Here is a 230,686-nt window from a genome sequence, read left to right as displayed (position 1 = left end):
GGCGGCACCGCCGAGAAGGCGATGTTGATGGCCAAGGAAGTGCTGATGGACGACATCGACATGTTCGAACTGAAGCAGCGCGGCCCGCAAAACAAGACCGAAGAACTGCGCATCGAGCTGTGCGACAAAATCAACGCGCTGGGCATCGGCGCGCAGGGCCTGGGCGGCCTGACCACCGTGCTCGACGTGAAGATCATGATGTACCCGACCCACGCCGCCTCCAAGCCGGTCGCGATGATCCCGAACTGCGCCGCCACGCGCCACGCGCACTTCGTGCTGGACGGCTCCGGCGCCGCCTACATCGAGCCGCCTGCGCTGTCGACCTGGCCTGACGTGCACTGGACGCCGGACACCGAAAAATCGAAGCGCGTGGATCTCGACACCTTGACGAAGGAAGAAGTGGCATCGTGGAAGCCGGGCCAGACCCTGCTGCTGAACGGCAAAATGCTGACCGGCCGCGACGCCGCGCACAAGCGCATCCAGGACATGCTGGCCAAGGGCGAGCCGCTGCCGGTGGACTTCACCAACCGCGTGATCTACTACGTCGGCCCGGTCGATCCGGTGCGCGACGAAGCCGTCGGTCCGGCCGGCCCGACCACCGCCACGCGCATGGACAAGTTCACCGACATGATGCTGGAGAAGACCGGCCTGATCGCGATGATCGGCAAGGCCGAGCGCGGCCCGGCGGCGATCGAGTCGATCCAGAAGCACAAGTCGGCCTACCTGATGGCCGTCGGCGGGGCCGCTTACCTGGTGTCGAAGGCGATCAAGTCGGCCAAGGTGCTGGGCTTCCACGACATGGGCATGGAAGCGATCTACGAGTTCGAGGTGACCGACATGCCGGTCACCGTCGCCGTCGATTCGAACGGCACCTCGGTGCACACGACCGGTCCGAAGGAATGGGCCGCGAAGATCGAATCGCTGTCCTCCGTCGGCAAGATTCCCGTCACCGTCGCCTGAAGCATGACGGTCTCGGCAGACGCCCCGATCGGGGTGTTCGACTCGGGTGTGGGCGGCCTGTCCGTGCTGCGCCACATCCGCGCCCTGCTGCCGCATGAACACCTGCTGTACTTCGCCGACTCGGCCTTCGCGCCCTACGGCGACAAGACCGAACAGGCGGTCGCCGAGCGTTCGCTGGCAATCGCCGGCTTCCTCGTCGCGCGAGGCGCCAAGGCGCTGGTGGTGGCATGCAACACCGCCACCGTCGCCGCCATCAGGCTGCTGCGCGAACACTTCCCTGATATGCCGATCGTCGGCGTCGAACCCGGCCTGAAACCGGGCGCGGCGGCCAGCCGCAATGGCAAGGTGGGCGTTCTCGCCACCGACCGCACCCTGGCCGGCGAAAAATTCCTGCTGCTGCGCGAGCAGATCAGCGCGGCAAGCGGCGCGCAGTTCCTGCTGCAGGGCTGCACGGGACTGGCCGACCAGATCGAACTCGGTGAGCTCGATTCGGACGCCACCGCGGCCATGCTCCGGCGCTACATCGTCCCGCTGCTCGACCAGGGCGCCGACACGCTGGTGCTGGGCTGCACGCACTACCCGCTGGTGCAGGCGGCGATCGAGCGCATCGTCGCGCAGGCGACGCCGAACGAAGTGGTGCTGGTGGACACCGGCGAGGCGGTCGCGCGTCAGCTCGCGCGCCTGCTGGAAGCGGCGCAATGCGCGCGGCGTGGCGCGGCCGGGCGCTTGCAGGGCTACACCAGCGCCAGCGGCACCGCGCTGGAGGTAGCCTTCGCCAACCTGCTGGGCCTGGCGGTGCCGGTGCAGGAAGTGGAAATCGGATCAAAATTAACTGATCCCGCATGAGCCAAATTTAGATTTGCCAGTTTCCTGAAAGGTTTGTATAATCTCGCTCTGTTCCGGGAGCATCGGAACAAATGTCAGTCAGTGGTGGCTGTAGCTCAGTTGGTAGAGTCCAGGATTGTGATTCCTGTTGTCGTGGGTTCGAGCCCCATCAGCCACCCCATTTTCTGGCATGTCAGTTAGTGAGAAAGTCTGCATTTCGTTTCGACGGAATCCAGCGAAATAACCACCTTCGAGGTGGTTTTTTTACGTCCAGCGATTTTCACGCCCCTGCGCCCAGCAGGATGGCGTCTACCAATTGGATTGGTCCATGCTTGGACGGTCCGCATGCTGATCGAGATACGCACGCAAGTGCTCGACAAAGTAGGCGACCTTCGCGGACAGATTGAGGCGCTCCAGATAAACGGCATACACGTCGGCCGGCGGCGTGTCGAAATCGGCCAGCACCTGTATCAGCCGGCCGCTGCGCAAATACTTCGCGACATCCCACTCGGCGCGCATCAGGATGCCGTGCCCTTCCAGCGCCCAGTTCAGCGCCACCTCGCCATCGTTGGTGCTCAGTTTGCCGCGTACCTTGACCGTCTCGGTCTGCTTGCCCCGGCTCAGCCGCCAGTTGCCATAAGCCGCTTCGTTCTGGCGCAGCAGGATGCATTGGTGCTGCGTCAGGTCGTGGGGATGGACAGGTTGTCCCGCCGCGCGCAGGTAAGCCGGCGATGCGCACAACAGGCGCCGATTGGCGGCGATCTTCTTCGCGATCAGGCGCGAATCCTGCATGTCGCCAAAACGGATGGACACGTCGATCGCTTCGTCAGGAAGCGCTACCGGGCGGTCGGTCAAATGCAACTGCACGTCGACGTCCGGGTATTTCTTCGAAAACACTGAAATGGCCGGCGCGATGTAGGACCTGCCGAATCCCAATGGCGCGTTCACCCGCAGCAGCCCTTTCGGCGCCGCCCGGCTGCTGGAAACCCGGCGCTCCATCTCGTTGATGTCACTGAGGATGCGCTGCGCACTTTCGAAATACACCTCGCCTTCGCTGGTCAGGCTGATCCGCCGCGTGGTCCGGTTGAGCAGCCGGACGCCCAGCCGTTCTTCCAGCTGCGACAAACGCCGGGATACCGCCGGCGGGGTCAGGTTCAGCTCCCTCGCCGTCGAGGACAGGCTGCCATGCTTGATCAGCAGGCAGAAGAAAGCCAGTTCAGAATCGACGCTCATTAGTAAGTTTTCCGCAACAATGAATTCAGTTTATATCGATTCATGTATTCCGCCAAACCTTTAATCTTTGCCCTAACTTGCAAGCCGCGGAAGACGGTGACTCACGACAGACCCCGACGGGGCCTGATTTGATCGACAAATAACTAGGGAGACGACATGGAACTGGAGATCGAAAAACGGACCTTGCGCAGAATTACCTGGCGCATCGTGCCGTTCATCATGCTGCTGTACTTCATCGCCTACATCGACAGGGTCAATATCGGTTTCGCCGCCTTGTCCATGAAAAGCGAGCTGGGATTTACCGCATCGGTACTGGGTTTTGGCGCGGGTATCTTCTTCTGGGGATACTTCATCTTCGAAGTCCCCTCGAATATTATTTTGCACAAGGTCGGCGCGCGCATCTGGATCACGCGGGTGATGATCACCTGGGGCATCATTTCCGCCGGCATGGCCTTCGTCACCGGCCCGACCAGCTTCTACATCATGCGCTTCCTGCTGGGCGTTGCGGAAGCCGGCTTCTTCCCCGGAATCATTCTGTACCTCAGCTACTGGTTTCCGTCCCGCAGCCGGGCTGGCGTGACCGCGTTCTTCATGGCCGCGGCGCCCATTTCCACCGCGCTCGGTTCGCCGCTGTCGGCAGCCCTGCTCGAGATGAACGGTGTGATGGGCCTGGCCGGCTGGCAGTGGATGTTCGTCCTTGAAGCCTTTCCTGCGGTGATTCTGGGTGTTGTCGTGTTCTTCTATATGACGGATCGCCCGGAACAGGCCAAGTGGCTGAAGGAAGATGAGAAGGCCTGGCTGGTCAAGACCATGAAAGCGGAAGCCTCCGCCAAAGATGGCAAAGCGAGCCACAGCATCCTGAAGGCATTGGCGAATCCCCAGGTGCTGGCGCTCTCGCTGATTTACTTTGGAACGTCCGCGGGACTGTACACCCTGGGTATCTGGGCGCCGCAAATCATCAAACAGCTTGGCGTCTCGTCGATGACGGTCGGTTACCTGAACGCGATTCCGCCGGTGGTCTCGGTGATCGCCATGGTCTTGTGGTCGCGCCATTCGGACCGCACCGGCGAGCGCACCTGGCACGTCATCCTGGCATGCCTGACCGCCGCGGCCGGACTCGCTTTCGCCACCGGGGCTCACAGCATCGCCGGACTGATCGTCGCGCTGACGATCGTCAACGTGGGGATCAGCTGCGCCAAGCCGCCGCTGTGGAGCATGCCGACGACTTTCCTGAGCGGCGCAGCAGCAGCAACGGGCATTGCCGCCATCAATTCGCTCGGCAACCTCGGCGGCTTTGTCGGTCCGGCGATGATCGGCTGGATCAAGGATCGGACCGGCAGCTTTGACGGCGGCCTCTATTTTGTCGCGGGCTTGCTGGTGGTCTCCGCCTTCACCACGCTGCTGTTGGCCCGCTCGCAAAAAGCAAAGGTTTCCAGGGCCGCACTGGCGGCGTAGCGATCCAACTGTTGAAACAGAATTCTTAATATTTACCGGAGAATACACATGAACGACCTCGCAACACCAACAATGGACAAGGACGCCGCAGTCCAGTCCCTGACGGACACCATGGCGAAATTTACGTCCTACATCGGCAAGCGATTGCCCAAAGACGTGACAATCAAGCTGGCGGAATTGCGCACCATGGAGACCAACCCTCTGGCCAAGTCGATTTACGACTCGATGCATGGCAACCAGGAAGCGGCGGACCGGCTGAATCGTCCGAGCTGCCAGGACACAGGGGTCATTCAGTATTTCATCGAAGCGGGCGCCAACTTTCCGCTGCTGGCCGAATTGGAAGAAATCCTGACCGGCGCCACCATCGGCGCGACCGAAATGGGCCCATTGCGCCACAACGCGGTGGAAACCTTCGACGAGAAGAACACGGGCACCAATACCGGCACCCAGATTCCCTGGCTGGACTGGCGCATCACGTCCGCGTCGGACAGCTGCGTGATCGACGTCTACATGGCGGGCGGCGGTTGCACCCTCCCCGGCGCGGCCAAGGTGCTGATGCCGGGGCAGGGATACGAAGGTGTCGCCGAGTTCGTGATGGATGTCATCACCGAGCGGGGCGTGAACGCCTGCCCGCCGTTGCTGGTCGGGGTCGGCGTGTCGACCTCGGTCGAGACCGCGGCGCGGCTGTCGAAGCTGGCGATCCTGCGTCCGGTCGATTCCAGGAGCCCCAACGCCAAGGCGGCGCTGATGGAAGACCTGCTCGAGCAAGGCCTCAACGAAATCGGCATCGGCCCGCAAGGCCTGACCGGAAACAACAGCGTGATGGGCGTGAACATCGAATCGTCCGCACGTCATCCATCGACCATCGGCGTTGCCGTCAATACCGGTTGCTGGGCGCATCGTCGCGGCAAAATCCGGATCAACGCTGATCTGTCCTACGAAATCTTGTCGCACGAAGGAGTGGTGCTGTGAAAAAAATTCTGACTACGCCCATCAGGGACGAAGACCTCAAAGGCCTCAACGTCGGCGACGTCGTTTATCTCACCGGCCGGCTGGTGACCTGTCGCGATGTGGCGCATCGCCGCCTGATCGAACAGGGCCGCGAACTGCCGGTCAATCTTGAAGGCGGCGCCATCTTCCACGCCGGCCCGATCGTGCGAAAGAAGGACGACGGCAACTTCGAGATGGTGTCGATCGGTCCGACCACCAGCATGCGGATGGAAAAATTCGAGCGCGAATTCATCAAGCAGACCGGTGTCAAGCTGATCGTCGGCAAGGGCGGCATGGGGCCTGAAACGGTCGCTGGCTGCGAGGAAAACGTCGCGGTGCACGCGATCTTCCCGGGCGGCTGCGCGGTGCTGGCGGCGACCCAGGTCGAAGAGATTGAAGACGCGCACTGGCAGGATCTGGGCATGCCCGAAACACTGTGGGTGAACCGCGTCAGGGAATTCGGCCCCCTGATCATCTCGATCGACACCAAGGGCAACAACCTGATTGCGCAGAACAAGGTTGGCTTCAACGAAAAGAAAAAGCCGGTCCTCGAGCGGATCAGCAAGCAGCTCAGCTTCATCAAGTAGCCGAGTCGCCCGGGAGCCGGACACCTTGCGCCGGCTCCTCGTCCCGAATGGTCCGACACATGCAGCTTCTTAAAGCCACCTGCCCGCCCTGTCTTGCGCCACCTGTCCGCGCCGCCGCGAAAGCGCTCGACGCACGGCCAGTGATCGACTTGCTCTACACGAAGGCGCTGGATCACCGCTTTCAGCTTTTGCTCCACATGCTGGGTTTCCGCGTGCGCCCGGTGTCCAGGCTGCGCAAGCTATTGGAATTTCCTGCTGATGGAAGCCCCGGGATCGTTATCGTCGACGTGGCGGCCGAACTGGAAAAAGGCGCCGGCATCGTCGAGGAACTGATATTGCAGCTAAGCCAAGCGATGGTGATTCCCGTCTGCGCCAACGGCTCGATCGAGTTCTTCAGAAGGTGCTTCAGAGCGGGCGCTTTCGACGTGCTCGATAAATCCTTCGGCGATCAGCGACTCGTCGGGGCACTGCAGGGCATTCAGGCGTCCCGGCACTCGCAGGCGTCATCCCTTGCGGGGGCCCGTCAACGACAAATTCGGTTCAAGTCTTTGACAGGCAGGGAGCGGGAAGTCTTTCGCTACCTGATGGATGGATTCGCGAATCGGGAAATAGCCCAGCTGCTGGCACTGTCGCCCCGCACCATCGAAGTACATCGCGCGCACTTGCAGGAAAAGCTTAGCGTAAGAAATGTGGCCCAGATGGCGGCGGATTACAGCGGTCTCCAATAAAAAACTGCGTTGTCCAGAAATGGATCGCGTTTTCCCTGACGCTTACATGCCGAATTTCTTCAACAATGCGGGTAACAGTTGCGCCAGCAAAATGGCGCTGACCACCCACATGATCACGCTGTTCTTGGCCTCGGCTACGTCGGCCTTGGTTGCGTAGTTCGACTTGATGATCGCGACGTCGCGTTCAAGTACTCCCATCCGATCGGCAAGGCCATCGACCTTGGCCTCCACTGCCGCGATTCGAGTTTCCATTGGGTCACCTCCCGGTGGCTCGCCGCCACCAGTCCAGTGTACTCTGTTGTCTCGTGATTGCATCGGCGACCTTCCCGAACTGGAGCGAGCATCCCTCATCGTAGGCCGCCCTGGCACATCGTCCGCTGGCCATGGTCAATACCGCAACCGGCACTTTCTTCGGCGCCGACGGTCTACCCGTGCATCCTCCGATGCATATGCCGCAAGCCCAGCCACACGCCGGCCGCCACCACCGGCACCAGCACGCCAACCATCACATCGGGATTCACGTTCATGCCGAGCCCCTTGGCGCCCTTGCCCAGATAGCCGAGCAGGCCGATCACGTAATACGAAATCGCCGCGACCGACAAGCCTTCGACCGCCTGCTGCAGCCGCAGCTGCTGCGCCGCGCGCGCGTTCATCGACTGCAGGATCTGGCGGTTCTGCATTTCCTGGACGATGCCCACCCGCGTGCGCAGCAGGTCGTTGGTGTTGGCGATGCGCCGGCCCAGCGCATCCTGGCGCGCGGCGGTCGCCTCGCAGGTATTCATCGCCGGCGTCAGGCGCCGGTCCATGAACTCCTCCACTGTCGGCACGCCCTCGATGCGCACCTCGCGCAGCTCTTCGATGCGCGCCTTCACCAGCCCGAAGTACGCTTTCGACGCCGAGAAGCGGTAGCTGTTGTCGAGCGATAGCTTCTCCAGCCGCGCCGCCAGCCGGGTGATCTGGTCGAGCAGCGCCTGGTCCGATCCGGCGCCCTGCTGGTCCGCGTCGGTGGCCACCATCGCGCCGGCCAGCGCCGCCAGTTCGGCCTCGATGGCGTTGAGCACCATGCCCGCTTCGCGCGCCGATGGCAGGCCGAGCAGCGCCATCATCCGGTAGGTGTCGATCTCCAGCACGCGCTGCACCAGCCGCCCCGCCTGCTGCGCGCGCATGCCGACATCGCGGATCACGACGCGCGAGAATCCGTCGGACTGGATCGCGAAGTCGGTCCACAGCTGCGCGCCCTGCATCACCGACGCGCCCACCACCACGTTGCCTTCGAACGCGCGCTGCAGGTCGCCGTTGCTGCCCTCCCCGCGCTCGAGCACCACGTGCGCGGCCACCATCAGCCGGCCCGCCAGGCTTTCCAGCCATTGCTCCGGCAAATGCACCACGGGCATGTTGGCGAACCGTTCGGCCAGCGTGGCGCGCTCGCGTGACGGTTCGGCGAACGTGTAGGTGGCAAACTCGGTGTGGCACTCCCACTTCAGGCGAAAGCGCCCGAAGTCGTGATAGAAGTAGGACGCCCCGGACACCGGCGCGGCGACGCCGAAGTGGCCGCACAGCGCCGCCAGCGTGGCATGCTGGGACAACGCATTGCCGTTGGGCGGACCGGCTTCGGCGCGGTACACGGCCAGGTGGGTGATCGTCTCGGGCGCTTCGAGCTTTAGGAATGGACGCGAATGGATTTCGGCGGCGAGCGGCACGCGCAGCGCGTGGTTCAGGCGGGAATGGACGAGAGGCATGGTAGGGGCCGGAAGTATCTTTCCAACAATAGTATCACCGCCCCCGACTTCGTGAACGCGGCCGCCTAATTCGCCATGGGAGCCGGCGCGGCGACCGACACCCGCCACGCCAGCAGGCGCCAGCCCGCCCAGGCCGACAGCATGGCGCCGAGCAGCAGCACCAGCCGCGTATCGACCAGCGTCAGCACCGAGCCGGCCAGCGCCATCATGATGTTGGCGAGGCAGAAGATCGTCGACAGCAGGCCCATCACCGCGCCCTGGCCGTAGGCGCCGAAACGCTCCGAGCACCAGCCCGGCATGATGGCGTTGTAGAACGCGTTCGGAATGCCGAACAGGACGATCGCAGCCAGCCCGATCGCGGTGTTGCCGGCCGCCACCAGCGCCACCGCGGCGGCCACGCCAAACGCATTCCACGCCGCGCGCCGCAGCGGCGCCAGCGCGCTGCGGCGGCCGGCGAACACCAGCGAGGTGAAGGTCATCAGGCCGCACAGGACGGCGGTGATCCAGGCGATGCCCTGCGCGCCGTAGTGCGCGGTTTCCACCAGCCACAGCGGATAGTATTCGTAGAACGCCGTCACGCCGCAGGTGTAGGCCAGTTGCACCACGAAAAGTATGCGCAATTCCGCATAACGCAGCAGGTTCAGCGAGTGATTCTTGCGCGCCACGTGCCACCAGGAGGTCGTCGCGCCCGACGCCGCCTCGCGCGGCAGCACCGCCGCCACCAGCGCGGCCATCAGCACCAGCGCGCCGACCGCCACCCAGAACGGCGTCGTGATGCCCCAGCGCAGCGTGAGGCCGGCCAGCAACGGTCCGGCCAGCCAGCCCATGTAGAAGGCGCCGTTGAACCACGAGAAGGCGCGCAGGCGCAGGTGGCCATCGAGGCGGTCGGCCAGCATCGCCCGCGCGACCGAGCCGTTGCCCTCCAGCAGGCCGGTGAAAAAGCGCGCGAAGATGAACAGCGGATACGATTCGACGATCAGCGCCAGCGCCGTCAGCGCGTGCCCGGCCGCGGCGCCCAGCGCGGTCGCCAGCAGCACGGGGCGGCGGCCGAAGCGGTCCGACAGCGGGCCGAGCAAGGCCGAGCCGATCATCAGGCCGAGCGGATTGATGGTCAGCGCGATGCCGAACAGCAGCTTGGGCGGCAGGCCGAGGAAATGGTTGAGGTTGTTCGATACGCCGGACGCGAACAGCGGCGGCAGGATCGGATACGGCAGCGAGGCACCGATCGTCGAAAACAGCGCGAGCAGGCAGGCGGCGGCGATCAGCAATGCGTTTTTCATGCCCGGAATATACGGACAGACGCATTCGGTGTAAATGGAATATTGCTTATCCCCTGCTGACCGCAAGGGTAAAAAGAAGATGGGGGTGCAGCAGGGGTTTAGTGAAGCGAAGCTTCGCTCCTGCGGAACGGTCGAGCCTTGCAAGGCTCGACTCCTTCCAGGTCCCCAAGACCGGACCCCGATACTGCCAAATGCAACGATCGGCGGCAGTCTACTGCTTAGTCGAGCTTCCAGGCGTAATCGACCTTGGTCCAGGTCTGGGCCGGCGCGCCGTCCTTGGTGCCCGGCTTGAACTTGCAGGCCGACAGCGACTTGATCGCCGCCTTGTCGAGGTTCTTGAAGCCGCTGGTCTTTTCCAGCTTGGAATCGACCACCGAACCGTCCGGCGCGACCAGGAACGACATCGACGTCGTGCCCTGCTCTTCGTTCATCAGGGACGCCTTCGGATAATCCGCCTTGCAGGTCTTTGGATCGAAGCTTGCCGCAACTTCAGCGGCCGACACGGCGACGGTCACGGTGGACAGCAACAAGGCTGCGAACACACTCAGATAACGCGAATTTGTAGACATACCATTTTCCCAATCATTGAAATCGCTAAACGATTACCGCCCGATTACAGCTTCCAGACGTAGTCCACCTTGGCCCAGGTCTGCGCCGGGGCGCCGTCCTTGGTGCCCGGCTTGAACTTGCATGCCGAAATGCCCTTCAGCGCGGCTTTGTCGAGGTTCTTGAAGCCGCTGCTCTTTTCGATTTTCGAATCGAGCACGTGGCCGTCCGGGGACACCAGGAACGCCAGGCCAACTTCGCCCTGCTCTTCATTCATCAACGAGGCCTTCGGATACTCGGCCTTGCAGTTCTTGGCGTCGAACGATGCCGGCACTTCGGCTGCAAGGGTGGTGCTGGCAAAACCGCTCAACAGCAGGGCGGCGATGATACTGATGCGCTTATTCATGATTCCATTTCCACTTCGTGTTTAACAAAACTTGTAAAGCCACTTCGACTGCTGACTCAGAATTCTTCCCACTCGTCGCCGCTGACCGGCGCCGCGACTTTTTTCGGCTTCGGCTGCTCGGCCGGCGCGGCCGGCGCTGCAGTTGCCGGCTTCTTCAGCGCCGGGCGGGCGGCGCGCAACTGCGGCGCCGGCTTGGCGGCAGCCTTGGCGGCGGGCGCTGCCACTGCAATCGGGGCCGGCGCCACATACGCCACTTCGCCATCGACCAGCTTGAAGATGCTGACCACGTGCGCCAGTTCGCTGGCCTGGTCCTGCAGACTCTGCGCCGCGGCGGCCGCTTCTTCGACCAGCGCCGCGTTCTGCTGGGTCATGCTGTCCATCTCGATGATCGACAGGTTCACCTGCTCGATGCCGGCGCTCTGCTCCTGGCTGGCGTTGGCGATCTCGCTCATGATGTCGGTAACGCGCTTGACGCTGGCGACGACTTCATCCATCGTCACGCCGGCCTGGCCGACCAGCTTGCTGCCGCGCTCGACCTTCTCGACCGAATCGCCGATCAGGGTCTTGATTTCTTTCGCTGCCGCAGCCGAACGCTGGGCCAGGTTGCGCACTTCCGACGCCACCACCGCGAAGCCGCGGCCCTGCTCGCCTGCACGAGCCGCCTCGACGGCCGCGTTCAGCGCCAGGATGTTGGTCTGGAAGGCGATGCCATCGATCACGCCGATGATGTCGACAATCTTGTTGGCCGAGGCGTTGATCGAACCCATCGTGTCAACCACTTGCGAAACCACGTCGCCGCCCTTGCGCGCCACGTCGGACGCGGTCGCGGCCAGGTGGTTCGCTTCACGGGCGTTGTCGGCGTTCTGCTTGACCGTCGAGGTCAGCAGTTCCATGGCCGACGCGGTCTTCTCCAGCGAGCTGGCCTGCATTTCGGTGCGCGACGACAGGTCGATGTTGCCGGCCGCGATTTCACGCGAGGCCGTGCCGATGGTCTCGGTGCCGACGCGCACCTGGCCGACGATGCCCACCAGGCTGTTGCGCATTTCCTTCATCTCGACCAGCAGGCTGCCCTTGTCGGACTCGGCCGTGTCGATTGCGATCGACAGGTCGCCGTGGGCGATCGAGCCGGCGATTTTTGCCGTGTAGCCAGGCTCGCCGCCGAGCTGCTTGAGCAGGCCGCGGGTGATCACCCAGGCGGCCAGCACGCCCATGCCTGCGGCGAGCACGCCCATCAGCAGCATGAAGTTGCGGGCATTGTCGAAGGCGGCGCCGGCGTCCACCGAGCTTTGCGTGTTGAGCTTGTCTTCCAGCGCGGCCAGCTGGTCGAGCGCGTCCATCCACTTCTTCTGGGCCGGCTTGATTTCCTTGATCATCACGCGGGTGGCGTCCTCGGCCTTGTTGGCCAGCCACAGTTCCTGCGCCTTGGCGATGGCCGGCATGGCCACCGCTTCATGTTCCTTGACCTGGGCCAGCAGCGCCTTTTCCGCCGGCGACGCTTCGGTGGCGAACTTGTCCGACAGCTTCTTCTCGATTTCGTCGTACTTGGCGGTCTGCGCCTTGATGCGGTTCAGGTCCGATTCCATTTCGTCCGGGCTCGACATCATGGTCAGGATGCGCAGCGAATTGATGCGGTCGCTGACGTTGCCGCGCATATCGATCACGTAGCGGGTGACGACGTTGTTCACGCTGACGACGCGGTCGAGGCGGTCCTGGATCTGCGCCATGCGCAAGATGCCGACGATGGTGACCGCAACGAGGAAGAACAGGACCAGCGCGAAGCCCAGGCCCAGTCGCACTCCCACTTTCATGTTTGATAAATTCATTTCGTGTCTTATGTATATGAATCGATTAATCGAATTCGCCCGCGGCGCCGGCATTCCCTTGCACCCGCGACCGCATCACGCTTCCGCTGACGCCGTCTGGATATTGCTCCAAGGATAGATCAAAAAAATGACTGCGGATGCAAAAATGCGCGATTCTGTAAGCAGTTGTTTCAGCGGAACAACAACCTATGCTCGGGAACACGAGGAAAACGAGGAAGCAGCGCCCAAATTATAGGCGCGACATTTGCCCACGGGCAAGCTTTTTGCCGATGGCGCAACGGTATGTGTTGTTTCTATGAGGAAATGCACGATGGCTTGCGGGATGCAAGCCTGAGTCAGTACCGGGCCTCGCGCGGTGGCCGTACTGTTTGCGGAGGAGCGCCGCAATCGGGTCGCGCCGGCGTGAAATAAAAAAAGGGGTCAGGTCCGCCGGAGCGACGGGGACGCCTAGTCCCCCGAATTTGTCGACGCCGCATGCAAAGCCGGGGACTGGTCCCGCGGACCTGTCCCCATGTTCTACGCCGCGCGCCGCATCCCCTCGGCCGCTTCCAGCAGCAGCCGCGGATCGCCGGACGCCAGCCTCTTCGAGTCCGACATCACCTGGCGGAACGCGCGCGCGCCCGGCAGCCCGGCCATCAGTCCCAGCATGTGGCGCGTGATGCTGTTCAACTTGAGCCCGCGCTCGCCATGCGCATCGAGCTGCGCCTGAATGTAAGGAATCATCGCCTCCAGCACTTCCAGGCGCGACTTGACCGGCGAGTCGTCGCCGTAGAAGCGGGCATCGTAATCGGCCATCGCATAGGGGTTGTGGTACGCCTCGCGCCCCATCATCACGCCATCGACATGCTCGAGGTGCAGCGCGATCTCGTCGCTGGTCTTGATGCCGCCGTTGATGATGATCTCCAACTCCGGAAACTCGCGTTTCAATTGATACGCCACGTGGTACTTCAGCGGCGGGATCTCGCGATTTTCCTTCGGCGACAGGCCCTTGAGGATCGCATTGCGCGCGTGGACGATGAAGGTCTTGCAGCCGGCGTCCGCAATCGTCCCGACGAAATCGCGCACGAAGCTGTACTCCTCGACCTGGTCGATGCCAATGCGGTGCTTGACCGTGACGTCGATCGTCACCGCGTCGCGCATCGCCTTGACGCAATCGGCCACCAGCTTCGGCTCGGCCATCAGGCAGGCGCCGAACGCACCCTTCTGCACGCGCTCCGACGGGCAGCCGCAATTGAGGTTGATCTCGTCGTAGCCGTACTGCTGCCCCAGCTTGGCGCTGGTGGCCAAGTCGGCCGGATCGCTGCCGCCCAGCTGCAGGGCGACCGGATGCTCTTCTTCGTTGAAGCGCAGGTGGCGTTCGACGTCGCCATACACCAGCGCCCCGGTCGTCACCATCTCGGTGTACAGCCAGGTGTGGCGCGTGATCTGCCGATGGAAGACGCGGCAGTGGCGGTCGGTCCAGTCCATCATCGGCGCCACGCTGACGCGTCTTTTGGTTTTGTTCGGATTAGTTACAGTCATATTGATAGGCGAAGAATGCACGCGAGGTGCACAGAAGGCGGAGCGTGGCGCGCTGGGAAAAATGGGTGGCATGGATGGCGCAGGCAGTCGTGCGCTCAACCAAGAGTTTAACATGCGCCGCCGCGTCCTATCGGCGCCCGTCCTTCGGCCGGCTGTACCTACCTTATCGGCTAGTTGCCGAAGCGAGAGGAACGGCAGATACTGCTGTCAATACGGTAATGGGGGGACAATTCGCATGGCCGGCTTATCAGACGAGCAGAAAACTGCACTGGCTTCCTTGTCCGCCCTTGACTACATCAAGCCGCGCAAGAATTTCGTCGCGATCGACGCGGAGGTGAAGCGGGCGATCACGCGATTCCAGCGCCATGCCGCGCGAGCCTACCGTTTGCCACAAGACACTGCCGACGTGTTTCATGGGATGGTGAGTGGGCTACTGGATGCGGACACCCTGGCAGAGATCAAGAAATGGGAGTTGAACGGATGGAAATTGCCTTTGGGGCGGTTTCCATTGGTCCGGCTGAGCGAAGACTCGAACGCGCGGCTGCGCTCGGATGCCGCAGCGGCCTGGTCTGCGCTCGTGACCAAGGTGGCTGCGGCCGGCGGCACGCTGCAAGGGCCGTACGGCGACACCACGCGCGCATACGACTTCAAAGCCGGTAGCGGAGCGAGCCGCCACAGCTTCCACTACGCCGGACGTGCAGTGGATATTTCGCAGCCGTTGGCCGGCGGGCGCGGTCAGCGCTACTATGTGGCGAAGGATCCGAAAGGGGCCGATATGTACTGGCGAATATGGTGCAAGGTAGACGCAACCAAAGGCATTGCAGTCAAAGCGAAAGAAAAGAACTATTACGATTTCTTCTCGCGCAAAGAACTGCCAATGCCGGCAGGTAATTACATCGACCTCACCAATTTGATCGAAGACGGTGGCAACTTCGAGCGCATCAAAGCGCAGCACGGGTGGGAAGAAAACAGCAAGAAGCAGGAATGGTGGCATTTCCAGTACTGCATCGATAAACAAGCCACGATTCAGGATGAACTGGAGCTGATCGGCATTTCGGAAGCCCAGCTGTTACGAGCAGGATGGCAAATTAAGGACCTCGATCATGCGCCGGGTTAAGCGGGTAATGCTTGTACTGGCGATTTGCGCCTGCTGCCAACTCGCAACGCCTGCCATATCGTCAGAAGCGACGCTATCGAATGCGCAAACCGCGGCGGTTGCTCCGCCCGGCGCAAGTAGCCCGCAGCGCATCGTGCAAATCACGCGCTTTGACTGCGTAAAGGCGGGCATCGACAGCGCAAAGAGTTTTCCTTGGGCAGAAGGACTCAGTCACTGGCCGGACGGCGGTCCCGGCGGCGCCGCTTGGAACGCGAGCAAACTTTACTGCGCCGTGGAGTTTCAGCCCAAGTGCACCAAAGGCGCTGCCGACATGGAGTTGCGCGTCGGCGGTGCGCTGATCGGAACGCGCCATGCAAGCATTTCACACGATGGCGTACAGTTGCTCGGTCTGGCTCTGGACGCCAAGCAATGGACGAAGCATCTGGACCAAAGCAGCCCGGTGACGAAACGGTTTCCATACCGGACCGCCACTTTCAGCGCTTCAATTATTGCCTCCTGCGAGCTGCCCGAAAAGTTTGGACCGAGTCTGGGTCCGCGGCTTGAATTTGCCGACGATCGTCATCTAACGATTGGATTTGCCAACGGCGAGTGAGGCGCGGGCTTGAGCATCACGCCACGGCACCCCGGCACGACGGTCAAATCTTTTTTGGAGTCACATTGAAAAAGGGCGCCGCAGCGCCCCTTATTGATTACGCGGCTTCGCGGCTCGCTTTTTTACGCTCATGCTCTTTCAGGAAGCGCTTGCGCAGGCGGATCGACTTCGGCGTGATCTCGACCAGTTCGTCGTCGGCGATGAATTCGACCGCGTACTCGAGCGACATCTGGATAGGCGGCACCAGGCGCACCGCTTCGTCGGTACCCGACGAACGCACGTTGGTCAGCTGCTTGCCCTTGATCGGGTTGACGACCAGGTCGTTGTCGCGCGAGTGGATGCCGATGATCATGCCTTCGTAGACAGGGTCGTTGTGCACCACGAACATGCGGCCGCGATCCTGCAGCTTCCAGATCGCGTAGGCCACGGCGGCGCCGTCGTCCTGCGAGATCAGCACGCCGTTACGGCGGCCGGCCATTTCGCCCTTCGAGCTGTCGACCGGTGCGTACTCGTCGAACACGTGGCTCATCAAGCCGGTGCCGCGGGTCAGGGTCATGAATTCGCCCTGGAAACCGATCAGGCCACGCGCAGGAATGCGGTACTCGAGGCGCACGCGGCCCTTGCCGTCCGATTCCATGTTGGTCAGGTCGCCACGGCGACGGCCCAGTTCTTCCATCACGCCGCCCTGGTTGGCTTCTTCAACGTCAACCGACAGGTTCTCGAACGGCTCGTGGCGCACGCCATCGACCATCTTGTAGACCACGCGCGGACGCGACACGGCCAGCTCGAAGCCTTCGCGGCGCATGTTTTCGATCAGGATGGTCAGGTGCAGCTCACCGCGGCCCGAAACTTCGAACGTGGTGTCGTCGTCGGTCGGCGCCACGCGCAGCGCGACGTTGGCTTTCAGTTCGCGGTCCAGGCGGTCGCGCAGCTGGCGGCTGGTGACGAACTTGCCTTCGCGGCCGGCCAGCGGCGAGTTGTTGACCATGAAGTTCATCGTCAGGGTCGGCTCGTCGACGGTCAGCATCGGCAGCGCTTCCGGGGTGTCCGGTGCGCACACGGTCGAACCGATGCCGATTTCGTCGATACCGTTGATCAGGCAGATGTCGCCGGCGACGGCTTCGTCGACCAGCACGCGCTCGAGGCCCTTGAAGTTCAGCACCTGGTTGATGCGGCCCTTGATCGGGGTGCCGTCAGGACCGTTCATGACAACGACGTCCTGGCCGGTCTTGACGCGGCCACGGTTGACGCGGCCAATGCCGATCTTGCCGACGTACGAGGAGTAGTCCAGCGAGGTGATTTGCATCTGCAGCGGGCCGTCCGGGTTGTCGTCACGGACTGGAACGTGTTCCAGGATCGCGTCGAACAGCGGCTTCATGTCACCCGAGCGGACGTCTTCGGTCAGGCCGGCGTAGCCGTTCAGGCCCGAGGCGTAGACGATCGGGAAGTCCAGCTGCTCGTCGGTGGCGCCGAGCTTGTCGAACAGTTCGAAAGTCTGGTTGATGGCCCAGTCGGCGCGCGCGCCCGGACGGTCCACCTTGTTGACGACGACGATAGGCTTCAGGCCCAGGGCCAGCGCCTTGCGGGTCACGAAGCGGGTCTGCGGCATCGGGCCTTCCTGCGCATCGACCAGCAGCAGCACCGAGTCGACCATTGACAGCACGCGCTCGACTTCGCCGCCGAAGTCGGCGTGGCCTGGGGTGTCGACGATGTTGATGTGGGTGCCTTCGTACTCAACCGCGCAGTTCTTCGACAGAATCGTGATGCCGCGTTCTTTTTCGAGGTCGTTCGAGTCCATGACGCGGGTGTCGACCGCCTGGTTCTCGCGGAAGGTGCCGGACTGGCGCAGCAGCTGGTCCACGAGGGTGGTTTTGCCGTGGTCGACGTGAGCGATGATGGCGATGTTACGAATTGCGCGTTTTTGAGTAGACATGGTCGTAATGAACTGAGAAGGTACGTACTGAGGTACGAGGTGTACGAAGGTGTACGGTGTTTCTGATTCCGGGAACCGACTAGTATAGCACGCGCAGCGCGTATTGCATCGCAACAGCGGAAAAACAGACGCAATTTCAATGGCTTGCTTAATTTCCCGGCAGCAGATGGAGAGCGAACTGTCCGAGCTGGGACTGAGGTGATCGGACTAAATGCGATGGACCGGTCCGGGATATTGCGCCAGTAATGAATCCCCCGTGACCAACGTGACGCCCTCAACAATGGATTGCGCCACCAGAATGCGGTCAAACGGATCTTTGTGAATGCCCGGTAAGCCATCGATCGCCACAGCGTGCTCACTGGTGACGGGCACCTCGGTGTAGCCATTGTCGATCAGGCTTCGCCGCAGAACGCGAGCATCTGTCCGGAAATCGCTTCGTGCAAGCCCGCGCTTGATGGCGATCTCCCACAAACTCGCCGCGCTAAACATCAGTTCATTCTGAGGATCGGAGAGCAACGCCCTGGCGCTGTCTGATAATTTCTCGGGGGCCACCGCGGACCACAGAAGCACATGGGTATCCAACAGCAGCTTCACTCTCCACTCTCGAACAACTGTTCGATTTCCTGAGCTCCCATGGTGTCGAAGTCGTCGGGGATCGAAAATTCTCCGGCAAGGAAGCCCAGGCGCCGTGGCTTGGCCGCGATTGGGGCATCCAATGCAATAACTTTCACTAAAGGTTTGCCGGCCTTTGCAATAATGAACGGCTCACCTTGGACGGCGCGGTCCACCAAGCGAGAAAGGTGCGTTTTTGCCTCAAGCATGTTCACGGTGCGCATAGCGTACTCCAGCTAGACTAGACTAAGCTAGTCTAGTCTGTTCTGAGGCTCAGTCAAGAGCGCCTATATACCGGTTGATATCGACTGCTCCGTCAGCGCGGATCGGCCTTGTAGCGCGCGATCAGCTCGCGCAAGCCTTCCCGGTACGCGACGCCGGCTGCATCGCCCTGCGCCGAGCGCTGGAACATCGCGCCCTGCACCGCCTGCTGCGCCTTGGCCACACCGGCCAGCACGCGCTTGCCCTCCGCGGAGCCGTAGAACGCGATCGCCGCGTCGATCTCGGCTGTCGACATTTCCTTGCTCACCGTCTCGGCGAAGGTGTCGACCGGGCTCTTGGTGTTCGGGCACTGCGCGCTGCGGAACTGGTAGAACAACTCTTCGACTTCCGGCCAGTAGTACGACTGCGGCGAAATGCCGCCGTAGCTCATCGACATGTTCAAGTAGTCGCGCTTCATCTTCTCGCTAAACGCGGTGCGATCGGGAGGACAGGCGTTTTCCTTGGCCGCCGCTTCGCCTTCCTGGGTGCGCAGCACCAGCTGGGCCAGCTGTTTGGCCGGGTCTGGTTTCGGGACAGGATCCGCCGCTTGCGCGGCAGTGGCGGAACACAAGGCGACGCAGACGAGCAGGTAACGCATGGCAAGCAGCCTCAGGTGGAGTGATACGGAAATGTAACACGGACAAGTCGGGCGGGTTCGCCAGCTCAGCGCGGATTTGCCTCGTACTGTTCCTTGAGACGCCCCATGGCGCGGCGATAAACAAGCGACGCTTTGCTCTGAGGCCGTTCAGCCAGCTCGCCAAGCCCGTCCGGGAAGTCGTTGGCAAGCTTCACGTTAGCGGCGCGCATGGAACGGCCGCTGGGCGAGCTGAAAAAGGCGACCGCATCGCGCAACTCCTGCACCGACATGCGCGCCGCATAGTTCTTGATGACGAGGCGGGTCCCGAAATCGATTGGCGCCTCCGCGCACTGCGCCGCGTAGAACTCGCGCCAGATGCGCTCGACTTCCGGCCAGTACGCCGACTGCGGCGATATGCCGGAGAAATCGCCCGGACGCGTGCGGTAGGTGTCAGCCAGCCGCCTGGCCAGCGCTTCGGGCGTCACGTTGCATTCAGCGGCGGGGCCACGCATCAGCTCGACGACCTTGGCCGCCAGCGCAGCACGCTCATCGAATTCGCTGGCGCCGACGGACGAGCAAGCCGCCATCAGCAGAACGGCAAGTAATCGGCACATCGCATTTCTCCGGTCCAGGTTGCAGGATTGGCAAGCAATGGATGCTACACCAGCTGCACTCCCAATACAATCGGGACTATGCGGGTTTGAAAGCGATCAGGCGCTCCGGCGCGAGGATGGAGAACTCCTGCAGGATTGCGGTGCCCAGCAGCTTGTCGGCCAGGTAGACGCGCACCCTGCCCTGCTCGGCCGGCACGGCGACGTCTTCCTTGCCCAGCGCCAGGCGCTGGCCGTTCAGGAAGCGCTTGGCCAGATCCTCGGTCAGCTGCACCGCGGGGAAGCTCGCCAGCAGCGCATCGACCGGCGCCAGCATCGTCAGCGGCGCCGGATTGGCCTGCATCTGCTCCAGCGTGACCATGCCGTCGGCCGTCAGCGCGCCGACCTGCGTGCGGCGCAGCGCGTTCAAATGGGCGCCGCAGCCGAGCGCGTTGCCGATGTCTTCGCCCAGCACGCGGATGTAGGTGCCCTTGGAACAGGTGACAGATAATTTCAAAAACGGCGCGGAATATTCCAAAAATTTCAGATCGAGAATCGTCACCGGACGCGCTTCGCGCTCCAGCACAATGCCCTCGCGCGCATATTCGTAATAGGCCTTGCCATCGCGCTTCAGGGCCGAGTACATCGGCGGCACCTGCATGATCGGGCCGCGGAACTGCGCCAGCACCGCTTCGATCTGCTCGGGCGTGACGTTGACCTCGCGCGTTTCGATGGTCTCGCCTTCGGTGTCGCCCGTATTGGTGGTGACGCCGAGATGGACCGTGGTCTCGTAGGTCTTGTCCGCTTCCAGGAGGTCTTGCGAGAACTTGGTCGCTTCGCCGAAGCACAGCGGCAGCAGGCCGGTGGCGAACGGGTCGAGCGTGCCGGTGTGGCCGGCCTTCTTGGCGTTGAGGATGCGCTTGGCCTTGATCAGCGCGTCGTTCGACGACAGGCCGACCGGCTTGTCGAGCAGCAGCACGCCATCGACAAGGTCGCGGACTTTCTTGGGGTGTTGTGGTTTCATCGTTGCCAAATTTGCTTAGCTACACGCAAAACCGTCATTCCTGCGAAGGCAGGAATCCATACGCCGCGTGAACAGCAACTCAGCATGGGTTCCTGCCTTCGCAGGAACGACGGCGATCAGGATCAGGATTCCGAAGGCGCGTCGGGCGTCTCTGGCACTGCATCCGGCTCGGCGTCGGCCGCGCGGCTGGCGTTGGCCTGGTCGATCAGCAGCGACATTTCCATGCCGCGCGAAGTCGAAGTGTCGTGCACGAAATGCAGTTGCGGCAGCGTGTGGATGTGCAACTGCTTGCCCAGCTGGTTGCGAATGAAGCCGGCCGCGGCGTTCAGCCCGTCCTGGGTGTTCTTGATCGCTTCCTTCTTGTCGCTCAGCAGGGTGTAGAACACCTTGGCGTGCGCGTAGTCGGGCGTGAGCTGCACTTCAGTCAGGGTGACCATGCCGATGCGCGGATCCTTGAGGCCGCCGGCGATGATCAGCGACAGGTCCTTCTGGATCTGGTCGGCCACGCGCAAGCCGCGCGCCGGGATGTTTTTGCTATGTTTAGCCATGTTCGTATCTTACTTCTTATAAAAAACGCAGGGCGCCAATCAGCGCGATGCCGATTGGCGCCCTGCGGGTAGCGCTAGACGCAATTACAGCGTACGGGCGATTTCCTGAACTTCGAACACTTCCAGGGTGTCGCCAACCTGGATGTCGTTGTAGTTCTTCAGCGACAGGCCGCACTCGAGGCCGGCGCGCACTTCTTTCGCATCGTCCTTGAAACGCTTGAGCGAGTCGATCTCGCCAGTCCACACGACGATGTTGTTGCGCAGCAGGCGGACCGACGAGGTGCGCTTGACGACGCCATCGGTGACCAGGCAACCGGCAACCGCGCCGACCTTCGACACCAGGATGACCTGGCGAATCTCGACCTGGCCGGTGACGTGCTCGCGCTTCTCCGGCGCCAGCATGCCCGACAGCGCAGCCTTGATCTCTTCGATCGCGTCGTAAATGATGTTGTAGTAACGAATATCCACACCATTCGACTCGGCCAGCTTGCGCGCCTGGGCGTCGGCACGGGCGTTGAAGCCGATGATGACTGCCTTCGACGCGACCGCCAGGTTGACGTCCGACTCGGTAATGCCGCCGACCGCCGAGTGCACGACCTGCACGCGCACTTCTGACGTGGACAGCTTCTGCAGCGAGCCGACCAGCGCTTCCATCGAACCCTGCACGTCGGTCTTGACGATGATCGGAAGGTTCTTGACTTCGCCTTCGCCCATGTTTTCGAACATGTTTTCCAGCTTCGCCGCCTGCTGCTTGGCCAGTTTGACGTCGCGGAACTTACCTTGACGGAACAGACCGATTTCACGCGCCTTGCGCTCGTCGGCCATGACCATGACTTCTTCACCGGCGACCGGCACTTCGGTCAGGCCCTGGATCTCGACCGGAATCGATGGACCGGCTTCGGTGATCGGCTTGCCGTTTTCGTCGAGCATCGCGCGGACGCGGCCGAACGAGGAGCCCGCCAGGATCACGTCGCCGCGCTTGAGCGTGCCGGACTGGACGAGGATGGTCGCGACCGGGCCCTTGCCCTTGTCGAGACGGCCTTCGACCACCAGGCCGCGCGCCGGCGCATCGATCGGGGCTTTGAGTTCCAGCACTTCGGCCTGCAGCAGCACTTGCTCGAGCAGGTCGTCGATGCCCTGGCCGGTCTTGGCCGACACCGGCACGAATGGCGATTCGCCACCGTATTCTTCCGGCACCACCTGTTCGGCGACCAGTTCCTGCGTCACGCGATCGACGTTGCCACCCGGCTTGTCGATCTTGTTGATCGCAACAACCAGCGGCACGCCGGCAGCTTTCGCGTGGGCGATCGCTTCCTTCGTCTGCGGCATCACGCCGTCGTCCGCAGCCACCACCAGGATGACGATGTCGGTGGCCTTGGCGCCGCGTGCACGCATCGCGGTAAACGCTTCGTGGCCCGGGGTGTCGAGGAAGGTGATCATGCCGCGCGGCGTTTCGACGTGGTAAGCGCCGATGTGCTGCGTAATGCCGCCCGCTTCGCCCGACGCCACTTTGGCGCGGCGGATGTAGTCCAGCAGCGAAGTCTTGCCGTGGTCGACGTGACCCATGACGGTGACCACCGGTGCGCGCGCGCTCGACTCGAAGTGGGTGTGCTCACCCTGGTCGGCCAGCAGCGCTTCCGGATCGTCCTCGGCCGCGGCAAATGCCTTGTGGCCCATTTCTTCGACGAGAATCATCGCCGTTTCCTGGTCCAGCACCTGGTTGATGGTGCACATCTGGCCCAGCTTCATCAGCTGCTTGATCACTTCGGATGCCTTGACGGACATCTTGTGCGCCAGTTCGGCGACCGTGATGGTCTCAGGGACGTGGACGTCCTTGATGACCGCTTCGGTCGGCGCCTGGAAATTGCTTTCGCGGTCTTCGTGGTGCGAAGGACGGCGGCCCTTGGCGCCACCGCGCCAGCCGTCGCGTCCGCCGGAGCCGACGTTGCCGCGCGGCTTGATCGAGCCAGGCGCGCCGCGTTTCTTGGCGTCGTCCGACCAGGTCGAGGACACGTTGGCCGACTTGATCGACTTCTTGTCCGGGCCGAGTACCTTCTTGTCGCCCGGCTTGTCGCCCGGCTTCTTGGTGTCGGCCGGCTTGTGCAGCGTGCCTTCCGGCGCCTTCGGCTTCAAGGCGGCAACCGGCGGCGCGACCGGCTCGGGAGCCTTGATCGCACGGCGCGGCGCATTCATCATGGCCTTGATCTGGGCCACTTCGTCGGCCACGGCCTTGCGCGCCTTTTCGTTCGCTTCGGCGCGGGCGGCAGCTTCCTTGGCGGCGGCGGCAGCCTTGGCCTTGGCTTCGTCGTCGGCAGCCTTCTTGGCGGCGGCGTCGTCAGCGGCGCCGGCGGTCGCGGTCGCGGCCTGGGCCGCTACACGCTTGGCTTCCTCGGCGGCCTGCTTCTTCGCTTCGGCTTCGGCCTGCTTGGCCTGGGCTTCTTTTTCGGCGTCGAGCTTGGCGAGGCGTTCCTGCTTCTCGCGCAGGTCTGCTTCCTGACGGGCGATCAGCTCGGCCTGGCGGCGCGCTTCCTCTTCACGGCGCGCCACTTCGGCGGCGTCGATCACGGGAGCGGCCGGCGCGGCCGGCGCGGCGACGGGCGCAACCGGCTCGTCGCGCTGCACGAAGGTGCGCACTTTCTTGACCGCGACCTGAATCGTGCGCGACTTGCCCGAGGCGTCAGCCTGCTTGATCTCGGTGGTTTCCTTGCGCGTCAGCGTGATCTTCTTCTTTTCGGTGTCGCCAGCGGCGCCGTGGGTGCGGCGCAGGTGATTCAACAGCTTATCCTTATCATCTTTCGACAATGGATCTGACGTCGAACTTTTTTCGACGCCGGCAGAACGCAGCTGCGTCAGCAGCAAGTCTGCAGGCATCTTCAGTTCGGTGGCAAATTGGGCTACGTTGTTACTCGCCATTCAGTCCTCTTTTCTATGTGTCGCTGAGATGATAAAGATATGCAAATTACGCCTTGGCCACTTCTGCCAGGCTCCAGGCTTTCGCCTGCAGCGCCTTGGCACGGTCATCGTACTTTGCGTCGACCAGCTTCATCTCGTCGTCGGTCACATCATTAAATTCATTCTTGATCAGTTCGCGGGCGCGCTCCGACGGCAGGGCCAGGATGGCGCCGAATTCGTCGTAGGCCAGCGCGGTGAACGCTTCCACGGTCTTGATCCCTGCCAGCCCCAGCTTGCCGGCGGTGGTGCGGTCCATCCCTTCCAGGTTGACCAGCGCCTCTTCCATGCCTTCCAGGCCTTCTTCGGACGCGATCGCCTCGGTCACCAGCGCATCGCGGGCGCGGGTACGCAGTTCGTTGACGGTGTCTTCGTCGAACGATTCGATGTCGAGCATTTCCGAGATCGGCACGTAGGCGATTTCTTCCAGCGAGGCGAAGCCCTCTTCCACCAGGATGTCGGCCACTTCCTGATCGACGTCCAGCTTCTCCATGAACAGCGCGCGCACCGCGGCGGTTTCGGCCGCCGACTTGTTCTCGGATTCTTCGGCCGTCATGATGTTGATCTTCCAGCCGGTCAGTTCGGCGGCCAGGCGCACGTTCTGTCCCGAGCGGCCGATCGCGATCGCCAGGTTTTCTTCGTCGACGACGACGTCCATCGCATGCTTCTCTTCGTCGACCATGATCGACGACACGTTGGCCGGGGCCAGCGCGCCGATCACGAACTGCGCCGGATCGTCCGACCACAGCACGATGTCGACGCGTTCGCCACCCAGCTCGCCGGTGACGGCCTGGACGCGCGAACCGCGCATGCCGACGCAGGTGCCGATCGGGTCGATGCGCTTGTCGGCCGTGTACACGGCGATCTTGGCGCGCACGCCGGCGTCGCGGGCAGCCGATTTGATCTCCAGCAGGCCCTGCTCGATCTCAGGCACTTCGAGTTCGAACAGCTTCATGATGAATTCCGGCGCGGTGCGCGACAGGATCACCTGCGGGCCGCGCATGTTGCGGTCGATGCGCAGGATGTAGGCACGCACACGGTCGCCGATACGCAGGTTCTCTTTCGGGATCATCTGGTCGCGCGGGAGGCGCGCTTCGATCTTGCCCGATTCGACGATCGCGTCGCCGCGTTCCATGCGCTTGATGGTGCCGGTGACGAGCGAGTCGCCGCGCTCGAGGAAGTCGACCAGGATCTGCTCGCGCTCGGCGTCACGCACGCGCTGCAGGACCACTTGCTTGGTGTCCTGGGCGAAGCGGCGGCCGAATTCGACCGACTCGATCGGCTCTTCGATGTATTCGTCGACTTCGATATCGGGGATCTGCTCCACCGCCTCGAAGTGCAGGATTTCCTGGTCGGGCAGCTGCAGGCCGGCGTCGTCAGGCACCACGTGCCAGCGGCGGAAGGACTCGAACTCGCCCGATTCGCGGTCGATGGAAACGCGAATGTCGACCTCGCCCTCATAGCGCTTCTTGGTGGCCTGCGCCAGGGCGAATTCGAGCGCCCCGAAGACGACATCCTTATCGACGTTTTTTTCGCGCGCCAGCGCATCTACCAGTAACAACACTTCGCGACTCATGCTTTGCCCTTCTTAAAATCCACCTGCGGCACCAAACGTGCCTTATCCAGATCGGCGAGCGTAAACTCCAGCTGCGCCGGTCCATCCTTACTTTCAAATTCCAAACCGATCTTGTCACCCTGCGGCGCCTGCAGCACGCCGGTGTAGGTCTTGCGGTTCGCGCTGCCCGGGAATGCGGCGCGCAGCTTGACGGTGCATTCGCAACCGGCAAAACGCTCGAAGTCGGCCATCGTGCGCACCGGGCGGTCCAGCCCCGGCGACGAAATCTCGAGGCGCTCGTAGTTCACGTTCTCGACTGTCAGCACGTGCGACAGCTGGTGGCTGACGGTGGCGCAATCTTCGACCGTGATCGGGCCTTTTTCGGCGGCGTCGGCTGCAGTGAAGTCGATGTACACGCGCAAAATCCCGCGCTCGCCCCGCTCCACATCGACGAGGTCGTAGCCCAGGCCAGTTACCGTTTTGGCGATCAAATCAAACTGCTGCAATCGAACTTCTCCAACCCTAAAAACGATTTACCAAAAAAAAAATGGGCATCTGCCCATCTTCCAAAATCCCTACCAGATGAAAGCACTTGCACGCAGAACACGCAGCAAAGAAACTTTTATTAGGCTACGGATTATAGCGCCTTTCGACATACACCGCAATCGCACAAAAGGCAAATGGACATTCAAACAACACCTGCATGCCGTTCCTGCGGAGGCAGGAACCCATGCTGAATACGATTCATTCATATTGCATCACCACGCCGCTTCAGCATGGGCTCCCGCCTCCGCGGGAGCGACGGTCTTTCCTTAACCGCGGCGGCCGCGGCGCGGCAGACCGTGGTCGTTGCCGCGCGGGCCTTGCGGCCCCTGCGGACGGCGCGACCCGCCGGCATTGGCGAAGCCGAAGGTGGTCTGCAACGGATCGGGCTGGCGCGGCTTGCCGCCGGCGCCACCGCCGCCCGGCCGGCCGCTCTGCCCGCCCGGACGACCCTGCCCTTGCGGACGGCCGCCCTGGCCGGCCGGCTTGCCCTGCCGCGGACCTTGCCCCTGCCCCGGCTCCTGCGGACGGCCGCCGGCGGTCGGATGCCCGCCCGCCATGCCGCCGTAGCCGGCGCCGACCAGCGGCGTGCCGCGACCCTGAGGACGTCCGCCCCGGCCGCCGCGCCCGCCCATGCCGGCGAAAGGATCGACGTTGCGGTTCGTGTCGCGGTCGATGCGGTTGCCGTCCGGCTCACCGCGCTCGCCGCCACGCTGCTGCTGCGGGCCGCGGCCTTTCGGGCCACGCTCGACGGCGACTTTTTCGCCTTTCTTCTCGACGCCGAACGCGGCCAGCAGCGCGCGCACGTCGTTTTCTTCCAGCTCTTCCCAGCGGCCGCGCTTCAGGCCGGACGGCAGGGTCATCGCGCCGTAACGGGTGCGGATCAGGCGCGACACGGTCAGGCCGACCGCCTCGAACATGCGGCGCACTTCGCGGTTGCGGCCTTCGCCGATCACCACGCGGTACCACTTGTTGATGCCTTCGCCGCCGCCGTCGGCGATCTTGGTGAAGTTCGCCATGCCGTCGTCCAGCTCGACGCCGGCCAGCAGCTTCTGGCGCATGCCTTCTTCCAGCTCGCCCAGCGTGCGCACGGCGTATTCGCGGTCGATGTTGTAACGCGGGTGCATCAGCCGGTTGGCCAGGTCGCCCGAGGTGGTAAACAGCAGCAGGCCTTCGGTGTTGAAGTCGAGGCGGCCGACGGCCAGCCATTTACCGGCCTTCATGGTCGGCAGGCGGTCGAACACGGTCGGACGGCCTTCCGGATCGTCCTGGCTGACGATCTCGCCGGCCGGCTTGTGGTACACGAGCACGCGCGGCGGCTTGGTGCTGACCTTACGCTGAATCAGCTTGCCGTTGATGCGCACGGCGTCGGACGGCAGGATGCGCTGGCCGATGTGGGCCGGCTCGCCGTTGACCGACACGCGGCCGGCGACGATCAGGTCTTCCATGTCGCGGCGAGAACCGAGGCCAGCTTCGGCCAGCACCTTGTGCAGCTTCGGCGCGTCGTCGTCGGAGGTCAGGTCGCGGCGCGCCGGCTTCTGCGGCTGCGAACGGCCGCCGTCGTTGGCGTCGTAGGCGTCGGAGGTGACGTACGAGAAGGCCTCGTCGGCATCGGTGGCGCCGCCACGCTTCTTGTGGTGCTGCAGGCCGGGATTGCCCTTCTTGTTCTTCTTCTGGCGCGGCTTGCCGTCGGCCTGGCGCTCGGGACGCGGACCGCGCTCGCGGCGCGGTGCTTCGGCGCCTTCCGCGGCGATGGCGACTGCTTCGGCGCCTTCGGCCGGCTGCGGCGCGCTCGCTTCACGCACCTGGCGCTGCTCGCGCATCTGGCGCGGACCGCGCGGCGGACGCTGGCCACGCTCCTGGCGCGGCGCCGCTTCCGCCGGCGCGGCGGCGGCCGGCGCAGGCGCGACAGGCGCAGCCTCCACTGCCGGCGCGGCTTCCGCTTTCGGCGCAACAGCCTTCTTCGCGCGCGGCTTGCTGATGCCGGCCGCTTCGTCGGCGTCGATCTGCGCGCGGGTGCGGCGCTTGGCCTTGGCCGGCACTGCTTCGTCCTTGCCGGCCATATCGGCGGCGTTCGTCTCGGTAGGTTTAGTTGAATTCATCGTTCGTTTCTTGGTTGTGCCGACCCGGCGCGGGGTCGTGAATGGGGACTTCAACGGGTGAAGTGCCGGCGCCTGCCGCGACATCCATGTCGCCCGCGCCATCGTCGGCGGCCACCGGGGCCGCCGCCTTGTCAAAATTTTCCTGCAATGCCGCTTCCAGCGCTTCCATCCCGGCGTCGCTGCCCCGCGTGTCCGCCAGGTCCTGCAAGGGCGGCAGCTGCGACAGCGAGGCCAGCCCGAGGTCGTCGAGGAAGGCTTTCGTGGTGCCCAGCAGCGCCGGGCGGCCGATTACTTCGCGGTGGCCGATCACGTCGATCCAGCCGCGGTCTTCCAGCATCTTGATCGTTTGCGAGTTGACCGCGACGCCGCGGATTTCCTCGATGTCGCCGCGCGTGACCGGCTGGCGGTAGGCGATGATCGCCAGCGTCTCCAGCGTGGCGCGCGAATACTTCGGCGGCTTCTCCGGGCTGATTCGGTCGAGGTACTGCTTCATTTCGGGCCGGCTCTGGAAGCGCCAGCCGGATGCCAGGCTGACCACCTCGATGCCGCGGTCGCGCCAGTCGTATTTCAATTCTTCGAGCATCAGCCGGATGGCGTCGGAGCCGAGTCCGGCGCCCAGTTCGCGGCCCTTGTCGTCGAGTTCGACGAACAGCTTTTTCATCGAATGGATCGACATCGGCTCGCGCGCACACAGCAAGGCGGTTTCGAGGACTTTTTTAGCCTCATCAGTATTCATAGCGATGTCGTCAGCGGATCTTGCACATGCAATGCAAAGAAAATATCAAACAAAAACCAATCAACGAAACGCGGCGACCGTCATCGCGTGAGGCCGGCTGCCTTGGAACTGTCGTCGAAACTGGAATCCGTTGTCCGGGCCGGGGAGCGGCGGACAGGATGGTACTGGTGGCGAGATCCGTACTCTGCCACACGGCGGCCCGTACACCTGGCGGGCTTGTGCGCCGTTGATTTTCAAGCGAAACGCTTCATTCCGGGACGCGGTCAGGAGACTGGGCTCCGGGCGCGCTCTGCGGGAACGATCGAGATCGTCTCTTCAACACTGCCGCCATTGTACCTGATAAAACGGCACATGGCATCCCGCGCGCCCTCAGCGGGCGGTCGCGCCCGCGGCTAGCCGCTCCGCGAGGATCGCCGAAACGCCGACGAAGGCCGGGTAGTCGGCGGTGATGACCCAGGTCGGCACCTGCGCCAGGTAGCCGACGAAACGGCCCTTGTGCTCGAAGCGCGCGCGAAACGGCGATGCGGCAAAGCGCGCGCCCAGCCGCGGCACGATGCCGCCGCCGATGTACACGCCGCCCTGCGCGCCCAGGGTGATGGCCAGGTTGCCGGCTACCGTGCCCAGCATGGCGCAGAAGGTATCGACCACCCGGTCGCACAGCGCGCACTCGCCGGCCAGGGCGCGGCCCACGATGTCGGCGGCGACGAGCGGCTCGGCCGGCTGCCCGGCATGGTCGGCCAGCGCGCGGTACAGCAGCTCGATGCCCACTCCCGACAGGAAGCGCTCGGCGGAGACGTGCTCGAACTCTTTCCAGGCGAACTGGAGGATGGCGATCTCGGTGGCGTCGGCCGGCGAAAACGTCACGTGGCCGCCTTCGCTTTTCAATGCCGTCCAGCTGTCGCCGCACGGGATCAGGCCGGACACGCCCAGCCCGGTGCCGGCGCCGACCAGGCCCAGCGGCGTGCCCGGCTGGGCGGCGCCGCCGCCGACCTGCAGCTTCTGGTCGTCGCGCAGGTGCGGCAGCGCGTAGGCCAGCGCGCTGAAATCGTTGACCACCAGCAGCGTGTCGAAGCCGCACTCCTGCTGCAGCGCGGAAATCGAAAACTCCCAGTGGTGATTGGTCATCTTCACGTAGTCGGCCACGACCGGGTTGGCGATCGCGATCGCCGCGTGGCGGATCTGCGTCACGCCGGCAGCCGCCAGCGCCGGCGAGGAGCGATAGGCGCGCAAGGCGTCGGCCAGGCTCGGGTAACTGGCGCAGGCCAGCACCTCGATCAGTTCGATCCGGCCCGGGGCGGTCTCAATCGCAAAGCGCGCATTGGTGCCGCCGACATCGGCCAGCAGGCGCGGGCCGTCGGCGAAGGCTGGCGCAAGAGTCGGGGATGGCACGGATGAAAGCGGATCGGTCATGGCAAAAAAAGAAAGATGAACCGTCCTATCGTAAGGACTTCTCGCGTGCGACGCAAGCCCTCTTTGTAGTTTAGGTACATCCTCGCGCAACGTCGCCAAATTGCCGTGGCGCAGGCAAGTTTCGAATACTCCGTAGTCAAGCTACGTGCTGGGCATCCTGCTTGCGCGCGTTCCAGGCGTCGAGCCCGCCATGCAGCGCGCGGGCGCGATGGAAGCCGTTGGCGAGGAATTGGCGCGCAACTTGCGCCGCGGTGACGTCGTTGGGGCAGCTGCAATAGACGACGATGTGGCGGTCCTTGTCGAGCGAGGCCATCAACTGGCCGGGCTCGCAGTCCGCGAAACTGAGCGCGCCCGGGATCGCCTGCTCCAGCTCCTGCGCCGTCAGGCTGCGCGCGTCGACGATCAGCGGCGCCTGGCCGCTGTCGATCAGCGCGGCCAGCTCGCCGGGCTGGATACGATCCACCGCCAGGCCGCGCAGAAAGCGGCGCCGCTCCACATATTTATACAGTACGAACAGCGCCAGCAGGCCAAGCAGGCCGACCAGCGCGGCGCCGCCCATGGTGTCGAGCGTGTCGAGCACGTTGTCGATGCTGTCGTGGAACCAGGCGCCGGCGCCGATGCCCACCCCGCTCCACAGCAGGCCGCCGATGACCGACAGGCCGAGGAAGCGCGGCGTGGTCGTGCCCATGGCGCCGGCCAGCGGCGGCGCGATCGTGTTGAAGCCGGGGATGAACTTGGCTACGACCAGCGACTTGGCGCCGTAGCGGCGGAACTTGTCCTCGGTCTGGCTGACGCAGTAGTCGGGCGACAGCGAAATCTTGCACAGCAGGCGCAGCACGCGCTTGCCGTAGAAGCGGCCGGCCTTGAACCAGAAATAGTCGCTGAGCAGGCAGGCGGCCAGACTGGCGGCGAGCACCGCGGGCCAGCTGATGTCGCCGGAGGCGGCCAGCGCGCCGGCCACGATCAGGATCGGCATGGCGGGGATCGGCAAGCCGATCTGCTCGAGCAGCACGATGCCGAACACGATCAGCACGCCGTAGGTTTCAATCAGCTGGATTAATTGGGACATCCGGCCATGGTAGCGGATTTCGCATGTCGGGGTCTGGTCCTGCGGACCTGACCCCATCTTCGGCTCAGCTGCGACATCAAAATGGGGTCAGGTCCGCAGGACCAGACCCCTCACTGCGTTACACGCCTTTGGGGATCGCGCTCAGCAGCGTCCTGGTATAGGGATGCTGCGGATTGCGGTACAGCTCGTCGGAGTCCGCCAACTCGACCACGCTGCCCTGGTGCATCACCATCACCTGGTCGGCGATGTACTTGACCACCGACAGGTCGTGCGAGATAAAGATGTAGGAAAGGCCGAATTCGTCCTGCAGGTCCTGCAGCAGATTGAGCACCTGCGCCTGCACCGATACGTCGAGCGCCGACACCGATTCGTCGCACACCAATATCTCCGGCTTCATCGTCAGGCAGCGCGCGATCGCGATGCGCTGGCGCTGCCCGCCCGAAAATTCGTGCGGATAGCGGTGGAAGGCCTGCGCCGGCAACCCTACCTTGTCGAGCAGCGCCATCGCCATCGCAATGCGCTCGCCATCGTTGGCGCCGATCCGGTGGATGCGCATCGGCTCGAGCAGGATTTGGCCGACCGTGAAGCGCGGGTTGAGCGAGGCGTACGGGTTCTGGAAGATGATCTGGATGCGCCGCTTGTACGGCATGTACTCGCGCGCCGGCATCGCGATCAGGTCGCGCCCTTCGAACAGCGCCGTGCCGGACGTGGCCTGGTGCAGCCGCAGCAGGGTCAGGCCCACTGTGGTCTTGCCCGAGCCGGACTCGCCCACCACGCCCAGCGTCTTGCCGCGCGCGAGCGTGAACGAGACGTCCTTGACGGCCTTGAACTCGCGCTTGCCGAACAGCCCTTCGCGGAAGAAGAAGCTCTTCGACAGCTTGTCGACCACCAGCACCGGCTCGTCGCCAGGCGCCGTTCCTCGCGCGCGTTCCGGCTGCGGCGCCAGCACGCCGCCGCCCTTGATATAGTCGTCGATCACCGGCAGGCGCATCGGCCGCGTATCGAGGCTCGGCCGGCAGTTGAGCAAGGCGCGCGTGTACAAGTCGGCCGGCCGCTCGAAAATCTGCCGCACCTCGCCCTCCTCGCGCACTTCGCCGTGGCGCATCACGATGACGCGGTCGGCGATCTCGCCCACCAGCCCGAGGTCGTGGGTGATGAACAGCACCGACATCTGGCGCTTCTTCTGCAGGTCGGCGATCAGCGCCATGATCTGCTTCTGGATCGTCACATCGAGCGCGGTGGTCGGCTCGTCGGCGATCAGGAGCTTGGGCTCGCAGGCGATCGCCATCGCGATCATCACGCGCTGCTGCTGGCCGCCCGACATCTGGCTGGGGTAGGCGTCGATCTTGCGCGCCGGGTCGGGGATGCCGACTTCTTCCAGCAGCTCCAGGGTGCGGACGCGGGCCTGCTTCTTGTTCATGCCCATGTGAAGGCGAAGCACCTCGCCGATCTGGAAGCCCACCGTGAACACCGGGTTCAGCGAGGACATCGGCTCCTGGAAGATCATCGCGATGTCGCGGCCAGCAATCCTGCGGCGTTCGGCCAGCGGCAGCGCCAGCAGCTCGCGGCCGTCGAACAGGATGCGGCTGGCCGGGTCGATGCGGCTGGTGTCGGGCGCGAGCAGGCCCATGACGGCCAGCGAGCTGACCGACTTGCCGCTGCCCGATTCGCCCACCAGCGCCACCGTCGCATTGCGCGGCACGTCGAAGGAGATGCCCTTGACCGCTTCGAAGCTGGTCTTCTTGTCGAGCCGGAAGGTCACGCGCAGGTCGCGCACTTGCAGCAGCATGCTGGAGTCGTTCGTCATGGCCGCCTTATTTCAGTTTCGGGTCGAGCGCGTCGCGCAGCGCGTCGGTAAACAGCGAGAACGCCGTCACCAGCAGCGCCATCGCCATCGCCGCGGCGGTCAGCTGCCACCACTTGCCGAGGATTAGTTCGTTCTGCGCTTCATTGAGCATGCTGCCCCACGACACGGTGCCGACCGGCACGCCGAAGCCCAGAAAAGAAAGGATCACTTCGGCCTTGATGAAGCCGACCACCAGGATCGACAGCTGCACCAGCGCGACGTGGCTCACGTTCGGGAAGATGTGCGAGAACATCTTGCGCCAGGTGGAGGCGCCGATGGCGTCGGCCGCCATCACGTATTCGCGCGCCTTGTGCTTCATGTACTCGGCGCGGATCAGGCGGTACGGCCCGGTCCAACCGGTCAGGCCGAGGATCAGCACGATGGTGGTGATGCCCTTCTGCTGCAGCACCGCGGCCACCGTCAGGATCATCAGGATCGAGGGGATTGAGGTGAAGATGCTGTAGAACCAGTTGAACACGTCGTCCACCACCCCGCCGTAAAAGCCGGACACCGCGCCGAACAGGGTGCCCAGCGCCACCGCCAGCGTGGCGGCGACCAGGCCGACCACGATCGACGTTTCGCCGCCCTTGATGGTTTTCTTGACGATGTCGTGGCCCCACTTGTCGGCGCCGAACGGCAAGGTCGGACGACGCACCGCATCGACGCTGGCGGCGCGGTAGCGCTTGTCGGCCTTGATGGCGCGGATGTCATCGAGCAGCGGGTCGAAGGCGTTGTCGGCCAGCGGCGCTTCGGCGACGGCGGCGGCGCGGCTCATGCCGGCGGCGCCCGCGAAGGCCGGCGGCGCGTAGTTGACGCCGACTTCCTTTTCCCAGTCGGCGGCCACCAGGCCGGACGCCGACAGCACCAGCAGCGCGAGGAAGGCGGCGACGATGGCCAGCGACACCATCGCGACTTTGTCGGCGCGCAGGCGGCGCCAGGCCAGGGTCCACAGGCCGGGCGAGGTTGGCAGGTCGGTCATTGCAGTCATCGGATCAGGAGAGTTGAACGCGCGGGTCGACGGCCTGGTACATCAGGTCGGCCAGCAGGTTGAAGATCATGGTGGCGGCGGCCACGTAGACGGTGATCGCCTTGATCACCGGGAAGTCGCTGCGCTCGACGGCGAGGATCACTTCGCGCCCGATGCCGGGAATGCCGAAGAAGCGCTCGAGCAGGAAAGCGCCGATCAAGAGCGCCGGCAGGTTGGCCATCACGTGGGTGATGATCGGGATCGCCGCGTTGCGCAGCACGTGCACCCACATGATGCGGCGCTCGCCCAGCCCCTTGGCGCGGGCGGTGCGCACGTAGTCCTGGCCCACTTCGTCGAGCACGAAGCTGCGGTACAGGCGCAAGGTCGGCGCGATCGACACGGCCAGGCCGATCAGGATCGGCAAGGTGGCGTAGCGCAGCAGGTTTTCGGTGAAGTGCTCGCCCCAGCCCTGCACCGGGAACAGCCCGAGCTTGTAGGCGAAGCCGTACTGGAACACGATGATGTAGACCAGGATCGAGATCGACATGCCGACCGTGCAGGCGATCATCACGGCGCGGTCGGTCAGCGAGCCGCGCACGAAGGCGACCGCCAGCGCCAGCGCGATGCCGAACACGGTTTCAAGGATGGTCAGCGGCACCAGCACCGTCAGCGAGGGGCCAAGCCGGGTGGTAATGATGTGCGACACCGCTTCGCCGGTGCTCCAGGCGTTGCCGAAATCGAAGGTAAGGATCTGCTTGACGAAGATGCCGAGCTGGACATAGTACGGCTGGTCGACGCCCAGCTGCTTGCGGATGTTGGCGATCTGCTCGGCGCTCGACATTTTGCCCGCCAGCAGGTAGGCCGGGTCGCCGCCCACCCAGTTAAACAGGAAGAACACCAGCACGACCACGCCGGCCATGGTCGGCAGCATCTGCCAGAGGCGGCGCAGGATATAGGCAAGCATGTTTTGAACTCCGTTGTCGCCGGCTTTCGCGGCGAGCCGCCCGGCGGGGCGAAAAAAGCCGTAACGATAGCGCATTTCCTTGCCCAATGGCGAGAAAACTCGCCGGCCGGCGCTCGCTTGCGACCGGTACCGGCGAAAAAAAACCGGCCGATTCGCATCGGCCGGTTTTTCATTTTTTACAACTGCCCGAGGGCGGTCAGGTTGTTGCCGCGGTCAATTAAAGGAACTTGTAGTTGACGCGGAAGTAGTACATGCGGCCCACCGGGTTGGTGAACTGCGCGTCGTAGCCAACCTGGAAGTTAGCACCGGTACGCGACGACGGAGGATCCTGGTTGAGCAGGTTCTTCACGCCCAGGACGATCGACAGGTTCTTCATGTACGACGTGGTGAACGGCGCTTTCCAGCCGATCGTTGCATCGATCGTCTTGTAGGCAGCGACGTTGCGCACCAGCGGATAGTCCGGACCCACTGCCAGCGGATCGGTGAAGTCCAGGTAGCCGTCGGTGTAGTTGTGCGTCAGCGACGCATTCCATGGACCGTTGGCATACGTGAACGTCAGCGACTGGCGATAGCGCGGCACCGGACCGAAGTCCTTGTAGTCGCCCAGGTCGCTCACTTCCGGCGAACCTTCATACTGGTAGCCGTGACGTGCATACAGGGTCGAATCGAGGGTGGCGCCAAACGTACCGAAACCGGCCGTCTTCTGGCGGAAGTTCAGGTTGAAGTCCCAGCCGGCTGCGTAGAACTTGCCGGTGTTGACCTTTGGCAGCGCCACGAAGGCCAGCGGGAAGTCAGGATTGGTGCTGCCCTTGATCGGGTGCAGCGCGTCCGGATCGGCCACTGGATCATAACGGTAGAACTGGTTGACGTTGGCAACCGGGTCGCCGAACACGGTGTTCTCCGACATCGCCGTGATGGCCTTGTCGATGCGCACGTTCCAGTAGTCAACCGAGCCACTGAAAGAGGCCGACGGCTGGAATACGATGCCCAGCGAGAACTGCTTCGACTTCTCAGGCTGCAGATTCGGATTGCCGCTGTTCTGCGTGTTCAGCTGGACGTCGCACTCGTCCTGCAAAGCACCCACCGGGTTCTTGCTGGCGACTGGCACGCCATTCGGGCAACGCACCGGATCGCTGAAGTTCGACGAGGTGTTGTTCAACGCCTTCGGCGCCAGGTTGTCGTACAGCGTAGGCGCGCGGAAACCGCGTGCTGCCGAAGCGCGCAGCATGACCGCCGTCGATGGACGATAGGTCAGGCCCAGTTTCGGGCTGAGGTTGCTGAACGAGGTGCCGAAGCCGTTCTTGTAGTTGTCGTAACGGGCAGCCGCGGTCGCTTCCAGATCCTTGTAGAGAGGAATGACTGCTTCGGCAAACACGCCCAGCACCTTGCGGTCGCCGACCACGCCCGGCACTTCGCCGGCGCCGCCGACTTCGTCGCCGCTCGCCAGGGTCGGGGACGACACCTGGTTCAGTTCTTCCTTGCGGTAGCTTGCGCCCATCGCGAAACCGACCGAGCCGTAAGGCATGGCAAACAGGTCGCCACGGGAAATCTTGAAGTCAGCTTCTTTCGAAATCGACGTACCGCCATTTTCGAAGCCGGTGATCTGGGCGCCGAGCAGCTTGGCCAGCGAGGTCGAATCCTGCGAGCCGAACACGTTGATTTCGCCCGACGTGACCAGCGGGGTCAGCTTGGCGTAGCTGAACTTGCCTGGGCCGAAGCTGATTTCAACTTCGTTCTTGCCGTAGGTCAGAGCCGTATCGTAGTCCCAATCGGCGATGGTGCCTTTGGCGCCGACGACGAAACGCTTGTTCTTCGTGTCGGTGATGTCGGTACGCGGACCGCCGGCGACGGTACGCCAGGTGCCGCTCAGCGTGCCGGTCGGGGTCACAGGCGTGTCGGCGGCCAGCGTCGTGGCAGTCGGTGCGACGGTGCCGTTCGGGTACACATAGCCCGCCGGAATCGGCAAGCCTTTCGGCAGCGTGATCGAGGTCGGGTAGAAGCGGCCGGTGGTCGGGTAGACCATCGACTTTGTGTACGGTGCAGGCGAGTACGCTGCCAGGCCGTGGTCGCGGGTATAGGCCGCTTCAGCGTACAGCTGGTTGTCCTGGTTGAGCTGGAACACGGCGCGGCTGACGATGTTGTCGTGCTTCGCTTCCGGGATCAGGTCGATGAACTTGACGTAGTCGGTGCCGCAACCCTTGGCGCTGATGGTGACCAGTGCGAACTCGGCGTTGTCGCAGTTCTTGTAGCGGAACGGATTGACGCCGGTGTACTTGTTGCCCTTGGTGTCGGTGAAGTTCAGGTTGGGCACGCCGTCGCGCGGCGAGGCCTTGTTGACGCCCAGGTCAGGACGATTGGCGGTATTGGCGAACGAGCGGTCACGGGCGTGCAGGGCTTCGTCCTGCTCGTGGTTTGCGCTGATCAGCACGTTGTAACGGTCGGTGTTGAGGTCGCCGAAACCGCCGGTCAGGTTAAAGCTCTTGACGTTGCCGCCACGCTGCTGGACATGGGTGTCGTAGGCCGACACTTCCAGGCCCTTGTAGTCCTTGCGCAGGATGAAGTTGATGACGCCGGCGACGGCGTCGGCGCCGTAGATTGCCGAGGCGCCGTCACGCAGCACTTCGATGCGCTCGATCGCCGACAGCGGGATCGAGTTCAGGTCGACCGGGCTGTTGCCGACGGCGTAGTTGGCGACGCGGCGGCCGTTCAGCAGCACCAGCGTGTATTTCGAGCCGAGCGCACGCAGGTTGGCGGTCGATGGCACGCCGGTCGCGCCGACGTTGCCGGCAGCGACGGAGCCGCCGAAGTTGCCAGGAATCAGGTTCACCAGGTCTTGCGCGGAGGTGGCGCCAGTGCGCTCGATGTCAGCGCGGTTCATGATGGTGATTGGCAACACCGTCTCGGTAGCCAGACGCTTGATCGAAGAACCGGTGATCTCCACGCGCTGGATCGGTGCATCCTGGGCGAACGCAGGTGCGGCAAAGCCCATGCCGGCTGCGATACCGCCGGCGCAGATCGCGCGCACCGAGCGCGCGAGCAATTTCTCTTTCATCATTCCACTATCTCCTCTTTGTTTTCGTAAAACATCTTCTTCGCACGGGGTCCCGGTCGTCGATCGATATTTCCGCTAAGCAATATATTTTTAACCATATATGCACAGCCGGTGCGGCATGGAAACATTTGCTGTAAAGACTGTCAAATACGGATTGACCCGAGTGCAAAAAAACAACGTATTCGCCCTCCTGCGAGCCCATGTTTAATGTTGTCGCAAGGTTCGGGCGGACCGATGAATTCCCCACCGGCGCCGCCGCCTGCGCGGGAAGACGCGCCCTGGCTGCTGCCGGCGCAATTTTTGCCGCGTCGCACCAAAAAACCGGTCGCAACCACCCCTCGCGCGCCGCAGCGGGCATCGTTGACGGCGCGGCGCGCGCAGAGCCGCATTGCTGCATTGCGCCAATTTCTTCCGCCGCGGGAATGTGACGCCGGAGCGATCTGTTGTATGCGATCCGCATAGTGAATTTGCGTATTGACACTTCGCCAGCCGGATGGTCAGATACGTGCGGCGCAGAAATGTACAACTTACATTTCACCGCTATTTGGATGAGATTGCTCTGTCTTTCCGTTAGATGCAGTTGGTTTCATACATATTTGGCAAAAAAAGAAAATATGCATGCGCAAGCGCGTGCATTGACTTCCCACTTGGAGATTTCATGTTCAGAAAAACCGTCTTAGTCCAGGCATTGTCGCTGGCCTTCGCTTCCGCCACCCTGTCGCTGGCCGTCGTCGCGCCGGTGATGGCCCAGTCCAACGCCACCGGCACGATCTTCGGCCGCGTGGACGCCGCCCAGGGCACGGCCATCGTGATCCGCAACCTCGACACCAACCTGCAGCGCCGGGTCACCCCGGAAGCGGGCCGCTACCAGGCCACCGCGCTGCCGGTGGGCCGCTACAAGGTCGACCTGGTCCAGGGCGACAAGGTGGTCCAGTCGAATGAAGTCGAAGTGACCATCGGCCAGGGCGCCGACGTGTCGTTCGCCGCCGCCAGCGCCATCCAGACCGTGCAGGTGAGTGGCCAGCGCCGCCGCATCGACGTGTCGAACACCAACAACGGCGCGACCTTCACCGCCAAGGAACTGGCCAAGCTGCCGATCGCCCCGAGCGTCGATTCGATCATCCAGCTGGCGCCGAACACCACGCGCGCCGACTACCGTTACGCCGGCGCCTCGTTCGGCGGCAGCGGCGCGTCCGAGAACGCCTACTACGTCAACGGCTTCCCGGTCACCAACCCGCTGACCGGCCTCGGTTCGTCCGAGCTGCCATTCGGCGCGATTGCCCAGGCACAGATCCTGACCGGCGGCTTCGGCGCCGAATTCGGCCGTTCGATCGGCGGCGTGGTCAACATCACCACCAAGAGCGGCACCAACAACTGGGAAGCCGGCGCCACCGCCAGCATCACGCCGCGCAACCTGCGCTCGAAGTACAAGGACTTCTACTACGCCAACACCGGCGCACCGACCAACACCGCGACCGACGGCAAGCTGCGCCTGCGCCGCGAAGACAACAAGGTCCAGGAAACCCGTGTCGGCGCCTACGTCGGCGGCCCGATCATCCAGGACAAGCTGTTCATGTTCATCGCGGCCGACCAGTCCTCGACCGACACCAGCCGCGTCGGCGCGCTGCGCAGCACCGCCAGCGACGCCAACTCGCTGTCGAAGTGGGGCTGGGGCGAGATCAACGACAAGGTCACCCGCTTCACCGGCAAGATCGACTGGAACATCAGCGACAGCCACCGCCTGGAATTCACCGGCATCGGCGACGACGACAAGCGCGACGCCTACTACTCGAGCTACGACTACGCCACCCGCGCGCACGGTTCGACCATCAATTCGGGCGAACACTACCATAACGACCCAGCCAACACCCTGGGCGTGGGCGCCAACGCAGCCATCCTCAAGTACACCGGCAACCTGACCGACGACCTGACCCTGACCGCCCTGTTCGGCCGCAGCACCTCGAAGCACGACAACACCTTCGACGGCTACGACGTGTTCGACCTGTCCAAGTCGATCGCCCAGGTGACGTCGAGCCCGTCGACCCGTCCGTTCGAAATCAACAACAACCAGCCGCTGTCGGGCAACATCATGCCGAAGGACGGCAAGGACGTCGTCAAGTCCGGCCGCCTGGACCTGGAATACAAGATCGGCAGCCACACCGTGCGCGCCGGCTTCGACCAGAACAAGCTCGACAGCGTGAACGCCGGCTTCATCACCGCCGGCGGCAGCATCTGGGCCTACCAGAAGCAGTCGAACCCGACCGTCGCAGCGCCGCTGGCACTGGCCGGCCCGACCCCGATCGCCGTGGCGACCGCCGGTTCCGGTCCGCTGGCCGCCCAGGGTTACTGGGTCCGCCAGCAGATCTTCAACAGCGCCACCCCGGTGCGTTCGGAGCAGTCGGCCCAGTACATCGAAGACAAGTGGCAGGTCAACAAGGACGTGCTGGTTACGGTCGGCCTGCGCGATGAGCAGTTCAAGAACATCAACGGCTCGGGCGTCACCTACCTCGACATGAAGAACCAGATCTCGCCGCGCCTGGGCGCTGCCTGGGACGTCAACGGCGACGCATCGCTGAAGGTATTCGGTACCGCAGGCCGCTACTACCTGCAAGTGCCGACCGCCATCGGCGTGCGCGGCGCCAGCCGTTCGCTGTTCACCCGCCAGGCCTTCAGCTACACCGGCGTGGACGCCAACGGCCTGCCGACCGGCCTGAAAGCACTCGCCGCGCCGTTCTCGGCCAACAACGAGTACAACCAGGAAAAGGATCCGAAGACCGTCAGCGCAGTGGGCCTGAAGCCTAACTTCCAGGACGAGATGACGCTGGGCTTCGAGCAGCAGCTGTCGCCGTCGCTCAACATCGGCGCCAAGGCAACCTACCGCAAGCTGCAGTCGACGCTGGACGACATGTGCGACCAGCGCGGCTTCGACAAGTGGCTCGCCGCCAACCCGACCGTGAGCGCCGCCAAATGGCGCGGCTTCGGCTGCGCCACGTTCAACCCGGGCGTGGACAACGACTTCCTGGTGGACTTCAACGACGCCGATCCTGCACTGGCCGGCAAGACCTACACCAAGGTCCACCTGACCAAGGAAATGCTGGGCTTCCCGGAAGCGAAGCGCACCTACGCCGCGGTTGACCTGTTCGCCGAGCACCCTCTGCGCAACGGCTGGTACGGCAAGCTGAACTACACCTGGTCGCGCAGCGTCGGCAACACCGAAGGCCAGACCCGTTCCGAGAACGCCCAGATCAATCCGGGCGCGACGACGACCTGGGACCGCATCGAGCTGATGGATGGCGCCTACGGCAAGCTGCCGAACGACCGCACCCACCAGATCAAGGCCTACGGTTTCTACAATGTGGCGCCTGAGTGGACTGTCGGCGGCAACGCCCTGATCGCAGCCGGCCGTCCGCTGAACTGCATCGGCAACCACCCGACCGACACCTCGTACGGCTCGAACTACTTCTGGTGCAACGGCGTGCGCGTCGACCGCGGTTCCAAGGGCAACCTGCCTTGGGATACCCGCCTCGACATGAACGTGGTGTACGCACCGGCGATGGTCAAGGGCCTGGCGCTGAAGGCGGACGTGTTCAACGTCTTCAACAAGCAGACCGTGCAGGCAATCGACGAGACCTACAACTCGGGCACCAACGTGGTGTCGCCGACCTACGGCCGCGTCACCAGCTACACCGACCCGCGTGCAATCAAGTTCTCCGTGGAATACAACCACAAGTTCTGATCGCGTTGATCGCATAAAAAAACCCGCGGCTTGCCGCGGGTTTTTTTTCGTCCGGCGCCGGCGCCTATTCCTGGCGCAGGCGGCGCTGGCGCACCGCGGCGGCCAGCGTGTCGAGCACCTGCACGCTGTGCTCCCAGTCGATGCAGCCGTCGGTGACCGACTGGCCGTACACCAGTTCCTTGCCCGGCACCAGGTCCTGGCGCCCCGCCACCAGGTTCGACTCGACCATCACGCCGACGATGCGGTCGTTGCCGCCTGCCACCTGGGCGGCGATGTCGGCGCACACCGGCACCTGGTTCTCCGGCTTCTTCGAGCTGTTCGCGTGCGAGGCGTCGATCATCAGGCGCGCGGCCAGGCCCTGCGCGGCCATCTGGCGGCAGGCTTCCTCGACGCTGGCCGCGTCGTAGTTCGGCGTCTTGCCGCCGCGCAGGATGATGTGGCAGTCCTCGTTGCCGTTGGTCGACACGATGGCAGAGTGGCCGCCCTTGGTCACCGACAGGAAATGGTGCGGCTGCGAGGCCGCCTTGATCGCCTCCACCGCGATCTTGATGTTGCCATCGGTGCCGTTCTTGAAGCCGACCGGACACGACAGCCCGGACGCCAGCTCGCGGTGCACCTGCGACTCGGTGGTGCGCGCGCCGATCGCGCCCCAGCTGATCAGGTCGGCGATGTACTGCGGACTGATCACGTCGAGAAATTCGGTGCCGGCCGGCAGGCCTAGCTCGTTAATGTCGCGCAGCAGTTCGCGCGCCATGCGCAGCCCGTCGTTGATGCGGAAGCTGTTGTCCATGTACGGGTCGTTGATCATGCCCTTCCAGCCGACCGTGGTGCGCGGCTTCTCGAAATACACGCGCATGACGATTTCCAGATCGGCCGCCAGGCGGCGGCGCTCGGTCACCAGGCGGCGCGCGTATTCCATCGCCGCGCGCGGATCGTGGATCGAGCACGGGCCGATGACCACCATCAGGCGGTCGTCCTGGCCATGCAGGATGCGGTGCAGGGCCACCCGCGCGCCCGCCGCCGTGTCGCCGGCCGCCTCGCTGCACGCGAACTCGCGGATCAGGTGCGAGGGCGGCGTCAGTTCCTTCATTTCGCGGATGCGTAAGTCGTCGGTGCGTTGCATGCGTTTCTCCGTAATCGGTTGCGGGTGTGCCGGGATAAAAAAAAGACCGCCATCGCTGGCGGTCTTTCGAAGTTCTGCTGGATCCGGTCCTTGCTGCGTGAACCTGCCGCCTACTCCGCCGCCTCGGGCTGGACATGGCCAAAATAAAAAAAGCAGGTAAACAGTTTCGCGCTGTGCATGGCAATTCCTGGATCGATGAGACGACTATAGCAATATTGTGCGGCGCTTGGCAAGCGCTTTGTCCGTCACATTTCCAGGCGGCAGGTTGCGCCGATCCCACAACGGCGGGCGAAGCCGGAGACGTTTGATCTAGCGCAGTCGTGCGCCAGCGCCGAATGTAACACTCTGATCCCTGCACCGCAGCCATGGCGCTGCGGCCCCGCCGTCCACTTTGGAGTTGACCATGAAAGAAACTGTTTTGTCCCAATCGCTGCGCCGCCTGTTCGCCGGCGGCGCGTGCGCCGGTTTGGCAATGCTCGCCCTGCCCGCGCAGGCCCAGCAAGAGCAAGCCGCCGCGCCGATCCAGCGGGTGGAAATTACCGGCTCGTCGATCAAACGCATTGCCGCCGAAGGCGCGCTGCCGGTCACCGTGATGACGGCCGCGGCAATTCGCGAATCGGGCGTTACCTCGGCGGCCGACCTGGTGAAGAAACTCTCGACCGTGCAAGGCTCGACCGGCGAGTCGGCCTCTGTCGGCGGAAGCAGTTTCGGCTTCTCGGGAATATCCATCCACAACGTCGGCGAGACGCGCACCCTCGTGCTGCTCAACGGCAAGCGCCTGGCGCAATTCGGCGGCCAGACGCTGACCGGATTTGCCGCCGGCTTCGACCTCAATTCCATCCCGCTGTCGGCCATCGATCGCGTCGAGTTGCTGACCGACGGCGCCTCGGCCCTGTACGGCGCCGACGCGATTGCCGGCGTGGTCAACTTCATTACCAAGCACGACCGGACCGATGGCGACGTCACGATCGGGTATTCCCATCCGCAAAATGGCGCGTACGAAAAACGCCTCAGCGCCACCAAGGGATTCGGTTCGCTCGACACCGACGGCTACAACGTCATGCTCACCTTTGGCCACGACGAGCGGACCAAGCTTGGGTCGGTCGACCGCTCCTTCGCCAATACCGGGAAAGTGGATTTCTCCGCCAACGGCAAGCGCTACCGCAAGCAGCAGTTTTCCGCCAGCCCGATTCCCGCCAATGCGCTCGACGATCAAGGCCAGCTGATCAGCCCCTACCAAAAGACCACCGGCGCCTGTCCGGCCAAGACCTTCCGCGTCATCGAACCGTACAACGACGGGTCGGGCCTGGCCGATGACTATTGCGGCTACGACTTCGTCAGGGACCTGGAGATTTTCCCGGAGCGCAAGCGCGACAACTTCATGGCATCGGCCACCGCCAAGTACGCCGGGCAGGAACTGTTCGCCGACATCATGCTGTCGAAAAGCACGCAGGTGTCGCGCATCGCGCCGGTGCCAGGCTCGATCTCCATCGCCGCCGGCTCGCCCCTGGCGGTCAAGTATTTGCAGCCGATCGGGATCACCGGCGACAGCCTGGCGTTTTATCGCCTGTTCGACATGGGCCCGCGGACCTCGAACGACGAGGCGCAGTTCGCCAGCCTGGTGCTTGGTTCGCGCGGCGTGATCGCCGGATGGGACTACAGCGCGTCGTACAACTTCTCGGAGAGCAAGGTCAAGGGCAATATTTCCGGTTACCCCGGCGCGCTGGCCGTCAAGGCCCTGACAAGCGGCGGACTGCTCGATCCCTTCGTGGGGCCGGGCCAGCAAAGCGCCGCGGCGCAAGCGGCGATCAAGGCGGCGACCTATTCCGGCTACTGGGACGGCGGCATCTCCAAGCTGCATTCCCTGACGGCCAACGGCTCGCATGAACTGATGCGCATGGAGGGCGGCGGCCTGATGCTCGGCGTGGGCGCGAACATCAACCGCGAATCCTTCGCGTCACGCCCAAGCTTGTTCGCCCAGGGCAAACTCGCCGATCCGGCCGCCGGCGTGCTGTGCGGCGGCGCGCTCGAGTGCGACCAGCGCTTCGGCGACCCCGCCAGTTCCTTGCCGTACGACGCATCGCGCACATCGCAAGGCCTGTTCGCCGAACTGGTCATCCCGGTGTACAAGACGCTCGAATTGGGCACTGCCCTGCGTTACGACCACTACTCCGACTTCGGCAGCGCGACGACCGCCAAGGCCAGCTTCAAGTGGACCCCGAAACCAACCCTGATGATTCGCGGCTCGATTGGCAACGGCTTCCACGCGCCGACCGTGCCGCAGGTGAACGCGATCCAGCAGGGCTATGGCGTCACGAGCGAAAAATATACCTGCACGCCCGCGCTGCAGGCGGTCGCAGACGCCCACAATGCGCTGTGCCAGCCAGGAAACCGGCAGTACGATGAACTTGCCGGCGGCAACGCCGAACTGAAGCCGGAAAAATCCAGGCAAGCGACCCTGGGCTTTCGTTTCGAGCCGGTCAGCTACATCACCTTGGGCGCCGACCTGTGGCATGTGCAGATCCGCGACACGTTTGGCCAGTTGACCGAACAGGTGGTATTTGCCGATCCGGCGCGGTACGCCAAATCCTGGGGCTCCCTGGTGGACATCGGTACCGGCAAGAACTACCTCGCCTTCCTCGCCGACAACCAGAACCTGGGCAAGTCGTACGCCACCGGGATCGACTATGAAATCACCGGCCGCTACCGCAGCCCGATTGGCCTGCTGACCTCGCAACTGAACATGACACGGATGCTGCGGGAAGTGAGCCAGCTGCAAAGGGATGGCGCCTACTACTCGGCGATCGGCAACTTCGCCGAACTGGGCGCGGTGACCTTCCGCAACCAGGGCCATTGGAGCAATACCCTGAAAACGGGCAAATGGACCAATACGCTGGCGATCAATTTCAAATCCGGCTACCGCGACCAGGAAACCACGGTGGACGTGCTGGACGCCGCCGGCAACGTGACGGGACAGGAAGACATCCGCAAGGAAGTGGGCTTCTACTCGACGATCGACTGGCAAGCGGTGTGGGCCCCGAACAAGACCTGGTCGGCCACCATCGGCGTGTTGAACCTGACGAACAAGGCGCCGCCGTTCGTGCCATCGACGTCGGGCGCCAACCGTGGCCAGCAATTTGGGTATGACGACCGCTACTACGATGCGCGCGGCCGCACGGCGTACTTCAACGCTTCGTACAAGTTCTGAGCGGTTAATCGGCGCAGCGTGCAAAGGCGGGGTCAGGTCCGGCGGACCTGACCCCATCTTGGTCGGCGCCAGCGAATAACCTACGCACCAAAGAACACAGCCCGGAAGTCCGGGCTGTTTTCATATGCTGCGCGACGCGGATATCTTACGCGGTGCCGCCCACCGTCACGTCTTCGATGCGCAGGGTCGGCTGGCCCACGCCCACCGGCACGCTCTGGCCTTCCTTGCCGCACACGCCCACGCCCGAGTCGAGGCGCATGTCGTTGCCGATCATCGAGACGCGATTGAGTACGTCCGGGCCGTTGCCGATCAGCGTGGCGCCCTTGACCGGATAGGTCACCTTGCCGTTTTCGATCATGTACGCTTCGCTGGCCGAGAACACGAATTTGCCGTTGGTGATATCGACCTGGCCGCCGCCAAAATTGACCGCATACAGGCCGTTCTTGACCGACGCGAGAATTTCTTCCGGGTCCTTGTCGCCGCCCAGCATGTAAGTGTTGGTCATGCGCGGCATCGGCAGGTGCGCGAACGATTCACGCCGCGCGTTGCCGGTCACGGGCATCTTCATCAGGCGCGCGTTCATCGTGTCCTGGATGTAGCCCTTCAGGATGCCGTCCTCGATCAGCGTGGTGCACTGGGTGGCGTTGCCCTCGTCGTCCATGTTGAGCGAGCCGCGGCGGTTCTGCAGCGTGCCGTCGTCGACCACCGTGACGCCCTTGGCCGCCACGCGCTCGCCGATGCGGCCGGAAAACGCCGACGATCCCTTGCGGTTGAAGTCGCCCTCGAGGCCGTGCCCGATCGCCTCGTGCAGCAGCACGCCGGGCCAGCCTGGTCCGAGCACGATGGTCATCGGCCCCGCCGGCGCCGGGCGCGCGTCGAGGTTGACCACGGCGGCCTTGACCGCTTCGTCCGCATACTGCTGCAGGATCTCGTCGCTGAAGTAGCCGTAGTTGTAGCGCCCGCCGCCGCCCGACGAACCCATCTCGCGGCGGCCGTCCTGTTCGACGATGACGGTGACCGACACCCGCACCAGCGGCCGGATGTCGGCCGCCAGCACGCCGTCGCTGCGCACCACCAGCACCACGTCGTATTCGCCGGCCAGGCCCGCCATCACCTGCACCACGCGATTGTCCTTGGCGCGCGCCATTTTTTCGACGCGCTCGAGCAGCTTGACCTTGGCCGTCGCGTCGAGCGAGTCGAGCGGGTCGTTCGGCAGGTACAGCGAGCGCCCGCCGGTCGGCTGCGCGGAAGTGGCGACCTTGATCTTGCCGTTGCCCACGCGCGCGATGGTGCGCGTGGCCGCCGCCGCTTCGAGCAGCGCGCTTTCGGAGATTTCGTCGGAGTAGGAGAACGCGGTCTTGTCGCCCGAGATGGCGCGCACGCCGACGCCCTGGTCGATCGAGAAGCTGCCGGTCTTGACGATGCCTTCTTCCAGGCTCCAGCCTTCGCTCTTGGTGAATTGGAAATACAGGTCGGCGTAGTCGACCTTGTGCGTGAACATCGTGCCGAGCGCCTTGAGCAGTTTCGCTTCGTCCAGCCCGAACGGGGTCAGCAGCACATCGCGCGCCACGGCCAGGGTCGACAGGTTCGGTTCAAATGGTTTCATTGTGCGGCTCTTTCATGGTGATGCTGGCATTGTGCCATAGAGCGCCGCGGCGCACCGGCTCACATCCGGCGATGCTTGAGCGCCGGCAAGCTTTCGCGCACGTTGGCCTGCACGGCCAGGTCGATCTCGCCCTTGATCACGCCCTCGCCCTCGGCCAGCACCGTTTTCACCGCACCCCAGGGGTCGATCAGCATGCTGTGGCCGAAGGTGCGCCGGCCGTTCTGATGGGTGCCGCCCTGTGCCGCCGCCAGCACGTAGCACTGGTTTTCGATGGCGCGCGCGCGCAGCAGCACTTCCCAGTGCGCGCTGCCGGTGGTGTAGGTGAACGCGGCCGGCACGACGATCAGCGCGCACTCGCCCATCGCCCGGTACAGCTCGGGAAAGCGCAGGTCGTAACAGACCGACAGGCCGACCCGGCCGAACGGCGCCTCGAAGGTGCCGACGTGGGCGCCCGGCACGATGGTGCGCGCCTCGTCGTAGGACTCGTCGCCCTTGTTGAAGCCGAACAAGTGGATCTTGTCGTAGCGCCCGGCGGGCTCGCCGTCGGGGTTGTAGACCAGGGTGGTGTTGAGCACCTTGCCGGCGTCGCTTGATACCAGCGGCAGGGTGCCGCCGATCAGCCAGATGCCGTGGCCGCGCGCGCAGTCGGCCATGAAGTCCTGGATCGGGCCGGCGCCGGGATGCTCGGCGTGGGCCACTTTGTCGGTGTCGCTCATGCCCATGATCGGCCAGTATTCCGGCAGGCTGACCAGGGTCGCGCCGGCGGCGGCGGCCTGCGCCACCAGGCGGCGCGCGGTGGCGATGTTTTCGGCCACGTCGGGCGTGGAGACCATCTGGATTGCGGCTACTGTCGTCATCGTCTGCTCCTGCTGGAAGATGGGGGTCTGGTCCTGCGGACCTGACCCCATGTTGAGCACATCGTGAAGTCCAAATGGGGTCAGGTCCGCAGGACCAGACCCCGGCGTTGGCTTATTTTTTTACCGCCGCTGCCGGCAGCGGCGTGCGATGGTCGAGCTTGGTGATCACCGGCGCCTTCCACGGCCCTTCGACCTTCATCTGGTAGGTCAGCGCCTTCATCACTGGCGCGCGCAGGAACAGCTGCGCCAAGAAGCTGCCCAGCCCGATCACCGGATTGACCGCCAGCGCGTACACCAGCGGCCCGGTGCCGAGGTTGAATTCGGGGATCACCACCACATGCAGGTTGGTGGTCTCGTGCGCGATGTCGGCGGTGCCGTCCATCAGCACCGTGGCGGCCACGCCGTGCATCTTGAGGTTGTCGGTTTTCAGCACGCCCTTGGCGATGATGGCGTTGGCGCTGATGCCGTCGAACGCCAGCCCTTCCGAGAACACGTCGTGGAAGTCGAGCTTGAGCAAACGCGGCAGCGCCTGCAGGCTGAGCACGCCGAGCAGCTTGGCCGCGCCCGGGTCCTGCTTGAGGAACTGGCCGGACTCGACGTTCATCTGGATCTGGCCCGACAGGCTCGGGATGTCGAGCGAGTACGGTAGCCCCATCCAGGCGATGTCGCCGGACAGCTTGCCCTTGCCGCGCTTTAAGGTGCCGGGGAAGCCGAAGCGGTCCAGCAGGCGGCCGGCGTCGGCGATGTCCATGGTGAAGTTGACGCTGGTGTTGCTCTTGCCGTCCTTGGTCAGCCACTTGCCGGTGGCCTTCAGGTCGCCGTCCGGGTTGACCAGCGACAGCCGGTTGATGCGCCATTCGCGCCCCGCCAGCGCCTTCTCGTTGCTGGCCACCAGTTCGAGCCGGCCCAGCTGCTTGTTGAACAGTTCGAAGCGCTCGGCCACGATGTCGAGCGCGGGGATGCTGGCCGTGGCGCTCTTGCCGCCTTCGAGCAGGTCCTTCACTTCGGCTTCGGCCGACTCGGGAATGATCAGGGTGGCCAGGCGCGCGGTGACCTTGCCCAGACCCTGCCCGCTCGGGCCCTCGTTCCACGTCACGTAGCCGGAGGCCTGCTTCGAATCGATGCTGGCCTGCCAGGTATCCTTCTGGTGCGAGGCGCCGACCACCACGTTGTCGAGCTTGCGTTCGCCGACGATCAGTTCGTTGGCGCGCGCCGCCAGCACGTCCGGCACCACGTACTGCGCCAGGCCCTGCGGCCCGGGCGCGGCGTCGGCCGCCGGCGCCGGCGCGGGGCCGGCCGGCCCGGCGATATTGCCGCCGAGCGCGATCCACTGGTCGACGTTGAGCGACTTCATGTTGGCGTTGACCATCACGCCGCTGTCGGGCTCGGGCGCCGGCACGTTGACGCCGATGCCGCCGCGCACCACGTTCCACGGCGCCTTGCCTACCTTCTGGCGCAGGTAGCGCGCCGAGATGGCCGAGCCGAGCGTGATGCGGATGTCGTCGCGCGCGATGTTGGCGTCGCCGGTCGGCATCCCAGTCAGCACGAAATGCAGCGGCAGCGCTTCGGAGGCGGCCGGCTTGTTCAGCGGCGCCGGGAACGCCAGGCCCAGGCCTCCCAGGGTCGAATCGACCGTCACTTCGACCTTGTGGTCTTTCACCGCGACCGCGCCGGTGAAGCGCGCGGCGCCGCTGAAGTGGCTGGCCAGGCGCTGCATCGCCGGCGCCGGCCAGGTCTTGCGCATGCCGTCGGCGCTGGCCGAGCCCGCCAGCCGGATCACGATGGCGCCATCCTTCTGGGTCCCGCCGGTCAGCGCCAGCGGCCCGCCCAGGAAGCTGGCGCCGACGCCGTTGAGGGCGACGCCGCGCTCGGTGAAGTCGATCTTGCCGATCGCCGCCTGCAGGGGCGGCAGGTCCTCGAACAGCACCACGTCGTTGCTCATCAGCTGCAGGCTGCCGTTCACTTTGGTGTCGAGCAAGTGCGCCAGCGGCATGCGCAGCTTCAGTCCAAGCTTCGCGCCATTGCTCGCCTTGGCGTCGTCGGTGAAGTGGCCGATCCAGTCAGTCACCGGGCTGGCCGCGACGTACTTGAGGAACTCCTGCAGCGGCCCGGCGGCGTTGCCGTCGATCTCGAGCTGCAGGTCATGCGACAGCAGGTCCGGCACCACCGCCTTGACCGCCGACAGCGCCACGCCGCCGGTCTGCGCGGTGTCGGCCTTGATCTCCATGCGGGTGCGGTCGAACACGATGCTGCCGTTGATTTTCTCGGCCTGCGGCCACAGCGGCGCCTTGCCGTCCTTGCCGAAGCGCCCCGGCGTGTAATTGAGCTTGCCGTCGGCAATGCGGCCGGCAACGCGGAACTCGCCGCGCGCGCGTTCGCCCGCGGTCTCGGCGCGATAGGGGAACTGCGCCAGTTCGCCGCGCAGGCGCACGGTGGCGTCTTCCAGCATGCCGTCCTCGAGCGCGCCGGCCAGCCAGGCGCGCAGGTGCGGCGGGGTCTGCAGCGGCAGGAAGCGGTCGATCCGGTTGATCTGGAAGCCGGTCAGGGTGCCGTGCAGGTCGGCCACGCCGAGCTTGCCGGCACCGGGCGTGAGCGGCATCAGGTGGGTGCCCGCCAGCGACGCCTGCAGCTTGCCCTGCACGAAGGACAGGCCATCGAGCTGCAGCGCCAGCTGGTCCGCCCTGGGGTAGGACCAGCGCGCCTGCATCTTGAACTGGTCGAACGGCATCGCCGGCTCGGCGAAGAAGTGCGGCATCTGCAGGATCAGGTTGCTCGAGTCGAGCGCCAGCGCGCCGCCCTTGTCGCTGGCGTCGATGGTGCCGGTCAGGTGGTCGAAGCCGGGAATGGCCGGCACCGCCGCCACCGCGGGCGTGGTCGCCGTTTTCGGCTGGGCCGGCCGCGGCGGCTGGGCGTTCAGGCCGAGCTGCTCGACCCGACCGCGCACGCGGTAGGACGAGATCGCCGGATACGCGCCTTCCCATTCGGCCGAGAAATCGTGCAGCTTGCCGCGCGGCTTGAAGTCGTCGAGCATCGCGCGCTTGCTCGCCTGCATCGGCAACTGCCCCGCCAGTTCGGCCAGCGTCGCCAGGTCGATCAGGCGCGCGCTGACGACAACCTTTTCCGGCTTGCTCTTGGTGGCGGGGGTGAAGGTTTCGGACAGGGTCGTCGGCGGCAGGCTCAGGCCGTCCACCGTGACGACCGAAAAATTGTCCAGGGTAACGCTGTGGCCGTGGGCGCCGAAGGAAGGCACGCCGTCTTCGACGCCGTCGGGGAATTGTTCGCGCGCCGACAGGCGCCCGGTGGCGCTGGCCAGTTCCAGCGGCGGCAAGTCCTTGCCCAGCTTCGCGCTGACGCCGGCCAGCGCGACGTCGGCGGTGAAGCCGGCCAGCTTGGCATGGTCGAGCGAGAGCCAGGCGCGCACCGAGCCGCGGCCCTGGGTCAGCTGGAACGGGTAATCGAAGTAAGCCTTCCAGCCGGCCAGGTCGGTATCGCGCAGGTTGGCGTACAGCTCGCCCTTCCACAGCGAGACATCGGCGCGGCTGGCGGCGAAGCGGGGACTGGTGAAATCGGCGCGCACGTCGAGCGGCTGGGCCAGGCTGGCCGGCGGCGTCGCGTGCAGCGCGAAGCGGTGGCGGTTCCAGGTGTTGAGCAGCACCAGGTTGACGTTTTCCAGCGCCAGCTCGGGCGCGCCGCGCAGCTGGTCGGTCCAGTTGATCTTGCCCTCGCGGATCAGGATGTGGCTCTGGCGCAGCACCCAGTCGTTGGGCGCCCCGCCCTTCTGGCTCTTGAGCACGATGCCGGCCACCGACAGCCGGCCGGCCGCATCGCGCCGCACGTCGAGCGTGGGACGGATGATTTCGAGCGACTCGAAGCGGGCGTCGCCGGCCAGCAGGCTCGACCATCCCAGCGTGGCCGACACGCTCGGCAGCGTCAGCGCGGCGCGGCCCTGCGGATCGCGCAGCATCACGTCGCCCAGGAACAGGTTGGGCCGCAGGCCGTCCCACGAGGCGTAGATGCGGGCGATCGAAACCTGGTTGCCGACCGCGCGGCTGGCCAGGCGCTCGATGTCGCCCTTGTAGTAGTCGATGTTGGGCAGGATCGCGTAGCGCAGCGCCAGGAACAGCAGCGTGAACGCGAAGTACAGCAGCAGCGCCAGCTTGACCGTGAAGCCCAGGATGTGGTGCGAAGCCAGGTTGCAGACGCGATAGGCCGCACGCAGCCTGCGCCAGCGCTCCGCCAGCGGCAGGTGCGCGGTGACGCCCTCGGATTCAGGCTGCTGCATCAAAAGACTAATAGGTCGCTCGCGGGTTCAAAAAATCGTCAAAAAACAGCGCGCTTGCGCCAACGCGTCCGCCTGCCGTACCATCTTGCTGACCCGACATGGGCGGGGCGGCCCAATTCTACCCCATGGCGGACGATTCCCAAGCGCACTTTCACTCTGTTTCACTCTGCCGGACCGTTTCCATGCATCCAATTTCGCAGGCCCCGACATCGCGCTTCTACCAACGCTGGCTGGCCGCCGATCCCGGCCGCGCCGCGCGCGTCGAAGCGCTCAGCCAATTATCCCTTGACCGGCTCGATTTTGGCGCGGAACTGGAGACCGAGGCCGCGCCCGCGGCGGACCGGCCCGCCCTGCCCCTGCCGCGCGCGCTGCGCCGCCTGCGCAACCTGCTGGTGGCGGCCATCATCCGGCGCGACCTGGACGGCCAGGCCGACCTGGCCGAGGTGGTCGGCGCGATGACCGGCCTGGCCGACTTCGCCATCCAGGCCGCGCTGGCGCCGCTGATGGAGGAACTGGTGGCCCAGCACGGCATGCCGATGGGCGGCGAGTCCGGCCTGCCCCAGCAGATGATGGTGCTGGCGATGGGCAAACAGGGTGGCGGCGAACTGAACGTGTCGTCCGACATCGACCTGATCTTCGTCTATCCCGAGGACGGCGACACCGCCGCCGGCCCCGGCCAGCGCGGCCTGTCGAACCACGAATTTTTCGGCCGCCTGGGCAAGAAGCTGATCGCGGCGCTGTCGGAAGTGATCGAGGACGGCTTCGTGTTCCGGGTCGACATGGCGCTGCGCCCGAACGGCAAGTCCGGCCCGCTGGTGGCCAGCCTGTCGATGGTCGAGAACTACCTGATCGTCCAGGGCCGCGAATGGGAACGCTACGCCTGGGTCAAGGCGCGCGCTGTTACCGGCGATCCGGCCGACATCGCCGCGCTCGACGCCATCGTGCGCCCGTTCGTGTTCCGCCGCTACCTCGACTTCGGCGTGATCGACGCGATCCGCACCATGCACGGCCAGATCCGCGCCGAGGTGGACCGCCAGGAGCGCCTGCATCCGGACCGCAGCAACAACGTCAAGCTGGGGCGCGGCGGCATCCGCGAGATCGAATTTTTGGCGCAGGTGTTCCAGCTGATCCGCGGCGGGCGCGACGCCGCCTTGCGCGAGCGCTCGACCCGCGCCACCTTGCGCGTGCTGGCCGACAAGGACCTGCTGCCGCGCGAGACGGTCGACCGCCTGCTTGACTCCTACACCTTCCTGCGCAATCTCGAGCACCGCCTGCAGTACCTGGACGACGCCCAGACCCACACGCTGCCGGCCGGCGAGCCCGAACGCGCCATCATCGCGCGCATGATGAACCTGCCCGGCACCGACGCGCTGCTGGCCGCGCTGGCGGCGCACCGCGCCTTCGTCGCCGCGCAGTTCGACGCCATCTTCAGCGACAAGAGCGACAGCGTCGACGCGGTCAACCCGCATTCGAGCGACGCCGCGGCGGACCTGGACAACCGCGCCGCGATCGAAGCGCGCCTGACGGAACTGGGCTTCGACAACGCCGCCGGCGCCGCCGGCCGGCTGATGGCGACCTGGCAGGCGCCGCGCCTGCAGGCGCTGCCCGAGGCCAGCCGCACGCGCCTGCTGGCCTTGCTGAACGCCGCGCTGCCCCTGCTCGCGCGCGTGATCGGCGAGGCGGGCGTGGGCAGCCACAGCGCGACGCTGGCGCGTCTGCTCGATTTTTTCGAAGCGATCGCGCGGCGCTCGGCCTACCTGTCGCTGCTGACCGAATACCCGCACACGCTCGAACGCGTGATCCGGATGATGAACGCGAGCGGCTGGGCCGCGACCTTCCTGACCCAGCATCCGATCCTGCTCGACGAACTGCTCGACGCCCGCCAGCACGGCGCGGCGCCCGACTGCGCGGCGCTGGCGCTCGAACTGCAGCAGCAGCTCGACGGCGCGCCCGGGGACACCGAGCGCCAGATGGACATCCTGCGCGAGTTCCACCACGCGCAGCTGTTCCGCCTGCTGGCGCAGGACTTGGCCGGCAGCCTGACGGTGGAGCGGCTGGCCGACTACCTGTCGGCGCTGGCCGACCTGATCGTCGACGCCACCATCAAGGCGGCCTGGCAGGCGATCGCCACGCGCCACCGCGAGGTGCCGCGCTTCGCCGTGATCGCCTATGGCAAATTGGGCGGCAAGGAGCTGGGCTACATCTCCGACCTCGACGTGATCTTCCTGTTCGACGACGACGACCAGGACGCGCCGCACAACTACGCCAAGCTGGCGCAGCGCTTCATCACCTGGATGACGGCGCACACCTCGGCTGGCATCCTGTTCGATGTCGACACCGCGCTGCGGCCGGACGGCGCCTCGGGCATGCTGGTGTCGTCGGTGGCCGCGTTCGAGCGCTACCAGAACGGCGCGGCCTGGGCGTGGGAACACCAGGCGCTGACGCGCGCGCGCTTTTGCGCCGGCGACGCCGCCATCGGCGCGCGCTTCGAGCAAATCCGCGAGCAGGTGCTGCGCAAGGACCGGAGCGGTGCGGACGATCCGCTGAAGGACGAGGTGCTGAAGATGCGCGCGCGGATGCACGATGCGCGCTCCCCCGGCGGCTTCGGCTTCGATTTGAAGCAGGATGCCGGCGGCATGATCGACATCGAGTTCATGGTGCAGTACCTGGTGCTGCGCCATGCGCACCAGTACCCGCAGCTGACCGCCAACACCGGCAACATCGCGCTGCTCAAGGTGTGCGGCGAACTGGGGCTGATCGACGCGGCGCTGGCCGGCGCGGTGGCCGACGCCTACCGCGCGATGCGCAAGCTGCAGCATCAGGTGCGCCTGCAGGGGCAGGACAATGCGCGCGTCGAGCCGGCGCTGGTGGCCACGCACGCGGCGAACGTCGTCGCGCTTTGGCAGGCCATCTTCGGTTAGCAGGAACATGTCGTACCAGCGAAGGCTGGTGCCCATGCTGAATCGGCCTTCACCTCTATCGCGCCTCAGCATGGGTACCTGCCTGCGCAGGTACGACAAGTTAGCTATTTGCTCGCTGCGAGCAGGCCATCTTCGGTTAACAGGAACCTGTCGTACCAGCGAAGGCTGGTACCCATGCTGAACCGGCTTTCACCTCTATCGCGCGCTCAGCATGGGTACCTGCCTGCGCAGGTACGACAAGTTAGCTATTTGCTCGCTGCGAGCAGGCCATCTTCGGTTAGCAGGAACATGTCGTACCAGCGAAGGCTGGTACCCATGCTGAATCGGCTTTCACCTCTATCGCGCGCTCAGCATTGGGTACCTGCCTGCGCAGGTACGACAAGTTAGCTATTTGCTCGCTGCGAGCAGGCCATCTTCGGTTAGCAGGAACATGTCGTACCAGCGAAGGCTGGTACCCATGCTGAATCGGCTTTCACCTCTATCGCGCGCTCAGCATGGGTACCTGGCGTGCGCAGGTACGCCAAGTTAGCTATTTGCTCGCTGCGAGCAGGCCATCTTCGGTTAGCAGGAACCTGTCGTACCAGCGAAGGCTGGTAGCCATGCTGAATCGGCTTTCACCTCTATCGCGCGCTCAGCATGGGTACCTGCCTGCGCAGGTACGACAAGTTAGCTATTTGCTCGCTGCGAGCAGGCCATCTTCGGTTAGCAGGAACCTGTCGTACCAGCGAAGGCTGGTACCCATGCTGAATCGGCTTTCACCTCTATCGCGCGCTCAGCATGGGTACCTGCCTGCGCAGGTACGGCAAGTTAGCTATTTGTTCGCGGCGATCCAGCGATCCACGCGCGCTTCCAGGATCGGCAGCGGCAAGGTGCCCTCCCCCAGAACCACTTCATGGAATTTCGGCAGGCTGAATTTTTCGCCGAGCGCCGCCTGCGCGCGGGCGCGCAGCTCCTGGATTTTCATCGCGCCCATCTTGTAGCTCAGCGCCTGCGCCGGCCACGCCATGTAGCGCTGCACCTGGTTGGTCGCCCCCGCCTCACTCAAGCCCAGGCGCTGCTGCATGTAGGCGATCCCCTGCTCGCGGCTCCAGCCCTTGGCGTGGATGCCGGTATCGACCACCAGCCGCACCGCGCGCGTCAGTTCCGCGTTCAGGTGGCCGAAGTACGCCGCAGGATCGTCGAACAGGCCGAACTCCTTGCCCAGGGTTTCCGCATACAGCCCCCAGCCTTCGGCGAAGGCGGCGCTGGCCATGTATTCGGTATTGAATTTCCTGAAGTCGGGCAGGCCGAGCTCCTTGAGCAGGCCGGCGTGCAAATGATGGCCGGGCTGCGCCTCGTGCAGGAACAGCGTGGTCATGCCGGTCGTGTTGATGGCCTTCGGATCGTTGACCACCACCCAGAACACGCCGGGATGCGAGCCGTCGGCGGCGGCCGGCGTGTAGTGGTTCGAGGCCGTGGCGCGCGACAGTTCAGGCTCGAGCTGGATCTCCATCGCCGACTGCGGCAGCTTGCTGAAGTAGGACGGCAGCTTGGCCTTGACCACGGTATCGAGCTGGCGGTAGGCGTCGAGCACCTGCTGCTCAGTGGTGAAGGGCTTGAATTTCGCCTGCGCGGCGCCCCACTGCGCCAGGCCATTCGCCGGCCCGGTGTAGCCCAGCTTCGGCCCCAGCGCCGCCATCTGCTGCTCGATGCGGGCCACTTCGCTTAAGCCGATGGCGTGGATCGCGTCGGGCGTGAGCGAGAGCGTGGTGCGGTTCTTGATCAGGGCCTGGTACCAGGCCGCGCCATTCGGCAGCTCGCTCCAGCCGGTGCTGGCGCGGCTGGCAGGCAGGTAGCCCGCTTCCAGGTAGGCCACCAGGCGGTCGAGCGCCGGCGCGATCCGGCCGATCGCCTGGCCATAGGCGGCCGTCAGCTCCTGCTTGTCCGCCGCCGAAAAACTGGCCGGCAGCTTGCGGATCGGCGTGTAGTAGATGCTGTCCTGCGCGCTTGCGCTGCGCAACTGGCGGAACTGCGGCAGCATGGCGAGCGTGATCGCCTTCGGCTGCACGACGCCGCGCCGGACGCCTTCGCGCATGTTGGCGATGGCCTGGTCGATCCAGCCCGGCAGCTGGCGCAGGCGGCCCAGGTAGGCGTGGTACTGCTTCACCGTCGCCAGCGGCTGCGAGCCGGTGCCGCTCGCATAGTTGGCCAGCGTGCTGGGCACGTTGTCGAACTGGTCGAGCGGCAGCAGGTAATCGGGGAACGGCTCCATCGCCAGCGCGCTGTCGAGCTCATAGGCCAGCAGCTCGTGGTTGAGCCGGTCGCGGTCGTCCAGGCGGTCGCGAGGAATCGCCGACAGCTGGCGCCGCAACTGGCGGTAGCTGGCGTAGTGCGCCGCGCGCACTTTCGGCGCGATGCCCAGACCCAGTTGGTCGTCGTAGCGGCTGTCGCCGTTGGCGGTCATCATCAGCGGCTCGAACGCGGCGCGCTCGGCATAAAAGGCGTCGGCAAGCCGGTTCAGTTTGCTCGCTTGCGCCACGGCGGGCGCGGGAGCCGCAGCGGCGGCAGAGCACAGCGGCGCGCCCGCGGCGCCAAACAACACGGCCGCTGCCAGCACGCGGCCGGTCAGGGAAAAACAGAAACGGCTGATACGCATTGCACATCCTTGGTGGTTGACCGGCTCGCACGCCGGATTTGTTGGTCAAACGGCTGCCCGCAGTTTACTTGAACTGCGCCGCCGGCGCGGACGAAAAAAAGCCGCCCGGCTTGCGCGGGGCGGCTTTCAGGTCCAGCGACTACAAAACAGCTAGCTTAGAACGTGTATTCCAGGACCACGCGTGCGACACGGCCGCGCAGCGGTGGATTGCCGGCGCGTTCGTTGACCACAGGGGCGCGGTTGAACACGTTGTCCAGGTTGAAGCGGATCGTCGTCTTCTTGATGCCGGTGTAGCTGAAGTTGAAGTTGACCAGCAGGTCTTCGTCCAGCTTGCAGTAGTCCGAAGGGATGCCCTGCGCGGCGCAACCTTCGGCCGTGTAGTTGCTATCGTAACGATCGGTCACCAGGCGCGTTTCAGGCACATAGGTCACCGCACCGCCCACGTTCCAGTCACCCTTGCTCCAGTTGGTGGCAGCGCGGATGTTGTAGCGATAGTTGCCGTAGTCGCCCGTCAGGTTTTCCGTGTAAGTATCGGTGACGGTGTCCCAGCTGCGGTAGTCCAACTGGTAGTTGGCCTTGATGCTGCTCTTGAGCTTGCCAGCCGAACCCAGGGTCAGGCTGTTCGCCAGTTCCATGTCAATACCCGAAACGCGGGTCTTGTTCAGGTTCTCGTAGCGCTTGTTCAGCGACGCCACAGGACCGACCGGGAACACGATGGTCTTGCCGGACAGTTCGAATGCACGCTGCGACAGGCGCTGGTCTTCTGGCGTCACAGCAATACGCTGGACGCTGCCAGGCAGCTTGTCTTCGTTGGCCAGGACCTGGTCGACGCTCTTGGTGCCGATTTCATTGCGCCGTTCGATGCGGTAGTAATCCATCGTCAGGGTGGTGTTCTTCTTCGGCTCCAGCACGAAACCAAAGTTCAGGCTCTTCGATTTCTCCGGCTTCAGCTCAGGGTTGCCCTGAACCGCGGTGGCGAAGCTGGTGGAGCAGCCGCTGTCGCGCGCGCGGGCACTGTCGGCCAGGTCGAGCGCGTTGCCAGTCTTGAGAATGTCGTACAAGGCGTTGGCGGTTGCGCAGCGCTTCGGATCGACGATGCCGTTGTTGAACGCGGCCAGCGCGATCTTGCCGGTTTCCGCAACGTTTGGCGCGCGGAAGCCGTTGGCGACCGTGCCGCGCAGCATGAACGTAGGCATGACCTGGTAGCGCAGGCCCAGTTTCGGCACGAACGAGATGTCGGCCTGGCCAACCTTGTCGGCACGCACCGCGCCGTTCAGTTCCAGCTTCTTGGTGATCGGCGCATTGAGCTCGGCAAACGCGGCGCTGATGTTGCGCGCGCCGCTGACATTGATCGAACCGTAGCCGACGATTTCGGCGTTGGCGATGTTATCGCTGACATAGGCGTTGAAGCTGTCGCGGCGATAATCGCCACCGATCGCCAGGCTCAGCGGACCGCCCGACAGTTGCATCAGCTCACGGGTTGCCTTTGCGTCGATCCAGGTCTGCTTCGATTCGCCGCCGAAGGTGATGGTCGGGAACATGCGATTGAGCAGTTCGGCGCTGTTCTGGCCGAAGAATTTGTACTCGCCGCTGTTGATCGCCGCCAGGTAGTTGGCAGCGTGCTTGCCGCCGCGCATATCGTTGACCACGCGCGAACCCATCGCGCCAATGGCGGTGTTCCACTCCCAACCGAAGTCGGTGCCTTCGAGGCCCGCCAGGACGCGGTACTGCTTCGCTTCGGCGACGCCCTTGAACAGGCTCGGATCGTCGGCGTAACGGTAACGCAGGGCGACCGGGAACGGGTACGGGTTGTTCGGATGGCCGACCGGCAGCTTCGGTTCGGTGAAGAACTTCAGCGTGCCTTCCTTCGAGCTGTACCAGCGCGACGCCGTGCCGGTGTATTGCATGATCGGCGGCGGGTTGTAGTAGGTCGTCGTGGTCTGCGAGTACGTCACTTCCGAGAAAGCGCTGCGGCCCGAAGACAGGTTCAGGCGGCCGCCGCCGAAGAAGTTGTAGCGCTTCGCTTCGGCATGGATGCCCAGGCGGTCATACTGGTCGAACCGGCACAGGCCGCTGACCAGGGTGGTGCAACCGGCCATCGGGGTGCTGAAGCTCTTGCCGGCCAGCGCAGGATCGGCGTAGTTGCTTGGGTATTTGTCGACGTAGTTGCCTGGGTAGGCGTAGGTCGAGGTGACGCCGAAGGAAGGATTGCGGTCCTTGTACCAGGTCGGCACCGCATTTTCGACTTCGCGGTCCGAATACGGTGTGCGGTGGTAGGCTTCGAAGTTACCGAAGACGTTGTAGCCGTCCACGCTCAGGTCGCCGATACCGCCGGTGATCGATGCGGTCTGGTCCTTGTCGAGCGCGTTGTTCAGCAGCGACTGGCGCGCGCCGGCGCGGACCGTCAGGCCCTTGTACGACTTCTTGGTGATCACGTTGATCACGCCTGCAACGGCGTCCGAGCCATAGATCGCGGAGGCGCCGTCGAGCAGGATTTCGACGCGGTCGATGATTTCCGACGGCAGCGAATCGATGTTGACGAAGGTTTCCTGGCCGCCGTCGGCCAGGCCATAGTTGGACACGCGGCGACCGTTCAGCAGGGTCAGCGTGGAGCTCTTGCCGAGGTTGCGCAGCGAGACGCCCGTAGCGCCGCTGGCGAACGAATTGCCGCCGCCCAGGTCGGACAGCGCGCCGGTGTTCGAGGTCAGGGTGTCGAGCACTTCCTTGACGGTACTTGCGCCGATGGCGACGATTTCCTCATGGGTCACGACCTGGACCGGGGAAGCGGTTTCGCCGTCGATACGTTTGATGTTCGAACCGGTCACGACGACCCGTTGCATGGCCGGCGCGTCCGCAGGCGCCGTCTGCGCAACCGCGAATTGCGACGAGCCGAGCGCCAACGCGACTGCGAGAACGCACGGCTTAAGGATGAACTGCTGTTTCAAGATGTTTCCCCTGTGTTTATATGAATTCCCGATCTTATGGTTCGGGTTCTCGTTTGATGTAGTGGTTCCTACACGCAACCCATGAGATTGGCATACAACATAGTTTCAAGTAAAGAAGGGTTGTGGACAAAAGGTAATTTTTCACCGAAGGGTGTTGGTTTTTCACCAAACTTTCCCGGTTTTCGAAAAAAAATGGACGAAAAAAAACCCGGGCAGGCGCCCGGGCTTGTGGGTGATGACTTGCGAAAATTACTTGGCGTTCATCAGCGCGACGGTGGTGTCGAGCATTCGGTTCGAGAAACCCCACTCGTTGTCGTACCACGACGATACTTTCACCAGGCGGCCCGACACCTTGGTCAGGGTCGAATCGAAATTCGACGACGCCGGGTTGTGGTTGAAGTCGATCGACACCAGCGGCTCGGTCTGGTAGGTCAGGATGTCCTTCAGCGGGCCTTCCGCCGCCGCTTTCTGCATCAGCTGGTTGATTTCTTCCACCGTGGTGTCGCGCTTGGCGATGAAGGTCAGGTCCACCAGCGACACATTGATGGTCGGCACGCGGATCGCGAAGCCGTCCAGCTTGCCGTTCAGCTCAGGCAGCACCAGGCCGACCGCGGCGGCCGCGCCGGTCTTGGTCGGGATCATGCTCATGGTGGCCGAACGGGCGCGGCGCAGGTCTTCGTGCATCACGTCCGACAGCACCTGGTCGTTGGTGTAGGCATGCACGGTGGTCATCAGGCCGCTTTCGACGCCGATCGCGTCGTTCAGGGGCTTGACCAGCGGGGCCAGGCAGTTGGTGGTGCAGGAGGCGTTCGAGATCACCGTGTCGCTGGCCTTGAGCACGTTCTGGTTGACGCCGTAGACGATGGTGGCGTCCACGTCCTTGCCGCCCGGCGCCGAGATGATGACCTTCTTGGCGCCGCCCTTCAGGTGGGCCGAGGCCTTTTCCTTGGTGGTGAAGAAGCCGGTGCACTCGAGCACCACGTCCACGCCCAGCTCGCCCCATGGAATCTCGGCAGGGTTGCGCTGCGCGAACACGCGGATCGGATCGCCGTTGACGATCATGTTGTCGCCCTCGACGGTCACGGTGCCCGGGAACTTGCCGTGCGCGGTGTCGTAGCGGGTCAGGTGGGCGTTCGACTTGGCGTCGCCGAGGTCGTTGATGGCGACGATCTGGATGTCTTGTTTCTTGCCGCCTTCATAGAACGCGCGCAGCACATTGCGGCCGATGCGGCCATAACCGTTGATTGCAACTTTGATCGTCATTACTTCTCTCCTGGTTAAAAAAATCCGTTCGCATGCGACACGGGCAGGATATCCCTGCCCGTGCCGTCCTCCAAATTAAGCCAGTACTGCCTTGACCTTGCTCACCACGTTTTCGACGGTGAAGCCGAAGTGCTTGAACAGGTCCGGCGCCGGGGCCGATTCGCCGAAGCTGTCGATGCCCACCACCGCGCCTTCCAGGCCCACATACTTGTACCAGAAATCGGTCACGCCAGCCTCAATGGCAACACGCGGCACGCCTTTCGTCAAGACGCTGGCTTTGTAGGCGGCGTCCTGGCGGTCGAACACGTCGGTCGACGGCATCGATACCACGCGCGCGGCCATGCCCTGCTCTTTCAAGGCGGCGGCCGCCTTGACGGCCAGCTCGACTTCCGAACCGGTGGCGATCAGGATGACTTTCGCGTCAGGCGCGTCCTGCAGCACGTAGCCGCCGCGCGCGATGTCGGCGATCTGGGCCGCGCTGCGATCCATGAACGGCAGGTTCTGGCGCGAGAAGATCAGAGTCGACGGACCATCCTTGCGCTTGACCGCGGCGCCCCAGGACACGGCCGATTCGACCGTGTCGCACGGGCGCCAGTTGTCCAGGTTCGGGATCAGGCGCAGCGACGAGACGTGCTCGACCGACTGGTGGGTCGGGCCGTCTTCGCCCAGGCCGATCGAGTCGTGGGTGAACACGAAGATCGAGCGCAGCTTCATCAGGGCGGCCATGCGCAGCGCATTGCGGCTGTAGTCCGAGAAGGTCAGGAAGGTGGCGCCAAACGGGATGTAGCCGCCATGCAGGGCGACGCCGTTCATGATCGCGCTCATGCCGAATTCGCGCACGCCGTAGTTGATGTGGTTGCCCGGCTTGCCGGAACGCACCGCGATCGACTCTTTCCAGTTGGTCAGGTTCGAGCCGGTCAGGTCGGCCGAGCCACCCAGGAACTCGGGCAGCGACGGCGCCAGCGCCTGGATGGCGTTCTGGCTGGCCTTGCGGGTGGCGGTGTTTTCCTTCTTGTCGACGCAGGAGGCGATGGCTGCGGCCAGGGTCTCGTCGAAGTTGGCCGGCAGGTCGCCATTCATGCGGCGCTCCAGTTCAGCGGCTTCCTTCGGGAACTGCTTGCGGTAGGCGTCGAAGGTGGTGTTCCATTCGGCTTCCACGGCAGCGCCCTTTTCCTTGGCGTCCCACGAGGTATAGACGTTGGCCGGGATCTCGAACGGGGCGTGGCTCCATTCCAGGTGCTCGCGCACCGCCGCCACTTCCTTGTCGCCCAGCGCGGCGCCGTGCACCTTGTCGCCGCCCTGCAGGTTCGGCGAGCCCTTGCCGATCACGGTCTTGCAGCAGATCAGGGTCGGCTTGTCCGACTTGCGCGCCTGCGCCAGCGCGGCGTCCACCGCCGCCACGTCATGGCCGTCGACGTTGCGGATCACGTTCCAGCCGTAGGACTCGAAACGCTGCGGGGTGTCGTCGGTGAACCAGCCTTCGACCTTGCCGTCGATCGAGATGCCGTTGTCGTCGTACAGGGCGATCAGCTTTTTCAGGCCCAGGGTGCCGGCCAGCGAGCACACTTCGTGCGAGATTCCTTCCATCAGGCAGCCGTCGCCGATGAAGGCGTAGGTGTAGTGGTCCACCACTTCAAAGCCCGGCTTGTTGAATTCGGACGCCAGCAGGTACTCCGACAGGGCCATGCCAACCGCGTTGGCGATGCCCTGGCCGAGCGGGCCGGTGGTGGTCTCGACGCCTGGCGTGATGTCCACTTCCGGGTGGCCCGGGGTCTTCGAGTGCAGCTGGCGGAACGACTTCAGGTCGTCCATCGTGACCGCATAGCCCGACAGGTGCAGCAGCGAGTAGTGCAGCATCGAGCCGTGGCCGTTCGAGAGCAGGAAACGGTCGCGGTTGGCCCACTTCGGATTGGCCGGGTTGTGGCGGTAGTGGCCGTCCCACAGCGCGACGGCGATTTCGGCCATGCCCATCGGCATGCCAGGGTGGCCGGAATTGGCTTTCTGGACTGCGTCCATTGCCAGCGCGCGGATTGCGTTGGCCATCAGAGTAGTGGTTTGCATAGGTTTCATCGCTCGAATTGTTGAAGTCGTAAGAATGGGGAGTGCGGGGCGGGACTGGCGTCACTGAACCAACTATTTTACCAGAGGCCGGCCCCGGGCCTTAAAATGCCCCTGATTACTAGGCTCAACCACAGGATTCTTGCATGCCGCGTTTCTACTGCCCCCAGCCCTTCGCGGTGGGCGACACCATCGACCTGCCCGACCCGGTGGCCCACCACGCCTGGGTGGTGCGCCTGCAGCCGGGCGCCGAACTGACCCTGTTCAACGGCGACGGCGGCGAATACCTGGCGCAACTGGCCGTGCTGGAGAAAAAGCGCGCCACCGCGCGCGTGCTCGCCTTCGTCGAGCGCGACCGCGAGCTGCCCTACGAGATCACGCTGGCCCAGGCCCTGCCGGAAGCGGCAAAGATGGACTGGATCATCGAGAAGGCGGTCGAGCTGGGGGTGGCGGCGATCCAGCCGCTGGCGGCCCAGCGCAGCGTGGTCAAGCTGGCGGCCGACCGGCTTGAAAAGCGCCAGGCCCACTGGCAGGGAGTGATCGTGGCGGCGTCCGAGCAGAGCGGGCGCAACCGGCTGGCGCGGCTGGCGCCGCTGGGCAATTTCCACGGGTGGATAGGCCAGAACGGCCTGCACAAGCGCATCCTGCTGTCGCCCCGCGCGACCGAATCGCTGGCGCACTGGGCGCGCCACCAGCCGCCGCAGGCGATTTCGCTGCTGGTGGGACCGGAAGGGGGATACACCGAGCAGGAAGAAGACGCGGCCATCGCCCAGGGCGCGATCGCGCTGTCGATCGGCCCGCGCATCCTGCGCACGGAGACGGCCGGCATCGCCGCCGTTGCCGCGCTGAACGCTTTCTGGGGCGGCTTCTAGGCCATCCACCGGCCAGCGGCGTCCTGCCGCCCGCCCTTTCCACTGACGAAAAAAACCGCCGGACGAATCCGGCGGTTTTTGTTTTTGCGCTCCGAAGCAGGCCTTGCGGCCTGCCGGGCGATCGAGTCGCTTAGAACTTCTTGTTGTACTCGACGGTGAAGCGCGCGGAGCGTGCTGCCGTGTAGCTCAGCACAGCGCCGGCACGGGCGGCGATAAAGCCCGACGAAGTTTCACGGGTGTCATCGAGGACCTGGACGGTCTGACGGTTGGTGACGTTAAACACGTCCAGCTTCAGCGACAGGCCGTTGACAACTGCAGGCGAGTACACCAGGTTCATGTCCAGGCGAACATCCCATGGGTACTGGCCCAGGGTGCCGCGTGGAGCTGGAAGCGATGGACCGGAAGCATCCAGGGATTGCTTGCAGTAGTGGAACGCAGCACCGTAGCCGAAGTCGTTGACCGCTTGCAGCGGGTGAATACCCAGGCAACCCTTCGGACGACCCGAGGCAGCCAGGAAGTTACCGCCGACGGTCCACTCAGGGGTAGCCTGGTAGAAGCCGAATGCCTTGATCTGGTGCTTGCGGCTGTTCGGCAGTTCGCCATCCGCGTATTCCATGATCTGGGCGAAGTCCCACACCGCGGTGATCGACACGTTGGCCTGGGCGGTATCCGAATTGGTCTGACCTTCGGTGTTACCGTGGTTCTTGGCCAGCGTGTAGTTGACCTTACCGTACCAGCCATCACGCAGTGGGTGTTCTGCGAAGAAGTCCAGTGCCGAGTAGATGCGCTTGGTCTTCGGCAGGCCGATTTCCGCAGCGGTCAGCTTGACCGTGGTCAGGGTTGGCTTGATCGCTGGATCGCCGTTGTTGAAGTCAACCAGGAAAGTCTGGTCTTCGCCCGGGTTCATGATGACGCAGCCGAGGCCGAATTTCCAGTTGGCGGTGCTGACGCCGTTACGCGCTGCCCAGTTGTCGAACGGGGTCTGGTCGCAGTAGTCGTCCGCGGTCGAACGCAGCTTGCGGTACGTGCCCTTGACACCGAAGTTCAGCGAAGGCGAGAAGGCCTTCTCGAAACCGAGGGTCACTTCGTCCTGGTAGGTCGGCTTCAGGTTGGTCGCGGTGATGGTGCGCGGATCCTTGGCCTGGCCGAATTCGTTGTTGGACGAACGCGGTGCGGTCAGCTGGACCAGGCCCAGCGGCTGGCCGTTCGCATCGATACCCGAGTAGGTGTAGAACTGCTGGGTGTTGGTGGCGCGGCTGGCGCCACGTACCGTCACGTTGGTCGGGATCTGCACGAAGTAGCGGCCGGCGCTACCGTACACCTTGAAGCTGGCGTCGCCGTTGACGTCCCAGGCTGCCGACAGGCGTGGCGAGTAGTTGCCATCCTGCTTCAGGAAGGTTTCGTTGTCGCCGTTGCGGTTCGTGAAGCCTTCGCGACGGATACCGCCGGTCACGAGCAGGTTCTTGGTGACCTGCCATTTATCTTCCAGGTACTCCGCCGACTGATCCGACGCTGCCGAGGTCGAGGTGCTGAACTGCACCTTGCGGACGTAGAAGCCGTTCAGGCCCGACTGGCCGCCGGTTGCAGGCGCCACTTTCGATCCGGAACCCATGCTGATCGGGGTGGTCGGCAGGGCTTCGGCCGATTTGAAGTAGGTCCAGGTTGCGCCGCCAGGCGTTTCCTGGCCGGCGTTGATCGACGACATCTTGACGCGGTCGAGACCAGCACGCAGGGTGTGGGTAGCGATCTTGTACTCGAGGTCGAGGCGCTTGGCCTTGACCTTGTCGGCTGCGCCGTCCGGCGTGATGTTGAAGGTCACCGGGTTCGGGTTAGGAATCGGGACAGCCGGGTTAGGGTTGCCGTTCGAGCCGATGGCGGTACCTGGCAGCAGCGTGCTGATGCCGGCGAAACGGTTGGTGTGGCGGACATTGCTGTCGCCGGCCAGGGCGCTGATGGTCAGGTCGTCGGTGATGTTACCGGTGTACTTGAGCATCTGCACATCGCCGCCCGACGAAGGCGTAAAGCCGTTGGCGCTGGTGTCGTTCGACCAGTTGCCGCGCAACGACAGCACGCGGTTGGTCTGGTGGGTGGCGAAGTTGTAGTCGTACGACGAACGGTCGGCCTTGGCATCGTCGCCGATCTTGGTGAATTCCAGACGATGGTTGTCGGTGATGTTCCAGTCGAACTTGGCGGTGTAGCGATCCTGGATCGCGCGGCTCTCGACCCAGCCGGCCGGCGTCGTCGGGTTCGCGGTGAACGCCGTGTTCACAAAGTTGGTGTCGGTGTTGGTGGTTTCGCCGGCCAGGAACATGAACAGCTTGTCCTTGATCAGCGGGCCGCCGACATACGCGCCTACGCGCTTGACGTCTTTGGTGTTGCTCTCGCGCCACACGCGTACCTGGCCGTCAGTGGTGGCGTTGAGCAGATTGCCCTTCGCGTCCAGCGCCTTGGTGTTCTCGTACATGTAGTTCTTCGACTTGCTGCGCCATGCGTTTGGCTCGACCGAATACTGTGCGCCGACTTCCCAGTTGTTGGTGCCGGACTTGGTGGTGATGTTGACCACGCCGCCGACCGAACGGCCGAACTCGGCGCCGTAGCCGCCGGTCAGCACCTGGGCCTGGGCAATCGCGCCGAATGGCAGTTCCGATGCGCCCAGCTGGGTCAGTGGGTTGGTGACAGGGAAACCGTTGATGTAGTACGCATTTTCCGATGGACCGCCGCCGCCGAAGCTGTCGCCGGCTGCGTAGCGCGGGTCGCCGCGGGTGGTGTTCGGGGCCAGCTGGACGATCGACGCCACGCTTGGAGCGATCGGCAGGCGAGCCAGTTCACGGGCGGTAAACACGGCGCCGTTGTTGGTGTTCGACACGTCGATACGGGTGCGACGGCCCTGGACCTGCACCGACTGCACGCCGCTGACCGGGAAGATGGCTTCCGCGCCCTGGCCGGCGATGACGTCCACTTCGGACGTGGCGCCCGCGGTGTTGCCCTTCATCAGGGTCGCGCGGTAGTGGCCGATTGCCAGGCCGGACGCCTGGAATTTGCCGTTTGCGTCAACCTGGACCGTACGGGTCTGGTTCGTATCCGTATTACGCAGCACCACCGAATTGGCGGAACCAGCAGGCACGGTACCGAAAATGATACCGACCGTGTTCGACTGCGCCATTGCTGGCTGCGTAACGGCGGCGGTCAACGCTGCGGTGGCGAACGCGACCGACAAGGCGCGTACTAGTACAGTTTTTCTCAACATGTGATTTCCTAATGTTTTTTAAAGCTTTTCGAAAACGATCGGCTTTTGGTAAGGGTGTTGTTTCGTTCTAAATCACGGGTGTTTCTCTCTTGCCCCACTACTTCGTACTTCTTTTCGTTCAATGAACGAAATAATAAACATCGTTTGATTACAAACAACAATTTAAGTGCTACATAGAACCATATCGAAACAAGCGATGTCAATCTTGCAGGAGGGTTACCGTGCATATAAACAACAGTTAAAAAATTTGCACAATTCTCGGGCGAATTTTGCACGCCGATGGTGCGCCGCAACGTAAAGAACTCCCGGTATGGACGCACGGTGCAACCGGTACGCGGCGTTTGGCGGACGATGGATGACAATCGGCGCAAATCAACGGGACCGGTTCTGAGCGGCAATTGCTGCGCTGCGACATCAAAATGCGGCGCCGAAGCAGCCGATTCCGGTCCAATGACGGCCTCGGGTAAAATAGCGGATTCACCGCGATCCATTCCCGCCGTCAACTATGCTGCGAATTAACGAACTCAAACTTCCCCTCGACCACCCGGAAGCGGCCCTGCGCGCCGCCGTGCTGGCGCGCCTGGATATCGACAGCGCCGACCTGCTCGGCTTTACGGTATTCAAGCGCAGCTACGATGCGCGCAAGAAGAGCGCGATCGTGCTGATCTATGCGATCGACGCCGAGGTGCGCGATGAAGCGGCCGTGCTGGCGCGCAAAAAGCACGACCAGCACGTGATGCCCGCGCCCGACACCAGCTACAAGTTCGTCGCCGGCGGCGAGCAGCTGCAGGGCCACGACAAGAACGAGCGCCCGGTGGTCATCGGCACCGGGCCGTGCGGCCTGTTCGCCGCGCTGATCCTGGCCCAGATGGGCCTGCGCCCGCTGATCCTCGAGCGCGGCAAGGTGGTGCGCGAGCGCACCGTCGACACCTTCGGCTTCTGGCGCAAGCGCGAGCTCAACCCGGAGTCGAACGTGCAGTTCGGCGAGGGCGGCGCCGGCACCTTCTCGGACGGCAAGTTGTATAGCCAGATCAAGGATCCCAAGCACTACGGCCGCAAGGTGCTGACCGAGTTCGTCAAGGCCGGCGCGCCCGAGGAAATCCTGTACGTGAGCAAGCCGCACATCGGCACCTTCCGCCTGGTCAAGATGGTCGAGCAGATGCGCGAGAACATCATCGCGCTGGGCGGCGAGTACCGCTTCTCGAGCAAGGTGGTCGACGTCGACATCGAGCGCGATGGTGACAGCGGCCAGGTGCGCGGCGTGGTGCTGGCCAGCGGCGAGCGCATCGCCACGCGCCACCTGGTGCTGGCGATCGGCCACAGCGCGCGCGACACCTTCGAGATGCTGTACGAGCGCGGCGTGTACATCGAAGCGAAGCCGTTCTCGATCGGCTTCCGGGTCGAGCATCCGCAGTCGCTGATCGACGTGTGCCGCTTCGGCCCGAACGCCGGCAACAAGATCCTCGGCGCGGCCGACTACAAGCTGGTGCACCACGCTTCGAACGGGCGCTCGGTGTACAGCTTCTGCATGTGCCCCGGCGGCACCGTGGTGGCCGCCGCGTCCGAGCCGGGCCGGGTCGTCACCAACGGCATGAGCCAGTATTCGCGCAACGAGCGCAACGCCAACAGCGCCATCGTGGTCGGCATCACGCCGGAGGTGGACTATCCGGGCCACCCGCTGGCCGGCATCGCGCTGCAGCGCCGCCTTGAGGAAGGCGCCTTCGCCCTGGGCGGCGGCACCTACGACGCGCCGGGCCAGCTGATGGGCGACTTCGTGGCTGGCCGCGCCTCGACCGCGCTGGGCTCGGTGATCCCCTCGTTCAAGCCGGCGGTGCGCCTGACCGACCTGGCGAGCGCCCTGCCCGAGTATGCGATCACGGCGATGCGCGAGGCGTTTCCCGCGTTCGACAAGCAGATCAAGGGCTACTTCCATCCGGACGCGCTGCTGACCGGGGTCGAGACGCGCACCTCGTCGCCGATCCGCATCAAGCGCCGCGACGACGACCTGCAAAGCCTGAACACGCGCGGGCTGTTCCCGGCCGGCGAAGGCGCCGGATACGCCGGCGGCATCCTGTCGGCGGCGGTGGACGGCATCAAGGTGGCCGAGGCGGTGGCGCTGTCGATGGCGCGCTAGTTCGTCAACGCAACGCGCACCGCCCCGGGAAAATGCGGGGCGCAAAAAAACGCCCGGCAAGCTGCTTGCCGGGCGTTTTTGCTTGCGCGAACGAGGCGGGCCCGGCCGGACCCGCCCCTCCCTGCTTAGAACTTCATCCCGTACACGGCCGAGAACTTGGCCGATCGCGGCGCCGTGTAGTTGGTGATGAGCTGATAGCGGTTGCTCGGATCGCTGATGTCACGCTGGCGGCTGGCCGTCTGCGTGTTGAAGACGTTGAACACGTCCATCTTGAACTCGAGGCCGCTCAGCCAGGTCGGCTTGTACGACACGTTCATGTCGAGCGTCTTGGTCCACGGCATGCGGCCGGTGCTGCCGCGCGGCGACGGCACGTTGGTCGTCGAGCCGGCAACCGGGCAGTAGTGGAACAGGCTGCCGTACACGCCGGCGGCGTCAGCCGCGTCCGGATAGGCGCCCAGGCACTGGCGCGGCCGGCCCGACGACACCAGCAGGTTGCCGCCGACAGTCACTTCCGGCAGCACGCTGTAGTAGCCGAATGCCTTGATCACGTGCGTCCGGTCGTTCGGCAGCAGTCCGGTGGCGTACTCTTCCAGTTCCTTGAAGTCGAACGAGACCGTGGTGGCCGGGTCGGCTTGCTGCAGGTCGGAATTGAGCTGGCCTTCCGTGTTGCCGCGCGAACGCGACCAGGTGTAGTTCAGCTTGCCGTACCACTTGCCGTCGAACGGATGCTCGGCGAACAGGTCGAGCGCGACATAGGTGCGCGTCGCTTTCGGCAGCGCCGCGCCGTCGCGCGTGCTCTCGCCGCCGCCCATGTCGGTCGGCGTCAGCACCACGTGCTCGGTCTTGCCGTCGCCGTCCAAGTCCAGGTCCCAGGTGTTGGTGCGACCAGGGTTGATGATGGTGCAGCTGAACGCCGGGCCACTGGCGGCGTAGGCGCCCTGGCCGTCGAGCTTGTCGGTGCCGACGCCGTGGTCGGCGGCCCACTTGTGGAACGGCCGCGGATCGCACCAGTCTTCCAGCGTGCTCTTCAGGTCACGGTAGGTGAATTTCGCGCCCACGTTGAGCTGCTTCGACAGCGCCTTCTCGAAGCCGAACGAGATCTCATCCTGGTAGTGCGACTTCAGGCCCTTGGCCGCCACGTAGTTCAGGTCTTTCGGGTTGCCGGTTTCGCCGTCGGGCGAGAACACCGGGGTCAGCGCGACGGTGCCGGTCGGCGCGCCCGTCGCCGGATCGACGCCGGTGTACGAGAAGAACTGCTGCAGGTAGGTCGAGGCGCCGCCGGAGCGGATCGAGACGTTGGCCGGCATCTGCAGGTGGTAGCGGCCGGCATTGCCGAACACCTTGGTCGAGGAGTCGCCGTTGACGTCCCAGCTGATGGCCAGGCGCGGTTCGATCTGGCGGGTCTGGCTGATGAAGGCCTTGCCCTCCTCGTTGTAGTTCTTGAACGATTCGTTACGCAAGCCGATCACGGCCAGCACGTCCTTGGTGACCTGCCAGCGGTCTTCGATGTACTGCGCGCCCTGGTCCACGCGCGCCGGATTGACCGCCTTGAACTTGAACGAGGACACCGAGTAGCAGGTCGAGCCGTCGGCCGACTTGAGGTTGGTCGGGGCCATGACCACGCCGGGCACGCCGGAGATCGCGGCGCCGCACGGGTCGGAGCTGTAGTCCCACTCGATGCCGCCCGAGGTCAGCGTGCCGGAATACGAATCGAGCTTCATGTTGTCCAGGCCCGCGCGCACGGTGTGGGAGGCGTTGAGCTTGTACTCGAGGTCGAGGCGGTAGCCGGAGGACTTGTTGCGCGAGCCGGGAGCGAAGGCATCGTCGGTGAACGGCTGTTTCGACACGTAGTCGATGCCCGGCGCGCCGTCGGCCACGTTGATCAGCGGGAAGCTCGGATCGTAGCCAACCTGGTTCTGCTGGCGGTTGACCTTGGTGCGGCCGACCAGCGCGGTGACGGTCAGGTCGTCGCGCAGGTTGCCCGTGTACTTCAGGATATCGAGGTCGCCGCCGGTGGTTGCCGCGATCGGCACCGGGCCGTAGCTCTTGTAGATCGTTTCGGCGCCCAGCACGTTGTTGTGGGTGTGGGTCGCGTAGTCGTAGCCGTAATAGCGGCGATGGTCTTCCGGCCGGTCGCGCACCATCGTGTATTCGAGGCGATGGTCGTCGGTGATGTTCCAGTCCAGTTTCAGCAAGGCGCGCGGCTGCTTCAGGGTGCGGTTTTCCCATCCGGCGGTGGCGGCGGCCGGGTCGGTGCTGACCGAGGTCACGCCTTCGGACGTGGTGCGGGTCTGCTCGAGCGTCAGGAAGGCGAACAGCTTGTCCTTGATCAGCGGGCCGGCCAGGTAGGCGCTGCCCATGGTGCGGTCCTGGCGGTCGTCATGCAGGTACTGGCGCACGGTGCCGTCGCGCGGGGAGCCGGTGACCGGATAGACGATGTTGCGCGAGCGCGCCGCCAGCGAACCTGGCTCGTATTCGGCGGCCACGCCCGCTTCCCAGCGGTTGGTGCCGCGCTTGGAGGTGATGTTGACCACGCCGCCGGTCGAGCGGCCGAATTCGGCGCCGTAGCCGCCGGTGAGGATCTGGGCCTGCGCGATGGCAAAGAAAGGCAGCGTCGAGAAGCCCGTCTGGGTCAGCGGATTGGTGACAGGGAAACCGTTGATGTAGTAGGCATTCTCGGAACCGGAGGCGCCGCCGAAACTCGGCGCGCCGGAGCCGCCGTAGCCCGGGTCGCCCTTGACGGTGCCCGGCGCCAGCTGGATCACGGCGCCGACGGTCGGCGGGATCGGCAGCTTGGCCAGTTCGCGCGCGGTGAAGGTCGCGCCCTGGTTGGTGTTCGTCACGTCGATGCGGTTGCGGGTGCCGCGCACCTGGACCACCGACAGCGCCGCGAAGCTGACATCGACGCCGGCGCCGATGCCGACCGAGGCGTCTTCCGAGCGCTCGACCGCGCCATTGCGCATCAGCGACACCTTGTAGTCGCCGACCGGCAGCGACAAGGCGTTGTAGCGCCCGCCCGCGTCAGGGGTGAGGACGCGGCGAAAGCCCGTCGCGGTGTTTTCGATGACCACGGTGGCGCCGGGCGGCGCATCGACCTTGCCGAAGATGGTGCCGGTGGTGTTCGACTGCGCCATGGCCGCGGGCATGGAAATGGATGTCAACGCCGCGGCGCCGAAGGCGATCGCCAGCGCGCGGACGAGGACGGTTTTCTTGAAAAACATGGATGCTCCCTTGAAGTTGACCGCGAAAACGACACCTCAAGGTTCTGCAGCCCCTGACGGTGCGCGTGATCCGACTGCATGGACCAAGTGGCCTATACAAGTCGAACCACTTCATCACACCATGAGGAAATTTACCTGTCAACAAGATTGCGTGATCGTCAATACAAAAAAGCACGAAAATCGGGGGTGGCTGTGGTTTTAATGCCGCGCCGCACAGTCTGATTTTGCACACGTACATACATTCGTCCCAATGTAACGTAGTGTAAATCTTGTAAAACGGTTTACCCAATTTTCTTTCGGAACAATCTTTCCGCAAGCTTTCCACGGCCTCTGCGCCCAGCAGCCGCAGCGGCTCCCCCGCCTGTCAAGCCCTGTCCTGTATCGAAACATTTTGTTGCAGCGCGGCGTACATACCGCCGTGTAAGGATTGACGCTCGGACATCGCAACTCAATCATGCCCCATCCGGATTTTTCATAGGCACGATCCGGCCGCGGCGCCCTACCCTCGCGCCGTCGCCAAGCACACTCACAAGGAGTAGTAATGATGATGGAAACCGTGTTGTCCCGCTCGTTGCGCCTGATGTTTTCGGGCGGCGTGGCCGTCGGCCTGGGCCTTGCCGCCCAAGGCGCACTGGCGCAGGACGCGACCGCCCCGATCCAGCGGGTTGAAATTACCGGCTCGGCCATCAAGCGCATCGACGCCGAGACCGCGGTCCCGGTGACCGTGCTGAAGATGGACGACCTGAAGAAGCAGGGCATCACCACGATCGAACAGGTGATGGCCAACCTGTCCGCGTCGCAGGCGTCCACCGGCACCAGCCAGGTGGTCGGCTCGAGCACCGGCGGCGCCTCGTTCGCCGACCTGCGCGGCATCGGCGCCAACAAGACCCTGGTCCTGCTGAACGGCCGCCGCCTGGCCAACAACGCGCTCGACAGCTCGGCGCCCGACCTGAACATGATTCCATTCGCCGCGCTCGAGCGCGTCGAAGTGCTGCGCGACGGCGCCTCCTCGCTGTACGGCTCGGACGCGGTCGGCGGCGTGATCAACTTCATCACCCGCAAGGACTTCAAGGGCGGCACCATCACCCTCGGCGCCGAGTCGCCGAAGCATCCGGGCGGCTTCTCCGACAACATCAACGCCGGCTTCGGCTTCGGCGACCTGGCGTCGGACGGCTACAACGTGTTCGCCATGGTGGACCACCAGCAGCAGCACCGCATCGGCGGCACCCAGCGTCCGTACAACACGCGCTACGCCGGCGGCCTGTCGGCCTCCACCAGCCCGGCAAACTACTACCAGGACGGCGCCAGCTACAACCCGGCCGCGCCAAGCTGCGTCGATGGCACCGACCTGATCCCGGGCGGCGACGGTACCAGCTGCAAGATGACCACGTCGAGCTTCGTGGACTACATCCCGAAAAGCGAGCGCACCACCGGCCTGATCAAGGCCACCATCAAGCTCAATCCCGAGCATCAGCTGGGCATCGAATACCTGAACAGCCAGAGCAAGGTGCAAAGCGCGATCGCACCGGTGCCTTACGGCGGCCTGTTCCAGAACCGCACCCGCCTCGACGGTTCGCCGAACCCGTTCTACCCGACCAACCCGGCGCTGAACCCGGCGTTCTCGGACGGCTCCGAAGCCTTCACGGACGGCCTCAAGCCAGGCTACATCCACCTGAAATGGCGCGACCTGCCGAACGGGCCACGCTCGGACGACAACACCAACAAGCAGCAGCGCCTGGTGGTGTCGCTGTCCGGCGCGATGGCCGGCTGGGACTATGAAGGCGCCCTCAGCTACAACGAGAACAAGGTGCAGGAAAACCTCAAGGGCTACAGCAACGGCGAGATCATCACCGCCGGCGTGCTCAACGGCGTCATCAACCCGTTCGGACCGCAGGACAGCGCCGGCGACGCCCTGATCGCCAGCGCCGCGCTGAACGGCACCTTGCAGACCGCCAAAGGCACGACCAAGACCGCGGACTTCCGCGCCAGCCGCGAGCTGGCCGACTGGTTCGGCGCCGGCCGCGGCGCCGCCCTGGCCGTCGGCGCGCAAGCCGAACGCGAAAGCTTCCTGAACACCGCCAATACCGAGTACGCGGAAAAAGTGGTGGCCAGCACCGGCGTCGATCCGCTGACGCACAACGAGGGCTCGCGCAACGTCTACGCCGCCTATGCCGAGTTGAACGTCCCGATCATCAAGGAGCTGGACGTGACGGCATCGGTCCGCTACGACAAGTACAGCGACTTCGGCAGCAGCACCAATCCGAAGTTCAGCTTCCGCTACCAGCCGTCGAAGACCGTGCTGGTGCGCGGCTCCTACTCGACCGGTTTCCGCGCCCCGTCGCTGTATGAAATCAACTCGGCCCAGGCGTACACCAACTCGGCCGATACCATCAGCGATCCGGTGAACTGCCCTGACGGCAAGAACGCGATCACGGGCAAGTCGAGCGCGGCGAACTGCAAGCAGCAGTTCCAGGTCCTGACCGGCGGAAACAAGAACCTGAACCCGGAAAAGGCGCAGAACGCGACCCTGGGCGTGGTGTTCGAGCCGGTCAACAACCTGACGCTGGGCGTGGACCTGTGGGCGATTCGCATGAAGCACGCCATCAGCTCGCTGTCGGACAACGACATCATCAGCGATCCGGTCACCTTCGCGTCGTACTACCACCGCAACGCGGCCGGCGACCTGGCCACCGACGGTTCGCAGTGCCCTAACCCGGCCACCTGCGGCTACCTCGACCTGCGTACGCAAAACCTGGGCAACACCAACACCAACGGTGTCGACCTGAGCGCCACGTACCGCCTGCGCACCGCCGACTACGGCACGTTCAACTTCACGATGAACGACACCTTCGTCAACAAGTACGAGTACCAGAACTTCGTCGGCGATGTGTTCCATCAGAACGTGGGCGTGTACTCGGGTTCGAGCCCGGTGTTCCGCTGGCAGGACAACCTCAACCTGAACTGGAGCCGCGGCAGCTTCGGTGGCGGCCTGGCCGCTCACTACAAGTCGGGCTACATCGACCAGACCCCGACCAACACGGTGCCTTCCTACACCACGTTTGACGGCTACCTGTCGTACCAGGTCATGAAGGGCCTGACCCTGACGGGCGGCATGAAGAACATGTTCGACCGCAATCCGCCGCTGAGCTATCAGACGTCGACCTTCCAGGCCGGCTACGATCCTCGCTACACGGATCCGACGGGCCGCACGTTCTACCTGCGCGCCGCCTATAGCTTCTAAGCTGTAGCGCCACGCAAAAACGCCCGGGAGCGCGAGTTCCCGGGCGTTTTTTTATTCGGGGCGGCGTGCGGCTAGAGCCAGCCGGAGCGCCTGAAGCGCCAGTACAGGTAGCCGCACACGCCGAACATCATGGCCAGCGCGACCGCATAGCCGTAGTGCCATTCGAGCTCCGGCATGAACTTGAAATTCATGCCCCAGATGCCGGCGAAGGCGGTGAACACGGCGAAGATTGCGGCCCATGCGGCCAGCCGCTTGTTGACTTCACTTTCGTCAATCGCCACCATCGACAGGTTGACCTGGATCGCGGTGCTGATGGTGTCGCGGATGGTGTCGAGCGTGGCGGCGATGCGGTACAGGTGATCGTGCACGTCGCGGAAGTATTCCTGGGTGTCGATGCAGATGGCCGGCACGCGCCCTCCATACAGCTTGCCCACGCCTTCCATCAGCGGCATCACGGCGTGGCGCAGGGTCAGCACCTTGGCCTTGAGTTCATACAGGCGCTCGATGTTGGCGCGCTGCGAGCCGCGGATGAAGATGCGGTCCTCGATGGTCTCCAATTCCGATTCGAGCATGTCCACCACCGGGAAGTAGCGGTCCACCACCGCGTCCATCAGCGCATACAGCACGAAGGCCGAGCCTTGCGCCAGCAGGTGCGGCTCACGTTCGGCGCGCGCGCGCACGCCCAGGAAGCCCTGCGTCGCGTTGCGGCGCGAGGACAGCACGTAGTTGGGGCCGACGAACACGTCCACTTCGCCCACCACCATCTTGCCTTCGGAAAGTTCGACCGTCTGCATCACGGCAAACAGCGAGTCGCCGTACTCCTCGACCTTGGGGCGCTGGTTGCCCCGCTGGGCGTCTTCGACCGCCAGCTCGTGCAGGCTGAACTCCTCCTGCATGATCGCCAGTTCGGCGGGATCGGGATCGCGCAGCGCGACCCAGACGAAGGTGCCGGGCTTGGCGAGGTAATCGCTGATTTCCTCGACCGGGATGTCGGAGAGTTTTTTGCCTTCCTGGTAGGCGACGCAGTTGATCAGCATTTGACGAGGTAAGAGACGTGATGGCGCCAGCTTACTATATCGGCGGGCCAAATGAGGTTACGTCTTGCTCACGCGGCGCCGGCAAACCCGGGGACTCGGCGTCCCCGTCGCTCCGGCGGACCTGACCCCAGACCTTGGGCCGCGGCGGCTATTCGTCCTTGGCGCCGTCGATCCCCAGCTCGGCGATCTTGCGCGTGATCGTGTTGCGGCCTATCCCCAGGCGCACCGCGGCGTCGTTCTTGCGCCCGTGCGTGTGCTTCAAAGCCGTCTTGATCAGCGCCGACTCGAACTGCTTGCCCAGCACGTCCATGACTTCTCCCTCGCCGGCGCTGAGCATGCTGGCCGCCTGCAGTTCCAGCAGGCCGATCCAGCCGCCCGCCGCGCCCATTTCGGCCAGGGTCGGCCCGCCATGCTGCGGCGCGCGCGCCCAGGCGCCGTTCTCGGGCAGCGCCGCCGGCGCCATCGGCTCGGCGATCGCATCCTGGGTCTTGGTCAGCTCCAGCGGCAGGTCCTTGACCTCGACCGTCTGCCCCGGCGCCATCACGGTGATCCAGTTGCACAGGTTTTCCAGCTGGCGCACGTTGCCCGGCAGGTCGAGGCCGGACAGGAACTGCAGCGCGGCCTCGCTCATGCGTTTGGCCTCGACGCCGAGCTGGCGCGCGCTCTGCACCAGGAAGTGGCGCACCAGGAGGGGTATGTCCTCGCGCCGCTCCCGCAAACTGGGCAGGCGCAGGCGGATCACGTTGAGGCGGTGGTACAGGTCTTCCCTAAACAGGCCGTCGCGCACGCGCTGCTCGAGGTTCTGGTGCGTCGCCGTGATGACGCGCACATTGGCCTTCATCGGCTGGTGTCCGCCGACCCGGTAGAAGTGGCCGTCGGAGAGCACCCGCAGCAAGCGGGTCTGCAAGTCGAACGGCATGTCGCCGATCTCGTCGAGGAACAGGGTGCCGCCCTCGGCCTGCTCGAAGCGGCCGCGCCGCGTGGCCTGGGCGCCGGTGAAGGCGCCGCGCTCGTGGCCGAACAGTTCCGATTCGAGCAAGTCCTTCGGGATCGCCGCGGTATTGAGCGCAATGAAGGGCTGCTGCGCGCGCGGGCTGTGCTTGTGCAGCGCGCGCGCGACCAGCTCCTTGCCGGTGCCCGACTCGCCCGTGATGAGCACCGTCACGTTCGACTGCGACAATCGCCCGATCGCGCGGAACACTTCCTGCATGGCCGGCGCCTGGCCGAGAATTTCGGGGGTGCCGGCCGGCGCCGCCTCGACGCTCGCTTCGCGCAGGCTTTCGTCGAGCGCGCGCCGGATCAACTCCACCGCCTTGTCGATGTCGAAGGGCTTGGCCAGGTATTCGAAGGCGCCGCCCTGAAACGCGGCGACCGCCGAATCAAGGTCCGAGAACGCCGTGATGATGATCACCGGAAGGCCGGGATGGCGCTCCTTGACTTCGGCCAGCAGGTCGAGGCCGGACTCGCCCGGCATGCGGATGTCCGACACCAGCACTTGCGGCGTCTCGTTTTCGAGCGCGGCCATCGCATCGCGCGCGTTGGAAAAGCTGCGCGTGGCCAGGTTCTCGCGCGCCAGGGCTTTTTCCAGCACCCAGCGGATCGAGGCGTCGTCGTCGACAATCCAGATTGGTTTCATGTAGTTCCGCTTCCCCGCAATATGGATCTTCAATTGGTCGGGATCCGGTCCTTCCCGTCCGCGCCGCGGCTTATGGCAGCGGCAGCAGGATGCGGAAGTCCGTCAATCCAGGCCGGCTCTCGCATTCGATCACGCCCAGGTGCTGCTGCACGAAGGTCTGCGCCAATGTCAGCCCCAGCCCGCTGCCGCCTTCCCTGCCCGACACCAGCGGGTAGAAAATGCGGTCGCGGATCTGCGGCGAGATGCCCGGTCCATTGTCGATGATATGCAAGTCTAATGCCAGCCCGTAGCGAACCTTGGCCAGGGTGACCTGGCGCGCCACGCGGGTGCGGAAAATCAGCTCGGCGTCGCCGGCCGCGATGCGCTCGACCAGCGCCTGCGCGGCGTTGCGGGCGATGTTCAGCACCGTCTGGATCAACTGTTCCTTGTCGCCCCTGAACTCGGGGATCGAGGCGTCGTAGTCGCGCCGGATCGTCAGGCCGCTGGGGAATTCGGCCAGCATCAGGCTGCGCACCCGCTCGCATACCTCGTGGATGTTGACGTCGCCGACGATGTGCGGACGCCGGTGCGGCGCCAGCAGGCGGTCCACCAGCGTCTGCAGGCGGTCCGCTTCCTTGATGATGACCTGGGTGTATTCGCGCAGCGCGCTCAGGTGCACGGCCGGCAGCTCGAGTTCGAGCAGCTGGGCCGCGCCGCGAATGCCGCCCAGCGGGTTCTTGATCTCGTGCGCCAGGTTGCGGATCAGTTCCTTGTTGACCTGGCTCTGGTCGAGGATGCGCTCCTCGCGGTCGAGCTTCAACTGCTGGACGTTCTCGCGCAGCTCGACCACCACGTCGCCTTCGCCGGTCGCGCTGACGATGCTGTGCACGTGCAGCGGCTCGCGCCCGGCGCGCTCGAGCATCAGGTCCTGCCGCATGTCCGCGTACTTGTGGGCCAGCGCCTGGGCGCAAAGCTTGGCCAGCTCGTCGGCGTTGGCGAACAGCGCGGTCAGCTGCATGCGCGCCAGCGATTTGGCGGACGTCTCGAGCAGGTGCTCGGCGGCGGCGTTGGCATACACGATGCCGCCGTCGGGGCCGACCAGCAATACCGCCGACGCCAGCAGGTCGAGGCCGGCCAGGCGCGCGGCGGCCGCTGCGTTGCGGCTCATCGGATGTTCGCGATCTCGCGCTTCAATGCGTCGATGTTCTTCTCGGCGCGGCCGATGTTGTCCTTCATCTGGGCCACGCGTTCCTGGTACTTGGCGTAATTGCGTTCGCCGCCCTGGCGCTCCGGCTCACCGTTGTTGAAGTCGCGGCGCAGCTCGGCCAGCTTCTTCTCCTCGTCGCGCAATTCGTCGGTGAGGATGCCGCGGCGGTCGTCGTCGCGCGCCTTCTGCTGCGAGGTGTTCACTTTCGGGAAGTCGGCCGGCACCACCGCCGGCGCGGCCGCGCGCGCGGGCGCGGCGCTGCGATGCTGGGGCGGCGCGGGAATCTGGCCCAGTCCTTCAAGCACCTTGCAGTTGCGCTTGTTGATGTCGGTGAATTCGATGCGGCCGTCGGCGTCGACGCACTTGTAAATGGTGGTGTCGGCGTGCGCGGCGGCGCCGCACAGCAGCAGCGCGAGGGTTGCAAAGGCAGGTCCGGCAAGACGGCTTGTCATTGGCATCAGGGCAGCACGCGGCGGGCGTGCGGTAATTTGGCTCAACGTCGAATATACAACATCCGAAAAAAAACGCGACGAAAGCTGTGGCTTTCATCGCGCTTTTTACACGGCATTTACACATTCGATGTCAGCATGTTCACGCAAGCTGACATCGCGATAACGCCTTTTGTCGAATTGCTTACAGCGAGTAGTACATGTCGAATTCGGCCGGATGCGTGGTCATGCGCATGCGCTGCACGTCCTGCATCTTCAGCTCGATGTAGGCGTCGATCATGCTGTCGCTGAACACGCCGCCGCGGGTCAGGAACTCGCGGTCCTTGTCCAGCGCCTCGAGCGCTTCTTCCAGCGACGAGCAGACGGTCGGGATCAGCGCGTCTTCTTCCGGCGGCAGGTGGTACAGGTCTTTCGACGCTGCCTCGCCCGGATGAATCTTGTTGGCGATGCCGTCCAGGCCGGCCATCAGCAGCGCGGCGAAGCACAGGTAGACGTTGGCCAGCGGGTCCGGGAAGCGGGTCTCGATGCGGCGGCCCTTCGGGTTCGCCACGTGCGGGATGCGGATCGAGGCCGAGCGGTTGCGGGCCGAGTAGGCCAGCTTGACCGGCGCTTCGAAGCCAGGCACCAGGCGCTTGTACGAGTTGGTGCCTGGGTTGGTGATCGCGTTCAGGGCCTTGGCGTGCTTGATGATGCCGCCGATGTAGAACAGCGCGGTCTCCGACAGGCCGGCGTAGCCGTCGCCGGCGAACAGGTTCTTGCCATCCTTCCAGATCGACTGGTGCACGTGCATGCCCGAGCCGTTGTCGCCGACGATAGGCTTCGGCATGAAGGTGGCGGTCTTGCCGTAGCTGTGCGCCACGTTCCACACCACGTACTTCAGGTTCTGGGTCCAGTCGGCGCGCTCGACCAGGGTCGAGAACTTGGTGCCGATTTCGTTCTGGCCGGCGCCGGCCACTTCATGGTGGTGCACTTCGACCGGGATGCCCATCGCTTCGAGGATCAGACACATCTCCGAGCGCATGTCCTGGAACGAGTCGACCGGCGGGACCGGGAAGTAGCCGCCTTTGACGGTCGGACGGTGGCCGTGGTTGCCACCTTCGGTTTTCGCGTCGGTGGCCCACGAGGACTCGTCCGAATCGATCTTCACGAAGCAGCCCGACATGTCGATCTTCCAGCGCACGGAGTCGAAGATGAAGAATTCAGGCTCGGGACCGAAGTAGGCGGTGTCGCCCTGGCCGGACGACTTGAGGTAGGCTTCGGCGCGCTTGGCGATCGAGCGCGGGTCGCGGTCGTAGCCCTTGCCGTCGGATGGCTCGATCACGTCGCACTGCATGAACAGCGTGGTCTCTTCCATGAACGGGTCGATGTTGGCGGTGTTCGGGTCCGGCATCAGGATCATGTCGGACGCTTCGATGCCCTTCCAGCCGGCGATCGAGGAGCCGTCGAAGGCGTGGCCGGACTCGAATTTGTCGAGATCGAAATGGGACACCGGCACGGTCACGTGCTGCTCTTTGCCGCGCGTATCCGCAAAACGGAAATCAACGAATTTGACTTCGTTGTCCTTGGCCATCTTCAACACTTCTGCGGCGGTCTTTGCCATTCAAATCTCCTAAATTAAAAAGGGGGTGCGCATCGCCAACGGGTTGCGCAAACTCACAGCGCATTCGTAGCAGTTTCCATGCCAGCCACAATTGGGCGGCGGCAAGCAGAACATCGACGGGGAACACTGGTTGAGAACGCCATTCTGCACCATTTTGGTGCATTTCTGACGGATCGCACCAATTTGGTGCTGCATGCCCCAAAAGTGCGAATTTGCTACTGACTCTATAATAGGCCATCCACTGCCCTACGGGAACCCAGCCATGAACGTCGTCGACCAACTTCTCGCCACTGCCCGCCAGCGCGGGGCCGACCAGCCGTACGCCGGCGCCGTGACGCCGCAGGAAGCGTTCGAGCTGCTGCAGGCCGAGCCGAACGCCAAGCTGGTCGACGTGCGCACCAATGCCGAGCGCCACTGGGTCGGCCAGGTGCTGCTGCCGCCCGGCCAGCACGCGGCGGTCGAATGGAGCAGCTGGCCGAGCGGCACCGCCAATCCGCAGTTCGTCGAGCAGCTGTGCGAGGTGGCCGGCAAGAACGACGTGCTGCTGTTCCTGTGCCGCTCCGGCGTGCGCTCGCGCCATGCGGCCAAGCTGGCCACCGAGCACGGCTTCCACAACGCCTTCGACATCCTCGAAGGCTTCGAAGGCGACAAGGACGCCGAGGGCCACCGCAAGCAGGTCGCCGGCTGGTGCAAGGCCGGCCTGCCCTGGATCGGCGGCTAGCGCGCCAAGGCGGCCGCGGTCTTCATCGTCAGCACGCGCTGGCGCACGAAATTGATGTGGCTGCGCAGGCCGTACAGGCTGTCGGCAAACGCCAGCGGGATCGACATGCGGTTGACGCGCTCCTCGATTTCTTCGAGCCGCTTGAGCAGCTCGGCGCAGATCTGGTCGCGGCGCGGGCCGTCGGCCTCGTCGAGCGCCTGCTCCACCGCGCGCAGCTGGCCGTACCAGCGGTACACGCGCGACTTGATGCGCCACACGTACAGCGGCGGCACCACTTTCGAAAACGGGATGATCAGGGCGGCCAGCGCGACCACCACCACCCACAGGCGGTCGAACAGGTTGGCGACCCAGAACGGCATGTAGCGCTGCAGCAGCGGCGGGCCGTCCTTGTAGAACTTTGCCGCCTCGCGCGCGACCGGGATCTCGGTGTATTGCGGTGACGGGAACTGGCCCTGCTTCTGGAACCAGCCGGCGCCGCCATGGATCTCGCTGGCGGCCTGCACGAACAGTTCGACCAGCGCCGGGTGCAGGTTGGCGCGCGCGACCAGGGTGGCGGTCGGCGCGATCAGGTGATAGTCCTGCGGCGGCAGGTCGCGCCCGAGATCGACGATCCCGCGCGGCAGCACCACGTGCGACAGGAACGGCAGGCGCCGCGCATAGGCCTCGGCCTGGTCGAAGTTGAACAGCTTGATGCCGGGCGTTTGCAGCAGCATCTGCACCAGCAGCGCGTCAGGGCCGGACGAGAACACCAGGCCGTCGATGCGCCCATCGAGCAGCTCCACCACCGCCGGCGTGTTTTCCAGCGCGCCGATGGTCAGGTCGGCCGGCTCGACGCCGTTCAGCGCCAGCACCTGGCGGAACAGTTTCGGCGTGCCGGTGCCTTCGGGACCGAGGTTGATCTTCAGGCCCTTGAGCTGATTGAGCTGGGTGACCTTGACCGGCTCGCGCAGGAACAGCCACACCGGCTCGGTAAACAGGCTGCCCAGCGACATCAGGCCCTTGCGATGCGCCTCGGCTTCGCTGGTCGAGCCGCTCTGGACAAAAGCGACATCGACCTTGCCTTCGTTGAGGCGCTGCAGGTTGTCCTGCGAGCCGAGCGAGCGCACCTGCGTGACCTTGATGTGGTCCTTCGCCAGCAGCGCCGCGTACTTCTTGCCGAATTCCTCGTAGGCGGTGTTTTCCTGGCCGGTCGCCAGCGTCACCTGGCGCGGCGGCGCCGGGTCGACGATCACGTAGGCGATCGCGCAGACTGCGGCGATCAGCACGATCGTCGGGCCGGCGGTGGCCACCAGGTCGCGGAACGAGAACTGGGTAAACTTGCGGATGCGGGACATGAGGCGGCGTGGAGGTTTCATGGAGGGCTACGATGCCAACAATCGCCTCACTATGCAAGCGCCGCATGAAAAATGGGGTCAGGTCGCGCAGGACCTGACCCCGGTTATTTCGGCGCCGCGTGAATAATCGGGGTCTGGTCCCGCGGACCTGACCCCATTTGCTTAAAACAGCTCTTGCGGCCGCTGCGGCGATTCTTCTTTCGGCGGCTTCGGTGGCGCCGCCTTCCTGACCGCCTTCGGCTTGTCGGCAACCGTATCCGACTTCGCCGCAACCGGCTTCTCGGCAACCGGCTCCTTCGGCTTCACGGCAGCCGCCTTCGGCTTTTCAGCCGCTTCCGGCGCCTTCTCGGCCTCGGCCACGACCGGAGCCGGCGCCGCCTTCGCCGCTTCGGCCGCCGCCTTCTGCTTGGCCGCCGCTTCCGGATCGATCATCGGCATCAGCGTCGGCGCCAGCGTCACCAGCAGCTGCACCGGCAGCGCGCTGGTGAAGTCGTAGTGCTGCGCGTCCGGCCCGTGCACATACGCCGTCATGCTGCCGAAGAAGCGCTCGCCGATGTTGAATACAAAGGTCGCCGAGCGGTTCACGAAGCGCGACTCGATCAGCCGTCCGCCCGCTCCGTACACGTCGAAGCGCTGGTCGCCGGTGCCGGTCTTGCCGCCCACCGCGATGATGTTGCCGTCGGCCGCGACGAACGCCGACTTGACGCGCTTGGCGGTACCGTCCGAGACCACGCCGCGGATTTCCTGGGCGACCGCGTGAGCCACTTCCGGCGAAATCGGCTGTTCGAACTTGTCGTTCTTGACGTGCTTGACTACCGTCTCGTACGGCGTGCCCTTGGCGAAGTGCAGCGTGTCGATCTTCTGGATCGGCTTGCGCTGGCCGTCGTTGACGATGATGCCCATCATCTCGGCCAGCGCGGCCGGACGGTCGGCCGAGGCGCCCAGCACGGTCGCATACGACGGCACCAGCGAGTCGAACGGATAGCCCATCTTCTTCCACTGCGCGTGGATCTTCTGGAACGCTTCGATTTCGATCAGGCCGGCGATGCGCTTGTCCTGCGCGTGCTTGCGGTGGGTGTTGATCAGCCACGAATACACTTGCTGGCGTTCCTTGACGCTGGCGTCGGCCACTTCCTTCCAGCCGGCGCCCTGGTGGGTGCGCAGGTAGCCGACCGCCCACAGTTCGAGTGGATGCAGCGACGACAGGTAGCCGCGGTCCTGCAGCGACATGACGGTCGGCGAGTAGGTCTCGTACATCTTGGCGATCTTCTCGGCGGGCACCTCGTTGGTGGACGGCAGGTTGGCGCTCATGAAGGCGGCAAATTCGGCCAGCGTCGCCTGCGGATACACGGTGCGGTGCACGGCGGCCAGGCGAGGCGGCGTCGGACGGAAGGAGGCGAGCAGGATCTTCTCCATCTCGGCCGGCGTCTTGCCCTTGTACTTGTTGAAGAACTTGCCGAGGAATTCGCGCCCCTCGCGGTCGGCGAAGCGCGCCAGGTATTCGGCGCGGCGCGGATCGTCCGAGTCGGCCAGCAGCGCCGCCGACGAACCGGGCAGCTGGAACATGTAGTAGCGCACCACGTCGCGCATCATGCGCACGAACACCAGGTTGGTCGAATTGCGCAGCGCCTGGCGCAAGGTCAGAATGCGCGAGTCGTCCAGCTTGCTGAAGTTGCCGAAGTGGTGCAGGCCGCCACCGGTGAAGAAGCCTTCGCCCGGACCGCCCGAGTACTTGCGTTCCATCGCTGCTTCCAGCATCGGCTTGAGGCCACGGTCGGCGCCGGCTTTCAGGCCCTGGAAGTATTCGACTCCCCACAGCGACATGCGGTCCTTCGGATCGATCACAGTCTTTTTCAGTTCGGCAGGGGACATCGGCTCGAAGCGCTTGTGCAGCTGCTCGACGATGTCCATGTAGGTCACCAGCGTGCGCAGCTTGGCGGTCGAGCCCAGGTCGAGCTTGGCGCCGTCGTTGATGTCGAGCGGCTGATCGTAGTTGTCGGTCTGGACGCGCAGGAAATTGGCGTTGGCGCCGCGCTCGATCAGCGTGAAGCTGTAGACCACGTTGGCCGGATTGCCGTTGCCGAGCATGCCCTTGCCGGTCAGGCCGGCCGCTGCCGCCGCTTCGTTGTTGGTCAGGCTGCGCAGCTTCTCGGTGACGGCTTTCTGCACTTCCGCATTGAGCGTGCTCGATACCGACAGGTCGAGGCGGTCGAGGTTATACAGGCGCGAGTCGCCCAGGAGGCCAGCCAGGTGGGTGCGCACCGCGTTCGACGCCTTGCGCGTGGTGAAGCTGTTGGCCGCAGGCGGCGCGACGCCGGTGCCCGACGACGGATGGAGCTTCTGCGCTGCCGCGAGGTCGCGCAGCTGCGGCGTGATGACGCCGGCCTGCGTGAGCACGCGCAGGTGGGTGTTGGTCAGGTCCTCGAGGTCCTGGGCGCCGGCGCCAAGGTAGTGCGCGGGACGGCGCTGGGCGATGAACAGCGACAGCGCCTGCTTGTACACGAGCGCCGCTTCCGGCGTGTCGATCGGGCGCGACAGGGCGCGATTGACTTCATTGAACTCGCGCCCGTACCACACCCACATGCCGTCGCCGATGCCGTTCACTTCGCCGTAGCCGGTCTTGGCCGACAGCGGCACCGTGTTGATGTAGTCGACCACGATCTGGCGCCGCACCTGCGTGGTGTCCTCGCCGCCCTGGTAGGCGCGCAAGGTCGCCGACACCATCTGGCGGAATTTGTCCTTCAGCGAATTGGTGCGGCCGTCCGGCGAGTGGCGATATTTTTCGATCTGGGTGGCCAGCGTGCTGCCGCCGGCCGAGCGCTTGTCGCCGCCCGAGAACACGTGGATGGTCTTGTCGAACACCGCCTTGCTGAAGCGGTCCCATTCGACCGCCGGATTGCGCTTCGGGTAGGTGGTGTCGAGCAGCTCGCGGTTCTCGATGAACAGCAGGCTTTTCACCAGCAGCGCCGGCGTCGTGTCGAAGCCGTTGTAGACCCGCTCGGGGAAGCGCGCGGTGAAGATCGGCTGGTTCTTGTAGTCGAAAATGTCGAGGCCGACGCGGGTCTTTTCGCGGTAGGTGGCGAACAGCCCCATGTCGGCCAGCTCGACCATCTTGGGCGACAGGCGCGCCTGCGCCGTCACTTCGTAATCGTGCGACTTGAGCTTGGCCAGGTAGTCCGGCATGTTGGCGTAGCCGAGCCGTTCGTCGTAGGGACTGTCGGACGGGAAGCGGATCGTGCTGCTCGGACCCGGTTCGACCTTGTAGCTGATTTTCTGGGCGATGCCGGAGAACACCTGCGCTTGCAGCGACGAGGTGCGGGTCTCCTGCACCAGCCACCAGGCGAACAGCGACAGCAACATCAACAGCAGCAGCACCAGCGCCGGCTTGATCCGGCTGCGGCGTTTCGGCGGCACGCCTTCGGGCGCGGCGCCGTCGGGCCCTTCCGGTGGGGGCTCGGGCACCAGCTGCAGGTGCGGCTGTGGATAGTGCGGACGCGAGGAATCGGCGCCCTCGCCTTCCAGTGCCGGCTCGGCGCGCGTGCGGCCCAGATTGATCGACGCCGCGCGCTCGCGCAGCCTGCGCACCGCGTTGGCGACGCTGTTCGGACGACCTGCTTCGATATTACTTTCCATGATGGCTCAACCGGTTTGAATCTTTGCGTTCCGCGTCTTCCGTTCCGACCATCGCCATCCTTGCATGGGTCGATTTCGGACAACGCAGCCGTTTCGAATTTAGCGCGAATTTCAACCAAAAACCGCCGTCGGAAATTGGCACTCGCATACGTACATTCCACCACATCAACGCACTTGGCACGTCAGACTGATCGACAAATAGTCGTGCGCCCGATTATTTTCGCAAAAAAACAACGCCCGAATCCGCACAGGCGGCCACGGGCGTTATGTAGTTCACATAAGGATGGGATCGGCGCGACAACGAGGTCGCGCGTTTGCGAATCGATACGCTTAGTTTGCCACGATTCCGGCGCCGTTTCGCGCCGATTTTTCGTCCGCGCGCAGCTCGGCCAGCGCCTGCAGGCAGTAGTACTGGAACCACAGGCCGGTGAAGATGAAGATCACCAGGTAGAGCCAGATCGAGATCATTGCCAGGAACGGGAACAGCACCACCGAGATCAGCGCGCCGCCGATCCAGACGATGCCCGGCAGCGCGCCGGCCGCGCCCGAGAGCATGCCGATCGCCAGCAACGGCCAGCGGCGCGCGTGCATGAGCGCGCGGCGCTCGTCCGCGCTCGCGTAGTCGGCCAGCGCGTCGTAGCTCATCACGCGCATGGTCAGCCAGCCCCACAGCACCACCTGCGCGACCAGCGCGGCGGGCGGGAACAGGTACAGCGGCAGCGAGCAAATCCACAGCACCAGGAACAGCAGCACCGATCCGAGCGACAGAAGGACACTGCCGGCCAGGCTGCCGCCGTGCTTTTTCTCGAGCGTGGAAAACTGGCGCGCGCCGACGTGCCGCGCAATCGCCGGCATCGCCGCCACGCCCATGAACAGCAGCGACGTCATGATCATCAGCGGCAGGAGCAGCAGCATCGACACCAGCGGCACCGCGACCGTTTTGAGCATGCCCATGCCGAACATCGACAGCAGGCTGCCACTGGCCTTGAAGCCGCCGTAATCGGCAAACAGCGACTGCACGTAGTCCACCAGCGGCTGGAAACCGAAGTACAGCAGCACCGCCCACAGCGACACCGACAGCAGGAACGGCGCGATCGACAGCAGCAGCATCCTGCCGCTGAATTGCGACGCCAGCGCGCGCCCGTAGGCGTTGAGGACGGCGCGCATCAGGCGGCGCCCTTGCGCGCGAATTCGACCATCCGCTTCAGGCCGAACCACTGCTGCTGCCAGAAGCCGCGCCCGTAGTTGCGGCCGGCGATCGTCGCGCCATCGTCACCCTTGCGTTCGAGCTGGTCGCGCACGCCGGTATGCGCGAATTCCTTGTCGAAGCGCGCGGTGCGAAAAAGCAGGTCCCACACCGGCAGCAGCACGCCGAAATTGCAGCCGCCCAGCGTGCCCTTGCCGGCCGACTCGTGCCCGACGCCGATCGCGTGGTGGGTGCGGTGGTAGCGCGGCGACACCAGCAGGCGCTCGCCGATGCGGCCGAAATGGATGCGCACGTTGGCGTGCTGCAGGCTTTGCAGCACGCGCGAGACCGACACCAGCAGCACGAACTGGCCCGGCGGCACGCCGATCGCCAGAGCGACGATGGCCATCACGATATCGCGCAGCAGGTCGTCGAGCAGGTGGTTGCGGTTGTCGCTCCACAGGTTCATGTCGCGCTGGCTGTGGTGCAGGCTGTGCAGGCCCCACCACCAGTTGAAATGATGCTGGGCGCGGTGGAACCAGTAATCGCAGAAGTCGAGCACCACCAGGTACAGCAGGAAGCTGGCCAGCGGCGGCATGGCCGGCAGCAGCGATTCGAGGTTGAACGGGTGCACGCCTTCGAGGCGCAGCAGGCCGGCGATATGGTCCATCAGCGGATCGAGCGTGAAGAAGATCGCGATCGAAAACAGGCCAAGGCGGTGCACCAGCGTGTAGATGAAGTCGTTCCAGCGCGCGCGCTTGTCGGACAGTGCGTGGACCGGGATCAGCGCTTCGAGCGGGCGCAGCACCAGGTACAGCGCGGCCAGTTCGACCAGGCCGATGAGGAACCATTCGGTGCCTTCGAACGCTTCCTCGGTAAATTCGCCGAGGCCGCTGACGAACATGAAGGGCTCGACGGCGTGTTCGAACAGCCAGCCCTGGGCGGCGCCAAACAGATCGATGAAAAACTGGATCATGGCTTTTTCGGAAAATCGGGATGCTCTCGCAGTGTAGCGAAACACATGCCTTTTTGCTGGAGGCCCGCAATCAGCGGTTCGAGGTCGGCCGGCGCCCACGGGTCCTTGCGCGACCAGATGCCCAGGTGCGCCAGGAAGATGTCGCCGTCCTTCAGGTTGGCCAGCGCACGCTTGAGCAGCACGGCGTTGGGAAACGCCTCGCTCGAGGTTTCGTCGCCCGAGAAGCCGGCCGGCGCCCAGCCGAAGTGGGTGTAGCCGCAGGCCTTGCCGGCGGCCAGCGTGCGCGGCGACACCTTGCCGCCCGGCGCGCGCCAGATCGGATCGAGGCGCCGGCCGGTCAGTTCAAGGAAGCGCTGGTCGACGCGTTTGAGTTCGGCGCAGTACTCAGCCGGGGTCCACGACAGCTTCTTGCCGGCGTTCGCGCCGAACTGCGGCCTGACTTCGATCCTGCCTTCAGGCCCGTCGCCTTTGTAATAGACATGGTCGAAGGTGTGGGTGCCGAACGCGTGGCCTTCGGCGGCGCGCGCCTTCCAGTACGGCGCCCACGACGGGTCGAGCGACCAGTCGCCGCGCGTGGTCTTCTCGTTGGCCATGAAGAAGGTGGCCTTGATGTGGTGGCGGTTCAGGGTCGCGGCGATGAACTCTGCCTGCGACTGGCTGCCGGTGTCGAAGGTCAGGTAGATCGTGCCGCGGCATGCGCCGGCGGCATCGGCTTGGGAGGCGGCCGCCAGCAGCAAGGCGGCCAGCGCGCGGCGGCGGCTCATCACATCCGTGGCGCTGAGTCGGCGAAGAACACGCCGTGCGGCGAGCGACCGACCGGGATCAGCTTGACCACCTTGCGGCTGGCGACGTCGATCACGGCGACCTTCTTAATCCAGCGCAGCGTCACCCACAAGGTCTTGCCGTCGCGGGTCAGCTCCATGCAGTCCGGGCCGCCGGGCACGTTGATGGTGCCGACGTTTTCCAGCGTGACCTGGTCGATGATGTTGATGGTGTTCGACACGCGGTTCGATACGAAGGTGTGGCGCTTGTCGCCCAGCGAGCGGAAATTGTGGGTGCCGTCGCCGGCCTTGATGCGCTTGACGGTCTTCTGGGTGCGCCAGTCGATCACCTCGACGTAATCGGCGCCCATGATCCCGACCAGCAGGTGCTTGTCGTCCGGCGTCATCGCAATCCCCGCCGGCAGCTTGCCGACCGGGATGGTCCATTTGACCACGCCGCTGGCCAGGTCGATGGCGCTGACCTGGTCGCTGCCCTGGCGCGTGATGAACACGGTGTCGCTGGCCTTGTTGAAGGCCATGTGGCTCGGCAGCTTGCCCAGCGGGATGCGGCGCGTCAGGGTCAGGTTGGCGCCGTCGTACTTATAAATGTCGACGCGGTCCAGGCGCAGCGAGGCGCTGACGAACCATTTCTGGTCGGGCGAAAAGCCGATCTGGTAGGGGTCGAACACATCCTTGATCTTGCGCTGGATCTGGCCGGTAATAGGGTCGAGGAAGATCAGTTCATTGCCGACCGAACTGGCGACGATCACCGACTTGTTGTCGGGCGTGGCCATCAGGTGGTGCGGCTCCTTGCCGACGGCAAAAGTGGACACTTCTGCAAAGGTTTCCTGGTTCAGCAGCTTGACGGTGGCGTCGCGCGAATTAAGTACGACCACCACATTGGCGTGGGCCGCGCCGGCAAGCAGGGCAAGACAAAGGAAGGACAACAACAACCTGTGAAAACTGCGGGGCATGGGAGGATATTCGCTCGTAGGGGCCAAAGTACATATTCTACGTGGAAATCCCTGGGGCGTTCTGTCTAAACGCGACAATTGAATCGAGGCGGCAACATCGGCCACGCGCAAGATGGGGTCAGGTCCGCCGAACCTGATCTCGCCGATGACGGTGAGGCCGATCAGTTCGGGCCTGGCGCCTCGGAAGGCTTATGTTTGCCGTCCGCGACGGGACGTGCATCGCGCAGTTTGCGATAGAGTTTTGCAACCAGCTTTGGCAAGAATGCCAGCACCTCAGCGGCTATCAGAAAGCTGCCAAAAAAGCCTCGCTTCGCTGCGTCCAGGTATTCGTTCCTCATTTGGTCGCCTCCAATCCCCTCATGACGATACGATACGCGCCGACCGAGATCACAGTCGCGCATAAGAGTGAGTCTCCGTAAACTAAATAAAGTTCAACCAAGGCGAAAAATTCCTTTAGTTGCGTCGAAAACGGATGCACGGCTTGCAAGGAAGCCACCCACCAAGACATACCCCACGCCAAGACAACCAACGTCAGGAAAAGGACAGTCGTTCCTACCAAATGGCAGATCAGCTCGATCAGAGACTTCACGTATTGCCGAAATTCCCTGGTGCGCGCGGCGAACAAGAGGTATTCCCAGAGCATTGAGAGTCTCCCGGAGCAGGATCATCGGATTAGCCCAAAGAGGCCATCCATAAGACGCTTAATTTTTTTCGAAGTTCGGCAGGTCTCCCATCAATTGGCGCTTTGATACGCCATGCACTACAATTCCCCAACACTCTCATTCTGGAAAGACAACCATGACCACTACCACCACTGATTCCGGCCTGCAGTACGAAGACACCACCGTCGGCAGCGGCGCCGAAGCGAAGGCCGGCCAGCACGTGACCGTGCACTACACCGGCTGGCTGCGCAATGACGACGGCACGACCGGCGCCAAGTTCGATTCGAGCAAGGACCGCAACGATCCGTTCCAGTTTTCGCTGGGCGCCGGCCAGGTCATCCGCGGCTGGGACGAAGGCGTGCAGGGCATGAAGGTCGGCGGTTCGCGCCGCCTGACGATCCCCGCCAGCCTGGGCTACGGCGCACGCGGCGCCGGCGGCGTGATTCCGCCAAACGCCACGCTGATTTTCGACGTCGACCTGCTCGCCGTCTGAGCTGTCCCCTACCCGTCCCGCCCACAGGAGTTTTTATGAGCTTGCAAGAACAGTTTGCCCAGGCCCAGGCCGATTCGAAGAACCTGCCCGAGCGTCCCGACAACATGACCTTGCTGAAGATTTATGGCTTGTTCAAGCAGGCCTCCGTGGGCGACGCGACCGGCGAACGGCCCGGCTTCACCGACATGGTCGGGCGCGCCAAGTTCGATGCCTGGGACGGCTTCAAGGGAACCTCGAAGGAAGACGCGATGCAACAGTACATCGACCTGATCGATGAACTGAAAGACGAGTAATGTGAGACGCTGGGGTCTGGTCCAAGGCCCTGGAAGGAGTCGAGCCCTGCAGGGCTCGACCGTTCCGCAGGAGCAAAGCTTCGCTTCGCTAAACCCCTGCTCCACCCCCATCTTTAAATCAAACTGCCGCAAACACCTTCTTCATGCTTTCGGCGACCTTCGCCTCGATGGTCGACGCAAACGCGCCCATCAGGAATCCCAGCTTGATCACCATCCGCGCCTGCTGCTCCTGCAAGGTCAGCGCGCCCTGCACGCCGCTGCGCTCGAAATGCAGCACGTTGCCCTGCCAGCGGCACGCGAGGTCGTAGTCGCGCGCCAATTTGTCCGCCACTTTTTGCGCCGCTTCGCGCGCCGCCACCGCGCTCAGGCCATGCGCCTGAACGATGCTGATATCCGCCATTCCGTACTGCCTTCCAATTTCGAGTAATCCGCCATGATGCCAGCAGCTTACCCAGGATGCCAGCCCAGCAGCGCCAGCATCACGAAAAATCCCGCGACATAGCCGGCGATCACATGCCAGCCGTGGCATACCCACAACTTCACCGAACGCGCCTCCGGGTACAGGTTAGACAGCGCCACCCCGGCGGAAGATCCGAACCAGATCATCGAACCGCCGAAGCCGACCGCATAGGCCAGGAAGCCCCAGTCGAAGCCGCCCTGGCCCAGCGCCAGCGCGGTCAGCGGGATATTGTCGAATACCGCCGAAACGAAGCCCAACGCGAGCGCCGACTGCCAGCTCGGCGCCGGCAGCGCCTCGACGGGCATCGACGAGGCCGCCCACACCAGCGCCAGCAGGAAGGCGGCGCCCTTGGCCGCTCCCGGCAGCACGCTCCAGTCCGGACGGCGCAGCCCGGCGGTGACGCCAATCGCGGCCCACAGCGCCAGTCCCAGGAAAGGCGCGGCCTCGCTCCAGTGGCGAAAGCGCAGGTTGAGCAAGAGGTTGGCGCCGATCGCCGCCAGCAGGATCAGCCCGACGATCGCCACCCGCGGCCAGTCGATGCGGGCGCCGGCCGGCGCATCCTTGACGATCGGACAATGCGCGTGCTGCGCCAGCGAGGCCGGCACCGCGCACACGGCCAGCGCCACCACGCCGGCAGTGTAGGCATGGAATACCTGCCCCGGGCTGACGCCGGCCAGCCACATCATCGTCGTGGTGGTGTCGCCCACCACGCTGCCGCAGCCGCCCGCGTTGGACGCCGCGACGATCGCCGCCAGGTAGCCGATGTGCACCCGGCCCCGAAAAACGGCGTGCGCGACGGTGCCGCCGATCATCGCCGCGGCAATGTTGTCGAGAAAGCTGGAGATGACGAACACCGCTGCCAGCAGCACCAGCGGGCCGGTCCAGCCGTCGGGCAGGTAATCGGGCAGCTTCGCGGGGATGCCGCTGTCCTCGAAGTGCCGCGCCAGCAGCGCGAAGCCGAGCAACAGCGCCAGCAGGTTGGCAAGGCCCACCCATTCCGCGCCGGCATGGCCCATCAAGCCGGCCAGGCCGGCCCCTTCGCGGTACGGTGCGAACACCACTTTGTAGAGCGTGATCGCGGCGGCGCCGGCGAGCGCCGTGGCAAGGGTGCTGACGCGGGCGAACGCGATCATGCCCAGCACGATGGCAAACAGGAAAAACTCGAGAGGGATGCCGGCCACGCGCATGAAAAGTTCCGGAATGTTGTCCTTATTAGCGGGGCATTCTATCCCACCGTATTGGCAATTGATGAGTATCAACGGGCGCTCTTGCACATGGCGCGACTATTTCTCCGGGAAAACTGCTTTCAGAGGAGAACGACCATGGATTCACGCGACATCCCCGGACCGAGCCTGGCCGACCCCGGTCCGGCGGCACCAGTGAGCTACGTGCCCACCCCGAGCGCCGCCTACCGCGCCCACCGCAAGGCGGCCCAGCTGCTCGACGAGCCGGGGCCGCCGCGCGGCGCCGAGCAGCCTTCCACGCCGGTGCCGTTGCCGTTCGCCTTCGGCGCGCGCGTGCTGATGTGGAAACAGGATCCCTCGGTGGCCGAAATCGGCACCCGCAAGGCCTTCCTGCCCGGGATCGTGCTCGACGGCCCGCGCGACGCCCGCATCGTTTCCGGCGACCCCGGCATCGCCCCGGTCAGCCCGAACGCGTTCGGCGACTTCATCACCGCGCCCGACACCCCGCAGTTCGATGCGGTGCACACCTTCGCCGTGGTGCGCCAGACCCTGACGATGTACCAGCGCGCCCTGTCCAAGGTGGGCGACGACATGCCGCTGCCGTGGCAATGGAACAGCAGCGTGGACACCGCGCCGCTGCAGGTCTATCCCTACGGCCTGCCCAACACCATGAACGCCTTCTACAGCCGCTCGCAGTGCTGCCTGAAGTTCGGCGACTTCGTGCCCAGCGGCCAGGCCGAGCGCGTGTTTACCTGCCGCTCGTTCGACATCGTTTCGCACGAAACCGGCCACGCGGTGCTCGACGGCCTCAAGCCGGCCTGGCTCAACGCCGACAATCCGCCCCAGACCGGCGGCCTGCACGAAGCGTTCGGCGACCTGACGGCGATCTTCCTGGCGCTGTCGCAGCTGGACCAGTGCGAGGCCATCATCGCCCAGACCAAGGCGCGCCTGCACGACAAGACCTTCCTGGCCGACATCGCCGAGCAGTTCGGCCTCGCGCTGGGCGCCTCCACCGGGCTGCGCAACGCCGACAACGACCTGACGCTGACCGACGCCGGCAGCGAGGTGCATGCGCTGTCCCAGGTATTTACCGGCGCCGTGTACGACATCCTGGCCGACCTGTTTGCGCTCGAGCGCGATCCGGCGCTGCTGGACGACGCGATGGTGCTGCACGACGTCGGCGCCTACCTGCGCGCGCTGGTGCTGCGTGCGCTGGTGGCCGCCCCCGACAGCGCGCCGACCTACGCCGACGTGGTCAACCAGATGCTGCGCCTCACCGCCGAGGACGGCAAGCCGGTCACCTACCGCAATGCGATCCGCAACCGCTTTGCCGTGCGCGAGGTGGTCGAGTCGCCCGTGCCGCCCACCGAGGATCACGACGCCCGCCTGGTGCTGGAGCCCGGCGTGCGCGACCGGCCAGGCGCGGTGCAGGACCGGCGCGCCTGCTGCGGCACGATGAACCTGGCCGAGTATTACGATGTCGCCCATGTGCTCGACGGCGAGGCGCAGGCGCTGGCGCGCTGGTGCGCCGAGCATGGGCGCACCGGGCCGGCGGCGGCGCCCGAACCGGTGGCCGACGGCTGGCCGCAAGGTGAATCGCTGCGGCGGCGCTAGCTGCGGCGCGCAAGATGGGGTCAGGTCCGCGGGACCAGACCCCTGATTTGCTGCCGCAGCTTGGTTTTTGGGGTCTGGTCCTGCGGACCTGCCCCCATTTTCGCTTCCACCCCGCCCCATTCCGGCGCACCGCCCACATATGCTTATTTATATTGTGTATGAACCCGATTTGTGGCTAAAACCGAATTGCCGTAAAATACAGTGCTCTGCCATGGTTGGCGAACCCGGTTCGCGTATCGCCACGCCGCAACACCCCATTCTCTGATAGGACTGTTATGACCCACGTTGTCACCGAATCATGCATCGCCTGCCGCTATACGGACTGCGTCGATGTGTGCCCGGTAGATTGTTTCCGGGAAGGCCCGAATTTTCTGACGATCGACCCGGACGAGTGCATCGATTGCGCCGTCTGCGTGGCCGAATGCCCGGTCAATGCGATCTACGCCGAGGAAGACGTGCCGGCCGACCAGGTCCAATTCATCAAGATCAACGTCGAGCTGGCGCGCAACTGGCCGTCGATCACCAAGACCAAGCCGGCCCTGCCCGACGCCGACCAGTGGAAAGACGTCAAGGACAAGCTCGACCAGCTGGTTCGCTGATCACGCGCGCCACCGCACCACGCCCAAACAATTACAGGAAGTAAAAGCATGACGATCCCTCACGACGCGGCCAGTGTCGCCCCTAACAGTTCCTTCGCCGGCGCCATCGACACCGATGCCGTCATCATCGGCGCAGGTCCGGTCGGCCTGTTCCAGGTGTTCGAGCTGGGCCTGCTGGAGATCAAGGCCCATGTGATCGATTCGCTGCCGGCCGTCGGCGGCCAATGCGTCGAACTGTATCCGGACAAGCCGATCTACGACATCCCGGCCGTGCCTGTCTGCACCGGCCAGGAACTGACCGACAACCTGCTCAAGCAGATCGAGCCGTTCGAGCCGACCTTCCACCTGGGCCAGGAAGTGACCGTGGTGCAGCGCCGTGAAGACGGCCGCTTCAACGTCGAAACGTCGACCGGCACCCAGTTCATCACCAAGACCATCTTCATCGCCGCCGGCGTCGGTTCGTTCCAGGCGCGCACGATCAAGGTCGACGGCATCGAAAAATTCGAAGGCACCCAGCTGCACTACCGCGTCAAGGAACCTGCCCTGTTCGAAGGCAAGAACCTGGTCATCTGCGGCGGCGGCGATTCGGCCCTCGACTGGGCCCTGAACTTCGTCGGCAAGGCCGAGTCGGTCGTGCTGCTGCACCGCCGCGAGGACTTCCGCGCCGCGCCGGCCTCGGTGGCCAAGATGAAGGCCCTGTGCGACGCCTACGAAATGCAGCTGATCATCGGCCAGGTCACCGGCTTCGACGAGAAGGCCGGCCAGCTGACCGAAGTGAAGGTCACCGGCGCCGACGGCGTCACCCGCCGCGTGCCGCTCGACATGCTGCTGGTGTTCTTCGGCCTGTCGCCGAAGCTCGGCCCGATCGCCGAGTGGGGCCTGGACATCGAGCGCCGCCAGCTCAAGGTCATGAACACCGAAAAGTTCGAGACCAACGTGCCGGGCATCTTCGCCGTCGGCGACATCAACACCTACCCGGGCAAGAAAAAGCTGATCCTGTCGGGCTTCCACGAAGCGGCGCTGGCCGCCTTCGGCGCGGCGCCGTACATCTTCCCGGACAAGAAGATCCACATGCAGTACACCACCACCTCGCCGAAGCTGCACAAGATCCTCGGCGTCGAAACCCCGGTCTTCGACTGACCATTGTTGAGTTTCATCGGAGATACGGAAATGCCCCGCTTGCGGGGCATTTTCTTTTTATGTTGGGCGCATCACAAAGCGATGTGACGATCCGTGCTCCAATCGTGACTAAAGGAATCGACGCGTCTGAACCTTGCGCTAGCTTAAGCATTTGCCATGAGGCACATCAAGTTGCAGTAAGGCGCGCCGTATAGCCTATAATTAATTGGTAGCCGGCGCAGCATCCTGCGCCCTGGCAGCAAATACGAAGGAAACTTTTATGCTTTACCAATTGCACGAGATGCAGCGTTCGCTCCTCACTCCCATGATGCAGTGGGCCGAGGCATCCTCGAAACTGTTCTCGAATCCGGTCTCGCCGTTTGCCCACACGCCGTTCTCGCAACGCATCGCGGCTGGCTACGAGCTCATGTACCGGCTCGGCAAGGATTACGAAAAGCCGGCCTTCGACATCACCGACACCACGATCGCCGGCGAAACCGTCGGCATCATGGAGCGTACCGTCGTCAACCGTCCGTTCTGCAAGCTCCTTCATTTCAAGAAAGATCTGAGCGACGCGCAAGCCGCCAGGCTCGATCAGCCAAAAGTGCTGCTGGTCGCCCCGCTGTCCGGGCACCATTCGACCTTGCTGCGCGACACCGTGCGCGGCCTGCTGCCGCAGCACGACGTCTACATCACCGACTGGACCGACGCGCGCATGGTGCCACACTCGGAAGGCCCGTTCCACCTGGACGACTACATCTTCTACGTGCAGGACTTCATCCGCCTGCTCGCGCCCGACCTGCACGTGATTTCCGTGTGCCAGCCGACCGTTCCCGTGCTGGCGGCCATTTCGCTGATGGCCACCAACAAGGATCCGAAGTTGCCCAAGACCATGACCATGATGGGTGGGCCGATCGACCCGCGCAAATCGCCCACGGCGGTCAATGACCTGGCGATCGAAAAGCCGTTTTCGTGGTTCGAAAACACCGTCATCTACGGCGTACCGGCCAATTATCCCGGTTTCGGGCGCAAGGTCTATCCGGGCTTCCTGCAGCACGCCGGCTTCATCGCGATGAATCCGGGGCGCCACGCCCAGAGCCACCGCGAGTTCTACCAGCACCTGGTGCTGGGAGACGACGAGCCGGCCGAAAGCCATCGCCAGTTCTACAACGAATACAACGCCGTGCTCGACATGCCGGCCGAGTACTACCTCGACACCATCAAGACCGTGTTCCAGGATTTCGCGCTGCCGCTCGGCACCTGGGAAGTGGGCGGCCAGCTGGTGCGCCCGCAGGACATCACCACGGTCGCGCTGTTTACGGTCGAGGGCGAGCTGGACGACATTTCCGGCGCAGGCCAGACCCAGGCGGCGCACGAGCTGTGCAGCGGCATCCCGGCCCACATGCAGCAGGACTTCGTCGCGCCGGGCGCCGGCCACTACGGCATCTTCTCCGGCCGCCGCTGGCGCGAGGTGATCTGCCCGAAGATTGGCGAGTTCATCAAGAAACACGGCTGATCCATTGCCGCAGCAGGCCCATGGGGTCAGGTCCGCCGGACCTGACCCCGGGGTTGACGCCGCAGCTTATTTCACCGTTACCCATCGCATGACATAATGGCGTTTTAAGCATCTCCGAACGCCGTGACCAAGACCCTCGCCGACCAGATCGAAGACGTGCTGCCGCAAACGCAGTGCACCAAGTGCGGCTATCCCGCATGCCGGCCTTACGCCGAAGCGATCGCCAATGGCGAAGCCGAGATCAACCAGTGCCCGCCCGGCGGCCTCGAAGGCGTGCGCCGCATCGCCGCCATCACCGGCCGCGCGGTCATCCCGATCAATCCCGTCAACGGCTTCGAGCGCCCGCGCCCGGTCGCCTTCATCGACGAGAACCTGTGCATCGGCTGCACCCTGTGCATCCAGGCCTGCCCGGTCGACGCCATCGTCGGCGCCTCCAAGCAGATGCACACTATCATCCCGAGCCTGTGCACCGGCTGCGACCTGTGCGTGGCGCCCTGCCCGGTCGACTGCATCGTGATGTACCCGGTCACCGACGACCTCACCGGCTGGGACGCCTGGACGCAGGAGCAGGCCGACGCCGCGCGCGAGCGCCACGACTTGCGCACCGCGCGCCTGCAGCGCGAACGCGAGGAAAACGATGCGCGCCTGGCCGCCAAGGCGGTGGCCAAGATGCGCGAAGTGACGGCCGAAGCGACCAACACCCCTGAGCAGCTGGCCGAGAAGGAACGCAAGCGCGCCATCATCGCCGCCGCGATCGAACGCGCCCGCCAGAAGGCCGCCAAAGAATGAACCCCGCCAAACGACTCGAAATCTTCACGCGCTTTCGCCAGGCCAATCCGCACCCGACCACCGAACTCGAATACACCACGCCATTCGAACTGCTGATCGCCGTGCTGCTGTCGGCCCAGTCCACCGACGTCGGCGTCAACAAGGCAACCCGCAAGCTCTACCCGGTGGCCAACACGCCGGCCAAAATGCTGGCGCTGGGCCTGGACGAACTGAAGACCTACATCTCTACCATCGGCCTGTACAACACCAAGGCGAAGAACGTGCTGGCCACCTGCCAGATCCTGGTCGATCAGTACGGCGGCGAAGTGCCGCATTCGCGCGAAGCGCTCGAGTCGCTGCCGGGCGTCGGCCGCAAGACCGCCAATGTGGTGCTCAACACTGCCTTCGGCGAGCCGACCATGGCGGTCGACACCCACATCTTCCGCGTATCGAACCGCACCAAAATTGCGCCAGGCAAGAACGTCGATATCGTCGAACAGAAGCTGCTCAAGTTCGTGCCGAAGGAATTCCTGCACGACGCCCATCACTGGCTGATCCTGCACGGCCGCTACACTTGCCTCGCGCGCAAGCCGCTGTGCTGGAACTGCCTGATCGCCGATTTGTGCGAATACAATCAGAAGACCCCGGCCCCTGACGGGGTCTAGCCGGCGAACTCCCCCGCCCGCCGCGTGTCTTACTTCAGTGGGCGCTACAGGACGCGGCAACATGAAGCCAGTCGAACCGGACGACACGATTTCGGCAGAGTTGGAACGGGCCTGCGCGCAGGAGCCGATTCACCTGCTTGGGACAGTGCAGCCGCACGGTTTCCTCATCTCGGTCGATCTCGCCAGCGGCCTCATCCATCAGGTCTCCTCCGGCATCGCGCGCCACTGGCCCGGCCTGGCGCGCGCCGAAGCGCTGGCCGGCGAACCGGTGTTCGACTGGGTCGAACGCCGCGCGCCGCGCGCATCGATGGCGCTGGCCGACCTTCCCGATGGGCAGCCGATGGCGCTGCCGTGGCGCGCGCGCTTCGAACGCACCTCGCCCGACCAGTCGCCGGGCGATCCGGCCGACTGGGAATGCCTGGGCCACCGCTCTGGCGAGCTGGCGATCCTCGAATGGCTCCCGCAAGCCACCTGCGCCGACCAGCTGCAAAAACAGAATCACCATTATTCCGACATCGCCGCCGTCATCGCGCGCTTGCGCCAGGCCGACCACATCGACGGTTTCCTCGACGAATGCGCCAGCGTGGTGCAGCACTTCGCCGACTTCGACCGCGTGATGGTGTACCGCTTCCTCGCCGACGGCTGCGGCGAAGTGGTCGCCGAACGCACGGCGCCGCAGCTGGCGCAAAAGTTCATCGGCATGCGTTTTCCCGCTTCCGACATCCCGGCGCAGGCGCGCGCGCTGTACCTCAGCAACCGCCTGCGCGTGCTGGCCGACGTCGAAGCCGTGCCGGACACCCTGGTGCCGCTGGCGCCACCGTCGGACGCGCCGCTCGACCAGAGCCACTGCATGCTGCGCGGCCTGTCGCCGGTGCACCTGTCCTACCTGCGCAACATGGGCGTGCGCGCGACGCTGACGATGTCGATCGTCATGGACGGCAAGCTGTGGGGCCTGATCGCCTGCCACCACAACACGCCGAAGGTGCCGCCCTACCAGATCCGCGAGGGCCTGCGCCAGGTGTGCGAGCTGACGGCCGAAGTGACCAACATGCGCATCGAAACGCTGTCGCGGCTGGAAGCGGTCGCCGGGCGCCTCGCGCTGAACAACATGCTCGGCCAGCTGCACCAGGCGCTGCTGCTGGGCGACGACATCGAGGCCGTGCTGCGCGAGTGGCTGCCCGAACTGCTCAAGGCGTTCAAGGCCGACACCCTGGGCGTGCAGATCGGCAGCCTCGCCTACGTCGGCGGCCCGGGCCGGCGCCCCTGCCCTGCCCAGCGCGCCGCGACCGAGGTGCTCACGCTGATCGACCCGGCCCTGCGCGCGCCGGGCGCGCTGATGTGGGACGACCTGCTCGCGTCGCCCAGCCGCGCGCTCGCCTGCCTGCCTGGCGCGGCCGGCATGCTGCTGGCGCATCGATTCGAAGAGAACATGATCTTCTGCTTCGTGACGCGGCCCGAGGTGGTGCAGCAGGTGCGCTGGGCGGGCGAGCCGCTCAAGAACCTGGCCGCGCTCCCGGACGGCCAGGTGCGCCTGGAGCCACGCCGCTCGTTCGCCGAATGGCAGCAATCGGTCAAAGGCCGCAGCGCGCCGTGGGAAGCGGTGGAAGCCGAAGCGCTGCAAAAGCTGCTGCAGATTCTCAGCGAAGTCAACACGCTGCGTATCAACCGCACGCTGCACGAAAAGCTGCACTGGCGCGCGCACCACGACCAGCTGACCGGCCTGTTCAACCGCCGCACGATGGAAGAAGAAGTCGCGCGGCGGCTCGAGGAAGGCCAGTTCGACTGCGCGCTGATGCTGCTCGACCTCGACCACTTCAAGGAAATCAACGACGCCTACGGCCATGCGACCGGCGACCAGCTGCTGCTGCAGTTCGGGCGCCGCCTGGGCGCGGTGATCCGCGACCGCGACCTGCTGGCGCGCCTGGGCGGCGACGAATTCATGCTGCTGCTGCAGATGGACCATCCGGAGCCGGCCGGCGCGCTGAACTTCGCCGAGCGCCTGCACCAGACCGTGTCCACGGCGTTCGACATCAACGGCAAGCAGCTGCGGATGACGGCCTCGGTGGGCATCGCGATTCCGCCGATGCACGGACGCACCGTCACCGACCTGCTGCGCCGCGCCGACCTGGCGCTGTACCACGCAAAGGCCCAGGGACGCTCGCTCTCGACGGTCTTCGAGGCGTCGATGGAGACCGACCAGCTCAACACCTTTCTGCTCGAGCGCGACCTGAACGAAGCGGTGGAGCAGAACGAACTGTCGCTGGCGTTCCAGCCGAAAGTGGACCTGGCAAGCCGGCGCGTGGTCGGCATCGAGGCGCTGGTGCGCTGGGACCATCCCACGCGCGGGCGCACGCCGCCGGCCACCTTCATTCCGCTGGCCGAGCGCAGCGACCGCATCATCCAGATCGACCGCTGGGTGATGCGCAATGCGGTCCAGGCACTCGCGCGCTGGCGCGACCAGGGGCTGGCGCCGCTGCCGGTGGCGGTCAACCTGTCGATGGCCGATATCATGTCGCCTAACCTGGTCGAGTACCTGAGCGGGCTGCTCGATGAATTCGGCGTGCCCGCCCAGTCGCTCGAAGTGGAGGTGACGGAATCGTCGGTGATGCGGGAACTGGGCAAGACCAGGAGCGTGCTGGAGGAACTGAACCTGCGCGGGATCTCGACGACGATGGACGATTTCGGCACGGGGTTTTCTTCGCTGAGCTACCTGCGCACGCTGCCGCTGCAGACGATCAAGATCGACCAGTCGTTCACCTTCACCATGCTGGACGATCCGAACGCGGAAAAGCTGACGCAGGCGATCGTGGCGATGGGGCTGGCGCTGAAGATGCTGGTGGTGGCCGAGGGCGTCGAAACCGAGCAGCAGATGGAATGGCTGCTGGCGCATGGCTGCCATCTTGGGCAGGGATTCTTCTTCAGCCATCCGGTGGGGTTGGACGACATCCACGATACGATCAGGAATATCGAATCGCGGCTGGCTGCCGCCCCGCCGGCAGTGCATTGATCGCCTGTCGTTCCTGCGGAGGCAGGAACCTATACTGAGTGGGCGACTCGCTGTCAGCATAGGCTCCTGCCTGCGCAGGAGCGACAACTAGAGGAGCACCAGGTTATCGCGGTGAATCAGCTCCGGCCCTTCCATGAACCCGAGCACCTTCTCGATCTCCGACGACGGCTTGCGCATGATGCGCCGCGCCTCGCTGCTGGTGTAGTTGGACAGCCCGCGCGCCACCGCCACGCCGTCCTCGCGCACGCAGGTGATCACCGCGCCGCGGCCGAATTCGCCGGTCACCTTGATCACCCCGATCGGCAGCAGCGACTTGCCCTCGCCGGTCAGCTTCTGCACCGCGCCCGCGTCGAGCACCACCTTGCCGGCGGTGTGCAGGTGATCGGTCATCCACTGCTTGCGGGCGGTCATGCGTCCGGTGTCGGCGCTCAGTTGGGTGCCGATCGCTTCACCGGCGGCCAGCCGCGTCAGCACGTCGCTGTCGCGCCCCCAGGCGATGATGGTGTGCGCGCCGGAACGCGCGGCGCGCTTGGCCGCCAGGATCTTGGTCAGCATGCCGCCGCGCCCCAGGCTGCTGCCGGCGCCGCCGGCCATCGCTTCGAGCGCGGGATCGCCCGCCCTGCCCTCGGCGACCAGCGTGGCCGACGGATCCTTGCGCGGATCGGCAGAAAACAGGCCGTGCTGGTCGGTGAGGATCACCAGCGCATCGGCCTCGATCAGGTTGGCCACCAGCGCGCCCAGCGTGTCGTTGTCGCCGAACTTGATCTCGTCGGTGACCACCGTGTCGTTCTCGTTGATGATCGGGACCACGCCAAGGCGCAGCAAGGTGGTCAGTGTGGAACGGGCATTGAGATAGCGCTCGCGGTCGGCCAGGTCGGCATGCGTGAGCAGCACCTGCGCCGTGCCCAGCCCGTGCGCGCGAAAGCTCGATTCGTAGATTTGCGCGAGGCCCATCTGCCCGACCGCGGCGCAGGCCTGCAGTTCGTGGATGTCGGTGGGGCGCGCCTCGAAGCCCAGGCGCAGCATGCCTTCGGCGATGGCGCCGGAGCTGACCAGCACGACCTCCTTGCCGAGCGCGCGCAAGGCGGCAATCTGCGCGGCCCAGCGCGCGATGGCGGCGTGATCCAGCCCGCGGCCGTCGTTGGTGACCAGCGAGGAGCCGACCTTGATGATGATGCGGGATGCTTGTTGTATGACGGATTTCATCGGCAGCGGTTCTTATCTGATCGCGGGCCGCAGCGCCAGCAGCGCAAGGCCGCAGGCCAGTTCGATCCCGCATACGACTAATAAAAATCCCTGGGGCAGTCCGATAGCGAACGCCGCGATGAAGCGGCCGGCCGGCTGCGCCAGGACGAACAATGCAGTGACATCGCCGAGGACAGGCGGTTCGCCCTGCCTTGCCGCTAACAACGCCAGGGCCGCGGTAGCGAGCCTGGTGCCGACATAGATGGCGTAGAACTGGCTGTAGCCGTTCACGCCAACGAGAAACTCGCCCATGACGGTGGCGACGCGGTCCGGGTCCAGCATCGCGACCAGCGCCGCCAGCGAACTGGCATACGCGATCAGCTGAAGCAGCTGGCGCCGCAGCGCCGCACGCGTCATGGGTACTGCCAACTTACTCTTCTTCGAGGATCTTGAAACGCGGATCGTCCGGGTCGATCGACGCGATGCCGCGCGCTTCCTCGGTCATCTGCGTTTCCTCGGCGCGGTGTTCGCCGGCTTTCTTCTCTTCGAGGTGCTTGTAGATCGCGTTGACCAGCTCCGGGCAGCCCGAGTGGTTCAGCGCCGAAATCTCGAACACAGGACCCTTCCAGGCCATGCGCTTGACGAAATCCTTGACGATCTTCTTGCGGTCTTCTTCCGGCACCACGTCGAGCTTGTTGAGCACCAGCCAGCGCGGTTTTTCGACCAGCGACTCGTCGTACTTTTCCAGCTCCTTGACCAGCGCCTTGGCTTCCTTGACAGGATCGACGTTGGTCTCGAACGGCGCCAGGTCGACGATGTGCAGCAACAGGCCGGTGCGCTGCAGGTGACGCAGGAACTGGTGGCCGAGGCCCGCGCCTTCGGAGGCGCCTTCGATCAGGCCGGGAATGTCGGCGATGACGAAGCTCTTCTCGTGCGACACGCGCACCACGCCCAGGTTCGGGTGCAAGGTGGTGAACGGATAGTCGGCGATCTTCGGCTTGGCGTTGGACACCGCGGTGATGAAAGTCGACTTGCCGGCGTTCGGCATGCCCAGCAGGCCCACGTCGGCCAGCACCTTCAGTTCCAGGCGCAGTTCGCGGCGCTCGCCTTCCTTGCCCTCGCCCTTCTGGCGCGGGGCGCGGTTGGTGGACGACTTGAAGTGGATGTTGCCCCAGCCGCCTTCGCCGCCCTTGGCCAGCAATTCGACCTGGCCGTGCTCGGTCAGGTCGGCGATGATCTCGCCGCTGTTGTTATCGACGATCAAAGTGCCGACCGGCATGCGCAGCTCGATGTCGTCCGCGCCCTTGCCGTAGCAGTCGGCGCCGCGGCCCGGTTCGCCGTCCTTCGCCTTGTGCATCTTGGAGTAGCGGAAGTCGACCAGCGTGTTGATGTTGCGGTCGGCCACGGCCCAGATCGAGCCGCCCTTGCCGCCATCGCCGCCGTCCGGTCCGCCGAACGGGCGAAACTTTTCGCGGCAGAATGAGGCGCAGCCGTTGCCGCCGTTGCCGGCGATCACTTCGATTCTTGCTTCGTCGATAAACTTCATATTTTGTACCGCCATAAAACTAAAAAGGCTCTACCGTGGGAGAGCCTTTTTGATGGAAGGCTTGCGCCTTACAAGTGTACGCTGGAAACCAGCGTGAATGCTTAAGCTGCTACTGCTTCGTCAGCGACGACGGTAACGAATTGCTTCGAGCCGACGCCTTTGGTGACGAACTTGACCTTGCCGTCGACCAGCGCGAACAGGGTGTGGTCCTTGCCGGTGCCGACGTTTTCGCCTGCGCGCACTGGGGTGCCGCGCTGACGGATGATGATGCCGCCGGCATTGATGGTCTGGCCGCCGTAAACCTTAACGCCAAGGCGTTTTGATTCTGAATCACGGCCGTTGCGCGTTGTGCCGCCGCCTTTTTTGTGTGCCATTTAGAGCTCCTTGATGACTGGATGTACCGGGCAACGGGGATTAGCCGTTGATCGAGACGATTTGAATTTCGGTGAAGTTCTGGCGATGGCCCTGATGCTTCTGGTAGTGCTTACGACGACGCATCTTGAAAATCTTCACTTTATCGTGACGACCGTGTGCCACAACAGAAACGGTAACCGTTGCACCTTCGACCAATGGCGCACCAAACTTGATGGTGTCGCCCGCGCCTACTGCGAGAACTTGATCGATGGTGAGTTCGGAACCAATGTCTGCCGGTATCTGTTCTACTTTAAGTTTTTCGCCAGCGACAACTTTATACTGCTTGCCACCGGTTTTTATGACCGCGTACATGATTTGAAACCTCATCAAATGTTGAAAGAATGTCCCACGACGACGTCACGTCGAGCATGTGCAGAGCCGGGGGAACCTGTGATTATACATGGATCGGTTTTTCTCGTCAAAACCATTCACAAGCTGAACAGTTCGTGGTATGTGGACAACGTTACCGGACGCAAAGTGCTTTTCGTCCGCCTTCTCTAAGGATCCCCGCTGAAACGGCGGGCTTGTCGTATAATCCACGCAATCCATGTCACTAGCAGGTCAGCCTTGTCAGTCGCCCTCTCAAACGCCAAAACGAACAACATCGCCCAATCGATTGCCGCCGACGTCGAGGCTGTCAACCAGGTCATCCGCCAGCGGCTGCACTCGGAAGTAAGCCTGGTCAACCAGATTGCCGAATACATCATCAGTGCCGGCGGCAAGCGCATCCGACCGACGCTGGTGCTGCTGGTGGCGAACGCCTACGGCTACAAGGGCACCGCGCACCACGAGCTGGCGGCGGTGGTCGAGTTCATCCATACCGCCACCCTGCTGCACGATGACGTGGTCGATGAATCGTCGATGCGGCGTGGGCGCCAGACCGCCAACGCGCTGTTCGGCAATGCCGCCTCGGTGCTGGTGGGCGACTTCCTGTACTCGCGCTCGTTCCAGATGATGGTTGGCCTGAACAACATGCGCGTGATGCAGATCCTGTCGGACGCGACCAACGTGATCGCCGAAGGCGAAGTGCTGCAGCTGCTGAATATGCACGACCCGGACGTCAGCCAGGAATCGTACCTGAAAGTGATCCGCTCGAAGACGGCCAAGCTGTTCGAGGCGGCGGCGCAGCTGGGCGCGCTGATTTCCGGCGCCACCGACGCCGAGATCGACGCGGCCGGCGAATACGGCCGCTCGCTGGGCACGGCGTTCCAGCTGATCGACGACGTGCTCGACTACGCCGGCGACGCCGAGACCATCGGCAAGAACGTCGGCGACGACCTGCGCGAAGGCAAGCCTACCCTGCCGCTGATCTACCTGATGGAAAACGGCACGCCCGAGCAGCGCGAGCTGGTGCGCAACTGCATCGAGCAAGGCGACGAGCAACATTTCGAAGCGATCCTGGCGGCGATCACCACCAGCGGCGCGCTCGACTTCACGAGGCGCGAAGCCGAAGTGGCGGCGCAGCGCGCATCGAGCGCGATTGCCGGCCTGCCGGAAAGCGAGTTCAAGCAGAGCCTTTTGCAACTGTGCGTCTTCGCTGTTGACAGAAACCATTAAGCTTTTTACACTAAAAGCTCACGTCATTCTTCTACCGTCGGGGTGTGGCTCAGCCTGGTAGAGCGCTGCGTTCGGGACGCAGAGGCCGGAGGTTCGAATCCTCTCACCCCGACCATTCAATCCTACTTTCCAGCTAGTTTGGTGATCGCGTCTAGCATCGGATGGGGGATATTCTCGTCTTTGACCATTCCGTCCGACGTAGGGCGGAATAGCGCCCCCAAAATCAGACTACGATCCGTTTCTTCCTTCAGTTTGTCGTCTTCAAGAAGTGCTAGGTAGGTTTGCGTCATCACCACCCTTTCGGCCGCATCAGTACCTAAATGCGAATGGCTCAGGAACAGCCTAATCACCAACCGGATAGCCCACGCTACGAACACAACAACAATGCCTAAGGATGCAATTTGCCAAGCGGCTGGCGCCTTACCTTCAGGGACCTTAGCGAATACATCGGCCGCCCACCATGCTGAAGCGCCGCCGCCGACGGCAATCAGAAAAAACGACGCTAGTCCAAAAATTCCGCTGAACATTTCATGATATTCTTTTCGTCGAGACCAATACTCTACTGGGCCGCGAAGCGTCATCTTTTCTTTGAATACAGACTCTATTCCCGCCATACGGCTTTTGTGGCCCTCAATCAAGTCGTCGTGTTTCTGCTGATTTTGTTGGACACTTTCCGTAAACATGTGGCTGAGCGCGGTGTCCTTGGTGGCAATGGACTTCGTCAGCTCCTCGTAGCTTCTGTGCAGACCATTCAATTCCTCACGCTTTTCTGTAATCGTCTCCTCTAGTTTGGCCTTCAATTCCTCGACGCTGGCCGTCGCGGATCGAATTACGGATTTCGGAATATCGGTGATTTTTAGGCTTTCGGCGAGACCTTCGATGAACCCCCTCCAAGCCGGCAAGTCCCGCGACTCGAAGGGGTAGGATGCATTCGATGGCAACTGTGTGTAGAGATAGGCCACTGCTCTCGATGGTCCTAACTTGCGCATTTCATCGACCCGTTTACCTAGTCGCGACGAACTGTGCGGAAGTTTCCAATTCAGAAAAGCTGCGGTTAAATTCGATCGCACCTCATTTATTTTCTGCGTGAAAAATTGAGGATTGGACAATTGATGCGGTCTAGCCTCATCCAGCGAAGCCCGAGCCTGAGCGAGTTGTCGGTAACCTATCATCACAACTTCCCGGTGAGCCCCTGAGGTACTATCGAGCCAGCTCCAAAATCCGACTTCCCTGGTCACCCAAGTCGCGATCTCATCGACCGTTTTCGGCGCGAACACTCCCCCATTGGCTTCAAGATCCAACTTAAAAAGCGGCTCAACCGCGGCGACCGCAGCAGGAGAAACAATGTCAGGCATGAAAATCCTTCACGTTAAATAGTTACCGCATTGCAATAACGTTTTCGTCGACCGATACATGCTCCAGTGCATTTTTTACGTGCTTTTAATATAAGTTAAAATGAGAAAGCGGCATCGAAAAGCTCCCAACTTCAATTCACGACCATAAGGTTTGAAATTCGCGGGCGTGATGTGGACGATGTACAAGCGATCGGAATGTTATGCTAGGGCGAAAACGACTGACCTTCTGGGGCGCGGACGAGAACGACGACTCCTTGCCGCTGAGCGTGATTGAAGGCCGCAAAACCGTTACCGCCGATACGGTGGAGGCGTATTACCAACCGTACGGCGAATACGGCGACGGTAGCTATGCGCCCGGCGACATCATCGAGGTGTACGACCTGCAACAAAAGCTACGCTGCATTATTGAAGCGACCAAGGTCTACAACATCAGGTTTGGAGATATTCCGGAAGAGGTGTGGCGCGGTGAGGCGTTCTCGAGCGCGGAGGAATTTCGCGCCGTTCACATCCGCGCACTGTCGCATCTTCAATTGCATGACGATTTTGAGCTCGTGACTTTGCATTTCAGATTGGTTGAAACCGTTGAATAATTCACGCGCCCTCGCTCCATTATTGCTACTGCCGGTCTTGCTGGCGCATGCTCGCTGCGTCGCGGTCACCAGTCAATGCTACGGCCGCGTCGCCAACGGGCGAATCGAGAACAGCGTCAAGCTTCCGGCCAGCGGGCCGAATTTCACCGCCTACAGCGCCTGGGGTAGCGCCGCCGGCCGCACGCACGTCCACTCCACCACAGCCGAGATCATGCTCGCCGCGTACCGGGCGCTTGAGGCCGGATCGCCACAGGTTCGATATGTGTATGGTGAAACTGGATGGCCGGCGGGCGGGCGGTTTCGGCCGCACCAAACGCATCAGAACGGCCTGTCGGTCGACTTTTTCGTCCCGGTGCGCGACCAAACTGGGAAATCGGTCGCTCTTCCAACCGGGCTGACCACCAAGATGGGATACGCCATCGAGTTCGATGCGGATGGAAGGTACGGGGCTTATCGCATCGATTTCCCCGCTATCGCGGAACACTTGTACCAGCTGGATGTGGCAGCGAAGGCCCATCACGCGGGAATTGCGATGGTGATCTTCGATACGGCCTACCTGCCACGGCTATTCGTCACTCCGAGGGGTCAATATTTGCAGCAGCATCTAAGCTTCATGAAGGGGAAACCGTGGGTGCGCCATGACGAGCATTATCACGTGGACTTTGCCGTCCCTTGCAAGCCGTGAATCCTGCCCGTCCGGTGGCGTTCACCAAGATGGGGTCAGGTCCGTGTTTTGTAGGGAGACATGGGTAACACTTTGTCGGGGGACATAGGTAACACTTTTATCATCATCGTACTTTCCAATAAATGTGGAGCGTACGATGCCTTGGATGGAGTGTTCTCAGATGTCCTCACGGCTTGAATTTGTGCGGTTGGCCCAAGCTCACGACGCCAATATCTCAGCGCTTTGTACGGCGTTCGGCATAAGCAGGAAGACTGGCTACAAATGGCTGCAGCGCCATGAATTAGGCGGCGTCGATGGTTTGGCAAACCGTTCACGCCGTCCTTCCAACTCGCCAGGGCGAAGCAGCAGAGATGTTGAAGCGACGATCGTCGACCTGCATCGTGCGTATCCTTGCTGGGGGGCGCGTAAACTGAAGGCGCTTCTGCCAGACGGGTTTCCCGACCTTCACCACTCCACGATTGATTCCATCCTTCGGCGCAATGGCTGCGAGTTGGTCCCTTTGACCAACCCTGGCAAGCTTGCGTTGAGCAGGTTTGAACACGAAGCGCCGAACCTGCTTTGGCAAATGGACTTCAAAGGTCATTTCCCGCTCACTGACGCTGCTGCCAGACGCTGTCACCCGTTGACCGTTCTCGACGACCATTCGCGCTTTAATATCTGCCTGATCGCCTGTTCCGCAGAGTCTGGCGAGCAGGTACAGACTGCCTTGATCCAGGCATTCAGGAAGTATGGCTTACCTCAGCGGATCACCTGCGATAACGGTCCGCCGTGGGGAACTGCCGGACGCGGGACTGTGTCGGCCCTGGAGGCGTGGATGATACGACTCGGTGTTCGCGTCGGCCACAGCACGCCATACCATCCGCAAACGCAAGGCAAGGACGAGCGGTTTCACCGCACCTTAAAGCGCGAATTGTTGGAGCGCTACGGGTTCAACTCGATTGAGCTTTGCCAAGCCAGTTTTGATCGCTGGCGCGACGAGTACAACCTTATTCGGCCCCACCAAGCCTTAGGGCAATGTCCCCCCGTTTCCCGGTATTCGGTCAGCGGCCGCGCCTATCCGGAGTCATTGCCCACGATTGAGTACGAACCCGAAGACGAGGTGCGCATGGTGCGGCGCACCGGCCGGATCAAATACAACAGCGACGAACACTTTATCGGCGAGGGATTGAAAGGACAGCCCGTGGCGGTGCGTCAGTCCGCTATTGATGGAGTCATGGACGTCTTCTACTGCAGCCAGAAAATTCGCACGCTCGACCTTCGAAAAACCGCCTAAAATCGGACTTCGTGTGTAACCCATGTCCCCCGACAAAGTGTTACCCATGTCCCCCGGCCATACAGTCCGCAGGACCAGACCCCGAACGTCAAGTCTGTTCATCCTTGTCGCCGGTGATCATCGCGGCGACCAGGTTTTCGCGATGCTGCCAACTGGTGAACACCACGCCACCCACGTGCAGCGCGATCAACCCGACCAGCGTCCACGCAAGCGCCTTGTGCACTCGCACCGGCCACGCATAGCCCCATAACAGATCGGTAGTCGCGGCCGAGCCGCTAAGTGCGACCAGTCCGACGCAGGCAAGCAGCGCGACAACCATCCAGCCGCCCAGCGGATTGTGGCCAAGGTAGCGCGGCGCGGCGCCTCTCAGCACGCCCCGCAGATAGCCGATCGTCGGAGCGGCAGGCCGCACGAACTGGCTGAAGCGCGCATACGCGTTTCCGACGAATCCCCACGCCAGCCGCGCGGCGACAATCGCAGCCGCGGCGTACCCGACATATTCGTGAAGAGCGCCGATCTCGCCGCTGGTGAACCAGGCGCCGGCAATCGACAGCACCAGCATCCAGTGCAGCACGCGCACCGGCGCGTCCCACACGCGCAGCTTATTTTTCTTCAACGCGTTCCAGGGTGACGGGATTGAAGAACGCTTCGATGCGCTTGCCCTGCGGGTCTTTGGCGTACACCTCGTAGCACGACTTGGTCATCTCCATGCGGCGGATCTGCCAGCCTTCCTTGATCAGTTTCTGCTCCAGCTCCGTATGCGGTTTCCATTCCTCTTTCGGACGGTCGGTGCATTTCACGTCGCCATGGGCGGAAGCGGCGCCGCCGGCAAGCGTCAGCAGCAGCGGAAGAATCAATTTTGCAATGGTCGGTTTCATCAATAATCCTTGATTGGTCAAGTAACTGCCCAGCGGCGCAGCAGGTTATGGTAAACGTTGGTCATCTTGAGCAGGCGCGCGTCGTCAGCCGGCAGCACCGGCGTCAGTTGCTGGACCGCCTGGTCCAGATCGAACAGCAGCGCGCGCTCGCCATCGTCGCCGACCAGGCTTTCGATCCAGAAGAACGACGCCACCCGGGCGCCGCGCGTGACCGGCGTGACCCGGTGCAGGCTGGACGACGGATACAGAACCATGTCGCCGGCCCGCAGCCTGATCGCCTGGACGCCAAACTCGGTTTCGATCTGCAGTTCGCCGCCGTCGTATTCCTCCGGCTCCGACAGGAACAGCGTCGCCGACAGGTCCGTGCGCAGGCTGAGATGACTGCCGGGCATCTGCATCACGGCGCTGTCGACATGGGTGCCGTAGGTCTCGCCGCCTTCGTAGCGGTTGAATTTCGGCGGGTAGATCTTGCGCGGCAGCGCGGCGGAGATGAACAGAGGATTGCGGCCCAGCGCGCGCAGGATGTGGTTGCCCAAGCTGACCGCGACTTCCGATGCGTCGTCGAGCTGCCGGTTGCGCTTGACCTGGCGCGCCAGCGTGCCGCCGGTGCCGGCGCCGTCCTGCCACTCGGCCCGGTCCAGGTAGCCGCGGAACTGGCGCACTTCGTCCTTGTCCAGCACTTGTTCGATGGTGGTCAGCATGGTCGCCTCATTAAATTTTCCGGGCCAATCTGGTCGAGCGTCGCGCAGCCGGCCAGCGCCATGCACACTTCGAGTTCTTCGCGCAGCAGGCGTATCATGTGAGCCACGCCGAGCGCGCCCGCCACGGCCAGCGCATAAATCTGCAGCCGGCCGATCATCACCGCATCGGCGCCCAGCGCCAGCGCCTTGAAAATGTCCGTGCCGGAGCGGATGCCGCTGTCGAACAGCACCGGATAGCCGGCGCCCAATGCGGCCCGGATGGCCGGCAGCGCGTCGAGGCTCGCCGGCGCGCCGTCGAGACTGCGCCCGCCGTGATTCGACACTACGATGCCGGCCACGCCCGCGTCGCGCAGCGCTACCGCGTCGTCCGGATGCAGCACGCCTTTCACCCACACCGGCAGCGCGGTCTGCGCCATCAGCCACGAAAGATCAGCCCAGGTCGGCGCATTGCGCATGGCGCCCTGGAAGATGCGGCTGTCTTCCGGGTCGAGTTCGATCGCGGCCGGGCCTTGCTGGCCGAGCAGGTTGACCGGCGCGCAATCGGGCGGCATGCGGAAGCCTGCCTTCAGCGCGCGCGCGCCGGCGGTCTGGATGGCGGCGTCGAGCGTCACGACGATGGCCTGGTAACCGGCTGCCGCGGCGCGCTCGAGCAAGGCCCGCGTGTCCTCGCGGCGCGGCTGAAAATACAGCTGGAACCAGCGCTGCGGTCCGGCGGCCGCGGCGACCTGCTCGAGCGTGCATGACGACAGCGTGCTGCCGACCATGCACGCCTGCATGGCGTTGGCCGCGCGCGCCGTCTCGATTTCGCCGTGGGGATGGGCCAGCTTCTGGAAGGCGACTGGCGCCAGCAGCACCGGATGGTCGAAGGGAACGCCGGCGATGGACAGGCGCGTGTGGCCCGCCGACACGTCGCGCAACAGGCGCGGATACACCGTCCACTGCGCAAACGCCGCGAGGTTGGCGGCCACCGTCACGTCGCGCCCGCAACCGCCGGCGACGTATTCGTGGCTGGGCAGCGCCATGAAGCGCGGCGCCAGCAATTCGTAATCCGCGGCACAGCGAAGGTCCGGGGGAATCGAGCCGAGTGGCGCGTGCGCGGGAGCGGACGTTGTCATATCAGTTCACGGTAGCGGGGTAGCCGGCATTGTACCGGCCCCCGCCCTCTCCGATCAGATTTCGTAGTTAAGGGTCAGGCGCACCGCGCGCGCATCGCCCTTGTACAGGAAGGCGCCGGAACGGTACACCGCGGTGTAGTAGTCCTTGTTGCCGGCGTTGAGCACGTTCACGCGCAGGTCGAGCTTCTTGTTGAAGCGGTAGGCGGCGAACACGTCGGCCACGGTGAACGACGGCACTGGCTGCATGCACACACCGTTGGCGAACTGCGCGCCGGTGTCGGGCTGGCCGCCGCAACGGTCGCTCTCGTGGCGCACCGTGGCGCCGAACGAGAAGGCGTTGGTCAGCTGGTACTTCAGCTGCGCCGAAGCGGTGCGCTCGGCGAAGTTGCTGAGCGGGTTGCCGATGTTGGCGGCGACGGCCGAGCCAAGCACCTTCGACTTCATGAACGACGCGCCGATCTGCGCCGTCAGCTTCTCGGTGATGTCGCCGGTCAGGCTGAACTCTGCGCCGCGCACGCGGTTCTTGCCGGTGTTGAAGGTGCCGACGGTGTCGTAGTTGGCGCCTTCCATCACGTCCTTCTTGGTGGTCTGGAACAGCGCCCCGGTGGCCAGCAGCTTGTCGCCGAACAGGTTCCACTTGGTGCCCAGCTCGAGGTTGATCGAGGTCTCCGGCTTGGCGCCGGCGATCTGGTTCTGGTACAGCACCGCGCCGCCGTAGCCGCTGGCGGTGCCCGCGTCGGCCTCGCCGCCGTTGATGTCCTGGGCGCTCGCCACGCTGCCGTAGACGATGCCCTTCGGCGTCACCTTGTAGCTCAGGCCCAGGTGGCCGTTGACCAGCGTGTCCTTGTAGCCGTAGTCGCCGGTGGTGACATTGGTCAGGTTGTTGGAGCGGACCAGGTCCAGGTCGAAGTGGTCGACGCGCAGGCCGCCGAACGCGGTGAACTTGTCCGTCAGGTCCACCGTGTCCATCGCGGTCAGCGCGATGGTCTTGACGCGCCAGTCCTGGTTCTGGCCCAGCCGGGTCGCGCTGCGGCCGGCGAAGGTGGTCAGGTCGCTGGTAGCCGGATTGCCCTTGCTGTCGGTCCAGCAGAAGCCGTTGTTGGCGCCGACGCCCGCGGTGGTCTTGCAGTTGAATGGCGTGGTGTTGGTGAACGCGTAGTTGCCGGAGACGACCTTGTGGTCGGTATATTCGGCGCCGACGATGAACTCGTGCTTCAGGCCGCCCGCCAGCACGTCCCAGCGCAGGTTGCTCTGGTGAGCGAAGTAGTCGATGTCCTGCCAGCCGCTATGGCCGTTGTCCAGCGCCACGGTGGTGTACTGATCGCCGGTCGCGCCGTTGAAACGGGTCGCGCTGTTGGCGCCGGTGGTGTTGTAGCTGTTTTCCGATTTGCCGTAGCGGGTCAGGCTGGTCAGGCGCAGGCTCGGCGCCAGCTTCCAGTTGATACGCGCGGTGACGGTATCGACATTCGATTTCAGGAAGTCGTTGGTCTGGGCGTACACCGGCACGTTGGTGGCCGGCACGCGGTTCGGCACGGCGCCGACCAGGTAGGCACCGAGGTCGGGCATGTGGTCCTTGGTGCGCAGGCCGTAGTAGTCGAGCGTGACCGACAGGTCGCGGTCGCGTTCCCACAGGCCCGACACGGCCACGCCCTCGCGGCCGCGGTCCGACGGCGCGCGGTCCGGCACGCCTTCGTCGCCGTACAGCGCATTGGCGCGCAGCGCGAAGTGGTCGCCGAAGCCCTTGTTGATGTCGGTGCTGACGCGCTTGTGGCTGTCGCTGCCCACCGCCGCCGACACGCGCGTGAAATCCTTGTCCAGCGTGGCCTGCTTGGTGATCGCGTTGATCGCGCCGCCGGCCGTGCCGCGGCCGGCGAAGCTCGAGTTCGGACCCTTGGATATTTCCAGCTGTTCGATCGCGAAGCTCTCGCGGGTGCTCATGCCCGGGTCGCGCAGGCCGTCCACGAACACGTCGCTGCGCGCTTCCTGGCCGCGGATGATGTAGCGGTCGCCGAAGGCATTTCCGTTCTCGCCGGTGCCCAGGGTGATGCCCGGCTGGGCGCCCAGCACCTGCTTCAGGTCGGTCATGCCGGAATCGTCGATCGCCGCCTTGGTGACGACCGCGATCGTTTGCGGGGTTTCGGCCAGCGGACGCGTGTGGCGCGAATCGCCCGAGGTTCTCGCCTTGTACGCCACGCCGTTTTCTGCGTTCGGGTTCGACTCGATCTTCTTGCCGTACACGATCACTTCGCCCATGTCCTTCACTTGTGCGCCGGCCGGGGTGGCCACGGCCTGCGCGCCCGCGGCGAACGGCATCATCAGCACCGCGCCGGAAATGCTCATGGCCAAGGTGGTTTTCTGCATGGCGCGCAAAGCGTCGTCGGTGTGGCGGATGGATGCTGGCGAGTGGTTCAAAACGGGTTCCTCAATATGGTGGTGGCGCGCAGCCGGAGCGGCGCGTGGCAAATCTGCCGAGTCTGGAAAGCATCATAACGAAGATCCGATAATCTGTAAATGGGAATCACTCTCATTTGCATCTCCATTTGCAAAACGCCATGCTCTCGTGGCTATTCTTCCTGACAACATTCACACCGGTTATGGAGGCCATCAGAAATCTAAAGTTCATTTATGGCTCCACGGCATTTATACTGCACCGCAACATCGCAATAAAGCCTAAGGAATCAACATGACCACCGCCACTTTTTCTGATGCGCCAGTGAGCCCGCTGCGCCAATACTTTCTCGACGTGACCTACGCCGCGCGCGCGTTCGCCGAAGCCCTGTTCGCCGCCCAGGACCGCCAGTTCGTGGCGCAGGAAGTACGCGTAACCGAAGCTTCGGACGCCCGCGCCAAGGCCAAGGGCCGCCGACAGCTGTTTTCGCTGGCCCGCCAGTACGACAGCCTCTCGCCAAACCTGTCGGCCGAACTGCGCGCCATCGCCGCGAGGGACTGATCATGGAAATCCTCGAATACGTCCCGGTCGCACTGGCCGCAGTTGCCGTCATTACCCGCCTGATCATGTTCCGTCCGCGCTCGCGTTCGGCCAAGAACAAGGCCGCCTGATCCCCCCTGGCGCCCTTCCCTGCGGCGCCGCGTTGTCAGTCGCCGTCCCGTCGCGGTGCGTGAAAATGGGGCGGGTTCCGCCGAACCTGCCCCATCTGCGGGTACCTGCGCTAGAATGCCTCGTTGCAATTTCTGGCCCACCGGCTCCGATCCCTCCACTACCCGCCCTGACGATGCGATTTTCCGTACTCTCGCTGCTGGCCGCCGCCAGCATCGCGCTGCCCGTTTCCGCCGCCACTCCCGTAACCCTCGACCAGGCCATGGCCAACCCCGACTGGATCGGCACGCCGGTCGAAGCCGCCTGGTGGAGCTGGGACGGCAAGCACGTGTTCTATAAACAGAAGCGCGCCGGCTCGCCGCTGCGCGACACCTTCGAAGCGGCCGCCGGCAAGGCGCGCCTGGTCGGCGACGCCGAACTGGCGAACCTCGACAGCGCCGCCGTCGTCTATAACCGCGAACACACCCGCAGTGTCCTGCTGCGCAACGGCGACCTGTTCGAGCGCGACCTGAAAACCGGCGTGCTGACCCAGATCACCCGCGGCAGCAACGGCCTGGCGGCGCCGCAGTATTCCGCCGACGGCCGCAGCGTGCAGTTCCGCGTCGGCCACGAGTGGCTCAGCTGGAGCCGCGCGGACCGAATCGTCTCGCCGGTGGCGCTGGTGCGCGCGTCGAAGGATCCCGCCGCCGCGCCGGACGACGACGCGATGCGCGACATGCAGCTGCGCCTGATCGCCACGCTCAAGCGCCAGAAGGACGAGCGCGACGCCGGGCGCGAACGCGCCGAGCAGGAACGCCGCGCCGACCCGACCCGCGCGCCGGCCCCGATCTACCTGGGCGACAAGGTCGTCATCGACGGCAGCGCCCTGTCGCCGGACGGTCGCTGGCTACTGGTGGTAACGGCGCCGAAAGCGACCGAGAAAGGCCGCATCGGCAAGATGCCGCGCTACGTGACCGAATCGGGCTACGAGGAATTCGACGACCAGCGCACCCGCGTGGGCCGCAACATGCCGGCGCCGCACACGCTCAAGCTGATCGACCTGGCCACGCGCCAGGTGCGCGACCTGGCGTTCGACCCGCTGCCCGGCATCGCCACCGATCCGCTGGCGGCGATGCGCGCGGCGCGCAAGCTCGATCCGCTCAAGGGCAACCGCGGCGTGCGCATCGACGACGATGGCGCGGCCATGGCCTGGAGCGCCAACGGCGCGCAGGCCGCGGTGATCGTGCGCTCGATCGACAACAAGGACCGCTGGATCGCGACCGTGGACCTGGCCGGGGCGACGCTCAAGCCGGCGCACCGCACCAGCGACGTCGCGTGGATCAACAACGGCAACAACGACTTCGGCTGGCTGCCCGATAACAGCACGCTGTGGTACCAGTCCGAAGAAAGCGGCTACGCCCACCTGTACACGCGGGCCGCCGACGGCAAGGTGCGCGCGCTCACCCAGGGCAAATGGGAAGCGACGGCGATCAACTGGTCGTCCGACGGCACCACCGCCTACCTGCTGTGCAACCGCAAGACACCGGGCGACTACGAGGTGTGCGCGGTGTCGGCGAAGGATGGCGAAATTCATGAAGTCACCGCGCTGGGCGGCGGCGTCGAGCGATTCGCATTGTCGCCCGACCAGCGCAAGCTGCTGGTCCACTATTCGTCGAGCTACATGCCGGCGCAGCTGGCCAGCGTGCCGCTGCATGGCGGCGCGGCGGTGGCGCTGACCGACACCCGCAGCGCCGACTTCAAAGCGCGCGAATGGATCGCGCCGCAATTCGTCGCGGTGCCGTCGACGCACGGCGCGGCGCCGGTATGGGCCAAGGTGTACCGGCCGGCGCAGCTCGAGCCGGGCAAGAAGTATCCGATCGTGATGTTCGTGCACGGCGCCGGCTACCTGCAGAACGTCAGCAAGCGCTATCCGAACTACTTCCGCGAGCAGATGTTCCACAACCTCCTGGTCGAACGCGGCTACATCGTGATGGACATGGACTACCGCGCGTCCAGCGGCTACGGGCGCGACTGGCGCACCGCGATCTATCGCCAGATGGGCTATCCGGAGCTGGAAGACTACGTCGACGGCGTGAACTGGATGGCCGCCAACCTGCAGGGCGACCTGAAGAACGTCGGCATCTACGGCGGCAGCTACGGCGGCTTCATGACCTTCATGGCACTGATGCGCGCGCCGGACGTTTTCAAGTCGGGCGCCGCGCTGCGGCCGGTGTCGGACTGGACGACCTATAACCACGACTACACGGCCAACATTCTCAACACGCCGGACCTCGATCCGGAAGCATATCGCAAGTCCTCGCCGATCGAATACGCCGACCAACTGCGCGGCAGCCTGCTGATCGCGCACGGCATGGTCGACGACAACGTGTTCTACCAGGACTCGGTGCGCATCGCGCAGCGCCTGATCGAACTGAAGAAGGATCACTGGGAGCTGGCCAGCTATCCGCTCGAGCGGCACGGCTTCGTGCAGCCGGAGAGCTGGTATGACGAATACCGCCGCATTTACCAGCTGTTCGAGAAAACGCTGAAGCAGTAACTACCTTCAAGACGTCGTACCTGCGAAGGCAGGTACCCATGCTGAGCGTGCTAATGAGGTAAAGCCGATTCAGTATGGGTACCTGCCTGCGCAGGTACGACAAGCCTTGGGTTACGCCGCCAAAAAATCCAGCAGCGTCAACGCCACCACCTTGGTCGCCTTGCGCAAGTCCTCCAGCGCCAGCCGCTCGTCGGCCTTCTTCGCATTCGACTCCGGCACCGTGCGCGGGCCGGCGCCATACAGCACCGCCGGAATCCCGTGCTCGCCATACAGGCGCGCGTCCGCATACAGCGGCGTGCCCTGCGCGGTAATCTCCTCGCCGATCACCTCGCGGCCATTCTTCTGCAAACTCGCCACCAGCTTGTCCGATCCCGGCAGCGGGCGCAGCGCGTGCGACAGCAGCAGGCGCTTGATCTCGACGCGAATGCCAGGCTGGCCGGCCACCGCGTTCTCGATCAGCGCGCGCACATGCGCCTCGACTTCGACCGGGTCCTCGTCCGGAATCATGCGGCGGTCCAGCTTCAGCACCACTTTTCCCGGCACCACGTTGGTGTTGGTTCCGCCGTCGATGCGGCCCACCAGCATGGTCGGCGAATCGATGCCCGCCACCTTCGACTTGATCTTCTTCAGTTCCGGCAGCTCGTTGTAGATCGCGTTCAGGATGCGCGTGGCGGCCTGCAAGGCGTCATGCCCCGTCTCCGGCATCGCGCCATGGCCCGACTTGCCGTGCACCGTCACCTCCAGCTGCAGGCAGGCGTTGTGCGCGGTGACGATGTTGTAGCTGAAGCCGGCCGCGATGACCAGGTCCGGCTTGGTCAGCTTCTGTTCCAGCAGCCAGCCCGGGCCGAGCAGGCCGCCGAATTCTTCGTCGTAAGTGAAGTGCAGCTCCACCCCGCCCTTCAGCGGCACGCCGGCCGCTTCCAGCGCGCGCACGGCGAAGATGAAGGTCGCAAAATCGCACTTCGACACCGCGGCCGCGCGGCCGTAAATGAAGCCGTCTTCGACCACGCCACCATACGGCGGCTTGGTCCAGCCCTCGCCCGGCGGCACCACGTCGCCATGCGCGTTGAGCGCAATGGTCGGGCCGCCCGCGGCGTACGGCCGGCGCACGATCAGGTTGCTGATGCTCTCCATGCCGTAGTCGTGCACGGCCTGCGCCGGCACCGCGTGCTTCTCGGCGCTCCAGCCGAAGCCGGCCACCATGTCGGCAACCGCGTCGGCATGCGGCGCGTTGTTCCCCGGCGGCGTGTCGGTCGGAATCTGGATGACCTTCTGCAGGAACGCGACTTCCTCGTCGAAATGGGCGTCGATCCAGCTGGTGAGTTTTTCTTGTGCTTGCATGTCAGTCCTTATTTGGCGCCGGCTTCGAACCAGGCGCCGATTTGCGCGCGTTCGGCGTCGGTCATGTTGGTCAGGTTCGCAAGCGGCATCGCCTTCAGCTGCACCGCCTGCTGGTAGATTCTCGCTGCATTGTGGTGGATTCCTTCCGCCGTGTTCAGCGCAATCCCTGCTGGCGCCGCGGCGAAGCCGGGCTGGGTCGGATGATCCGAGTGGCACGAGGCGCAGCGCTGCGCGACGATCGCCTGCACCTGGCTGAACTGCACCTGCGGCGCGGCGGCCGGCGCCTTCGGTGCGATGGCCACGGCCAGCGCCAGCAGCAGCGCCACGCCGGCAGCCGGATAGATGTACTCGGTGCGGCCCTTGTGGCGCAGGTTGAAGAAGTGGCGGATCAACACGCCCGCCGCCATGATCGTCGCCAGCACCGCCCATGCGTGCTCGTGGCGGTAGGTCATCGCGTAGTGGTTGCTGATCATGATGAACAGCACCGGCAGCGTGAAGTAGTTATTGTGGACGCTGCGCTGCTTGGCGCGCAGGCCGTGGATCGGATCGGGCTTGCCGCCGGCCGCCATGGCGTCAACCATCTTGCGCTGCCCCGGGATGATCAGCATCAGCACGTTCGCCACCATGATGGTGCCGATCATCGCGCCGACGTGGATGTAGGCCGCGCGCCCGCTCAGGTACTTGTTCAGCACCCACGCGCTGGCAACCAGGAAGGCGAACATCACCACGCCGAACGCGCCGTCGTGCTGGCCCAGCTTCGAGCGGCACAGCAGGTCGTACACGGTCCAGCCGACCAGCAGGCTGCCGAGGCCGATGCCCACCGCCTGCAGCGAGGACAGGTCGGCCACCGACTTATCGACCATCATCGCCTGCGCGTTGAAGTAATAGACGATGGTGAGCAGCGCGAAGCCGGACAGCCAGGTGGAATACGCCTCCCATTTGAACCAGTGCAGCTCCTTCGGCAGTTCCGCCGGGGCCACCAGGTACTTCTGCGGGTTGTAGAAGCCGCCGCCGTGCACCGCCCACAGTTCGCCCGACACGCCCTTCTTCGCCAGGTCGGAGCCGGGCGCCGGCGGACGGATCGTGTTATCGAGCCAGACGAAGTAGAACGAGGCGCCGATCCAGGCGATGCCGGTGATGACGTGCAGCCAGCGCAAGACGAGATTGAGCCAGTCGAGGATATAGGGGGTCAGATAGCCGAAAACTTCCATGGGGTTCCTGGTTGCGGGTGCGACGAAAACAGTGGCGGGAGTGTGAGGAAGATAGCCTGATTCGCTCCCCACGTCATGAAAAATCGCGTATATTGGACATATTCGTTTTCATATACTCAACATGGCCAGCCTTCCCCAGCACCTCGACCTGCACCTGATCCGCATCCTGTACCTGCTGCTCGTCGAGAAAAACGTCTCGCGCGTGGCGCTCAAGCTCAATCAGCCGCAGCCCTCGATTTCGGCGTCGCTGCGCAAGCTGCGCGAGCTGACGGGCGATCCGCTGCTGGTGCGCGGCGCGCGCGGCATGGTGCCGACCCAGCACGGCGAGAGCCTGCTCAAGCCGGCCAAGCGCATCCTCGACGAGACCGAGAGCCTGTTCGTCAAGAAGTCGCCATTCGTGCCGCAGGACGAAGCGCGCACCTTCCACATCGCCGCGCCCGACTACCTCGACAGCCAGTTCCTGCCGAACGTGGTGGCCTCGCTGCGGCGCGGCTCGCCCAACAGCCGCGTTGTCATTCACAGCCTCGGTCCCGGCGTAGACTACCTGCGCATGCTGTCGGACGGTGACATGGACCTGGTTATCGCCAACTGGGACGAGCCGCCGCCGCACCTGCACATCTCCAAGCTGTTCGAAGACCCGATCGTGTGTACCATGCGCGCCGACTGCCCCTACGCCAAGCGCACCGCATCGGATGCGATGACGGCCGAGGAATACCTCGCCCTGCCGCACGTGGCGCCGGCGCAGATGGTGCCCGGCTACCTGGGCGTGATCGACGCCTTCCTCGACCGCCAGGGCATGCAGCGCAACGTAGCGGTGGAGTCGCCCTACTTCGGCCTGATCCCGTACATGCTGACCCAGACCGACCTGGTGCTGACCACCGGCCGCCAGTTCCTGCGCCACTACGAAAAAACGCTGCCGCTCAAGACCTACGCGGTGCCGATCAAGTTTCCGCCGATGCGGTTCTACCAGCTGTGGCACGAGCGCGTGCACCAGTCGCCCGAACACAAATGGCTGCGCGACCAGGTCAGCGCCGCGGCCAAGGCGCTGCAGAAATGATCCAGCGAGGTCTGGTCCTGCGGACCTGACCCCATTTTCCGCCAAATGATTGCTCATATATGGCGCCGCGTATGAATCAGGGACTGGCGAAGCGATATCATCACATCATCATGACGACACTTTCCGAACTCAATACCTGCGACGAAGCCGCCTTCGTCGCCACCCTGCACGGCATTTACGAACACTCGCCATGGATTCCGCAGCGCGCAGCGGCGCAGCGCCCCTTCGCCACCATCGCCGCGCTCAAGCTGGCGCTGCAGGCAGCAGTCGCCAGCGCCACCGTGGACGAGCAGCTCGGCCTGATCCGTGCGCATCCTGAACTGGCGGGCAAGGCCGCGATTGCCGGCGAGCTGACGCAGGAGTCCACCAGCGAGCAGGCCAAATCCGGCCTGAACCAGTGCAGCGCGGAGGAATACGCGACCCTGCACAAGCTCAATGCAGACTACAACGCCAAGTTCAGCTTCCCCTTCATCCTCGCGGTGAAAGGCCCGACCGGTGAAGGATTGACGCGCGACGCGATCATCGCCACCTTCACGCGCCGGCTGAAAAACCAGCGCGCCGACGAGATGGCCGAATGCCTGCGCCAGATTCATCGCATCGCCGAGATCCGCCTCAACGTACTGCTCGACGTGCAGCTCGAATTCGGCCCGGCGATCATGCAGTGGGCCGAAGTCATCGGTGCGTGGAGCGACGCGGACGATGGCCTGACCTGCTCGTACATGACGCCGGCGCACCAGCGCACCGCAGCCCAGCTGATGGAGTGGATGCGCGAAGCCGGCATGGAAGCGCACATCGACGCGGTCGGCAACGTGGTCGGGCGCTACCTGTCGGACCGGCCGGACGCGAAGACGCTGCTCACCGGTTCGCACTACGACACCGTGCGCGACGGTGGCAAGTACGACGGCCGCTTGGGCATCTTGCTGCCGCTGGCGATCGTGCGTCACCTGCACGCGCGCGGCGAGCGCCTGCCGTTTCACCTCGAAGTGATCGGATTCGCCGAAGAAGAAGGCGTGCGCTTCAAGAGCACTTTCCTGGGCAGTAATGCCATCACCGGCCAGTTCGACATGGCGCTGCTCGACGCGGTTGATGCGGATGGCGTGACCATGCGCGATGCGCTGGCCGGCGCCGGGCATGACGTCAATGCCATCACCGCCATCGCGCGCAATCCGGCCGACTTGCTGGGATTCGTGGAGGTGCATATCGAACAGGGGCCGGTGCTGCTGGAACATGGCCTGGCGCTCGGCGTAGTCACGGCGATCGCCGGCAGCTCGCGCTACCTGGTCGAACTGACCGGGCTGGCCAGCCACGCCGGCACCACGCCGATGAACATGCGCAAGGACGCCGGCGCGGCCGCGGCGGAGATCGTGCTGATGGTCGAACAGCGCTGCAGCCAGGGCGCGTCGCTGGTCGGCACGGTCGGCCAGCTGAAAGTGCCGAACGGCTCGGTCAACGTCATACCTGGCCACTGCAAGCTGTCGCTCGATATTCGCGCGGCCGACGATGCCGTGCGGCTGGCTGCGGTGAAGGATGTGCTGGATTCGATCGCAGCGATCTGCGCCCGGCGCCAGGTCGAGGCCAGCGTGAGGCAGGTGGTTTCCGCGTCGGCGGCGCCGTGCGCGCCGTGGATGATGGATCAGCTGGGCGCGGCGGTCGAGCGTGCCGGGGTGCCGCGCTTCGACCTGCCGTCGGGCGCGGGCCACGATGCGATGGCGATGGCGAAGGTGACGGATGTGGCGATGCTGTTCACCCGCTGCGGCAACGGCGGTATCAGCCATAACCGGCTGGAGACGATGACGGCGGACGATGCCGACATCGCCGCGCGCGTGCTGCTCGATTTCTTCCGGTCGTTCCACCGGCCCATGTGAAATCGGGGTCTGGTCCTGCGAACCTGACCCCATCTTGCTTACGGCGTCAGCACCACTTTTCGGCAATCGTCTTCCTTCTTGTCGAACATCTTGTAGCCTTCCGCCGCCTGCTCCAGCTTGAGCCGGTGCGAAATGATCGCGTTCGGATGCAGCTTGCCTTCCTCGATCGCCTTGAGCAGGTCCGGCATGTGCTTCTGCACGTGCGTCTGGCCCGCCTTGATCCCGATGCCCTTCTCGAAGATATCGCCGAACAGGAAGCCGTGAATGAAGCCGGCGTACACGCCCGGTACGCTGATGGTCCCGCCGCGCCGCACCGCAGCGATACACTGGCGCAGTGCCTTGCCGCTGCTGCCCTCCAGCTTCAGGTCGGTGAGCACCGTCTCGATCTTGCTGCCCTTGGCCTCGAAGCCGACCGCGTCAACCACGCCATCGACGCCGCGTCCATCGGTCGCCTGCAGGATGAAGTCCGCCGCGTCGCAGTCCTCGAAATTGATCGGCACCACGCCGTAGGTCTCGCATGCGAAATCGAGGCGGAACTTGTGATGGTCCACCATGAAGATCCTCTCGATGCCCAGCATGCGCGCGCTGGCCGCGGCCATCTGCCCGACTGGCCCGGCGCCGAAGATCGCCAGGCTGCCACCTTTGCCAACGCCGGTATTGAGCACCGCCTGGTAACCGGTCGGCAGGATGTCGCTCAAAAACAGCACCTGTTCGTCGGCCAGGTTGGTGGGGATCTTGATCGGGCCGACATTCGCCTTCGGCACGCGCACGTATTCGGCCTGCCCGCCCGGCACGCCGCCGTACAGGTGGCTGAAGCCGAACAGCGCGGCGCCGGGACGCAGGCTTTTCTTATTCATGATGGCGCCGCGATCGGGATTGGTCGTCTCGCACGCGGAGAACAGCTGCATGTCGCAGAAAAAGCAGCTGCCGCAGGCGATCACGAAAGGCACCACCACGCGGTCGCCGTTTTGCAGCTTGCTGACCTGGGAGCCGGTTTCGACGACCTCGCCCATGAATTCGTGACCAAGGATGTCGCCGCTCTTCATCGCCGGGATCTTCCCGCGGTACATGTGCAGGTCGGAGCCGCAAATGGCCGTCGCGGTGACCTTCAGGATCACGTCGTCCTGCTCCTGGATTTTCGGGTCTGGAACGGTATCGACTTTGACATCAAGGCTGCCGTGGTAAGTGATCGCTCGCATTATGTCCCTCGTGAGGTTGGGTCAAATAGCAAGCCTAGCAATATTCCCACCGGGTCTCGTCAGCAGACGGCGCGTGCTTTTGTAGGTGTCCGCGCAGGCGAATTGAAACAAAAAATGCACCAGTTTGGTGCATTTTTTTGGCCGCAAGGGGTCGCCCTGCTTTTACCCCGCCACCACCTTCGCCCGTTCCAGCATCGCGTGCAGCAGCACGTTGCAGCCGGCTTCGAGGTGATCCGACTTCGCATCCTCGATTTCGTTGTGGCTGATGCCGTCCTTGCACGGCACGAAGATCATCCCGGCCGGCGCCAGGCGCGCGGCGTAGATCGCATCGTGTCCCGCGCCCGACACCACATCCATCGTCGAGTAGCCCAGCTTCTCCGTCGCCGCGCGCACCGCGCCGACGCAATCGGGATGGAACGGGCACGGCGGATAGTACGACACCCGCTCGATGCCGATTTTCAGGCCGCTCTCGCTGCGCGTCTTTTCGATAAACGCCAGCATTTCCTCGTGCATCGTGTTGAGCAGTTCGTCGTTCACGTTGCGCAGGTCGATGCTGAACTTGACCTCGCCCGGAATCACGTTGCGGCTGTTCGGGAACACCTGCACCATGCCCACCGTGCCGCGGCCGTATGGCGGATAGCGGTTCGCGATTTCCACCACTTCCTGCATGATGCGGGTCGATACCTGCAGCGCATCCTTGCGCAGTCCCATCGGCGTCGGCCCGGCGTGCGCCTCCATGCCGGTCACCACGCAGTCGTACCACGACAGGCCCATCACCGCCGGCACTACGCCGATCACCTTGTCGGCGTCTTCCAGCACCGGGCCCTGTTCGATGTGCGTCTCGAAGTAGGCGCCAATCGGATGGTCGCCCGGCACCTGCTCTCCCATGTAGCCGATTCGAGCCAGTTCGTCCTTCACCGTCAGGCCTTCGGTGTCCTTCGCCGCGTACGCGGTCTCCAGCGAGAACGCGCCGCAGAATACGCCGGAACCCATCATCACCGGCACGAAGCGCGAACCTTCCTCGTTGGTCCAGAACGCGACCTCGATCGGCGCCTCGGTCTTGATCTTCAGGTCGTTCAGCGTGCGCACGACTTCGAGGCCGGCCAGCACGCCGTAGTTACCGTCGAATTTTCCGCCGGTCGGCTGCGTGTCGATATGGCTGCCGGTGACGACCGCCGGCAGCGACGGGTTGGTCCCTTCGCGGCGCATGAACACATTGCCGATCTGGTCGACGGTGATCGACAGGCCCGCCTCGCGCGCCCAGCCGACGACCAGGTCGCGGCCCTGGCGGTCGAGGTCAGTCAACGCCAGGCGCTTGACGCCGCCCTTGGCCGTGGCGCCGATTTGCGCCAGCTCCATCAGCGACGACCACAGGCGGCTTCCATTGATTCGCAGTTCGTTCATGTTTTCTCTCTTCGTTCAGGCTGCGCTGGTTGCGGTGAATGCGGGACGATCGACGTGGCGGCCGGCGCCTTCGACAGCGCGCAACTCGCCGCGCTCGAAGACGACTTTGCCGGCGGCCAGCGTATGCGTCGGGATGCCGCGCACGGTGCGGCCCTCGAACACGTTGAAGCCGCCCTTGGCGAACTGGGTCTTGGCCGAAATCGTGCGGGTGCCTTCCGGATCCCACACGACGAGGTCGGCGTCAGCCCCCGGCGCGACCACGCCCTTGCGCGGGTACATGTTGAAGATCTGCGCCGCGTTGGTCGAGGTCACACGCACGAATTCCGATGGCGTCAGCAGGCCGTTGTTGACGCCCTCGTCCCACACCACCGACATGCGGTCCTCGACGCCGCCGCAGCCGTTCGGAATCTTCGTGAAGTCGTCCGCGCCCGCCGCCTTCTGCTCGGCGCAGAAGGTGCAGTGGTCTGTCGCCGTGGTGTGCAGGTTCCCGCCGCGCAGGCCCTGCCACAGCGCGGCCTGATGGTGCTTGCTGCGAAACGGTGGGCTCATCACGTGGGCGCGTGCATATTCCTTGTCTTCGTGCTGATACACGCTGTCGTCGATGACCAGGTGGCCGGCCAGCGCTTCGCCGTACACGCGCTGGCCCTTGGCGCGGGCGCGCGAAATCGCGTCCAGCGATTCGGCGCACGACACGTGCACGATGTACACCGGCGTGCCGAGCACATTGGCGATGGCGATGGCGCGGTTGGCCGCCTCGGCTTCCACTTCCGGAGGGCGCGACAGCGGATGCGCCTCCGGCCCGGTGATGCCTTTCTTCAGCAGGTCCTGCTGCAGCTGGAATACCAGCTCGCCGTTCTCGGCATGCACGGTCGGGATGGCGCCCAGTTCCAGCGCGCGCGTGAAGCTGTGCACCAGCGTCTCGTCGTCGGCCATGATGGCGTTCTTGTACGCCATGAAGTGCTTGAAGCTGTTCACGCCGTGATCGCGCACCAGTGTGCCCATGTCGGCGTGCACCGACTCGTCCCACCATGTCACAGCGACGTGGAAGGTGTAGTCGCACGCCGATTTCTCCGCCCAGCCGCGCCAGGTGTGATAGGCCTCGAGCAGCGACTGCTGCGGCGCGGGGATCACGAAGTCCATGATGGTGGTGGTGCCGCCGGCCACGGCGGCCGCGGTGCCGGTGTAGAAATCGTCGGCGGTGACGGTGCCCATGAACGGCAGCTGCATGTGCGTGTGCGTGTCGATCCCGCCCGGCATGACGTACTGGCCGCGCGCGTCGATCACGGTGGCGTTGGCAGGCGCCTCAAGATTTTCGCCGACGGCGACGATCTTGTCGCCGTCGCAGATGACGTCGGCCCTGAATGCGCGGTCGGCGTTGACCACGGTTCCACCGCGGATGAAGATGCTCATGTGATTCTCCAGTCGAATACTGAAAACTAGCCCTGTGCGACGGCCATGGCGGGGCGCGCGCGCCCCTTCATCATGACGCCGTACACCAGCGCGGAAATGGCGATGCCGACGAACCAGGCATACGTGTAGACCAGCTTGAAGCCCTCGCCCACCGACGGGAACGAGGCCGGAAACGCGGCGTTCAGGAAGCCGGGAATATTCGGCAGCACGCCGGCCACAAAAGCGACGACGGCGGCGATGTTCCAGCCGTTGCCGTACGAGTAGATGCCGTCATGGCGATACAGCTGGCGCACATCGAGTTCGGTCTTGCGGATCAGGTAGTAGTCGATGATCAGGATGCCGGCGATCGGCCCAAGCAGCGCCGAATAGCCGATCAGCCAGGTGAAGATATAGCCCTGGGTCGTCTCGAGGATCTTCCACGGCATCATGACCAGCGCAATCGCCGCGGTCATGTAGCCGCCGGTGCGATACGAAATGTGCTTCGGCGCCAGCGCGGAGAAGTCGTACGCAGGTCCGACCAGGTTGGCCGCCAGGTTGACGCTGACGGTATCGACCAGCAGCACGATCAGCGCCACCAGCACCGCGCCGCCGGTCATGCGGCTGGCCAGGTCGACCGGATCCCAGATCGCCTTGCCGTACAAGACCACGGTGGCCGAGGTGACGATGACGGCCAGCGCCGCCAGCAGGCCCATAGGCACCGGCAGGCCGACCGACTGGCCCACCAGTTGGTCGCGCTGCGATTTGGCGAAGCGGGTGAAGTCGGGGATGTTCAGCGCCAGCGTGGCCCAGAAGCCGACCATCGCGGTCAGCGACGGCCAGAAGGTGGACCAGAACTGGCCGGCCTTTTTGCCGCCCGCGACGAACTGCGACGGCGCCTCGAGCAGCGGGCCGAAGCCGCCTGCGCGGTTATAGACCCAACCGAGCAGCACGAAGCAGATCAGGATTTTCAGCGGCGCGGTGTAGGTTTCGAGCTTGCGGATCGAATCCATGCCGTGCACGATGTAGTAGAACTGGATCGCCCAGAAGGCCAGGAAGCACGCCAGCTGCGCCGCATTGATGCCGAGGCCCGCGAGCTTGGCGCCGCCGATTTCGTGGCCCATCATCACGCCGAGCAGCGTGTAGATCATGCTGCCGCCGAACCAGGTCTGGATGCCGTACCAGCCGCAGGCGACGATCGCGCGCATCAGCGCCGGGATCCGCGCGCCGGTGGTGCCGAACGAGGAGCGCGCGAGCACCGCGTAGGGAATGCCGTACTTGGTGCCGGCGTGGCCGATGGCCAGCATCGGCAGCAGCACGATGGCGTTGGCCAGGAACACCGTCAGCACCGCCTGATAGCCGGACATGCCGGCTTCGATCAGGCTGGCGGAGAGGGTGTAGGCGGGAATGCACATGACCATGCCGACCCACAGCGCCGCGAAGTGGTACCAGCGCCAGGTGCGCTGCGCCGCGGAGGTTGGGGCAAGGTCTTCGTTCCAGAGATGGGTGCTGCCGGACGTTTCAATGCTCACAGGGTGGTGCTCCATCGTGTTGGTTGCAGGTAAATGGGGTCAGGTCCGCAGGACCAGACCCCGGCAACGCGGCCGCCAGTACGGGGGGTCTGGTCCGGCGGACTCGACCCCATTTTTCACGCCACCCGACGCGGATTGCGTTCGTCCTGGGTCCAGTTCATGTAAGGCTTACCGGTGTCTTGCGGCACCATGGTAATACATGCTTCGACCGGACAGGTAATTTCGCACAGGTTGCAGCCCACGCACTCCGACTTGATCACTTCGTACGTGCGCACGCCGGCTTCATCGATCAGCTGCGCGATCGACTGGTGCGAGGTGTCTTCGCAGGCCACATAGCACTTGCCGCACTTGATGCACTTGTCCTGGTCGATCTGCGCAATCACCTGGTAGTTCATGTCCAGGTATTTCCAGTCGGTGGTGTTGGGCACCGCCTTGCGCGTGAAGTCCTCGATGGTCTTGTAGCCCTTCTCGTCCATCCAGCGCGACAGGCCGTCCTTCATCTCTTCGACGATGCGGAAACCATGCAGCATCGCCGCGGTGCAAACCTGCACCGAGCCGGCGCCCAGCGCGATGAACTCGGCCGCGTCGCGCCAGTTGCCGATTCCGCCGATGCCGGAAATCGGCAGGCCCGCGGTTTGCGGATCGCGCGCGATTTCGGCCACCATGTTCAGGGCGATCGGCTTGACCGCCGAACCGCAGTAGCCGCCGTGCGTGCTGGCGTTGCCGACCACCGGGAACGCCACCATGCGGTCGAGGTCCAGGTGGGTGATCGAGTTGATGGTGTTGATCAGGGAGACCGCATCGGCGCCGCCGGCCTTGGCGGCCCGCGCCGGAGCGCGCACGTCGGTGATGTTCGGCGTGAGCTTGACGATGACGGGCAGCTTCGAGTGCTTCTTGCACCAGCGCGTGACCATCTCGACGTATTCCGGCACCTGGCCCACCGCCGCGCCCATGCCGCGCTCCGGCATGCCGTGCGGGCAGCCGAAATTGAGCTCGATGCCGTCGGCGCCGGTCGCCTCGACCTTCGGCAGGATGTCGGCCCACAGCTGCTCCTCGCAAGGCAGCATCAGCGAGACGATCATCGCGCGGTCCGGCCAGTCCTTCTTGACCTGGGTGATCTCGCGCAGGTTGATTTCCAGGCTGCGGTCGGTGATCAGCTCGATGTTGTTGAAGCCGAGGACTTCGCGGTTCTTGCCGTAGTGCGCCGAGTAGCGCGACGACACGTTGACCGCGGCCGGGTCTTCGCCCAGCGTCTTCCACACCACACCGCCCCACCCTGCTTCGAAGGCGCGCACGACGTTGTAGGCTTTGTCGGTCGGCGGCGCGGACGCCAGCCAGAATGGATTGGGCGACTTGATGCCGCAGAAATCGATGCTCAGGTCGGCCATGCTGCCCCCGCTTTGGTCTGGATGTCGTTGTGGATCGCGTGCGCCGCGAGTTTGCCGTGCTGTACCGCCTGCACCGTCAGGTCCTGTCCCGGCGCGACGCAATCGCCGCCGGCGTACACGCCCGCGATCGCGGTGCGGAACTGGCCGTCGACGTGAATCTTGTCGCTCTTGCGCTCCAACTGCTGCGCCATCGGGTCGGACAGGCCGGCCGGGTCTATGCTCTGGCCGATCGCCTTGAACACGGCATCGGCGGCGATCTCGATGAAGGCGCCGGTGCCGACCAGGCGGCCGTTGTCGAGACGCGTCTCTTCGAAGCGCATGCCGCGCACATTGCCCAACTCGTCGAGCAGCACTTCCAGCGGCGCGGCCCAGGTGCGCATGCGCACGAAGTTGGCCTTGGCGATGTCCTGCTCGTGGTGGGTCGCGGTCATCGACTCAAAGCCGCGGCGGTACACCAGCGTCACGTCTTCGGCGCCGAGGCGCTTGATCTGCACGGCCATGTCGATCGCGGTATTGCCAGCGCCGATCACGATGGCGCGCTTGGGCACCGGCAGCGCGGACAGGTCTGCCGCCTGGCGCAGCGCGGCGATGTAGTCCACCGCCGCCATCAGGCCGGGCGCATGTTCGCCGGTCAGGCCGAGGTCGCGGCTGGCGTTCAGGCCCAGGCCGAGGAACACCGCATCGTACTGGCCGTGCAGTTCGGCCAGCGTCAGGTTGTCGCCCAGCTTGTAGCCGTGGCGTACCTCGATGCCGCCGATCGAGAGCAGGAAGTCGACTTCCTGCTGCGCGAAGTCGCCGGTCAGCTTGTATTTGGCGATGCCGTATTCATTGAGGCCGCCCGATTTTTCGCGCGCCTCGAAGATGACGACGTCGTTGCCCAGCATCGCCAGGCGGTGCGCGCACGACAGGCCGGCAGGGCCGGCGCCGACCACGGCGACAACCTTGCCGGTCGATGCGGCGCGCTGGAACGGATGCTCGGCGAAGTGTGCATGATCGAGCGCGTGGCGCTGCAGCAGGCCGATCTTGACCGGCTGGCCTTCTTCATCGTGATTGCGCACGCAGGCGTCCTCGCACAGGATCTCGGTCGGGCAAACCCTCGCGCAGCTGCCGCCCAGGATGTTCTGCTTCAGGATGCCGGCCGCGGCGCCGTTGATGTTCTGGTCGTGGATGTTGCGGATGAAGCTGGCCACGTCGATCTGCGACGGGCAGATGCGCGTGCATGGCGCGTCGTAGCAGTACAGGCAGCGCGCCGCTTCGATGGCGGCCTGGCGAGCCGTGAGCGGCGGCGCGAGGTCGGTGAACTGCTCCGCCAACGAGCCGTCGGCCACGCTGGTGCGCGGCAGGTGTTTCAATGATTCGATCATGTTGCGTCCCTGGCTATTTTAATTTTAATGTGCTGCACGGCGGTGCACCGCACCGCCGTTCACTGCTACTTCATCTGTGGAAAAGCAAATTCCGCGCCCGCGCTGGCGGTGTTCGGCCAGCGCTGCATCACGGCCTTGTGGCGCGTGTAGAAGCGCACGCCTTCCGGTCCGTAGGCGTGGTGGTCGCCGAACATGCTGCGCTTCCAGCCGCCGAAGCTGTTGAAGGCCATCGGCACCGGCAGCGGCACGTTGACGCCAACCATGCCAACCTGGATCTGGCGCACGAATTCGCGCGCCACGCCGCCGTCGCGGGTGTAGATCGCCACGCCGTTGCCGTACTCGTTGGCGTTGATCAGCTCCACCGCGCTGCCCACGTCCGGCAGGCGCATCATGCACAGCACCGGTCCGAAGATTTCTTCTTTATAGATGGTCATGTCGGGCGTGACGTGGTCGAACAGCGTGCCGCCCACAAAGAAGCCGTTCTCGCGGCCGGGCACCTTGAAGTTGCGGCCGTCGACCAACAGCGTCGCGCCCTGCTCGACGCCTTCGCCGATCAGTTTTTCGATGCGCTGCTTGGCCGCGCTGGTGACCACAGGCCCCATTTCGGCGCCGGACTCCATGCCGTCGCTGATTTTCAGTGCGGCGGCGCGCTTTGCCAGTGCGCCGGCCAGCTTGTCGCCGGCGTCGCCGACCGCGACGACCACCGAGATCGCCATGCAGCGCTCGCCCGCCGAACCGTAGGCCGCGCCCATCAGCGCATCGACCGTCATGTCCATGTCGGCGTCGGGCATGACGACCATGTGGTTCTTGGCGCCGCCCAGCGCCTGGACGCGCTTGCCCGAGGCGCTGCCGCGCGCGTAGATGTATTCGGCGATCGGGGTCGAGCCAACGAAGCTGATTGCCTGCACGTCGCGGTGGTCGAGCAGCGCGTCGACGGTGACCTTGTCGCCCTGGACGACGTTGAACACGCCGTCCGGCAGGCCGGCTTCCTTGAGCAGTTTCGCGTGCAGCAGCGACGGCGACGGATCGCGCTCGGACGGCTTGAGGATGAAGGTGTTGCCGCAGGCGATAGCGACCGGGAACATCCACATCGGCACCATCACCGGGAAGTTGAAGGGGGTGATGCCGGCGACCACGCCGAGCGGCATGCGCATCGCCCAGGCGTCGATGCCGCGCGCGATCTGGTCGGTGAATTCGCCCTTGAGCAGCTGCGGAATGCCGACCGCGAATTCGACGATCTCGATGCCGCGCGCGACTTCGCCCTGCGCGTCCGAGAAGGTCTTGCCGTGCTCGCGGGTGAGCATGGCGGCGAATTCGTCGGTGTGCTGCTGGCACAGCTGCAGGTACTTGAACAGCACGCGGGCGCGCGCCAGCGGCGGCGTGTTGGACCAGGCCGGGAACGCGGCCGACGCGGCGGCGACGGCGGCGTTCACTTCATCGGCGGTGCCCAGCGCGACGCGCGCGCATGGCTCGCCGACGGCCGGATTGAACACGTCGGCGTAGCGGCCGCTGGTGGTATCGACCTTGTGGCCGCCGATGAAGTGGGTGATGGTGTCGAGGTTACTCATTGTGTGCTTTCGGTCAGTCGAGGTTTTTCAGTACGGTGGCAAGCTTGCCGAACAATTCGTCGATGTGCTGCTTGTCGATGATCAGCGGCGGCGACAGGGCGATGATGTCGCCGGTGGTGCGAATCAGGATGCCGTCGGCGAAGGCTTTCTTGAAGGCGTTGAAGGCGCGCACGCCCGGCTTGCCGGGAATTGGCGCCAGCTCGATGCCGGCGATCAGGCCGATCGAGCGCAGGTCGATCACGTGCGGCAGGCCCTTGAGCGAATGCACCGCATCGGCCCAGTACTGCTGCACTTCCTGCGCGTGGCCGAGGATGTTCTGGTCCTCGAACACATCGAGCGTGGCCAGCGCGGCGGCGCAGGCGACCGGGTGACCCGAGTAGGTGTAGCCGTGGAACAGTTCGATGCCGGGCGGCGCGTCCATGAAGGCGTCGTGGATATGCTTCTTGCTAAATACCGCGCCCATCGGGATCACGCCGTTGGTCAGGCCCTTCGCCGTGGTCATCATGTCCGGCTCGACCTCGAAGTAGTCGGCGGCGAACGGGGTGGTGAGGCGGCCGAAGCCGGTGATGACTTCATCGAAGATCAGCAGGATGCCGTGCTTCGTGCACAGTTCGCGCAGGCGCTTCAGGTAGCCCTTCGGCGGCACCAGCACGCCGGTGGAGCCGGCCACCGGCTCGACGATGACGGCGGCGATGTTCGACGCGTCGTGCAGCGCGACGAGGCGTTCGAGTTCGTCGGCCAGGTTGGCGCCGTGTTCAGGCTCGCCGCGGGTGTACGCGTTCTGTTCGAGGTTGTGGGTGTGCGGCAGATGGTCGACGCCGGGCAGCAGCGGGCCGAAGCTCTTGCGGTTGCCGCCGATTCCGCCGACCGACAGGCCGCCGAAGCCGACGCCGTGGTAGCCGCGCTCGCGACCGATCAGGCGGGTGCGCGTGCCCTCGCCGCGCGCGCGGTGGTAGGCCAGCGCCATCTTCAATGCGGTGTCGACCGCTTCGGAGCCGGAGTTGGTGTAGAACACGTGGCCAAATTTGTGGCCGCTGTAGTCCATCAGCCGCTCGGCCAAGTCGAAGGCGGCCGGGTGGCCCATCTGGAAGGTCGGGGCAAAGTCGAGCTGGCCGATCATTTCGCGCACGGCGGCGACGATCTTCGGCTGGGCGTGGCCGCAAGGCACGCACCACAGGCCGGCGGTGCCGTCGAGCACGCTGTTGCCGTCGACGTCCTTGTAATACATGCCCTCGGCCGAGACCAGCAGGCGCGGGTTGGCCTTGAAGTCGCGATTGTTGGTGAAAGGCATCCAAAATGAGGACATCGATGCTGGGCGGGATTCGTTCATTCGGCTCTCCACTTGTTTTGACGGCGAAAAAAATTATTTACCAGTTGGCAAAATGATGGTGCAATAATAGTCAGCAGATTAACACTGGCACATATACACAATCGGCAAAAGACACCAACCGTATCGGTGATGCGAGCAGTACAGTTTTGCGCGATGCAGCAATAGGGACGATCGATGACGGATGCTGAAAATATTCCTGTTGGAAATGAGCCGGCGGCCTGGCCGGTGCTGGCGATCGACCGCAGCAAACGAGGCAGCCTGGTCGATCAGATTGTGGCAGCGATCGCGCAGATGGTAAACCGTCGGGAATTACGGGTTGGGACCAAGATGCCGTCGGTGCGACAATTCGCAAAATCGAATGGCGTGAGCACGTTCACGGTGGTCGAATCGTACGACCGGCTGCTCAATGTTGGACTGCTTTCGTCGCGCCGTGGTTCCGGCTTTTTTGTCGCGCGCAGCGAAACGGCGGCCGCGCCGGCACTGGCTTTGGCGGCCACGCCGACCGCGATCGACGCGCTCACGCCCGACCTGTATTCGGGCGTGTCGGACGCGCTTCCGGTGGGCGCCGGCTGGCTGCCGCCCGAGTGGTACGGCGAGACCACCATCCTCGACGCGGTGCGCCACGCGATGAAGATCCCCGCCAACCGCCTGCGCGGCTACGGCCATCCGCTCGGCTTCCCTACCCTGCGCCAGCATCTCGCCTCGACACTGACCGAAGACCTGTTCGCCGTCGAGCCGGACCAGGTGCTGCTGACGCATGGCGCCACCCACGCGTTCGACCTGATCCTGCGCACATTGACGAAACCGGGCGACACGGTGTTCGTCGAGGATCCCGGCTACAGCAACCTGACCTCGCTGATCCGCCACCACGGCTGCGTCCCGGTGGGCATTCCGCGCGGCGCCGACGGCCTCGATTTCGCGGTGCTCGCCGAGCGGGCCGCGGCGCTGCAGCCCAAGCTCATGTTCGTCAACACGGTGCTGCAAAACCCGCTCGGCACCTCGCTGCCGCAGGCGCAGGCGCACCGCCTGCTTGGCGTGGCCGAGCAGTTCGATTTCTGGCTGGTCGAGGACGACATCTACCGCGAGCTTGCGGCGCCGGGCGAAGCCTCGCTGGCGGCGATGGACGGCCTGCGCCGCGTGATCCGCGTGGGCAGCTTCTCCAAGACGCTGTCGCCGGTGCTGCGGGTCGGCTCGATCTGCGCGTCCAATTCGCTGGTGCCGGAACTGCTGCGCGTGAAGATGCTGGCCGGCCTGACCACATCCGAGATCAACGAGCGCGCGGTGTACCACGCGGTGTCGGCACGGCCGTACAAGCGCATGGTCGAACGGCTGACCGACCAGCTGAAAACGGCGCGCGAGCGCACGACCGAACGGCTGCTTGAGGCGGGAATGGCGCCGATCGCCAGGCCGCGCGGCGGCATGTTCGTCAGCGCCGGCTGGCAGCGCGCGCCAACGCCGGAATGGAACGGCAAGGTGATCGCCGGCCTGGCGCTGAAGGCCGGCATCCTGCTGTCGCCCAACGAGTTTTTCATGCTGCGGCCCTCGGAGTCGATCTGGTTCCGCTTCAACGTTGCGTATGCGGGCGACTCGCCCGCGCTGATCGACTTCCTCACATCGGTTAAGGGACCATGACCATTACCAGGATCAAGCGGCAGGCGCTCAACCGCGACAAGCTGGAGGCCGATATCGTGGCCGAGGCGGTGCGCGTGTTCGCCGAGCGCGGCTACGAAGGCGCCTCGATCGCCACCGTGGCCGACAACGCCGGGCTGTCGAAGCAGAACCTGATGTACTACTTCCCGACCAAACAGGCCCTGTACCAGCGCGTGCTCGACGACGTGCTCGACGAATGGCTCACGCGCATGGACCTGCTGGCCGATCCCACGCAGGAGCCGGGCGACATGCTGCGCGCCTACGTCCAGGCCAAGCTGCGCTTCTCGCGCGAGCATCCGCTCGGCTCGCGCGTGTACGCGATGGAGGTCATCAGCGGCGCGCCGCTATACGGGGAGCAGATCCGCAACCGCGTGGTGCCGCTGGTGCGCAAGGACATCGAAGTGTTCGAACGCTGGATCGCCGAAGGCCGCATCGCGCCGGTCAACGCCACCCACCTGCTGTTCGCGATCTGGGCGATGACGCAGTCGTATGCCGACTTTTCGGCGCAGATGGCGCTGGTGCTGAACCGCAAGCAGCTTGTGCGCAAGGACTTCGACGACGCCGAGCAGATGATCGTCGACATGGTATTGTGCGCGGTCGCCATCAAACCAACGCCTCCAGGAGACCGCAATGCCAGTGATTGACATCGGGACCATCGCCACCGAACGGCTGGTCCTGCGCCTGCTCACCCCAGAGGACGCGCCCGCAATGTTCACGATATTTTCCGATCCCGAGGTGATGCGCTACGGCGCCGGCTCGCCGTGGACCACGATGGAACAGGCCGACGAGTATCTGGTCAAAGGCGAGGAGAACCTGGCCAGCGGCACGGCGCTTCGCGTCGGCATCGAAGTGCAGGCGACCGGCATGCTGATCGGCCAGGCCGCGCTGTGGGCGTTCAGCGAGCAAAACCGGCGCTGCGACATCGGCTATTCGCTCGCGCGCGAACACTGGGGCAAAGGCTACGCCGGCGAAGCGGTGCGCGCCCTGCTCGGCTATGGCTTCGAGCAGCTCGGCCTGAACCGGGTGGAGGCGGACATCGACCCGCGCAATGCGGCGTCGGCGCGCGTGCTGGAACGGCTGGGATTTGTGCGCGAGGGATTCATGCCCGAGCGGTGGATCGTCGGCGGCGAGGTGTGCGACACAGTGTTCTACGGCCTGCTCAGGCGCCACTGGAAAGCGTAGCGCAGAGGGGTCTGGTCCCGCGGACCTGACCCAATCTTTCGGGCGCGACGCAAGAACAAAATGGGGTCAGGTCCGCAGGACCAGACCCCTGCTAGACGTGCTGCGCCCTGACCTGGTTGCGGCCGCCGTTTTTCGCTTCGTACAGCAAGTGGTCGGCCGATGAAATCATTTCGCGCAGCGACCTGGGCGCATCGACGGCGAAATTCGCCGAGGCCACGCCGATGCTGGCGGTAACGCGGGCGTCGGGCAGGACGGCCGATTCGGACAGCGCGCGGCGCAGCCGTTCGGCCAGCATCACGCCGCCTTCGAGCGCGGTCTCGGGCAGCACCAGCAGGAACTCCTCGCCGCCGTAGCGCACCACGCTGTCGACGCGCGTGCGCGTCATGCTGGTGAGCAGCCGGCCGAAGTGGGCCAGCACCAGGTCGCCGCCGATGTGGCCGTGCTTCTCGTTGACCTGCTTGAAGTGATCGAGGTCGCACATGATGACGGTCAGGTGCAGCTTGAAGCGCTGCGCGCGCGCCAGTTCGGCCTCGAGCAGGCCATGCTGAAGGTAGTTGCGGTTGAAGCAGCCGGTGAGCGCATCGTGCATCGACATCTGGTGCAGCACGGTCTGAACCCGGAACTCCTCGCGCCACAAGACCTGGTAACGGCGCGCGGCCACGCAGCCGAACGCGTTGGCCAGCACCAGCAGCATCGACATCGTCAGCAGCTCCGAGGCGTTCAGGCGTCCCAGCGCGAGCACCATCGCAATGAAGCCGCCGGTCGCGGCCAGCGCGATCGCCACCGAGTACGCAAGGCGGTTGGGAATATACAGATAGACCACGATGAGCATCAGCGCCATCGACATGGCATGCCACGCGATTTCGTTCGGCCGGTACGCCACCACCACCTGGAACGCCACCAGGGCGACGATTTCGGCGGCGCTCGCGGCCAGGCGCGTCAACGCCACCGACTCCGGATTGCGCGAACTGAGAACGCATCCGGCGGCCGCGGTCAGCGCAACGGCCAGGCGCGTCAGCAACAGGATGAAGGCGTCGCGGCCGTAGCCGAGCACACTGAAATCGGTCAGGCTGAAGGCGACGAAGAAGCAGGAGCAGAACAGCAGCGTGGCGCGCAGTTGCGGACGGGTTTTCTCCAGCTGGCGATCGTTGAAGGCCGCCTCGTACTGCGCGCTTTGAAATTCGCCGCTGCGGGCCGAGATAGCGGCGGTGGCAGGATCGGATAAACAACTGGAATGGGCAAGATCTCGTACCGCAGAAAGCATAAGTAACCAAGTCTAGTATTTGCGTCTGATACAAATTATAGAGCATTTAGTTACAAAAAATAAATTATCATTTGGAGAATCCGAGGCGACTATCACGATGCGGCGCCAGGCCCATTAATCGCGCCGAATCACCGTTTATCCCATGGTTTGCGCGCTTCATCGGACAGGCGTGTCATTCACCCTGCGCGCTTGCTAAAGTCAAGCCATCGACAAACGTCTCCCGGGAGCATCCGCATGAAAAACGCGACATTCGCATCATTGAACGAACTGCTCGACGAGATCGGCCGGGCGCTGATGCAGGCGGTGCGCCACGGCGCGCGCGCGCTCGGCGCAATGTCCTGGCCGCAGCTGCTCGCCGCCTGCATCATGCTGGCTCTGGTGATCACCATCGTGCCGCTGGCGATCTGCCTGTTCGTCTTCTTCATGATCGTCAAAGTGGCCGTCGCGGCGATCGTGATCAACACGCGGCGCCACAAGGACCGACCATGAGCACTTCGCACCTGAACCGCGGCATGGACCTGCTGCGCGAGGCCACCGAGCTGGCCAAGGAGAGCTGGTGGCGCTTCTTCGACTGGGTCGCGGTGGTCGAGTGGCGCCAGCTGGTGATCATCTGGGTGTTCGCGCTGGTCGGCTTCGGCATGCTGCAGACGCCCGAACCCGCCGTCTGGTTCATCTTCGTCTCGTTCGCCGTCAAGGTACTCGCCGGCGGCAAGCGCAAGGCCGAGCTGGACGCGGCTGCGGCCGACCGCAAGGCCGACGCGGCGACGGTCGACCGCAAGCTGACCGAGGCGCAGATGGCGACCTTGCAGGCGCAGGTCGAGCCGCACTTCCTGTTCAATACGCTGGCCCTGATCGGCCAGCTGATCGAGACCGACCCGTCCGAGGCCGCGCGCATCCATGCGCACCTGATCGACTACCTGCGCGCGACCTTGCCGCAGATGCGCGCCAACGGCGGTGGCACCCTGGGCAAGCAGGTGGAGCTGTCGCGCGCCTACCTGGCCATCATGCAGGCGCGCATGAAGGAAAGGCTGGCGGTGCAGTTCAACGTGCCCGACTTCCTCGGCAGCGCGCCCTTCCCGCCAATGATGCTGCTGATCCTGATCGAGAACGCCATCAAGCACGGGCTGGAGCCGAAGATCGAAGGCGGCCGCATCGAGGTCAGCGCCCACGTGGTGCATGCGACCCTGCACGTGGACGTGCGCGACAATGGCGCCGGCTTCAATCCGCTGTCCGACGACGGCGTCGGCCTGGCCAACATCCGCGAACGCCTGCGCCTGCTGTACGGCGCCAGCGCCGAACTGGTGATCGAGGCGCCGCCCGAAGGCGGAACGCTGGCGTCGATCCGGGTGCCGTATTCGATGATGGAGGGAGCATGATGGTGCGCGCGCTGATCGCCGACGACGAGGCGCCGATGCGCGACCAGCTGCGCGCGCGGCTACGCGAGGCGTGGCCGGCGCTGGAAGTCGTCGGCGAAGCGGCCAACGGCGTGGAAGCGGTGGCGCTGGCCGCCGCACACGGGCCCGACATCGTGTTCCTCGACATCCGCATGCCGGGCCTGTCCGGGATCGAGGCGGCGCGCCGGCTGTACAACCGCTGCCACATCGTGTTCGTCACCGCCTACGACCAGTATGCGATCGACGCATTCGAACAGGGCGCGATGGACTACCTGCTCAAGCCGGTGACGGCGGCGCGGCTGGAGACCACCTGCGCGCGCCTGCGCCAGCGCCTGGCCTCGGCGCCGCAGGACATCGGCGCGAAGCTGGCTGAACTCACCGCCGCGCTGCAGACCGGCGGCGCCGCCAGGCCGGCGTACCTGCGCTGGATCCAGGCCCAGGTGGGCGGCAGCCTGCGCATGGTCAGCACGCGCGAAATCCTGTTCTTCCAGTCCGACGAAAAATACACGCGGGTGCAGACCGCGCAGGCCGAACTGCTGATCCGTAAAACGCTCAAGGAACTGGCCGACGAACTCGATCCCGACGAGTTCTGGCGCGTCCACCGCTCGACCCTGGTGCGGGTGGACGCGATCGTCTCGGTCACGCGCGACCTGCGCGGCAGGCAGATGCTCAAGGTGCGCGACTTCCAGCACGAGCTGGAAGTGAGCCGCAACCATGCGCACCTGTTCCAGCAGATGTAGCGCGATCCTGAAAATGGCTTACCATTAGATGTCGGATTTGCCATTTCCACGGAGCGCGCCATGCCAGCAGACCCCAGCAGCACCGGCTCTACCCTGATTCCCTGCCTGCGCTACCGCGACGCCGCGCGCGCGATCGACTGGCTGTGCGCGGTGTTCGGCTTCACCCAGCACCTGGTGGTGCCGGGCCCTGACGACACCATCGCGCACGCGCAGCTCATTTTTGGCGGCGGCATGATCATGCTCGGCTCGGCCAGCAACGAAGGCGCCTACGGCCCGCTGGTGGTGCAGCCGGAAGACATCGGCGGCTCGGAGACCCAGACCACCTATCTCGTCGTCCCGGATGCGGACGCGGTGTACCAGCGCGTGCTCGACGCGGGCGGCAAGATCGTCATCGACATCGTGGACGAAGAATACGGCGGGCGCGGCTTCACCTGCCGCGACCTCGAGCAGCATATCTGGAGCATCGGCACTTACGACCCTTGGCAGCAATAACCACATCGAGGAGAGACCCATGTCACGTCCCATGCATTTCGAAATCCAGGCGTCCAATCCGCAGGCGCTGATGGATTTTTATTCCGCGCTGTTCGGCTGGTCTTTCCACAAGTGGGAGGGCGGCGACTACTGGATGATCCACACCGGGCCGGACGACCAGCCCGGCATCAACGGCGGGCTGCTGCCGCGGCGCGGACCGCCGGCCGCGGACATGGCGCCGGTGAACGCGTTCGTGTGCACCATCGGCGTGGGCGACGTCGATGCGGCGGTGGCCAAGGCGACGGGCGCGGGCGCGCAGGTGGCGGTGCCGAAGATGGCCGTGCCGGGCATCGGCTGGCTGGCCTACATCAAGGACCCCGACGGGAACATCGTCGGGATGATGCAGGCCGATCCGAAGGCGGCGTAAGGAGGCATCATGAACACGGATGAACAGGCGATTCGCGACCTGATCGACACGTGGCTGCGCGCCACGCGCCAGGGCGATGTGGACACGGTGCTCGATTTGATGACGCCCGACGTGGTGTTCCTGGTGGCCGGGCAGCCGGCCATTCATGGACGCGCCGCGTTCGAGCAGGGCTTGCGCGGGATGCTGTCGACGCACGCGATCGAATCGCACAGCGAGATCGAGGAGATCGAAGTGGCCGGCGACATCGCGTGGTGCCGCACGCGCCTGTCGGTGACGGTGACATCGAAGCACGGCAATACGCCGATGCAGCGCAGCGGGCATACGCTGTCGATCTTGCGCAAGCAGGAGGACGGCAAGTGGCGGCTGGCGCGCGATGCGAATTTGCTGGGGGCGCCGGCTTGAAGATGGGGTCAGGTCCGCGGGACCAGACCCCGGCTTCGTGACGCGGCGCCGGCTACATCGGGGGTCTGGTCCTGCGGACCTGACCCCAGGTTTTCATACGCCGAGGGCTGCGACGAGTTGAATGTCTTCGACCTGCGTCGGTCGTATCCGGATGGTCTCGCTGTACAACGGCGGCATCGCAGCACACAGCGCGTGCAGTTCTTCCTCCGCGATCCGTGGCAGCACATACTGGAACTGCGCCGGATTGTTCGCCGGCAGCGGCCCTTCCATGGTCGAACCATACGCGCCGAGATCCATGAAGCTTTGCGCGTCCGCGCCCGGCCCGCGCGCCAGCACGAAGGTGCCCTCCTTCGGATGCGCCAAGTGGCGCCTGACCGTCTCGCGCATCTCCGCGCTGGCGCCCTGCATCAGCTTGTAGCGCAGCTGCGCATACTGCCGCGTGCATTCCATGAACGCCGTGCAGATGGCCGACTGCGTACGCCGGCCCGGCACGCAAAGCAGCAGGTTGCCGAAGCCGTCGAGGAGCGCTGCGCAGTCGCCCTCCCCGCCGTTGCGCACATCCTGCTCCATCGCCTCGCGCATGAACGGCGCCAGGCCGGCGTCGGGCTTGTGCGGCGCGCAGCGGTAGGCCAGCGCGTTCGGGTACAGCGACTTGAGCTTGCGCACCAGCGAATGCGTTGGCGGCAAAGCGGCAGGATCCATCAGCATCTCCGGCGCCACGTCCGCCGAGACAAAAGCCTGCACCCTGTCCGAAGTCGCCTCGATCGCCAGCGCGCACAGGGCCTGGGTCGCCTCGGCGATGGTTTTGCCGATGAAAAAAGACTTGGGCGTGGCGCCCGATCCTTCGCGCGCGTACTCGGAAAATCCCAGCACGGCAGGATACGAGAACGTGGCCGCGGCGGCCTCGCGCAGGGCCGGGGGCAGCGACGCAAACGTGGCGCAGCGGTCGTGGTTGACGCCGGCGTCCGGATCATTCGCCGCCACGACGACGTTGAAACCGGCGGCGAGGATCGCCCCGCTGCACATCGCGCAGGGATCGAGCGAGGTGACCAGCGTGACTTCATGGGGCTGCGGCAGCTTGCGGCCCCTGGCGCGCTCGGCGAAATACCAGTCGATCAGCTGGCGTTCGCCGTGCGCGGTGGGATCGAACACCAGGCCGTCGCGCACCACGTTGTTCGGCACCGACTTGAGCACGTTGCCGTACTGGTCCAGCAGCACGCCGCCGACGCCGAAGGTGCCCTGCGACTTGGCGGCGATGGCTTCGCTGGCCGCGATGGCCACCGCGGCCTGTACGTCGATCGTCTTCTTCAACTTACTTCTTCAGGTCCCAGCCGCCGAACGCGTTCGGCAGCTGGCCCGCCGCGGTCGTCTCGAGCAGGTCGCCATTCAGATTGGTGAGGATGACCGGCAGGTCGTTGCCGCCCAATTCGAGCACGACCTGGCGGCAGGCGCCGCAAGGAGCGATCGGACCGTCGGTCGCGCCGATCACTGCCAGCGCGGTGAAGTCGCCCGGCTTGTAGCCGCTCGCGATGGCGCTGAACAAGGCGGTGCGCTCGGCACAGTTGCACAGGCCGTAGGAGGCGTTTTCGACGTTACAGCCGCGGAACACGCGGCCGTCCTTGCACTCGAGGGCGGCGCCCACCTGGAAGTTCGAGTAAGGCGCGTAGGCCAGCTCGCGCGCGGCGCGGGCTTCCTCGATCAGTTTTGCGTATTTCATGGCGCTTCCCTTCTTATGGACGGATGGTGCGGTACGTGATCGGGTTCGCCGCCGCCTTGACGGCGCCGATCTGGTACGCGGCCTGCACTTCGCGCACGGCCTGCTCGGCGGCGGCTTGCGTGCGGGCGTGGACCATCGCCAGCGGTTCGCCGACGGCGACCTGCTGGCCCAGTTCCGCGAGGCCCGTCAGGCCGACGGCAAAGTCGATCGGGTCTTCGGGACGACGGCGGCCGCCGCCCAGGCTGACCACGGCCAGGCCCAGCGAGCGGCAGTCGGTCGCGGTGGCGAAGCCGGCCTGCAGCGCTGGCACAGGCACGATGACCGGCGCCTGCTCAAGGTAGGCGTCGGGACGATCGACCAGGTCGGCCGGGCCGCCCAATGCCGCGACCATGCGCGAGAAGCGCTCGGCGGCTTCACCCGAATCGAGGCCGGCCTGCAGTTTGGCGCGCGCTTCGGTGTCGTTGGCGGCCAGCTTGCCCAGCACGAGCATCTCGGCGCACAGCGCCATCGTCACTTCGTGCAGGCGCGCGGGACGCGATTTGCCGGTCAGGTAGTCCATCGCCAGGCGCACTTCCAGCGCGTTGCCGGCGACCGGGCCGAGCGACTCGTTCATGTCGGTCAGGATGGCCGATGTGCGGGTGCCGGCGCCGTTGCCGACGTTGACGATGCTCTCGGCCAGCTCGACCGATTTGTCGAAGGTCGGCATGAAGGCGCCGGTGCCAACCTTGACGTCCATGACCAGCGCATCGAGGCCGGCGGACAGCTTCTTCGACAGGATCGAGCCGGTGATCATCGCGACCGATTCGACGGTGGCGGTGGTGTCGCGGATGCTGTAGAAGCGCTTGTCGGCCGGCGCGAGTTCGGCGGTCTGGCCGATGATGGCCACGCCCACTTCGCGCACCACTTTGCGGAACAGCGCCGGATCGGGCACGGTGCTGTAGCCGGGGATCGAGTCGAACTTGTCGAGCGTGCCGCCGGTGTGGCCCAGGCCGCGGCCCGAGATCATCGGCACGAAGCCGCCGCATGCGGCGATCATCGGCCCGAGCATCAGGGACACCACGTCGCCGACGCCGCCGGTCGAGTGCTTGTCGACCACCGGGCCTGGCAGGTCGAGCGAGCGCCATTCCAGCACCTGGCCCGAATCGCGCATCGCCAAGGTGAAGGCGACGCGCTCGTCCATGTTCATGTCCTTGAAGTAGACGGCCATCGCGAGCGCCGCGATCTGGCCTTCGGTGGTCGCGCCGGTGGTGATGCCGGCGACGAAGGACTGGATCTCCTGCGCGGTCAATGCTTCGCCGTTGCGCTTCTTACGGATGATCTCCTGGTTCAAAAACATGGTGTACCTCTTGAATTCGTTGGCTCTACAAACGTCATTCCCGCGAAGGCGGGAATCCATACTGAGCTTGCTGTTCGCAGGTGCTATGGATTCCCGCCTGCGCGGGAATGACGGTCTTGAATGTAACTAATTAAACGCCGTAAGGGATCCAGACGTTCTTGACCTGGCTGGCGTGCGCCAGCACGGCGCGGCCGCCGGCCTGCTTGGTGCTGTACCAGTCACGGCCCTTGCCGCCGCCCACCCAGGTGCGCTTGAGCGACTCGGCCGACAGGCGCTCGACTTCGGCGCAGCCTTCGGCCGAGCCGTCGTGACGCCAGATCGCATCGACGTCCGAGTGCGACGCCAACGTGCGCGCCAGTTCGTCGGCGCTGCCGGTGACGATGTTCAGCACACCGCCCGGCAGGTCGGACGTGTCGAGCACCTGGTACAGGTCGGTCGCGGCCAGCGGATGCGCTTCCGACGGCACCGCGATCACGCGGTTACCCAGCGCGATCGCAGGCGCCACCAGCGAGATGAAGCCCAGCAGCGGCGCTTCGTTCGGGCAGATGATGCCGATCACGCCAACCGGCTCGTTCAGCGCGACGGTGATGCCGTGCATCGGCGGCTGGTGCGCCAGGCCGTCGTACTTGTCGGCCCAGGCTGCGTAGTAGAACAGGCGCTCGATCGATGCCTGCACTTCTTTCTCAGGATTCTTCGAGCCGGTCATCGCGGCCAGGCGCGCGGCGAATTCGTCAGCGCGGATCGCGAGGTTTTCGGCGATGTAGTACAGGACCTGTGCGCGGTTGTGCGCGGTGGCCTTGGTCCAGCCGGTCGCCTTGTGCGCCGCTTCGACAGCGTTGCGGATGTCCTTGCGGTTGCCTTCGCCGACATCGGCCAGGAAGGCGCCGTCGGCGCCGGCGATGGCGCGGCTGTAGGCGCCGTCAGGGCGGGCCTGCTTGCCGCCGATGTACAGCTTGGCGGTGCGGTCAACCGCGAACGGGCTGCCCGAATCGGACGACTTGACCTTGCCCTTGGCTTCCACCATTGGCAGCGCGGGACGCGCGTCTTCGGCCAGCGCGGTCATGTACTCGTACATGCCTTCCTTGCCGCCTTCGCGGCCGAAGCCCGATTCGCGGTAGCCGCCGAAGCCGCATGCGGCGTCGAACTGGTTGGCGGTGTTGATCCACACGACGCCGGCCTTGATCTGCGGCGCGACGTCGAGCGCGAGACTGATCGACTCGGACCACACGCATGCGGCCAGGCCGTACACGGTGTTGTTGGCCAGCTGGACTGCTTCAGCCGGGGTGCGGAAGCTCATGGCAACCAGCACCGGTCCAAAGATCTCGGCTTGCGCGACGGCGGCCGAGGTCGAGGCGCCGGTGATCAGGGTAGGCAGGTACCACGAGCCGGCTTCCGGCATGCCGCACGACGGCTGGTACACGGTGCAGCCTTCGGCGCGCGCCGATTCGACCAGCGCGTGGATGCGCTGCTGCTGGATCGGATCGACCAGCGCGCCGACGTCCATCGACTTGTCGAGCGGCGAGCCGACGCGCAGGTTGTCCATGCGCGCGCGGACCTTGGCGAGGAAACGCTCTTCGACCGATTCCTGGATCAGCAGGCGCGAACCGGCGCAGCAGACCTGGCCCTGGTTGAACCAGATCGAGTCGACCAGGCCTTCGACGGCGGCGTCGAGATCGGCGTCTTCGAACACGATGAACGGCGACTTGCCGCCCAGTTCCAGCGACAGCTTCTTGCCGGAGCCCGCAGTGGCCTTGCGGATGATGCGGCCCACTTCGGTCGAACCGGTGAAGGCCAGCTTGTCGATGCCCGCATGGTTGACGATCGCCTCGCCCACGCGGCCGTCGCCGGTGACGATGTTGACGACGCCTGCCGGCACGCCGGCCTGCTGGCAGATCTCGGCGAACAGCAGCGCGGTCAGCGAGGTGAATTCGGCCGGCTTGAAGACGATGGTGTTACCGGCGGCCAGCGCCGGTGCGATTTTCCACGCCAGCATCAGCAGCGGGAAGTTCCAGGGGACGATCTGGCCAACCACGCCGACGGCGCGGTAGTCGGCGAATTCTTCCGACTGCAGCTGGGCCCAGCCGGCGTGATGGTAGAAGTGGCGCGCGGCCAGCGGCAGGTCGGCGTCGCGGGTTTCGCGGATCGTCTTGCCGTTGTCGAGCGTTTCGATGACCGCGAACAGGCGCGAATGCTTTTGCAGCAGGCGTGCCAGCGCGTACAGCACGCGCGCACGGCCATGGCCGCCCAGCGCGACCCAGCCCGGCTGGGCGCGGCGCGCAGCTTCAACGGCGCGGTCGACGTCGGCCGCGGTGCCTTGCGTGATCTGCGCCAGTTCCTTGCCGTCGGCAGGGTTGGTCGAAGCGAAGGTGTCGGACGCTTCGGTCCATGCGTTGTCGATGAACAGGCCGAAGGTGCGGCCATGCTGTTCCAGCCACGCTTGCGCTTCTTTGGTGCTTTCCGGGGCTGGGCCGTAATCCATGGTAGTGAGAATCTCGTTGATAGTTGGCATGACGAATCCGTTGGTATTTATGGTTGCGCGTGGCGGTGGTTCGCCGAGTAATTGCCGGTGACGTAGTGTTCGAGCTGGCGTTCGATGTCGGTCAGCAGGCTCGATGCACCGATGCGGAACAGGTGCGGCTCGAGCCAGTCGCGGCCCAGTTCTTCTTTCATCAGCGCGAGGTACTGCAGCGCGGACTTGGCCGAGCTGACGCCGCCGGCCGGCTTGAAGCCCACCTGGAAGCCGGTCTGCTCGTGGTATTCGCGGATCGCGCGCACCATGGTCAGCGCGACCGGGATGGTGGCGTTCACGCCTTCCTTGCCGGTCGAGGTCTTGATGAAGTCCGAGCCGGCCATCATGCAGACCCACGACGCCTTGGCGACGTTTTCCAGCGTGACCAGGTCGCCGGTGGCGAGAATCGCCTTGACGTGGGCGTCGCCGCAAGCCTGGCGGTAGGCGAGCATCTCGTCGTACAGGGCTTGCCAGTTACCGTTCAGGACGTGCTGGCGGGTGATGACGATGTCGATTTCGGTGGCGCCGGCGGCGACCGACAGCTCGATCTCGCGCAGCTTGGTTTCCATGCTGGCCAGGCCGGCTGGGAAAGCGGTGGACACCGCGGCGATCGGCAGGCGGCCCTGCAGGATCTTGACGGCGGGCTGAATCATCTCGTGGTACACGCAGACGGCGCCGGTGGTCAGGCCCTGCACGCCCAGCGCTTCAACCAGGTCGGTGCGCAGCGGGCGCATCGCCTTCATGCACAGGCGCTCGACGCGGCCCGGGGTGTCGTCGCCGCCGAGGGTGGTCAGGTCGATGCACTTGATCGCCTGGACCAGCCACGCGGCCTGGTATTCCTTCTTCACCGTGCGGCGGTTCGCCAGGCTGGCGGCGCGGCGGTCGGCGGCGTTGCGGTTGACCTTGATCTGGTTGACCCAGCCGAGATCGAGGCCGATGGCCTCATTGCGTTTGAAATCGTGTGGTTGGGTCATAGCAGAGGTGTTCCGTTGGAGAGAGGTTTGACGCCCAGGTGTTTGGCCAGCGTTGCGCCGATGTCGGAGAACGTTTGCGAAACCGGCAGCGCGCGCGGCGTTACGCCCGGGCCGAAGAAAATCATTGGAATGTGCTCGCGCGTGTGGTCGGAGCCCGGCCAGCTCGGATCGCAGCCATGGTCGGCGGTGATCACCACCAGGTCGCCTTCCTTCAGCTTGGCGATGAACTCCGGCAGGCGCGCGTCCAGCTCGTGCAGCGCGTTCGAGTAGCCGGCGATGTCGCGGCGGTGGCCGAAGGCCTGGTCGAAGTCGACGAAGTTCACAAAAGTGAGCGACTTGTCGCCCGCCTCGTCGGCCACTTTCAGCAGCGCGTCGAACAGCGCCATGTTGTCGGCGCCCTTGACCACGCGCGAGATGCCCTGCGCGGCGAAAATGTCGCTGATCTTGCCCAGGCCGATTACCTCGCCGCCTTCGTTCTTCACGTGGTCGAGCAGGGTCGGCGCCGGCGGCGGCACGGCGTAGTCGTGGCGGTTGCTGGTGCGGCGGTAGTTGCCGTTCTCGCCCAGGAAAGGACGCGCGATCACGCGGCCGATGTTGTACGGCTTGACCAGTTCGTAGGCCGCTTCGCACACCGCGTACAGGCGCTCCAGGCCGAACGACTCTTCGTGCGCTGCGATCTGCATCACCGAGTCGCCCGAGGTGTAGATGATCGGCTTGCCGGTGGCGACATGCTCGTCGCCGTGCTTGTTGATGATGTCGGTGCCCGATGCGTGGCAGTCGCCCAGGAAGCCCGGCACCTCGGTGATTTCCTTGAGCTTGTCGGTCAGCTCGGCCGGGAACGACGGCACGGTGCGCGGGAAGTAGCCCCAGTCGAAATTGACCGGCACGCCGGCGATTTCCCAGTGACCGCTCTGGGTGTCCTTGCCGGTGGACTGCTCGTGCGCGGCGCCGTACGCGCCGGTGAAGCCGTCGCGCTGGTCGAAGCCGGCAGCCCATTCGCCGCAGGCGGAATGCGCCGCGGCGGCGAGGCCGAGGCGCTCGAGGTTCGGCAGCTGCATCGGCTTGCCGGCGTCCGCCGCCCAGCTGGCGATGTGGCCGAAGGTGTTCGCGCCGGCGTCGCCGAATTTGGCGGCGTCGGGCGCGGCGCCCAAGCCGAAGGAGTCAAGCAAAAGTATGAATGCGCGGGACATGGTATGCCTCGTTAATGTAAGTCGATCAGGCGTCGGCGCGCGGCGAGGCGTCGCCCGGCGTCTTCGCCACGTTTTCCAGGAAGGCCAGGATCAGGGTGACCAGGTCCTTGGCGCCGATGGCGGCGTACTTCAGGGTCTGCTCGTGGGACAGCGGGAACGGCGACATGCCTTCGGCCAGGTTGGTGATGACGGACACGCCGGTGACCTTCAGGCCGCAGTGGCGCGCCGAGACGACTTCCGGCACCACAGACATGCCGACCACGTCGGCGCCCAGGCGGGCCATCGCGCGGATCTCGGCGGCGGTTTCGAAGTTCGGGCCCGGGTAGGCGATGAACACGCCTTCGTGCAGGGTGATGCCCTTGTCGGCGGCGGTCTGCTTGACCAGGTTGCGGATGTCGGCGTCGTAGGCGTTGGCCATGCTGAAGAAGCGCGGGCCGAAGCGGTCGTCGTTCGGGCCGATCATCGGCGTGCCTGGCAGCCAGTTGATATGGTCGGTCAGCGCGACCAGGCTGCCGGCGTCGACTTCGGTGCGCAGCGAACCGGCCGCGTTGGTCACAAACAGCATCTCGCAGCCGAGCAGCTTCATGGTGCGCACGGCCGACGTCATCACGCCCATGCCGTAGCCTTCGTAGAAGTGGCCCCGGCCTTTCATGCAGACGACGTCGACGCCGGCCAGCGTGCCGAGCACCAGTTCGCCGGCGTGGCCGTGCACGGTGCTGATCGGGAAGCCAGGCAGTTCGTCGAAGCCGATCGAGACGGCGTCGGTCATCTGCTCGGCCAGCACGCCCAGTCCGGAACCGAGGATCATCGCCACGCGGGGCGCGAAACCAGGCTTGCGCGCGCGGATTACATCGGCGGCTTCGAATGGGGTGTTGTTGGACATGCGGTTTCCTTGTTCGGTGAGAGGGGCTTCAATCAGGGGACAGGTGCGGGCGCGAACGGCCAGCCTAGTATTATAACTATGCATGAAGTTCGATATGTATGGCAAATACCCTTTTTCTTCCTTATTTATATATACTGCATATAAATCCTGGGCAATCCTGTGGGCCCGTGCAGACATCGCCTATTTAAAGCCTGGCTTAAAACGATCCGTCGTTGACTCGCGGCGAACAAGTGTTTACCATCAAAGACAAATGTTTGTGAAAAGTACCCCGTGACCGACTCGTCGAAAAAAGACCAGCTCTACGAACTGATCCGTTCCAACCCGTTCATCTCCCAGCAGGACCTGGCGGTGCAATTGGGCCTGTCGCGCTCGGCGGTGGCGGGCCACATCGCCAGCCTGATCCGCGAGCGGCGCCTGCTCGGGCGCGCCTACGTGCTGCCCGGGAGCCGGCCGATCGCCTGCTTCGGCGCGGCCAACCTGGATCGCAAACTGCGTTCGCTGGCGACGCTGACGATGGGCACTTCGAATCCCGCGCGCCAGGACGAATCGTTCGGCGGCGTGGCGCGCAACATCGCCGAGAACCTGGCCCGGCTCGGCGCCCCGGTGTCGCTGACGACGGCGATCGGCAACGACTCGTCGGGAAGCGCGCTGCTGGCGCACGCCGAGGCGGCCGGCATCGACACGCGCGGCACGCTCAAACTCGATAACACCTGCAGCGGCACCTACACCGCGGTGCTGGACGACCACGGCGAAATGCTGGTGGCGCTGGCCGACATGGCCCTGTACGACGCCATCACGCCGGACTTCCTGGCCGGGCGGGCGCCGGGCGCCCTGCCCGCCCTGAGTGTGGCCGACCTGAACCTGCCGCTCGACACGGTGGCCGCGCTGATCGCGGAAGCGGCGCGCGACGCGGTTCCGCTGATCGTGGTGGCGGTGTCGCAGCCGAAGATGGCGCGCCTGCCGCTGGACCTGCGCGGCGTGCGCCTGCTGATCCTCAATCACGGCGAGCTGGAGACCCGGGTCGGCAAGAAGATCGTCACCGACGCCGACTTCGCCGCGGCCTGCGCGCTGGTGCGCGCGCAAGGCGTCCAGGACGTCATCGTCACGCGCGGCGGCAAAGGCGTGGTCTTCACCCGCGCCGGCGGCGTCGGCCAGCTGGACGCGCCGGACGCGCATATCGTCGACGTCACCGGCGCCGGCGACGCCTTCGCGGCAGCCGTGTGCTGGTCGCTGTTCCAGGGCAGCGAAGACCTCGAGCTGGCGTGCCGGCGCGGCCTGAAGCTCTCGGCCATGACGCTCGCCTGCGAGGAGACGGTCTGCCCCCACCTCGACATCGACAGCCTCGACGACGTTCCCGCCCTCGACGCCGGCGCCGCCGCGCCGCAGCCTTTCAACGCCCTTTACCAGGAATGACCATGCAGCAGTTCCTCTTGTTCTCGCCCGAAGTGGCCGCGGCACGCGCAGCGGGCAAGCCCGTCGTCGCGCTCGAATCGACCATCATCTCGCACGGCATGCCGTATCCGCAGAACGTGGAGATGGCGCGCGAAGTCGAGCAACTGATCCGCGACGCCGGCGCCGTGCCGGCGACCATCGCCATCATCGGCGGGAAGATCTGCATCGGCCTGTCGAACGAGCAGCTCGAGCTGCTCGGCACCTCGCCGGACGCGATGAAGGTGAGCCGGCGCGACCTGGCCTTCGTGGTCGCCGAGCGCAGGCTGGGCGCCACGACGGTGGCTGCGACCATGATCTGCGCGGCGCTGGCCGGCATCAAGGTGTTCGTCACCGGCGGCATCGGCGGCGTGCACCGCGGCGCCGAAACCAGCTTCGACATCTCGGCCGACCTGCAGGAGCTGGCGCGCACCAGCGTGGCGGTGGTGTGCGCCGGGGTCAAATCGATCCTCGACATTGGCCTGACGCTCGAATACCTGGAAACCCACGGGGTGCCCGTGATCGGCGTCGGCCAGCCGGGCTTTCCCGCCTTCTTCACGCGCGACAGCGGCTTCAAGGCCGACTTCCAGATGGACGGCGCGCTGGAGCAGGCCGCCTTCATCCAGACCAAGTGGGCACTGGGCCTGGCCGGCGGCGTGGTCGTCGCCAACCCGGTGCCGGAAGCGTCGGCGATGCCGAAGGAAGAAATCGACCGCATCACCGAACAGGCGCTGGGCGAGGCCGCGCAGCGCGGCGTGACGGGCAAGGCGGTGACGCCGTTCCTGCTGTCGCGCATCAAGGAGCTGACCGCGGGGCGCAGCCTGGCCACCAACATCGCGCTGGTCAAGCACAACGCGGTGGTCGGCGCGAAGCTGGCGCTCGCCCTGCACGATTTGCCCGGCCTGCAACCGATCTGAGACCGCTCCCATGTCCATCGACCTGAAACAGCTGAAATACTTCCTCGCGGTCGCAGAGGAAAAGAGCTTCAGCCGCGCGGCCGAACGGCTGCACATTTCGCAGCCGCCGCTGTCGCAGCAGATCATGAAGCTCGAGAGCGAGCTTGGCGTGAAGCTGTTTGCGCGCACCACCCGCACGTTCGAGCTGACCGTGGCCGGCAAGGCCTTGATGACCGAGGCGTCCGAGCTGCTGGGACGGATGCGCATGACGATCGACACGATCCGCCAGATCGACCGCGGCGAAGTCGGGCGCCTGCGCGTGGGTATCGTCGGCTCGGCGATGTGGGGGCCGATTCCCAGCCTGCTCGAAGAATTCCAGACCAAGTTCCCGCGCGTGACCTGGACGCTGCACGAGTCGGGCCCGAACGCGCAGTACGAGGCGCTGCGCGCCAAGCAGATCGACGTCGGCTTCTGGCGCGAGCCGCCGCTCGATCCGGACGAACTCAAACACGACAACCTGCGCCAGGAGCTATGCTTCCGCGAGAACGTGTGCGTGGCGGTCAACGAGCACCATCCGCTGGCCGTCAAGGGCCACGTGGAACTGATCGACATCGCCGACCAGCCGATGCTGACGCTCGCGCTCGACAAGTCGGCGTTCCCGCGCTACCTGATCCAGTGCTGCATCGACGCCGGCTTCCAGCCGACCATATTCCAGGAGGCGACCGAGCCGCAGACCCTGCTGGCGATGGTCGGCGCGGGACTGGGCGTGGCGCTGATGCCCGAGACCACCAGCCGGATCGGCTGGCCGGGCGTGATCTTTTTGCCGATCAAGACCGATCCGCCGTCGGCCAACCTGTATATCGCCTACACCACGCAGGACGACGCGCCGGTGGTGCGGGCGTTCCTGAACATCCTCAATCCCGTCGCGCACGAGTAGATGGGTGTCGCACCTGCGCAGGCAGGTACCCATACTGGGTTCGCTTCACCTCTGCGCCGATTCAGCATGGGTACCTGCCTCCACAGGTACGACAACCTCCTCCATATATTTCACAAAAATATAAATCGGCAAGAAAAATCGTATTTGCCATACATATTGCCATTGATGCATAGTTCGCACTGGAATCACACTCGATACAATCGGTAACCACTTGTTGCGCACAGGCCTGACACAATCCGTCTCGCCGACGTGGAATCGCTGGCTTTGCCTGTTTAGTTACTATTAAGCTACACAGACCCTCCCAACGCAGCCGTTGCGCCGGGTACAATATCGATATTCCAGGAGCCTTCATGAAATTAAAGCAACTTAGTATCACGATCGCGGCGCTGTGCGTCGCTGCCAGCGCCTCGGCGGCCGACCCGAAACTGGGCATCGTCTACGACGCCGGCGGCAAGTTCGACAAGTCGTTCAACCAGTCCGCATTCGAAGGCGCCAGCCGCTTCAAGGCCGAGACCAAGATCAACTACATCGAAGCGCAGGCCAGCAGCGACACCCAGGCCGAGCAAGTGCTGCGCGGCCTGGCGCGCAAGAAGCTCGACCTGATCGCGGCGATCGGCTTCTCGCAGACCCAGGCGGTGCAGAAGGTCGCGGCCGAATTCCCGAACGTGCGATTCGTGCTGATCGACAGCGTCGCCAAAGGCCCGAACATCAATTCCGTGCTGTTCAAGGAAGAAGAAGGCTCCTACCTGGTGGGCGTGGCCGCGGCGATGGCGTCGAAGACCAAGAAGCTCGGTTTCGTGGGCGGCATGGACATCCCGCTGATCCGCGCCTTCGCCTGCGGTTACACCCAGGGCGCCAAGGCCAATAACCCGAAAGTGGAAGTCCTGCAGAACATGGTCGGCACCACCAGCGCAGCCTGGAACGATCCGGCCAAGGGCGGCGAACTGGCGCGCGCGCAGTTCGACCGCGGCGTCGACGTGGTGTTCGCCGTTGCCGGCGGCAGCGGCATGGGCACGCTGCAGACCGCGAAGGAAAAAGGCAAGCTGGCGATCGGCGTCGATTCGAACCAGAACTACCTCCACCCGGGCACGATGTTGACCTCGATGGTCAAGCGCGTCGACGGCGCCATCTACGACTCCTTCATGGCGGTCAAGAACGGCACCTGGAAACCGGGAGTGACCTACCGCGGCCTGAAGGAAGGCGGCGTGGACTGGGCGCTCGACAAGGATAACCGCGCGGTGGTATCGCCGGAAATCGAGAAGAAGGTCAACGAAGCCAAGACGGCCATCATCAATGGCAAGATCAAGGTCATCGACTACCGCGCCAATAGCAGCTGCCCGGTCTGATCTTTTCGTATTAACTGAAAGCGCGCCGCACCGGCCAGCCCGGTCCGGCGCGCTTTTGATGCATTTACCCTTACCTACTGATTCGCTATGCAGCCAGCCGTAGAATTTCGCAACATATGCAAGGCCTTCGGCCCGGTGCAGGCGAACGCCGACGTCAGCTTTACCATCGCCAAAGGTTCGATCCACGGCGTGATCGGCGAGAACGGGGCCGGCAAGTCGACCCTGATGAGCATCCTGTACGGCTACTATAACGCCGACAGCGGCCAGCTGCTGATCGACGGCGAGCCGCGCAACATCCGCACCAGCCATGAGGCGATCGCGCTGGGCATCGGCATGGTGCACCAGCACTTCATGCTGGTCGAGAACATGACCGTGCTGGACAACGTCATGCTCGGCACCGAAGGCGGCTTCCGCCTGGCCGCGCACCGCGCCGCCACCGAGGCGAAGCTGCGCGAGATCTGCACGCGCTACCGCCTCGACGTCGATCCGCTGGCGACCATTTCGGACCTGTCGGTCGGCGCCCAGCAGCGCGTCGAGATCCTCAAGCAGATCTACCGCAGCGCCAACATCCTGATCCTCGACGAGCCGACCGCGGTGCTGACCGCGCAGGAGACCGCGTCGCTGTTCGAGATCCTGCGCCTGTTCAAGGAGCAGGGCAAAACCATCATCCTGATCACCCACAAGCTGGGCGAGATCATGGAGATCACCGACCAGGTGACGGTGATGCGCGCCGGCCGCGTGGTCGGCGCCGTCGCCACCGCGGCCACGTCGAAGGAAGAACTGGCCAACATGATGGTCGGGCGCCCGATCCAGAGCGAGCTGCCGCGCGCGCCGTTCAAGCCGGGCGCGCCGGTGCTCGCCGTCTCCGACCTGCAGCTGCAGGACAAGGCCGGCGTGCGCCTGCTGGCCGACATCGGCTTCACGCTGCGCGCCGGCGAGATCGTCGCGATCGCCGGCGTGTCGGGCAACGGCCAGAGCGAATTGATGGAGATCCTGTCGGGCATGCGCCTGCCGACCTCCGGCAAGGTCGAGATGCTGGGCAAGGCGCTGCCGTTCGCCGGCCGCCACGACGCCGACGGCCTGCCGGCCACCTTCCGCAACCTGGGCATCGGCCACGTGCCGGAAGACCGGCTGCGCGACGGCGTGATCAAGGATTTCTCGGTCGAGCAGAACACCGTGTTCGGCTACCAGGACCGGGTGAAGAACCGCTGGGGCCTGTTCGATTTCGGCGCCATCGCCAAACGCTGCGCGGGCCTGCTCAAGGCCTTCGACGTGCGCCCGGCCAATCCGGACCTGCGCATCGGCCTGCTCTCGGGCGGCAACCAGCAAAAGGTGGTGATCGCGCGCGAAGTGTCGGCGGCGCCGAAGCTGATGCTGGTCGGGCAGCCTACCCGCGGCGTCGACATCGGCACCATCGAGTCGATCCACACGCAGCTGCTGAAAATGCGCGACGAAGGCGTCGCGATCCTGCTGGTGTCGGTCGAACTGGAAGAAGTGCGTGCGCTGGCCGACCGCATCATCGTCATGTCGGGCGGCCGCATCACCGGCGAACTGAATATCGAAGAATTTGACACCACCCGCATTGGCCTCCTGATGGGCGGGATGCATACCTCATGAAAACGACTGAACTTCCACGCTGGGCCACCGCGGTCGCCCTGCCCCTCCTGAACCTGCTGTCGGCGCTGCTGGTGGCCGCGCTGGTGATCCACCTGCTCGGCGAGAGCCCCACCGAATCGATGGGCATCCTGATCAACAGCGCCATCATCAATCCGGAAGGCCTGAGCTACACGCTGTTCTACGCCTCGACCTTCATCTTCACCGGCCTTGCCGTGTCGATCGCGATGAAGGCCGGCCTCTTTAACATCGGCAGCGAAGGCCAGATGTACTTCGGCGGCTTGGGATTGACGCTGGCGATGCTGGCCCTCGACCGCATCCTGCCTGGCTGGCTGCTGATCCCGGCCGGCATGGTGGGCGCCGCGCTGTTCGGCGCCGCCTGGGCCTTCATCCCGGGCTACCTGCAGGCCAAACGCGGAAGCCACGTGGTGGTCACGACGATCATGTTCAACTTCATCTGCGCGAGTCTGATGAACTTCATCATCGTCAAGTACCTGATCCCGGAAGGCCAGCAGAATCCGGCCAGCCGCGTGTTCTCGGCCGCCGCCGAAATGCCGCGCTTGAACCAGCTCTTCCCGATCCTGGGCGACACGCCGCTGAACATCAGCTTCCTGTTCGCGATCTTCGCGCTGGTGGTGTACGGCGTCATGGTGTGGCGTTCGTCGTGGGGCTACCAGCTGCGCGCCACCGGCCTCAATCAGCACGCGGCGCACTACGCCGGCGTGAAAATCAGCCGCATGATCATCGTCGCGATGCTGGTGTCGGGCGCGCTGGCGGGCCTGGCGGCTGTCAACTCGGTCATGGGCTCGACCCACTACCTGTCGCTGAACTTCCCCGCCGGCGCCGGCTTTGTCGGCATCGCGATCGCGCTGATGGGGCGCCAGCATCCGGTCGGCATCTTCCTGTCGTCGGTCCTGTTCGGCGCCCTGATCCAGGGCGGCTTCGACCTGTCGCTGGAAAAGCCGAACATCCCGCAGGAGACCTTCATTTTCATCCAGGGCCTGATCATCCTGTTCTGCGGCGCGATGGAGAACTTCTATGCGCCGGCAATCCTGAAACTGATCAACGTTGGGAAGAAAGGGTAAGCCATGTTGGAAGATCTCCATTTAGCCAGCATCGTGGTATCGACCATCCGCAATGCCCCGGTATTGATGTTCGCCGCGATGGCGGGCCTGTTCGCCGAGCGCAGCGGCGTGATCGACCTCGCCCTGGAAGGCAAGATCCTGGCCAGCGCGTTCGCCTCGGCCGCCGTCGCCTACACCACGCAGAATCCGTGGTACGGCGTGGCGGCCGGCGTGGCCGTGTCGGCCGCGCTGGCAATGGTGCAGGCGTTCGTCAGCATCACGCAAAAGGGCAACCAGCTGGTGGCCGGCATCGCGATCAACATCGCGATGAGCGGGCTGACCTTCGTACTGGCGCAGTTCTTCTATCAGCAGGGCGGCCGCACGCCGGACCTCGGCCAGGCGCGCCTGTACGACGTGGTCCTCCCGGGTACCGCCGCGCTGGAGCAAGTGCCCTTCATCGGCTGGCTTTACGGCCATGTGATCGGCGGCCATTCGGTGCTGGTGTACCTGGCGTTCGCGCTGGTGCCGCTGGTGCACTGGGTGGTCTACCACAGCAGCTTCGGCCTGCGCCTGCGCGCCTGCGGCGAAAATCCGCACGCGGCCGATGCGGCCGGCGTGAACGTCGAGGCGACGCGCTATGCGGCGATGATGATCGCCGGCGTGCTGTGCTCGTTCTCGGGCGCCTACCTGGCGATCGTGCAGAGCGGCTTCTTCCTGCGCGACATGTCGGCCGGCGCGGGTTACCTGGCCCTGACCGCCCTCGTGTTCGGCAACTGGCGTCCGATGTTCACGGCGCTCGGCTGCGTCATGTTCGGCTTCTTCAGCGCGGTGCAGATCCAGATGGAAGGCGTGGACCTGCCGGGCGTGGGCCGCATCCCGGGCTCGCTGATCCAGATGATTCCGTACGTCGTCACGGTGATTGTGCTGGCTGGCCTGATGGCCAAGTCGGTGGCGCCGAAAGCGATCGGCAAACCGTTCGTCAAGTCGCGCTAGCCGACGCTGGCAGGGACAAAAAAATGGCGCCGACGGCGCCATTTTTTTCGTCATCGCTTATTGCGCGCTGACTGCATTCCGTGCCGAGCGGCCCAGCGTCCAGCGCACACCGACACCGAACGACGCGCCGTTGCGGCCCTTCACCAGCGGGCTGTCGAGATTCGCAGTACCGGCATAGCTTTCCTCGCGCGCATAAACATAGACGCGCACGTCCGGGCGGAATCGGTAACTTGCCGACGCGCCCGCACGTACCAGCATCAACCCGGCGGACGCGCTGTAGGAAGGCCGCGTGGCAGTGGCGTATTGCGGCGCCACGTCATACAGGTAGCGATTGATCCCACGGTCCCCAAACACCGCGCCTACGCTCAGGTCATAGCCGAACGGGCTGCCGTTCTCGCGCGTATCCCAAACCAGGCGCGGCTCGAACGTGGTTCCCTGGCGGCGCACGCCCGCATGCACTTCGAACACCGCACGCAGCGGAAGTTCGATGCGCAGCCGGCTGCTCGGCGTGGGGTTGGCGATCAGGTATTTCAGGCGGGGCCCAAATTCGAGCAGAAGGCCGAGGTCCGGCATCCCTTCGCGGGCGGCTACATCGTGCGATGGCAGCGACCCTGCGAAGCCGACATCGAAATCGACCCGGTCGGTATGCACCACACGCGCGCCGATGCCGCCCTGGTCGGTGCGGATCACCTCTCCCCTGTAGACGAAGAACGGCAGCGCCAGCGCGCGGCTGGTCTTTTCCGCCGCCCCCGGATAGGCGGGCGAGGTGACGGCGCCCACCACCACGCCGGCTTCCCATAACGGCAACGTCTGCGCCGTCGCTGAAACGCTGGCAAAAAGCGCCAACGCACCGGTCAGCGTGCGTTTCATTGATTCGGCCAGATGGCCTGCAGCAAAGCGGCCAGGTGGTAGCCGCCCTTGATCAGCTGGGTCTTGGCGATCGCCGAACTCGGCACCGGGTAGTTGGACGGCACTTCGATGTTCCAGTTGTAGTACACGTCGCCCTTCTTGCCGACCTGGCGGTTGCCCGGGCCGAGGGTCACGTCGGCGTAGGCAAGCTTCGACACCACCAGCGCGTCGTCGGCCCATTGGTACGGCCAGGTCACCGGATCGCCGCTGTTCTTGACCACGCCCGGGTTGCTGTCGATGACCGCCTGCGCGAATTTCTCGGGCGTGCGGGTGCCGATACGGCGCATCGCGTAATCGACCGAGGTCGAATCCCAGTACGAGTGGAAGGGCTTGGTCAGCGCGCGCGGCACTCCTTCGCGCGGCTTCGGGTTCTCGCCTTCGATCTGCTTGCCCATGGCCGCGACCTTCTCGTCGTCCATCAGGAAGTTGTTGCCGCCGCGCGAATCGAAGATCGCCACGGTGTCGATGTCGGTGTGCTTGTTCGGCACCACGAACTTACCGTCCGCGCCCACGTAGGCCGCGCCCACGTGCAGCGGCTGGTGGATGTCGCCGGTCATGTGGGTGATCAGCAGCAGCGCCTCGCGCTTCGAGAAGCCGTGCGGATTCAGCGCCGGATCGGTCTTGCCCTGCAGGACGGCGATCGCCTCCTTCAGCGTCTGCACGATGTCGTCCGGCCCGGTGCCGACGTCGCCGTCATGGTAGTGGTCCTTCTGGAACGGCACGTCGGTGTAGTGGTACTCGCTGGCCTTCGGATTGGCGTTCACATACGCGACCATCTCGGGTGTCTGCGGACCGCAGTAATTGCCCTTGACGCAGTCGGCCCAGTTGGCGACCGATTCCAGGCTCTCGCCCGGCTGCAGCAGCGCGGCGACCTGCTTCCCGGCGTTGCTGCCCTTGATCAGTTTGTCGGCGATGGCGCCGACCGCGCGGTGGCCGTCGTTGCCCCAGGCGAGAGCCTCGGTGGAGACGAAGGCGCCTGCCAGCGCGAGTACACAAGCTAGTTTTTTCATGCTTCGGTTTTCCTTATTTGATGCGTTCGATACGCGGGGCCGGCGCGGCAAACGATGCGCCGGCGCCTTCGGTTTCTTTTTTGACCAGCAGGCCGATGAAGGCGTCGAGGTCGACGATGCTGGTGTCTTTCTTGTTGGTGGCGCTGGCGAACATCGGGAAGCCGTCGCCGCCTTCGGCCAGGAAGTTGTTGGCCACCACCCGGTAGGTCTTCGCTTCGTCCAGCGGCGCGCCGTCGATGCGGATGCTGCCCGGGACCACCTTGCCGCCCTTCGGCCGCGAGTCGTCCCACTGGTAACGCAGTCCGCTCGAGACCTGCAGGATCGCATGGCCCTCGTGGTCGTCGGGCCGCTGGAACTGCTGCTCGAGCAGGCCGCGGATCTGCGCGCCCGTCATGTCCATCACCACCAGCGTGTTCGAAAACGGCAGCACAACCTGGGCCTGGCCGAAGGTCGCCACCAGGTTGTCGCCGGCGTCAAAGTCGGCGCGCATGCCGCCGACGTTCATGAAGCCGATCTGCACGCCCTGCGCGCGGGTGGCTTCGACGACGGCGTCGGCGATCAGGTCGCCCAGCGGCGTTTCGCCGGCGGCATTGGCCTTGCGCCCGACGCTTTTCGACGCCACGCGCGCTACGGGACGCGCCAACGCCGCCGTGCTGCGCGCCTTGACCGAGGCCAGGAAGGCCGTCGCGGCCGGGTCGGCGGGATACTGGCCTGCCAGTACCGGCACGTTGCGCACGCTGACGTCGCGCACGGCGCCGGTGGCCGGATCGACCGCCAGCTTGATGCGCGAGAGGACGTGCCCGCCCATCTGCGCCTGGGTGATCGTGCGGCCGTCCACCTTGCACTGGAAGCCCTTGTGGGTGTGGCCACTGACGATCAGGCGAATCGCCGGATCGAGCTTGCGCGAGATGCCGACGATGGGGCCTTTGAGCTGGCTGCAATCAGGCTGGTCGAACGGCTCGGGCGTGCTGCCGCCTTCGTGGATCAGCACGACGAACGCGGTGGCGCCCTGCACGCGCGCTTCCGCGGCGGCCTGGTTGATCGCGGTCGCTTCGTCGATGAAAGACAGGCCGGCGATGCTCGACGCCACCACCACCGAGGCGGTGTCTTTCAGCACGGCGCCGATGAAGGCGATCTTCACGCCCTTCACCGTCTGGATCGAGTAGGCCGGGAACAGCGAGCGCCCGGTCGCGGCGTCGATCACGTTCGATGCGAGATAGGTGTACTGGGCGCCGCGGAAATCGGGCGCGAACTTGCAGGCCTTGGCCGGCTGGGCGGCCGTGGCGCAGCCGCCGGTCTGCTTGCGCACCAGTTCGACGCGGCCCTGGTCGAATTCGTGGTTGCCCACCGAGGACACGCGCAGCCCGAGCATGCCAAGCGCATCGACGCTCGGCTCGTCGGCCCACATCGACGACATGGCGGGGCTGGCGCCAACCAGGTCGCCGGCGCCGACCAGCAGCAGGTCCTTGTCTTCCTTGCGGAACGCCTGCAGCGCCGCGGCGAGGTTGTCGATGCCGCCGGCCGTGGTGGTGACTTCCTTGCCGTCGCGCGCGCTCGTGTAGACGAATTTGCTCGCATCGAGATGACCGTGGAAGTCGTTCAGGGCGACCAGGTTGATGTCGATTGGGGCCGCTGCGGGCCGGTTCGCATCGGTGGAGGCACAACCGGAAAGAAGCGCGGCGGCCAGCGCCGCCAGCGTGAGGGTATTGGGGAATGATTTCATAGGACTGAAGGATAACCTAAGAGCCAGGGGCGGTGGGAGGATTGCCCCGCATGGAATGTATTCGAATGTATCGGCCGGGTGGCGTCATTGCGCGTTCCATAAAAAAAGGCTGGTGTCGCCACCAGCCTTTTTCAACAACGCTCAGACGGTTCTATCAGAACTCGTACTTGACCGTTGCCTGGATTGCCCACTGCGATTCGCCCTTGGCCTGGCGAATGTCGAGGCTCTCGACTTGCGGACGCACGGCGTACACATACTTGCCGCTTGCCTTGTCGATACCAACATAGTCGACGAAGCTGCGTGCCTGGCCGCCGGCGGACTGGAACGTCACTTCGTTGATGTGACCCCAACGCTTGTTCAGCAGGTTGCCGAAGTTCAGGAAGTCGATTGCCAGGCTGGCCTTGTTACGGGCAAACAGGCCTGGAATCTCCTGGCTGATGCGCATGTCGAAGCTGTTGGTCCAAGGCGCGAAGCTGCCGTTACGTTTCACGACGCTGCCTGCCGCATTGCGCAGGTCCTTGTCGCCGTTGACGATGCCCCAGAACTTGTCTTCGGCAGGGTGGTTGGCGGCCGTGTCGCCGTAGAACAGCACGTCGCCCGAACCTGGGGCCTTCGGAATGTACATCAGGTCGTTACCGGCCAGGCCGTCACCGTTCAGGTCATTGTTGACCGTCCAGCTAAATGGCTTGCCCGAACGGCCTTCGTAGAACAGGCCGAAGCGGGTGTTGTACGTGCCGAAGAATTTCTTCTGCCAGTTCACCAGCATGTTGACGCGGTCCTTGACCAGGTAGCTCGAGTTCGAGGCAACGTTTTCGTTCGGGTTGAATACCGAGCGGCCGTTGAAGTTCGAGGTCGAGACCGACGAGGTCAGCGGCGACACTTCGGTTGCATCGGTGCGCGAGTAGGCGACCGACCAACCCAGCCCGCGGGTCAGCGGACGCGAGAACGACAGGGTCAGCACTTTGGCGTCGCCCAGGTCGGTCTTCTTGGCCAGCATGACGTTGCCGTAGCTCAGGTTGCTCAGCGCTTTCGACGACACGCCGCTGACGGTCACGGAACCGTTCGCTGCGGTGAACTTGGTGCTGTCCAGGCCGTTTGCGTTGTAGTACAGGTTGCGGCCGTCGGTACCGGTGGCGGTTGGTGCACCCAGGTTCAGCGATTCGTAGTAGATCGAATCCTTGTTCTTGGTGTACAGCATCTCAGCACCGAACACGACGCCATACCATGGCAGTTCGGTCTCGAACGCCAGGTTCGATTTCCAGATCGAAGGCTGGCGCAGGCTCGGGTCGAGGAAGTCGACGTTCGCCGCCGGGGTCGAGCCGGCGATGCTGGTCGGCTGGGTGTCCGGGTTGGCGCTGAACGTGCCGCCGGTCGATGGGCACTGCGGCGTGGTCGAGGTGCTGCAGGTGATCACGCGGGTGGCGATACCAGGGTTGGAGAACGGGTTGGACATCCACACCGTTGCTGCCGCGCCCTGGAACAGGCCGGCGCCGCCGCGCAGTTGCATATTGCGGTCAGGCATCAGCTTGTAGTTGAAGCCGAAGCGCGGCTGGATCAGCTTCTGGCCATCGATGGTGCGGGTGTTGTCGTAGCCGAAGCCACCGGACTGGCGCGTGAAGACGCCGCCGACAACCTTGCCCGGAACCATAGGCGCTGCGGCAGCGGCGTTGGCCAGCGGACGGTTGTCCACCTTGGCCGAGTCGATGCGCACGCCGTAGGTCAGGGTCAGGGCCGGCGAGACGTTCCAGGTATCCTGCGCGAACAGGCCGGTGTTTTTCAGCGTGAAGTTGGCGACAGCGTTATCCAGCGAACCGCCCGGTGCTGCTACCTGGACCGTGTAGGCCGATGGACGGCCGATGCGGAAGTTTTCCAGCACGGCCTGCTCGATCGTTGCCTGGCTGCTGGTCGAGCAGTTCACGGCGCCGAACGAGTAGGTGTAGGTGGCGCTGCTGTTGACGCAACCGAAGGTGTAGTTGCCGAAGATGTTCTGCAGGAACGCATTGTAGATGCGGTTGCGGGCATAGTCGGTACCGAACTTGATCTCGTGGTCGTCGATCGACCAGTTGGCGCCGGCATACAGATCCTGGGTATCGGTGCCGAGGATGTTGCGCTGACGGCTGTTTTCGGTACCGAAGTTCAGGAAGCGGCTGCCGGTCGGCACGCCGGCGGGGCTGCCGGCTGGCAGCGGGCCGGTGAACTGCAGGCCAACCAGCGGCATGCGCGAGTTGTTGGTCGGCACGGCGTCGTACTTGCGGCGCGACGCCTTCAGCTCGGTCGAGAAGTTCGGCGTCCAGTCCGAAAACACCTGGGCGACCGTGGTCTCGATGGTCTTGCCTTGCGAGTAGAAGGTCGAATCGAGCGTCAGGCCGGTCGAGGAAATGAACGGGAAGATCGGCTCGGCCTGGTTGGTCGTGGCGTAGCGCAGGTTGGCGCGATGCTTGTCGCTGATGTTCCAGTCCACCTTGATCATCTGCTCGCGCACCGACAGGGCCGAGCCTTCCGGCACGTTCAGGCCGCCGATGTCGACGTTGTAGGTGTTCTTGGCAATCGCTTGTGCCGATGCAATCGCGGCCGGCGTGATGCCGACGTTGGTCATCGGGCTGCCCAGCGGGCCGAAGGCCGGCGCGGTACGGGTGCTCTTGTGCTCTTCGAGCAGCGCGAACAGGAACAGCTTGTCCTGGACCAGCGGGCCGCTGACCCAGCCGCCCTTGGTCGTCTCTTCGAACGCAGGCGCGTCGAAGTAGGTGTCGTTGGTGTAGTTGTAGCGCTTGCCGACCAGGCGGTCGTCGCGGAACACGTAGTACATCCCGCCCTTCCAGTCGTTGGTGCCCGACTTGGTGACCGCGTTGATGTTGGCGCCAGTGTAGCCCTTCTGGGTCACGTCGTAGTTGGCGACGTTCACCTGCACCGACTGGATCGCTTCGATCGAGATCGGCTGGCGCGCCGTCGGGCTGCCGTTCGCTTCCAGGCCGAAGGTGTCGTTCACGGCCACGCCGTCGATGGTCATCGAGTTGTAGCGCGAGTTCTGGCCGGCCACGGACAGTTCGCCGCGCTCCTTGTCGGTCTGCGACACGCGCGGGTCAGCACGGGCGTAATCCTGCAGGTTGCGCTGGATCGAAGCCTGGGTGGCCAGTTCGGTGGCGCCGATGTTGGTGGTGGCGCCCATGTTGCTGCGCGAGAATTTTTCCGAACGTGCGGCCGAGCCGGTCACGGTCACGGACTGGATCGCGCCGATGGTGGCGTCGACCGATGCGGTCTCGGCCAGCTGGGTAAACACGCCTTCACGCTTTTCCGTCACGCCGTTACGGCTGATGGTGATCGTGTATGGACCGCCGGTACGCAAGCCGCGCGCAATGTAGCGGCCTTCGGCGTCCGTCGTCACGGTGCTGACCGAACCCGATTCGGTGTGCACGATGGTGACGGTGGCGCCGCTGGCGGGTTTTCCGTCCGGGCCGGAAATACGACCTGCGATCGCAGAGGTCGTGTTCTGTGCAAAGGATGGCGCGGCGGCCAACGCGATGGACAATGCCAGCGCCAGCTTGGTCAGCTGGATCCGTTTGTGAGTGATCATTGTATAACCCCAAAAAAGACAACAAAGTTATGTCAAGCGACTGTCCGACTGGTGTCGGAAGGAACTTCTCTTTTTTACTGCAAACCTGCGCGCCACGGCTGCCGCGGCAACCGTCGCTTATTCATTGCCACCCCCGGCAAGCGGATTTCTCCGAGCGGCGTCCAGCCAGACATCATGCCAAATGACCATTTCACTTTGATGACAGATCACCAGGAAAAATATTGTCGTTTTGCATTGCTATCGTTCACTATGCATGAGGCTTGCGATGCACGGCAAATACGATTTGCTTTGCATATTTATATCAAAACGCTATAAATAAGCAAAACACGGGCCTCGAAACATTGTTTGCCCAGCATTTATTCCTGCCAGAGGGAACGACGGAATTATAAATGAGGCATTCCTATAAGAAATCTCTTAACGCGGATATTCGCCAAAGGGAGCGCTCTGGACGAAATTGTGTAGCGAGTTGACCACAAAGTTAAACTTATGATCACATTTTCGCCACGCCGCGCCCTGCCGGGAAGCGGCGCCGCTCCGGGCCGGCGGCGCCGGCCGGAACCTTGATCAGCGGGCGGGTGCGGTGCGCTGGCGGTCGAGCGCGGCGATGTCGGCCTCGAATTTGCCGAAACGCACGTCGAGCTGGCGCTTCAGGCGCTGCTTCTGCGCTTCGGGCAGGAAGGCGTAGCGCACGCTGTCGTAGGACAGCCTCTTCACCTCGGCGTAGTCTGGCTTGTAGCGGCTGGCAAACAGCATGTACTCGTTGGACAAGTCGTGGCGCGTCACCCCGGCGTCGTCGGTCGAGATGACGAAGGGCACGCCATGCTTGCGGTACAGGGTCACCGGATGGGCCTCGCCGCGCACGCCGTTGATGAAGTCGTTGCTGGTGAGGTTGATCTCGACGGGAATGTCAGCCTCGCGCATCTTCTTCATGATGCCCAGCACGTTGCTCTCGTGCGCCAGGTCGATGCCGTGGCCGATGCGGTCGGCGTGGCCCAGCGCCAGCGCCTGGTCGATGTGGAACTTGAGCCCTTCCGGCGCGACGTCGCCCAGCGCCAGCTCGCCCGCGTGCAGCGCGACCTTGACGTTCGGATACTGCGCCTTGAGGAACTGGAACATCTTCATGTGCAAGGTGTAGTCGCGCATCGACACCATCTGGCTTTCCTGGCCGACGATGTTGACGCCGACGATCAGCTCGCTCTGGCCGGCCGCCTTGAAGCCGGCCACCATCGACGAGAACACCTGCGACGGCGCCAGCAGGCGCAGCACGTAGGACTGGTAGCGCATGGTGAATTTGTCGTCGTCGATGCCGGCCGCGGCCGAGGCGATCTTGGCGACGTAATCGTCGATGGTGCGCTGGAAGCCGGCGTCCTGGTTCAGCTGGGCGAGCTGGCTGCGCATCAGCGCGGTCAGCTCCGCGTCGTCGCGCGCCTGCCAGGCCCGGGCGTCGAAACCGGCGTCGGTCGAGAACGGCGCCATCTTGAACATCGTTTCGATGTAGCTGACGTTCTCCGCGATGGCGCGCTGCTTGAGGGTCTGCAGGCCCTCATTGAAATTGGCGTTCGACACCGGGCCGAAGAAGCCGAAGGTCTGGAAGAACTGGCGGTCCGGCGGCGGCTGCACCGCGCCGTGGTTGCGGAAGTCCTTGCTCGACCAGCGCTGCAGCAGCTCGCGGTAGGCGGCGTCGTCCGCATACACTTCGCCCGAGGACAGGCAGTTGCGCTGCGCCGCGGGCAGCGCGCGCTCGGCGTCGATCACGGCCTTGTTCGTTTCGATGCGGTAGGTGGTCTTGTTGACGCACAGGCCCTGCTTGTCGAGGAAATCGACGTACTGCTCGGCGTACAGCGCGCCCGAATAATGGTGATGCAGGTCGCCGCCCTTGGGCATTTGCGAAAAGAACATGGTCAGTTCGGCCAGCTTCGGATCCGCGCCGCTAACCAGGCCGGCGAAATAATGCGCAGTGGCCGCTTCGTTGCCCTTGGTGGCAGGACCCTTGGCGCCGGCGTCGACGGCGATGCCCGCCAGGGCCAGGGCGAGCATGGCGCCGCTTAATGTCTTGTGCATTCGATGTTCTCTCGGTAAATGTTTGTGCGTGGTGCGCGGCTACTGTATAGCCTTCATGCCTTGTTTGCAACACGCAGCATGATGTTGCTTTCCAGCACCATTTCACCGGGTTGCGGGTATAATATCGCTGAGTCCGGCCACTGCGCGCCGACGAAAAATTGCGCCTTCCTTGACCTTGACCGGTTGACGACGGGCAACACATCATATCTACTGGTGAGTGCGCAGCCCAGACGCGCACTTTCCATATTTTCGTCATTCGATCGGGGCTTTAATTCATGTCGAACGCCAGGTTCCTCAGTCCGGAGCTGTTCAAAGCCGTGAAGCGCGATGTGGCCAAACACATCAAGAGAAAGCTGCGCGGCATGGAAATCGACGTGACCGACATGGAGCTGCACAACTCGTCGCAGACCAAGACGCTGCGCGTGTATGTGACGCTGAGCCGCACCACCAACCTGAAGGCGCTGTACCTGGCCGAATCGATGATCTGCAAGGAGCTGCAGGACGAGTTTTCGATGCAGCCGCACGCGTTCTACTGGCGCTACCTGCCGGAAGAAAAGGTGGCCGAACAGCAGGCGCCCTCCCCGACATCCGCAACCTGAACCACACTGCCATGGCCAATCAAAAAATACTTGTAGTGGACGATTCCCTGTCGCAGCGGCTGGTCCTGAACGCCCTCCTGACCAAGGAGGGGCACCGCGTCATCATGGCCAACGACGGCGAGGAAGCCGTCGCCAAGGCGAAGAGCGAGCTGCCGGACCTGATCATCATGGATATCGTCATGCCGGGCCTGAACGGTTTCCAGGCCACGCGCGCCATCACCAACGACGAGACCACCTGGCACATCCCGGTGATCCTGTTGACCAGCAAGGACATGGATTCGGACCGCGTGTGGGCGCTGCGCCAGGGCGCCACCGCCTTCCTCAACAAGCCGCTCGATCATGTCAAGCTGCTCGAGCTGATCGAAACGCTGGCGTAAAAATGGGGTCAGGTCCGCAGGACCAGACCCCGGCGTCGGCAGCATCGGGGTCTGGTCCCGCGGACCTGACCCCATCTTCGCATTTACCGCTGATGAACCAGGCGCCCGCCTGAATAGGTCGCCGCAATCGCCCGATCGTCTCCCAGCAGCGCCAGCGCAAACAACAGCTCTTCCAGGTTATTCAGTTCGGCACTGCGCCGCGCCAGCAGCGGCGTGGCCTGCGGATCGAGCACGATAAAGTCCGCCTCGGTCCCCGGCGCGAAATTGCCGATCGTCCCTTCGAGCTGCATCGCCCGCGCGGCGCCCAGCGTCGCCAGGTAGAACATGCGCAGCGCCGGCAGGTAGCTGCCCTTCATGCGCGCCACCTTGTACGCCTCGTTCATCGTCTGCAGCATGCAGAACGCCGTGCCGGCGCCCACGTCCGACGCCAGCGACAGCGGCACCCGCGCCACGTCGGCGCGCTCGAAGTCGAACAGCCCGCTGCCCAGGAACAGGTTGGAGGTCGGGCACACCGCCGCCGCCGACTGCGTTTCGGCCATGCGCGCGAAGTCGCGGTCGTCGAGCCAGATGCAGTGGCCGAAAAAGGCGCGCGGACGCAGCAGGCCGTAGTGGTCGTACACGTCGAGGTAGCTGCGCGACGCCGGGAACAGCGACTTGACCCACTCGCATTCGTCGCGGTTTTCCGACACGTGGGTCTGGATGAAGGTGTCCGGGTAGGCCCGCGCCAGTTCGCCCGTCAGCGTGAGCTGGGCTTCGGTCGACGTCGGCGCAAAGCGCGGCGTCAGCGCGTACAGCGAGCGCCCGCGCTTGTGCCATTTGCGGATCAGCTCTTCGCTGTCGCGCGCCCCACTCTCCGCCGTGTCGGCGAGGAATTCGGGGCAGTTGCGGTCCATGAGCACTTTGCCGGCGACCATGCGCAGGCCGCGCGCTTCGCTGGCTTCGAAAAACGCGTCCACCGATTCCTTGTGCACGGTGCAGTAGACCATCGCGGTCGTCGTCCCGCTGCGCAGCAGCTGGTCGAGGAAGAACTCGGCCACTTCGCGCCCGTGCGCCGGGTCGGAAAACTGGCGCTCGGTCGGGAAGGTGTAGGTCTCCAGCCACGGCAGGAGGCCAGGCGCCGGCGAAGCGATCATGTCGGTCTGCGGAAAATGCAGATGGGTGTCGATGAAGCCGGGGACGATCAGCTTGCCGCGGTAGTCATGCACCTCGACGCCCTCGGGCAGCGTAGGCGCCAGCTGGGCGTAATCGCCGGCGGCATGGATCTTGTCGCCGTCGACCAGCAGCAGTCCGTCCTCATGCCAGGAGTAGGCATGTTCGGCGAACGCCGGATCGGCGTGGAAGTGCAGCAGGCTGGCGCGATAGGCCCGCAGGCTTGGCATTACAGTGGACATCAGGGTCTTTCTTGTTACGGCTCAGCAGGAGCCTACCAGTCTAATGGGCGGCGCGCCAGCATCGGCGCGCGCGGCCGCTTCCCACAGCATCAACAGTTGCGCCGATACCGACGCGGCGATCACGGCCGGCTCCTTGCCGGTGATGCCGGGCAGGCCGATCGGGCAGGCCATCGCGTCGATGCGGGCCGGGTCGAGGCCGCGCGCGCGCAGCCGGTGTTCGAACTGCTTGCGCTTGGTGTGCGAGCCGATCAGGCCGAACCAGCCGACCTGCGGCCGCGCGAGGATCGCTTCGGCCAGGCGCTGGTCGAGCGCATGGGAGTGGGTCATGACGAGGTAGCTGGCGCCGGCCGGCGCGCTGGCGACCACGTCTTCGGGCGCATCGGTCGCTTCGATGCGCACGTTGTCAGGTACGTGTTCCGGGAACAGGTCGTCGCGTTCGTCCACCCAGGTGATGGTGCACGGCAGGTGGGCCAGCGCGCGCACGACGGCGGCGCCGACGTGGCCGGCGCCGAACAGCACCAGATGGGCGCGCGGCGCTTCGACCTGCGCGACCAGCCAGCGGCGGCCGTCCTGCTCCTGCATCACGTGCGTGCCGCGGGTGCGGGCGAACACGGGCGCGGGCGAACCGGCGAGCTGCACGCCGGCGGCGTCGAACAGCGCGGTTTCAATCGCGCCGTCGAGCGCGGTCAGGCGCCAGCTGTCGCTGTCGCGCCGTTCGGCCAGCAGCGATGCCTGCGCGGGGTCGGCCAGTTCGAACGCCAGGTGCACCACGCCGCCGCAGCATTGGCCGAGGCTGGGGCCGAGCGCAAACCGCTCGAAATGGCGCGCGCGGCCGTCCAGCAGCATGGCGCGGGCGATCTCGATGGCGCGCAGTTCCAGGTGGCCGCCGCCGATCGTGCCGGCCAGGCCGGCCTGCGTGACCGTCATGCGCGTGCCCGGTCCGCGCGGGACCGAGCCTTCGCCAATGGCCACCGTCACCAGAACTGCCGGCGCGGTGCTGGCCAGGCGCCACTCGTCCATCACGCGCCCACTGCCGCTTCGACGGCGGCGATCGACTTGAGGATTTCCTCGCTGGTGGCCGGGGAGTTCAACGGCGGATTGACCTTGTGGCCGCCGACCGCCGACACCGCGTCGCGGATCGCGAAGAAGACCGAGAACGGCAGCAGCAGCGGCGGCTCGCCAACGGCCTTGGAGCGGTGGATGCTGTCGGCCACGTTACGGTTCTTGAAAAGCTTCACGCGGAAGTCGTCGGGGCAGTCGGACACGCCAGGGATCTTGTAGGTGGACGGCGCGTGCGTCATCAGCTTGCCTCCGTCGTTCCACCACAGTTCCTCGGTGGTGAGCCAGCCCATGCCCTGGATGAAGGCGCCTTCGACCTGGCCGATGTCGATGGCCGGGTTGAGCGAGTTGCCGGCGTCGTACAGCGCGTCGGCGCGCAGCAGCTTCCACTCGCCGGTCAGGGTATCGACCACCACTTCGGCCACGGCGGCGCCGTATGCGAAGTAGGAGAACGGATTGCCGCTCATGGTTTTCGGATCCCAGTGCAGTCCCGGCGTTGCGTAGAAGCCGTCGGACCACAACTGCACGCGCGCCAGGTAGGCTTTCTGCACCAGTTCCGGGAAGCGCACTTCGTGGCCGTTGACGTGGACGATATCGGCGGCGAAGCGCACTTGCGCGACCTCGCCTCCATACAGTTTGACCGCATAGGCGGCCAGACGTTCCCGGATCTGGCGCGCGGCGTCCTGCGCCGCCTTGCCGTTCAGGTCCGCGCCGGTCGATGCGGCGGTGGCGGAGGTGTTGGCGACCTTACTGGTGTCGGTGGCGGTGGCGCGCACGTGCGCCATATCGACGCCCAGCTCGTGCGCGACGACCTGCATCACCTTGGTGTTGATGCCCTGCCCCATTTCGGTCCCGCCGTGGTTGACCAGGATCGAGCCGTCCACGTACACGTGCACCAGCGCGCCGGCCTGGTTCAGGTGGGTGACGTTGAAGGCGATACCGAACTTGACCGGCGTGAGCGCGAGACCTTTCTTCAGCACCGGGCTGCTCGCGTTGAAGGCGTCGATCGCTGCGCGGCGTGTGCGGTATTCGCTGGACGCTTCCAGTTCGGCCGTCAGCGCGCCGATGACGTTGTCCACCACGACCTGGCCGTAGGGCGTGACGTTGCGCGTGTCGTCGCCGTAGAAGTTGATGCGGCGGATGTCGAGCGCATCGCGGCCCAGGTTGCGGGCGATTTCGTCGATCACGTATTCGATCGCGATGGCGCCTTGCGGGCCGCCGAAGCCGCGGAAGGCGGTGTTGGACTGAGTGTTGGTCTTGCCGCAGGCGGCGCGGATATCAACGTCGGACAGGTAGTAGGTATTGTCGAAATGGCAGACGGCGCGCGTGGCGACGGGGCCTGACAGGTCGGCCGAATAGCCGGCGCGGGTGACCATGTCGACCTTGGCGGCGACAATGCGGCCGTCCTCGCCGTAGCCGACTTCGTATTCGTAGTGGAAGCAGTGGCGCTTGCCGGTGACGAGCATGTCGTCGTCGCGGTCGGCGCGCAGCTTGACGGGGCGCCTGAGCTTTGCCGCGGCGATGGCGGAGGCCGCGCACCACAGCGCCGACTGCGATTCCTTGCCGCCGAAGCCGCCGCCCATGCGCCGGCATTCGACCGTGATGTTGTGCGAGTGGACGCCCAGCGCGTGCGCGACGACGTGCTGCATCTCGCTCGGGTGCTGGGTCGAGCACAGCACCAGCATGCCCTTGTCTTCCTTCGGCACGGCGTAGGCGATCTGGCCTTCCAGATAAAACTGTTCCTGGCCGCCGACGTAGAGCTCGCCCTTGACCGAGTGCGGCGCGCGTTCGAACGCGGCCTGGTAGTCGCCGCGCGCCAGGCGCATCGGCGGCAGCACGTAGGACTGAGCGGCCTTGGCAGCCTGCGGCGTCAGGATCGCCGGGAGTTCTTCGTAGACGACGTCCGCCAGGCGCGCGGCGCGGCGGGCCTGGTCGTGGGTCTCGGCGACGACGATGAAGATCGGCTGGCCGACGTACATCACAACGCCGTCGGCGAAGATCGGGTCGTCATGGATGATCGGGCCGCAGTCGTTCACGCCAGGGATGTCGCCGACAGCAAATACGCCGACCACGCCGGCGGCCGCGCGCACTTTGGCCAGATCGATCGACACGATGCGCGCGTGTGGCTTGGACGACAGGCCGAGGGCGCCGTGCAGGGTGCCCTGCACTTCCGGGATGTCGTCGGTGTAGGTGGCCTGGCCGAGCACGTGCAGCGCGGCCGATTCGTGGGCGCGCGGGACGCCGACGGCGCTCCACGGTTTGACGACAGGGGTATCCGCTTCGCTCATGCTGCTTCTCCTTCAGCGCGCATGGCGAACGCGTTGACCGCGCCGGCCGAAAGCGGCTGTTCGCTGCGCGTCTCGAACCAGAAACGGCGCAGCAGGTTTTGTGCGGCTTTCATCCGGTAGGCGCTCGATGCGCGCATGTCGGACAGCGGCGCGTAGTCCTGCGCCAGCATTGCCATCGCTTGTTTCAATGTGTCTTCGCTCCAGGCGCGGCCGGCCAGCAGGGCTTCGGTTTGCGCGGCGCGCTTCGGGGTGGCGGCCATGCCGCCGAACGCGATGCGGGCATCGCTAATGATGTCGCCGTCCATGCGGAACGCGAAGGCGGCGCACACGGCGGAGATGTCCTGGTCGAAGCGCTTGGCGAGCTTGTAGGTGCGGAACTGCACGCCGGCCTTTGGCGTCGGAACGCGCACGGCCTGCACGAACTCGCCGGCTTTGAGGTCCTTCTGCTGGTAGCCGAGGTAGAAGTCTTCCAGCGGCATGGCGCGCACGCCGTCCGGGCCGCGCAGCATCAGTTCGGCGCCGAGTACGATCAGCCACGGCATCGAGTCGCCGATCGGCGAACCGTTGGCGACGTTGCCGCCCAGGGTGCCGGCGTTACGGATCGGCAGCGAGGCGAAGCGCTGCGCCATCTCGGTCAGCTGCTCGGGGTAGTGCTTGCAGATGGCGGCGTAGGCGTCTTCCAGCGTGGCGCCGGCGCCCACTTCGATCATGCCGGCCGATTCTGTGATGGCTTTGAGCGCGTCGACGTGGCCGAGGTAGATGATGTCGCCGACGTCGCGCAGCTGCTTGGTGACCCACAGGCCGATGTCGGTGGAGCCGGCCAGCAGCAGCGCCTTCGGCTGCGCGGCGCGGACCTGCGCCAGTTCGTCGAGGGTGCGCGGCGCGTAGAAGGTGGCGCCGGCGGCGCTGTAGACGGCCATCGTGTCGCGCTTCAGGGCGGTGAGTTGTTCGGTCAGCGCGGCGCGGTCGAATTCGACGCGCGGCAGTTCGCCCATGCGGTAGGCGGCGTCGATGATCGGGCGGTAGCCGGTGCAGCGGCACAGGTTGCCGGACAGGGCGTCGTCGACCTGGCAGCGGGTCGGCTGCTTGCCTTCCTGCTTGAGGTACATCCCCCACAGGGACATCACGAAGCCGGGCGTGCAGAAGCCGCACTGGGAGCCGTGGCATTCGACCAGCGCCTGCTGGACCGGGTGCAGCGTGCCGTCGGGCTGCTGCATGTCTTCGACCGAGAACAGGGCTTTGCCGTCGAGCGTGGCGGCGAACTGGATGCAGGAGTTGACCGCCTTCAGCGACACCTCGCCGTTTTCCAGCGAGCCGATGACCACCGTGCAGGCGCCGCAGTCGCCTTCGGCGCAGCCTTCCTTGGTGCCGGTGCAGTGCAAATCCTCGCGCAGATGCTGCAGAACCGTGCGGGTAGGCGCCACGTTGTTGAGCTCGCGGACCTTGCCCTGATAATAGAAACGAATTGGATCTGACATGCTTGCCTCGGTTTTCTCCCAGCTTACTAGGTTAACACCGGCGACCCGACCACATATATCAATTTTGCGATGTCGGTTATACCAAATCTCGCATAATTCAACAGCGCCGGGGTCTGGTCCTGCGGACCTGACCCCATTTTCAAATGCCCACGCCGGCGACCAAGATGGGGTCAGGTCCGCAGGACCAGACCCCTAGCCTTCGAACGGGTGCGTGGCTTTCCAGTGGTTGGCGATGTCGATGCGGCGCGCGACCCACACCTTGTCGTGCGACTGCACGTAGTCGAGGAAGCGCGCCAGCGCCGCGGCCCGCCCCGGCCGGCCGACGATGCGGCAGTGCAGGCCGATCGACAGCATCTTCGGCTGGTTCAGGCCATTCGGGTCGCCTTCGGCGTACAGCGTGTCGAAGGAATCCTTCAGGTAATCGAAGAACTGGGTGCCGCTATTGAAGCCTTGCATCGCGGCGAAGCGCATGTCGTTGGAATCCAAAGTGTAGGGCACCACCAGCTGCGGCTTCACCGCGCCGTCGCTGGTTTTGACCTGTTCCCAGAACGGCAGGTCGTCGCCGTAATTATCGGCGTCATAGGCGAAGCCGCCGTGTTCGACCACCAGCCGTCGGGTATTCGGGGAATCGCGCCCGGTGTACCAGCCCAGCGGCGCTTCGCCGGTCAGTTCGCGCATGATCCGCACCGCCTCGGCCATGTGGGCGCGCTCGGTGGTTTCGTCGACGTTCTGGTAGGAGATCCATTTCAGGCCGTGGCAGGCGATTTCGTGGCCCAGCTCGCGAAACACGGCGACCGCTTCCGGATTGCGCTTGAGCGCCATCGCGACGCCGAAGATGGTCAGCGGCATCTTGCGCTGCTCGAACATGCGCAGCAGGCGCCACAGGCCAGCGCGTGAGCCGTATTCGTACAGCGACTCCATGCTCATGTGGCGCATCGGGAATGCCTGGGCGCCGATGATTTCGGACAGGAAGGTCTCGGACGCAGGATCGCCGTGCAGCACGCTGTTCTCGCCGCCCTCTTCGTAGTTCAGCACGAACTGCAGCGCGATGCGCGCCTGCCCGGGCCATGCCGGATGGGGTGGATTGCGGCCGTAGCCGGCCAGGTCGCGTGGGTAATTGTCGTAGGTGCTCATATTCGCCATCATATAATGTTCGCAATACCTTGGTATATGATCGCGGCGATACACGACATATAGGAAAAAACCATGGGCAAACTCAGCACCCACGTGCTCGACACCACGCAGGGCAAGCCGGGCGCGGGCGTGCGCGTCGAACTGTACCGGCTCGACGGCGGCGCGCGCGCGCTGGTCAAGGCCGACACCACCAATGCCGACGGACGCTGCAGCACGCCGCTGCTCGAAGGCGACGCGATGGCGGCCGGCAAGTACGAGCTGGTGTTCGCGGCCGGCGACTATTTCGCCGCCCAGGGCGTGGCGCTGCCCGAGCCGCGTTTCGTGGACCAGGTGACGATCGCCTTCGGCATCGCCCACGCCGACCAGAACTACCACGTGCCGCTGGTGGTGACGCCGTGGTCCTACTCCACCTATCGAGGCAGCTAGGGTCAGCAAGACGCCGGATCGGGCCGCTATTTGCTATTGTGGGAATGATTGCAATCCGGGAGTTTCCATGGCGTTACATATCGTTCACTTCATCGGCCCCATCAACCATTCGTCGGCCTGCACCGTGCGCAACCTGTGCCTGCAGGCGCTGCAGGCGGGCGCCAGCGAGATCGAGCTGCACCTGTCTTCCGAGGGCGGCAACATGACGGCCGGATTCGCGCTGTATTACTTCCTCAAGTCGCTGCCGGTTCCGCTGACCACCCACAACATGGGCAATATCGAGTCGATCGCGGTCGTGATCTTCCTGGCCGGCACGAAGCGGCGCGCCTGCCCCGGCTCGCGTTTCCTCGTGCATCCGCTCAACTGGGGCTTCGGCAACCTGGTGGCGGCCGACCATTCGCGCGTGTCGGAATGGCGCGAATGCCTGGACTTCGACGCCGAACGCTACGCCAACATCTATGAAGAAGCCACGCGCGGCGGCGCCGGGCCGGACGACATCCGCACCCACCTGTTCGGCAACGCGCGCCTGTTCACCGCCGAGCAGGCCCTGGCCGCCGGCCTGATCGACAGCGTGACGCAGGCCAGGTTGCCGGCGCACGGCGAGACCTCGCACTGGTGGAATGGGTAAAGCCCCACACTGGACAAACTTGCAAGGAAAGCGCGGGGGCCGTAGAATTCGAAGCTCTGCGGCAGCACTACGCCGCGCCATCTGGGCCCGGCCCGCTGTCGATGCACCCAGCATTATTTAGTCTTTCTCCTGGCGGTAAGCCTTGAATACCGTGCCGCTCTGGGCACTGGTGCTTGCCCTCGCCGTCCTGATACTGTGCTCGGCCTTTTTCGCCATGGCGGAAACGGCGCTGATGGCGGCCAACAAATATCGCCTGCGCCACCTGGCCAAACGCGGCAACAAGGGCGCCATCACCACTTTGTGGCTGCTGGAGCGCACCGACAAGCTGCTGTCGCTGGTCCTCATCGCCAACACCCTGATCAATGCGATGGCCACCGCGCTGGTGACGACCATCGCGATCCTGTTCTTCGGCCATGACGAGAGCGTGCTGACGATCGCCACCGCCGTCGTGGCTTTTCTCCTGATCGTGTTCGCCGAAATTTCGCCGAAAGTGATCGGCGCGACCTATCCGGAAAAAATCTCGCTGGCGACCAGCCTGTTCCTGAAACCGCTGATGGCCGCGGCCAAGCCCGTGATCTGGTTCGTCAACCTGTTCGTCAAGGTGGTGCTCAAGTTGCTGCGCATCAAGTCCGGCCACGATATCCATCAGCACCGACTCTCGCCCGAAGAACTGCGCTCGATCGTGCTCGAAGGCGGCAATTTCATTCCGCAAAAGCACAAGAGCATCCTGCTCAACCTGTTCGACCTGGAAACCATCTCGGTCGAGGACATCATGACCCCGCGCGCGCAGGTCGAGGCGCTGAACCTGGCGGTGCCGGTGGAAGAGATCAAGCACCAGCTGACGACCTGCTATCACAACAAGCTGCCGGTGTACGAAGGCGAGATCAACCAGATCGTCGGCATTTTGCATGTGCGCAAGGCGGTGGCGCTGCTGAACCAGGCCGAGGAACTGACCATTGAGCATTTCCGCGAACTGCTCGTCGAGCCCTATTTCATTCCGCAGGACACCGGGGTGTTCACGCAGCTGCAATATTTTCAGGAAAACAAGGAACGCCTGGGGATCATCGTCGACGAGTACGGCGAGGTGCAAGGCCTGGTCACGCTCGACGACATCATCGAGGAAATGATCGGCGAATTCACCACCTCGGTGCCGGGCGCCTCGCGCAGCGAGACCTTCGGCTGGGACGCGCATGGCGAATGCCTGCTGGAAGGGTCGACACCGCTGCGCGACATCAATAAGCAACTTGGGCTAAATTTCCCGCTGGATGGCCCGAAGACGCTCAATGGCCTGATGCTCGAACTGCTGCAGGAAATCCCCGAGGCGGCGATCAGCCTGAAGACGGCGAACTGCGTGATCGAGGTGGTGCAGGTGCAGAACCAGGCGATCAAAGTGGTCAAACTGAAACGGCCGGCCGGGCATAAACGCCATCATTGAGCGCACCATGATGACGCATGCCATTTTGTCTACGTGGTATGCATGCCGCTTCGCTGCGACAAACGCTTTACAAAAGTAGTGCCCGGAGGCATCATCCAATGCAGTTTCGCCCCATTTCCCTCTGGTGATGGCGAATTTTCAACGTCCTCCCCTCACCCCGCGCGCATATGGCAGCTGTGATTTCGAACCCCGCTTCAGGCACTCCGATGTCGGGATTGGCGCGCGCGCTGACCCAGGCGGGGCGCCTGACCGCGGCGCAGGCCGACACGCTGCAAAAGAAGGCGGCCACGGATAAAGTCCAGTTCATCGACAGCCTGGTCACGAGCGGCCTGATCGACGCGCGTTCGCTGGCGGTGTTCTGCGCCGAGACCTTCGGTTATCCGATGATGGACTTGCAGGCCTTCAATGTGGCGCTGCTGCCGCCGAAGGCCATCGACGACAAGCTGATGCAGGCGCAGCGGGTGATCGCGCTGGCCAAGCGCGGCAACAAGATGTCGGTGGCGATTTCGGACCCGACCAACAACCAGGCGCTGGACCAGATCAAGTTCCAGAGCGAAGCGTCGGTCGAGCCGGTGATCGTGCCGCACGACGCCCTGTTGACCTTGCTGGCGGCGCTGGGCAAGAGCGCCGAGCAGAGCCTGCAGGAACTGGCCGGCGACGAGCAGGATATCGAATTTGCCGAGGACGCGCCGACGACGGTAGCGCCGGACGCCGCCAACGAGATCGAAGACGCGCCGATCGTCAAGTTCCTCAACAAGATCCTGATGGACGCGATCAACCTGGGCGCGTCGGACATCCACTTCGAGCCGTTCGAAAAGTTCTACCGCATCCGCCTGCGCGTGGACGGCGTGCTGCGCGAGCACGCCCAGCCGCCGATCACAATCCGCGACAAGCTGGTCTCGCGCATCAAAGTGCTGGCCAAGCTCGACATTTCCGAAAAGCGCGTGCCGCAGGACGGCCGCATGCGCCTGGTGCTGTCGCCGGTCAAAACCATCGACTTCCGCGTCTCGACCCTGCCGACGCTGTTCGGCGAGAAGACCGTGATGCGTATTCTCGACGCGACCCAGGCCCAGATGGGCATCGACGCGCTCGGCTACGACCCGGACCAGAAGGAACTGCTGCTCGAAGCCATCCAGCGTCCGTACGGCATGGTACTGGTGACGGGCCCCACCGGCTCGGGCAAGACGGTGTCGCTGTACACCTGCCTGAACGTGATCAACAAGCCGGGCATCAATATCTCGACCGCGGAAGACCCGGCCGAGATCAACCTGCCCGGCGTGAACCAGGTCAACGTCAACGACCGCGCCGGCCTGACCTTCCCGGTCGCGCTCAAATCGTTCCTGCGCCAGGATCCGGACATCATCATGGTCGGCGAGATCCGCGACCTGGAGACGGCCGACATCGCGATCAAGGCCGCGCAGACCGGCCACATGGTGTTTTCGACGCTGCACACCAACGACGCGCCATCGACATTGACGCGCCTGATGAACATGGGCGTGGCGCCGTTTAACATCGCCTCGTCGGTCATCATGATCACCGCGCAGCGCCTGGCGCGCCGCCTGTGCACCTGCAAAAAGCCGATCGACACGCCGCGCGAGATCTTGCTCGGCGCCGGCTTCCGCCCGGAAGAACTGGAAGGCGACTGGAAGCCGTACGGCCCGGTCGGCTGCGACCGCTGCCTGGGCGGCGGCTACAAGGGACGGGTCGGCATCTACCAGATCATGCCGATCACGCCGGCCATCGAAAAAATCATCCTAGCCCACGGCAACTCGATGGAAATTGCCGCGCAGTCGGAGGCGGAGGGCGTCAAGTCGCTGCGCCGGTCCGGCCTGATGAAGGTCAAGCAGGGCCTCACCAGCCTCGAAGAAGTGCTTGGCTGCACTAACGAATAGGAAACCGAATGGCAAGTTCATCATCGAAAGCCGGCCTGGCCCAGGTCAAGGAAAATGTCTATGCCTGGGAAGGCAAGGACAAGGCCGGCAAGACCGTGCGCGGCGAGCTGCGCGCGGGGGGCGAAGCCATCGTCAACGTCACCTTGCGCCGCCAGGGCGTGATGGTCACCAAGATCAAGAAAAAGGTCTATCGCAGCGGCAAGAAAATCACCGGCAAGGACATTGCCCTGTTCACGCGCCAGCTGGCGACCATGATGAAGGCCGGCGTGCCGCTGCTGCAGTCGTTCGACATCGTCGGCAAGGGCCACGCGAACCCGTCGATGGCCAAGCTGATCATGGACCTGCGCAACGACATCGAAACCGGCACCAGCCTCAATAACGCGTTCCGCAAGTACCCGCTGTATTTCGACCCGCTGTTCTGCAACCTGGTGGGCGCCGGCGAGCAGGCCGGTATTCTGGAAGACCTGCTGACGCGCCTGGCGGTGTACAAGGAAAAGACGCTGGCCATCAAGGGCAAGATCAAGTCCGCCCTGACCTACCCGATTTCGATCCTGGCGATCGCCTTCATCGTCACCGCGGTGATCATGATCTGGGTGGTACCGGCGTTCAAACAGGTGTTTGCCAGCTTCGGCGCCGACCTGCCGACGCCGACGCTGGTGGTGATGGCGATTTCCGAATTCTTCGTCGCGTGGTGGTGGATGATCTTCGGCAGCCTTGGCGCGGCGATCTACTTTTTCTTCCAGGCCTGGCAGCGCTCGCCCAAGGTGCAGCGTTTCATGGACGTGGCGCTGCTCAAGGCGCCGGTGTTCGGCGGCGTGATCCGCAAGGCGGCGATCGCGCGCTGGACGCGCACGCTGGCGACCATGTTCGCGGCCGGCGTGCCGCTGGTCGAAGCGCTCGATTCGGTCGGCGGCGCGGCCGGCAACGTGGTCTACCTCGACGCGACGCGCAAGATCCAGAGCGAAGTGAGCACCGGCACCAGCCTGACCATGGCGATGCAGAACGCCAACGTGTTCCCGCCCCTGGTGACCCAGATGGTGGCGATCGGCGAAGAGTCCGGCGCGCTCGACTCGATGCTGGGCAAGGTGGCCGACTTCTTCGAAGAGGAAGTCGATGAAGCCGTCGCCGCGCTGTCGGCGCTGATGGAGCCGATGATCATGGTGATCCTCGGCGTGCTGATCGGCGGCCTGGTGATCGCGATGTATCTGCCGATCTTCAAGCTGGGGTCGGTGGTGTAAGGCTTGCCGCCTGCAACCGAGCCGCCTTCGGGCGGCTTTTTTCATCGTGCGCTCAAGATCAAGCGATCTTCGCATCTTGCTAAGTAGCGTAGCAGGTAAGGTTATATGGGTTAATATGAGATCAAATCATATGACCTAATCAGGCATCCTACCAAGGTAAGTAGCTATGAACTCACCCTTCGAGCACCCGGAGAAGGAAGCTCTGATGCTGGCCCGAGCGCGGAGTGCGGTGTTGAATTCGGGCGATTGGATGTCGGCGCCGCAGATTTCAGAGGCGGCTGGCTTCAGCCCGACCAATCCAAGTATACAACCGGGCAAATGGAAACGTGCAGGCGCAATTTTTGCGATTCGCCACAACGGTGTCGATTACTACCCTTCGTTTGGTCTCGACCCGAGCAATGGGTACCGCCCGTTGAAGTCCTTGAGCGCAGTAGTGGAAGTTCTGGGACGGATCAAGGATGGGTGGGGGATGGCCTACTGGTTTCAATCTGTAAATAGCTATTTAGGCGGGAAGCGTCCCCAGGATCTACTGGCGACGGCGCCAGAGCGGGTACTCGCAGCCGCTGTCGAAGAGGTCCAAGAAATAGCACATGGTTAGGGGCCCGGCCAAAGGCCAACCAGGCCGCGACGCTGCTGGCGCCGGCGCCGCGGTACTTCCCCCCGCGAAGATTGCTGTTTCCACTATGGAATGGGCCGTCGAAACGATTATTCATCGGGTACATCTGAGCGTCTACGCCAGTGATGAATTCAATCCGGGCCTTAGCGGTAGCGCACGGTTTAGTCCAATCAAAGACGCTTTGGGGGCACCAGTCCCGACGCTCTACGGAGGATCGACTTTCGAGTGCGCGATGATGGAAACCGTTTTTTACGACGTTCCGTATGCGTCTGGCTTGAAAACGTTCGACAAAGCAAGGCTAGCCCGGCAAGTACACTCTCAGCTAACACCTGGCGCGAGCCTCATGCTCGCTGACTTCCGCGGCAGGGCGCTCCGCAAACTCGGCGTGCCGAGAAGCCGGATCATCGATACCGAGGCCGATCAGTACCCCATCACCCGACAGTGGGCTGAAGCTATTCACAATCAGCACCCCGATGTGCAGGGTATGTGCTGGACTTCGCGGCAGGATGACAGCGCCCAAGCTTTGATTATTTTTGGCGACCGCCTTGGGAAAGGCGTCCTGAATCAAACCGGCGTATCGCGAAGTCTCATCGAAGACTTGCCTACCTATCGCGCGGTTTTGGCCTTGGCCGAACAGATCGGCGTCGAAATCGTGACGAAATCCTCCTAGACGCATCGATGTTGTTGGGCGACCGACGACTCTCTGGCGCGCCTCATCCACTGCTCAGTTGTGGCAACATGAGGGAATGAAAATACTCACTGCCCTGTTCAGCTCCGTGCACGCGCTGATGGCGCTCCTGTTTGCCGGCGCCGCGCTGATGCTCATCGTGATCTCTGCCCGGATGGGATGGGCGGCCTTTGCGGGCGGCCTCGACGGCGCCGCGGCACTGTCAATCATCGAGGCCATGGGGCTGCTGGCGTCGGGTGTGGTCGCGCTGCAGATCGCCGAGACCATCGTCGAGGAAGAGGTTATCCGCGACACCAACATCAGCGCGCCGACCCGGGTGCGGCGCTTCCTGTCGCGCTTTTTTGTGGTCGTGGTCGTGGCGCTGGCGGTCGAAGGACTGGTCGCCACGTTCAAGGCGCTGCACGAAAATCCGACTCACCTTCCCTACGCGGCCAGCATCCTGGTCGCCGTGGGCATCCTGCTCGCCGCGTGGGGGCTGTTCATCCACCTGAACCGGTCGGCCGAGGAGCTCGAACCCGAAGCGATGGAGGAAGCGAAAGCCGAGGACGTGAAACTCAAGTAGCCGCTGAAAATGGGGTCAGGTCCGCCGGACCTGACCCCGACGCTGACACTGCCTTATGCAAGAGGTGGCGGCGTCGAACTGAGGAAGGCGGCAAGCACGAGCACTGCCATCAGTACCACTCCTTCCACCCGCAACACCAGCACGAAGCGCCGCGCGGACGCACCGGCCAGCACCGAAGGCATCACGAAGAAGCGGTTGAAGGCGCCCAGCCCCACTGCGACCACCACGCACGACAGTTTGACCAGCAGCGTGACGCCATAGGGACTCCCCATCACGTTGGCCGCACTCCCGAGGTTGTGCCAAGCGCTGTACGCGCCGGTGGCGACGACAGCCGCAAGCGCCTCCGTTGCCGAGGACGACAGGGCCTGCACATGCCTTGCGACGCTTTGTTTGTCGTGGGAGCCGGAGTTGGACAAAGTCGCCAGGCCGGCGACAATCACTTCGCCCGACCAGGCGCTGATGGCCATCAGGTGAATCCAGTCGACCGCGATGGCGATGCTGATATCGCCGTCGCCGGCCGCGTGGCTGACCATGCTGCGTGAATAAAGGAAGACCGCGAGTGCAAGCAGACCGCCGCGACTGAAAAACGGGGTCAGGTCCGCAGGACCCGACCCCAGCACCAGCACTGCCGCCGTCAGCGCAACGGCGCCGATCTTCCAGGCGAATCCATAATGAGTTTGCGTCAGCATGGAATAGACGGCCGCACCGGCTTCGGCCAGCGACGTCTCGGCCATCAGCGCCGCCTCTAGCCAGAGCAAAAGCGCGCTGGCGAGCAGCGCGGCGATGGTCGCGCCCAACGCGATCGCGCGAGTGGTCGGCAATCTGATTGCCGACCACTCGGATGAATCTCGCGAGAAGAACAGCGTCAGTAAGGTCGCCCCGACCGCAATGGCCGCGGCCAGGTTGAGCATCACCGTGGCGGCAAGCTGCGCCCCCATCTATTTGACGGTGAAGGAAAATTCGCCTTTGGTCTTGTGCCCATCGTGGCCCATCGCGGTCCAGCGGACGCGGTACTCGCCCGCGCGCAGGGCCGGCAGCGATACGGCAAGCGCCTTGCGATTGTCGTTGTCGGGGACCGCTTTCACCGCGATCTCGGTGCCTTGCACATTCGTCAGCGCGACCTTGCTGAACGCCGGTTCGATCGACTCGTTGAACTGAAGGCGGATACGCTGCGGCGCCTGTGCGAGCACGCTGGACGCCTTCGGTTCCGACGTCTCGAGTTTGGCGTGCGCGCTTGCGGCGGTCGCCGCGCAAGCAAGCAGGCCAGCCAGCGCAAATGAACTGATTTTCATGGGTTCTCCGTTTTCCCGGATTGTACCCCGGCTCAGGGTCTGACCCGCGGGGTCAGACCCTGGCGTGCCTAAGCGGCGGGAAGCTCCGGCCGCAGCACCAGCACCGGCACGCGCGAATACGCCAGCACCTTCTGCGTCTGGCTGCCCGCCAGCAGCCGCGACAAACCGCGCCGCCCGTGCGAGGCAATGAAAATCACGTCGCAGCGATACTCCTCGGCGGCGCGGATGATTTCTTCGTACGGCAGGAACGACATCGCCGTATGCGTCTCGCAGGCGACCCCGCCGTCCTTCGCCACGCGCGCCACTTCGTCCACCGCCTGCTGCGCCACCTGCTGCAGCTCGGCGCTGTCGATGCCCGGGTCGATCATCATCGCGCCGTCCACCGCCGGCAATATCGGGTATGGCTGCGCGACCGAGAAGGCGACGACCACCGCGCCGCTGGCACGCGCATAGTCGATCGCCGCGGCGATGGCCTGGCCGGCCAGTTCCGATCCGTCGGTGGGTACCAGGATTCTCTTGTACATGTGTGCCTCCTAATGGGACATCAAGACGGGAATGGTCATGGTGGAGAGAATGGCCTCGGTGGCGCCGCCCACCAGCACTTCGCGAAAGCGGGTATGGCCGTATCCGCCCATGACGAGCAGGTCGGCGCCCAGATCGGCCGCCAGCGACAGCAGCGCGCTGCCGACGCCGATACGCGTTTCCTCGCGCAGCACTTCGACGTTCACGCCGTGGCGCGCCAGGAACAGCGCAATGTCGGCGCCGGCCAGGCGCGGCAGGTCGCCCGTATTGAATACCGCCAGCGACACCTTGCGGGCACAGCGCAGCATCGGCAGCGCGTTGCCGATCGCGCGGCGCGCCGGCATGCTTTCGTCCCAGCCCACCAGCACCTCTTCGCCGACCACTGGCGGGGCGCCGATGAACGGCACCATCAGCACCGGCGCGGCGCTGTTGAGCATGACGAAGGCAGGCAACTCAGGATCGAGGCGCGCCGCCGGGTCATCGGGATCGAACTGGCTGATGACGACCACGTCGGCGTAGCGCGCCTGCATCGCCAGGCCGGCGGCGGCGTCGTCGTCGACCAGGCGCCGCTCGAAGGAAAGCCCGTCCACCGCGCCGGCGATGGCGTCGAAGCGGTCGAGCGCAAGGTTGGCGCGGGCCATCAGCTCGTCGAGCTGGGCCGCCAGCACGGTGCGCGCCACGTCCACCGTGGCGCCGTGATAGATGAAGCGCGAAATGCCCGTCATGGCCGCGCCGATCAGGTGCGCGCCCTGGCTCGCCGCGACGCTGGCGGCCAGCGCAATGCGCGCCTCGGCGTGGCGGGACTGATCGACATGGACGACGATGGTTCGGTACGACATGGCGCCTCCGCTCACGGGAAAAGTCCCTTCCCTTGCAGTTTGTCAGTTTGGCATTAACATATCTTTGATCCAGATCAAGCCGCTGACTGACGCGATTTCGCCGTATTGATTTGCACAATCGCGCGGAACGCGTCTATGATTCGTAATCTTCCTGAGATGCAACAAATCGGCATCGCCACGGGTTCTTCGTCACACACTGGAGCGTTATTCTTTTGGAAACCCTATTGTTTGCCGCCCCCGGCTCGCTGGGCGCGACCCTGGCCGCAGGACTGTTCGGCTTGTTGATCGGCAGTTTCCTCAACGTCGTCATCTACCGCCTGCCGAAGATGATGCAGCGCGACTCCGACAATTACGTGGCGCATGAGAGCGGCAAGGAATTGCCGCACCAGGACAATTTCAACCTGATGGTGCCGCGCTCGGCCTGTCCGCATTGCGGCCACCAGATCACCGCGCTCGAAAACATTCCCGTGGTCAGCTACATCGCGCTGGGCGGCAAGTGCAGCGCGTGCAAGGCGCCGATTTCGATCCGCTATCCGGCCATCGAGCTGGTCACCGGCCTGCTGTCGGCGCTGCTGATCTGGAAATTCGGCAGCGGCTGGGCCGGCCTTGCCACGCTCGGCTTCGGCTGGGCGCTGCTGGCGATGACGGCGATCGACTACGACACCCAGCTGCTGCCGGACGACCTGACCTTCCCGCTGCTGTGGGCCGGTCTGCTCATCAATATCAACGGCACCTTCGTCCCGCTGCAGGATGCGGTGATCGGCGCGGCGGCCGGCTACCTGGTGCTGTGGGCTGTCTATTGGCTGTTCAAGCTGGCGACCGGCAAGGAAGGCATGGGCTATGGCGACTTCAAGCTGCTGGCCGCACTCGGCGCCTGGCTGGGCTGGGCCATGCTGCCGGCCATCATCCTTCTGTCGTCGGTGGTCGGCGCGCTGGTCGGTATCTGCCTGATCCTGTTCGCCAAACACGGCCGCGAAAAGCCGATCCCGTTCGGCCCCTACCTGGCCGCGGCCGGCATGATCGCGCTGCTGTACGGCCCGCAGATCACCGCTTTCTCGCACCAGTTCATCGGCTGACACGACAAGGGCCGGCGAGGACATCATGGACAATGCGCGCGGGCCACTGTTACAGATCGGACTGACCGGCGGGATCGGCTGCGGCAAGACCACGGTGGCCGACATGTTCGCCGCGCTGGGCGCCTCGGTGGTCGATACCGACCTGATCGCCCACTCGATGACGGTTCCCGGCGGCCCGGCGATGGCGGCGATCGCGGCCGAATTCGGCCCCGCCTACCTGGCCGCCGACGGCGCGCTCGACCGCGCCGCGATGCGCGCGCTGGTGTTCTCCGATCCTTCCGCCAAGCAACGCCTCGAAGCCATCCTGCATCCGCTGATCCGCGCCGCCGCCGAACGCGAGGCGGCCGAGGCCAAGGGCGCCTACGTCATCTTCGTCGTGCCGCTGCTGATCGAATCGGGCAACTGGCGCGGCCGGGTCGCGCGCGTGCTGGCGATCGACTGTCCCGAATCGATGCAGATTGCGCGCGTGATGGCCCGCAATGGCTTGCCAGAAGCGCAAGTGAGGGGGATCATGGCGGCACAGGTCACGCGCGCCCAGCGGCTGGCCGCCGCCGATGACGTCATCGTCAACGACGACGGCATCGCCGCCCTGGCGCCGCAAGTGGAAGCGTTGCACCGGCAATACATTACAATGTCGTCCAGAATGACAGGATTACCATTGGAGAATTTGTAATTTTGCTTCGCTTGGTTCAGAATCACGTGATTCTTCTCCGGCCTATAAGAAAAGGGATGTCATTTTGATCGTCTACGAATACCCTTTCAACGAGCGCATTCGCACGTTGTTGCGGCTGGAAGACCTGTACGAGAAATTCAAGTTCTTTGTTCACCAGGAACACGCGATGCAGCACCACGTCGCGCTGTCCACGATTTTCGACATGCTGGAAGTGGCCGGCCGCGCCGACCTCAAGTCCGACCTGCTGCAGGAACTCGAGCGCCAGAAGCAAAGCCTGCTGAGCTATCGTTCCAATCCGAACGTGGTCCCGGAAATGCTCGACGCCGTGCTGGGCGAGCTCGAGACCGTCAGCGCCAACCTGGTCGCGGCGCAGGGCAAGACCGGCCAGAACGTGCGCGACAACGAGTGGCTGATGAGCATTCGCGGCCGCACCATCATCCCGGGCGGCGCCTGCGAGTTCGACTTGCCCTCGTATTACGCGTGGCAGAAGCGTCCGTCCGAGCAGCGGTACAATGACATCGTCGCCTGGTTCGCACCGCTGGCGCCGCTGTTCGACGCGCTGGCGCTGGTGCTGCGCCTGCTGCGCGACTCCGGCGGGCCGGTCAAGATGATCGCCAACGCCGGCAGCTACCAGCAGATGCTGCAAGGGAAAATCTACCAGATGCTGCGCCTGAGCCTGGATGAGAACCTGGGTGCGATCCCGGAGATATCCGCCAACAAATACATGCTGTGGGTTCGTTTCACGAGCCAGGGCGGCGACCTGAAACCGAAGCCGCTGGAAGACGACGTACCGTTCGAACTCACGCTGTGCAATTTTTAAGAAGTGAGTGATGCGATGCCAGTAGTAGCCTGCCCCACCTGCGCCAAGAAGGTCGAATGGACCGAGGCCAACAAGTACCGCCCTTTCTGCTCGGAGCGCTGCAAACAGATCGACCTGGGCGCCTGGGCCGAGGAGAAGTACACGATTCCGGCCGCCGCGCCGGCCGATCCGCTGGACGATCCGCTGGCCGACGAATAAATGAGGCCAGGCCTGGGCACCGCTTCAGGCAGTCTCGGCGCCCGCTGCGCTCTCGCGGCGATCCGCGCCTATCAGCGGTATCTGTCGCCTCACAAAGGATTTTCCTGCGCCCTGCGCGGCGCCACGGGCGGCCGTAGTTGTTCGGCGTATGGCTATCGCGCGATCGCGCGGGCCGGCCTGCGCCAGGGGCTTCGGCTGCTGCGGCGCCGGCTCAAGGCGTGCGGCGACAAGCACCGCTATGGCGGCGGGCCACTGAGTCACCAGCACGGGGACTGCGATCCGGGATGCGACTTGAGTTGCGATACGGGCGACGTGGTTTCCGACACCTGCGAGGTGCTCGGGGATTGCGCATCGTGCGATTTCTGGTCGCGGCGTAGGTCGAATAAGACTGCCCAAACCCGGGAGCAAAACCTCGACCCGGTACGCGCGCGCGTCAGGAAAGCAAAGCGCGAGCTGGCAGAAGACGCCACGCGCGCCGAGGATTGACGCGGCGCCGACAAACCCGGGGTCAGGTCCAGCGGACCTGACCCCAGCTCTTGGGCCGCGGCGCTGAACGACTTCGTTACGCCGTCACGCCCTGCGGCACGAAGATCGGCTTGTTGCCGCTGCCGTAGCGATCCATGAACAGCCCTTCCAGGCCGATCTCCGGCTGGCGTCCCGACACCAGGTCGGCCAGCACGCGGCCCGAACCGCATGCCATGGTCCAGCCCAGCGTGCCGTGGCCGGTGTTGAGGAACAGGTTGCGGTAAGGCGTCGGGCCCACCACCGGCGTGCCGTCCGGCGTCATCGGGCGCAGGCCGCACCAGAACTCGGCCTTGCTGGTGTCGCCGCCGCGCGGGAACAGGTCGGTCACCGAATGCTCCAGCGTGTCGCGGCGCGCCTTGCGCAAGGTCAGGTCGTAGCCGGCGATTTCCGCCGTGCCGCCCACGCGGATGCGGTCGCCCAGGCGCGTGATCGCCACCTTGAAGGTCTCGTCCATCACCGTCGATTCCGGCGCGCCGGCCGCATCGACGATCGGCACCGTGATCGAATAGCCCTTGACCGGATACACAGGGATGCGGATGCCGATCTGCTTTGCCAGCAGCGGCGAATAGCTGCCCAGCGCCAGCACGAAGGAATCGGCCTTCAGCTCGCCCATCGACGTGACCACGCCGGTGATCCTGTCGCCATCGACCGTCAGGCGCTGGATGTCGACGCCCTGGCGGAACTTGACGCCGATTTCCTTGGCCATTTCAGCCAGGCGCTGGGTGAACTTGAAGCAGTCGCCCGTCTCGTCGCCAGGCAGCTGCAGGCCGCCGACGAATTTGCCGCGCACGTTCGCCAGTGCCGGCTCGGCCGCTTCGCAGCCCTTCGGATCGAGCACCGAGTACGGCACCTTGTACTGGTCGAGCACCGCGATGTCGTTGGCCGCGCCATCGAGCTGCTTCTGGGTGCGGAACAGCTGCAGCGTGCCCTGGCTGCGTTCGTCGTAGGCGATGCCGGTGTCGGCGCGCAGCTGCACCAGGCAGTCGCGCGAGTATTCGGCCAGGCGCACCATGCGGCCCTTGTTGACCTCATAGCTCTTCTGATTGCAGTTGGCCAGCATCTGGAACATCCAGCGCCACATCTCAGGGTCGAGCGCCGGGCGCACCACCAGCGGGCTGTGCTGCATCAGCAGCCATTTGACGGCCTTCGCCGGCACGCCCGGGCCGGCCCACGGCGCCGCGTAGCCTGGCGAGACTTCGCCGGCGTTGGCGAAGGAGGTTTCGAGGCCGGCCGCCGGCTGGCGGTCGATGACGGTAACTTCGTGCCCGGCCTTGGCCAGGTAATATGCTGACGTGGTGCCGATGACGCCACTACCCAAGACGATGATTTTCACAGAGATCCTTGTACAGATTTAAAGAGCGGCCTACGCGGATGCCGGCGGGGTCGCCGCCGCGTTGGCCGACGCAGTCTCCGGCGGGTAAGCCGGGTACCGCAGCTGGTCGAGCCATTCAAGCAGGGGGATGGTTGCCGGCAGCAGCGGCGCTACGCCGACCGTGCCCTGCCACGCGAAAGCCTGCCCCTCCAGGCTTTGCGGTTCGCCGCGCCAAGTGCGGCTGATGAAAAAGTGCAGGCGCACGTGCGCATGCTCGTACACGTGTTCGACGCCGCACCACTCCTCGGCGGCGTCCACGTGCAGTCCCAGTTCTTCGACGAATTCGCGCTGCAGCGCCGCGAACAGCGCCTCGCCCGGTTCGACTTTCCCGCCCGGGAATTCCCAGTAGCCGGCGTACGGCTTGCCTTCGGGGCGCTGGCCGAGCAGCACGTCGCCGTTCGGCTTCATCAGGATCCCGACCACGACATCGATCGGTCCCGCCTTCACTTCACTCATGCGCCCTGCCCTTGCAATTTGCCCGCATAGTCCTTGGCGAACTGCCACGCCACGCGGCCCGAACGCGAGCCGCGCTGCAGCGCCCAGCGCAGCGCTTCCGCGCGCGCCGATTCGATTTGCGCAGCGTCGCAGCCGAAGCTGCCCAGCCAGTGCGCGACGATGTCGAGGTAGTCGTCCTGTTTGAACGGGTAGAACGACAGCCACAGGCCGAAGCGCTCCGACAGCGAGATCTTTTCCTCGACCGTCTCGCCCGGATGCAGGTCGCCGTTGTCGTCGCTGGTGTAGCCGGCGTTGTCCGACATCCGCTCCGGCATCAGGTGGCGCCGGTTCGAGGTCGCGTAAATGAGCACGTTGTCCGACTGCGCCGAGATCGAGCCGTCCAGCGCCACCTTCAGCGCCTTGTAGCCGCTCTCGCCTTCCTCGAACGACAGGTCGTCGCAGAAGATGATGAAGCGCTCGGGCCGGCCGGCCACCAGGTCGACGATGTCGGTCAGCTCGGCCAGGTCGGCCTTGTCGACTTCGATCAGGCGCAGCCCGTCGCCGGCGAACTGGTTCAGGCATGCCTTGATCAGCGACGACTTGCCGGTGCCGCGCGCGCCGGTCAGCAGCACGTTGTTGGCCGGGCGCTTCTGCACGAACTGGCGCGTGTTCTGCTCGATCTGCTGCTTCTGCGCGCCGATGTTGTGCAGGTCCGACAGCGTGATTGCCGCCACGTGCGCGACCGGCTGCAGGTAGCCGGCGCCGCCCCGTTTCCTCCAGCGGAAGGCGAAGCTGCGCTTCCAGTCCGGCTCGCGCGGGACGGCTGGCGGCAGCACGCCCTCCACGCGCAGAAGCAATGCTTCGGCGCGCTGAAGGAATTGTTCGAGCGGCGTCATGCGATTCTTACGAGCGGTAGTCCGCGTTGATGGTCACGTATTCGTGCGACAGGTCGCAGGTCCACACGGTGGCCGCCGCGCTGCCGCGGCCGAGCGTGACGCGGGTGGTGATTTCGCTTTGCTTCATCACGCGCTGGCCGTCCGCTTCCTGGTAGTCCGGATTGCGGCCGCCGTTCTTGGCCACCCACACGTCGTCCAAGTAGAGATTGAGCTTGCCGACATCGAGGTCGTCCACGCCGGCGTAACCGATCGCGGCCAGGATGCGGCCCAGGTTCGGGTCGGACGCGAAGAACGCGGTCTTGACCAGCGGCGAGTGGGCGATCGAGTAGGCGATCTTGCGGCACTCCTCGACCGACGCGCCCTCTTCCACCGTGATGGTCATGAACTTGGTGGCGCCTTCGCCATCGCGGATGATCTGCTGCGCCAGGTTGCGCGAGATATCGGTGACGGCGTCGCGCAGCGCGGCGTAGTCGGCGCTCTCAACGCTGTCGATCTGCAGCGAGCCGGCGCCGGTGGCGATCAGCATGAAGGAGTCGTTGGTCGAGGTGTCGCCGTCGATGGTGATGCAGTTGAACGACTGGTCGGCCGCGTGGCGCACCAATTGGTCGAGCACCGGCTGCGCGACCTTGGCGTCGAACGCCAGGTAGCCCAGCATGGTCGCCATGTTCGGCTTGATCATGCCGGCGCCCTTGCTGATGCCGGTCATGGTGACCGCATGGCCGCCGATGGTGACCGTGGTGGACGCCGCCTTCGGCTGGGTGTCGGTGGTCATGATGGCTTCGGCCGCGTTGAACCAGTTGTCGGCCTTCAGGTTGGCGATCGCGGCGGGCAGGCCGGCGACGATCTTCTCGACCGGCAGCGGCTCGAGGATCACGCCGGTGGAAAACGGCAGAACCTGCTGCGCTTCGCAGCCGAGCAGCCTGGCCAGCGCGGCGCAGGTGGCCTGCGCGTTGGCGAGGCCGGTCTCGCCGGTGCCGGCGTTGGCGTTGCCGGTATTGACGACCAGCGCGCGGATCGGCGCGCCGCCGGCGCTGACGGCCGCCAGGTTGGCCTTGCTGACCTGGACCGGCGCGGCGCAGAAACGGTTGGTGGTGAACACGCCGGCCACCGTGGCTCCCGGCGCCAGGCGCATCACCAGCACATCCTTGCGGTTCGGCTTCTTGATGCCGGCTTCGGCATAGCCGATTTCAATGCCGGCGACCGGTTTCAGGCTGGCGGCGACGGGGAGCGGGGAGTTGACGGCCATTGGATTCCCTAGGGTAAAAATTCGAATCCGGTATTGTACCGCCAGAGCCACCCGAGAAGCGCCATGCTGATCCCGCAGACCAACACTTTTGTATGGTGGCAATTAACCAAAGCGAATACGTTGATGACTTTTAGAAACACCTAGTTAATAATAGAAAATCTTTTCAAACATATAATTTCCGATGAAAACTCTGGTCCTGAGCAGCACCCTTGCCGCCGCGCTCGCCGGCATGCCCGTCCACGCTGCCGACGCGCCGGCGCCGCGGCCCGTCGCCAAACCGTCGGCCGTGATGGATGCGATGCTGTCGACGATGCGCGAATTGCAGGCGGCCGACAAGTCAAAGCTGCCGATGCGCGAGCGCCTCGATGCGCTGGCCGAGTTCCATCACACGCCCGAAACGGCGCAGAAGCTCAAAACGGTATTCGGCAGCGAGCGTCCGTGGACGCTGGCGCGGCTGCCGGTCTCCAACGGCCGCTACGACTACGTGGGCACGCTGGCGCCGCTGCATTACACCAGCGAAGCGGGCGAGAACTATGAATGGGCGCCGCTCACGCTGAAGGTCTCGCTCGACAAGGCCAGCCGCAACATGACGACCAACGGTTCGTGGCCGTCGCTGGTGTTTGACGACAAGAACGTGCACGTCGCCGTGCGCGACATCAGCCTGAGCGCGAAGCAGAAGCGCGGTTTCGGCGATCTCTGGTTCGGCGCCAGCCAGGCGAGTATCGCCAGCGTGCAGTTCGACGTCAAGAAAGACGGCACCAAGGTAGCGCTCGAGGATATACGGTTCCACGGCAACCTGGTCGAGCGGCCGAAGGCGGCGGACCTCGCCTACGGCTTCAGCATCAAGTCCATTACCGCGCTGGGAGAAAAGGTCGACAATGTCAAGTTCGCCATGCGCATGACGAACATCGACAAGGCGACGATGGCCGAACTGAAGGTGCTTGGCGAGAAGGCCAATTCCAACGCCCCCGGGTCCACGCCCGAGCAGCAGCTCGCGGCCATGCAGCCCGTCTTCAAAAGCCTGGGCAAGGCCGTGATCCAGCGCGGCGCCGCCTGGGAGATCGATGAAATCAGCGCCGGCTACAAAGGCAACACGGCAAGCCTGAAGGGCCGCGTGACGGTCGAAGGCGCAAGCGACGCGGACCTTGCCAACATGCCGGCGCTGGTCAAGAAGATCGTCGCCCGTTTCAATATCCGCGTGCCGGTCGCACTGGTGCGCGACATCACCACCAACGTCGCAACCAGGCAGGTCAGCGCGCAGGCCAAGGGCGGCCCGGCGAACCCGCAGACCGTGGCGCAGATTGCGCAGAGCATGCACGACATCATCATCGGCAAGATGGTCGGCGGCGGCTACGCGCGCATCGAGAAGGATGTGCTGGTGTCCGACATCGAATTCCGCGGCGGCGTCCTGCGCATCAACGGCAAGGAGATTGCGCTGCCGGCCTTCAATGCGCCGAGGACCCCTCCATTGCAGGCGCGCCGCATCGAGAGCCGTTGCGTGCTGCCCGATTATCCGGAGAGCGTCGTGCGCGGCGAGCAGCCGTTCGAACTGTCGATCAGTTTCGTCGTCAAGGCCGATGGCACGGTGGCCGACGTGGGGATCGTGAAACCGAGCCAGATCCCGGCCTACGACCAGGCGCTGCTGGCGGCAATGGAGCATTGCGCCTACATGCCGGCACTGATCGACGGCAAGCCGGTTCAAATGCCGACCACCTGGCACATCGTGAGCGAACCTGGCCAGGCCCGCCCTTGATGATAGAGTGATGCGATGAGCGAAACCCAACGCGACATACTCAGCACCTGTTTTTCGCTGGCGATCATCCTGTTCGCGGCCTTCGTCACGCAGCGCTTCTTCCTGCCGCTGGTGTGGGCGGCGATCCTGTGCATCGCTACCTGGCCGTTGTTCGAGCGCGCCTTGCGCGCCTGCCGCGGCCGCACGATTCCGGCGGCGCTGATCGCGACCGCGGCCAGCGCGCTGCTGTTCCTGGTGCCGCTGGCCGTCGGCCTGACGGAAGCTGCGCACCAGGCGCCGGCGCTGGCCGCGTTCGTCGCGGAGGCCAATACCAACGGACTGGCGGCGCCGGCGTGGGTGGCGCGCATTCCGATGGCGGGGCCGGCGATCTTCGAATGGTGGACCAACACGCTGAGCCAGCCGCACGGCATGGCGCATTTGCTGCAGGACGGCTCAGTGGGCCGACTGCACACCGCCAGCGAACTGCTGCGCAATTTCGGCGCGCACCTGCTGCACCGGCTGATCGACATCGGCTTCGCCTTCCTGGCGCTGTTTTTCTTCTACAAGGACGGGCCGGCGCTGGTGCGCCAGATGGACGCCATCGGCAGCCACTGCGTCGGGCGCACGCGCTGGGAGCTGTATGCAACCAAGGTGCCGACGGCGATCCGCGCCACCGTCAACGGCCTGGTGCTGGTCGGCCTGGCCGAGGGCCTGCTGCTGGGGATCGTGTACGCGTTCGCCGGCGTGCCGTCGGCGGTACTGTGGGGCGCGGCCACCGGCATCCTGGCGATCATCCCGTTCGGCGCGCCGATCGCGTTCCTGATCGTGGCCGGGCTGCTGCTGGCGGGCGGCCATACCGTGGCGGCGCTGGTTGTCGCCGGCGCCGGCGTCGCCGTGCTGTTCGTCGCGGACCACTTCGTCCGGCCGACCATCATCGGCAATGCCACCAAGCTGCCGTTCCTGGCGGTGCTGTTCGGGATTCTCGGCGGCGTCGAAACGCTCGGCCTAATCGGGCTGTTCGTCGGCCCGGTCGTGATGACCTTGTTCGTCACGCTCTGGCACGAAGAAAAAGTGTTCGGGCCGGGCGTGCGCCAGAATTAGCCTCGGGGTCTGGTCCTGCGGACCTGACCCCATGTTGAGAATCCCGACGACACCTAAATTGCCCCAGCTTTTATTTTGTTTCGATGGGTGGCGAAGCCAAAATGGGGTCAGGTCCGCAGGACCAGACCCCGACTTCATTCGGCGGCATGGGAATAAAAAACGGCGAGGTTTGCACCTCGCCGTTTTCTATTGTGTCGCCTGAATCAGGCCAGCTTGCCGTGGCACTGCTTGAACTTCTTGCCGCTGCCGCAAGGGCACGGATCGTTGCGGCCGACCTTCATGCCCATGTAGGTGGTGCCGTCGTCCGCGGGCGCGGCCGGGGCCGAGGTCGGCGCCAGCAGTTCTTCCGGCGCCGCATCCGGGTTGAAGTCGGCGTGCTGGTAGCTGACGTTCTCCAGGTGCGCCTGCTGCGCGGCCATCGCCGCTTCCGCCGCTTCCACCTCTTCGCGCGACTGGATGCGCACCGTCATGACCATGCGGATCACTTCGTTCTTGATCATGTCGAGCATGCTGCCGAACAGTTCGAACGCTTCGCGCTTGTACTCCTGCTTCGGGTTCTTCTGCGCATAGCCGCGCAGGTGGATACCCTGGCGCAGGTGATCCAGCGCCGCCAGGTGCTCGCGCCAGTGCGAATCGACGCTCTGCAGCATCACGTTGCGCTCGAAGCTGCCGAAGGACTCCTTGCCGACGATGGCGATCTTGGCATCGTACGATGCGTCGGCCGCCTCGATCACCTTCTCCAGGATGTCGTCGTCGGTGATGTTCTGGTCGGCCGCCAGCATCGCGCTCAAAGGCACGTCCAGGTTCCAGTCGCTGGCCAGCACCTTCTCGAGCGACGGGATGTCCCACTGCTCTTCGACCGATTCGGCCGGCACGAAGGCGCGCACCACGTCGGTGAACACGCCCACGCGCAGCGATGCGATCAGCTCCGAAATGTCGGTCGTCTCGAGCAGCTCGTTACGCTGGGTGTAGATCACCTTGCGCTGGTCGTTGGCGACGTCGTCGTATTCGAGCAGCTGCTTGCGGATGTCGAAGTTGCGCGCTTCGACCTTGCGCTGCGCCGATTCGATCGAGCGCGACACGATGCCCGCTTCGATCGGCTCGCCTTCCGGCATCTTCAGGCGGTCCATGATGGCGCGCACGCGGTCGCCGGCGAAGATGCGCAGCAGCGCGTCATCGAGCGACAGGTAGAAGCGCGACGAGCCCGGGTCGCCCTGGCGGCCGGAACGTCCGCGCAGCTGGTTGTCGACGCGGCGCGACTCGTGGCGCTCGGTGCCGATGATGTGCAGGCCGCCGGCGCCGACCACGTGGTCGTGCAGCGACTGCCATTCGTCGCGCAGCTTGGCCGCTTGCTCCGCCTTCTGCGACTCCGGCAAATCGATGTTCGCTTCGATGATCTGGATCTGCTTCTCGACGTTGCCGCCCAGGACGATGTCGGTGCCGCGGCCCGCCATGTTAGTAGCGATGGTGATCATCTTCGGACGGCCCGCCTGCGCGATGATTTCCGCTTCGCGCGCGTGCTGCTTCGCGTTCAGGACGTTGTGTTCGAGCTTGGCCTTGGTCAGGATGCCCGACAGCAGTTCGGAGTTCTCGATCGAGGTGGTGCCGACCAGGACCGGCTGGCCGCGCTCGTAGCAGTCGCGGATATCGGTCAGCATGGCGCCGTACTTTTCCTCGGCCGACTTGTACACCTGGTCCTGGCGGTCCACGCGCTGCGACGGACGGTTCGGCGGGATCACCACGGTCTCGAGGCCGTAGATTTCCTGGAACTCGTACGCTTCGGTGTCGGCGGTGCCGGTCATGCCCGACAGCTTGCTGTACATGCGGAAGTAGTTCTGGAACGTGATCGAGGCCAGGGTCTGGTTCTCGTTCTGGATGCGCACGCCCTCTTTCGCCTCGACTGCCTGGTGCAGGCCGTCGGACCAGCGGCGCCCGGTCATCAGGCGGCCGGTGAATTCGTCGACGATCACCACTTCGTCGTTCTGCACCACGTAGTGCTGGTCCTTGTGGTACAGCGCGTGCGCGCGCAGCGCCGCGTACAGGTGGTGGATCAGGGTGATGTTGGCGGCGTCATACAGCGAGGCGCCCGGCGGCAGCAGGCCCATCTCGGTCAGGATCGCCTCGGCGTGCTCGTGGCCCGCTTCGGTCAGCAGCACGGTGTGCGCCTTTTCGTCCTTGGTGTAGTCGCCCGGGACTTCGACCACGCCCTTGCCGTCCGGCGTCTCTTCGCCGATCTGCAGGGTCAGCATGCCGGGCACCGCGTTGATCTTGTGGTACAGGTCCGTGTGGTTCTCGGCCTGGCCGGAGATGATCAGCGGGGTGCGCGCTTCGTCGATCAGGATCGAGTCCACTTCGTCGACCACGGCGAAGTTCAGGCTGCGCTGCACGCGCTCGCGCGCTTCGTAGACCATGTTGTCGCGCAGGTAGTCGAAACCGAATTCGTTGTTGGTGCCGTAGGTGATGTCCGAGGCGTAGGCGGCCTGCTTGGTGTCGTGGTCCATCTGCGACAGGTTCACGCCGGTCGTCAGGCCCAGCCAGCCGTACAGGCGGCCCATCCACTCGGCGTCGCGCTGCGCCAGGTAATCGTTGACGGTGATGACGTGCACGCCCTTGTCGGACAGCGCGTTCAGGTAGGTCGGCAGGGTCGCCATCAGCGTCTTGCCCTCGCCCGTGCCCATCTCGGCGATCTTGCCGTAGTGCAGGACCATGCCGCCGATCATCTGGACGTCGAAGTGGCGCATCTTCAGCACGCGCTTGGCCGCCTCGCGGCACACCGCGAACGCTTCAGGCAGCAGGTCGTCGAGCGCGGCGCCGGCGGCGACGCGCTGCTTGAATTCCGGCGTCTTGGCCTGGAGCTCGGCATCGGACAGCGCTTCCATCTGCGGTTCGAGCGCATTGATCTGGGCAACTGTCTTTTTATATTGCTTAAGCAGTCGCTGGTTGCGGCTACCGAAAATCTGGGTCAGTAAGGACATGCTTTGAATTCTTAAAAATGCGCCGCGAAAAAGAGCTGGATTGATATCAAAAAGTTATCTTCCGAAGCCCGCCTATGGCAAAAAGAGGGTGATTTTATCATGCGATCCGGCCACACTTGGGGATATACGGTTGGATAACAAGTGCATCAGGAAAAGAAAGTTATCATTCTGACCCTTTCCCAACATTCCGCCGCAAGGCGAGGCCAGCTATGATATGTTGCGCCTCATGCGGTTTACTTCATCCAATCAATTTTCTGGCCACATCTACGGCACCAAATCGCGCCAGACTTCGATCGGCGCGACGGACTTTCTCGGCGCCAATGCGCGGATGGCAAGCCTGCTGCCGACGGCGATGCGCATGGGCCGGCTGCAGAAAGACTGCGCCGACGCGCTGCCGCCGATGTTCTCCGATTGCGACGTGCTGTCCTTCGAGGACGCCCAGCTGGTGCTGGCCACGCCGACCTCGGCGGTGGCGGCCAAGCTCAAGCAGCAGCTGCCCAAGCTGCAGGGGGCGCTGACGCAGCGCGGGTGGCAGATTAACAACATCAGACTGAAAGTGCAGGTCACGCGCAGCATCGCGCCTGTGGTGCACACGCGCCAGCTGGACTTTCCCAAGACGGCGGTGGACGCGTTTGCGGAACTGGGCGAGTCGCTGCCCGATACGCCGGCCAACGCCCGGCTGATCGCGGCGATCAAGGCGATGGCGGCGCGCCGCCGCTAGCCTGTCGTTCCTGGGCTCGGCGCCCCCCTTGTCAGGAACCCATGCTGAACGAGAGTCACCTTTTAGGCATACTCAGTATAGGTTCCTGCCTTCGCAGGAACGACAACCTAGGTAAGCGCCCACTCGCGCGCCATCTGGCGCACATACGACGCCGGCGCCGTGCCCAGCGCGTCGAACGAGACGATTTCATAGGCATCTGGCCGCTCCAGCAATGCCAGCAGCAGCTGGTTGTTCAGCGCGTGCCCCGACTTGTGGGCATGATAGCTGGCCAGCAGCGGATGCCCGACCAGGTACAGGTCGCCGATCGCGTCCAAGATCTTGTGGCGCACGAATTCGTCTTCGTAGCGCAGCCCGTCCGAATTGAGGATGCGGTATTCATCCATCACGATGGCGTTTTCCAGCGATCCGCCGCGCGCCAGGCCCATGCCGCGCAGGCTCTCCACGTCCTGCATGAAGCCGAAGGTGCGCGCGCGCGCCACATCGTGCACATATGACACGTCGCCGAAATCGACCAGCGCGCGCTGTGTCGTGCCGTCCACCGCCGGGTGGTTGAATTCGATGTAGAAGTCGAGCTTGAAGCCGTCGTGGGGCGACAGGCGCGCCCATTTTTCATTGTCGCCCGTGCCATGGCGCACCTCGACATCCTTCAGCACGCGGATGAATTTCTTGGCCGCGCCCTGCTCCTGCACGCCGGCCTGCTGCAGCAGGAACACGAACGACGATGCCGAACCGTCCATGATCGGAATCTCTTCGGCCGACACGTCGACGTACAGGTTGTCGATCCCGAGGCCGGCGCAGGCCGACATCAGGTGTTCGACGGTGGACACGCGCACCCCGCCCTTGATCAGCACCGAGGCCATGCGGGTGTCGCCCACCACGCCGGCGCTGGCGGGAAATTCGACCACCGGGTCGAGGTCGACGCGGCGAAACACGATGCCGGTGTCGGGCGCGGCCGGGCGCAGCGTCAGTTCGACCTTGGTCCCGGAGTGCAATCCCACGCCGATCGTGCGCACCAGCTGTTTGATGGTTCTTTGTTTGAGCATCCGGCGATTATATCCGCTCTAGGGGTGCTCGGCTTCGGCGTGGCCGCCTTCGTGGCGGATCAGGTACAGGCCGCTGGCGATGATGATGGCCGCGCCGATCATGGTGTAACGGTCGGGCAGCGCATGCCACAGCAGCCAGTCGAACCCCACGCCCCAGGCCAGCGCCGAGTACTCGAACGGCGCGACTTTCGACGCCTCGCCCGAGCCGAACGCCTCGTTGATGGCAAGCTGGCCGAGGAAGCCGCTCACGGCCAGGCCGCACAGCACCAGCGTGTCGCTGGCGCGCACCGGGACCCACCCGGGCGCCGCCAGCGCGGTGGCCCCTAGCGCCATCATCACCATCAGCCACAGCACCCGCTGTTCGCTGCTGTCGGTGCGCGCCAGGATGCGGGAGGCGATCGCCGACACCGCATACATCGCGGCGGCGCCCAGCACCGCCAGGCCGCCGAGGGTAAACAGGCCCGCGCCGCTGGGGCGCAACACGACCAGCACGCCGGCCATGCCGACCGCGATCGCGATCCAGCGCGCGAAGCTGACGTGCTCTTTCAGGAACAATACCGACAAGGCGGTGATCAGCGCCGGCGCGATGAAGAAGATCGAATACGCCTCCGCCAGCGACAGCGACTGGAGGCCGAACGCGAACATCGCCAGCATCGCGATCCCGAGCAGCGCGCGCATCGCGTGCATGCCCCAACGTACGCGCAGCATCGTGCCGAACGCGCCGCGCCAGCCGACGTAGGCGAACACCAGTGGCAGCGAAACGAGCGCGCGCAGCGCCGCCACCTGAATGGCCGGAAAATGCGCCGACAGCAGCTTCATTGCCACGTCCATCAGCGAAAACATCACGACGGCGATGAGCATCGCGTAGATGCTGCGCAGGTTGCCGCTGCGCGCGGAGGTCAATGTCTGTTCCATGAAATCGTACCGGTGAAAACGAAAAACGGCGCCGAGGCGCCGTCTTCCGGAACTGCGAGTGCTTAAGCCAGCTGCGCCAGCATGGTCTCGGCGTTCGACACTTCGAAGCCATTGGTCTCGACGTTGAGCTGCTTGACCACGCCGTCATCGACCAGCATCGAGTAGCGCTGCGAACGAGTGCCCATGCCGTACTTCGAGAAATCGGCGTCCAGGCCCAGCGCCTTGCTGTAGTCGCCATTCCCGTCGGCCATCATGCGCACGATGCCGGTGGCCTTCTGGTCGCGGCCCCAGGCGCCCATGACGAAAGCGTCATTGACCGAGATGCACCAGATTTCGTCCACGCCCTTCGCCTTCAACGCATCGGCGTTGGCGACGTAGCCTGGCACGTGCTGCGCCGAGCAGGTCGGGGTGTAGGCGCCTGGCAGGCCGAAGATCGCGATCTTCTTGCCCTTGGCCAGTTCGGTGACGGAGAATTTGTTCGGGCCGAGCGTGCAGCCTTCGGTTTCGGTTTCGATGAATTCGGCCAGGGTGCCTTCTGGCAGTTTGTCGCCGATCTTGATGGTCATGGGGAGACTCCTCTTGTGAAATAAGTGAACCGGATGGTGCTTTGCCAACAGTATGCCCGAACGCCCGGATTCCTGCTGGCAGCGGCCTGGTTCCGATGTTGCAAATAATTCCGAAAGACCGGATGATGCAGCACACGACTAAACCGCCCGACATTCATGACCACGCCGAATTATCTTCCCGACGTAAAGGCGCAATACGAACGCCTGCCCTACCCTCCGTGCGACCCGCAGGACGAACACAAGCGACTCATGCGCACCTGGCTGGACAGCCTGGCGATGATGAACCATTACTGCTACCAGGGGAAGGAGACGTTTCGCAACCGTTTTCGCGTGCTGGTGGCCGGCGCCGGCACCGGCGACACCACCATCTACCTCGCCGAGCAGCTGAAAGGCACCAACGCCGAAATCGTCCACCTGGACCTGAGCGGCGCCAGTATCGCGATCGCGCGGCAGCGCGCTGCGATCCGCAAGCTCACCAACATCCGCTGGGTCCAGCAGTCGATCCTCGATATCCCGCAGCTGGACCTGGGCCAGTTCGACTACATCAATTGTTCCGGCGTGCTGCATCACCTGGCCGATCCGGACGCGGGCATGCGCGCACTGCTGTCGGTGCTCGCACCGCGCGGCGCCATGGGCCTGATGGTGTACGGCCAGATCGGGCGCACCGGCATCTACCAGATGCAAAGCCTGCTGCGGCTGGCGAACCAGGGCTGTCCCGAAGAGGACAAGCTCCCCCATGCCAAGGAAGTGCTGGCGATGCTGCCGGCGCTGAACTGGTACAAGCTCGCGGGCGACGATTACGGCGACGACCGCACCGACGCGGCCATCTACGACTCGCTGCTGCACTCGCAGGACCGGGCCTATACCGTGCCGCAGCTGTATGAGTGGCTGGCCGACGGCCATGGCCTGCAGATCGCCCTGACCGACGTCAATCGCGGCCGATTCCCCTACCTGCCGGAGATGACGCTAGGGCCGGACGCACACAAGCTGCGCCGCCACCTGAAGGACATGAGCGCACGCGATCGCTATGCCATGTCGGAGCTGCTGATCGGGGACCTGACGCGCCACATCATGTTCCTGACGCGCGGCGCGGACGCGGAAGCGCCATACGGCGACGCGGACTACATTCCGTTTTTTGCGCACGACCCGTTCAGCGGGCCGGCCTTGGGGGACTTGTTCGCGGCGAAGGACGGACCGACGGTGCTGCACCACCAGGCGCTGGGCGCGACGCTGGTGGCCGACGCGGGCCGGTATTCGGGCATGATCTTCACCCACATCGATGGCGAGCGCACCTTCGGCGAGGTGTTCGACCTGGTGCGCGCGGAGCCGGCGTGCCGCGCCGCGCCGCCCGACAATGCGCGCCTGTTCGCCGACTTCCGCCAGCCCTACGACGCGCTGCGCTCGATCGATCGCATCCTGCTGCGGCACGTTAGCTGCCGGTAAAACTGCGTCATCGCCTCCGTCATTGCCCCGGCGTGGCGCCGATCGCGCGGTTGATGTCGGCGGTGATGTCGTCCAGGCTCGATTCCGCATAGCCGCGGTACACCGAGACGATCCTGCCGTCGCGGCCGATGATGACCATGTGCGGAATGCCGTTGACGCCAAACGCCTTCCGCGCGCCGCTGTCCGGATCGTACGCCAGCTCCAGGGAGAGGACCTCGCCCAGCTTGCGCCTGACCTTGCGGAACACATCGCGCTCCTCGGTATTGACCGCGATTACGTGCACGCGCCCCTTGGCCGTGCGCTGGATGCCCTCGAGGATGGGAAGCTCCTTCAGGCAGTATGTGCACCACGTCGCCCAGAACGAGATCACCACCGCGGTGTCCTTGTATTTGGAGAGCAGCACGGGATCGCCGTCGAATGTGGTGCCGACGCGGTCGGGCGGAATATCTCCCTTGGCCGGCGCTGCCGCCGCAGCCGTGAACGAGATGGCCAGCAGAAGGGACGCCGCGAGGACGCGAAGGGGCGAAAACCGGGATGGAGTCATGGGCCTCTCTTTTGGTGAGCTTTCGGACATCATTGCAATTATGCAAGATATAGCATAACCGGTTTTGCATCGCCCGCCACGCCGGCGCCCAAATAAAAACGGGGACTGGTCCCGCGGACCTGTCCCCATCTTGAACTGACAGCGAAATGGGGTCAGGTCCGCAGGACCAGACCCCGACTTCGATTTGCTTAGTCGGCTTGCTTGCGCAGGAACGCCGGAATGTCGTACGTTTCGACGCCGTTGCGCTGCATCGCCTGCACCTGCTCGGATGCCTGCTCGCGGCGCCACACAGCCGGCTGCTTCATCGCGCCGTCCATCGCGGCATGGCCGCCGATCGAGGTCGAACCCATCGTCATGCCGGCCGAAACGTGCAGGCCAGCTGCGGACGCCATCAGCGGGGTGTTGTGGGTGCCGGTCATCTTCATCGGCTGCTGCACCAGCTGCATGGCCTTCTTGGTCTTGCCCAGGCCCGTCGCCACCACGGTCACGCGGATGTCGTCGCCCATGTTGTCGTCATACGCGATGCCTTGCGCGATCGACGCATCCGGCGCGGCAAACGCGCGCACGGCGGCCATGACTTCCTTGATCTCTTTACCTTTGAGGCCACGGCTGGCGGTCACGTTGACCAGCACGCCGCGGGCGCCCGACAGGTCGATTCCGTCCAGCAGCGGCGATGCGACCGCCTGCTCGGCGGCGATGCGCGCACGGTCCACGCCCGACGCGGTGGCGGTGCCCATCATCGCCTTGCCCTGCTCGCCCATGATGGTCTTGACGTCGTTGAAGTCGACGTTGATGTGGCCAGGCACGTTGATGATCTCGGCGATACCGGCGACCGCGTTGTTCAGAACATCGTCGGCGTGCTTCATCCAGTCGAGCATCGACTCGTCTTCGTAGATGTCTTCCAGCTTTTCGTTGAGGATGATGATCAGGGAGTCGACGTGCTTGGTCAGCTCGTCCAGGCCTTCTTCGGCGATGTCCATGCACTTCTGGCCTTCGTACGAGAACGGCTTCGACACCACGGCCACCGTCAGCGCGCCCATCTGCTTGGCGATTTCGGCGACGATCGGCGCAGCGCCGGTGCCGGTGCCGCCGCCCATGCCGGCAGCGATGAACACCATGTGCGCGCCGCGCAGCGAGTCTTCGATGCGCGCGCGCGACTCTTCCGCCAGCTGGCGGCCGACCGCAGGCTTCATACCGGCGCCCAGGCCCGAGTCGCCGATCTGGATCACGTTGTGAGCGCTCGATGCGGCAAGTGCCTGCGCATCGGTGTTGGCGGCGATGAACTCGACGCCCGACACGCCCTTGTTGATCATGTGCTGAACCGCATTGCCGCCCGCGCCGCCGACGCCGACGACCTTGATGATAGTGCCCAGTGCTGCGTTGTCGACCATATCGAACTCCATGATGAAACTCCTAATCAAATTGCCGTTTCCAAGCGCCAGGACTCATAGCATTGGCATGAAACCTGGAGATTGAAAACCGCGTCTTAAGTTAAAAATAAAATTGTGTGTGTTTGTTTGCTGCCCAACCCCGAACCGCCTGCCGCCTTTACCGCCCCGCCCCGCTTAGAAATTCCCTAAAAACCATTCCTTCATCCGCTGCCACACCGCCTTCACCGACCCGTCCTGGCGCGTCACGATGTGACCGCGCAGGTACTGCTTCTTCGCTTCCAGCAGCAGCCCGAGCACGGTCGCGTAGCGCGGACTGCGCACCACGTCAGCCAGCTGGCCGCGGTAGTCCGGCGTGCCAAGGCGCGCCGGCTTGAGGAAAATGTCTTCGGCCATTTCGACCATGCCCGGCATGATCGAGGTGCCGCCGGTGAGCACGATGCCCGACGAGAGCACGCCCTCGTAGCCGGACTCGCGCACCACCTGGTGCACCATCGCGAACAGTTCTTCGACGCGCGGCTCGATCACCGCCGCCAGCGCCTGGCGCGACAGGTTGCGCGGACCGCGGTCGCCCAGGCCCGGCACTTCGAGCGACTCGCCCGGATCGGCCAGCACCTGCTTGGCCACGCCGTAGCGGATCTTGATTTCTTCCGCTTCCGATGTCGGCGTGCGCAGCGCCATCGCCACGTCGTTGGTGATCTGGTCGCCGGCGATCGGAATGACCGCCGTGTGGCGGATCGCGCCGTCCGAGAACACCGCGATGTCGGTGGTGCCGCCGCCGATGTCGATCAGCACCACGCCCAGCTCTTTCTCGTCGGCCGTGAGCACCGCGTCGGCCGAGGCCATTGGCTGCAAAATCAGGTCCGACACTTCCAGCCCGCAGCGGCGCACGCACTTGACGATGTTCTGCACCGCCGACACCGCGCCGGTGACGATGTGCACGCGCACTTCGAGGCGGATGCCGCTCATGCCGATCGGCTCGCGCACGTCTTCCTGGCTGTCGACGATGAATTCCTGCGGCACCGTATGCAGCAGCTGCTGGTCGGTCGGGATGTTGACCGCCTTGGCCGTCTCGATCACGCGCGCCACGTCGGTCGAGGTCACTTCCTTGTCCTTGATCGCCACCATGCCGCTCGAATTGAACGAGCGGATATGGCTGCCCGCGATGCCGGCGTAGACATTGCGGATCTTGCAGTCGGCCATCAGCTCGGCCTCTTCGAGCGCGCGCTGGATCGACTCGACCGTCGCCTCGATGTTGACCACCACGCCCTTTTTCAGGCCGCGCGACTCGTGCTGGCCCAGTCCGATGACTTCGTGTCGTCCGTCGGACATCACCTCGGCCACCACGGCGACCACTTTCGAGGTGCCGATATCGAGTCCGACGATCAGGTTTTTAGCGTCTTTTGTCATTTTGCAGGGGCCTAGTGCTTGCTGGTTTTCTTGGTTGTTGTGGTTATCAATTTCGCGCCGGCCTTCACAGGCTTGCTTCCATCTTTCGGGAACTTCAATCCCGCCGCCGCCAGCGCCAGCCCGTTCGGGTAGCGCATGTCGATCGATTCGATTCCCTGCACGCGGGCGGCCAGCTGCGGGTAAATCCCGACCAGCCGCTGCACCCGGTTGCGCAAGGTGGTGTGATCCTTCTCGCGTCCCAGCGCCACCTGCATGCCGTTATCGAGCCGCACCGTCCACGCGTAGCGAGAGGACAGGCTCAATGCTTCCGGCACCAGCTTGGCCGGCGCGAACCAGGAGCGCAGCTCGGAAAACCGCGCCAGCACTTCCTTTTCGCTGCCGTCCGGGCCCTCGAACTGCGGCAGCGGATGATCCTCGTCCGCTTCGGCCAGGTTGGCGGTGAACACGTCGCCCTTGACCGACAGCAGACGGCCGTCTTCGCCCCATGTGCCGAGCGGCTCGTGCTCCTCGACCGACACGATCAGCTGGTCCGGCCACTCGCGCCGCACCGTCGCGCGCCGCACCCAGGGCACCGATTCGAACGCCGTGCGCACCTGCTCCAGGTTGGTGGTGAAAAAATTCCCCTTGATCTTGCCCACCACGCCGGCGCGCACCGTCAGTTCGCTCACGCGCTTCAGTTCCATGTCGTACATGCTTTCGACGCGCACCGTCTTCAGGGTGAACATCGGACGCTGCGACACCCACCACACGCCGGAGGCTATGCACGCGAGCACCACCGCGGCGATCAGGCCGTTGGCGGTTGCGTTCAGGGCACGGGCGTCTTGCCACATCGTGTTAAGCCTTTACCATTTTTAAACGTGCCGACGCCAGGATCTCCAGGCACAGGTCTTCGTAGCTCATACCGTCCGCGCGCGCCGCCATCGGCACCAGCGAATGCGTCGTCATGCCTGGCGAGGTATTCGCTTCGAGCAGGAACGGGCGATTGTCGGATGCGCGCAGCAGCACGTCGACGCGGCCCCAGCCCTCGCAGCCGAGCGCGCGGTAGGCCGCGAGCGCGATACGCGCCATCTCGGCCGCCGTTGCCGCATCGAGCGGCGCCGGGCAGTGGTACTTCACGTCGTCGGTGAAGTATTTGTTCTGATAGTCGTAATTGCCTTGCGGCGCGACGATCTCGACGATCGGCAGCGCGCGTGCGTCCTTGCCGCGCCCAAGCACGGTGACGGTGAACTCGCGGCCGGTGACGAACTCCTCGGCCAGCACTACTTCATCGTATTTCGCGGCGAGCTCGTAGGCGGCCTGGAAGTCGGCGGCATCGCTGACCTTGGTGATGCCGATGGTCGAACCTTCGAGCGGCGGCTTGACGATCAGCGGCAGGCCCAGGTCGGCCGCCACTTTCGGCAGGTCGGCGCCCGCTTCGAGCGTCGCGTACTTCGGCGTCGGCAGACCGTGCATCAGCCAGATCAACTTGGTGGTGATCTTGTCCATGGCGACGGCGGAAGTCATCACGCCGCTGCCGGTGTAAGGAATGCCGAGCTGCTCGAGGGCGCCCTGCAGGCTGCCGTCTTCGCCGAAGCGCCCGTGCAGCGCGATGAACACGCGGTCGAATTTTTCGGCGGCCAGTTCGGCGATGCTGCGCACACCGGGGTCGAAGGCGTGGGCGTCCACGCCGCGGCTTTGCAGCGCGGCCAGCACGCCGGTGCCGGACATGATGGAGACGTCGCGCTCGGCGGAGCGGCCGCCGAACAGCACGCCGACCTTGCCGAGTGCCTTGACGTCAATGTTGGTAGGAGCGCTCACAATCAGGCCTTTGAATAAGAAGTCAGTTTGTTCGGGATGCCGCTGATCGAGCCGGCGCCCATGGTGATCACGACGTCGCCGTCGCGCACCACATTCATGATGGTGGCGGGCATGTCGGCGATCGATTCGACGAAGATCGGCTCGACCTTGCCGCCCACGCGCAGCGCGCGCGCCAGGGCGCGGCCGTCGGCGGCGGCAATCGGCGCCTCGCCGGCGGCGTACACGTCGGCCAGCACCAGCACGTCGGGCGTGGACAGCACCTTGACGAAGTCTTCGAACAGGTCGCGCGTGCGGCTGAAACGGTGTGGCTGGAACGCCAGCACCAGGCGGCGGCCAGGATACGCGCCCCGCGCGGCCGCCAGCGTGACTTCGGTTTCGATCGGATGGTGGCCGAAATCGTCCACCAGGGTGAAGCTGCCGCCGCCCGGAATGGCGACGTCGCCGTAGCGGGTGAAGCGGCGGCCCACGCCGTTGAAGCCTTCGAGGCCGCGCTGGGTGGCGCTGTCCTCGACGCCGATTTCGCGCGCGATCGCAATCGCCGAGCAGGCGTTGAGCACATTGTGCATGCCTGGCTGGTTCAGCACGAAGTCGGTGTCCGGATAGCCCTGCTGGACGACGGTAAAGCGCATCTGCAGGCCGTCGGCGCGGGCGTTCACCGCGCGCACCTGGGCCAGCGCCGAGAAGCCGTAGGTCGTCACCGGCTTGGTCACGTGCGGGATGATTGCCGCCACGTGCGGATCGTCGATGCACAGCATGGCGCGGCCGTAGAACGGCAGGCGGTGCGTGAAGTGCACGAACGCCATCTTGAGCTTTTCGAAGTCGTGCTCGTAGGTGTCCATGTGATCGGCGTCGATGTTGGTGATCACTTCGATCATCGGCGCCAGGTTCAGGAAGGACGCGTCCGATTCATCGGCTTCAACCACGATGTACTCGCCGGTGCCCAGCTTGGCGTTGGCGCCGGCGCTGTTCAGCTTTCCGCCGATGACGAAAGTCGGATCGAGCCCGCCTTCGGCCAGCACCGATGCGACCAGGCTGGTGGTGGTGGTCTTGCCGTGGGTGCCGGCGATCGCGATGCCGCGCTTCAGGCGCATCAACTCGCCGAGCATGATCGCGCGCGGCACGATCGGGATCATGGCGGCGCGCGCGGCCACCACTTCGGGGTTGGCTTCGTTGACGGCGGTCGAGGTGACGACGGCGTCGGCGCCGGCCACATTGGCCGCGTCGTGGCCCAGCATGACCTTCGCGCCCAGGCTCTCGAGGCGCACGGTGGCCGCGTTGCTGCCCAGGTCCGAGCCGGACACCTTGTAGCCGAGGTTGAGCAGCACTTCGGCGATGCCGCTCATGCCGCTGCCGCCGATGCCGACGAAATGGATGTTCTTGATCTTGTGCTTCATGAATTCGATCCCGCCAGTTGTTCCAGAATGTTCGCGATCGCCTCGTTGGCGTCGCGCTTGCCGACCGCCTGCGCCGCCAGCGCCATGTCGCGGCATTCGCCGCGCGACAGGCTGCCCAGCAGCTCGGCCAGCCGGGCCGGGTTCAGTTCGCCCTGCGGCAGGTGGATCGCCGCGCCCTGGGTTTGCATCCACTGCGCGTTGTCGCGCTGGTGGCTGGTGGTGCTGGCGACGAACGGCACCAGCACGCTGGCCACGCCGGCCGCCGTCAGTTCCGAAATGGTGATCGCGCCGGCGCGGCAGATCACCAGGTCCGCTTCTGCGTAGGCCGCGGCCATGTCGTCGATGAAGGCGACCACGTTGGCGCTGACGCCGGCGTCCTTGTACGACTTTTCCAGTGCTTCGATGTTCTTCTTGCCCGACTGGTGGGTGACCACTGGACGCGTGGCGTCCGGGATCAGCGCCAGCGCGGCCGTCACGGCGGCGTTGAGCACCTGCGAGCCCAGGCTGCCGCCGACCACCAGGATCCGCAAAGCGCCTTCGCGCTTATCGAAGCGGGTCTGCGGCGGCTCGATATCGAGAATCTCCTTGCGCACCGGGTTGCCGGTGACGCTGGCCTTGCCGGCGGCGCGGCCGAAGTCGGCCGGGAAGCCGAACAGCACGCGCTGCGCCAGCGGCGTCAGGGTCTTGTTGGACAACAGCAGCGCGGCGTCGGCGTTGACCAGGGCCAGCGGCACGCGGCGCAGGCGCGCCATCAGGCCGCCCGGCACGGTGACGTAGCCGCCCATGCCCAGCACCACGCTGGGCTTCCTGCGCGCGATGATGCGCAGGCAGGCAGCGAAACTGGCGGTCAGCTTGAACGCGCCGGCGAGCGTGTGCTGCAGGCCCTTGCCGCGCATGCCGGAAAAGTCGATCGCATCCATCTCGATGCCGTGCTTCGGCACCAGATCCTGCTCCATGCCGTGCGCCGTGCCGAGCCAGCTCACTTCCCAGCCGCGCGCGCGCATCGTCTGCGCGATCGCGATGCCAGGGAAGATATGCCCGCCGGTGCCGGCCGCCATGATCATCAGGCGCTTCATGGGCGGCCTCCACGCATCATCACGCGGTTTTCGTAGTCGATGCGCAGCAGGATCGCCAGGCCGACGCAGTTGATGAAGACGCCGGTACCACCATAGCTCATCAAAGGCAGGGTCAGGCCCTTGGTCGGCAGCAGGCCCAGGTTCACGCCCATGTTGATGAAGGTCTGCACGCCGATCCAGATGCCGACACCCTTCGCGGTCAGGCCGGCGAAGGTCTGGTCGATGGCAATGGCCTGGCGGCCGATATCGAAGGCGCGCTTGACCAGCCAGTAGAACATGGCGATGGTGATCAGCACGCCGGCCAGGCCCAGCTCCTCGCCGATCACGGCGAGCAGGAAGTCGGTATGGGCTTCGGGCAGGTAGTGCAGCTTTTCGACGCTGCCGCCCAGGCCCACGCCAAACAGTTCGCCGCGGCCGAAGGCGATCAGCGAATGGGTCAGCTGGTAAGCCTTGTTCAGCGCATTGTCTTCCTGCCACGGATCGAGGTAGGCGAACATGCGCGCGCGGCGGAACGGCGAAAGCGCAATGATGGTACTGAAGATCACCACCAGCACGGCGCCGATGCCGCCGAACCAGATGGCGTTGATCCCGCCGAGGAACAGGATGCCCATGGCGATGCAGACGATCACGCCGAACGCGCCCAGGTCGGGTTCGAGCAGCAACAAGAGGCCCACCAGGCCGATCGCGCCGGCCATCGGCAGGAAGCCCTTGGTCAGCTTGTGCATGTACTGCTGCTTGCGCACCGTGTAGTCGGCCGCGTACAGCACCGCCACCACCTTCATGATTTCGGACGGCTGCGGCTTGAAGACGATCAGGTTGACCCAGCGCCGGCCGCCGTTGACGCTCACGCCAAGGCCAGGCACGAACACCAGCGCCAGCAGGACCAGGGTGATACCGAACAGCCACGGCGCGAGGCGCTGCCAGGTGGCGACCTTGACGCGGAAGACGAACAGGCCGGCGATCATCGAGACGGCGATGAAGGCCGCCTGGCGCTGCAGGAAGTAGGTGTTCTTGTAGGCGGCGAATTTCGGCGAATCGGGCAGCGAGATCGACGCCGAGTACACCATCACCATCCCGAACAGCATCAGCAGCAGGGTCACCCACACCAGCGGCTGGTCGTATTCCATCATCTTCGACGCGCGCGCGCGGCTGCTCACCAGCGCGTCGGACGCGGAGCCGGAGAATTTGAATGGAATCTGGAAGGCCATCAGATTTCCTGTCCTTTTTCCAGCGCCAGTTCGCGCACGGCGTCGACGAACACCTGGGCGCGGTGCGCGTAGTTGGTGAACATGTCGAGGCTTGCGCAGGCCGGCGACAGCAGCACGGCGTCGCCCGCTTGCGCAGCCGCGGCGGCGCGCTGCACCGCTTCCGGCAAGGTGCGGCAGTCGACCAGTTCGACGCCGGACGGCTCGAGCGCCAGGCGCAGCTGCGGCGCGTCGCGGCCGATCAGCACCACGGTGCGCACGAAGCGCGCGCACGGCTCGGCCAGCGGCGCGAAGTCCTGTCCCTTGCCGTCGCCGCCGGCGACCAGCACGATTTTCTGCGATTCGCCGCCGAAGGCCTTGCCCAGGCCATTCAACGCTGCGACGGTGGCGCCGACGTTGGTGCCCTTGCTGTCGTCGTAATAATCGACGCCGTCGATGTTCGCCACCAGCTCGACCCGGTGCGGCTCGCCCTTGTACTCGCGCAGGCCGTGCAGCAGCTGCGCCATCGGCAGGCCGATCGCGCGGCACAGCGCCAGCGCGGCCAGCGCGTTGGTGGCGTTGTGCATGCCGCGGATGTGCAGCGCGTCCGACGGCATCAGGCGATTGACGATCACTTCCACCGGCTCGGGCAAGGCGCCCTTCTTGCGTTTCTGTTCGCTCTCTTCGCCGGCGGCGGCGACGGTCAGCCACAGCACGCCGCGCTCGGCGATCAGGCCGAAGTCGCCCGGCACGGTCGGCGCGGTGGCGCCGAAGCTCACATCCGGCGTGCCCGGCGCGGCCATGCGCATCACGACGTCGTCGTCGCGATTGAGCACGCGCACGGTGCGCTTGCCGAAGATGCGCGCCTTGTCGGCGGCGTACGACGCCATGTCGCCGTGCCAGTCCAGGTGGTCCTGGGTGATGTTCAACACGGTGGCCGCATCGGCCTCCAGGCTGAAGGTCGAGTGCAGCTGGAAACTTGACAACTCAAGTATCCATGCCTGCGGCAGCGCGTCGCCGTCGAGCGCTTCGCGCAGCACGTCGAGCGCGGCCGGGCTGATGTTCCCCGCCACGCGGGTGGTCAGGCCGGCGCGCTGGCAGAGCAGGCCGGTCAGGCTGGTGACGGTGGTCTTGCCGTTGGTGCCGGTGATGGCGATGACTTTCGGCGCGTAGCCGCGTTCTTCCTTCAGCTGCGCCAGCGCCTGGGCGAACAGTTCGATCTCGCCCCACACCGGAATGCCCAGCGCGTGCGCGGTCGGCACGATGGTGCGCAGTTCGCGCTGCGGCGCCAGGCCAGGGCTCAGGGTGACGAAGTCGACGCCGTCGAGCAGCGCGCCGGTGAACTCGCCGCAGATGAATTCCACGCCCGGCACGGCCATGCGCAGCGCGTGCAGGCGTTGCGGCTCGGTGCGGGTGTCCGCCACGCGCACGGCCGCGCCGCAACGGGCCAGCCATTGCGCCATTGCCAGCCCGGACTCGCCGAGTCCCAGCACCAGTGCCTGTTTGCCCGCGTAGCTCATGTCAGCGCAACTTCAAGGTGGACAGGCCGACCAGGACCAGCATCATCGTGACGATCCAGAATCGCACGACAACCTTGGTCTCCTTCATGCCCAGTTGTTCGAAATGGTGGTGCAGCGGCGCCATGCGGAACACGCGCCGCCCGGCGCCGTAGCGCTTCTTGGTGAACTTGAACCACGACACCTGGATGATCACCGACAGGGTCTCGGCGACGAACACGCCGCCCATGATGAACAGGACGATCTCCTGGCGCACGATGACGGCGATGGTGCCGAGCGCGCCGCCCAGCGCCAGCGCGCCGACGTCGCCCATGAACATCTGCGCCGGGTGCGCGTTATACCAAAGGAAGGCCAGGCCCGCGCCCGCCATCGCGCCGCAGAAGATCAGCAGTTCGCCGGCGCCCGGGATGTGCGGGATGAACAGGTAGCGCGAGTAGGTCGCCGAACCGGTCAGGTAGGCGAACAGGCCGAGCGCCGAGCCGACCATCACGGTCGGCATGATGGCCAGGCCATCGAGGCCGTCGGTGAAGTTGACCGCGTTCGACGTGCCGACGATGACGCAGTAGGTCAGCGCGATGAAGCCCCATACGCCCAGCGGATAGCTGATGGTTTTCACGAACGGCACGATCAGGTCGGCCTTCGGCGGCAGCGACATCGAGAATCCCGAACGCACCCACGCGTAAAACAGTTCCCACACCTTGATCGGGGTTGGCGCCGACACCGAGAACGCCAGGTAGAACGCGGCGGCCACGCCGATCAGCGACATCCAGAAGTACTTCTCGCCCGAGCGCATGCCTTCCGGGTCCTTGTAGACCACCTTGCGGTAGTCGTCGGCCCAGCCGACGGCGCCGAAGCCCAGCGTGACCACCAGCACCGGCCAGATCAGGCGGTTCGAGAAATCGCACCACAGCAAAGTGGACACGCCGATCGAGATCAGGATCAGCACGCCGCCCATGGTCGGGGTGCCGTGCTTGGCCAGGTGGCTCTCGGGACCGTAGGTGCGCACCGCCTGGCCGACCTTCATGCGGGTCAGCCAGCGGATGACCGCGGGGCCGGCGCCCAGGCCGATCACCACCGCCGTAATGGTGGCGAACACCGCGCGGAAGGTGATGAAGTTGAAGATTCGCAGAGGACCCAGGTCCTGCTGGAAGAATTGTGCGAGCCAGAGCAGCATATTTAGTGGGCTTCCTTGCCAGTGTTGTGTGTTCCAATCAGGTGCTGGACCACGCGTTCCATCTTCATGAAACGCGAGCCCTTCACCAACACAGTCGCATCAGATTTACTGCCCAGTGCTGTATCCAGTGCTGCCAATAACTCGTCAAACTGTTCAAAATGCTTGGCGCCCGCGCCCACCATGTGGCGCGTCAGTTCACCCGTCACCAGCACCGCGTCGATCCCGCGGCTGGCGGCGTAGGCGCCGATTTCTTCGTGAAACTGCTGTCCCTGCGTGCCGACTTCGCCCATGTCGCCCAGCACCAGGATGCGCGGCTGCGCGGCCTGGGCCAGCACGTCGATGGCGGCGCGAACCGAATCGGGGTTCGCATTGTAGCTGTCATCGATAACGGCTGCACCGTTCCGTGCGCGCTTGTGCTGCAGGCGGCCGTTCACCGGCGCGAATGCTTCGAGTCCGCGCACGATGGCATCCTGCTTGATGCCGGCGCCGAGCGCGCAGGCGATCGCGGCGAGCGCATTGCGCACGTTGTGCAGCCCGGCCGCGGCCAGCTTCACCGCGAACTGCTGCGCATCGTGGCCGTCCACCCGCGCCGACACCAGCAGGTCGCTGCCGAAGGCGTTGGCGCGGTGATTGCAGCTGACGTCGGCCGAGCCGTCCAGGCCGAAGGTAATGGTGCGGCGGCCGTCGGCCAGTTTTTCCCACAGCGGGGTGTAGGTGTCGTCGGCCGGGTAGACCGCGGTGCCGCTCCTGGGCAGCGCGGCCAGCGCGGCGCCGTTTTCCAGCGCCACCGCTTCGACCGTGTGCATGAATTCCTGGTGTTCGCGCTGGGCGTTGTTGACCAGCGCGACGGTCGGCGCGGCAATCGCGGCCAGGCGCGCGATCTCGCCCGGATGGTTCATGCCCAGCTCGATCACCGCGGCCTTGTGCTCGGGCAGCAGGCGCATGAGCGTCAGCGGCACGCCGATTTCGTTATTCAGGTTGCCGCGCGTGGCCAGGCGGCCGTCTTCGCCGTAAGCCTGCGCGAGGATGGACGCGATCATCTCCTTGACCGTGGTCTTGCCGTTGCTGCCGGTGACGCCGATGACGGGAATGGCGAACTTCTCGCGCCAGAAATGACCGACCTGACCCAGCGCGGTCAGGGTGTTCGGCACAACGATGGCCGGGAGGTTCCAGCCGGCCGGCAGCTGCTCGGCGATCACGGCGCCGACGCCCTGCTCTGCGATCGTCGGCAGGAAGTCGTGGCCATCGAAGTTCTCGCCGCGCAGCGCGACGAACAGTTCGCCTGCCTTCAGCGTGCGGCTGTCGGTCGAGACGCCGTCGAAGGCGGCGTTCTTCGTCATGCGCGCGCCCGTGAGCGAGGCGACCAGTTGTGCCAGCGATGCGCGCATTAGTGTGTCCTCATCATGGTAACGCGCGCGGCCAGCGCCAGCGCGGCGTGGTCGGCGTCGGAAAACGTCATCTTGCGGCCCTTGATTTCCTGGTACGGCTCGTGGCCCTTCCCGGCCAGCAGGATCACGTCGGCCTTGGCGGCGTGCTTGACGGCCGACAGGATCGCCGCCGCGCGGTCTTCGATCGCCTGATGCTGCGATGTCGGATGGGCCAGGTCCATGCCCGCGACGATTTCGGCGATGATCGCTGCCGGCTCTTCGCTGCGCGGATTGTCGGACGTGACCAGCACGTGCTCGGCGATCTGCGAGATGGCGCCCATCTGCGGGCGCTTGCCCGGATCGCGGTCGCCGCCGCAGCCGAACACGCACCACAGCTGGCCGCCGCGCTCGTGGGCGACCTGGCGCAGCGCCAGCAAGGTCTTTTCCAGCGCGTCGGGCGTGTGCGCGTAGTCGATCACCACCATCGGCGCTTCCTGGCCGCCGACCTGCTGCATGCGGCCCGGCGCCGGCGTCAGCGCATCGAGCGCTTCGACCGCGGCGCGCAGCGTTGCGCCCTTGGCCATCAGGGCGCCGAACACGGCCAGCGTGTTGCTGATGTTGAAGTGACCGACCAGGTGGGTCTTGACGGTGGCGCCGCCATACGGCGAATCGAGATGGAAATCGGTGCCGGCGTGGCGGCTGCGCACCTGCGAGGCGCGCAGCATGGCGACGCCGTCGATGTCCGGCTGCGCCGCCGCTTCCTGCAGCGTGTAGCCGATCAGCGCCGGCGCGCCCTTCTGTTTCAGGAGCGCGACCATGCGCAGGCCAGCCGGGTCGTCCAGGTTGATCACGGCCGCCTTCAGCCCGGGCCATTCGAACAGCTTGAGCTTGGCCGCCTCGTAGGCTTCCATGTCGCCGTGATAGTCGAGGTGGTCTCGGGTCAGGTTGGTGAACACCGCCACGTCGAAATGCATGCCGAGCGCGCGGCCCTGCTCCAGGCCGATCGACGACACTTCGATCGCCAGCGAGACGGCGCCCGCGTCGCGCACTTCAGCCAGCTTCTCGGCCAGCAGGACGGCGTCCGGCGTGGTGTAGCCGGTGACGTCGAATTCCGGCTCGGCGCGCCCCTTGAAGAGGCCCACGCCGAGGGTACCGATGACGGCGGTCGGGTCGCCCAGGCGCGCCATCGCCTGGCCCAGCCAGACGGCGCACGAGGTCTTGCCGTTGGTGCCGGTGACGCCGACGGTGAACATGCCGCTGTCGGGCATGTTGTGGCAGGCGTGGGCGATCGGGCCGGCGTTCTTTTTCAGATCCGCCACCGCCAGGCGCGGCACGTTCCACTCCGGATTCCAGTCAAAGCCGCGGTACTCGTACACCACGGCGGCGGCGCCCTTCTCGATCGCGGCGCCGATGAAGTCACGGCCGTCGCCCGCATCGCCCGGATAGGCGAAGAACACGTCGCCAGGCTTGATGCGGCGCGAGTCGGACGCGAGCCGGCCGTTCGGCGCGGCGTTGCGGATCCACTGGCAGGTGTCGGTATGGGTCATGGCGTCCTAGTCCTCGAGTGGATGCTCGGGAATGATGATCTCGGTGACCGACGAATCGGGCGGCACGTTGGCCGCGCGCAGGGCGTTGGCGGCCAGCGCGGCGAAGGTCGGCGCGGCCACGCCGCCGCCGGTGTGGATGGCGCCGACCGGGTCGTCCACCATCACGGCGATGATGAAGCGCGGGTTCGACATCGGCGCGATGCCGGCGAAGGAACCGATGTAATGGGTCTGCGAGTAGTGGCCGTTGATGAACTTCTGGGCCGTGCCGGTCTTGCCGCCGACCCGGTAGCCTGGCACCTGGGCCAGCGCCGCGGTGCCGCCGGGGCCGACCACGGTTTCGAGCATGGTGCGCATTTCGGCGGCGGTCTTCGGCGAGATGACCTGCTGGCCGACCGGCTTTTCGTTCAGCTTCTGGAACGACAGCGGAATGATGTCGCCGTCGCGCGCGAAGATCATGTAGGAACGCGCCAGCTGCAGTAGCGACACCGAGATGCCCTGGCCGAACGACATGTTGGCCTGCTCGATCGGGCGCCATGCCTTGTACGGACGCACTCGGCCGGCGACGGCGCCGGGGAAGCCGAAGCGCGGCGCCTGGCCGAAGCCGGACTTGGTGAACATCTCCCACATTTCCTGCGACGGCATCGCCAGCGCCATCTTCGACACGCCGATGTTGGACGACTTCTGGATGATGGTGGATACGTCGATCACGCCGTGCGGGTGGGTGTCGCGCACGGTGCGGTCGCCGATGATCATGCGACCGTTGCCGGTATCGAACATGGTGGTCGGCTTGACGCGGTTGGTGTCGAGCGCCAGCGCCACGGTGAACGGCTTCAAGGTCGAACCCGGCTCGAAGGTATCGGTGATGACGCGGTTGCGCAGCTGCTCACCGGTCAGCTTGGAGCGGTCGTTCGGGTTGTAGGTCGGCCAGTTGGCCAGCGCCAGCACTTCGCCGGTGTGCACGTCGAGCACCACCGCCGCGCCGGCCTTGGCGTGAAACTTCTCGACCGCATCCTTGATGCTGTTGAAGGCGATGTACTGCAGCTTGCTGTCCACCGACAGGGTCAGGTCCTGGCCGTCGTGCGGGTCCTTGGACAGGCCGACGTCTTCGACGATGTGACCGAGGCGGTCCTTGATCACGCGGCGGCTGCCGGGCGCGCCGACCAGCGTCTTCTGCTGCGCCAGCTCCATGCTTTCCTGGCCCACGTCCTCGACGTTGGTGAAGCCGACCATGTGGGTCATCACTTCGCCCTGCGGGTAGAAGCGCTTGTATTCCTTGCGGGTGTCGAGGCCTTCGATGTCGAGCTTCTTGATCTGCTCGATGACGTCCATCTCGACCTGGCGCTTGAGGTACACGAAGGTGCGGTCCGAATCGAGCTTCTTGCGCAGCTCTGGCTCGGTCATCTCGAGCAGTTTGGCCAGCGCGCGCAGTTTTTCCGGCGGCTCGCGCAGCACGTCGTCCGGATTGGCCCACACCGCCTTGACCGGGATCGACGAGGCCAGCACCTGGCCGTTGCGGTCCATGATCTTGCCGCGCGTGGCCGGCAGCGCCATGGTGAATTCGTAGCGGCTCTTGCCCTGCTTTTGCAGGAACTGGGTGGACACGGCCTGCAGCCACAGGGCGCGGCCGGCCAGCGCCGCGAAGGCGGCGAACATCACGAACAGCACCACGCGCGAACGCCAGGTCGGCAGGCGCACCGCCAGCACCGGGCTTTTCGAGAAGGCCACGCCCTTCGAGGCGGCCACGCGCGATCCGTTCACGCCGTTCTTCATTTGGCGCCTTCCGTCAGGTACTGCGTGCGCGCCGGGGTCAGCGGCGCCATGTTCAAATCGGTGCGCGCGATCTGCTCGATGCGCGCGTTCTTGCCCAGGGTGGACTGGTCGAGCTGGAGCTGGGCCCAGTCGATGTCGAGCTGGCGCGCCTGCTGCTGCATCGTCTCGAGGTCGATGAACAGGTGGCGCGCGATGTACTGCGCCTTCACGACGGACAGGCCGCACAGCACCAGGGCGCCGGCCAGGACCAGGTTGATCTTGCCGTTCATTGTGCGCCTTTCGCGGGCAGGCGTTCGGCCACGCGCATCACGGCCGAGCGCGCGCGCGGATTGGCGGCCACTTCGGCGTCGGACGGCTTGATCTTGGCGATGAGCTTCATCAGCGGCTGCGGCAGGTCCACGGCCTTGATCGGCAGGCGGCGGTCCGGCTGCTCGACCTTGACCTTGCTGGCGAAGAACTGCTTGACGATGCGGTCTTCCAGCGAGTGAAAGCTGATCACGGCCATGCGCGCGCCGGGCGCCAGCATGTCGTAGGCCGCGTTCAGGCCTGCCGCGAGGTCTTCAAGCTCCTGATTGATGAAAATCCGGATAGCCTGAAAGGTGCGGGTGGCCGGATCCTTGCCCTTTTCCCGAGTCTTGACCGCGCCTGCCACGATACCGGCAAGCTGTCGTGTGCTTGAAATTGGTTCGATTGCCCGGCGAGCAACAATCGCCTTTGCAATCTGAAAAGCAAACCGTTCTTCCCCATAATCGCGTATCACCTTTTCCAGTTGTTGTTCGGTTTCAATGGCGAGCCATTGCGCCGCCGACATGCCGCGCGTGGTATCCATGCGCATGTCGAGCGGGCCGTCGTTGCGGAAGCTGAAACCGCGCGCCGCGTCGTCCACCTGCGGCGACGAGATGCCCAGGTCGAGCAGGATGCCGTCGACCTGGTCTACGCCGCGCTCGGCCAGCGCAGACTTCATGGTCGCGAAGCTGTCGTGCACGATGGTGAAGCGGGGGTCGGTGATCTGCTCGGCCGTGGCGATCGCCTGGAGGTCCTTGTCGAAGCCGAACAGGCGCCCGCCGGCGCCCAGTTTCGACAGGATCAGGCGGCTGTGGCCGCCGCGGCCGAAGGTGCCGTCTATATAAGTACCGTCGGCGCGCGCGCCGGCCAGGTCGAGCGCATCGACCGCTTCATCGAGCAGCACCGTCAGGTGCTGGAACTCGGGCGTCGCCACTTCAGTCATCGCGGCGCCTCAGAAGGAAAAATTGGAAAGGACATCGGGCATGCCGCCGGCGACGGCGGCTTCTTCGCTGCTGTTGAGCTTGGCGGCGTCCCAGATTTCGAAATGGGTGCCCATGCCAAGCAGCATGACGTCCTTGGACAGGCCGACTGCGGCGCGCAGTTCCGGCGAAATCAGCACGCGGCCGGCCGAATCCATCTCGACGTCGCAAGCGTTACCGAGGAAAATGCGTTGCCAGGCCTTGGCCGACATCGGCCAGGCGGCGATTTGTTCGCGGTGCGATTCCCACACCGGGCGCGGGAAGAACAACAGGCAGCCATCCGGGTGTTTGGTGAGCGTGAGGCGTCCTTCGCACTGAACTGCGAGTGCGTCACGATGCTTGGCCGGGATTGACATCCTGCCTTTGGCATCGAGGTTGATTGCGGACGCGCCTTGGAACACGGTTTTACCTGATTTAGAGTTTGATGAATCGGTTTAGTTTGCGCGTCGGGAGCTCATTTTTTCTCCCACAAAACTACACTTTTCCACACAGTTGCCCACTTTAGAGGATGCCTTCTTCATGGTCAAGCGATTTCCAGAAGGAAAATAGGAAATTTGCCAATGAAGTCAAGGACTTAGCGCACTTCTCTGAAGTCGGCTCAGGTAAAAATATGTCGATAAATTAGGCACTTATAAAAGAGCCTTAATGTGTCACCTCATCTGTATGCACGCTTATTTCCCCTAACACATAGCTAAAAATAAATTTCGGCAGTTCAATAAATGCAACAAAAGCCGCGCACGCGGCCAAATTGCGCGATGTCGCGCTCCGGCGTACGATTCAAGCGAAGGCCGGCCGTTTTTCGACGGTGTTTTCCCACGCCGGCCGCACGAGGAGATTGCCGTGAGCATCACCCTGGCCCGCACCCGATCGCTGTACGACCTCGCCGACGTCCAGGGCGCGCTCGAGCGCAGCAAGGGCCGCTCGCCCGAACTCGAGGCGTTCTACGAGCGCATGCTCGACACCGGCGCCGAACGCTTCGTCACCACGCCGTCCTCCCCCGGGGCGCTCGCGCCGCTGGCCGAGGAATGTCCGAATTTCGACGAAGTGGTGGGCGACCTGACCCGCTACCTGGGGCTCGCCCACGCGGGCGACGGCGGCTTCAACGTGATGCCGATCCTGCTGCTGGGCGATCCCGGCGTCGGCAAGACCCATTTCGCGCGGCGCCTGGCCAAGGTCATGCAGACCGAGTGCGAGCTGATCAGCATGAACGCGCTGTCGGCCGGCTTCGTCATCACCGGCAGTTCGGCCAGCTGGAAAGGCGCGAAATGCGGCAAGGTGGCTGAGCGCCTGGTGCGGGGGCAGTACGCCAACCCGGTGGTGGTGCTCGATGAAGTCGAAAAGGCAAGCGGCTCGTCGCAGTCCGATCCGCTGGCGGCATTGTACCAATTGCTCGAGCCGGAGACGGCGCGCGTCTTTCGCGACGAGTACATCGACGTCGAGATCGACGCCAGCCAGATTTTCTGGATCCTGACAGCCAACCGCACCGAGGGCATTCCGGCGCCGCTATTGAACCGTATGGCGGTGTACGAAGTGCCGGCGCCGACCGCGGAACAGGCGGCCGCCATCGCGCAGGGAATCTACGCGGCGCTGCTGCGCGAACTGAAGCTGGTGAAGTTTGCGGGACGGCTCGACGGCGCCGTGGTGGACCGGCTGGCGGGCGTGTCGCCGCGCGACATGCGCAAGACGCTGCTCGACGCGCTGGGCTACGCGGTGGCCGCGGGCCGGCAGGAAGTGCTGGCCGACGACGTGCGGGTCAAGCCGGGACCGGGCAAGTCGCGGATCGGGTTTTAGGGGGCTCGTCCTGCTTCCGCAAAGGCCATTAAATCAAGGTGTCGTACCTGCGCAGGCAGGTCCCCATACTGAACATGCTTCACCTCCCTGGCGTGCTCAGTTTGGATACCCGCCTGCGCGGGTACGACGGTCTGTTGGCGGAGGCGCCTTCGGGCTGGCGAAAATGATAACTAAATGCAGCGAGAGTGCGTCAGCTAACGGTAGAGCTTGAATGTGCATGCGATTCTGCAGTCATCACCAACCGCTGCACTTTACGAGGCCACATCATGAACCAGACCATCGATACCCAGACCTCCGTCGACCGCTGCATCTACCTGCACGAAGAATTCGAAGTCGGCTACTGGATGAAAGAACTCGGCGTCGACAAGGCGCAGCTGATGAAGACAGTGCAGGAAGTGGGCAACGGCGCGACGGCGGTCAAGCGCGCGCTGGGCATTCACTAATCAAGCATCCGCGCGGGCCGGCGCTGCCCACCCGCGCGAGCGCTCCACCGCCCTCGCCCACGTCGCCATCAGTTCCTCCCGGCGGTCCGCCGCCATCGCCGGCTCGAAGCGCCGCTCCGCCCTCCACTGCGCCGCCGCTTCCTCCCGCGACGCCCAGAATCCCACCGCCAGCCCGGCCAGCCAGGCCGCACCCAGCGCGGTCGTCTCGGTCACCTGCGGACGCACCACCGGCACGCCCAGCAGGTCGGCCTGGAACTGCATCAGCAAATCGTTGCGCGCGGCGCCGCCGTCGGCCCTGACCTCGGCCACCGGCACCGCCGCGTCCTTTTGCATCGCCTCCAGCAGCTCCGCGCTCTGGTAGGCGATCGCCTCGAGCGCGGCGCGCGCGATGTGCCCACGGCCGCTGCCGCGCGTCATGCCGACCAGCGTGCCGCGCGCATACGGATCCCAGTGCGGCGCCCCGAGTCCCGCAAACGCCGGCACCAGGTACACGCCGCCGTTGTCCGGCACCGTGAGCGCCAGTTCCTCGACGTCGCTCGATTTGTCGATGATGCCCAGGCCGTCGCGCAGCCACTGCACCGTGGCCCCGCCCATGAACACGCTGCCTTCCAGCAGAAAATCGGTGGCGCCGCCGATGCGCCAGCCCACCGTCGCGAGCAGGCGGTTCTGCGACACCGGCGGCCGCGGACCGGCGTGCATCAGCATGAAGCATCCGGTGCCGTAGGTGTTCTTGACCATGCCCGGCTTCCAGCAGGCCTGGCCGAACGTCGCTGCCTGCTGGTCGCCCGCGATCCCGGCGACGGGAATCGGCGCGCCGAACCACGCGGCATCGGAGTGCCCGACCACTTCGGAACTGGCCGCGACCTCCGGCAGCACCGCGGCGGGAATGCCGAACAGGTCGAGCAGGCGCTCGTCCCAGCGCTGATCGTGGATATTGAATAGCATCGTGCGCGACGCATTGCTCGCGTCGGTGACGTGGCGGCCCGTCAGCTTGAACGCCAGCCAGCTGTCGACCGTGCCAAATGCAAGGTCCCCGCGCAGCGCGCGCGCGCGGGCGCCGGGAACATGATCGAGCAGCCAGGCCAGCTTGGTGGCGGAGAAGTAGGCGTCCAGTTCCAGCCCGGTCGCCTGCTGGATCATGGATGCCTTGCCCTCCTCGCGCAGACGCTCGCAGGCGTCGGCGGTGCGCCGGTCCTGCCAGACGATGGCCGGCGCCACCGCCACGCCGGTCTTGCGGTCCCACAGCACCGTGGTTTCGCGCTGGTTGGCGATGCCGATTGCGGCCACCTGCGCGGCCGTCACGCCGGACTCGCGCAGCACCTGGCGCGCACAGGCGAGCTGGCTTTCCCAGATATCGGCCGGGTCGTGCTCCACCCATCCGGGCTGGGGAAAATGCTGGGGATATTCTTGCTGGGCGCAGCCGCACAGGCGGCCGGCATGGTCGAACAGGATGGCGCGCGAGCTGGTGGTGCCCTGGTCGAGGGCGAGGACGTATTTTTTCAACGTAAACCTCGACTCTGAAGTGGGGCCAGGTCCGGCAGACCTGGCCCCTGTATATAGTGTGAAGCAGGCCGGTAGGCCGGATTTTGTTACGGCGGTTGCCCGCTATGACAGCCATTCCTCTAGGCGCCTGATTGCTCAGGCGCTCAAGCTCCCTACCCGCACGCTCCGCGAGCCGCCTCAACGCGTGCCTATTTGGGATTGCTCCAGGTGGAGGTTACCGCGTTTCACCGTAACTTAATACGCTCGTCTCTGTGGCCCTATTCCTCGCCTTATACCTTGCGGCTTTCGGCGGACGGCCGTTAACCGTCACCCTGCTCTATGGAG

190 protein-coding genes, 2 tRNA genes and 1 other RNA gene (2 of these 193 cut by a window edge) are annotated in these 230,686 nt (G+C 64.7%); 72 read left to right on the top strand and 121 right to left on the bottom strand.

Features of this window, described 5'->3' with window-relative positions:
- From Q4S45_RS02560 to Q4S45_RS02550, 3 genes are all read left to right on the top strand, one after another.
- On the top strand, positions 1–960 hold the 3' portion of the coding sequence (locus Q4S45_RS02560) for a fumarate hydratase (RefSeq protein ID WP_305508853.1). Its footprint begins 582 nt before the window's first position; 960 of the gene's 1,542 nt are visible here — the last part of the coding sequence; its start codon lies beyond the left edge, outside the window; the stop codon is at positions 958–960.
- A 3-nt stretch (positions 961–963) separates the two neighbouring features.
- The gene (murI, locus tag Q4S45_RS02555; RefSeq protein ID WP_305508852.1) at positions 964–1,806 is read left to right on the top strand and encodes a glutamate racemase; all 843 of its coding nucleotides are present in this window, start codon (positions 964–966) and stop codon (positions 1,804–1,806) included.
- 84 nt (positions 1,807–1,890) lie between these two features.
- Positions 1,891–1,966, top strand: a tRNA-His gene (locus Q4S45_RS02550).
- A gap of 128 nt (positions 1,967–2,094) precedes the next feature.
- On the opposite strand, the gene Q4S45_RS02545 is transcribed toward Q4S45_RS02550, so the two are convergent.
- Positions 2,095–3,018 (bottom strand): LysR family transcriptional regulator, encoded by a 924-nt coding sequence (locus Q4S45_RS02545; protein WP_305508851.1) that lies wholly within the window; start codon positions 3,016–3,018, stop codon positions 2,095–2,097.
- A 156-nt stretch (positions 3,019–3,174) separates the two neighbouring features.
- On the opposite strand from Q4S45_RS02545, the gene Q4S45_RS02540 reads away from it, so the two are divergent.
- The 4 genes from Q4S45_RS02540 (at position 3,175) to Q4S45_RS02525 (ending at position 6,778) form a co-directional block, all read left to right on the top strand.
- Positions 3,175–4,473: an MFS transporter gene (locus Q4S45_RS02540; protein ID WP_305508849.1), complete on the top strand. Its 1,299-nt coding sequence runs from the start codon at positions 3,175–3,177 to the stop codon at positions 4,471–4,473.
- A 72-nt stretch (positions 4,474–4,545) separates the two neighbouring features.
- Positions 4,546–5,445: a L(+)-tartrate dehydratase subunit alpha gene (gene ttdA / locus Q4S45_RS02535; RefSeq protein ID WP_305512026.1), complete on the top strand. Its 900-nt coding sequence runs from the start codon at positions 4,546–4,548 to the stop codon at positions 5,443–5,445.
- Positions 5,442–6,050 carry a L(+)-tartrate dehydratase subunit beta gene (gene ttdB / locus Q4S45_RS02530; protein ID WP_305508847.1) on the top strand — a complete coding sequence of 203 codons (609 nt, stop codon included), beginning with the start codon at positions 5,442–5,444 and terminating at the stop codon, positions 6,048–6,050. Before ttdA ends, ttdB begins: the two co-directional genes overlap by 4 nt.
- Positions 6,051–6,109: 59 nt before the next feature.
- Complete coding sequence (locus Q4S45_RS02525) at positions 6,110–6,778, top strand: response regulator transcription factor (protein ID WP_305508845.1); 669 nt, start codon at positions 6,110–6,112, stop codon at positions 6,776–6,778.
- 42 nt (positions 6,779–6,820) lie between these two features.
- Here Q4S45_RS02525 and Q4S45_RS02520 read toward each other — a convergent pair whose 3' ends face one another.
- The 7 genes from Q4S45_RS02520 to dusA form a co-directional block, all read right to left on the bottom strand.
- Entirely contained in the window at positions 6,821–7,030 is a 210-nt protein-coding gene (locus Q4S45_RS02520; protein WP_305508843.1) for a hypothetical protein, read from the bottom strand.
- 173 nt (positions 7,031–7,203) lie between these two features.
- On the bottom strand, positions 7,204–8,517 hold the full coding sequence (locus Q4S45_RS02515; protein WP_305508841.1) for a DUF3422 family protein: 1,314 nt from the start codon (positions 8,515–8,517) through the stop codon (positions 7,204–7,206).
- A gap of 65 nt (positions 8,518–8,582) precedes the next feature.
- Positions 8,583–9,797 carry an MFS transporter gene (locus Q4S45_RS02510; protein WP_305508839.1) on the bottom strand — a complete coding sequence of 405 codons (1,215 nt, stop codon included), beginning with the start codon at positions 9,795–9,797 and terminating at the stop codon, positions 8,583–8,585.
- Between the two features lie 218 nt (positions 9,798–10,015).
- Positions 10,016–10,366 (bottom strand): energy transducer TonB, encoded by a 351-nt coding sequence (locus tag Q4S45_RS02505; protein WP_305508837.1) that lies wholly within the window; start codon positions 10,364–10,366, stop codon positions 10,016–10,018.
- A gap of 44 nt (positions 10,367–10,410) precedes the next feature.
- On the bottom strand, positions 10,411–10,749 hold the full coding sequence (locus Q4S45_RS02500) for an energy transducer TonB (protein ID WP_305508835.1): 339 nt from the start codon (positions 10,747–10,749) through the stop codon (positions 10,411–10,413).
- A 56-nt stretch (positions 10,750–10,805) separates the two neighbouring features.
- Complete coding sequence (locus tag Q4S45_RS02495; protein ID WP_305508833.1) at positions 10,806–12,557, bottom strand: methyl-accepting chemotaxis protein; 1,752 nt, start codon at positions 12,555–12,557, stop codon at positions 10,806–10,808.
- A 531-nt stretch (positions 12,558–13,088) separates the two neighbouring features.
- Entirely contained in the window at positions 13,089–14,042 is a 954-nt protein-coding gene (gene dusA / locus Q4S45_RS02490; protein ID WP_305508831.1) for a tRNA dihydrouridine(20/20a) synthase DusA, read from the bottom strand.
- Positions 14,043–14,328: 286 nt separating this feature from the next.
- On the opposite strand from dusA, the gene Q4S45_RS02485 reads away from it, so the two are divergent.
- Entirely contained in the window at positions 14,329–15,210 is an 882-nt protein-coding gene (locus tag Q4S45_RS02485) for a hypothetical protein (RefSeq protein ID WP_305508829.1), read from the top strand.
- Complete coding sequence (locus Q4S45_RS02480; RefSeq protein ID WP_305508828.1) at positions 15,197–15,802, top strand: hypothetical protein; 606 nt, start codon at positions 15,197–15,199, stop codon at positions 15,800–15,802. The genes Q4S45_RS02485 and Q4S45_RS02480 overlap by 14 nt, the downstream gene beginning before the upstream one ends.
- A 97-nt stretch (positions 15,803–15,899) precedes the next feature.
- Here Q4S45_RS02480 and typA read toward each other — a convergent pair whose 3' ends face one another.
- From typA to Q4S45_RS02390, 18 genes are all read right to left on the bottom strand, one after another.
- A complete protein-coding gene (gene typA, locus Q4S45_RS02475; RefSeq protein ID WP_305508826.1) occupies positions 15,900–17,735 on the bottom strand; it encodes a translational GTPase TypA in 1,836 nt (611 codons plus the stop codon).
- A 207-nt stretch (positions 17,736–17,942) separates the two neighbouring features.
- Entirely contained in the window at positions 17,943–18,329 is a 387-nt protein-coding gene (locus tag Q4S45_RS02470; protein ID WP_305508825.1) for a type II toxin-antitoxin system VapC family toxin, read from the bottom strand.
- Positions 18,326–18,571, bottom strand: a complete 246-nt coding sequence (locus Q4S45_RS02465) for a type II toxin-antitoxin system Phd/YefM family antitoxin (protein WP_305508823.1) — start codon at positions 18,569–18,571, stop codon at positions 18,326–18,328. Before Q4S45_RS02465 ends, Q4S45_RS02470 begins: the two co-directional genes overlap by 4 nt.
- A gap of 92 nt (positions 18,572–18,663) precedes the next feature.
- A complete protein-coding gene (locus tag Q4S45_RS02460; protein WP_305508821.1) occupies positions 18,664–19,206 on the bottom strand; it encodes a DUF2059 domain-containing protein in 543 nt (180 codons plus the stop codon).
- 65 nt (positions 19,207–19,271) lie between these two features.
- On the bottom strand, positions 19,272–19,799 hold the full coding sequence (locus Q4S45_RS02455) for a DUF2059 domain-containing protein (RefSeq protein WP_305508819.1): 528 nt from the start codon (positions 19,797–19,799) through the stop codon (positions 19,272–19,274).
- A 76-nt stretch (positions 19,800–19,875) separates the two neighbouring features.
- Complete coding sequence (gene truB, locus Q4S45_RS02450; protein WP_305508817.1) at positions 19,876–20,799, bottom strand: tRNA pseudouridine(55) synthase TruB; 924 nt, start codon at positions 20,797–20,799, stop codon at positions 19,876–19,878.
- Between the two features lie 122 nt (positions 20,800–20,921).
- Positions 20,922–21,347 (bottom strand): 30S ribosome-binding factor RbfA, encoded by a 426-nt coding sequence (rbfA, locus tag Q4S45_RS02445; RefSeq protein WP_305508815.1) that lies wholly within the window; start codon positions 21,345–21,347, stop codon positions 20,922–20,924.
- Between the two features lie 84 nt (positions 21,348–21,431).
- Complete coding sequence (infB, locus tag Q4S45_RS02440; protein WP_305508813.1) at positions 21,432–24,260, bottom strand: translation initiation factor IF-2; 2,829 nt, start codon at positions 24,258–24,260, stop codon at positions 21,432–21,434.
- 46 nt (positions 24,261–24,306) lie between these two features.
- Positions 24,307–25,872 (bottom strand): transcription termination factor NusA, encoded by a 1,566-nt coding sequence (gene nusA, locus Q4S45_RS02435; RefSeq protein ID WP_305508811.1) that lies wholly within the window; start codon positions 25,870–25,872, stop codon positions 24,307–24,309.
- Positions 25,869–26,357, bottom strand: coding sequence for a ribosome maturation factor RimP (rimP, locus tag Q4S45_RS02430; RefSeq protein WP_305508810.1), 489 nt, complete (start codon positions 26,355–26,357; stop codon positions 25,869–25,871). The genes nusA and rimP overlap by 4 nt, the downstream gene beginning before the upstream one ends.
- A 306-nt stretch (positions 26,358–26,663) precedes the next feature.
- The gene (rluB, locus tag Q4S45_RS02425; protein ID WP_305508808.1) at positions 26,664–28,496 is read right to left on the bottom strand and encodes a 23S rRNA pseudouridine(2605) synthase RluB; all 1,833 of its coding nucleotides are present in this window, start codon (positions 28,494–28,496) and stop codon (positions 26,664–26,666) included.
- A complete protein-coding gene (gene scpB / locus Q4S45_RS02420) occupies positions 28,483–29,232 on the bottom strand; it encodes an SMC-Scp complex subunit ScpB (protein WP_305508806.1) in 750 nt (249 codons plus the stop codon). The genes rluB and scpB overlap by 14 nt, the downstream gene beginning before the upstream one ends.
- Positions 29,233–29,601: 369 nt before the next feature.
- Positions 29,602–30,642, bottom strand: coding sequence for a glucokinase (locus Q4S45_RS02415; RefSeq protein WP_305508804.1), 1,041 nt, complete (start codon positions 30,640–30,642; stop codon positions 29,602–29,604).
- 136 nt (positions 30,643–30,778) lie between these two features.
- Positions 30,779–31,711: a VTT domain-containing protein gene (locus Q4S45_RS02410; RefSeq protein WP_305508802.1), complete on the bottom strand. Its 933-nt coding sequence runs from the start codon at positions 31,709–31,711 to the stop codon at positions 30,779–30,781.
- Between the two features lie 118 nt (positions 31,712–31,829).
- Complete coding sequence (locus Q4S45_RS02405) at positions 31,830–33,518, bottom strand: ABC transporter ATP-binding protein (protein WP_305508801.1); 1,689 nt, start codon at positions 33,516–33,518, stop codon at positions 31,830–31,832.
- Positions 33,519–33,525: 7 nt separating this feature from the next.
- Positions 33,526–34,545, bottom strand: a complete 1,020-nt coding sequence (locus Q4S45_RS02400; protein ID WP_374046073.1) for an ABC transporter permease — start codon at positions 34,543–34,545, stop codon at positions 33,526–33,528.
- A 4-nt stretch (positions 34,546–34,549) separates the two neighbouring features.
- Complete coding sequence (locus Q4S45_RS02395; RefSeq protein WP_305508797.1) at positions 34,550–35,488, bottom strand: ABC transporter permease; 939 nt, start codon at positions 35,486–35,488, stop codon at positions 34,550–34,552.
- Positions 35,489–35,705: 217 nt separating this feature from the next.
- Positions 35,706–38,543, bottom strand: a complete 2,838-nt coding sequence (locus tag Q4S45_RS02390; protein ID WP_305508795.1) for a TonB-dependent siderophore receptor — start codon at positions 38,541–38,543, stop codon at positions 35,706–35,708.
- 655 nt (positions 38,544–39,198) lie between these two features.
- Here Q4S45_RS02390 and Q4S45_RS02385 point away from each other — a divergent pair.
- Positions 39,199–42,276, top strand: coding sequence for a TonB-dependent receptor (locus Q4S45_RS02385; protein WP_305508793.1), 3,078 nt, complete (start codon positions 39,199–39,201; stop codon positions 42,274–42,276).
- A 64-nt stretch (positions 42,277–42,340) separates the two neighbouring features.
- Here the strand turns inward: Q4S45_RS02385 and aroG are convergent, their stop codons facing one another.
- Positions 42,341–43,399 (bottom strand): 3-deoxy-7-phosphoheptulonate synthase AroG, encoded by a 1,059-nt coding sequence (gene aroG / locus Q4S45_RS02380; protein ID WP_305508791.1) that lies wholly within the window; start codon positions 43,397–43,399, stop codon positions 42,341–42,343.
- A 403-nt stretch (positions 43,400–43,802) separates the two neighbouring features.
- Here aroG and Q4S45_RS02375 point away from each other — a divergent pair, with 403 nt between their 5' ends.
- A complete protein-coding gene (locus Q4S45_RS02375) occupies positions 43,803–46,607 on the top strand; it encodes a TonB-dependent siderophore receptor (RefSeq protein WP_305508789.1) in 2,805 nt (934 codons plus the stop codon).
- Positions 46,608–46,752: 145 nt separating this feature from the next.
- Here Q4S45_RS02375 and tldD read toward each other — a convergent pair whose 3' ends face one another.
- The 3 genes from tldD to Q4S45_RS02360 form a co-directional block, all read right to left on the bottom strand.
- Positions 46,753–48,213 (bottom strand): metalloprotease TldD, encoded by a 1,461-nt coding sequence (tldD, locus tag Q4S45_RS02370; RefSeq protein WP_305508787.1) that lies wholly within the window; start codon positions 48,211–48,213, stop codon positions 46,753–46,755.
- 59 nt (positions 48,214–48,272) lie between these two features.
- A complete protein-coding gene (locus tag Q4S45_RS02365; protein WP_305508785.1) occupies positions 48,273–49,070 on the bottom strand; it encodes a carbon-nitrogen hydrolase family protein in 798 nt (265 codons plus the stop codon).
- 112 nt (positions 49,071–49,182) lie between these two features.
- Complete coding sequence (locus tag Q4S45_RS02360; RefSeq protein ID WP_305508783.1) at positions 49,183–53,352, bottom strand: YhdP family protein; 4,170 nt, start codon at positions 53,350–53,352, stop codon at positions 49,183–49,185.
- 182 nt (positions 53,353–53,534) lie between these two features.
- Between Q4S45_RS02360 and glnE the strand changes: the two genes are divergently transcribed.
- A complete protein-coding gene (gene glnE / locus Q4S45_RS02355) occupies positions 53,535–56,273 on the top strand; it encodes a bifunctional [glutamate--ammonia ligase]-adenylyl-L-tyrosine phosphorylase/[glutamate--ammonia-ligase] adenylyltransferase (protein WP_305508782.1) in 2,739 nt (912 codons plus the stop codon).
- 811 nt (positions 56,274–57,084) lie between these two features.
- Here glnE and Q4S45_RS02350 read toward each other — a convergent pair.
- From Q4S45_RS02350 to tkt, 4 genes are all read right to left on the bottom strand, one after another.
- A complete protein-coding gene (locus Q4S45_RS02350) occupies positions 57,085–58,908 on the bottom strand; it encodes a DUF885 family protein (protein WP_305508780.1) in 1,824 nt (607 codons plus the stop codon).
- Between the two features lie 155 nt (positions 58,909–59,063).
- Entirely contained in the window at positions 59,064–61,853 is a 2,790-nt protein-coding gene (locus Q4S45_RS02345) for a TonB-dependent siderophore receptor (protein ID WP_305508778.1), read from the bottom strand.
- Positions 61,854–62,102: 249 nt separating this feature from the next.
- Positions 62,103–63,116 (bottom strand): type I glyceraldehyde-3-phosphate dehydrogenase, encoded by a 1,014-nt coding sequence (gap, locus tag Q4S45_RS02340; RefSeq protein ID WP_305508776.1) that lies wholly within the window; start codon positions 63,114–63,116, stop codon positions 62,103–62,105.
- Positions 63,117–63,191: 75 nt separating this feature from the next.
- Positions 63,192–65,177: a transketolase gene (tkt, locus tag Q4S45_RS02335; RefSeq protein ID WP_305508774.1), complete on the bottom strand. Its 1,986-nt coding sequence runs from the start codon at positions 65,175–65,177 to the stop codon at positions 63,192–63,194.
- A 143-nt stretch (positions 65,178–65,320) separates the two neighbouring features.
- On the opposite strand from tkt, the gene Q4S45_RS02330 reads away from it, so the two are divergent.
- The gene (locus Q4S45_RS02330; protein WP_305508772.1) at positions 65,321–66,046 is read left to right on the top strand and encodes a 16S rRNA (uracil(1498)-N(3))-methyltransferase; all 726 of its coding nucleotides are present in this window, start codon (positions 65,321–65,323) and stop codon (positions 66,044–66,046) included.
- A 130-nt stretch (positions 66,047–66,176) separates the two neighbouring features.
- Here Q4S45_RS02330 and Q4S45_RS02325 read toward each other — a convergent pair whose 3' ends face one another.
- Together Q4S45_RS02325 and Q4S45_RS02320 are read right to left on the bottom strand one after the other, a co-directional pair.
- A complete protein-coding gene (locus tag Q4S45_RS02325) occupies positions 66,177–69,293 on the bottom strand; it encodes a TonB-dependent receptor (protein ID WP_305508770.1) in 3,117 nt (1,038 codons plus the stop codon).
- A gap of 8 nt (positions 69,294–69,301) precedes the next feature.
- Positions 69,302–69,784 (bottom strand): hypothetical protein, encoded by a 483-nt coding sequence (locus tag Q4S45_RS02320; RefSeq protein WP_305508768.1) that lies wholly within the window; start codon positions 69,782–69,784, stop codon positions 69,302–69,304.
- A 14-nt stretch (positions 69,785–69,798) separates the two neighbouring features.
- Between Q4S45_RS02320 and Q4S45_RS02315 the strand changes: the two genes are divergently transcribed.
- Positions 69,799–71,427: an NAD(P)/FAD-dependent oxidoreductase gene (locus Q4S45_RS02315; RefSeq protein ID WP_305508767.1), complete on the top strand. Its 1,629-nt coding sequence runs from the start codon at positions 69,799–69,801 to the stop codon at positions 71,425–71,427.
- Between the two features lie 125 nt (positions 71,428–71,552).
- Here Q4S45_RS02315 and Q4S45_RS02310 read toward each other — a convergent pair whose 3' ends face one another.
- Positions 71,553–74,648 carry a TonB-dependent receptor gene (locus Q4S45_RS02310; RefSeq protein ID WP_305508765.1) on the bottom strand — a complete coding sequence of 1,032 codons (3,096 nt, stop codon included), beginning with the start codon at positions 74,646–74,648 and terminating at the stop codon, positions 71,553–71,555.
- A 541-nt stretch (positions 74,649–75,189) separates the two neighbouring features.
- On the opposite strand from Q4S45_RS02310, the gene Q4S45_RS02305 reads away from it, so the two are divergent.
- A complete protein-coding gene (locus Q4S45_RS02305) occupies positions 75,190–77,889 on the top strand; it encodes a TonB-dependent receptor (protein WP_305508764.1) in 2,700 nt (899 codons plus the stop codon).
- A gap of 71 nt (positions 77,890–77,960) precedes the next feature.
- Here Q4S45_RS02305 and corA read toward each other — a convergent pair whose 3' ends face one another.
- From corA to glnA, 5 genes are all read right to left on the bottom strand, one after another.
- Positions 77,961–78,926 carry a magnesium/cobalt transporter CorA gene (corA, locus tag Q4S45_RS02300; RefSeq protein ID WP_305508762.1) on the bottom strand — a complete coding sequence of 322 codons (966 nt, stop codon included), beginning with the start codon at positions 78,924–78,926 and terminating at the stop codon, positions 77,961–77,963.
- A 148-nt stretch (positions 78,927–79,074) separates the two neighbouring features.
- Positions 79,075–80,562 carry a nitrogen regulation protein NR(I) gene (gene ntrC, locus Q4S45_RS02295; protein ID WP_305508760.1) on the bottom strand — a complete coding sequence of 496 codons (1,488 nt, stop codon included), beginning with the start codon at positions 80,560–80,562 and terminating at the stop codon, positions 79,075–79,077.
- 70 nt (positions 80,563–80,632) lie between these two features.
- Entirely contained in the window at positions 80,633–81,709 is a 1,077-nt protein-coding gene (gene glnL / locus Q4S45_RS02290) for a nitrogen regulation protein NR(II) (RefSeq protein WP_305508758.1), read from the bottom strand.
- Complete coding sequence (locus tag Q4S45_RS02285) at positions 81,706–82,200, bottom strand: DUF4124 domain-containing protein (RefSeq protein WP_305508756.1); 495 nt, start codon at positions 82,198–82,200, stop codon at positions 81,706–81,708. The genes glnL and Q4S45_RS02285 overlap by 4 nt, the downstream gene beginning before the upstream one ends.
- Positions 82,201–82,381: 181 nt before the next feature.
- Positions 82,382–83,797 (bottom strand): type I glutamate--ammonia ligase, encoded by a 1,416-nt coding sequence (gene glnA / locus Q4S45_RS02280; RefSeq protein ID WP_305508753.1) that lies wholly within the window; start codon positions 83,795–83,797, stop codon positions 82,382–82,384.
- Positions 83,798–84,059: 262 nt separating this feature from the next.
- Between glnA and Q4S45_RS02275 the strand changes: the two genes are divergently transcribed.
- Complete coding sequence (locus tag Q4S45_RS02275) at positions 84,060–84,518, top strand: rhodanese-like domain-containing protein (protein WP_305508751.1); 459 nt, start codon at positions 84,060–84,062, stop codon at positions 84,516–84,518.
- Here Q4S45_RS02275 and Q4S45_RS02270 read toward each other — a convergent pair.
- The 8 genes from Q4S45_RS02270 to Q4S45_RS02235 form a co-directional block, all read right to left on the bottom strand.
- The gene (locus Q4S45_RS02270) at positions 84,515–85,852 is read right to left on the bottom strand and encodes a TAXI family TRAP transporter solute-binding subunit (RefSeq protein WP_305512025.1); all 1,338 of its coding nucleotides are present in this window, start codon (positions 85,850–85,852) and stop codon (positions 84,515–84,517) included. The two genes, Q4S45_RS02275 and Q4S45_RS02270, sit on opposite strands and share 4 nt — an antisense overlap.
- Positions 85,853–86,014: 162 nt before the next feature.
- Positions 86,015–89,485, bottom strand: coding sequence for a transglycosylase domain-containing protein (locus Q4S45_RS02265; protein WP_305508750.1), 3,471 nt, complete (start codon positions 89,483–89,485; stop codon positions 86,015–86,017).
- 330 nt (positions 89,486–89,815) lie between these two features.
- A complete protein-coding gene (locus Q4S45_RS02260) occupies positions 89,816–90,652 on the bottom strand; it encodes an EI24 domain-containing protein (protein WP_305508749.1) in 837 nt (278 codons plus the stop codon).
- A complete protein-coding gene (locus tag Q4S45_RS02255; protein ID WP_305508747.1) occupies positions 90,652–91,647 on the bottom strand; it encodes a sterol desaturase family protein in 996 nt (331 codons plus the stop codon). The genes Q4S45_RS02260 and Q4S45_RS02255 overlap by 1 nt, the downstream gene beginning before the upstream one ends.
- The gene (locus tag Q4S45_RS02250; protein ID WP_305508745.1) at positions 91,644–92,411 is read right to left on the bottom strand and encodes a polysaccharide deacetylase family protein; all 768 of its coding nucleotides are present in this window, start codon (positions 92,409–92,411) and stop codon (positions 91,644–91,646) included. Before Q4S45_RS02250 ends, Q4S45_RS02255 begins: the two co-directional genes overlap by 4 nt.
- Entirely contained in the window at positions 92,411–93,382 is a 972-nt protein-coding gene (locus Q4S45_RS02245) for a YncE family protein (protein ID WP_305508743.1), read from the bottom strand. Before Q4S45_RS02245 ends, Q4S45_RS02250 begins: the two co-directional genes overlap by 1 nt.
- 161 nt (positions 93,383–93,543) lie before the next feature.
- Complete coding sequence (locus Q4S45_RS02240; RefSeq protein WP_305508741.1) at positions 93,544–93,720, bottom strand: hypothetical protein; 177 nt, start codon at positions 93,718–93,720, stop codon at positions 93,544–93,546.
- Positions 93,717–94,025, bottom strand: a complete 309-nt coding sequence (locus tag Q4S45_RS02235; RefSeq protein WP_305508740.1) for a hypothetical protein — start codon at positions 94,023–94,025, stop codon at positions 93,717–93,719. Before Q4S45_RS02235 ends, Q4S45_RS02240 begins: the two co-directional genes overlap by 4 nt.
- A 155-nt stretch (positions 94,026–94,180) precedes the next feature.
- Here Q4S45_RS02235 and Q4S45_RS02230 point away from each other — a divergent pair, with 155 nt between their 5' ends.
- Entirely contained in the window at positions 94,181–94,537 is a 357-nt protein-coding gene (locus tag Q4S45_RS02230; protein ID WP_305508738.1) for an FKBP-type peptidyl-prolyl cis-trans isomerase, read from the top strand.
- A gap of 35 nt (positions 94,538–94,572) precedes the next feature.
- Positions 94,573–94,830: an acyl-CoA-binding protein gene (locus tag Q4S45_RS02225; RefSeq protein ID WP_305508736.1), complete on the top strand. Its 258-nt coding sequence runs from the start codon at positions 94,573–94,575 to the stop codon at positions 94,828–94,830.
- Positions 94,831–94,948: 118 nt separating this feature from the next.
- On the opposite strand, the gene Q4S45_RS02220 is transcribed toward Q4S45_RS02225, so the two are convergent.
- Together Q4S45_RS02220 and Q4S45_RS02215 are read right to left on the bottom strand one after the other, a co-directional pair.
- Entirely contained in the window at positions 94,949–95,230 is a 282-nt protein-coding gene (locus Q4S45_RS02220; protein ID WP_305508735.1) for a polyhydroxyalkanoic acid system family protein, read from the bottom strand.
- A 47-nt stretch (positions 95,231–95,277) separates the two neighbouring features.
- The gene (locus tag Q4S45_RS02215) at positions 95,278–96,477 is read right to left on the bottom strand and encodes an SLC13 family permease (RefSeq protein WP_305508734.1); all 1,200 of its coding nucleotides are present in this window, start codon (positions 96,475–96,477) and stop codon (positions 95,278–95,280) included.
- Positions 96,478–96,612: 135 nt separating this feature from the next.
- On the opposite strand from Q4S45_RS02215, the gene Q4S45_RS02210 reads away from it, so the two are divergent.
- The 7 genes from Q4S45_RS02210 to Q4S45_RS02180 all read left to right on the top strand — a co-directional run bounded on the left by Q4S45_RS02210 (position 96,613) and on the right by Q4S45_RS02180 (position 105,762).
- Positions 96,613–98,088 (top strand): hypothetical protein, encoded by a 1,476-nt coding sequence (locus tag Q4S45_RS02210; protein WP_305508732.1) that lies wholly within the window; start codon positions 96,613–96,615, stop codon positions 98,086–98,088.
- 275 nt (positions 98,089–98,363) lie between these two features.
- Positions 98,364–98,687 carry a ferredoxin FdxA gene (gene fdxA / locus Q4S45_RS02205; protein ID WP_305508730.1) on the top strand — a complete coding sequence of 108 codons (324 nt, stop codon included), beginning with the start codon at positions 98,364–98,366 and terminating at the stop codon, positions 98,685–98,687.
- A 48-nt stretch (positions 98,688–98,735) separates the two neighbouring features.
- Positions 98,736–99,827 (top strand): NAD(P)/FAD-dependent oxidoreductase, encoded by a 1,092-nt coding sequence (locus Q4S45_RS02200; protein WP_305508729.1) that lies wholly within the window; start codon positions 98,736–98,738, stop codon positions 99,825–99,827.
- Positions 99,828–100,086: 259 nt separating this feature from the next.
- Complete coding sequence (locus Q4S45_RS02195; RefSeq protein ID WP_305508728.1) at positions 100,087–101,322, top strand: polyhydroxyalkanoate depolymerase; 1,236 nt, start codon at positions 100,087–100,089, stop codon at positions 101,320–101,322.
- A 123-nt stretch (positions 101,323–101,445) separates the two neighbouring features.
- Positions 101,446–102,111: an electron transport complex subunit RsxB gene (rsxB, locus tag Q4S45_RS02190; protein ID WP_305508726.1), complete on the top strand. Its 666-nt coding sequence runs from the start codon at positions 101,446–101,448 to the stop codon at positions 102,109–102,111.
- Positions 102,108–102,755, top strand: coding sequence for an endonuclease III (nth, locus tag Q4S45_RS02185; RefSeq protein ID WP_305508724.1), 648 nt, complete (start codon positions 102,108–102,110; stop codon positions 102,753–102,755). The genes rsxB and nth overlap by 4 nt, the downstream gene beginning before the upstream one ends.
- Before the next feature lie 61 nt (positions 102,756–102,816).
- Positions 102,817–105,762, top strand: coding sequence for an EAL domain-containing protein (locus Q4S45_RS02180; RefSeq protein WP_305508722.1), 2,946 nt, complete (start codon positions 102,817–102,819; stop codon positions 105,760–105,762).
- A gap of 87 nt (positions 105,763–105,849) precedes the next feature.
- Here the strand turns inward: Q4S45_RS02180 and proB are convergent, their stop codons facing one another.
- The 5 genes from proB to rplU form a co-directional block, all read right to left on the bottom strand.
- Positions 105,850–106,968 (bottom strand): glutamate 5-kinase, encoded by a 1,119-nt coding sequence (gene proB / locus Q4S45_RS02175; RefSeq protein ID WP_305508720.1) that lies wholly within the window; start codon positions 106,966–106,968, stop codon positions 105,850–105,852.
- Between the two features lie 12 nt (positions 106,969–106,980).
- Positions 106,981–107,376 (bottom strand): DUF4345 family protein, encoded by a 396-nt coding sequence (locus Q4S45_RS02170; RefSeq protein WP_305508718.1) that lies wholly within the window; start codon positions 107,374–107,376, stop codon positions 106,981–106,983.
- Position 107,377: 1 nt separating this feature from the next.
- Positions 107,378–108,493, bottom strand: a complete 1,116-nt coding sequence (gene obgE, locus Q4S45_RS02165) for a GTPase ObgE (RefSeq protein ID WP_305508716.1) — start codon at positions 108,491–108,493, stop codon at positions 107,378–107,380.
- A 101-nt stretch (positions 108,494–108,594) separates the two neighbouring features.
- Positions 108,595–108,867, bottom strand: coding sequence for a 50S ribosomal protein L27 (rpmA, locus tag Q4S45_RS02160; protein ID WP_305508714.1), 273 nt, complete (start codon positions 108,865–108,867; stop codon positions 108,595–108,597).
- A gap of 40 nt (positions 108,868–108,907) precedes the next feature.
- A complete protein-coding gene (gene rplU, locus Q4S45_RS02155; RefSeq protein ID WP_305508712.1) occupies positions 108,908–109,219 on the bottom strand; it encodes a 50S ribosomal protein L21 in 312 nt (103 codons plus the stop codon).
- 255 nt (positions 109,220–109,474) lie between these two features.
- Between rplU and ispB the strand changes: the two genes are divergently transcribed.
- Positions 109,475–110,464, top strand: a complete 990-nt coding sequence (gene ispB / locus Q4S45_RS02150; protein WP_305508710.1) for an octaprenyl diphosphate synthase — start codon at positions 109,475–109,477, stop codon at positions 110,462–110,464.
- Between the two features lie 38 nt (positions 110,465–110,502).
- A tRNA-Pro gene (locus tag Q4S45_RS02145) sits at positions 110,503–110,579 on the top strand.
- A 7-nt stretch (positions 110,580–110,586) separates the two neighbouring features.
- On the opposite strand, the gene Q4S45_RS02140 is transcribed toward Q4S45_RS02145, so the two are convergent.
- Entirely contained in the window at positions 110,587–111,819 is a 1,233-nt protein-coding gene (locus Q4S45_RS02140; protein ID WP_305508708.1) for a DUF6161 domain-containing protein, read from the bottom strand.
- A 200-nt stretch (positions 111,820–112,019) separates the two neighbouring features.
- Between Q4S45_RS02140 and Q4S45_RS02135 the strand changes: the two genes are divergently transcribed.
- The 3 genes from Q4S45_RS02135 (at position 112,020) to Q4S45_RS02125 (ending at position 114,367) form a co-directional block, all read left to right on the top strand.
- A complete protein-coding gene (locus tag Q4S45_RS02135; RefSeq protein ID WP_305508706.1) occupies positions 112,020–112,409 on the top strand; it encodes an ASCH domain-containing protein in 390 nt (129 codons plus the stop codon).
- A complete protein-coding gene (locus tag Q4S45_RS02130; RefSeq protein ID WP_305508702.1) occupies positions 112,402–113,094 on the top strand; it encodes a penicillin-insensitive murein endopeptidase in 693 nt (230 codons plus the stop codon). Before Q4S45_RS02135 ends, Q4S45_RS02130 begins: the two co-directional genes overlap by 8 nt.
- Positions 113,095–113,230: 136 nt before the next feature.
- Positions 113,231–114,367: an IS481 family transposase gene (locus Q4S45_RS02125; protein WP_305507920.1), complete on the top strand. Its 1,137-nt coding sequence runs from the start codon at positions 113,231–113,233 to the stop codon at positions 114,365–114,367.
- 88 nt (positions 114,368–114,455) lie between these two features.
- On the opposite strand, the gene Q4S45_RS02120 is transcribed toward Q4S45_RS02125, so the two are convergent.
- The 5 genes from Q4S45_RS02120 to Q4S45_RS02100 are packed head-to-tail and all read right to left on the bottom strand — an operon-like array spanning position 114,456 to position 119,401.
- Positions 114,456–114,983 carry a cytochrome b/b6 domain-containing protein gene (locus Q4S45_RS02120; protein ID WP_305508697.1) on the bottom strand — a complete coding sequence of 176 codons (528 nt, stop codon included), beginning with the start codon at positions 114,981–114,983 and terminating at the stop codon, positions 114,456–114,458.
- Positions 114,970–115,245: a PepSY domain-containing protein gene (locus Q4S45_RS02115; RefSeq protein WP_305508696.1), complete on the bottom strand. Its 276-nt coding sequence runs from the start codon at positions 115,243–115,245 to the stop codon at positions 114,970–114,972. Before Q4S45_RS02115 ends, Q4S45_RS02120 begins: the two co-directional genes overlap by 14 nt.
- A gap of 17 nt (positions 115,246–115,262) precedes the next feature.
- On the bottom strand, positions 115,263–115,946 hold the full coding sequence (locus tag Q4S45_RS02110) for a Fe2+-dependent dioxygenase (protein WP_305508695.1): 684 nt from the start codon (positions 115,944–115,946) through the stop codon (positions 115,263–115,265).
- Complete coding sequence (locus Q4S45_RS02105; protein WP_305508693.1) at positions 115,940–117,061, bottom strand: alpha-hydroxy acid oxidase; 1,122 nt, start codon at positions 117,059–117,061, stop codon at positions 115,940–115,942. Before Q4S45_RS02105 ends, Q4S45_RS02110 begins: the two co-directional genes overlap by 7 nt.
- A gap of 54 nt (positions 117,062–117,115) precedes the next feature.
- The gene (locus Q4S45_RS02100; RefSeq protein ID WP_305508691.1) at positions 117,116–119,401 is read right to left on the bottom strand and encodes a TonB-dependent siderophore receptor; all 2,286 of its coding nucleotides are present in this window, start codon (positions 119,399–119,401) and stop codon (positions 117,116–117,118) included.
- Here Q4S45_RS02100 and Q4S45_RS02095 point away from each other — a divergent pair.
- The 3 genes from Q4S45_RS02095 (at position 119,400) to Q4S45_RS02085 (ending at position 122,655) form a co-directional block, all read left to right on the top strand.
- Positions 119,400–119,735 carry a hypothetical protein gene (locus tag Q4S45_RS02095; RefSeq protein ID WP_305508689.1) on the top strand — a complete coding sequence of 112 codons (336 nt, stop codon included), beginning with the start codon at positions 119,400–119,402 and terminating at the stop codon, positions 119,733–119,735. The two genes, Q4S45_RS02100 and Q4S45_RS02095, sit on opposite strands and share 2 nt — an antisense overlap.
- A gap of 9 nt (positions 119,736–119,744) precedes the next feature.
- Positions 119,745–120,011, top strand: a complete 267-nt coding sequence (locus Q4S45_RS02090) for a hypothetical protein (RefSeq protein WP_305508688.1) — start codon at positions 119,745–119,747, stop codon at positions 120,009–120,011.
- 283 nt (positions 120,012–120,294) lie between these two features.
- A complete protein-coding gene (locus tag Q4S45_RS02085) occupies positions 120,295–122,655 on the top strand; it encodes a S9 family peptidase (RefSeq protein WP_305508686.1) in 2,361 nt (786 codons plus the stop codon).
- 111 nt (positions 122,656–122,766) lie between these two features.
- Here the strand turns inward: Q4S45_RS02085 and Q4S45_RS02080 are convergent, their stop codons facing one another.
- Positions 122,767–123,996 carry an ArgE/DapE family deacylase gene (locus Q4S45_RS02080; protein WP_305508684.1) on the bottom strand — a complete coding sequence of 410 codons (1,230 nt, stop codon included), beginning with the start codon at positions 123,994–123,996 and terminating at the stop codon, positions 122,767–122,769.
- An 8-nt stretch (positions 123,997–124,004) separates the two neighbouring features.
- Entirely contained in the window at positions 124,005–125,207 is a 1,203-nt protein-coding gene (locus Q4S45_RS02075) for a urate hydroxylase PuuD (RefSeq protein WP_305508683.1), read from the bottom strand.
- Between the two features lie 121 nt (positions 125,208–125,328).
- Between Q4S45_RS02075 and Q4S45_RS02070 the strand changes: the two genes are divergently transcribed.
- Both Q4S45_RS02070 and Q4S45_RS02065 read left to right on the top strand, forming a co-directional pair.
- Entirely contained in the window at positions 125,329–126,264 is a 936-nt protein-coding gene (locus Q4S45_RS02070) for a LysR substrate-binding domain-containing protein (RefSeq protein ID WP_305508682.1), read from the top strand.
- A 110-nt stretch (positions 126,265–126,374) separates the two neighbouring features.
- Positions 126,375–128,129 (top strand): allantoate amidohydrolase, encoded by a 1,755-nt coding sequence (locus Q4S45_RS02065; protein ID WP_305512024.1) that lies wholly within the window; start codon positions 126,375–126,377, stop codon positions 128,127–128,129.
- A 38-nt stretch (positions 128,130–128,167) separates the two neighbouring features.
- Here Q4S45_RS02065 and Q4S45_RS02060 read toward each other — a convergent pair whose 3' ends face one another.
- The 8 genes from Q4S45_RS02060 to Q4S45_RS02025 form a co-directional block, all read right to left on the bottom strand.
- On the bottom strand, positions 128,168–129,328 hold the full coding sequence (locus Q4S45_RS02060; protein ID WP_305508680.1) for a zinc-dependent alcohol dehydrogenase: 1,161 nt from the start codon (positions 129,326–129,328) through the stop codon (positions 128,168–128,170).
- A 162-nt stretch (positions 129,329–129,490) separates the two neighbouring features.
- Positions 129,491–130,732, bottom strand: coding sequence for a Zn-dependent hydrolase (locus Q4S45_RS02055; RefSeq protein ID WP_305508678.1), 1,242 nt, complete (start codon positions 130,730–130,732; stop codon positions 129,491–129,493).
- A 15-nt stretch (positions 130,733–130,747) separates the two neighbouring features.
- Positions 130,748–132,142: a dihydropyrimidinase gene (hydA, locus tag Q4S45_RS02050; protein WP_305508677.1), complete on the bottom strand. Its 1,395-nt coding sequence runs from the start codon at positions 132,140–132,142 to the stop codon at positions 130,748–130,750.
- A 26-nt stretch (positions 132,143–132,168) separates the two neighbouring features.
- Positions 132,169–133,665 (bottom strand): NCS1 family nucleobase:cation symporter-1, encoded by a 1,497-nt coding sequence (locus Q4S45_RS02045; RefSeq protein ID WP_305508675.1) that lies wholly within the window; start codon positions 133,663–133,665, stop codon positions 132,169–132,171.
- Between the two features lie 101 nt (positions 133,666–133,766).
- Complete coding sequence (gene preA, locus Q4S45_RS02040; RefSeq protein ID WP_305508673.1) at positions 133,767–135,038, bottom strand: NAD-dependent dihydropyrimidine dehydrogenase subunit PreA; 1,272 nt, start codon at positions 135,036–135,038, stop codon at positions 133,767–133,769.
- Entirely contained in the window at positions 135,026–136,402 is a 1,377-nt protein-coding gene (locus Q4S45_RS02035; protein ID WP_305508671.1) for an NAD(P)-dependent oxidoreductase, read from the bottom strand. Before Q4S45_RS02035 ends, preA begins: the two co-directional genes overlap by 13 nt.
- 65 nt (positions 136,403–136,467) lie before the next feature.
- Positions 136,468–137,970: a CoA-acylating methylmalonate-semialdehyde dehydrogenase gene (locus Q4S45_RS02030; RefSeq protein WP_305508669.1), complete on the bottom strand. Its 1,503-nt coding sequence runs from the start codon at positions 137,968–137,970 to the stop codon at positions 136,468–136,470.
- Positions 137,971–137,983: 13 nt separating this feature from the next.
- Positions 137,984–139,300: an aspartate aminotransferase family protein gene (locus tag Q4S45_RS02025; protein ID WP_305508667.1), complete on the bottom strand. Its 1,317-nt coding sequence runs from the start codon at positions 139,298–139,300 to the stop codon at positions 137,984–137,986.
- Positions 139,301–139,474: 174 nt separating this feature from the next.
- On the opposite strand from Q4S45_RS02025, the gene Q4S45_RS02020 reads away from it, so the two are divergent.
- Genes Q4S45_RS02020 through Q4S45_RS02010 form a run of 3 tightly spaced genes read left to right on the top strand, consistent with a single transcriptional unit; the run spans position 139,475 to position 142,132 of the window.
- The gene (locus tag Q4S45_RS02020) at positions 139,475–140,932 is read left to right on the top strand and encodes a PLP-dependent aminotransferase family protein (RefSeq protein WP_305508665.1); all 1,458 of its coding nucleotides are present in this window, start codon (positions 139,475–139,477) and stop codon (positions 140,930–140,932) included.
- Complete coding sequence (locus Q4S45_RS02015; RefSeq protein WP_305508664.1) at positions 140,929–141,594, top strand: TetR/AcrR family transcriptional regulator; 666 nt, start codon at positions 140,929–140,931, stop codon at positions 141,592–141,594. Before Q4S45_RS02020 ends, Q4S45_RS02015 begins: the two co-directional genes overlap by 4 nt.
- Complete coding sequence (locus Q4S45_RS02010; protein ID WP_305508662.1) at positions 141,581–142,132, top strand: GNAT family N-acetyltransferase; 552 nt, start codon at positions 141,581–141,583, stop codon at positions 142,130–142,132. The genes Q4S45_RS02015 and Q4S45_RS02010 overlap by 14 nt, the downstream gene beginning before the upstream one ends.
- Before the next feature lie 91 nt (positions 142,133–142,223).
- Here the strand turns inward: Q4S45_RS02010 and Q4S45_RS02005 are convergent, their stop codons facing one another.
- Positions 142,224–143,396 (bottom strand): diguanylate cyclase, encoded by a 1,173-nt coding sequence (locus Q4S45_RS02005; protein WP_305508660.1) that lies wholly within the window; start codon positions 143,394–143,396, stop codon positions 142,224–142,226.
- Between the two features lie 234 nt (positions 143,397–143,630).
- Between Q4S45_RS02005 and Q4S45_RS02000 the strand changes: the two genes are divergently transcribed.
- The 6 genes from Q4S45_RS02000 to Q4S45_RS01975 are packed head-to-tail and all read left to right on the top strand — an operon-like array spanning position 143,631 to position 146,830.
- Entirely contained in the window at positions 143,631–143,885 is a 255-nt protein-coding gene (locus tag Q4S45_RS02000; RefSeq protein WP_305508658.1) for a hypothetical protein, read from the top strand.
- The gene (locus tag Q4S45_RS01995; RefSeq protein WP_305508656.1) at positions 143,882–144,772 is read left to right on the top strand and encodes a sensor histidine kinase; all 891 of its coding nucleotides are present in this window, start codon (positions 143,882–143,884) and stop codon (positions 144,770–144,772) included. The genes Q4S45_RS02000 and Q4S45_RS01995 overlap by 4 nt, the downstream gene beginning before the upstream one ends.
- The gene (locus tag Q4S45_RS01990; protein ID WP_305512023.1) at positions 144,772–145,530 is read left to right on the top strand and encodes a LytTR family DNA-binding domain-containing protein; all 759 of its coding nucleotides are present in this window, start codon (positions 144,772–144,774) and stop codon (positions 145,528–145,530) included. Before Q4S45_RS01995 ends, Q4S45_RS01990 begins: the two co-directional genes overlap by 1 nt.
- A gap of 60 nt (positions 145,531–145,590) precedes the next feature.
- Entirely contained in the window at positions 145,591–146,022 is a 432-nt protein-coding gene (locus Q4S45_RS01985; RefSeq protein ID WP_305508655.1) for a VOC family protein, read from the top strand.
- 19 nt (positions 146,023–146,041) lie between these two features.
- Positions 146,042–146,428 (top strand): VOC family protein, encoded by a 387-nt coding sequence (locus Q4S45_RS01980; protein ID WP_305508653.1) that lies wholly within the window; start codon positions 146,042–146,044, stop codon positions 146,426–146,428.
- Positions 146,429–146,437: 9 nt separating this feature from the next.
- Positions 146,438–146,830 carry an SgcJ/EcaC family oxidoreductase gene (locus Q4S45_RS01975; RefSeq protein ID WP_305508651.1) on the top strand — a complete coding sequence of 131 codons (393 nt, stop codon included), beginning with the start codon at positions 146,438–146,440 and terminating at the stop codon, positions 146,828–146,830.
- A gap of 93 nt (positions 146,831–146,923) precedes the next feature.
- Here Q4S45_RS01975 and Q4S45_RS01970 read toward each other — a convergent pair whose 3' ends face one another.
- The 7 genes from Q4S45_RS01970 to xapA form a co-directional block, all read right to left on the bottom strand.
- Positions 146,924–148,141: a nucleoside deaminase gene (locus Q4S45_RS01970; protein ID WP_305508649.1), complete on the bottom strand. Its 1,218-nt coding sequence runs from the start codon at positions 148,139–148,141 to the stop codon at positions 146,924–146,926.
- Position 148,142: 1 nt separating this feature from the next.
- Positions 148,143–148,547: a cytidine deaminase gene (locus Q4S45_RS01965; protein ID WP_305508647.1), complete on the bottom strand. Its 405-nt coding sequence runs from the start codon at positions 148,545–148,547 to the stop codon at positions 148,143–148,145.
- Positions 148,548–148,560: 13 nt separating this feature from the next.
- On the bottom strand, positions 148,561–149,883 hold the full coding sequence (gene deoA / locus Q4S45_RS01960; protein ID WP_305508645.1) for a thymidine phosphorylase: 1,323 nt from the start codon (positions 149,881–149,883) through the stop codon (positions 148,561–148,563).
- A 130-nt stretch (positions 149,884–150,013) separates the two neighbouring features.
- The gene (locus Q4S45_RS01955) at positions 150,014–152,392 is read right to left on the bottom strand and encodes an aldehyde dehydrogenase family protein (protein WP_374046072.1); all 2,379 of its coding nucleotides are present in this window, start codon (positions 152,390–152,392) and stop codon (positions 150,014–150,016) included.
- A 17-nt stretch (positions 152,393–152,409) separates the two neighbouring features.
- Positions 152,410–153,366 carry a deoxyribose-phosphate aldolase gene (gene deoC / locus Q4S45_RS01950; protein ID WP_305508643.1) on the bottom strand — a complete coding sequence of 319 codons (957 nt, stop codon included), beginning with the start codon at positions 153,364–153,366 and terminating at the stop codon, positions 152,410–152,412.
- Positions 153,363–154,556, bottom strand: coding sequence for a phosphopentomutase (locus Q4S45_RS01945; protein WP_305508641.1), 1,194 nt, complete (start codon positions 154,554–154,556; stop codon positions 153,363–153,365). Before Q4S45_RS01945 ends, deoC begins: the two co-directional genes overlap by 4 nt.
- A gap of 25 nt (positions 154,557–154,581) precedes the next feature.
- Positions 154,582–155,439: a xanthosine phosphorylase gene (gene xapA / locus Q4S45_RS01940; RefSeq protein ID WP_305508639.1), complete on the bottom strand. Its 858-nt coding sequence runs from the start codon at positions 155,437–155,439 to the stop codon at positions 154,582–154,584.
- Positions 155,440–155,709: 270 nt separating this feature from the next.
- Between xapA and Q4S45_RS01935 the strand changes: the two genes are divergently transcribed.
- The 7 genes from Q4S45_RS01935 (at position 155,710) to Q4S45_RS01905 (ending at position 163,717) form a co-directional block, all read left to right on the top strand.
- Positions 155,710–156,852 (top strand): carbohydrate kinase, encoded by a 1,143-nt coding sequence (locus Q4S45_RS01935; RefSeq protein WP_305508638.1) that lies wholly within the window; start codon positions 155,710–155,712, stop codon positions 156,850–156,852.
- A gap of 2 nt (positions 156,853–156,854) precedes the next feature.
- On the top strand, positions 156,855–157,784 hold the full coding sequence (locus Q4S45_RS01930; RefSeq protein WP_305508636.1) for a pseudouridine-5'-phosphate glycosidase: 930 nt from the start codon (positions 156,855–156,857) through the stop codon (positions 157,782–157,784).
- Positions 157,785–157,794: 10 nt separating this feature from the next.
- Positions 157,795–158,700, top strand: coding sequence for a LysR family transcriptional regulator (locus Q4S45_RS01925; protein ID WP_305508634.1), 906 nt, complete (start codon positions 157,795–157,797; stop codon positions 158,698–158,700).
- Positions 158,701–159,050: 350 nt separating this feature from the next.
- A complete protein-coding gene (locus Q4S45_RS01920; protein ID WP_305508632.1) occupies positions 159,051–160,046 on the top strand; it encodes a BMP family protein in 996 nt (331 codons plus the stop codon).
- 87 nt (positions 160,047–160,133) lie between these two features.
- The gene (locus Q4S45_RS01915; protein WP_305508631.1) at positions 160,134–161,663 is read left to right on the top strand and encodes an ABC transporter ATP-binding protein; all 1,530 of its coding nucleotides are present in this window, start codon (positions 160,134–160,136) and stop codon (positions 161,661–161,663) included.
- The gene (locus Q4S45_RS01910) at positions 161,660–162,745 is read left to right on the top strand and encodes an ABC transporter permease (RefSeq protein ID WP_305508629.1); all 1,086 of its coding nucleotides are present in this window, start codon (positions 161,660–161,662) and stop codon (positions 162,743–162,745) included. Before Q4S45_RS01915 ends, Q4S45_RS01910 begins: the two co-directional genes overlap by 4 nt.
- Before the next feature lie 3 nt (positions 162,746–162,748).
- A complete protein-coding gene (locus Q4S45_RS01905; RefSeq protein ID WP_305508627.1) occupies positions 162,749–163,717 on the top strand; it encodes an ABC transporter permease in 969 nt (322 codons plus the stop codon).
- 57 nt (positions 163,718–163,774) lie between these two features.
- Here Q4S45_RS01905 and Q4S45_RS01900 read toward each other — a convergent pair whose 3' ends face one another.
- The 5 genes from Q4S45_RS01900 to Q4S45_RS01880 all read right to left on the bottom strand — a co-directional run bounded on the left by Q4S45_RS01900 (position 163,775) and on the right by Q4S45_RS01880 (position 172,991).
- A complete protein-coding gene (locus tag Q4S45_RS01900; protein ID WP_305508625.1) occupies positions 163,775–164,587 on the bottom strand; it encodes a MipA/OmpV family protein in 813 nt (270 codons plus the stop codon).
- Positions 164,584–165,636, bottom strand: coding sequence for a S1/P1 nuclease (locus tag Q4S45_RS01895; RefSeq protein ID WP_305508623.1), 1,053 nt, complete (start codon positions 165,634–165,636; stop codon positions 164,584–164,586). The genes Q4S45_RS01900 and Q4S45_RS01895 overlap by 4 nt, the downstream gene beginning before the upstream one ends.
- A gap of 13 nt (positions 165,637–165,649) precedes the next feature.
- On the bottom strand, positions 165,650–167,359 hold the full coding sequence (locus Q4S45_RS01890; protein WP_305508621.1) for a bifunctional UDP-sugar hydrolase/5'-nucleotidase: 1,710 nt from the start codon (positions 167,357–167,359) through the stop codon (positions 165,650–165,652).
- Between the two features lie 154 nt (positions 167,360–167,513).
- Positions 167,514–170,930, bottom strand: a complete 3,417-nt coding sequence (locus Q4S45_RS01885) for a TonB-dependent receptor (RefSeq protein WP_305508620.1) — start codon at positions 170,928–170,930, stop codon at positions 167,514–167,516.
- Between the two features lie 564 nt (positions 170,931–171,494).
- A complete protein-coding gene (locus Q4S45_RS01880) occupies positions 171,495–172,991 on the bottom strand; it encodes an adenosine deaminase (RefSeq protein ID WP_305508618.1) in 1,497 nt (498 codons plus the stop codon).
- Between the two features lie 275 nt (positions 172,992–173,266).
- On the opposite strand from Q4S45_RS01880, the gene Q4S45_RS01875 reads away from it, so the two are divergent.
- Both Q4S45_RS01875 and Q4S45_RS01870 read left to right on the top strand, forming a co-directional pair.
- On the top strand, positions 173,267–173,590 hold the full coding sequence (locus tag Q4S45_RS01875) for a hypothetical protein (RefSeq protein WP_305508616.1): 324 nt from the start codon (positions 173,267–173,269) through the stop codon (positions 173,588–173,590).
- 11 nt (positions 173,591–173,601) lie between these two features.
- Positions 173,602–173,967 carry a response regulator gene (locus Q4S45_RS01870; RefSeq protein ID WP_305508615.1) on the top strand — a complete coding sequence of 122 codons (366 nt, stop codon included), beginning with the start codon at positions 173,602–173,604 and terminating at the stop codon, positions 173,965–173,967.
- Between the two features lie 83 nt (positions 173,968–174,050).
- On the opposite strand, the gene guaD is transcribed toward Q4S45_RS01870, so the two are convergent.
- The 5 genes from guaD to puuE form a co-directional block, all read right to left on the bottom strand.
- Positions 174,051–175,358, bottom strand: coding sequence for a guanine deaminase (gene guaD, locus Q4S45_RS01865; protein ID WP_305508613.1), 1,308 nt, complete (start codon positions 175,356–175,358; stop codon positions 174,051–174,053).
- Between the two features lie 21 nt (positions 175,359–175,379).
- Positions 175,380–176,378, bottom strand: a complete 999-nt coding sequence (gene xdhC / locus Q4S45_RS01860) for a xanthine dehydrogenase accessory protein XdhC (RefSeq protein ID WP_305508611.1) — start codon at positions 176,376–176,378, stop codon at positions 175,380–175,382.
- Entirely contained in the window at positions 176,378–178,705 is a 2,328-nt protein-coding gene (gene xdhB, locus Q4S45_RS01855) for a xanthine dehydrogenase molybdopterin binding subunit (RefSeq protein ID WP_305508609.1), read from the bottom strand. Before xdhB ends, xdhC begins: the two co-directional genes overlap by 1 nt.
- Positions 178,702–180,183 carry a xanthine dehydrogenase small subunit gene (gene xdhA / locus Q4S45_RS01850; protein ID WP_305508607.1) on the bottom strand — a complete coding sequence of 494 codons (1,482 nt, stop codon included), beginning with the start codon at positions 180,181–180,183 and terminating at the stop codon, positions 178,702–178,704. The genes xdhB and xdhA overlap by 4 nt, the downstream gene beginning before the upstream one ends.
- Positions 180,184–180,375: 192 nt before the next feature.
- Positions 180,376–181,317, bottom strand: coding sequence for an allantoinase PuuE (gene puuE, locus Q4S45_RS01845; RefSeq protein WP_305508605.1), 942 nt, complete (start codon positions 181,315–181,317; stop codon positions 180,376–180,378).
- Positions 181,318–181,389: 72 nt separating this feature from the next.
- Here puuE and uraH point away from each other — a divergent pair, with 72 nt between their 5' ends.
- The 8 genes from uraH to Q4S45_RS01805 all read left to right on the top strand — a co-directional run bounded on the left by uraH (position 181,390) and on the right by Q4S45_RS01805 (position 188,802).
- A complete protein-coding gene (uraH, locus tag Q4S45_RS01840) occupies positions 181,390–181,743 on the top strand; it encodes a hydroxyisourate hydrolase (RefSeq protein ID WP_305508603.1) in 354 nt (117 codons plus the stop codon).
- A gap of 67 nt (positions 181,744–181,810) precedes the next feature.
- On the top strand, positions 181,811–182,371 hold the full coding sequence (locus Q4S45_RS01835; RefSeq protein WP_305508600.1) for an ATP-dependent Clp protease proteolytic subunit: 561 nt from the start codon (positions 181,811–181,813) through the stop codon (positions 182,369–182,371).
- A gap of 142 nt (positions 182,372–182,513) precedes the next feature.
- Complete coding sequence (locus tag Q4S45_RS01830; protein ID WP_305508598.1) at positions 182,514–183,806, top strand: HlyC/CorC family transporter; 1,293 nt, start codon at positions 182,514–182,516, stop codon at positions 183,804–183,806.
- Positions 183,807–184,012: 206 nt separating this feature from the next.
- Positions 184,013–185,698, top strand: coding sequence for a type IV-A pilus assembly ATPase PilB (gene pilB / locus Q4S45_RS01825; protein WP_305508596.1), 1,686 nt, complete (start codon positions 184,013–184,015; stop codon positions 185,696–185,698).
- An 8-nt stretch (positions 185,699–185,706) separates the two neighbouring features.
- Positions 185,707–186,936 carry a type II secretion system F family protein gene (locus Q4S45_RS01820; protein ID WP_305508594.1) on the top strand — a complete coding sequence of 410 codons (1,230 nt, stop codon included), beginning with the start codon at positions 185,707–185,709 and terminating at the stop codon, positions 186,934–186,936.
- A 166-nt stretch (positions 186,937–187,102) separates the two neighbouring features.
- Positions 187,103–187,534, top strand: a complete 432-nt coding sequence (locus Q4S45_RS01815) for a hypothetical protein (protein ID WP_305508593.1) — start codon at positions 187,103–187,105, stop codon at positions 187,532–187,534.
- The gene (locus Q4S45_RS01810; RefSeq protein WP_305508591.1) at positions 187,527–188,222 is read left to right on the top strand and encodes an RES family NAD+ phosphorylase; all 696 of its coding nucleotides are present in this window, start codon (positions 187,527–187,529) and stop codon (positions 188,220–188,222) included. Before Q4S45_RS01815 ends, Q4S45_RS01810 begins: the two co-directional genes overlap by 8 nt.
- A gap of 76 nt (positions 188,223–188,298) precedes the next feature.
- Positions 188,299–188,802, top strand: a complete 504-nt coding sequence (locus tag Q4S45_RS01805) for a hypothetical protein (protein ID WP_305508589.1) — start codon at positions 188,299–188,301, stop codon at positions 188,800–188,802.
- Between the two features lie 53 nt (positions 188,803–188,855).
- On the opposite strand, the gene Q4S45_RS01800 is transcribed toward Q4S45_RS01805, so the two are convergent.
- From Q4S45_RS01800 to Q4S45_RS01785, 4 genes are all read right to left on the bottom strand, one after another.
- A complete protein-coding gene (locus tag Q4S45_RS01800) occupies positions 188,856–189,740 on the bottom strand; it encodes a copper resistance D family protein (protein WP_305508587.1) in 885 nt (294 codons plus the stop codon).
- Positions 189,741–190,094, bottom strand: coding sequence for a copper homeostasis periplasmic binding protein CopC (gene copC / locus Q4S45_RS01795; protein WP_305508585.1), 354 nt, complete (start codon positions 190,092–190,094; stop codon positions 189,741–189,743).
- 68 nt (positions 190,095–190,162) lie between these two features.
- The gene (locus Q4S45_RS01790) at positions 190,163–190,618 is read right to left on the bottom strand and encodes a universal stress protein (RefSeq protein ID WP_305508583.1); all 456 of its coding nucleotides are present in this window, start codon (positions 190,616–190,618) and stop codon (positions 190,163–190,165) included.
- Between the two features lie 9 nt (positions 190,619–190,627).
- On the bottom strand, positions 190,628–191,455 hold the full coding sequence (locus tag Q4S45_RS01785; RefSeq protein WP_305508581.1) for a universal stress protein: 828 nt from the start codon (positions 191,453–191,455) through the stop codon (positions 190,628–190,630).
- Positions 191,456–191,661: 206 nt separating this feature from the next.
- Here Q4S45_RS01785 and Q4S45_RS01780 point away from each other — a divergent pair, with 206 nt between their 5' ends.
- From Q4S45_RS01780 to yidD, 5 genes are all read left to right on the top strand, one after another.
- Positions 191,662–192,531: an A24 family peptidase gene (locus Q4S45_RS01780; RefSeq protein ID WP_305512021.1), complete on the top strand. Its 870-nt coding sequence runs from the start codon at positions 191,662–191,664 to the stop codon at positions 192,529–192,531.
- 25 nt (positions 192,532–192,556) lie between these two features.
- Positions 192,557–193,204, top strand: a complete 648-nt coding sequence (gene coaE / locus Q4S45_RS01775) for a dephospho-CoA kinase (RefSeq protein WP_305508579.1) — start codon at positions 192,557–192,559, stop codon at positions 193,202–193,204.
- Positions 193,205–193,268: 64 nt separating this feature from the next.
- On the top strand, positions 193,269–194,024 hold the full coding sequence (gene zapD, locus Q4S45_RS01770) for a cell division protein ZapD (protein ID WP_305508577.1): 756 nt from the start codon (positions 193,269–193,271) through the stop codon (positions 194,022–194,024).
- Positions 194,025–194,039: 15 nt separating this feature from the next.
- Entirely contained in the window at positions 194,040–194,222 is a 183-nt protein-coding gene (locus tag Q4S45_RS01765) for a DNA gyrase inhibitor YacG (RefSeq protein ID WP_305508576.1), read from the top strand.
- Positions 194,223–194,708, top strand: coding sequence for a membrane protein insertion efficiency factor YidD (gene yidD / locus Q4S45_RS01760; protein ID WP_305508574.1), 486 nt, complete (start codon positions 194,223–194,225; stop codon positions 194,706–194,708). It begins immediately after the preceding gene.
- 76 nt (positions 194,709–194,784) lie between these two features.
- On the opposite strand, the gene Q4S45_RS01755 is transcribed toward yidD, so the two are convergent.
- From Q4S45_RS01755 to argJ, 4 genes are read right to left on the bottom strand one after another with little or no spacing between them, the layout of a single operon-like run.
- Positions 194,785–196,080: a D-amino acid dehydrogenase gene (locus Q4S45_RS01755; RefSeq protein WP_305508572.1), complete on the bottom strand. Its 1,296-nt coding sequence runs from the start codon at positions 196,078–196,080 to the stop codon at positions 194,785–194,787.
- A gap of 30 nt (positions 196,081–196,110) precedes the next feature.
- Positions 196,111–196,575 carry an NUDIX domain-containing protein gene (locus Q4S45_RS01750; protein ID WP_305508570.1) on the bottom strand — a complete coding sequence of 155 codons (465 nt, stop codon included), beginning with the start codon at positions 196,573–196,575 and terminating at the stop codon, positions 196,111–196,113.
- Positions 196,572–197,450 carry an ATP-binding protein gene (locus Q4S45_RS01745; protein WP_305508569.1) on the bottom strand — a complete coding sequence of 293 codons (879 nt, stop codon included), beginning with the start codon at positions 197,448–197,450 and terminating at the stop codon, positions 196,572–196,574. Before Q4S45_RS01745 ends, Q4S45_RS01750 begins: the two co-directional genes overlap by 4 nt.
- A gap of 7 nt (positions 197,451–197,457) precedes the next feature.
- Entirely contained in the window at positions 197,458–198,696 is a 1,239-nt protein-coding gene (gene argJ / locus Q4S45_RS01740) for a bifunctional glutamate N-acetyltransferase/amino-acid acetyltransferase ArgJ (RefSeq protein WP_305508568.1), read from the bottom strand.
- Between the two features lie 181 nt (positions 198,697–198,877).
- Between argJ and Q4S45_RS01735 the strand changes: the two genes are divergently transcribed.
- Entirely contained in the window at positions 198,878–200,449 is a 1,572-nt protein-coding gene (locus Q4S45_RS01735; protein WP_305508566.1) for a DUF945 family protein, read from the top strand.
- A gap of 15 nt (positions 200,450–200,464) precedes the next feature.
- Positions 200,465–201,529 (top strand): AI-2E family transporter, encoded by a 1,065-nt coding sequence (locus tag Q4S45_RS01730; RefSeq protein ID WP_305508564.1) that lies wholly within the window; start codon positions 200,465–200,467, stop codon positions 201,527–201,529.
- Between the two features lie 203 nt (positions 201,530–201,732).
- Here the strand turns inward: Q4S45_RS01730 and secA are convergent, their stop codons facing one another.
- Positions 201,733–204,504 carry a preprotein translocase subunit SecA gene (gene secA / locus Q4S45_RS01725; protein ID WP_305508562.1) on the bottom strand — a complete coding sequence of 924 codons (2,772 nt, stop codon included), beginning with the start codon at positions 204,502–204,504 and terminating at the stop codon, positions 201,733–201,735.
- A 226-nt stretch (positions 204,505–204,730) separates the two neighbouring features.
- On the opposite strand from secA, the gene Q4S45_RS01720 reads away from it, so the two are divergent.
- Entirely contained in the window at positions 204,731–205,225 is a 495-nt protein-coding gene (locus Q4S45_RS01720; RefSeq protein WP_305508560.1) for a DciA family protein, read from the top strand.
- Between the two features lie 107 nt (positions 205,226–205,332).
- On the opposite strand, the gene lpxC is transcribed toward Q4S45_RS01720, so the two are convergent.
- The 3 genes from lpxC to Q4S45_RS01705 all read right to left on the bottom strand — a co-directional run bounded on the left by lpxC (position 205,333) and on the right by Q4S45_RS01705 (position 207,749).
- Entirely contained in the window at positions 205,333–206,268 is a 936-nt protein-coding gene (gene lpxC, locus Q4S45_RS01715; protein ID WP_305508558.1) for a UDP-3-O-acyl-N-acetylglucosamine deacetylase, read from the bottom strand.
- 18 nt (positions 206,269–206,286) lie between these two features.
- Positions 206,287–207,129: a DMT family transporter gene (locus Q4S45_RS01710; protein ID WP_305512020.1), complete on the bottom strand. Its 843-nt coding sequence runs from the start codon at positions 207,127–207,129 to the stop codon at positions 206,287–206,289.
- A gap of 116 nt (positions 207,130–207,245) precedes the next feature.
- Positions 207,246–207,749 (bottom strand): peroxiredoxin, encoded by a 504-nt coding sequence (locus tag Q4S45_RS01705; RefSeq protein ID WP_305508556.1) that lies wholly within the window; start codon positions 207,747–207,749, stop codon positions 207,246–207,248.
- A 156-nt stretch (positions 207,750–207,905) separates the two neighbouring features.
- Here Q4S45_RS01705 and Q4S45_RS01700 point away from each other — a divergent pair, with 156 nt between their 5' ends.
- Complete coding sequence (locus Q4S45_RS01700) at positions 207,906–209,192, top strand: bifunctional 2-polyprenyl-6-hydroxyphenol methylase/3-demethylubiquinol 3-O-methyltransferase UbiG (RefSeq protein WP_305508554.1); 1,287 nt, start codon at positions 207,906–207,908, stop codon at positions 209,190–209,192.
- Between the two features lie 19 nt (positions 209,193–209,211).
- Here the strand turns inward: Q4S45_RS01700 and Q4S45_RS01695 are convergent, their stop codons facing one another.
- The 16 genes from Q4S45_RS01695 to mraZ form a co-directional block, all read right to left on the bottom strand.
- The gene (locus Q4S45_RS01695; protein WP_305508552.1) at positions 209,212–209,736 is read right to left on the bottom strand and encodes a TlpA disulfide reductase family protein; all 525 of its coding nucleotides are present in this window, start codon (positions 209,734–209,736) and stop codon (positions 209,212–209,214) included.
- Positions 209,737–209,924: 188 nt separating this feature from the next.
- Positions 209,925–211,139 (bottom strand): cell division protein FtsZ, encoded by a 1,215-nt coding sequence (gene ftsZ / locus Q4S45_RS01690; protein WP_305508551.1) that lies wholly within the window; start codon positions 211,137–211,139, stop codon positions 209,925–209,927.
- A 162-nt stretch (positions 211,140–211,301) separates the two neighbouring features.
- On the bottom strand, positions 211,302–212,534 hold the full coding sequence (gene ftsA, locus Q4S45_RS01685) for a cell division protein FtsA (RefSeq protein WP_305508550.1): 1,233 nt from the start codon (positions 212,532–212,534) through the stop codon (positions 211,302–211,304).
- 11 nt (positions 212,535–212,545) lie between these two features.
- Entirely contained in the window at positions 212,546–213,364 is an 819-nt protein-coding gene (locus Q4S45_RS01680; RefSeq protein WP_305508549.1) for a cell division protein FtsQ/DivIB, read from the bottom strand.
- A gap of 4 nt (positions 213,365–213,368) precedes the next feature.
- Positions 213,369–214,331 carry a D-alanine--D-alanine ligase gene (locus tag Q4S45_RS01675; RefSeq protein WP_305508548.1) on the bottom strand — a complete coding sequence of 321 codons (963 nt, stop codon included), beginning with the start codon at positions 214,329–214,331 and terminating at the stop codon, positions 213,369–213,371.
- 2 nt (positions 214,332–214,333) lie between these two features.
- Positions 214,334–215,725: a UDP-N-acetylmuramate--L-alanine ligase gene (gene murC / locus Q4S45_RS01670; RefSeq protein WP_305508547.1), complete on the bottom strand. Its 1,392-nt coding sequence runs from the start codon at positions 215,723–215,725 to the stop codon at positions 214,334–214,336.
- A complete protein-coding gene (gene murG / locus Q4S45_RS01665; RefSeq protein ID WP_305508545.1) occupies positions 215,722–216,801 on the bottom strand; it encodes an undecaprenyldiphospho-muramoylpentapeptide beta-N-acetylglucosaminyltransferase in 1,080 nt (359 codons plus the stop codon). Before murG ends, murC begins: the two co-directional genes overlap by 4 nt.
- The gene (gene ftsW / locus Q4S45_RS01660) at positions 216,798–218,009 is read right to left on the bottom strand and encodes a putative lipid II flippase FtsW (protein ID WP_305508543.1); all 1,212 of its coding nucleotides are present in this window, start codon (positions 218,007–218,009) and stop codon (positions 216,798–216,800) included. Before ftsW ends, murG begins: the two co-directional genes overlap by 4 nt.
- The gene (murD, locus tag Q4S45_RS01655; protein WP_305508541.1) at positions 218,009–219,505 is read right to left on the bottom strand and encodes a UDP-N-acetylmuramoyl-L-alanine--D-glutamate ligase; all 1,497 of its coding nucleotides are present in this window, start codon (positions 219,503–219,505) and stop codon (positions 218,009–218,011) included. Before murD ends, ftsW begins: the two co-directional genes overlap by 1 nt.
- Position 219,506: 1 nt before the next feature.
- Positions 219,507–220,676, bottom strand: coding sequence for a phospho-N-acetylmuramoyl-pentapeptide-transferase (gene mraY / locus Q4S45_RS01650; RefSeq protein WP_305508539.1), 1,170 nt, complete (start codon positions 220,674–220,676; stop codon positions 219,507–219,509).
- Between the two features lie 2 nt (positions 220,677–220,678).
- Positions 220,679–222,064, bottom strand: coding sequence for a UDP-N-acetylmuramoyl-tripeptide--D-alanyl-D-alanine ligase (gene murF / locus Q4S45_RS01645; protein WP_305508537.1), 1,386 nt, complete (start codon positions 222,062–222,064; stop codon positions 220,679–220,681).
- A complete protein-coding gene (locus Q4S45_RS01640) occupies positions 222,064–223,590 on the bottom strand; it encodes a UDP-N-acetylmuramoyl-L-alanyl-D-glutamate--2,6-diaminopimelate ligase (protein ID WP_305508535.1) in 1,527 nt (508 codons plus the stop codon). The genes murF and Q4S45_RS01640 overlap by 1 nt, the downstream gene beginning before the upstream one ends.
- A gap of 6 nt (positions 223,591–223,596) precedes the next feature.
- The gene (locus Q4S45_RS01635; protein WP_305508533.1) at positions 223,597–225,360 is read right to left on the bottom strand and encodes a penicillin-binding protein 2; all 1,764 of its coding nucleotides are present in this window, start codon (positions 225,358–225,360) and stop codon (positions 223,597–223,599) included.
- A complete protein-coding gene (gene ftsL / locus Q4S45_RS01630) occupies positions 225,357–225,629 on the bottom strand; it encodes a cell division protein FtsL (RefSeq protein ID WP_305508531.1) in 273 nt (90 codons plus the stop codon). Before ftsL ends, Q4S45_RS01635 begins: the two co-directional genes overlap by 4 nt.
- A complete protein-coding gene (gene rsmH, locus Q4S45_RS01625) occupies positions 225,626–226,588 on the bottom strand; it encodes a 16S rRNA (cytosine(1402)-N(4))-methyltransferase RsmH (RefSeq protein WP_305508529.1) in 963 nt (320 codons plus the stop codon). Before rsmH ends, ftsL begins: the two co-directional genes overlap by 4 nt.
- Positions 226,589–226,597: 9 nt before the next feature.
- The gene (gene mraZ / locus Q4S45_RS01620) at positions 226,598–227,026 is read right to left on the bottom strand and encodes a division/cell wall cluster transcriptional repressor MraZ (RefSeq protein WP_305508527.1); all 429 of its coding nucleotides are present in this window, start codon (positions 227,024–227,026) and stop codon (positions 226,598–226,600) included.
- A gap of 439 nt (positions 227,027–227,465) precedes the next feature.
- Between mraZ and Q4S45_RS01615 the strand changes: the two genes are divergently transcribed.
- Positions 227,466–228,416: an AAA family ATPase gene (locus tag Q4S45_RS01615; protein WP_305508525.1), complete on the top strand. Its 951-nt coding sequence runs from the start codon at positions 227,466–227,468 to the stop codon at positions 228,414–228,416.
- A 266-nt stretch (positions 228,417–228,682) separates the two neighbouring features.
- Positions 228,683–228,859: a DUF3606 domain-containing protein gene (locus Q4S45_RS01610; RefSeq protein WP_305508523.1), complete on the top strand. Its 177-nt coding sequence runs from the start codon at positions 228,683–228,685 to the stop codon at positions 228,857–228,859.
- Here the strand turns inward: Q4S45_RS01610 and glpK are convergent, their stop codons facing one another.
- Complete coding sequence (glpK, locus tag Q4S45_RS01605; protein WP_305508521.1) at positions 228,860–230,362, bottom strand: glycerol kinase GlpK; 1,503 nt, start codon at positions 230,360–230,362, stop codon at positions 228,860–228,862.
- 56 nt (positions 230,363–230,418) lie between these two features.
- An RNA gene (rnpB, locus tag Q4S45_RS01600) (RNase P RNA component class A) lies at positions 230,419–230,686 on the bottom strand (it continues 60 nt past the right edge of the window).

Origin of the sequence: Massilia sp. R2A-15, assembly GCF_030704305.1 — a bacterium.
In the GTDB taxonomy this organism is placed as follows: domain Bacteria; phylum Pseudomonadota; class Gammaproteobacteria; order Burkholderiales; family Burkholderiaceae_D; genus JAFCUW01.
The sequence above is the reverse complement of the archived record's forward strand: the minus strand, read 5'-3'. Positions and strand labels throughout refer to the sequence as shown.

Excerpts from the sequence above, each read along its gene's own strand:
- nusA (WP_305508811.1), bottom strand. The coding sequence starts at position 25,872 with ATGAGTCGCGAAGTGTTGTTACTGGTAGATGCGCTGGCGCGCGAAAAA.
- Q4S45_RS02090 (WP_305508688.1), top strand. The coding sequence starts at position 119,745 with ATGACCACCGCCACTTTTTCTGATGCGCCAGTGAGCCCGCTGCGCCAA.
- Q4S45_RS02495 (WP_305508833.1), bottom strand. The coding sequence starts at position 12,557 with ATGAAAGTGGGAGTGCGACTGGGCCTGGGCTTCGCGCTGGTCCTGTTC.
- Q4S45_RS02215 (WP_305508734.1), bottom strand. The coding sequence starts at position 96,477 with ATGCGCGTGGCCGGCATCCCTCTCGAGTTTTTCCTGTTTGCCATCGTG.
- Q4S45_RS01810 (WP_305508591.1), top strand. The coding sequence starts at position 187,527 with ATGGTTAGGGGCCCGGCCAAAGGCCAACCAGGCCGCGACGCTGCTGGC.
- Q4S45_RS02100 (WP_305508691.1), bottom strand. The coding sequence starts at position 119,401 with ATGAGCATTTCCGGCGCGGTGCTGATGATGCCGTTCGCCGCGGGCGCG.
- hydA (WP_305508677.1), bottom strand. The coding sequence starts at position 132,142 with ATGAGCATCTTCATCCGCGGTGGAACCGTGGTCAACGCCGACCGCGCA.
- Q4S45_RS02000 (WP_305508658.1), top strand. The coding sequence starts at position 143,631 with ATGAAAAACGCGACATTCGCATCATTGAACGAACTGCTCGACGAGATC.
- Q4S45_RS02095 (WP_305508689.1), top strand. The coding sequence starts at position 119,400 with ATGGCCAAGGTGGTTTTCTGCATGGCGCGCAAAGCGTCGTCGGTGTGG.
- Q4S45_RS02520 (WP_305508843.1), bottom strand. The coding sequence starts at position 7,030 with ATGGAAACTCGAATCGCGGCAGTGGAGGCCAAGGTCGATGGCCTTGCC.
- Q4S45_RS02545 (WP_305508851.1), bottom strand. The coding sequence starts at position 3,018 with ATGAGCGTCGATTCTGAACTGGCTTTCTTCTGCCTGCTGATCAAGCAT.
- Q4S45_RS01975 (WP_305508651.1), top strand. The coding sequence starts at position 146,438 with ATGAACACGGATGAACAGGCGATTCGCGACCTGATCGACACGTGGCTG.
- rplU (WP_305508712.1), bottom strand. The coding sequence starts at position 109,219 with ATGTACGCGGTCATAAAAACCGGTGGCAAGCAGTATAAAGTTGTCGCT.
- pilB (WP_305508596.1), top strand. The coding sequence starts at position 184,013 with ATGTCGGGATTGGCGCGCGCGCTGACCCAGGCGGGGCGCCTGACCGCG.
- fdxA (WP_305508730.1), top strand. The coding sequence starts at position 98,364 with ATGACCCACGTTGTCACCGAATCATGCATCGCCTGCCGCTATACGGAC.
- Q4S45_RS01885 (WP_305508620.1), bottom strand. The coding sequence starts at position 170,930 with ATGATCACTCACAAACGGATCCAGCTGACCAAGCTGGCGCTGGCATTG.
- dusA (WP_305508831.1), bottom strand. The coding sequence starts at position 14,042 with ATGATGGACTGGACCGACCGCCACTGCCGCGTCTTCCATCGGCAGATC.
- Q4S45_RS01705 (WP_305508556.1), bottom strand. The coding sequence starts at position 207,749 with ATGACCATCAAGATCGGCGACAAACTGCCAGAAGGCACCCTGGCCGAA.
- rsmH (WP_305508529.1), bottom strand. The coding sequence starts at position 226,588 with ATGACTGAAGTGGCGACGCCCGAGTTCCAGCACCTGACGGTGCTGCTC.
- Q4S45_RS02225 (WP_305508736.1), top strand. The coding sequence starts at position 94,573 with ATGAGCTTGCAAGAACAGTTTGCCCAGGCCCAGGCCGATTCGAAGAAC.
- Q4S45_RS02135 (WP_305508706.1), top strand. The coding sequence starts at position 112,020 with ATGCTAGGGCGAAAACGACTGACCTTCTGGGGCGCGGACGAGAACGAC.
- Q4S45_RS02020 (WP_305508665.1), top strand. The coding sequence starts at position 139,475 with ATGACGGATGCTGAAAATATTCCTGTTGGAAATGAGCCGGCGGCCTGG.
- rpmA (WP_305508714.1), bottom strand. The coding sequence starts at position 108,867 with ATGGCACACAAAAAAGGCGGCGGCACAACGCGCAACGGCCGTGATTCA.
- Q4S45_RS02105 (WP_305508693.1), bottom strand. The coding sequence starts at position 117,061 with ATGACAACGTCCGCTCCCGCGCACGCGCCACTCGGCTCGATTCCCCCG.
- Q4S45_RS01905 (WP_305508627.1), top strand. The coding sequence starts at position 162,749 with ATGTTGGAAGATCTCCATTTAGCCAGCATCGTGGTATCGACCATCCGC.
- Q4S45_RS01720 (WP_305508560.1), top strand. The coding sequence starts at position 204,731 with ATGCGGTTTACTTCATCCAATCAATTTTCTGGCCACATCTACGGCACC.
- Q4S45_RS01790 (WP_305508583.1), bottom strand. The coding sequence starts at position 190,618 with ATGTACAAGAGAATCCTGGTACCCACCGACGGATCGGAACTGGCCGGC.
- Q4S45_RS02455 (WP_305508819.1), bottom strand. The coding sequence starts at position 19,799 with ATGTGCCGATTACTTGCCGTTCTGCTGATGGCGGCTTGCTCGTCCGTC.
- Q4S45_RS02515 (WP_305508841.1), bottom strand. The coding sequence starts at position 8,517 with ATGCCTCTCGTCCATTCCCGCCTGAACCACGCGCTGCGCGTGCCGCTC.
- glnA (WP_305508753.1), bottom strand. The coding sequence starts at position 83,797 with ATGGCAAAGACCGCCGCAGAAGTGTTGAAGATGGCCAAGGACAACGAA.
- Q4S45_RS02415 (WP_305508804.1), bottom strand. The coding sequence starts at position 30,642 with ATGACCGATCCGCTTTCATCCGTGCCATCCCCGACTCTTGCGCCAGCC.
- Q4S45_RS02410 (WP_305508802.1), bottom strand. The coding sequence starts at position 31,711 with ATGTCCCAATTAATCCAGCTGATTGAAACCTACGGCGTGCTGATCGTG.
- tldD (WP_305508787.1), bottom strand. The coding sequence starts at position 48,213 with ATGAAACCATTTGAACCGAACCTGTCGACCCTGGCCGTGGCGCGCGAT.
- Q4S45_RS01875 (WP_305508616.1), top strand. The coding sequence starts at position 173,267 with ATGTCGAACGCCAGGTTCCTCAGTCCGGAGCTGTTCAAAGCCGTGAAG.
- glnL (WP_305508758.1), bottom strand. The coding sequence starts at position 81,709 with ATGAGCCGCAACGCAGCGGCCGCCGCGCGCCTGGCCGGCCTCGACCTG.
- Q4S45_RS01955 (WP_374046072.1), bottom strand. The coding sequence starts at position 152,392 with ATGCCAACTATCAACGAGATTCTCACTACCATGGATTACGGCCCAGCC.
- Q4S45_RS01995 (WP_305508656.1), top strand. The coding sequence starts at position 143,882 with ATGAGCACTTCGCACCTGAACCGCGGCATGGACCTGCTGCGCGAGGCC.
- Q4S45_RS02110 (WP_305508695.1), bottom strand. The coding sequence starts at position 115,946 with ATGCTGACCACCATCGAACAAGTGCTGGACAAGGACGAAGTGCGCCAG.
- Q4S45_RS01800 (WP_305508587.1), bottom strand. The coding sequence starts at position 189,740 with ATGGGGGCGCAGCTTGCCGCCACGGTGATGCTCAACCTGGCCGCGGCC.
- Q4S45_RS02400 (WP_374046073.1), bottom strand. The coding sequence starts at position 34,545 with ATGACTGCAATGACCGACCTGCCAACCTCGCCCGGCCTGTGGACCCTG.
- Q4S45_RS02200 (WP_305508729.1), top strand. The coding sequence starts at position 98,736 with ATGACGATCCCTCACGACGCGGCCAGTGTCGCCCCTAACAGTTCCTTC.
- deoC (WP_305508643.1), bottom strand. The coding sequence starts at position 153,366 with ATGACCCAACCACACGATTTCAAACGCAATGAGGCCATCGGCCTCGAT.
- gap (WP_305508776.1), bottom strand. The coding sequence starts at position 63,116 with ATGACGATCAAAGTTGCAATCAACGGTTATGGCCGCATCGGCCGCAAT.
- Q4S45_RS01900 (WP_305508625.1), bottom strand. The coding sequence starts at position 164,587 with ATGAAACGCACGCTGACCGGTGCGTTGGCGCTTTTTGCCAGCGTTTCA.
- aroG (WP_305508791.1), bottom strand. The coding sequence starts at position 43,399 with ATGCAACGCACCGACGACTTACGCATCCGCGAAATGAAGGAACTGACG.
- glnE (WP_305508782.1), top strand. The coding sequence starts at position 53,535 with ATGCATCCAATTTCGCAGGCCCCGACATCGCGCTTCTACCAACGCTGG.
- Q4S45_RS02325 (WP_305508770.1), bottom strand. The coding sequence starts at position 69,293 with ATGTTGAGAAAAACTGTACTAGTACGCGCCTTGTCGGTCGCGTTCGCC.
- corA (WP_305508762.1), bottom strand. The coding sequence starts at position 78,926 with ATGCTGATCAACTGCGTCGCCTACCAGGAAGGCAAAAAACTCTCCGAC.
- Q4S45_RS02480 (WP_305508828.1), top strand. The coding sequence starts at position 15,197 with ATGCGCCGGGTTAAGCGGGTAATGCTTGTACTGGCGATTTGCGCCTGC.
- typA (WP_305508826.1), bottom strand. The coding sequence starts at position 17,735 with ATGTCTACTCAAAAACGCGCAATTCGTAACATCGCCATCATCGCTCAC.
- Q4S45_RS01710 (WP_305512020.1), bottom strand. The coding sequence starts at position 207,129 with ATGCTCATCGCCGTCGTGATGTTTTCGCTGATGGACGTGGCAATGAAG.
- mraY (WP_305508539.1), bottom strand. The coding sequence starts at position 220,676 with ATGCTGCTCTGGCTCGCACAATTCTTCCAGCAGGACCTGGGTCCTCTG.
- puuE (WP_305508605.1), bottom strand. The coding sequence starts at position 181,317 with ATGAGCACCTACGACAATTACCCACGCGACCTGGCCGGCTACGGCCGC.
- Q4S45_RS02510 (WP_305508839.1), bottom strand. The coding sequence starts at position 9,797 with ATGAAAAACGCATTGCTGATCGCCGCCGCCTGCCTGCTCGCGCTGTTT.
- Q4S45_RS02285 (WP_305508756.1), bottom strand. The coding sequence starts at position 82,200 with ATGACAAGCCGTCTTGCCGGACCTGCCTTTGCAACCCTCGCGCTGCTG.
- Q4S45_RS02270 (WP_305512025.1), bottom strand. The coding sequence starts at position 85,852 with ATGTCCCGCATCCGCAAGTTTACCCAGTTCTCGTTCCGCGACCTGGTG.
- Q4S45_RS02485 (WP_305508829.1), top strand. The coding sequence starts at position 14,329 with ATGGCCGGCTTATCAGACGAGCAGAAAACTGCACTGGCTTCCTTGTCC.
- xapA (WP_305508639.1), bottom strand. The coding sequence starts at position 155,439 with ATGTCCAACAACACCCCATTCGAAGCCGCCGATGTAATCCGCGCGCGC.
- Q4S45_RS01610 (WP_305508523.1), top strand. The coding sequence starts at position 228,683 with ATGAACCAGACCATCGATACCCAGACCTCCGTCGACCGCTGCATCTAC.
- Q4S45_RS01680 (WP_305508549.1), bottom strand. The coding sequence starts at position 213,364 with ATGTGGCAAGACGCCCGTGCCCTGAACGCAACCGCCAACGGCCTGATC.
- nth (WP_305508724.1), top strand. The coding sequence starts at position 102,108 with ATGAACCCCGCCAAACGACTCGAAATCTTCACGCGCTTTCGCCAGGCC.
- Q4S45_RS02140 (WP_305508708.1), bottom strand. The coding sequence starts at position 111,819 with ATGCCTGACATTGTTTCTCCTGCTGCGGTCGCCGCGGTTGAGCCGCTT.
- Q4S45_RS01735 (WP_305508566.1), top strand. The coding sequence starts at position 198,878 with ATGAAAACTCTGGTCCTGAGCAGCACCCTTGCCGCCGCGCTCGCCGGC.
- xdhC (WP_305508611.1), bottom strand. The coding sequence starts at position 176,378 with ATGGACGAGTGGCGCCTGGCCAGCACCGCGCCGGCAGTTCTGGTGACG.
- Q4S45_RS02330 (WP_305508772.1), top strand. The coding sequence starts at position 65,321 with ATGCCGCGTTTCTACTGCCCCCAGCCCTTCGCGGTGGGCGACACCATC.
- argJ (WP_305508568.1), bottom strand. The coding sequence starts at position 198,696 with ATGGCCGTCAACTCCCCGCTCCCCGTCGCCGCCAGCCTGAAACCGGTC.
- Q4S45_RS01730 (WP_305508564.1), top strand. The coding sequence starts at position 200,465 with ATGAGCGAAACCCAACGCGACATACTCAGCACCTGTTTTTCGCTGGCG.
- deoA (WP_305508645.1), bottom strand. The coding sequence starts at position 149,883 with ATGTTTTTGAACCAGGAGATCATCCGTAAGAAGCGCAACGGCGAAGCA.
- Q4S45_RS01765 (WP_305508576.1), top strand. The coding sequence starts at position 194,040 with ATGCCAGTAGTAGCCTGCCCCACCTGCGCCAAGAAGGTCGAATGGACC.
- Q4S45_RS02500 (WP_305508835.1), bottom strand. The coding sequence starts at position 10,749 with ATGAATAAGCGCATCAGTATCATCGCCGCCCTGCTGTTGAGCGGTTTT.
- Q4S45_RS02125 (WP_305507920.1), top strand. The coding sequence starts at position 113,231 with ATGCCTTGGATGGAGTGTTCTCAGATGTCCTCACGGCTTGAATTTGTG.
- Q4S45_RS01700 (WP_305508554.1), top strand. The coding sequence starts at position 207,906 with ATGACCACGCCGAATTATCTTCCCGACGTAAAGGCGCAATACGAACGC.
- lpxC (WP_305508558.1), bottom strand. The coding sequence starts at position 206,268 with ATGCTCAAACAAAGAACCATCAAACAGCTGGTGCGCACGATCGGCGTG.
- preA (WP_305508673.1), bottom strand. The coding sequence starts at position 135,038 with ATGGCCGACCTGAGCATCGATTTCTGCGGCATCAAGTCGCCCAATCCA.
- Q4S45_RS02055 (WP_305508678.1), bottom strand. The coding sequence starts at position 130,732 with ATGAACGAACTGCGAATCAATGGAAGCCGCCTGTGGTCGTCGCTGATG.
- Q4S45_RS02045 (WP_305508675.1), bottom strand. The coding sequence starts at position 133,665 with ATGGAGCACCACCCTGTGAGCATTGAAACGTCCGGCAGCACCCATCTC.
- Q4S45_RS01695 (WP_305508552.1), bottom strand. The coding sequence starts at position 209,736 with ATGACTCCATCCCGGTTTTCGCCCCTTCGCGTCCTCGCGGCGTCCCTT.
- Q4S45_RS02195 (WP_305508728.1), top strand. The coding sequence starts at position 100,087 with ATGCTTTACCAATTGCACGAGATGCAGCGTTCGCTCCTCACTCCCATG.
- Q4S45_RS02030 (WP_305508669.1), bottom strand. The coding sequence starts at position 137,970 with ATGAGTAACCTCGACACCATCACCCACTTCATCGGCGGCCACAAGGTC.
- rluB (WP_305508808.1), bottom strand. The coding sequence starts at position 28,496 with ATGAATTCAACTAAACCTACCGAGACGAACGCCGCCGATATGGCCGGC.
- Q4S45_RS01985 (WP_305508655.1), top strand. The coding sequence starts at position 145,591 with ATGCCAGCAGACCCCAGCAGCACCGGCTCTACCCTGATTCCCTGCCTG.
- Q4S45_RS01990 (WP_305512023.1), top strand. The coding sequence starts at position 144,772 with ATGGTGCGCGCGCTGATCGCCGACGACGAGGCGCCGATGCGCGACCAG.
- ttdA (WP_305512026.1), top strand. The coding sequence starts at position 4,546 with ATGGACAAGGACGCCGCAGTCCAGTCCCTGACGGACACCATGGCGAAA.
- ftsW (WP_305508543.1), bottom strand. The coding sequence starts at position 218,009 with ATGGCCTTCCAGATTCCATTCAAATTCTCCGGCTCCGCGTCCGACGCG.
- murD (WP_305508541.1), bottom strand. The coding sequence starts at position 219,505 with ATGAGCTACGCGGGCAAACAGGCACTGGTGCTGGGACTCGGCGAGTCC.
- Q4S45_RS02065 (WP_305512024.1), top strand. The coding sequence starts at position 126,375 with ATGACGACACTTTCCGAACTCAATACCTGCGACGAAGCCGCCTTCGTC.
- Q4S45_RS01635 (WP_305508533.1), bottom strand. The coding sequence starts at position 225,360 with ATGAAGAACGGCGTGAACGGATCGCGCGTGGCCGCCTCGAAGGGCGTG.
- Q4S45_RS01785 (WP_305508581.1), bottom strand. The coding sequence starts at position 191,455 with ATGTCGTACCGAACCATCGTCGTCCATGTCGATCAGTCCCGCCACGCC.
- murF (WP_305508537.1), bottom strand. The coding sequence starts at position 222,064 with ATGCGCGCATCGCTGGCACAACTGGTCGCCTCGCTCACGGGCGCGCGC.
- Q4S45_RS01895 (WP_305508623.1), bottom strand. The coding sequence starts at position 165,636 with ATGAAAAAACTAGCTTGTGTACTCGCGCTGGCAGGCGCCTTCGTCTCC.
- Q4S45_RS02035 (WP_305508671.1), bottom strand. The coding sequence starts at position 136,402 with ATGATCGAATCATTGAAACACCTGCCGCGCACCAGCGTGGCCGACGGC.
- Q4S45_RS01745 (WP_305508569.1), bottom strand. The coding sequence starts at position 197,450 with ATGACGCCGCTCGAACAATTCCTTCAGCGCGCCGAAGCATTGCTTCTG.
- ftsZ (WP_305508551.1), bottom strand. The coding sequence starts at position 211,139 with ATGGAGTTCGATATGGTCGACAACGCAGCACTGGGCACTATCATCAAG.
- coaE (WP_305508579.1), top strand. The coding sequence starts at position 192,557 with ATGGACAATGCGCGCGGGCCACTGTTACAGATCGGACTGACCGGCGGG.
- Q4S45_RS01805 (WP_305508589.1), top strand. The coding sequence starts at position 188,299 with ATGAAAATACTCACTGCCCTGTTCAGCTCCGTGCACGCGCTGATGGCG.
- Q4S45_RS02390 (WP_305508795.1), bottom strand. The coding sequence starts at position 38,543 with ATGATGAAAGAGAAATTGCTCGCGCGCTCGGTGCGCGCGATCTGCGCC.
- Q4S45_RS02395 (WP_305508797.1), bottom strand. The coding sequence starts at position 35,488 with ATGCTTGCCTATATCCTGCGCCGCCTCTGGCAGATGCTGCCGACCATG.
- obgE (WP_305508716.1), bottom strand. The coding sequence starts at position 108,493 with ATGAAGTTTATCGACGAAGCAAGAATCGAAGTGATCGCCGGCAACGGC.
- Q4S45_RS02070 (WP_305508682.1), top strand. The coding sequence starts at position 125,329 with ATGGCCAGCCTTCCCCAGCACCTCGACCTGCACCTGATCCGCATCCTG.
- Q4S45_RS02010 (WP_305508662.1), top strand. The coding sequence starts at position 141,581 with ATGCCAGTGATTGACATCGGGACCATCGCCACCGAACGGCTGGTCCTG.
- Q4S45_RS02250 (WP_305508745.1), bottom strand. The coding sequence starts at position 92,411 with ATGAGCCGCCGCCGCGCGCTGGCCGCCTTGCTGCTGGCGGCCGCCTCC.
- Q4S45_RS02260 (WP_305508749.1), bottom strand. The coding sequence starts at position 90,652 with ATGCGCGCCGTCCTCAACGCCTACGGGCGCGCGCTGGCGTCGCAATTC.
- Q4S45_RS02275 (WP_305508751.1), top strand. The coding sequence starts at position 84,060 with ATGAACGTCGTCGACCAACTTCTCGCCACTGCCCGCCAGCGCGGGGCC.
- yidD (WP_305508574.1), top strand. The coding sequence starts at position 194,223 with ATGAGGCCAGGCCTGGGCACCGCTTCAGGCAGTCTCGGCGCCCGCTGC.
- Q4S45_RS02265 (WP_305508750.1), bottom strand. The coding sequence starts at position 89,485 with ATGGAAAGTAATATCGAAGCAGGTCGTCCGAACAGCGTCGCCAACGCG.
- Q4S45_RS01880 (WP_305508618.1), bottom strand. The coding sequence starts at position 172,991 with ATGCACAAGACATTAAGCGGCGCCATGCTCGCCCTGGCCCTGGCGGGC.
- Q4S45_RS02115 (WP_305508696.1), bottom strand. The coding sequence starts at position 115,245 with ATGAAACCGACCATTGCAAAATTGATTCTTCCGCTGCTGCTGACGCTT.
- Q4S45_RS02385 (WP_305508793.1), top strand. The coding sequence starts at position 39,199 with ATGTTCAGAAAAACCGTCTTAGTCCAGGCATTGTCGCTGGCCTTCGCT.
- copC (WP_305508585.1), bottom strand. The coding sequence starts at position 190,094 with ATGAAAATCAGTTCATTTGCGCTGGCTGGCCTGCTTGCTTGCGCGGCG.
- xdhA (WP_305508607.1), bottom strand. The coding sequence starts at position 180,183 with ATGTCAGATCCAATTCGTTTCTATTATCAGGGCAAGGTCCGCGAGCTC.
- Q4S45_RS02460 (WP_305508821.1), bottom strand. The coding sequence starts at position 19,206 with ATGCGTTACCTGCTCGTCTGCGTCGCCTTGTGTTCCGCCACTGCCGCG.
- Q4S45_RS02405 (WP_305508801.1), bottom strand. The coding sequence starts at position 33,518 with ATGACGAACGACTCCAGCATGCTGCTGCAAGTGCGCGACCTGCGCGTG.
- Q4S45_RS02220 (WP_305508735.1), bottom strand. The coding sequence starts at position 95,230 with ATGGCGGATATCAGCATCGTTCAGGCGCATGGCCTGAGCGCGGTGGCG.
- Q4S45_RS01920 (WP_305508632.1), top strand. The coding sequence starts at position 159,051 with ATGAAATTAAAGCAACTTAGTATCACGATCGCGGCGCTGTGCGTCGCT.
- Q4S45_RS01925 (WP_305508634.1), top strand. The coding sequence starts at position 157,795 with ATGTCCATCGACCTGAAACAGCTGAAATACTTCCTCGCGGTCGCAGAG.
- Q4S45_RS01945 (WP_305508641.1), bottom strand. The coding sequence starts at position 154,556 with ATGTCCCGCGCATTCATACTTTTGCTTGACTCCTTCGGCTTGGGCGCC.
- Q4S45_RS01835 (WP_305508600.1), top strand. The coding sequence starts at position 181,811 with ATGGCGTTACATATCGTTCACTTCATCGGCCCCATCAACCATTCGTCG.
- scpB (WP_305508806.1), bottom strand. The coding sequence starts at position 29,232 with ATGAATACTGATGAGGCTAAAAAAGTCCTCGAAACCGCCTTGCTGTGT.
- infB (WP_305508813.1), bottom strand. The coding sequence starts at position 24,260 with ATGGCGAGTAACAACGTAGCCCAATTTGCCACCGAACTGAAGATGCCT.
- Q4S45_RS01980 (WP_305508653.1), top strand. The coding sequence starts at position 146,042 with ATGTCACGTCCCATGCATTTCGAAATCCAGGCGTCCAATCCGCAGGCG.
- murG (WP_305508545.1), bottom strand. The coding sequence starts at position 216,801 with ATGAAGCGCCTGATGATCATGGCGGCCGGCACCGGCGGGCATATCTTC.
- Q4S45_RS02525 (WP_305508845.1), top strand. The coding sequence starts at position 6,110 with ATGCAGCTTCTTAAAGCCACCTGCCCGCCCTGTCTTGCGCCACCTGTC.
- rbfA (WP_305508815.1), bottom strand. The coding sequence starts at position 21,347 with ATGGCTAAACATAGCAAAAACATCCCGGCGCGCGGCTTGCGCGTGGCC.
- Q4S45_RS01930 (WP_305508636.1), top strand. The coding sequence starts at position 156,855 with ATGCAGCAGTTCCTCTTGTTCTCGCCCGAAGTGGCCGCGGCACGCGCA.
- Q4S45_RS02210 (WP_305508732.1), top strand. The coding sequence starts at position 96,613 with ATGGATTCACGCGACATCCCCGGACCGAGCCTGGCCGACCCCGGTCCG.
- Q4S45_RS01750 (WP_305508570.1), bottom strand. The coding sequence starts at position 196,575 with ATGAGTGAAGTGAAGGCGGGACCGATCGATGTCGTGGTCGGGATCCTG.
- Q4S45_RS01815 (WP_305508593.1), top strand. The coding sequence starts at position 187,103 with ATGAACTCACCCTTCGAGCACCCGGAGAAGGAAGCTCTGATGCTGGCC.
- Q4S45_RS02245 (WP_305508743.1), bottom strand. The coding sequence starts at position 93,382 with ATGCCCCGCAGTTTTCACAGGTTGTTGTTGTCCTTCCTTTGTCTTGCC.
- Q4S45_RS02005 (WP_305508660.1), bottom strand. The coding sequence starts at position 143,396 with ATGCTTTCTGCGGTACGAGATCTTGCCCATTCCAGTTGTTTATCCGAT.
- Q4S45_RS01820 (WP_305508594.1), top strand. The coding sequence starts at position 185,707 with ATGGCAAGTTCATCATCGAAAGCCGGCCTGGCCCAGGTCAAGGAAAAT.
- Q4S45_RS02025 (WP_305508667.1), bottom strand. The coding sequence starts at position 139,300 with ATGAACGAATCCCGCCCAGCATCGATGTCCTCATTTTGGATGCCTTTC.
- Q4S45_RS02075 (WP_305508683.1), bottom strand. The coding sequence starts at position 125,207 with ATGGAAGTTTTCGGCTATCTGACCCCCTATATCCTCGACTGGCTCAAT.
- tkt (WP_305508774.1), bottom strand. The coding sequence starts at position 65,177 with ATGCAAACCACTACTCTGATGGCCAACGCAATCCGCGCGCTGGCAATG.
- Q4S45_RS01870 (WP_305508615.1), top strand. The coding sequence starts at position 173,602 with ATGGCCAATCAAAAAATACTTGTAGTGGACGATTCCCTGTCGCAGCGG.
- Q4S45_RS02080 (WP_305508684.1), bottom strand. The coding sequence starts at position 123,996 with ATGCAAGCACAAGAAAAACTCACCAGCTGGATCGACGCCCATTTCGAC.
- Q4S45_RS02465 (WP_305508823.1), bottom strand. The coding sequence starts at position 18,571 with ATGCGCACCGTGAACATGCTTGAGGCAAAAACGCACCTTTCTCGCTTG.
- Q4S45_RS02060 (WP_305508680.1), bottom strand. The coding sequence starts at position 129,328 with ATGCGAGCGATCACTTACCACGGCAGCCTTGATGTCAAAGTCGATACC.
- Q4S45_RS02505 (WP_305508837.1), bottom strand. The coding sequence starts at position 10,366 with ATGTCTACAAATTCGCGTTATCTGAGTGTGTTCGCAGCCTTGTTGCTG.
- secA (WP_305508562.1), bottom strand. The coding sequence starts at position 204,504 with ATGTCCTTACTGACCCAGATTTTCGGTAGCCGCAACCAGCGACTGCTT.
- uraH (WP_305508603.1), top strand. The coding sequence starts at position 181,390 with ATGGGCAAACTCAGCACCCACGTGCTCGACACCACGCAGGGCAAGCCG.
- guaD (WP_305508613.1), bottom strand. The coding sequence starts at position 175,358 with ATGTCCACTGTAATGCCAAGCCTGCGGGCCTATCGCGCCAGCCTGCTG.
- Q4S45_RS02015 (WP_305508664.1), top strand. The coding sequence starts at position 140,929 with ATGACCATTACCAGGATCAAGCGGCAGGCGCTCAACCGCGACAAGCTG.
- Q4S45_RS02240 (WP_305508741.1), bottom strand. The coding sequence starts at position 93,720 with ATGAGGAACGAATACCTGGACGCAGCGAAGCGAGGCTTTTTTGGCAGC.
- ftsL (WP_305508531.1), bottom strand. The coding sequence starts at position 225,629 with ATGAACGGCAAGATCAACCTGGTCCTGGCCGGCGCCCTGGTGCTGTGC.
- xdhB (WP_305508609.1), bottom strand. The coding sequence starts at position 178,705 with ATGAGCGAAGCGGATACCCCTGTCGTCAAACCGTGGAGCGCCGTCGGC.
- murI (WP_305508852.1), top strand. The coding sequence starts at position 964 with ATGACGGTCTCGGCAGACGCCCCGATCGGGGTGTTCGACTCGGGTGTG.
- Q4S45_RS01890 (WP_305508621.1), bottom strand. The coding sequence starts at position 167,359 with ATGAAATCATTCCCCAATACCCTCACGCTGGCGGCGCTGGCCGCCGCG.
- Q4S45_RS01915 (WP_305508631.1), top strand. The coding sequence starts at position 160,134 with ATGCAGCCAGCCGTAGAATTTCGCAACATATGCAAGGCCTTCGGCCCG.
- murC (WP_305508547.1), bottom strand. The coding sequence starts at position 215,725 with ATGAAGCACAAGATCAAGAACATCCATTTCGTCGGCATCGGCGGCAGC.
- Q4S45_RS02315 (WP_305508767.1), top strand. The coding sequence starts at position 69,799 with ATGCTGCGAATTAACGAACTCAAACTTCCCCTCGACCACCCGGAAGCG.
- Q4S45_RS02305 (WP_305508764.1), top strand. The coding sequence starts at position 75,190 with ATGATGATGGAAACCGTGTTGTCCCGCTCGTTGCGCCTGATGTTTTCG.
- Q4S45_RS01910 (WP_305508629.1), top strand. The coding sequence starts at position 161,660 with ATGAAAACGACTGAACTTCCACGCTGGGCCACCGCGGTCGCCCTGCCC.
- proB (WP_305508720.1), bottom strand. The coding sequence starts at position 106,968 with ATGAAATCCGTCATACAACAAGCATCCCGCATCATCATCAAGGTCGGC.
- Q4S45_RS02255 (WP_305508747.1), bottom strand. The coding sequence starts at position 91,647 with ATGATCCAGTTTTTCATCGATCTGTTTGGCGCCGCCCAGGGCTGGCTG.
- Q4S45_RS02350 (WP_305508780.1), bottom strand. The coding sequence starts at position 58,908 with ATGCGTATCAGCCGTTTCTGTTTTTCCCTGACCGGCCGCGTGCTGGCA.
- ntrC (WP_305508760.1), bottom strand. The coding sequence starts at position 80,562 with ATGAAACCAATCTGGATTGTCGACGACGACGCCTCGATCCGCTGGGTG.
- Q4S45_RS02230 (WP_305508738.1), top strand. The coding sequence starts at position 94,181 with ATGACCACTACCACCACTGATTCCGGCCTGCAGTACGAAGACACCACC.
- Q4S45_RS02310 (WP_305508765.1), bottom strand. The coding sequence starts at position 74,648 with ATGTTTTTCAAGAAAACCGTCCTCGTCCGCGCGCTGGCGATCGCCTTC.
- Q4S45_RS02180 (WP_305508722.1), top strand. The coding sequence starts at position 102,817 with ATGAAGCCAGTCGAACCGGACGACACGATTTCGGCAGAGTTGGAACGG.
- ftsA (WP_305508550.1), bottom strand. The coding sequence starts at position 212,534 with ATGACAAAAGACGCTAAAAACCTGATCGTCGGACTCGATATCGGCACC.
- Q4S45_RS02365 (WP_305508785.1), bottom strand. The coding sequence starts at position 49,070 with ATGACGACAGTAGCCGCAATCCAGATGGTCTCCACGCCCGACGTGGCC.
- Q4S45_RS01640 (WP_305508535.1), bottom strand. The coding sequence starts at position 223,590 with ATGACCCATACCGACACCTGCCAGTGGATCCGCAACGCCGCGCCGAAC.
- Q4S45_RS02360 (WP_305508783.1), bottom strand. The coding sequence starts at position 53,352 with ATGCAGCAGCCTGAATCCGAGGGCGTCACCGCGCACCTGCCGCTGGCG.
- truB (WP_305508817.1), bottom strand. The coding sequence starts at position 20,799 with ATGAAACCACAACACCCCAAGAAAGTCCGCGACCTTGTCGATGGCGTG.
- Q4S45_RS02320 (WP_305508768.1), bottom strand. The coding sequence starts at position 69,784 with ATGGATCGCGGTGAATCCGCTATTTTACCCGAGGCCGTCATTGGACCG.
- Q4S45_RS02375 (WP_305508789.1), top strand. The coding sequence starts at position 43,803 with ATGAAAGAAACTGTTTTGTCCCAATCGCTGCGCCGCCTGTTCGCCGGC.
- Q4S45_RS02540 (WP_305508849.1), top strand. The coding sequence starts at position 3,175 with ATGGAACTGGAGATCGAAAAACGGACCTTGCGCAGAATTACCTGGCGC.
- Q4S45_RS01965 (WP_305508647.1), bottom strand. The coding sequence starts at position 148,547 with ATGAAATACGCAAAACTGATCGAGGAAGCCCGCGCCGCGCGCGAGCTG.
- Q4S45_RS02235 (WP_305508740.1), bottom strand. The coding sequence starts at position 94,025 with ATGCTCTGGGAATACCTCTTGTTCGCCGCGCGCACCAGGGAATTTCGG.
- Q4S45_RS02085 (WP_305508686.1), top strand. The coding sequence starts at position 120,295 with ATGCGATTTTCCGTACTCTCGCTGCTGGCCGCCGCCAGCATCGCGCTG.